Annotated in this window: 194 protein-coding genes, 6 tRNA genes and 4 pseudogenes (1 of these 204 only partly in view); 77 read left to right on the forward strand and 127 right to left on the reverse strand. The window is 34.0% G+C overall.

Annotation, left to right across the window (positions count from 1 at the left end):
• From ACXGSQ_RS17275 to ACXGSQ_RS17300, 6 genes are all read right to left on the reverse strand, one after another.
• Positions 1–585 carry the 5' portion of a type I phosphomannose isomerase catalytic subunit gene (locus ACXGSQ_RS17275; protein ID WP_458627382.1) on the reverse strand. 378 nt of this gene lie to the left of the window's left edge, so only the first 585 of its 963 coding nucleotides appear in the window; it begins with the start codon at positions 583–585; the stop codon falls past the left edge of the window.
• A gap of 10 nt (positions 586–595) precedes the next feature.
• On the reverse strand, positions 596–1006 hold the full coding sequence (locus ACXGSQ_RS17280) for a 6-pyruvoyl trahydropterin synthase family protein (protein WP_458627383.1): 411 nt from the start codon (positions 1004–1006) through the stop codon (positions 596–598).
• Positions 1006–1530: an isopentenyl-diphosphate Delta-isomerase gene (gene idi / locus ACXGSQ_RS17285; protein WP_458627384.1), complete on the reverse strand. Its 525-nt coding sequence runs from the start codon at positions 1528–1530 to the stop codon at positions 1006–1008. The genes ACXGSQ_RS17280 and idi overlap by 1 nt, the downstream gene beginning before the upstream one ends.
• 127 nt (positions 1531–1657) lie before the next feature.
• The gene (locus ACXGSQ_RS17290) at positions 1658–3613 is read right to left on the reverse strand and encodes an OmpA family protein (RefSeq protein ID WP_458627385.1); all 1956 of its coding nucleotides are present in this window, start codon (positions 3611–3613) and stop codon (positions 1658–1660) included.
• Between the two features lie 12 nt (positions 3614–3625).
• Positions 3626–4561: a PorP/SprF family type IX secretion system membrane protein gene (locus ACXGSQ_RS17295; protein ID WP_458627386.1), complete on the reverse strand. Its 936-nt coding sequence runs from the start codon at positions 4559–4561 to the stop codon at positions 3626–3628.
• A 14-nt stretch (positions 4562–4575) separates the two neighbouring features.
• Entirely contained in the window at positions 4576–13470 is an 8895-nt protein-coding gene (locus tag ACXGSQ_RS17300; RefSeq protein ID WP_458627387.1) for a DUF7507 domain-containing protein, read from the reverse strand.
• A 548-nt stretch (positions 13471–14018) separates the two neighbouring features.
• Between ACXGSQ_RS17300 and ACXGSQ_RS17305 the strand changes: the two genes are divergently transcribed.
• From ACXGSQ_RS17305 to ACXGSQ_RS17315, 3 genes are all read left to right on the forward strand, one after another.
• Complete coding sequence (locus tag ACXGSQ_RS17305) at positions 14019–15608, forward strand: peptide chain release factor 3 (RefSeq protein ID WP_458627388.1); 1590 nt, start codon at positions 14019–14021, stop codon at positions 15606–15608.
• A 142-nt stretch (positions 15609–15750) separates the two neighbouring features.
• The gene (locus ACXGSQ_RS17310; protein WP_458627389.1) at positions 15751–15981 is read left to right on the forward strand and encodes a (4Fe-4S)-binding protein; all 231 of its coding nucleotides are present in this window, start codon (positions 15751–15753) and stop codon (positions 15979–15981) included.
• A 201-nt stretch (positions 15982–16182) separates the two neighbouring features.
• Entirely contained in the window at positions 16183–17814 is a 1632-nt protein-coding gene (locus ACXGSQ_RS17315; RefSeq protein WP_458627390.1) for an aryl-sulfate sulfotransferase, read from the forward strand.
• 28 nt (positions 17815–17842) lie between these two features.
• Here the strand turns inward: ACXGSQ_RS17315 and ACXGSQ_RS17320 are convergent, their stop codons facing one another.
• The 27 genes from ACXGSQ_RS17320 to ACXGSQ_RS17450 all read right to left on the reverse strand — a co-directional run bounded on the left by ACXGSQ_RS17320 (position 17843) and on the right by ACXGSQ_RS17450 (position 43855).
• Entirely contained in the window at positions 17843–18163 is a 321-nt protein-coding gene (locus tag ACXGSQ_RS17320) for a DUF3467 domain-containing protein (RefSeq protein WP_458627391.1), read from the reverse strand.
• A gap of 185 nt (positions 18164–18348) precedes the next feature.
• Positions 18349–22650: a DNA-directed RNA polymerase subunit beta' gene (rpoC, locus tag ACXGSQ_RS17325; protein ID WP_458627392.1), complete on the reverse strand. Its 4302-nt coding sequence runs from the start codon at positions 22648–22650 to the stop codon at positions 18349–18351.
• 44 nt (positions 22651–22694) lie between these two features.
• Positions 22695–26507 (reverse strand): DNA-directed RNA polymerase subunit beta, encoded by a 3813-nt coding sequence (gene rpoB, locus ACXGSQ_RS17330; RefSeq protein ID WP_458627393.1) that lies wholly within the window; start codon positions 26505–26507, stop codon positions 22695–22697.
• Between the two features lie 122 nt (positions 26508–26629).
• Positions 26630–27004, reverse strand: coding sequence for a 50S ribosomal protein L7/L12 (gene rplL / locus ACXGSQ_RS17335; RefSeq protein WP_458627394.1), 375 nt, complete (start codon positions 27002–27004; stop codon positions 26630–26632).
• Between the two features lie 58 nt (positions 27005–27062).
• Positions 27063–27584: a 50S ribosomal protein L10 gene (gene rplJ, locus ACXGSQ_RS17340; protein ID WP_458627395.1), complete on the reverse strand. Its 522-nt coding sequence runs from the start codon at positions 27582–27584 to the stop codon at positions 27063–27065.
• Between the two features lie 19 nt (positions 27585–27603).
• Positions 27604–28293 carry a 50S ribosomal protein L1 gene (gene rplA, locus ACXGSQ_RS17345; RefSeq protein ID WP_173302194.1) on the reverse strand — a complete coding sequence of 230 codons (690 nt, stop codon included), beginning with the start codon at positions 28291–28293 and terminating at the stop codon, positions 27604–27606.
• Positions 28294–28303: 10 nt separating this feature from the next.
• Positions 28304–28744, reverse strand: coding sequence for a 50S ribosomal protein L11 (gene rplK / locus ACXGSQ_RS17350; protein WP_458627396.1), 441 nt, complete (start codon positions 28742–28744; stop codon positions 28304–28306).
• Between the two features lie 66 nt (positions 28745–28810).
• On the reverse strand, positions 28811–29356 hold the full coding sequence (nusG, locus tag ACXGSQ_RS17355; RefSeq protein ID WP_458627397.1) for a transcription termination/antitermination protein NusG: 546 nt from the start codon (positions 29354–29356) through the stop codon (positions 28811–28813).
• A gap of 20 nt (positions 29357–29376) precedes the next feature.
• A complete protein-coding gene (secE, locus tag ACXGSQ_RS17360; RefSeq protein ID WP_458627398.1) occupies positions 29377–29571 on the reverse strand; it encodes a preprotein translocase subunit SecE in 195 nt (64 codons plus the stop codon).
• Between the two features lie 52 nt (positions 29572–29623).
• Positions 29624–29696 (reverse strand) — tRNA-Trp (locus ACXGSQ_RS17365).
• Between the two features lie 115 nt (positions 29697–29811).
• On the reverse strand, positions 29812–30999 hold the full coding sequence (gene tuf, locus ACXGSQ_RS17370; protein ID WP_458627399.1) for an elongation factor Tu: 1188 nt from the start codon (positions 30997–30999) through the stop codon (positions 29812–29814).
• A gap of 73 nt (positions 31000–31072) precedes the next feature.
• Positions 31073–31144 (reverse strand) — tRNA-Thr (locus tag ACXGSQ_RS17375).
• 72 nt (positions 31145–31216) lie between these two features.
• Positions 31217–31289 (reverse strand) — tRNA-Gly (locus ACXGSQ_RS17380).
• A gap of 152 nt (positions 31290–31441) precedes the next feature.
• Positions 31442–31523 (reverse strand) — tRNA-Tyr (locus ACXGSQ_RS17385).
• Positions 31524–31563: 40 nt separating this feature from the next.
• Positions 31564–31637, reverse strand: a tRNA-Thr gene (locus ACXGSQ_RS17390).
• 111 nt (positions 31638–31748) lie between these two features.
• Entirely contained in the window at positions 31749–32051 is a 303-nt protein-coding gene (gene hpf / locus ACXGSQ_RS17395; RefSeq protein ID WP_458627400.1) for a ribosome hibernation-promoting factor, HPF/YfiA family, read from the reverse strand.
• A 68-nt stretch (positions 32052–32119) separates the two neighbouring features.
• On the reverse strand, positions 32120–33010 hold the full coding sequence (locus ACXGSQ_RS17400; protein WP_458627401.1) for a tyrosine-type recombinase/integrase: 891 nt from the start codon (positions 33008–33010) through the stop codon (positions 32120–32122).
• A 112-nt stretch (positions 33011–33122) separates the two neighbouring features.
• Positions 33123–34289, reverse strand: coding sequence for an acyl-CoA dehydrogenase family protein (locus ACXGSQ_RS17405; RefSeq protein ID WP_458627402.1), 1167 nt, complete (start codon positions 34287–34289; stop codon positions 33123–33125).
• Between the two features lie 13 nt (positions 34290–34302).
• Positions 34303–35190 carry a ComEA family DNA-binding protein gene (locus ACXGSQ_RS17410; protein ID WP_458627403.1) on the reverse strand — a complete coding sequence of 296 codons (888 nt, stop codon included), beginning with the start codon at positions 35188–35190 and terminating at the stop codon, positions 34303–34305.
• A 17-nt stretch (positions 35191–35207) separates the two neighbouring features.
• The gene (locus tag ACXGSQ_RS17415; protein WP_458627404.1) at positions 35208–36833 is read right to left on the reverse strand and encodes an alanine/glycine:cation symporter family protein; all 1626 of its coding nucleotides are present in this window, start codon (positions 36831–36833) and stop codon (positions 35208–35210) included.
• 110 nt (positions 36834–36943) lie between these two features.
• Positions 36944–37966, reverse strand: coding sequence for a potassium channel family protein (locus ACXGSQ_RS17420; protein ID WP_458627405.1), 1023 nt, complete (start codon positions 37964–37966; stop codon positions 36944–36946).
• A 15-nt stretch (positions 37967–37981) separates the two neighbouring features.
• Entirely contained in the window at positions 37982–38209 is a 228-nt protein-coding gene (locus ACXGSQ_RS17425) for a PspC domain-containing protein (protein WP_458627406.1), read from the reverse strand.
• Positions 38210–38305: 96 nt separating this feature from the next.
• Complete coding sequence (locus ACXGSQ_RS17430; RefSeq protein WP_458627407.1) at positions 38306–39583, reverse strand: DUF2851 family protein; 1278 nt, start codon at positions 39581–39583, stop codon at positions 38306–38308.
• A 67-nt stretch (positions 39584–39650) separates the two neighbouring features.
• Positions 39651–39977 (reverse strand): hypothetical protein, encoded by a 327-nt coding sequence (locus ACXGSQ_RS17435; protein ID WP_458627408.1) that lies wholly within the window; start codon positions 39975–39977, stop codon positions 39651–39653.
• 252 nt (positions 39978–40229) lie between these two features.
• Positions 40230–41342: a methyltransferase gene (locus ACXGSQ_RS17440; RefSeq protein ID WP_458627409.1), complete on the reverse strand. Its 1113-nt coding sequence runs from the start codon at positions 41340–41342 to the stop codon at positions 40230–40232.
• 171 nt (positions 41343–41513) lie between these two features.
• Complete coding sequence (locus tag ACXGSQ_RS17445) at positions 41514–42494, reverse strand: PLP-dependent cysteine synthase family protein (RefSeq protein ID WP_458627410.1); 981 nt, start codon at positions 42492–42494, stop codon at positions 41514–41516.
• Positions 42495–42622: 128 nt separating this feature from the next.
• Positions 42623–43855 carry an ABC transporter permease gene (locus ACXGSQ_RS17450; RefSeq protein WP_458627411.1) on the reverse strand — a complete coding sequence of 411 codons (1233 nt, stop codon included), beginning with the start codon at positions 43853–43855 and terminating at the stop codon, positions 42623–42625.
• A gap of 8 nt (positions 43856–43863) precedes the next feature.
• On the opposite strand from ACXGSQ_RS17450, the gene ACXGSQ_RS17455 reads away from it, so the two are divergent.
• Positions 43864–45141 (forward strand): exo-beta-N-acetylmuramidase NamZ family protein, encoded by a 1278-nt coding sequence (locus tag ACXGSQ_RS17455; RefSeq protein WP_458627412.1) that lies wholly within the window; start codon positions 43864–43866, stop codon positions 45139–45141.
• A gap of 2 nt (positions 45142–45143) precedes the next feature.
• On the opposite strand, the gene ACXGSQ_RS17460 is transcribed toward ACXGSQ_RS17455, so the two are convergent.
• Genes ACXGSQ_RS17460 through ACXGSQ_RS17475 form a run of 4 tightly spaced genes read right to left on the reverse strand, consistent with a single transcriptional unit; the run spans position 45144 to position 48292 of the window.
• Positions 45144–46034, reverse strand: a complete 891-nt coding sequence (locus tag ACXGSQ_RS17460) for a glycerophosphodiester phosphodiesterase (protein WP_458627413.1) — start codon at positions 46032–46034, stop codon at positions 45144–45146.
• Positions 46000–46839, reverse strand: coding sequence for a sterol desaturase family protein (locus tag ACXGSQ_RS17465; protein ID WP_458627414.1), 840 nt, complete (start codon positions 46837–46839; stop codon positions 46000–46002). The genes ACXGSQ_RS17460 and ACXGSQ_RS17465 overlap by 35 nt, the downstream gene beginning before the upstream one ends.
• A 6-nt stretch (positions 46840–46845) precedes the next feature.
• Positions 46846–47745 (reverse strand): hypothetical protein, encoded by a 900-nt coding sequence (locus tag ACXGSQ_RS17470; RefSeq protein ID WP_458627415.1) that lies wholly within the window; start codon positions 47743–47745, stop codon positions 46846–46848.
• A gap of 52 nt (positions 47746–47797) precedes the next feature.
• Positions 47798–48292, reverse strand: a complete 495-nt coding sequence (locus tag ACXGSQ_RS17475; RefSeq protein WP_458627416.1) for a YkgJ family cysteine cluster protein — start codon at positions 48290–48292, stop codon at positions 47798–47800.
• 81 nt (positions 48293–48373) lie between these two features.
• Between ACXGSQ_RS17475 and ACXGSQ_RS17480 the strand changes: the two genes are divergently transcribed.
• The 3 genes and pseudogenes from ACXGSQ_RS17480 to ACXGSQ_RS17490 all read left to right on the forward strand — a co-directional run bounded on the left by ACXGSQ_RS17480 (position 48374) and on the right by ACXGSQ_RS17490 (position 49695).
• Positions 48374–49069: a class I SAM-dependent methyltransferase gene (locus ACXGSQ_RS17480; protein ID WP_458627417.1), complete on the forward strand. Its 696-nt coding sequence runs from the start codon at positions 48374–48376 to the stop codon at positions 49067–49069.
• A 106-nt stretch (positions 49070–49175) separates the two neighbouring features.
• Positions 49176–49310, forward strand: a complete 135-nt coding sequence (locus tag ACXGSQ_RS17485; protein ID WP_458629379.1) for a GxxExxY protein — start codon at positions 49176–49178, stop codon at positions 49308–49310.
• Positions 49311–49324: 14 nt separating this feature from the next.
• Positions 49325–49695: pseudogene (locus ACXGSQ_RS17490) on the forward strand (GxxExxY protein).
• 75 nt (positions 49696–49770) lie between these two features.
• On the opposite strand, the gene ACXGSQ_RS17495 reads toward ACXGSQ_RS17490, so the two are convergent.
• From ACXGSQ_RS17495 to ACXGSQ_RS17505, 3 genes are all read right to left on the reverse strand, one after another.
• Positions 49771–51390 (reverse strand): amidohydrolase, encoded by a 1620-nt coding sequence (locus tag ACXGSQ_RS17495; protein ID WP_458627418.1) that lies wholly within the window; start codon positions 51388–51390, stop codon positions 49771–49773.
• Positions 51391–51604: 214 nt separating this feature from the next.
• Positions 51605–53335: a TonB-dependent receptor gene (locus ACXGSQ_RS17500; RefSeq protein WP_458627419.1), complete on the reverse strand. Its 1731-nt coding sequence runs from the start codon at positions 53333–53335 to the stop codon at positions 51605–51607.
• Positions 53336–53392: 57 nt separating this feature from the next.
• On the reverse strand, positions 53393–56416 hold the full coding sequence (locus ACXGSQ_RS17505) for a tetratricopeptide repeat protein (protein ID WP_458627420.1): 3024 nt from the start codon (positions 56414–56416) through the stop codon (positions 53393–53395).
• 335 nt (positions 56417–56751) lie between these two features.
• Between ACXGSQ_RS17505 and trpA the strand changes: the two genes are divergently transcribed.
• The 4 genes from trpA to ACXGSQ_RS17525 all read left to right on the forward strand — a co-directional run bounded on the left by trpA (position 56752) and on the right by ACXGSQ_RS17525 (position 59265).
• A complete protein-coding gene (gene trpA / locus ACXGSQ_RS17510; protein WP_458627421.1) occupies positions 56752–57513 on the forward strand; it encodes a tryptophan synthase subunit alpha in 762 nt (253 codons plus the stop codon).
• 1 nt (position 57514) lies between these two features.
• Positions 57515–57739, forward strand: coding sequence for a hypothetical protein (locus ACXGSQ_RS17515; protein WP_458627422.1), 225 nt, complete (start codon positions 57515–57517; stop codon positions 57737–57739).
• Complete coding sequence (locus ACXGSQ_RS17520; RefSeq protein WP_458627423.1) at positions 57729–58181, forward strand: tRNA (cytidine(34)-2'-O)-methyltransferase; 453 nt, start codon at positions 57729–57731, stop codon at positions 58179–58181. Before ACXGSQ_RS17515 ends, ACXGSQ_RS17520 begins: the two co-directional genes overlap by 11 nt.
• Before the next feature lie 190 nt (positions 58182–58371).
• On the forward strand, positions 58372–59265 hold the full coding sequence (locus tag ACXGSQ_RS17525) for a YitT family protein (RefSeq protein WP_458627424.1): 894 nt from the start codon (positions 58372–58374) through the stop codon (positions 59263–59265).
• Positions 59266–59315: 50 nt separating this feature from the next.
• Here ACXGSQ_RS17525 and ACXGSQ_RS17530 read toward each other — a convergent pair whose 3' ends face one another.
• From ACXGSQ_RS17530 to ACXGSQ_RS17545, 4 genes are all read right to left on the reverse strand, one after another.
• A complete protein-coding gene (locus tag ACXGSQ_RS17530) occupies positions 59316–59546 on the reverse strand; it encodes a VF530 family protein (protein ID WP_458627425.1) in 231 nt (76 codons plus the stop codon).
• A gap of 1 nt (position 59547) precedes the next feature.
• Positions 59548–59763 carry a DUF6500 family protein gene (locus tag ACXGSQ_RS17535; RefSeq protein WP_458627426.1) on the reverse strand — a complete coding sequence of 72 codons (216 nt, stop codon included), beginning with the start codon at positions 59761–59763 and terminating at the stop codon, positions 59548–59550.
• A gap of 3 nt (positions 59764–59766) precedes the next feature.
• On the reverse strand, positions 59767–61062 hold the full coding sequence (locus ACXGSQ_RS17540; protein WP_458627427.1) for a DEAD/DEAH box helicase: 1296 nt from the start codon (positions 61060–61062) through the stop codon (positions 59767–59769).
• Between the two features lie 112 nt (positions 61063–61174).
• Complete coding sequence (locus ACXGSQ_RS17545) at positions 61175–61972, reverse strand: tryptophan-rich sensory protein (RefSeq protein ID WP_458627428.1); 798 nt, start codon at positions 61970–61972, stop codon at positions 61175–61177.
• Positions 61973–62202: 230 nt separating this feature from the next.
• On the opposite strand from ACXGSQ_RS17545, the gene ACXGSQ_RS17550 reads away from it, so the two are divergent.
• A complete protein-coding gene (locus tag ACXGSQ_RS17550) occupies positions 62203–62769 on the forward strand; it encodes a hypothetical protein (RefSeq protein WP_458627429.1) in 567 nt (188 codons plus the stop codon).
• 56 nt (positions 62770–62825) lie between these two features.
• Here ACXGSQ_RS17550 and ACXGSQ_RS17555 read toward each other — a convergent pair whose 3' ends face one another.
• The 4 genes from ACXGSQ_RS17555 to ACXGSQ_RS17570 all read right to left on the reverse strand — a co-directional run bounded on the left by ACXGSQ_RS17555 (position 62826) and on the right by ACXGSQ_RS17570 (position 66076).
• Positions 62826–63413, reverse strand: coding sequence for a hypothetical protein (locus tag ACXGSQ_RS17555; protein ID WP_458627430.1), 588 nt, complete (start codon positions 63411–63413; stop codon positions 62826–62828).
• Positions 63414–63574: 161 nt separating this feature from the next.
• The gene (gene yaaA, locus ACXGSQ_RS17560) at positions 63575–64333 is read right to left on the reverse strand and encodes a peroxide stress protein YaaA (protein WP_458627431.1); all 759 of its coding nucleotides are present in this window, start codon (positions 64331–64333) and stop codon (positions 63575–63577) included.
• A 153-nt stretch (positions 64334–64486) separates the two neighbouring features.
• A complete protein-coding gene (locus ACXGSQ_RS17565) occupies positions 64487–65518 on the reverse strand; it encodes an RluA family pseudouridine synthase (protein WP_458627432.1) in 1032 nt (343 codons plus the stop codon).
• 9 nt (positions 65519–65527) lie between these two features.
• A complete protein-coding gene (locus ACXGSQ_RS17570; protein WP_458627433.1) occupies positions 65528–66076 on the reverse strand; it encodes a PASTA domain-containing protein in 549 nt (182 codons plus the stop codon).
• Between the two features lie 150 nt (positions 66077–66226).
• On the opposite strand from ACXGSQ_RS17570, the gene ACXGSQ_RS17575 reads away from it, so the two are divergent.
• Both ACXGSQ_RS17575 and coaD read left to right on the forward strand, forming a co-directional pair.
• Complete coding sequence (locus ACXGSQ_RS17575; RefSeq protein WP_458627434.1) at positions 66227–67204, forward strand: D-alanine--D-alanine ligase; 978 nt, start codon at positions 66227–66229, stop codon at positions 67202–67204.
• A gap of 63 nt (positions 67205–67267) precedes the next feature.
• Positions 67268–67729, forward strand: coding sequence for a pantetheine-phosphate adenylyltransferase (coaD, locus tag ACXGSQ_RS17580; protein ID WP_458627435.1), 462 nt, complete (start codon positions 67268–67270; stop codon positions 67727–67729).
• A gap of 168 nt (positions 67730–67897) precedes the next feature.
• Here the strand turns inward: coaD and ACXGSQ_RS17585 are convergent.
• Both ACXGSQ_RS17585 and alaS read right to left on the reverse strand, forming a co-directional pair.
• A pseudogene (locus ACXGSQ_RS17585) lies at positions 67898–68849 on the reverse strand (GSCFA domain-containing protein).
• A 184-nt stretch (positions 68850–69033) separates the two neighbouring features.
• On the reverse strand, positions 69034–71646 hold the full coding sequence (alaS, locus tag ACXGSQ_RS17590) for an alanine--tRNA ligase (protein WP_458627436.1): 2613 nt from the start codon (positions 71644–71646) through the stop codon (positions 69034–69036).
• A gap of 132 nt (positions 71647–71778) precedes the next feature.
• Between alaS and ACXGSQ_RS17595 the strand changes: the two genes are divergently transcribed.
• The 6 genes from ACXGSQ_RS17595 to ACXGSQ_RS17620 are packed head-to-tail and all read left to right on the forward strand — an operon-like array spanning position 71779 to position 75543.
• A complete protein-coding gene (locus ACXGSQ_RS17595; protein ID WP_458627437.1) occupies positions 71779–72750 on the forward strand; it encodes a M23 family metallopeptidase in 972 nt (323 codons plus the stop codon).
• Position 72751: 1 nt separating this feature from the next.
• Positions 72752–73081, forward strand: coding sequence for a MerR family transcriptional regulator (locus ACXGSQ_RS17600; RefSeq protein WP_458627438.1), 330 nt, complete (start codon positions 72752–72754; stop codon positions 73079–73081).
• Between the two features lie 12 nt (positions 73082–73093).
• Positions 73094–73693, forward strand: a complete 600-nt coding sequence (locus ACXGSQ_RS17605) for a LemA family protein (RefSeq protein WP_215924688.1) — start codon at positions 73094–73096, stop codon at positions 73691–73693.
• 9 nt (positions 73694–73702) lie between these two features.
• Entirely contained in the window at positions 73703–74140 is a 438-nt protein-coding gene (locus ACXGSQ_RS17610) for a TPM domain-containing protein (RefSeq protein WP_458627439.1), read from the forward strand.
• Entirely contained in the window at positions 74140–74973 is an 834-nt protein-coding gene (locus tag ACXGSQ_RS17615; protein WP_458627440.1) for a TPM domain-containing protein, read from the forward strand. Before ACXGSQ_RS17610 ends, ACXGSQ_RS17615 begins: the two co-directional genes overlap by 1 nt.
• A gap of 60 nt (positions 74974–75033) precedes the next feature.
• Positions 75034–75543 carry a TPM domain-containing protein gene (locus ACXGSQ_RS17620; protein ID WP_458627441.1) on the forward strand — a complete coding sequence of 170 codons (510 nt, stop codon included), beginning with the start codon at positions 75034–75036 and terminating at the stop codon, positions 75541–75543.
• On the opposite strand, the gene ACXGSQ_RS17625 is transcribed toward ACXGSQ_RS17620, so the two are convergent.
• The 4 genes from ACXGSQ_RS17625 to der form a co-directional block, all read right to left on the reverse strand.
• Positions 75540–78320 carry an outer membrane beta-barrel protein gene (locus tag ACXGSQ_RS17625; RefSeq protein WP_458627442.1) on the reverse strand — a complete coding sequence of 927 codons (2781 nt, stop codon included), beginning with the start codon at positions 78318–78320 and terminating at the stop codon, positions 75540–75542. The two genes, ACXGSQ_RS17620 and ACXGSQ_RS17625, sit on opposite strands and share 4 nt — an antisense overlap.
• An 87-nt stretch (positions 78321–78407) precedes the next feature.
• Entirely contained in the window at positions 78408–79520 is a 1113-nt protein-coding gene (locus tag ACXGSQ_RS17630) for a T9SS type B sorting domain-containing protein (protein ID WP_458627443.1), read from the reverse strand.
• A complete protein-coding gene (locus ACXGSQ_RS17635) occupies positions 79459–80181 on the reverse strand; it encodes a lectin-like protein (protein ID WP_458627444.1) in 723 nt (240 codons plus the stop codon). Before ACXGSQ_RS17635 ends, ACXGSQ_RS17630 begins: the two co-directional genes overlap by 62 nt.
• A 40-nt stretch (positions 80182–80221) precedes the next feature.
• Complete coding sequence (der, locus tag ACXGSQ_RS17640) at positions 80222–81526, reverse strand: ribosome biogenesis GTPase Der (RefSeq protein WP_458627445.1); 1305 nt, start codon at positions 81524–81526, stop codon at positions 80222–80224.
• 353 nt (positions 81527–81879) lie between these two features.
• Between der and ACXGSQ_RS17645 the strand changes: the two genes are divergently transcribed.
• From ACXGSQ_RS17645 to ACXGSQ_RS17665, 5 genes are all read left to right on the forward strand, one after another.
• Entirely contained in the window at positions 81880–84063 is a 2184-nt protein-coding gene (locus ACXGSQ_RS17645) for a LysM peptidoglycan-binding domain-containing protein (RefSeq protein WP_458627446.1), read from the forward strand.
• A 369-nt stretch (positions 84064–84432) separates the two neighbouring features.
• A complete protein-coding gene (locus ACXGSQ_RS17650; RefSeq protein WP_458627447.1) occupies positions 84433–89166 on the forward strand; it encodes a T9SS type B sorting domain-containing protein in 4734 nt (1577 codons plus the stop codon).
• 8 nt (positions 89167–89174) lie between these two features.
• Positions 89175–90113 carry a PorP/SprF family type IX secretion system membrane protein gene (locus ACXGSQ_RS17655; protein ID WP_458627448.1) on the forward strand — a complete coding sequence of 313 codons (939 nt, stop codon included), beginning with the start codon at positions 89175–89177 and terminating at the stop codon, positions 90111–90113.
• Positions 90114–90123: 10 nt separating this feature from the next.
• On the forward strand, positions 90124–92013 hold the full coding sequence (locus ACXGSQ_RS17660) for an OmpA family protein (RefSeq protein ID WP_458627449.1): 1890 nt from the start codon (positions 90124–90126) through the stop codon (positions 92011–92013).
• Between the two features lie 24 nt (positions 92014–92037).
• A complete protein-coding gene (locus ACXGSQ_RS17665; RefSeq protein WP_458627450.1) occupies positions 92038–92538 on the forward strand; it encodes a GTP-binding protein in 501 nt (166 codons plus the stop codon).
• Here the strand turns inward: ACXGSQ_RS17665 and era are convergent.
• From era to proS, 4 genes are all read right to left on the reverse strand, one after another.
• The gene (era, locus tag ACXGSQ_RS17670; protein WP_458627451.1) at positions 92529–93410 is read right to left on the reverse strand and encodes a GTPase Era; all 882 of its coding nucleotides are present in this window, start codon (positions 93408–93410) and stop codon (positions 92529–92531) included. The genes ACXGSQ_RS17665 and era overlap by 10 nt on opposite strands.
• Before the next feature lie 562 nt (positions 93411–93972).
• Entirely contained in the window at positions 93973–94224 is a 252-nt protein-coding gene (gene rpsT / locus ACXGSQ_RS17675) for a 30S ribosomal protein S20 (RefSeq protein WP_458627452.1), read from the reverse strand.
• Between the two features lie 25 nt (positions 94225–94249).
• Positions 94250–94321: transfer RNA gene (locus ACXGSQ_RS17680), tRNA-Glu, on the reverse strand.
• Positions 94322–94439: 118 nt separating this feature from the next.
• The gene (gene proS, locus ACXGSQ_RS17685) at positions 94440–95918 is read right to left on the reverse strand and encodes a proline--tRNA ligase (protein WP_458627453.1); all 1479 of its coding nucleotides are present in this window, start codon (positions 95916–95918) and stop codon (positions 94440–94442) included.
• 101 nt (positions 95919–96019) lie between these two features.
• On the opposite strand from proS, the gene ACXGSQ_RS17690 reads away from it, so the two are divergent.
• Together ACXGSQ_RS17690 and ACXGSQ_RS17695 are read left to right on the forward strand one after the other, a co-directional pair.
• A complete protein-coding gene (locus ACXGSQ_RS17690; RefSeq protein WP_458627454.1) occupies positions 96020–97045 on the forward strand; it encodes a hypothetical protein in 1026 nt (341 codons plus the stop codon).
• Between the two features lie 37 nt (positions 97046–97082).
• Complete coding sequence (locus ACXGSQ_RS17695; RefSeq protein ID WP_458627455.1) at positions 97083–98603, forward strand: OmpP1/FadL family transporter; 1521 nt, start codon at positions 97083–97085, stop codon at positions 98601–98603.
• A gap of 479 nt (positions 98604–99082) precedes the next feature.
• On the opposite strand, the gene ACXGSQ_RS17700 is transcribed toward ACXGSQ_RS17695, so the two are convergent.
• The 3 genes from ACXGSQ_RS17700 to ACXGSQ_RS17710 are packed head-to-tail and all read right to left on the reverse strand — an operon-like array spanning position 99083 to position 106622.
• Positions 99083–103693: a T9SS type B sorting domain-containing protein gene (locus ACXGSQ_RS17700; RefSeq protein ID WP_458627456.1), complete on the reverse strand. Its 4611-nt coding sequence runs from the start codon at positions 103691–103693 to the stop codon at positions 99083–99085.
• Positions 103690–106155, reverse strand: a complete 2466-nt coding sequence (locus ACXGSQ_RS17705; protein WP_458627457.1) for a PKD domain-containing protein — start codon at positions 106153–106155, stop codon at positions 103690–103692. Before ACXGSQ_RS17705 ends, ACXGSQ_RS17700 begins: the two co-directional genes overlap by 4 nt.
• Before the next feature lie 11 nt (positions 106156–106166).
• Positions 106167–106622 carry a hypothetical protein gene (locus ACXGSQ_RS17710; RefSeq protein ID WP_458627458.1) on the reverse strand — a complete coding sequence of 152 codons (456 nt, stop codon included), beginning with the start codon at positions 106620–106622 and terminating at the stop codon, positions 106167–106169.
• A 195-nt stretch (positions 106623–106817) separates the two neighbouring features.
• Here ACXGSQ_RS17710 and folE point away from each other — a divergent pair, with 195 nt between their 5' ends.
• The 5 genes from folE (at position 106818) to ACXGSQ_RS17735 (ending at position 110782) form a co-directional block, all read left to right on the forward strand.
• Positions 106818–107495 carry a GTP cyclohydrolase I FolE gene (folE, locus tag ACXGSQ_RS17715; protein WP_458627459.1) on the forward strand — a complete coding sequence of 226 codons (678 nt, stop codon included), beginning with the start codon at positions 106818–106820 and terminating at the stop codon, positions 107493–107495.
• Positions 107496–107553: 58 nt separating this feature from the next.
• Positions 107554–109035 (forward strand): cysteine--tRNA ligase, encoded by a 1482-nt coding sequence (gene cysS, locus ACXGSQ_RS17720; protein WP_458627460.1) that lies wholly within the window; start codon positions 107554–107556, stop codon positions 109033–109035.
• Positions 109036–109037: 2 nt separating this feature from the next.
• Entirely contained in the window at positions 109038–109274 is a 237-nt protein-coding gene (yidD, locus tag ACXGSQ_RS17725; protein WP_458627461.1) for a membrane protein insertion efficiency factor YidD, read from the forward strand.
• 183 nt (positions 109275–109457) lie between these two features.
• A complete protein-coding gene (gene lgt / locus ACXGSQ_RS17730) occupies positions 109458–110282 on the forward strand; it encodes a prolipoprotein diacylglyceryl transferase (RefSeq protein WP_458627462.1) in 825 nt (274 codons plus the stop codon).
• Complete coding sequence (locus ACXGSQ_RS17735; RefSeq protein WP_458627463.1) at positions 110282–110782, forward strand: DUF192 domain-containing protein; 501 nt, start codon at positions 110282–110284, stop codon at positions 110780–110782. The genes lgt and ACXGSQ_RS17735 overlap by 1 nt, the downstream gene beginning before the upstream one ends.
• Positions 110783–111182: 400 nt before the next feature.
• Here ACXGSQ_RS17735 and secDF read toward each other — a convergent pair whose 3' ends face one another.
• From secDF to gyrB, 5 genes and pseudogenes are all read right to left on the reverse strand, one after another.
• On the reverse strand, positions 111183–114230 hold the full coding sequence (gene secDF / locus ACXGSQ_RS17740; protein WP_458627464.1) for a protein translocase subunit SecDF: 3048 nt from the start codon (positions 114228–114230) through the stop codon (positions 111183–111185).
• A 138-nt stretch (positions 114231–114368) separates the two neighbouring features.
• Positions 114369–114995 (reverse strand): hypothetical protein, encoded by a 627-nt coding sequence (locus ACXGSQ_RS17745; protein ID WP_458627465.1) that lies wholly within the window; start codon positions 114993–114995, stop codon positions 114369–114371.
• 77 nt (positions 114996–115072) lie between these two features.
• Positions 115073–115729 (reverse strand): DUF4412 domain-containing protein, encoded by a 657-nt coding sequence (locus ACXGSQ_RS17750; RefSeq protein ID WP_458627466.1) that lies wholly within the window; start codon positions 115727–115729, stop codon positions 115073–115075.
• Positions 115730–115824: 95 nt separating this feature from the next.
• Positions 115825–116751, reverse strand: coding sequence for a malate dehydrogenase (gene mdh / locus ACXGSQ_RS17755; RefSeq protein WP_458627467.1), 927 nt, complete (start codon positions 116749–116751; stop codon positions 115825–115827).
• A gap of 269 nt (positions 116752–117020) precedes the next feature.
• Positions 117021–118969: pseudogene (gene gyrB / locus ACXGSQ_RS17760) on the reverse strand (DNA topoisomerase (ATP-hydrolyzing) subunit B).
• A 690-nt stretch (positions 118970–119659) separates the two neighbouring features.
• Between gyrB and ACXGSQ_RS17765 the strand changes: the two are divergent.
• Positions 119660–127267, forward strand: a complete 7608-nt coding sequence (locus ACXGSQ_RS17765) for a LamG-like jellyroll fold domain-containing protein (protein ID WP_458627468.1) — start codon at positions 119660–119662, stop codon at positions 127265–127267.
• Between the two features lie 122 nt (positions 127268–127389).
• Here ACXGSQ_RS17765 and asnB read toward each other — a convergent pair whose 3' ends face one another.
• Positions 127390–129054: an asparagine synthase B gene (gene asnB / locus ACXGSQ_RS17770; protein WP_458627469.1), complete on the reverse strand. Its 1665-nt coding sequence runs from the start codon at positions 129052–129054 to the stop codon at positions 127390–127392.
• Between the two features lie 267 nt (positions 129055–129321).
• On the opposite strand from asnB, the gene ACXGSQ_RS17775 reads away from it, so the two are divergent.
• Entirely contained in the window at positions 129322–129840 is a 519-nt protein-coding gene (locus ACXGSQ_RS17775; RefSeq protein ID WP_458627470.1) for a DUF2911 domain-containing protein, read from the forward strand.
• A gap of 369 nt (positions 129841–130209) precedes the next feature.
• Here ACXGSQ_RS17775 and ACXGSQ_RS17780 read toward each other — a convergent pair whose 3' ends face one another.
• Together ACXGSQ_RS17780 and ACXGSQ_RS17785 are read right to left on the reverse strand one after the other, a co-directional pair.
• Positions 130210–130755, reverse strand: coding sequence for an HNH endonuclease (locus tag ACXGSQ_RS17780; RefSeq protein WP_458627471.1), 546 nt, complete (start codon positions 130753–130755; stop codon positions 130210–130212).
• A 55-nt stretch (positions 130756–130810) separates the two neighbouring features.
• A complete protein-coding gene (locus ACXGSQ_RS17785) occupies positions 130811–131443 on the reverse strand; it encodes a 7-carboxy-7-deazaguanine synthase QueE (RefSeq protein WP_458627472.1) in 633 nt (210 codons plus the stop codon).
• 191 nt (positions 131444–131634) lie between these two features.
• On the opposite strand from ACXGSQ_RS17785, the gene ACXGSQ_RS17790 reads away from it, so the two are divergent.
• From ACXGSQ_RS17790 to ACXGSQ_RS17815, 6 genes are read left to right on the forward strand one after another with little or no spacing between them, the layout of a single operon-like run.
• Positions 131635–133173 (forward strand): helicase HerA-like domain-containing protein, encoded by a 1539-nt coding sequence (locus ACXGSQ_RS17790; RefSeq protein WP_458627473.1) that lies wholly within the window; start codon positions 131635–131637, stop codon positions 133171–133173.
• 19 nt (positions 133174–133192) lie between these two features.
• On the forward strand, positions 133193–133750 hold the full coding sequence (locus tag ACXGSQ_RS17795; protein ID WP_458627474.1) for a hypothetical protein: 558 nt from the start codon (positions 133193–133195) through the stop codon (positions 133748–133750).
• A 15-nt stretch (positions 133751–133765) separates the two neighbouring features.
• Positions 133766–134131, forward strand: a complete 366-nt coding sequence (locus ACXGSQ_RS17800; RefSeq protein WP_458627475.1) for a cupin domain-containing protein — start codon at positions 133766–133768, stop codon at positions 134129–134131.
• Positions 134132–134133: 2 nt separating this feature from the next.
• A complete protein-coding gene (locus tag ACXGSQ_RS17805) occupies positions 134134–134961 on the forward strand; it encodes an alpha/beta fold hydrolase (RefSeq protein ID WP_458627476.1) in 828 nt (275 codons plus the stop codon).
• Between the two features lie 21 nt (positions 134962–134982).
• Positions 134983–135738 carry a 23S rRNA pseudouridine(2604) synthase RluF gene (gene rluF, locus ACXGSQ_RS17810; protein WP_458627477.1) on the forward strand — a complete coding sequence of 252 codons (756 nt, stop codon included), beginning with the start codon at positions 134983–134985 and terminating at the stop codon, positions 135736–135738.
• 11 nt (positions 135739–135749) lie between these two features.
• Positions 135750–136169 carry a VOC family protein gene (locus ACXGSQ_RS17815; RefSeq protein WP_458627478.1) on the forward strand — a complete coding sequence of 140 codons (420 nt, stop codon included), beginning with the start codon at positions 135750–135752 and terminating at the stop codon, positions 136167–136169.
• On the opposite strand, the gene ACXGSQ_RS17820 is transcribed toward ACXGSQ_RS17815, so the two are convergent.
• The 4 genes from ACXGSQ_RS17820 to ACXGSQ_RS17835 all read right to left on the reverse strand — a co-directional run bounded on the left by ACXGSQ_RS17820 (position 136155) and on the right by ACXGSQ_RS17835 (position 141819).
• A complete protein-coding gene (locus tag ACXGSQ_RS17820) occupies positions 136155–136874 on the reverse strand; it encodes a YwaF family protein (RefSeq protein ID WP_458627479.1) in 720 nt (239 codons plus the stop codon). The two genes, ACXGSQ_RS17815 and ACXGSQ_RS17820, sit on opposite strands and share 15 nt — an antisense overlap.
• A 17-nt stretch (positions 136875–136891) precedes the next feature.
• Positions 136892–137776: a bifunctional 5,10-methylenetetrahydrofolate dehydrogenase/5,10-methenyltetrahydrofolate cyclohydrolase gene (locus tag ACXGSQ_RS17825; protein WP_458627480.1), complete on the reverse strand. Its 885-nt coding sequence runs from the start codon at positions 137774–137776 to the stop codon at positions 136892–136894.
• Between the two features lie 127 nt (positions 137777–137903).
• Positions 137904–139235, reverse strand: a complete 1332-nt coding sequence (gene ffh, locus ACXGSQ_RS17830) for a signal recognition particle protein (protein WP_458627481.1) — start codon at positions 139233–139235, stop codon at positions 137904–137906.
• 295 nt (positions 139236–139530) lie between these two features.
• Positions 139531–141819 carry a hypothetical protein gene (locus ACXGSQ_RS17835; RefSeq protein ID WP_458627482.1) on the reverse strand — a complete coding sequence of 763 codons (2289 nt, stop codon included), beginning with the start codon at positions 141817–141819 and terminating at the stop codon, positions 139531–139533.
• Positions 141820–141920: 101 nt separating this feature from the next.
• Here ACXGSQ_RS17835 and ACXGSQ_RS17840 point away from each other — a divergent pair, with 101 nt between their 5' ends.
• The 3 genes from ACXGSQ_RS17840 (at position 141921) to ACXGSQ_RS17850 (ending at position 145740) form a co-directional block, all read left to right on the forward strand.
• Positions 141921–142436, forward strand: coding sequence for an RNA polymerase sigma factor (locus ACXGSQ_RS17840; RefSeq protein ID WP_458627483.1), 516 nt, complete (start codon positions 141921–141923; stop codon positions 142434–142436).
• 99 nt (positions 142437–142535) lie between these two features.
• On the forward strand, positions 142536–143432 hold the full coding sequence (locus ACXGSQ_RS17845; protein ID WP_458627484.1) for a FecR family protein: 897 nt from the start codon (positions 142536–142538) through the stop codon (positions 143430–143432).
• Entirely contained in the window at positions 143425–145740 is a 2316-nt protein-coding gene (locus ACXGSQ_RS17850) for a TonB-dependent receptor plug domain-containing protein (RefSeq protein WP_458627485.1), read from the forward strand. The genes ACXGSQ_RS17845 and ACXGSQ_RS17850 overlap by 8 nt, the downstream gene beginning before the upstream one ends.
• 91 nt (positions 145741–145831) lie before the next feature.
• On the opposite strand, the gene ACXGSQ_RS17855 is transcribed toward ACXGSQ_RS17850, so the two are convergent.
• Both ACXGSQ_RS17855 and argS read right to left on the reverse strand, forming a co-directional pair.
• A complete protein-coding gene (locus tag ACXGSQ_RS17855; RefSeq protein WP_458627486.1) occupies positions 145832–147118 on the reverse strand; it encodes a carboxypeptidase-like regulatory domain-containing protein in 1287 nt (428 codons plus the stop codon).
• Positions 147119–147285: 167 nt separating this feature from the next.
• The gene (argS, locus tag ACXGSQ_RS17860) at positions 147286–149064 is read right to left on the reverse strand and encodes an arginine--tRNA ligase (protein WP_458627487.1); all 1779 of its coding nucleotides are present in this window, start codon (positions 149062–149064) and stop codon (positions 147286–147288) included.
• 160 nt (positions 149065–149224) lie between these two features.
• Here argS and ACXGSQ_RS17865 point away from each other — a divergent pair, with 160 nt between their 5' ends.
• From ACXGSQ_RS17865 to ACXGSQ_RS17875, 3 genes are all read left to right on the forward strand, one after another.
• Positions 149225–150358, forward strand: a complete 1134-nt coding sequence (locus ACXGSQ_RS17865) for a glycoside hydrolase family 53 protein (RefSeq protein WP_458627488.1) — start codon at positions 149225–149227, stop codon at positions 150356–150358.
• Positions 150359–150686: 328 nt separating this feature from the next.
• Positions 150687–152741 (forward strand): tetratricopeptide repeat-containing sensor histidine kinase, encoded by a 2055-nt coding sequence (locus tag ACXGSQ_RS17870; protein WP_458627489.1) that lies wholly within the window; start codon positions 150687–150689, stop codon positions 152739–152741.
• A gap of 31 nt (positions 152742–152772) precedes the next feature.
• Complete coding sequence (locus ACXGSQ_RS17875) at positions 152773–153399, forward strand: chromophore lyase CpcT/CpeT (RefSeq protein WP_458627490.1); 627 nt, start codon at positions 152773–152775, stop codon at positions 153397–153399.
• 53 nt (positions 153400–153452) lie between these two features.
• On the opposite strand, the gene ctlX is transcribed toward ACXGSQ_RS17875, so the two are convergent.
• The gene (gene ctlX / locus ACXGSQ_RS17880; RefSeq protein ID WP_458627491.1) at positions 153453–154385 is read right to left on the reverse strand and encodes a citrulline utilization hydrolase CtlX; all 933 of its coding nucleotides are present in this window, start codon (positions 154383–154385) and stop codon (positions 153453–153455) included.
• Positions 154386–154454: 69 nt separating this feature from the next.
• Complete coding sequence (locus ACXGSQ_RS17885; RefSeq protein ID WP_458627492.1) at positions 154455–154823, reverse strand: DUF7793 family protein; 369 nt, start codon at positions 154821–154823, stop codon at positions 154455–154457.
• A 39-nt stretch (positions 154824–154862) separates the two neighbouring features.
• On the opposite strand from ACXGSQ_RS17885, the gene ACXGSQ_RS17890 reads away from it, so the two are divergent.
• Together ACXGSQ_RS17890 and ACXGSQ_RS17895 are read left to right on the forward strand one after the other, a co-directional pair.
• Positions 154863–156620, forward strand: coding sequence for a M14 family metallopeptidase (locus tag ACXGSQ_RS17890; RefSeq protein WP_458627493.1), 1758 nt, complete (start codon positions 154863–154865; stop codon positions 156618–156620).
• A gap of 4 nt (positions 156621–156624) precedes the next feature.
• Positions 156625–156990, forward strand: coding sequence for an N-formylglutamate amidohydrolase (locus ACXGSQ_RS17895; protein WP_458627494.1), 366 nt, complete (start codon positions 156625–156627; stop codon positions 156988–156990).
• Between the two features lie 50 nt (positions 156991–157040).
• Here the strand turns inward: ACXGSQ_RS17895 and ACXGSQ_RS17900 are convergent, their stop codons facing one another.
• A complete protein-coding gene (locus ACXGSQ_RS17900; RefSeq protein WP_458629380.1) occupies positions 157041–157622 on the reverse strand; it encodes an NUDIX hydrolase in 582 nt (193 codons plus the stop codon).
• A 120-nt stretch (positions 157623–157742) separates the two neighbouring features.
• Here ACXGSQ_RS17900 and pyrE point away from each other — a divergent pair, with 120 nt between their 5' ends.
• Complete coding sequence (gene pyrE, locus ACXGSQ_RS17905) at positions 157743–158387, forward strand: orotate phosphoribosyltransferase (RefSeq protein ID WP_458627495.1); 645 nt, start codon at positions 157743–157745, stop codon at positions 158385–158387.
• 76 nt (positions 158388–158463) lie between these two features.
• The gene (locus tag ACXGSQ_RS17910; protein WP_458627496.1) at positions 158464–158859 is read left to right on the forward strand and encodes an SRPBCC family protein; all 396 of its coding nucleotides are present in this window, start codon (positions 158464–158466) and stop codon (positions 158857–158859) included.
• Between the two features lie 22 nt (positions 158860–158881).
• Here the strand turns inward: ACXGSQ_RS17910 and ACXGSQ_RS17915 are convergent, their stop codons facing one another.
• Complete coding sequence (locus ACXGSQ_RS17915) at positions 158882–159613, reverse strand: biotin--[acetyl-CoA-carboxylase] ligase (protein WP_458627497.1); 732 nt, start codon at positions 159611–159613, stop codon at positions 158882–158884.
• Positions 159614–159707: 94 nt separating this feature from the next.
• Between ACXGSQ_RS17915 and rsfS the strand changes: the two genes are divergently transcribed.
• The 6 genes from rsfS (at position 159708) to ACXGSQ_RS17945 (ending at position 164504) form a co-directional block, all read left to right on the forward strand.
• Positions 159708–160079, forward strand: a complete 372-nt coding sequence (rsfS, locus tag ACXGSQ_RS17920; RefSeq protein WP_458627498.1) for a ribosome silencing factor — start codon at positions 159708–159710, stop codon at positions 160077–160079.
• A 17-nt stretch (positions 160080–160096) separates the two neighbouring features.
• Positions 160097–162040, forward strand: a complete 1944-nt coding sequence (ftsH, locus tag ACXGSQ_RS17925) for an ATP-dependent zinc metalloprotease FtsH (protein WP_458627499.1) — start codon at positions 160097–160099, stop codon at positions 162038–162040.
• A 109-nt stretch (positions 162041–162149) separates the two neighbouring features.
• On the forward strand, positions 162150–162758 hold the full coding sequence (locus ACXGSQ_RS17930; RefSeq protein ID WP_458627500.1) for an LUD domain-containing protein: 609 nt from the start codon (positions 162150–162152) through the stop codon (positions 162756–162758).
• Positions 162758–163573: a phosphatidate cytidylyltransferase gene (locus ACXGSQ_RS17935; protein ID WP_458627501.1), complete on the forward strand. Its 816-nt coding sequence runs from the start codon at positions 162758–162760 to the stop codon at positions 163571–163573. Before ACXGSQ_RS17930 ends, ACXGSQ_RS17935 begins: the two co-directional genes overlap by 1 nt.
• Positions 163574–163584: 11 nt before the next feature.
• On the forward strand, positions 163585–164238 hold the full coding sequence (locus tag ACXGSQ_RS17940; protein ID WP_458627502.1) for a phosphatidylserine decarboxylase family protein: 654 nt from the start codon (positions 163585–163587) through the stop codon (positions 164236–164238).
• Positions 164238–164504 carry an acyl-CoA-binding protein gene (locus ACXGSQ_RS17945; protein ID WP_458627503.1) on the forward strand — a complete coding sequence of 89 codons (267 nt, stop codon included), beginning with the start codon at positions 164238–164240 and terminating at the stop codon, positions 164502–164504. Before ACXGSQ_RS17940 ends, ACXGSQ_RS17945 begins: the two co-directional genes overlap by 1 nt.
• 157 nt (positions 164505–164661) lie before the next feature.
• On the opposite strand, the gene ACXGSQ_RS17950 is transcribed toward ACXGSQ_RS17945, so the two are convergent.
• Positions 164662–165573 carry a dimethylarginine dimethylaminohydrolase family protein gene (locus ACXGSQ_RS17950; RefSeq protein WP_458627504.1) on the reverse strand — a complete coding sequence of 304 codons (912 nt, stop codon included), beginning with the start codon at positions 165571–165573 and terminating at the stop codon, positions 164662–164664.
• Between the two features lie 63 nt (positions 165574–165636).
• Positions 165637–166923, reverse strand: a complete 1287-nt coding sequence (locus ACXGSQ_RS17955; RefSeq protein WP_458627505.1) for a citrate synthase — start codon at positions 166921–166923, stop codon at positions 165637–165639.
• Positions 166924–167097: 174 nt separating this feature from the next.
• Here ACXGSQ_RS17955 and ACXGSQ_RS17960 point away from each other — a divergent pair, with 174 nt between their 5' ends.
• Entirely contained in the window at positions 167098–167856 is a 759-nt protein-coding gene (locus tag ACXGSQ_RS17960) for a DUF481 domain-containing protein (protein WP_458627506.1), read from the forward strand.
• A 107-nt stretch (positions 167857–167963) separates the two neighbouring features.
• Here the strand turns inward: ACXGSQ_RS17960 and ACXGSQ_RS17965 are convergent, their stop codons facing one another.
• The 40 genes from ACXGSQ_RS17965 to rpsL all read right to left on the reverse strand — a co-directional run bounded on the left by ACXGSQ_RS17965 (position 167964) and on the right by rpsL (position 196524).
• Positions 167964–169259 carry an HlyD family secretion protein gene (locus ACXGSQ_RS17965; RefSeq protein WP_458627507.1) on the reverse strand — a complete coding sequence of 432 codons (1296 nt, stop codon included), beginning with the start codon at positions 169257–169259 and terminating at the stop codon, positions 167964–167966.
• A 312-nt stretch (positions 169260–169571) separates the two neighbouring features.
• On the reverse strand, positions 169572–171815 hold the full coding sequence (locus ACXGSQ_RS17970) for a peptidase domain-containing ABC transporter (protein WP_458627508.1): 2244 nt from the start codon (positions 171813–171815) through the stop codon (positions 169572–169574).
• Positions 171816–171839: 24 nt separating this feature from the next.
• Positions 171840–173225, reverse strand: coding sequence for a TlpA family protein disulfide reductase (locus ACXGSQ_RS17975; RefSeq protein WP_458627509.1), 1386 nt, complete (start codon positions 173223–173225; stop codon positions 171840–171842).
• Between the two features lie 10 nt (positions 173226–173235).
• Positions 173236–173478, reverse strand: coding sequence for a hypothetical protein (locus tag ACXGSQ_RS17980; protein ID WP_458627510.1), 243 nt, complete (start codon positions 173476–173478; stop codon positions 173236–173238).
• Between the two features lie 62 nt (positions 173479–173540).
• Positions 173541–175133 (reverse strand): vitamin K epoxide reductase family protein, encoded by a 1593-nt coding sequence (locus ACXGSQ_RS17985; protein ID WP_458627511.1) that lies wholly within the window; start codon positions 175131–175133, stop codon positions 173541–173543.
• A 91-nt stretch (positions 175134–175224) separates the two neighbouring features.
• The gene (locus ACXGSQ_RS17990; RefSeq protein ID WP_458627512.1) at positions 175225–175905 is read right to left on the reverse strand and encodes a response regulator; all 681 of its coding nucleotides are present in this window, start codon (positions 175903–175905) and stop codon (positions 175225–175227) included.
• 276 nt (positions 175906–176181) lie between these two features.
• Positions 176182–177477 (reverse strand): phosphopyruvate hydratase, encoded by a 1296-nt coding sequence (eno, locus tag ACXGSQ_RS17995; RefSeq protein ID WP_458627513.1) that lies wholly within the window; start codon positions 177475–177477, stop codon positions 176182–176184.
• 187 nt (positions 177478–177664) lie between these two features.
• Positions 177665–178768 (reverse strand): glutamine-hydrolyzing carbamoyl-phosphate synthase small subunit, encoded by a 1104-nt coding sequence (gene carA, locus ACXGSQ_RS18000; protein WP_458627514.1) that lies wholly within the window; start codon positions 178766–178768, stop codon positions 177665–177667.
• Positions 178769–179120: 352 nt separating this feature from the next.
• The gene (rplQ, locus tag ACXGSQ_RS18005) at positions 179121–179594 is read right to left on the reverse strand and encodes a 50S ribosomal protein L17 (RefSeq protein ID WP_458627515.1); all 474 of its coding nucleotides are present in this window, start codon (positions 179592–179594) and stop codon (positions 179121–179123) included.
• Positions 179595–179710: 116 nt separating this feature from the next.
• Positions 179711–180703, reverse strand: a complete 993-nt coding sequence (locus tag ACXGSQ_RS18010; protein ID WP_458627516.1) for a DNA-directed RNA polymerase subunit alpha — start codon at positions 180701–180703, stop codon at positions 179711–179713.
• A 91-nt stretch (positions 180704–180794) separates the two neighbouring features.
• A complete protein-coding gene (gene rpsD / locus ACXGSQ_RS18015) occupies positions 180795–181400 on the reverse strand; it encodes a 30S ribosomal protein S4 (protein WP_458627517.1) in 606 nt (201 codons plus the stop codon).
• 216 nt (positions 181401–181616) lie between these two features.
• Complete coding sequence (gene rpsK, locus ACXGSQ_RS18020; RefSeq protein WP_020897634.1) at positions 181617–182000, reverse strand: 30S ribosomal protein S11; 384 nt, start codon at positions 181998–182000, stop codon at positions 181617–181619.
• Between the two features lie 100 nt (positions 182001–182100).
• A complete protein-coding gene (gene rpsM / locus ACXGSQ_RS18025) occupies positions 182101–182475 on the reverse strand; it encodes a 30S ribosomal protein S13 (RefSeq protein ID WP_092446818.1) in 375 nt (124 codons plus the stop codon).
• A 2-nt stretch (positions 182476–182477) separates the two neighbouring features.
• Entirely contained in the window at positions 182478–182594 is a 117-nt protein-coding gene (gene ykgO / locus ACXGSQ_RS18030) for a type B 50S ribosomal protein L36 (RefSeq protein WP_008269159.1), read from the reverse strand.
• A 4-nt stretch (positions 182595–182598) separates the two neighbouring features.
• Positions 182599–182814 (reverse strand): translation initiation factor IF-1, encoded by a 216-nt coding sequence (gene infA, locus ACXGSQ_RS18035; protein ID WP_007094967.1) that lies wholly within the window; start codon positions 182812–182814, stop codon positions 182599–182601.
• A gap of 9 nt (positions 182815–182823) precedes the next feature.
• The gene (gene secY / locus ACXGSQ_RS18040) at positions 182824–184188 is read right to left on the reverse strand and encodes a preprotein translocase subunit SecY (RefSeq protein WP_458627518.1); all 1365 of its coding nucleotides are present in this window, start codon (positions 184186–184188) and stop codon (positions 182824–182826) included.
• Between the two features lie 9 nt (positions 184189–184197).
• Entirely contained in the window at positions 184198–184650 is a 453-nt protein-coding gene (rplO, locus tag ACXGSQ_RS18045) for a 50S ribosomal protein L15 (protein WP_458627519.1), read from the reverse strand.
• A 15-nt stretch (positions 184651–184665) separates the two neighbouring features.
• Positions 184666–184845 carry a 50S ribosomal protein L30 gene (rpmD, locus tag ACXGSQ_RS18050; RefSeq protein ID WP_073085382.1) on the reverse strand — a complete coding sequence of 60 codons (180 nt, stop codon included), beginning with the start codon at positions 184843–184845 and terminating at the stop codon, positions 184666–184668.
• A 13-nt stretch (positions 184846–184858) separates the two neighbouring features.
• Positions 184859–185383, reverse strand: coding sequence for a 30S ribosomal protein S5 (rpsE, locus tag ACXGSQ_RS18055; RefSeq protein ID WP_458627520.1), 525 nt, complete (start codon positions 185381–185383; stop codon positions 184859–184861).
• 6 nt (positions 185384–185389) lie between these two features.
• Complete coding sequence (gene rplR, locus ACXGSQ_RS18060) at positions 185390–185746, reverse strand: 50S ribosomal protein L18 (RefSeq protein ID WP_458627521.1); 357 nt, start codon at positions 185744–185746, stop codon at positions 185390–185392.
• Positions 185747–185756: 10 nt separating this feature from the next.
• Positions 185757–186299, reverse strand: coding sequence for a 50S ribosomal protein L6 (rplF, locus tag ACXGSQ_RS18065; RefSeq protein ID WP_458627522.1), 543 nt, complete (start codon positions 186297–186299; stop codon positions 185757–185759).
• 12 nt (positions 186300–186311) lie between these two features.
• Entirely contained in the window at positions 186312–186710 is a 399-nt protein-coding gene (gene rpsH / locus ACXGSQ_RS18070; RefSeq protein WP_195871647.1) for a 30S ribosomal protein S8, read from the reverse strand.
• 62 nt (positions 186711–186772) lie between these two features.
• Positions 186773–187042 carry a 30S ribosomal protein S14 gene (gene rpsN, locus ACXGSQ_RS18075; protein WP_020897643.1) on the reverse strand — a complete coding sequence of 90 codons (270 nt, stop codon included), beginning with the start codon at positions 187040–187042 and terminating at the stop codon, positions 186773–186775.
• A gap of 2 nt (positions 187043–187044) precedes the next feature.
• Complete coding sequence (rplE, locus tag ACXGSQ_RS18080) at positions 187045–187596, reverse strand: 50S ribosomal protein L5 (RefSeq protein ID WP_458627523.1); 552 nt, start codon at positions 187594–187596, stop codon at positions 187045–187047.
• Between the two features lie 2 nt (positions 187597–187598).
• On the reverse strand, positions 187599–187910 hold the full coding sequence (gene rplX, locus ACXGSQ_RS18085) for a 50S ribosomal protein L24 (RefSeq protein WP_092469505.1): 312 nt from the start codon (positions 187908–187910) through the stop codon (positions 187599–187601).
• Positions 187911–187922: 12 nt separating this feature from the next.
• Positions 187923–188291 (reverse strand): 50S ribosomal protein L14, encoded by a 369-nt coding sequence (gene rplN / locus ACXGSQ_RS18090; RefSeq protein WP_092469503.1) that lies wholly within the window; start codon positions 188289–188291, stop codon positions 187923–187925.
• A gap of 2 nt (positions 188292–188293) precedes the next feature.
• Positions 188294–188551, reverse strand: a complete 258-nt coding sequence (rpsQ, locus tag ACXGSQ_RS18095) for a 30S ribosomal protein S17 (RefSeq protein WP_040756784.1) — start codon at positions 188549–188551, stop codon at positions 188294–188296.
• Between the two features lie 17 nt (positions 188552–188568).
• The gene (rpmC, locus tag ACXGSQ_RS18100; protein WP_458627524.1) at positions 188569–188760 is read right to left on the reverse strand and encodes a 50S ribosomal protein L29; all 192 of its coding nucleotides are present in this window, start codon (positions 188758–188760) and stop codon (positions 188569–188571) included.
• 12 nt (positions 188761–188772) lie between these two features.
• Entirely contained in the window at positions 188773–189192 is a 420-nt protein-coding gene (rplP, locus tag ACXGSQ_RS18105) for a 50S ribosomal protein L16 (RefSeq protein ID WP_179354560.1), read from the reverse strand.
• Positions 189193–189212: 20 nt separating this feature from the next.
• On the reverse strand, positions 189213–189932 hold the full coding sequence (gene rpsC, locus ACXGSQ_RS18110; RefSeq protein WP_458627525.1) for a 30S ribosomal protein S3: 720 nt from the start codon (positions 189930–189932) through the stop codon (positions 189213–189215).
• Positions 189933–189941: 9 nt separating this feature from the next.
• The gene (rplV, locus tag ACXGSQ_RS18115) at positions 189942–190349 is read right to left on the reverse strand and encodes a 50S ribosomal protein L22 (RefSeq protein WP_115818552.1); all 408 of its coding nucleotides are present in this window, start codon (positions 190347–190349) and stop codon (positions 189942–189944) included.
• 5 nt (positions 190350–190354) lie between these two features.
• Positions 190355–190633 carry a 30S ribosomal protein S19 gene (rpsS, locus tag ACXGSQ_RS18120; protein WP_020897652.1) on the reverse strand — a complete coding sequence of 93 codons (279 nt, stop codon included), beginning with the start codon at positions 190631–190633 and terminating at the stop codon, positions 190355–190357.
• Positions 190634–190643: 10 nt separating this feature from the next.
• Positions 190644–191471, reverse strand: a complete 828-nt coding sequence (gene rplB, locus ACXGSQ_RS18125) for a 50S ribosomal protein L2 (RefSeq protein ID WP_458627526.1) — start codon at positions 191469–191471, stop codon at positions 190644–190646.
• A 12-nt stretch (positions 191472–191483) separates the two neighbouring features.
• Positions 191484–191774 (reverse strand): 50S ribosomal protein L23, encoded by a 291-nt coding sequence (gene rplW / locus ACXGSQ_RS18130; RefSeq protein WP_458627527.1) that lies wholly within the window; start codon positions 191772–191774, stop codon positions 191484–191486.
• A gap of 5 nt (positions 191775–191779) precedes the next feature.
• Positions 191780–192409 (reverse strand): 50S ribosomal protein L4, encoded by a 630-nt coding sequence (gene rplD, locus ACXGSQ_RS18135; RefSeq protein WP_458627528.1) that lies wholly within the window; start codon positions 192407–192409, stop codon positions 191780–191782.
• Complete coding sequence (gene rplC / locus ACXGSQ_RS18140; protein WP_040756786.1) at positions 192409–193026, reverse strand: 50S ribosomal protein L3; 618 nt, start codon at positions 193024–193026, stop codon at positions 192409–192411. The genes rplD and rplC overlap by 1 nt, the downstream gene beginning before the upstream one ends.
• A 177-nt stretch (positions 193027–193203) precedes the next feature.
• Complete coding sequence (gene rpsJ / locus ACXGSQ_RS18145; RefSeq protein WP_007650482.1) at positions 193204–193509, reverse strand: 30S ribosomal protein S10; 306 nt, start codon at positions 193507–193509, stop codon at positions 193204–193206.
• Positions 193510–193520: 11 nt separating this feature from the next.
• Positions 193521–195647: an elongation factor G gene (fusA, locus tag ACXGSQ_RS18150; RefSeq protein ID WP_458627529.1), complete on the reverse strand. Its 2127-nt coding sequence runs from the start codon at positions 195645–195647 to the stop codon at positions 193521–193523.
• A 3-nt stretch (positions 195648–195650) separates the two neighbouring features.
• Complete coding sequence (rpsG, locus tag ACXGSQ_RS18155; RefSeq protein WP_020897658.1) at positions 195651–196127, reverse strand: 30S ribosomal protein S7; 477 nt, start codon at positions 196125–196127, stop codon at positions 195651–195653.
• A 22-nt stretch (positions 196128–196149) separates the two neighbouring features.
• Complete coding sequence (gene rpsL, locus ACXGSQ_RS18160) at positions 196150–196524, reverse strand: 30S ribosomal protein S12 (protein ID WP_019386263.1); 375 nt, start codon at positions 196522–196524, stop codon at positions 196150–196152.
• 212 nt (positions 196525–196736) lie between these two features.
• On the opposite strand from rpsL, the gene ACXGSQ_RS18165 reads away from it, so the two are divergent.
• The 8 genes and pseudogenes from ACXGSQ_RS18165 to ACXGSQ_RS18200 all read left to right on the forward strand — a co-directional run bounded on the left by ACXGSQ_RS18165 (position 196737) and on the right by ACXGSQ_RS18200 (position 210680).
• The gene (locus tag ACXGSQ_RS18165; protein WP_458627530.1) at positions 196737–198392 is read left to right on the forward strand and encodes a POTRA domain-containing protein; all 1656 of its coding nucleotides are present in this window, start codon (positions 196737–196739) and stop codon (positions 198390–198392) included.
• Between the two features lie 393 nt (positions 198393–198785).
• Positions 198786–201913: pseudogene (locus ACXGSQ_RS18170) on the forward strand (SusC/RagA family TonB-linked outer membrane protein).
• A 26-nt stretch (positions 201914–201939) separates the two neighbouring features.
• Positions 201940–203583, forward strand: a complete 1644-nt coding sequence (locus ACXGSQ_RS18175) for a RagB/SusD family nutrient uptake outer membrane protein (protein ID WP_458627531.1) — start codon at positions 201940–201942, stop codon at positions 203581–203583.
• A gap of 142 nt (positions 203584–203725) precedes the next feature.
• Positions 203726–204460: a 23S rRNA (guanosine(2251)-2'-O)-methyltransferase RlmB gene (rlmB, locus tag ACXGSQ_RS18180; protein ID WP_458627532.1), complete on the forward strand. Its 735-nt coding sequence runs from the start codon at positions 203726–203728 to the stop codon at positions 204458–204460.
• Between the two features lie 218 nt (positions 204461–204678).
• The gene (locus ACXGSQ_RS18185; RefSeq protein ID WP_458627533.1) at positions 204679–207909 is read left to right on the forward strand and encodes a SusC/RagA family TonB-linked outer membrane protein; all 3231 of its coding nucleotides are present in this window, start codon (positions 204679–204681) and stop codon (positions 207907–207909) included.
• Between the two features lie 11 nt (positions 207910–207920).
• On the forward strand, positions 207921–209387 hold the full coding sequence (locus ACXGSQ_RS18190) for a SusD/RagB family nutrient-binding outer membrane lipoprotein (protein ID WP_458627534.1): 1467 nt from the start codon (positions 207921–207923) through the stop codon (positions 209385–209387).
• Between the two features lie 11 nt (positions 209388–209398).
• Entirely contained in the window at positions 209399–210139 is a 741-nt protein-coding gene (locus tag ACXGSQ_RS18195) for a BT_2262 family domain-containing protein (RefSeq protein WP_458627535.1), read from the forward strand.
• A 43-nt stretch (positions 210140–210182) separates the two neighbouring features.
• Entirely contained in the window at positions 210183–210680 is a 498-nt protein-coding gene (locus tag ACXGSQ_RS18200; RefSeq protein WP_458627536.1) for a lipid-binding protein, read from the forward strand.
• Between the two features lie 449 nt (positions 210681–211129).
• Here ACXGSQ_RS18200 and ACXGSQ_RS18205 read toward each other — a convergent pair whose 3' ends face one another.
• The gene (locus tag ACXGSQ_RS18205) at positions 211130–211879 is read right to left on the reverse strand and encodes a rhomboid family intramembrane serine protease (RefSeq protein WP_458627537.1); all 750 of its coding nucleotides are present in this window, start codon (positions 211877–211879) and stop codon (positions 211130–211132) included.
• A 150-nt stretch (positions 211880–212029) separates the two neighbouring features.
• Here ACXGSQ_RS18205 and ACXGSQ_RS18210 point away from each other — a divergent pair, with 150 nt between their 5' ends.
• Positions 212030–213307, forward strand: coding sequence for a replication-associated recombination protein A (locus ACXGSQ_RS18210; RefSeq protein ID WP_458627538.1), 1278 nt, complete (start codon positions 212030–212032; stop codon positions 213305–213307).
• Between the two features lie 47 nt (positions 213308–213354).
• On the opposite strand, the gene ACXGSQ_RS18215 is transcribed toward ACXGSQ_RS18210, so the two are convergent.
• The 4 genes from ACXGSQ_RS18215 to radC all read right to left on the reverse strand — a co-directional run bounded on the left by ACXGSQ_RS18215 (position 213355) and on the right by radC (position 216934).
• Positions 213355–214152 carry a hypothetical protein gene (locus ACXGSQ_RS18215; protein WP_458627539.1) on the reverse strand — a complete coding sequence of 266 codons (798 nt, stop codon included), beginning with the start codon at positions 214150–214152 and terminating at the stop codon, positions 213355–213357.
• Between the two features lie 11 nt (positions 214153–214163).
• The gene (locus ACXGSQ_RS18220) at positions 214164–214850 is read right to left on the reverse strand and encodes a YjjG family noncanonical pyrimidine nucleotidase (protein ID WP_458627540.1); all 687 of its coding nucleotides are present in this window, start codon (positions 214848–214850) and stop codon (positions 214164–214166) included.
• Positions 214847–216142 (reverse strand): polysaccharide deacetylase family protein, encoded by a 1296-nt coding sequence (locus tag ACXGSQ_RS18225; RefSeq protein WP_458627541.1) that lies wholly within the window; start codon positions 216140–216142, stop codon positions 214847–214849. The genes ACXGSQ_RS18220 and ACXGSQ_RS18225 overlap by 4 nt, the downstream gene beginning before the upstream one ends.
• Positions 216143–216232: 90 nt before the next feature.
• Entirely contained in the window at positions 216233–216934 is a 702-nt protein-coding gene (gene radC, locus ACXGSQ_RS18230) for a RadC family protein (RefSeq protein WP_458627542.1), read from the reverse strand.
• Between the two features lie 105 nt (positions 216935–217039).
• Between radC and ACXGSQ_RS18235 the strand changes: the two genes are divergently transcribed.
• From ACXGSQ_RS18235 to ACXGSQ_RS18275, 9 genes are all read left to right on the forward strand, one after another.
• Positions 217040–217630 (forward strand): FMN-binding negative transcriptional regulator, encoded by a 591-nt coding sequence (locus tag ACXGSQ_RS18235; RefSeq protein WP_458627543.1) that lies wholly within the window; start codon positions 217040–217042, stop codon positions 217628–217630.
• 11 nt (positions 217631–217641) lie between these two features.
• Positions 217642–218049, forward strand: coding sequence for a hypothetical protein (locus ACXGSQ_RS18240; protein ID WP_458627544.1), 408 nt, complete (start codon positions 217642–217644; stop codon positions 218047–218049).
• A 75-nt stretch (positions 218050–218124) separates the two neighbouring features.
• Positions 218125–219012 (forward strand): dienelactone hydrolase family protein, encoded by an 888-nt coding sequence (locus tag ACXGSQ_RS18245; protein ID WP_458627545.1) that lies wholly within the window; start codon positions 218125–218127, stop codon positions 219010–219012.
• A gap of 86 nt (positions 219013–219098) precedes the next feature.
• Positions 219099–220043, forward strand: a complete 945-nt coding sequence (locus tag ACXGSQ_RS18250) for a tRNA dihydrouridine synthase (protein ID WP_458627546.1) — start codon at positions 219099–219101, stop codon at positions 220041–220043.
• A 1566-nt stretch (positions 220044–221609) separates the two neighbouring features.
• Entirely contained in the window at positions 221610–223790 is a 2181-nt protein-coding gene (locus ACXGSQ_RS18255) for a B12-binding domain-containing radical SAM protein (RefSeq protein ID WP_458627547.1), read from the forward strand.
• Positions 223791–224039: 249 nt separating this feature from the next.
• Positions 224040–224600: a hypothetical protein gene (locus tag ACXGSQ_RS18260; RefSeq protein WP_458627548.1), complete on the forward strand. Its 561-nt coding sequence runs from the start codon at positions 224040–224042 to the stop codon at positions 224598–224600.
• Positions 224597–225040 carry a hypothetical protein gene (locus ACXGSQ_RS18265; protein ID WP_458627549.1) on the forward strand — a complete coding sequence of 148 codons (444 nt, stop codon included), beginning with the start codon at positions 224597–224599 and terminating at the stop codon, positions 225038–225040. Before ACXGSQ_RS18260 ends, ACXGSQ_RS18265 begins: the two co-directional genes overlap by 4 nt.
• Before the next feature lie 161 nt (positions 225041–225201).
• A complete protein-coding gene (locus ACXGSQ_RS18270; protein WP_458627550.1) occupies positions 225202–227046 on the forward strand; it encodes a PLP-dependent aminotransferase family protein in 1845 nt (614 codons plus the stop codon).
• Between the two features lie 280 nt (positions 227047–227326).
• Complete coding sequence (locus ACXGSQ_RS18275; protein ID WP_458627551.1) at positions 227327–227626, forward strand: immunity 53 family protein; 300 nt, start codon at positions 227327–227329, stop codon at positions 227624–227626.
• A 45-nt stretch (positions 227627–227671) separates the two neighbouring features.
• Here the strand turns inward: ACXGSQ_RS18275 and ACXGSQ_RS18280 are convergent, their stop codons facing one another.
• The gene (locus ACXGSQ_RS18280) at positions 227672–229279 is read right to left on the reverse strand and encodes a right-handed parallel beta-helix repeat-containing protein (RefSeq protein WP_458627552.1); all 1608 of its coding nucleotides are present in this window, start codon (positions 229277–229279) and stop codon (positions 227672–227674) included.
• Positions 229280–229427: 148 nt separating this feature from the next.
• Here ACXGSQ_RS18280 and ACXGSQ_RS18285 point away from each other — a divergent pair, with 148 nt between their 5' ends.
• Together ACXGSQ_RS18285 and ACXGSQ_RS18290 are read left to right on the forward strand one after the other, a co-directional pair.
• Entirely contained in the window at positions 229428–229991 is a 564-nt protein-coding gene (locus ACXGSQ_RS18285; protein WP_458627553.1) for a TetR/AcrR family transcriptional regulator, read from the forward strand.
• A gap of 67 nt (positions 229992–230058) precedes the next feature.
• On the forward strand, positions 230059–230622 hold the full coding sequence (locus ACXGSQ_RS18290; protein ID WP_458627554.1) for a carboxymuconolactone decarboxylase family protein: 564 nt from the start codon (positions 230059–230061) through the stop codon (positions 230620–230622).
• Positions 230623–230686: the final 64 nt, after the last annotated feature.

Genomic DNA, 230686 nt, shown 5'->3' on the forward strand with positions numbered 1-230686 from the left:
TGTTACATCACTTGTTTGCTGAATTTCTGCTAATAACACTCCAGCACCAATAGCATGCACTCTGCCGGCTTCTATAAAATACGTATCCCCTTCTTTTACGGTATCAAAATTTAAAATTTCAGTAAGCTTATGATGTTCTAAATGCTCTAAATAGGTGGCTTTATCTACCTTTCCTTTAAACCCTACAATTAAGTTTGCATCTTTGTCCGCTTGCATAACATACCACATCTCGGTTTTACCAAATGAATTGTGTCGTTTTTTTGCCAATTCATCATTAGGATGTAACTGAATACTTAAATCTTCTTTAGCGTCAATAAATTTAATCAGTAATGGAAATGCATTCCCAAAACGCTTCCAATTTTTATCTCCTAAAAGCTTAGAGTTATAGATATCGACTAAATCTTGAAGTGATTGTCCTTTTAATTCTCCATTACTAACAATAGAAATATCATTAGGTACTGTACTAATCTCCCAGCTCTCACCTAAAATTTTAGAAGTAGAAGCTTTATTAAAATACTGATTTAACTTTTCTCCTCCCCAAATTTTATCTTTAAGAATCGGTTGAAATTTTAGCGGATATAACATGTTTTCTTTATTAATTTCCAGAATACGTTACAAAATTACGAGGCGTTTCGTAAAGTGTAATTTCTAGATGAAACTTAGGATCGAGTTTTGGCTTAATTTTATTATAGATAACTACAGCTATATTCTCTGCTGTAGGATTTAGGTCTTTAAATTCAGGAACTTCAACATTTAAGTTCTTGTGATCAAAGGCATCTTCAACTTCTAATTTAATAATATCTTTTAAGGTCTTAATATCAATTACATAGCCTGTTTCGGGGTCAATTTCACCTGTAACACTTGCAATTAACTCATAATTGTGCCCATGAAAATTTGGGTTATTACACAAACCAAAAACGGCATCATTTTTCTCAAAACTCCAGTCTTTTCTATAAAGCCTGTGTGCGGCATTAAAATGTGCTTTTCTATGAACTGTAACTCGCATTATTTATTAACGTTTATGAATTCATAAAATTTTTCGAAAATTATTTTAAACCAAGCGGTATAACGTTGTGGGTTTTCAGCAATATCTACCTTTACCGCATCTAAAGACATCCATTTCCAACTCGCTACCTCGTCTTCATTTATATGAGGACTACCGTTAAAATACCCAACCATAATATGATCGTACTCATGCTCGGTTAAACCATTATCAAAAGGGGCTTTATAGATAAACGCTGTTTTTTCTTGAAGCTCCGTTACAAACCCCATCTCCTCTTGCAAACGTCGTTTACCTGCTTCGATGTTGGTCTCGCCATCACGCTGATGACTGCAACAGGTATTCGTCCATAAACCCGGAGTATGATACTTATGCATAGCCCGTTGCTGCAGCATGAGTTCATTCTTATCATTAAACACAAACACGGAAAATGCACGATGCAAAAGCGCTTTCTCATGCGCCTCTAGTTTTGGCATTAAACCAATTTTATTATCATTTTCATCTACTAAGATGACTTGTTCTTCGATCATATCACAAAAATACCAAGTAAAACTTTAAAAATACATTAATGTTTTCATAAAAAGGTATTGTAAAAACCAAAAACACCTTGTCTGTATAATACAAACAAGGCGTTCTTTTTGGAATAATAATTACTAGTTATTCTTTAATAATAAACATTGACCTACGATTTAACTGATGCTCCTCTTCACTACAGTCCACACCATTAGAGCATTCATTTATTAATTGAGATTCACCATAACCCTTTGCGGTTAACCTGTTTTTAGCAACCCCTTTATCTAATAACCATTGCAATGTAGATTTAGCTCTACGTTGGGACAATTTTAGATTATAGCCATCTCTACCTCTAGAATCTGTATGTGATTCTATATGAATTTTTAATTGTGGATATTGATTTAAAGCGGCTAATATCTTAGCTAATTCGATTTCTGCATCTAATCGAATATTAGACTGATCATAATCGAAATAAATGGGCTGTAAAGTTAATTTACATCCTAAATCATTTGGTGGGCATGGATCCATAACCTTAAGCGTTAATGGCATATTTAAGACAATTGGCATCTCAATAGTTTTAGGATTTTTTGGAGTTTCAAAAATTTCTTCTTTTGGATTATAGCCTTCTTTTTTTGCTCTAATAACATACTGTTCATTACAATCTAAGGTAAAAGTAAAAAGCCCATCTTCTCCAAGAGTTAGTGACTGAATAACCTCATTATTACTATCTAAAAGTGTGACCTCAGCATTTGGCAACAATTCACCTGTTTCTTCATCGGTTACTGGCCCTTGGATTGTAATTTCACAACGTTCCCAAATTTGATAAATGTCATCACTCTTACTACCTTCTTCACCATCTCTATTAGAGGTAAAATACCCAATTCTCCCCTCTTTTATAATAAAACTAAAATCATCTTTACTACTATTAATAGGCGCTCCAAAGGTTACGATCTCTCCATGTTTATCTTCTTTTAGTTTTGTTACAAAAATATCTAAACCGCCAAAACCTTTATGACCATCACTAGAAAAATACAAGTTATTCTCTGTGCTTATAAATGGAAATGTCTCTCTAGCCGCTGTATTAATTTCATTGCCCATATTTACAGGATTTGAATAACTATCATCGCCCAAAATATTAACATACCAAATATCAGACATTCCGAATGTACCAGGCATATCAGAAGCAAAATAAAGTCTATTTTCCTCGGGGTTTAATGCTGGATGACCAACAGAATAACTATCGCTATTAAATGGTAGTTCTTTCACATTTCCCCAAGCATCTCCAACTTTAGTTGCCTTGTATATTTTAAGTCGAATGACAAAATCTTTATCTCTTCTTTTCTTTCCATCTAAAAAATTATTTCTTGTAAAATACATTGTATTGCCATCGCTAGAAAAAACGGCTGTAGACTCATGATATTTAGTGTTGATTTCTCCCTTTAAAGGCTCCACTTCTTTTAAATTCATTTCTTCATCAACGACAACCTGATATAAATCTAAAAACGGTTGTTTATCCCATCCGGCCAGATCAACGGATTTCTCTTCAAATTCATTAATAGATTTATCACTTGAAGCAAAAACAATTTTATTGCCATAAAATGCGGGTCCAAAATCTGAATATTCGGTATTTACCGATATTTTTTCGATCTCAAATAATTTATTATTCACTCCTTTTTCAAAAAGTGTATCTGCTACGTTTTTATAAGAATCGACTGTTAAAGCCGTTCCTCCTTTAGCTCTATAAATTTTCATTAATCGTTGTGCTTCTTCTAATTCACCTGCACTTTTAAAGCATTGCGCTGCTCTAAAGTAATCTATAGGAATCAAATCTTCAGGGAATTCATTTAACAATTTATAATACCATTTAGAAGCTCCAGAATACTCACTATTAAAATAATAAGTATCACTTAATTTCCTATAAACTTCTGCAGACCGGTAACCATTAGCTACAACTTGTAAATAAATTTCCCGAGCATCGATATAATGATATTTATCGTATTTCGCATTTGCTTTTTCTAATTTTCCCGTTTGTGCAAAAGAATTACCAAAGCACATGAGCGTTAAAAAACATAGTATTATTTTATATATACGTGTATTCATAATATGAAAAGTTTAGAAAAATCTAGGGGTTAGTATACGTTCAACATTTTTGAAAACATCAAATTTCAAGAATACCTCATATGAGCCATCACTATACGTTTCAATATCTGTAGTTTGATAATCATATCCCATACCTATAAATAGCTTATTGGTAACTTGGAATCCTGCCATGGCCGTAATGGCGGCATCAAATCGATAGGCAGCACCCAATGTGAATTTATCATTAATCAGAAAGTTTGCCGAAACATCGACTTGAAGTGGAGACCCATCCACCATCTTAATCATCGTTGCTGGTTTAAATTTTAAATGATCATTAATATCAAACACGTATCCTGCAATTAAAAAATAATGTAAGCGTTCTATTGCAAATTCATCTACATTTATATCGTCTATATTATCAGCATTATAGTGTTTTGAATTTAGAAAGTTAGGAACCGATAGCCCTACATACATTTTATCTGTATTATAATAGATACCAGCACCTATTTGTGGATAAAGCCTGTTATTTATATTCTCTAAAAATTGCGAATCATTAACATCATAAATATTAAGTTTTGTATAATCTACATCTAAGAAATTAACCCCTCCCTTTACTCCAAACGATAATTTTGATACTTCAGAAAACTTTAAAGCATACGAATAATCAACAACTATATTTGTTTCTGTAGCCGGACCAATTTGATCACTTACAACAGAAAGTCCTATTCCCATTTTTTTAGTTTCACCTATTGGCGAACTAATAGTAAAAGTCCCTGTTTTTGGTGCGCCTTCAAACCCCACCCATTGCGATCTATATAACAACCCAAAACTAAGCACGTCTTTTGACCCAATATAACCAGGATTAACAACCTGAGTATTATACATGTATTGCGTGTATTGCGAATCTTGTTGAGAAAAGCTTAAACGAACACTCATAAAAACTAGTAGTAATAAAAAATAATATTTCATAAGATTTTTGGGGTTTAGTTATTTTTTATATATAAATATCCTTGATTCGTTAACGTCTCTCTACCAACAAATCGTCTTAATATATAGTAATAAGTTCCTGTTGGTAATTCCTCATTTCTATTAATAGTACCACGACCATCTGAGAATCCCTTAAAAACTTTTCCATTAATACCATAGCCATCCATTTCATAAATTAATATTCCCCAACGATTGTATATTTTTAGGTTATTCTCAGGGTAATCCTCTATTCCAACTATTTTAAAGAAATCATTATCTCCATCACCATCTGGTGTAATTCCGTTAAATATTTCAAACTCTGCACTCAATACCTGAGGTAAATCTGTCACTGTAGGATCATCTGGCTCATCATCATTGTTAAGATCTACATCATCAAAATTATTTGGATCATCAGATGTATCTGTAAAAGTTGTTCCACTCTCATTTGTACCAGATACAATAGCCTGATTTGTTATTTCCCCATTAGCTATATCTTCTTCTGTTAATGTGTAGGTTGCACTAAATGTAGAATCATCAATTTCACCTGGCGCTAATTGCGCTATAGGCCCACCTTCTATAATCACACCTGGAAGAGGATCTTCAATAGTAATATTATAAAGTGTGGTTAAACCTGTATTATAAACCGTAAACGTATAGGTTATGGTCTCACCTACTTCTGCGACACCAGTTCCATTTTCATCATTAAATACTCCTACTTTTTCAAGCGATATTGACCCAGTATTACACAATAACATTACCGTTACATCATCTTCTGAAATACTATCATCATCTGAAAGATCGACAACGATAGAACCATCTATACTATCTAAACCAGTAACCGTGGCTTGATTGTTTACAAAACCAGCATCAATATCAGACTGGGTTACTATATAATCTGCTGTGTAAATCCAAGTTTCATCGACATCTAATTCATTATCTGAATCATCATCTCCTGACTCTAAAGCGATAACTCCACCTAACATGGTATCGGATAACTCAACTGCCGTGATAGTCGTATTCCCTTCGTTAGTTACTGTAAACGTATATGTAATAGTTTCACCTGCATTGCCACAACCATCATTGTTTGCATCATTAACGGCTCCTGTTTTTATTAAGGCGATTGCTGCGGATTGACAAACGGATGTTTCTGTAATATCATCTTCTAAAACACTATCATCATCTGAAAGATCTGATACGATAGAACCATCTATACTATCTAAACCGGTAACCGTGGCTTGATTGTTTACAAAACCAGCGTCAATATCAGACTGGGTTACTATATAATCTGCTGTGTAAATCCAAGTTTCATCGACATCTAATTCATTATCTGAATCATCATCACCGGACTCTAAAGCGATAACTCCACCTAACATGGTATCGGATAATTCAACTGCCGTGATAGTCGTATTCCCTTGGTTAGTTACTGTAAACGTATATGTAATAGTTTCACCTACATTGCCACAACCATCATTATTTGCGTCGTTAACAGATCCTGTTTTTATTAAGGCGATTGCTGCGGATTGACATAAATCTGTTTCTGTAATATCATCTTCTGAAATACTATCATCATCTGAAAGATCTGATACGATAGAACCATCTATACTATCTAAACCGGTAACCGTGGCTTGATTGTTTACAAAGCCTGCATCAATATCAGACTGGGTTACTATATAATCTGCTGTGTAAATCCAAGTTTCATCGACATCTAATTCATTATCTGAATCATCATCTCCTGACTCTAAAGCGATTATTCCACCTAACATGGTATCGGATAACTCAACTGCTGTGATAGTCGTATTCCCTTGGTTAGTTACTGTAAACGTATAAGTAATGGTTTCACCTACATTGCCACAACCATCATTGTTTGCATCATTAACGGCTCCTGTTTTTATTAAGGCGATTGCTGCGGATTGACAAACGGATGTTTCTGTAATATCATCTTCTAAAACACTATCATCATCTGAAAGATCTGATACGATAGAACCATCTATACTATCTAAACCGGTAACCGTGGCTTGATTGTTTACAAAACCAGCATCAATATCAGACTGGGTTAATATATAATCTGCTGTGTAAATCCAAGTTTCATCGACATCTAATTCATTATCTGAATCATCATCTCCTGACTCTAAAGCGATAACTCCACCTAACATGGTATCGGACAACTCAACTGCCGTGATAGTCGTATTCCCTTGGTTAGTTACTGTAAACGTATAAGTAATTGTTTCACCTACATTGCCACAACCATCATTGTTTGCGTCGTTAACAGATCCTGTTTTTATTAAGGCGATTGCTGCGGATTGACAAACGGATGTTTCTGTAATATCATCTTCCATAACACTATCATCATCTGAAAGATCGACAACGATAGAACCATCTATACTATCTAAACCAGTAACCGTGGCTTGATTGTTTACAAAACCAGCATCAATATCAGACTGGGTTACTATATAATCTGCTGTGTAAATCCAAGTTTCATCGACATCTAATTCATTATCTGAATCATCATCTCCTGACTCTAAAGCGATTATTCCACCTAACATGGTATCGGATAACTCAACTGCTGTAATAGTCGTATTCCCTTGGTTAGTTACTGTAAACGTATAAGTAATGGTTTCACCTACATTGCCACAACCATCATTGTTTGCGTCGTTAACAGATCCTGTTTTTATTAAGGCGATTGCTGCTGATTGGCATAAATCTGTTTCCGTAATATCATCTTCTAAAACACTATCATCATCTGAAAGATCTGATACGATAGAACCATCTATACTATCTAAACCGGTAACCGTGGCTTGATTGTTTACAAAGCCTGCATCAATATCAGACTGGGTTACTATATAATCTGCTGTGTAAATCCAAGTTTCATCGACATCTAATTCATTATCTGAATCATCATCTCCTGACTCTAAAGCGATAACTCCACCTAACATGGTATCGGATAACTCAACTGCCGTGATAGTCGTATTCCCTTGGTTAGTTACTGTAAACGTATAAGTAATGGTTTCACCTACATTGCCACAACCATCATTGTTTGCATCATTAACGGCTCCTGTTTTTATTAAGGCGATTGCTGCGGATTGACAAACGGATGTTTCTGTAATATCATCTTCTAAAACACTATCATCATCTGAAAGATCTGATACGATAGAACCATCTATACTATCTAAACCGGTAACCGTGGCTTGATTGTTTACAAAACCAGCATCAATATCAGACTGGGTTACTATATAATCTGCTGTGTAAATCCAAGTTTCATCAACATCTAATTCATTATCTGAATCATCATCTCCTGACTCTAAAGCGATTATTCCACCTAACATGGTATCGGATAACTCAACTGCTGTAATAGTCGTATTCCCTTGGTTAGTTACTGTAAACGTATAAGTAATTGTTTCACCTACATTGCCACAACCATCATTGTTTGCGTCGTTAACAGATCCTGTTTTTATTAAGGCGATTGCTGCTGATTGGCATAAATCTGTTTCCGTAATATCATCTTCTAAAACACTATCATCATCTGAAAGATCTGATACGATAGAACCATCTATACTATCTAAACCAGTAACCGTGGCTTGATTGTTTACAAAACCAGCATCAATATCAGACTGGGTTACTATATAATCTGCTGTGTAAATCCAAGTTTCATCGACATCTAATTCATTATCTAAATCATCATCTCCTGACTCTAAAGCGATAACTCCACCTAACATGGTATCGGATAATTCAACTGCTGTGATAGTCGTATTCCCTTGGTTAGTTACTGTAAACGTATATGTAATAGTTTCACCTACATTGCCACAACCATCATTGTTTGCGTCGTTAACAGATCCTGTTTTTATTAAGGCGATTGCTGTGGATTGACAAACGGATGTTTCTGTAATATCATCTTCTAAAACACTATCATCATCTGAAAGATCTGATACGATAGAACCATCTATACTATCTAAACCAGTAACCGTGGCTTGATTGTTTACAAAACCAGCATCAATATCAGACTGGGTTACTATATAATCTGCTGTGTAAATCCAAGTTTCATCAACATCTAATTCATTATCTAAATCATCATCTCCTGACTCTAAAGCGATAACTCCACCTAACATGGTATCGGATAATTCAACTGCCGTGATAGTCGTATTCCCTTGGTTAGTTACTGTAAACGTATATGTAATGGTTTCACCTACATTGCCACAACCATCATTGTTTGCGTCGTTAACAGATCCTGTTTTTATTAAGGCGATTGCTGCGGATTGACAAACGGATGTTTCTGTAATATCATCTTCTAAAACACTATCATCATCTGAAAGATCTGATACGATAGAACCATCTATACTATCTAAACCGGTAACCGTGGCTTGATTGTTTACAAAACCAGCATCAATATCAGACTGGGTTAATATATAATCTGCTGTGTAAATCCAAGTTTCATCAACATCTAATTCATTATCTGAATCATCATCTCCTGACTCTAAAGCGATAACTCCACCTAACATGGTATCGGATAATTCAACTGCTGTGATAGTCGTATTCCCTTGGTTAGTTACTGTAAACGTATATGTAATGGTTTCACCTACATTGCCACAACCATCATTGTTTGCGTCGTTAACAGATCCTGTTTTTATTAAGGCGATTGCTGCGGATTGACAAACGGATGTTTCTGTAATATCATCTTCTAAAACACTATCATCATCTGAAAGATCTGATACGATAGAACCATCTATACTATCTAAACCGGTAACCGTGGCTTGATTGTTTACAAAACCAGCATCAATATCAGACTGGGTTAATATATAATCTGCTGTGTAAATCCAAGTTTCATCGACATCTAATTCATTATCTGAATCATCATCTCCTGACTCTAAAGCGATAACTCCACCTAACATGGTATCGGATAATTCAACTGCTGTGATAGTCGTATTCCCTTGGTTAGTTACTGTAAACGTATAAGTAATGGTTTCTCCAGAATCACTACAACTATCATTATTTTCATCATTAAAAACGGCTGTTTTAATTACTGCAATATTCGCTGATTGACATAAAATTGTTTCGGTTGGTCTATTTTCAAAAACACTTTCATTATCTGAAAGATCGGTTTCTGTTGTCCCATCAATAACGTTTAGCGCTTCAACTGTAGCTTGATTACTGACTACACCAGCATCTATATCTGATGGAGTCAAGGTATAATCTGCTGTGTAAATCCAAGTTTCATCTCCATCTAATTCATTATCTAAATCATCATCTCCTGAAACTAAAGTAAGCACTCCTCCTAACATTACATCTGTTAATTCCACTGAAGCCAAATCAACACTTCCTTCATTGGTTACACTAAAATTATAAGTTATGGTTTCGCCAACATCACTACAGCTATCATTATTCTCATCATTAAACACACCTGTTTTAACGACTGCAATTTTTGCCGTATCACATAAATTTGAATTTGTGGCATCAATATAACCTCCATATACTTCAATTGAATTAATGACACCTACAAGTGATGCTATGGTAATTTGTATTTCATCAAAACTTAACGTCGCGTTAAAAGCCACAATATACAAACCATCAGTAGTTAATGGTGTGATATTAATTAAACCTAAAGCTTCTAAGGCTAATAAATTCCCTGCTGTTCTTTGTTCTTGTTGAAGCCCATCTAAATAAGTCGTAAGCGTAATTGAGTTTAATAAATCAACTTCCAATAAATCATTCGTATCTCTAATTACAAAACCTGCTCTAGTCCCAACCGGATAATCCATCAGTACATCCTGTACTGAAATAGAAGCATTACCAGCAACGCCAGCAACAATATTAATTAAGGCAAAATCACTTCCATCTTGAGAAATAACATTTTGAGAATTATCAACTTCACATGCTACACAAGCTATACCATCTGTTCCTGTTCTATATGAATTGATAATTACAGAATCGTTTGGATTAGATAATACATAAGGTTCGTCACAATTTATAGTTCCTGGACAAAACGATTCTAATACCATACTATAGACGCGTGTACTTCCTAAATTTAAAGAAACAAGTTGAGAAACGGTGATTTGTACTTCATCAAAAGGCGCCGTTGAAACAAAACCTACTCTTAAAGCTTCGTTACTCGTTAATAATAAACCTGAATTCACTGGAACGAGCTCAGTTGTCCCTGTACGCGACTCAACAAATGTTCCATCCAAATAGGTCGACACTGTTATGGCATCTAACAATTGTGTATTTAACAATGTTGCATTTTCAATATCAAAACCAGCATAAGTCATTGCTGGATAATCCGTTATTTCATCTTTTACTGCTAATGATGCTGTTGCAGCAATACCTGTAAGCAGGTCGATTGTTGCATAATTACCAGCATTAGAATCAAAAAGATTGCTTGTATTATTAACACTTCCAACTCCTAATAAGCCACCTGTTCCTGTATGCTCATCTACAATTCTTACAGGAAACTCTGGTTTAGTTAATGCTGTTGGGGTATTACATATTAAATCTGGGCCTGCACAAAAACTATTGGTCACCGCATGATAAACATTAGTCGTTGAAAGTACATTCAATAAACTTGAAATGGAAATCTCGATAGCATCATAATCCATTGTTGTATAAAACCCAACATAATATTTATCTGTTCCTAATAAGGCACTATTTACCACCGCTAACGCTGTACTTGTTTTTGATTCTTGTTCTACACCATCTAAATACGTTGTCATTACAATAGCTTCTAATAAATCTGCTTGTAAAATGGAACTGTTTTCAATTAACATACCTGCATAACCACCACCTACAAAAAATTCATCAACCGTTTCATCCGCTACTGTTAACGAATGTGTTACTCCTAAACCAACGACTGTTGCTATGGTGGCGTAATTATTATTATCTTGATCTAACAAATTGCCTTCATTAGCAATACCACATCCTAAAACACAAGCACCTGTCGTATTTTTAGTCACTGTTAAATCTGTAAAACCCATTGAGGTAATTGCAACTGGGTCTAGAGTATTACACGGTACAGGATATTGAACGCCATCTGTATTAACAATATATTCTACCATAGCCTCACAACCTAAAGCATCTGTAACCGTAACTGTATAAGTTCCTGGTGATAATCCATTAATTGCATTTGAAGTTTCACCTCCTGGACTCCATGCATACGTGTATGGGGGTGTTCCTCCTGATACAGATACAGATAAACTTCCATCCGAAAGCCCGAGAACAGTTTCATTAATAACGGTTCCTTCAATATGAATAGAGGTATCTACATAACTACCATAAACTTCTATACTATTAATAACTCCAACTAATGCGCCAACAGTAAGTTTCACTTCATCATAAGCTAAACTTGTTTCAAACCCTATTAAGTAAAATCCATCCGTTGCTGAAGGGGTAATATTTATGATTCCTAAGGCCTCAAGCGCTAATAAATTATTTGACGTTTCGGATTCCAATTCAACACCGTCTAAATACGTGCTAACGGTTAAAGAATTTAATAAATCAACTTCTAATAAATCATTGGTATCTCTAATTATAAATCCTGCCGTACTTCCTGCCGGAAATGTGTTTAATACATTTTCCACCGCTATAGATGCTGTATTAGCAACACCTGCTACAACATTTATCATGGCAAAATCAGAAGGACTTTCACTAATTACATTTGTAGCGTTATCCACTTCACAGCCTACACAAGCCAAACCATTAACTCCTGTATTAGAATTATCAATAATTACAGGTTGTACTGGATTACTTAACACTGTTGCTGTACTACACTCTAAATCACCTTCGCAAAACGACTCTAAAACCAACCCGTAAATTCTAGTGCTTCCTAGGTCTAATGACAAAGTTTGATTAATGGTAATTTGTACTTCGTTAAAAGGCAAACTTGTAACAAAACCAACCTGAGAGCGTTCTGTCCCTGTCAATAACAGAGCACTATCTACAGATATTAATTCAGAACTTCCTGTTTCACTCTCTTGTAATACACCATCTAAATAAGTTGTAATCGTAACACTATCTAATAAATCTAAATTTAATACCGATGTATTTTCAATATCAAACCCCACATAAGTATGAGCCGGATAATCTGTAAACTCATCCTTTATTGCAAGACTACCTGTTGCTAATAAGCCTAAAGTAAAATCTATATGCGCATAAGAATTTGCATTAGAATCTATAGCGGCATCAGCATCAACAATACTACCTACCCCTAAAAGCCCACCAAACCCAGTATGCGCCTCTACTATTTTAGCTGGAAAATCTGGTTTCATCAACATAGTTGGCGTATTACATACTAAATCTGGTCCAGCACAAACACTATTAGTTACCGCATGATAGACCTTTGTTGTTGAAAAAACACCCGCAACACTTGATATAGAAATTTGAATGGCATCAAAATTTTCTGTCGTATAAAAGCCAACATAAAATTGATTACTAGTTAACAAATCAGTATCTATAACAGCTAAAGAACTACTCGCGTTAAACTCTTGTTCTACTCCATCTAAATACGTCTTAATAACAATACTATTAAGTAACTCAATTTGTAAAACAGATGTATTTTCAATTAAAAAACCAGCAAAACTACCCGCATTATAAAACTCATCTGTCGCCGTATCTGTAACCCTTAACGTATGAGTAACAACAACTCCTAGTCCTGTACTTACTGTTGCATAATTCTCCTCATTTGAATCAATTATACGATTCTTATTATCTATACCACATCCTAAAATACACAAACCAGATGTGCTAGACGTCACTTCTAAATCGGTATGGTTTAATGCTGTAATTGCTACAGGAACATCCGTATTACATGGAATATTTACAGGACTGAAATAATTAATTATTTTCTCATGACGATTAGCATGATTAGCACTAGTAAAAGAAAATAAGGTTAACATTAAGGCTATTGAAAATAGCGTTGTTTTAGAACGCACAAAACACCTTCTAAGAATTAGGAGTGAGTAGGTAGGTAGATCCATAATTATAATTATATAAGATTAGTATTATCTAATATTATTTAACGAGTCATAAACCAATAACTATTGGTGAACTTGCTAATCAAAAAAAAACACATCGCTTCCTTTATAGTACTATTATTCTACTATTACAAAATGTATAAATGTGCTTCTTAAAAATTATTCGTTAGGGAAATAATCAAAAAAACAGGGACAATGGGGTAAATTATGTTAAAATAACATTAAACACTGAATTAAATTTAGCCTAAAACTATTTATTCAAACAATACTTTGCAAAAGTATCCCAATTGCTTAGAATAACATAAAAACGCAATTTTATTCGACAAAATACACTTTTTTTTAACATTTAAAACTCTAGCTTCAAACAATTCATCATTCTGAATTCAAAAAACATCGAGCCATTTTGTTCATAATTCACTTTTTTTAGTAATTTTCAAAAAGCTCAACTGTCATCTATTTTAATTGTCTTTAATAATAGTATCTTCGCAGTCATTTTTAAGTTTATTATGAGTTTTATAAAAGAAATTAACAGACGTCGTACCTTTGGAATCATCTCACATCCAGATGCCGGAAAAACAACCTTAACTGAAAAATTACTATTATTTGGTGGCGCTATACAAGAAGCTGGAGCTGTAAAAAGTAATAAAATAAAAAAAGGCGCGACGAGTGATTTTATGGAAATAGAACGTCAGCGTGGTATTTCTGTTGCGACTTCTGTTTTAGCCTTTGAGTACAACGGCATAAAAATTAATATTCTAGATACACCTGGTCATAAAGATTTTGCTGAAGATACTTTTAGAACCTTAACCGCCGTAGATAGTGTGATTGTTGTAATTGATGTCGCTAAAGGTGTTGAGGAGCAAACTGAAAAATTAGTGGAAGTTTGTAGAATGCGCAACATACCCATGATTGTCTTTATCAATAAAATGGATAGAGAAGGTAAAGATGCATTTGATCTGTTAGATGAAATTGAACAAAAATTAGGTTTAAATGTAGTGCCTTTAAGCTTTCCAATAGGTATGGGTTACGATTTTAAAGGGATCTATAATATTTGGGAAAAAAATATTAACCTATTTTCTGGAGATAATCGAAAAGATATTGAAGAAACAATTGAAATATCAGATTTGTCATCACCAGAATTAGATAAACTCGTTGGAGAAAAAGCAGCCAATACGTTAAGAGAGGAAATTGAATTAGTCGATGGAATTTATCCTCATTTTAATAAAGAAGATTATTTAAGTGGTAAACAACAACCCGTATTCTTTGGTTCTGCCTTAAATAATTTTGGAGTCAGAGAATTATTAGATTGTTTTGTAGAGATTGCTCCAAAACCTAGACCAAAACGCAGTGAAGAACGTTTAGTTAAACCAGAAGAAGAACAGTTTAGTGGTTTTGTTTTTAAAATTCATGCCAACATGGATCCTAATCACAGAAACCGATTAGCATTTGTTAAAATTGTTTCAGGTGAGTTTAAACGTAATACCTCTTATTTGCATGTAAGGCATAATAAAAAAATGAAGTTTTCTAGTCCAAATGCCTTTTTTGCAGAAAAGAAGGAAATTGTTGACATTTCGTATCCTGGTGACATTGTTGGTTTACAAGATACCGGAAGTTTTAAAATTGGTGATACCTTGACAGAAGGAGAAATATTAAACTATAAAGGAGTCCCTAGCTTCTCTCCAGAACATTTTAGATATATCAATAATGCAGATCCGATGAAGGCAAAACAACTCTATAAGGGTATAGATCAGCTAATGGATGAAGGAGTTGCACAATTATTCACCTTAGATTTTAACGGTAGAAAAGTCATAGGTACTGTTGGTGCATTACAATATGAAGTTATTCAATACCGATTAGAACATGAATATGGCGCCAAATGTACCTATGAAAACCTAAATGTACATAAAGCATGTTGGGTTGAGACCAATGACAAAAAAAGTGAAGAATTTAAAGAATTTTTACGTGTAAAACAGCGTTTCTTAGCTAGAGACAAGCAAAATCAACTTGTATTTCTTGCCGATTCAATGTTTTCTTTACAGATGACCCAGCAAAAATATCCAAGTATTACTTTTCATATGACGTCAGAATTTGAGTAAATTACCGTAGTAATTCTACTGTTAAATGTTAAAATAGAATGCACTTTATCGAACTTTTTAGGTTTAAGACTAGGTTTTAATTAGGTTTACTTGACTAGTATTAGCTTAAATTTAAGATTAACCCCAAACTAATCTACTTATTATGGATAATAACGAAAACGTTTTCAGTAACAATGAAATTACTGTTACTTACGAGCCTCGATGTTGTACAAATGCAGAATATTGTGCAAAGCAATTATCAAGTGTATTTAGAAACTCTGTCATTCCTTGGATTGATTTGGAAGGTGCACAAACTGATGTTATCATAAATCAGATAAATAAATGTCCTTCTGGTGCTTTAAAATATCACTTAAATCAAAAGGAAGTTGCTTAAATTTTAAAACTTATAACACACAAAAACCTTTGAATACATAATTCAAAGGTTTTTTTTATGTGCACTAAAACTACATATTGTAATTTAAGCATTACAATTATACATTCAAAATGTCATTAGAAGCACAGATAAGTTATAATATATTATACCATTTGCCATACGACTTAGTATATAAAGCGTAATTTTAAACCAAAAACCGCTATGAAACATAAATTATTTATTAGTTTATTCTTTATAATTATACAGTACACTAATTCTATTACCGCTCAAGAAACTCTAGGTTTATTATATCATAACGCGACGGAAGTTGCTGAAGGCTATACCTTATTCTCACCTCTTAAAAACTCATCAGCATATTTAATTGATAACTGTGGTAATACAATTAACGAATGGAGTTTTAACGGACTACCTAAATCAGTGCCTTATATCCTAGAAAATGGAACCATACTAAGAGCTGGAAGCGAAGGTTTAGAAATTAGAAATTGGAACAATACCCTAATATGGTCTTATAATCTTATGGGGGAGTTAAATATACAACAACATCATGATATAGAACCTTTACCTAACGGACATATACTCCTCATTGTAAAAGAATTTATTGAAGAAAACGAACTAATTGATTTAGGAAAAAACCCAGCACTAATTAGTAACAGGCTATCATCAGAAAAGATAATTGAAGTTAAACCCATAGGAACAAATGAAATTGAAATTGTTTGGGAATGGCGCTTCGCTGATCGTTTTATTCAAGATTTCGATGCTACAAAATCTAATTATGGGGTTATAGAAAATCATCCCGAATTAATTGATATTAACTATGAAGACCATAACATGATACACGCAGATTTTATGCACATGAACGGTATAGATTATAATGCCGAATTAGATCAGATTGTAATGTCCTGTAAAAGCTTAGGAGAAATTTATATTATTGATCATAGTACAACTACGGCAGAAGCTGCCTCAAGCACTGGTGGTAACTATAATAAAGGGGGTGATTTTTTATGGCGATGGGGTAATCCTGAAGTTTACAGAAAAGGAAGTCCGTTAGATCGTAAGCTCTTTGAACAGCATGATCCTAAGTGGATTCCAGAAGGATTTCCTAATGCCGGTAAAATAACAGTTTTTAATAATGACGTAGGAGCCACTAATACGCATAGTTCCATTAATATTATTGCACCAGTACCTACTGCTTCGGGTTATGAAATTAGTAACGATAAATATAGCCCTACAGATTTTTTCTTTAGTTGGGAGGGTGAGGTTATAAACCAAACTGTATTTCAGCCAAAAATGAGTGGAGTTACGGCATTGCAAAATGGTAATTTAATTTTTTCTGAAGCTATTAAAGGTCGGCTAACTGAGATTACTCTAGATGGAGACATCGTTTGGATTTATAGAAATCCATCTGGAGAAAGCATAATTAATCAATATTCAACAGAATCAGAAATAATATTCAATACTTTATTTAAAGCAGAAAAGTATCCTTTAGATTATATTGGCTTTAATGATTTAGATCTCACACCAGGAGCTATTATAGAAGATGTTAATTCTAACTCAGTAAATTGTAATGAAAACCTTTCTACTACAGATCCAACATTTACAGAAATAAGAATTATAAACAACCCTGTTCAACATGAAACAATAGTCTTTTCAACTCAGTTGCAAGATTCAGCTACAATTGATATTTACAATATCAACGGTACATCCGTGGTTACGAATATTAAACTGATTAACCAGCAACTTCACCTTCCTAAGATTGAAAAAGGATTGTACTTTATAACTATCAAAGACACTAAAACTAATAAGACTCAAGTCATTAAATTTATAAAAAGTTAATCACTTAAGTCTTAAAAAATTAGTTCTCTTAAGCCTGACCAGTAGGTCCAAAATTTAACGGTATTGGCGGTTGCTCATAGTCTTTTATTTCACCATGGGCATTTTCAAAACGTGTTACATTTTCACCTAGTGCTTTTAATAAGCGTTTGGCGTGCTGTGGAGTTAAGATAATTCTAGACTTGACTTTACTTTTTGGTGTTCCTGGCATTATACTCACAAAATCAACCACAAATTCTGATACAGAATGGTTAATTATAGCTAAGTTAGAATATGTACCTTCCGCTATTTTTTCGTCTAGCTCGATATTAATTTGTCCTTTTTTACTAGGATTGTTTTTTTCGTCTGCCATTGTAAATGTATTTTATGTTTCCAAACTTTTGAAAACCTGTTTTTGTTTATTAATTTAAATTAAAAAGCCTTCATGCAAATAAATGCGTGAAGGCTTTTGATTATATAGATTCCTGCCTTATTTACCGATTTACAATTCAAATATAATGAATTAGTAAATCTTGTATTTTACAGGAATGACAAATACTAATTGAAGTTCATTTCTTCTTTAGCCTTCATCATTTCATTAAACTCTTCTCTAGAACCTACAATGATGTTTTCGTATTCTCTAACACCTGTACCTGCTGGAATTCTATGACCAACAATTACATTTTCTTTAAGTCCTTCAAGTGAATCTACCTTACCACTTACAGCTGCTTCGTTAAGAACTTTAGTCGTTTCTTGGAACGATGCCGCAGATATAAACGACTTAGTTTGTAATGAAGCTCTAGTAATACCTTGTAATATCGGAGTTGCAGTCGCTGGACTAGCATCTCTTGCAGTTACAAGATTCTTATCTTCTCTTCGTAAACTTGAGTTTTCATCTCTTAAATCTCTTACCGTTACGATTTGACCAGATTTCATATTATCAGAATCACCAGCATCTTCAATTACTTTCATTCCGAAAATTTTATCATTTTCTTCAATGAAATCTGACTTATGAACTAATTGGTTTTCTAAGAAAATAGTATCTCCAGAATCAATGATTCTAACTTTACGCATCATCTGTCTTACAACAACTTCGAAGTGCTTATCATTAATTTTTACACCTTGTAAACGATATACTTCCTGTACCTCATTTACTAAGTATTGTTGAACCGCTGAAGGCCCTTTAATGTTAAGTATGTCGTTTGGTGTAATTGATCCATCAGATAAAGGCATACCAGCTTTTACATAATCATTCTCTTGTACAAGAATCTGATTAGATAATTTCACTAAGTATTTCTTAACCTCACCCAACTTAGACTCAATTATGATTTCACGGTTACCACGTTTAATTTTACCAAAAGAAACAACACCATCAATCTCACTAACAACAGCAGGATTAGAAGGGTTACGTGCTTCAAACAATTCAGTTACACGAGGAAGACCCCCTGTAATATCACCCGCTTTTGCAGATTTACGAGGTATCTTAACTAAAATCTTACCGATGTCAATTTTATCACCATCATCAATCATAATATGGGCACCAACAGGTAAGTTGTACGAACGAATCGTTTCACCTTTCTTATCTACAATCAATAACGTTGGAATCAACTTCTTGTTTCTAGATTCTGAAATTACTTTTTCTTGGAAACCTGTTTGTTCATCAATCTCTACTTGGTATGTGATACCTTGTTCGATGTTTTCATACTTTACTTGACCGGCAAACTCTGAAATGATAACACCGTTATATGGATCCCAAGAACAAACAACATCGTTTTTCTTAAGTTTATCTCCTGGTTTCACATAAATAAATGATCCATAAGGGATATTGTTTGTACTTAAAACAATTCCTGTTTTAGCATCCATTAATTTCAATTCTGAAGTTCTAGAGATTACTACATCAACCTCATTACCTTCATTATCTTTAGATTTAACTGTTTTTAAATCTTCAATTTCTGCAATACCATCAAACTTAACCGTTAATTTATTGTCCTCAGAAATGTTACCTGCAATACCACCTACGTGGAATGTACGTAATGTTAACTGTGTACCTGGCTCTCCAATAGACTGGGCAGCAACAACACCTACAGCTTCACCTCGTTGTACTAATTTACCAGTAGCAAGGTTACGACCATAACATTTAACACAAATACCTTTTTTAGCTTCACAAGTTAAAGCAGAACGCACTTCAATAGAGTCAATTGGAAACTCTCCAATCTTCTTAGCGATATCATCATCAATATGACCACCTGCTTCTACTATTAATTCTTCAGTTAAAGGATGATAAACATCATTAAGTGATGTTCTACCAACGATTCTACCTTCTAAGCTTTCAACGATTTCTTCGTTTTTCTTAAGTGCAGAAACTTCAATACCTCTTAATGTACCACAATCCTCTTCATATACAATAACATCTTGTGAAACATCTACCAAACGACGTGTTAAGTAACCAGCATCGGCCGTTTTAAGAGCCGTATCCGCAAGACCTTTACGTGCACCGTGAGTAGAGATAAAGTATTCTAAAATTGAAAGTCCCTCCTTAAAGTTAGAAAGAATTGGATTTTCAATAATTTCACCACCACCTGCATTCGATTTTTTAGGCTTAGCCATTAATCCACGCATACCTGTTAACTGACGAATTTGTTCTTTAGAACCCCTTGCACCAGAATCAAGCATCATAAATACCGAGTTAAATCCTTGCTGATCTTCACGAATACGTTTCATTGACAATTCTGTCAATTCAGCATTGGTAGACGTCCAGATATCAATAACTTGGTTATAACGTTCATTGTTAGTAATAAGTCCCATATTATAGTTCCCCATAATACCATCGACCTGCGTGTTAGCAGCATCAATCATACTTTGCTTCTCTTGAGGAATAATAATATCACCCAAACTAAATGATAATCCCCCTTGGAATGCAAACTTATAACCTAAAGTTTTAATTGCATCTAGGAAATCGGCTGTTTCCGGTACACTTGTTTTCTTAAGAATACCATGAATAATTTCTCTTAAAGATTTTTTGGTTAAAACCTCATTTATATAACCAGCTGCTTCAGGTACGTGTTCGTTAAAAAGGACACGACCTACAGTTGTTTCAATAATTTGTGTTGTTAACTCACCTTCTTCGTTAAAGTCTCTTGTTCTAACCTTAATTCCTGCATTTAAGTCAACTTTCTTCTCGTTATAAGCAATATTTACTTCTTCTGGAGAATAGAATGTTAAGCCTTCACCTTTAACCTTATAAGTCTCATCTGTTTTACGCAACTTAGTCATATAATATAAACCAAGTACCATATCCTGAGAAGGTACAGTAACAGGAGAACCATTAGCTGGGTTCAAAATATTATGTGATGCTAACATTAAAAGTTGTGACTCCAAAATTGCTTCTGGGCCTAAAGGTAAGTGCACAGCCATCTGGTCACCATCAAAATCGGCATTAAAAGCCGTACATACTAATGGGTGTAACTGAATCGCTTTACCTTCGATAAGCTTAGGTTGGAACGCTTGGATACCAAGTCTGTGTAACGTAGGAGCACGGTTTAAAAGCACTGGATGTCCTTTTAAAACATTCTCTAAGATATCCCAAACTACAGGTTCTTTTCTATCTATAATTTTCTTTGCCGATTTTACAGTTTTTACAATACCTCTTTCAATCAGTTTTCTAATGATGAAAGGCTTATAAAGTTCTGCAGCCATTCCTTTTGGCAATCCACATTCAAATAATCTTAATTCTGGTCCAACAACAATTACAGAACGTGCTGAATAATCCACACGCTTACCAAGTAAGTTTTGACGGAAACGTCCTTGCTTACCTTTAAGTGAATCTGATAATGATTTTAATGGTCTGTTAGAATCTGTTTTAACTGCAGATGATTTACGTGTGTTATCAAACAATGAATCTACTGATTCTTGTAACATACGTTTTTCATTACGTAAAATCACTTCCGGCGCTTTTATCTCAACTAATCTCTTAAGACGGTTGTTACGGATAATAACACGACGGTATAAATCATTTAAATCTGAAGTTGCAAAACGACCACCATCTAAAGGCACTAATGGTCTTAATTCTGGTGGAATTACAGGAATAGCCTTCATAATCATCCACTCAGGTCTATTTTCTCTGTTTAAGTTTGAATCTCTAAACGCTTCAACAACTTGCAAACGTTTTAAGGCTTCCGTTTTACGTTGCTTAGAGGTTTCATTATTAGCTTTATGTCTTAAATCATAAGATAACTGATCTAGGTCAATACGCGCTAATAAATCGATAAGACACTCCGCTCCCATCTTAGCGATGAATTTGTTAGGGTCTGTATCATCTAAGTATTGGTTTTCTTGAGGAATAGATTCTAAAATGTTTAGATATTCTTCTTCTGTTAAGAAATCCATTTTTTGAACGGGTTCTCCTTCAGCATTCATGGCGATACCTGGTTGAATAACCACGTAACGCTCATAATAGATAATCATATCTAATTTCTTAGAGGGTAATCCAAGAAGGTAACCTATTTTATTTGGTAACGAACGGAAATACCAGATATGCGCAACAGGCACCACTAAATTAATGTGCCCTACTCTATCTCTACGTACTTTCTTTTCTGTTACTTCTACACCACAACGATCACAAACAATACCTTTGTAACGTATTCTTTTATATTTACCACAAGCACATTCAAAATCCTTTACAGGACCAAAAATACGCTCACAGAACAAACCATCTCTTTCTGGTTTGTGTGTTCGATAATTAATAGTTTCTGGCTTTAATACCTCACCACGAGACGCTCCTAAAACAGACTCAGGTGACGCTAAACCAATAGAAATTTTATTAAATTTCTGCACTGTATTTTTATCTTGTCTTCTTGCCATGTTATTTTTTGTTATGTATGGGCAACTCGAAAGTTGCCCTTACATTATTCTTCTAATCTAATATCTAATCCTAAACCTTTCAATTCGTGCATAAGTACGTTGAATGATTCTGGAAGTCCTGGTTCTGGCATTGGCTCTCCCTTAACGATTGCTTCGTAAGTTTTAGCTCTACCAATAACATCATCTGATTTTACAGTAAGGATCTCACGTAGTGTACTTGATGCTCCATATGCCTCAAGTGCCCAAACTTCCATCTCACCAAAACGTTGACCACCAAATTGTGCTTTACCACCTAATGGTTGTTGCGTAATTAATGAGTATGGTCCAATAGAACGTGCGTGCATTTTATCATCAATCATGTGACCAAGCTTAATCATATAGATGACACCAACTGTTGCTGGTTGATCAAAACGATCACCTGTTCCACCATCATAAAGATAAGTATGACCAAATCTTGGAATACCAGCTTCATCTGTATAAGCGTTAATTTGATCTAAAGTTGCACCATCGAAAATTGGAGTGGCATACTTTTTACCTAAATCTTTACCAGCCCAACCTAAAACGGTTTCATAAATCTGACCAATGTTCATACGAGAAGGTACACCAAGTGGATTTAATACAATATCAACTGGAGTTCCATCTTCTAAGAAAGGCATATCTTCTTGACGAACGATACGAGCAACAATACCTTTGTTACCATGACGACCTGCCATTTTATCACCTACTTTTAGCTTACGCTTCTTAGCAATATAAACTTTAGCTAACTTAATGATACCTGCAGGTAATTCATCACCAACAGAGATTGTAAACTTCTCACGTCTTAAAGATCCTTGAAGATCATTTTCCTTAATCTTGTAATTATGGATTAAATCGGCAACAAGTTCATTTGTATGGTCGTCAGTAGTCCATTTTCCAGAAGTTAAATGTGTATAATCATCCACAGCATTTAACATTTTCAATGTATACTTCTTACCTTTAGGAATAATTTCCTCCCCTAAGTCATTATAGATACCTTGAGCAGTTTTTCCATTAACGATGTTGAATAATTTATCAACAAGAACATTTTTAAGATCATCGAATCTGTTATCGTAAGCATCTTCTAGCTTTTCGATATCTTCTTTATCTTGTGCTCTCTTACGTTTATCTTTAACGGCTCTAGCAAATAATTTTTTATCGATAACCACACCATGAAGCGATGGAGATGCTTTTAAAGAGGCATCTTTTACATCACCTGCTTTATCACCAAAGATTGCTCTTAAAAGTTTTTCTTCTGGTGTAGGATCTGACTCCCCTTTAGGTGTAATTTTACCAATTAAGATGTCACCTGGCTTAATTTCCGCACCAATGCGAATCATACCATTTTCATCTAAATCTTTAGTTGCTTCTTCAGAAACATTAGGAATATCATTAGTTAACTCTTCGTTACCTAATTTTGTATCTCTAACTTCTAAAGAATATTCATCAATATGGATAGATGTAAAGACATCTTCTCTCACTACTTTTTCAGAAATTACAATTGCATCCTCAAAGTTATACCCTTTCCAAGGCATAAAGGCTACTTTCATATTTCTACCAAGTGCTAATTCTCCATTTTCAGTTGCATAACCTTCACAAAGTACTTGTCCTTTTTCAACTTTATCACCTTTCTCAACGATTGGTTTTAAGTTAATAGATGTCCCTTGGTTCGTTTTTCTGAATTTTACTAATGGATATGTTTTAGTATCGCTATCGAAGCTCACCATAGCAGCTTCTTCCGAACGCTCGTATCTAATAGTAATTTTCTGAGCGTCTACATATTCTACTGTACCAGGTCCTTCTGCATTAATTAAGACTCTTGAATCTGATGCTACTTGACGTTCTAAACCAGTACCTACAATTGGTGCTTCAGGACGTAATAATGGTACAGCCTGACGCATCATGTTAGATCCCATCAATGCACGGTTGGCATCATCATGTTCCAAGAATGGAATTAAAGATGCTGAAATCGATGCAATTTGGTTTGGCGCAACATCGGTATAGTTAACACTTGTTGGTTCAATAACAGGGAAATCACCTTCTTGACGAGAGATAATTTTATCTGCTAATATCTTTCCATCCTTATCAACTTTAATAGTTGCTTGAGCGATTAACATATCTTCTTCCTCTTCAGCACTTAAATATACTGGAGTATTCTTAATATCAACCACACCATTATCAACTTTACGGTATGGAGTTTCAATGAATCCCATTGCATTCACTTTTGCGAATACTGATAAAGACGAAATTAAACCAATGTTTGGTCCTTCTGGTGTTTCAATAGGACATAAACGTCCGTAGTGTGTATAGTGAACATCACGCACTTCGAAACCTGCTCTTTCTCTTGACAAACCACCTGGTCCTAATGCTGAAAGACGACGCTTATGCGTAATCTCTGCTAGAGGATTCGTTTGGTCCATAAATTGAGACAGCTGATTTGTTCCAAAGAATGAATTAATAACAGACGATAAGGTCTTAGCATTAATTAAATCTATTGGAGTAAACACTTCATTATCACGAACGTTCATACGTTCACGAATAGTACGTGCCATACGTGCTAAACCAACACCAAACTGAGAAGATAATTGCTCACCAACTGTACGTACACGACGGTTAGATAAGTGGTCAATATCATCAATCTCTGCTTTAGAATTGATAAGCTCAATTAAATACTTTATGATTGTTATAATATCTTCTTTGGTAAGCACTTGCTTATCCATACCGATATCTAACTGTAATTTTTTGTTCATTCTGTAACGGCCTACTTCACCTAAAGAGTAACGTTGGTCAGAAAAGAATAATTTGTCAATAATACCACGTGCTGTTTCCTCATCAGGCGGCTCAGCATTACGTAGTTGACGGTAAATATGTTCAACAGCTTCTTTTTCAGAGTTTGTTGGATCTTTTTGTAATGTATTGTGAATAATTGCGTAATCTCCTTGTTGCGCACTTTCTTTATGTAAAAGAATGGTTTTAACTTCAGCTTCAAGAATTTCTTCAATATTATCTTTATCAATGATTGTGTCACGATCTAATACAATTTCGTTACGCTCAATAGACACTACTTCACCAGTATCTTCATCAACGAAATCCTCATGCCATGTATTCAATACACGTGCAGCTAATTTACGACCGATAACTTTCTTTAATCCAGACTTAGAAACTTTGACTTCTTCTGCAAGATCAAAAATTTCTAAAATATCTTTATCACGCTCAAATCCTATAGCACGGAAAAGCGTTGTAACAGGTAATTTTTTCTTTCTATCAATATAAGCATACATTACTTGATTGATATCTGTGGCAAATTCTATCCAAGATCCTTTAAAAGGAATAACTCTAGCAGAATATAATTTGGTTCCATTAGCATGGAAAGACTGGCTAAAGAATACACCAGGTGATCTATGCAGTTGAGAAACTACAACACGCTCTGCACCATTGATACAAAATGTACCACTTGGAGTCATGTAAGGAATAGTACCTAAATATACATCTTGAACTATTGTTTCGAAATCCTCATGTTCTGGATCCGTACAATACAATTTCAATCTTGCTTTTAAAGGCACACTATATGTTAATCCCCTTTCAATACATTCTTCTATAGAATATCTAGGTGGATCGATAAAGTAATCTAAAAATTCTAGTACGAATTGATTACGCGTGTCTGTTATTGGGAAGTTCTCCATGAAGGTATTGTATAAACCTTCAGTACCTCTTTCTTCTGACTTTGTTTCTAATTGGAAAAAATCCTGGAAGGATTTAATTTGGATATCCAAAAAGTCTGGGTAATCTGTCCTATTTACAATAGAAGAGAAATTAATTCTTTCAGCCTTTTTTGCTAACATTGATGAACGAGATTTTTATTAAATAAAAACTAAAAAATGTATATAACGTTTATATACACAAAAGGGTTTAGGTCTTAGAGTACGACTCTAGACCTAAACCTTGTATTGTTGAATGAGTAAGCTTACTTAAGCTCAACCTCAGCTCCAGCGTCTTCTAATTGCGATTTTAAAGCTTCTGCTTCATCTTTAGAAACACCTTCTTTAATTGGGCTTGGTGCATCATCAACTAAACCTTTAGCTTCTTTTAAACCTAAACCAGTTAATTCTTTAACTAATTTTACTACAGCAAGTTTAGAAGCACCTGCCGCTTTTAAGATCACATCAAATTCAGTTTGCTCTTCAGCAGCGTCTCCACCACCAGCAGCTGGACCAGCCACAGCTACTGCAGCAGCAGCAGGCTCAATACCGTACTCATCTTTTAATATTGTTGCTAATTCATTAACTTCTTTTACTGTTAAGTTAACTAATTGTTCTGCGAAATCTTTTAAATCTGCCATTTTTCTATTGTTTAATAATGTGTGTTATAATATAATTTTCTATTGTGTAATTTTAAAATTATCCTTCTCTTTCGGATAATGTTTTAACGATGCCTGCTATAGTACCTCCACTAGATTTAAGTGCTGAGATCACATTCTTAGCTGGAGACTGTAGTAAGCCTACAATTTCACCGATAAGTTCTTCTCTAGACTTAATATCTACTAAAGCATCTAATAAATCATCGCCAATGTAAATAGATTCCTCTATAAAAGCTCCTTTTAATAAAGGCTTTTCAGATTTTTTACGGAATTCTTTAATTACTTTAGCTGGCCCGTTTCCAGTTTCAGAATACATTACTGATGTATTTCCTTTTAAAGTAGATGGTAAATCACCGAATTCTTTATCCGATGCTTCCATTGCTTTCTCTAAAAGCGTATTCTTTACAACAGCTAATTTAATATTAGCTTTGAAACATGCTCTTCTTAAGTTAGAAGTTGTTGCTGCATCTAATCCAGAAATATCAGTTAAATAGATATTTGTATTATCTGCTAATTGAGCAGTCAACTCTTCAATTACTTGGGATTTTTCTTCTCTTGTCATAATGTTCTAAGTTTAACTACTATCCTATTTTTGTATCAACTGCTATACTTGGGCTCATAGTACTAGACATATAAATGCTCTTTACATAAGTTCCTTTTGAAGCGGTTGGCTTTAATTTCATAATTGTAGATAATAATTCTTGAGCATTCCCAATAATTTTATCAGTACTAAACGATGCTTTACCTATTGGTGCATGTACAATACCTGTTTTATCTACTTTAAAATCGATCTTACCAGCTTTTACTTCTGCAACTGCTTTAGCTACATCCATAGTTACTGTTCCTGTCTTAGGGTTAGGCATAAGACCTCTTGGTCCTAATACTCTACCTAATGGTCCTAACTTACCCATAATGCTTGGCATAGTAACGATAACGTCAACATCTGTCCAACCATCTTTAATTTTTTGTAAGTATTCATCTAACCCAACATAATCAGCACCCGCTTCTTTAGCTTCTGCTTCTTTATCTGGAGTTACAAGTGCAAGAACCTTCATGTCTTTACCAGTACCGTGTGGTAATGAAACTACACCACGTACCATTTGATTGGCTTTACGTGGATCTACACCTAATCTGATTGCTAAATCGATAGAAGCATCAAACTTTGTATATGTAATTTCTTTTAGTAAAGCTGAAGCTTCTTCTAAAGAGTAAACCTTGTTATTATCAACCTTTGCTCTTGCTTCTTTTTGCTTCTTTGTTAATCTTGCCATTTCTAAAAATTTAGTTTGGAGCTTCACCTCCTTTAACAGTGATACCCATCGATCTTGCTGTACCGGCAACCATTTTCATAGCTGATCCGATTTCAAAGGCATTTAAATCTACCATTTTGTCTTCAGCAATTGCTTTGATTTGATCCCAAGTTACTTTTGCTACTTTACGTCGGTTAGGTTCTCCTGATCCTTTCTTTACTTTGGCCGCTTCTAATAATTGTACTGCTGCTGGTGGGGTCTTGATTACAAAATCAAATGATTTGTCTTTGTAAACAGAGATTGCCACAGGTAAAACTTTACCTTGTTTATCTTGTGTTCTCGCATTAAACTGCTTACAGAACTCCATGATATTAACTCCAGCGGCACCTAAAGCGGGTCCTACCGGTGGCGATGGATTCGCAGCACCTCCCCGAACTTGTAGCTTAACTACTTTGTCTATTTCTTTTGCCATTTCTTAATGTTTATTACGCCTATCTATATTGGAAGCATAGATAAAACGCTCTTTATGTAACAATTATTAAACTTTTTCTACTTGCATATAACTCAATTCTAATGGTGTTTTTCTTCCAAATATCTTAACCATTACCTCAAGCTTACGCTTTTCTTCATTAATTTTCTCAATAGTACCATCAAATCCGTTAAATGGACCATCGATAACTTTAACAGTTTCACCTTTTGTAAACGGAATTGCTACATTAGCATCTGCTTCAACAGACAATTCATCTACCTTACCTAACATTCTGTTAACTTCAGACTGTCTTAGTGGCACAGGATCACCACCTTTTGTTTCACCTAAGAAACCAATCACATTAGTAATTGATTTGATAATGTGAGGGATCTCACCACTTAAATTGGCTTGAACCATAATATAACCTGGAAAATAAACTTTTTCTTTGTTAATTTTTTTTCCGTTACGTATTTGAATTACTTTTTCGGTTGGTACTAAAACCTGATCAACATAATCCTCTAAACCTAATCTTGAAATTTCACTTTCAATATAAGACTTGATTTTGTTTTCTTGACCGCTTACCGCTCTAACAACATACCATTTTTTATCAGACATATCCTCTTCGTGTATACTTGTTAGTGAATCATTTCAAAATAAGCTTTTACTGCTCTACTAAAAACAGTATCAACACCCCAAATAGCTAATGAAAAAATAATTGAAAACACAGCTACAATCACCGTTAACTTTTGAGCTTCGGGCCATGGTGTCCATGACACATTGTTCTTTAACTCTGCAAACGATTCTTTTATATATGTTATTAATCCTGCCATTTGATTATTACTTTTATTAAGGATTAAACATTAATCCGTTTATATTTCTTTGCACGGGTTGAGAGACTCGAACTCACGACACCTGGTTTTGGAGACCAGTGCTCTACCAACTGAGCTAAACCCGTATTAAGATTTCGCTTTATCCTTCTAATATCTCTATCAGATCAGCCAAACCTGTAAACAATAATCAAGGCGTCCCGAAATATCGAGACACCTTAATTAATTATTTAACTATATTATTTAGTCTAATATCTCAGTAACCTGACCAGCACCAACTGTTCTACCACCTTCACGGATAGCGAAACGTAAACCTACGTTCATTGCAATTGTGTTAATCAACTCAACAGTAATTGTTAAGTTATCACCTGGCATTACCATTTCAACTCCATCAGGAAGCGCAATGTTTCCAGTTACGTCAGTTGTACGTACGTAGAACTGTGGACGATAGTTATTATGGAATGGAGTGTGACGTCCACCTTCTTCTTTTTTAAGGATATAAACCTCAGCTTTAAATTTAGCGTGTGGTGTTACAGAACCTGGCTTACAGATTACCATACCTCTAGAGATTTGAGATTTCTCAATACCTCTTAATAAGATACCAGCATTATCACCAGCTTCTCCTCTATCTAATATTTGACGGAACATTTCAATACCAGTAATAGTAGATGTTAATTTCTCAGCACCCATACCAATGATCTCAACAGGATCTCCTGTGTTAGCTACACCAGTTTCAATACGACCAGTTGCAACAGTACCACGACCTGTAATAGAGAATACATCTTCGATAGGCATTAAGAAAGGCTTATCCATATCACGAGTAGGCTCTTCAATCCAGTTATCAACAGCTTCCATTAATTCTAAAACTGTATCAACCCATTTTTGTTCACCATTAAGTGCACCTAAAGCAGAACCTGCAATTACAGGACCATTATCACCATCATACTCATAGAATGATAATAAATCTCTGATTTCCATTTCAACTAATTCTAATAACTCTTCATCATCAACCATATCCACTTTATTCATGAATACAACGATACGAGGAATACCTACCTGACGACCAAGTAAGATATGCTCACGAGTTTGAGGCATAGGACCATCTGTTGCAGCAACAACTAAAATAGCACCATCCATCTGAGCAGCACCAGTAACCATGTTCTTTACGTAATCCGCGTGACCTGGACAGTCAACGTGAGCGTAGTGACGATTATTAGTTGCATATTCTACGTGTGAAGTATTAATTGTAATACCTCTTTCTTTTTCTTCAGGTGCATTATCAATCTGATCGAATGATCTTGCTTCTGAATAACCTGCATCAGCTAATACTTTAGTAATAGCAGCAGTTAAAGTTGTTTTACCGTGATCTACGTGTCCAATAGTACCAATATTCAAGTGTGGTTTTGAACGATCGAAAGTTGCCTTTGCCATGTTTAATTTATTTTAATCTTAATTTTATTATTAGTGTTCAATTGTTATTCTAAATGTATCTTAGAAAAAAAAGAGCCAATGACGAGAATTGAACTCGTGACCTCTTCCTTACCAAGGAAACGCTCTACCCCTGAGCTACACCGGCTTTTCATTTACGATTACCGATTGGTTAGATTTACGAAGTGAAAATCACGCGTATTATACTCGTAAATTTTAGAGCGAGAGACCGGGTTCGAACCGGCGACATTCAGCTTGGAAGGCTGACGCTCTACCAACTGAGCTACTCTCGCATTTATAATTAAGTTTCCTTAACTAAGGGTTTCAATATTTCAAATATCATTTTCTACTTAGATTACTTTGCTTTAATTAGCAATCTAGGATTAATGACCAATCCTTTCAATTATAAAAATGCAATTTTAAAATCACATATCTAAAATTATTGTGGGGAGAGCAGGATTCGAACCTGCGAAGACGTAGTCAGCAGATTTACAGTCTGCCCTCGTTGGCCGCTTGAGTATCTCCCCAAAACACAATTTCAATATTTCAAAAACTAAACTCTTAAAGAGCCGATGGAGGGACTCGAACCCACGACCTGCTGATTACAAATCAGCTGCTCTAGCCAGCTGAGCTACATCGGCTTTTTCTTACTTTTTCACCTCAAAAAAGAGAGTACAAAAAAGCCCGCTATTTCTAACGGACTGCAAATGTAAGATTTTATTTTTTTAATCAAAACATTTTTTGAAAAAAATTTAACTATGTGCTCTTAATTTTTCTTTTCGTTTTTTGATTTGTCTTCCTAATGAGGCTATTGCGGCATCTGCACCTTCCTCAAAAGATTTACATTGTTTCTTCACTACAAAGCTATCTCCAGGTACACTTAGCTTAACTTCAAAGATTTTATTCTCTTTATCGCTGGTATTTTCGACTTTTAAATATACATCGGACTGAATTATTTTATCATAGAACATCTCTAGCTTATCCATTCGTTTCTGAATAAAATCAATTAGCTTGCTATCTGCCGTAAAATTAACGGATTGTGTGTTTACTTTCATTTAGTTTATTTTAAATTAAACATGTATAATTATTGGTTTTAACACCAATTCATAAATCATAAGTTAGTTTAACGCTGATTTCTTGGATGTGCTTTAGCATGCACTTTTTTTAATTCGGCAATACTATTGTGTGTATACACTTGAGTTGCTGCCAAGCTAGTATGACCAAGAAGTTCTTTTATTGCGTTTAAATCTGCACCTTGGTTCAGTAAGTGCGTTGCAAACGAATGCCTTAATACATGAGGGCTACATTTTGCTTTCGTTGATGCAATACTAAAATACTTATTTATTATTCTGTAAACAAGCTTTTCGTAAATTTTAAGACCTTTTTTTGTTAAAAACAGAACCTCTCTATCTTCTATCCTTTCCAATTTGCTCCTGTAACCTAAATAACGCCTTAAAGATTTAGATATAGTATCTATTAGAGGAATGTAACGCTCTTTATTGCGTTTGCCAATTACTTTTATTTGATTATTGCCACTATCAATATCTGACAACTTCAAATTAACCAGTTCAATCCGTCTAATTCCTGTGGCATAAAACAATTCAATTATCAAATGATTTCTAGCACTTTCAAAATCATTAATTTCTATTGCGTCTTCTAGTACAATCTTTAATTCTTGCTCTGAAAATGGAAGTTGAACCTTCTTTCCTACTTTTAAAGCTTTATGTTTTTTTAAAGGATTACTATCAATGTCTTCCGTTTTTAGTAAAAATTTATAATAGGTGTTCAATGATGACACTTTTCTATTAATGGTTCTATTCGAAATTTTACGATCTACTAATGTAACAATCCATTGTCGTATTTCAGAATAACCAACTTGTGCTACTTTTTCAGAATTGTGATGCTGCTTTAAGAAATCTTGAAAGTTTTCGATATCTTTTGTATAAGCTAATACAGTATGCTTAGAATAATTCTTTTCTAATAATAAATAATCTGAAAACGATTTTAGACTCATGACTACAATTTGAAGAATTTTAAATATAACTATTAACTCCAACTAATTTGATTATAACACAAAAAAATCCCGCTGTAAAGCAGGATTTTAATTTTGTTATAGGTCTTATTTATTATGTTGCTGGTTTATAATCCTTATTGTCGATAACCATTTTTGCTATAATTTCTTTTAATATCTCAGATGTTCCACCACCAATTGGACCTAAACGACTATCTCTAGACATACGTGCTAATGGATATTCTTCCATATAACCATAACCTCCCAAAAACTGAAGACACTGATAAATAACATCATCTGCCATCTTAGTGGATTGTAGTTTAGACATCGTTGCTTCTTTAACCACATAATCTCCCATATCTAAACGTTTTGCTACGTAATAGTTAAACTGCTTACAAATTTCCATTTGTGTTTCGCAATCGGCATAGGTATGTCTTAAGGCTTGAAACTTATCTATCGTTCTTCCAAAAGCTGTTCTTTCTGACATGTATTGCTTTGCGTATTCTAAAGCATATTCTGCTCTAGCATGCGAATTGACTCCCATAATTAAACGTTCTAACGAAAAGTGCTGCATAATATATGGAAACCCTTGTCCTTCTACTCCCATTAAGTTTGATGCTGGGATTACCACATTATCAAAGGCAATCTCTCCTGTATCTGACGCTCTCCAACCCAACTTATCTAATTTGGTAGCTGAAATACCAGGCGTATCTCTATCCATTACAAAAATACTAATGCCTTTATTTCCTAATTCTGGATTTGTTTTAGCGGCAACAACTAAATAATCACTATAAACCCCATTTGTAATAAAGGTTTTAGATCCATTAATAACATAGGTATCTCCTTCTTTAACCGCTGTTGTACGCATACCCGCAACATCACTACCTCCAAAAGGTTCTGTAATACAAAGACATCCTATTTGATCACCAGAAATACTATCCGCCAAATATTTTTCTTTAATCGCTTCATCTCCTTCTTTATTCAAATGCGTCATTGCTAAATAGGCATGCGCCCACATTGCTGCAGCAAATCCGCCAGAGTTAATGCGTTGTAATTCTTCTAAAAAGATAACGGTATAAAATAAATCTAAATCTAATCCTCCATATTTTTCTGGATAAGCTAATCCAAAATAGCCCATATCGCCAAATTTTTTCCAGATGAAACGTTCTATATGACCCGTTTCTTCCCATTTATCAATATGTGGTACTACTTCCTTTTGCAAGAAATTTCGGAGACTCTCTCTGAATAAATTGTGCTCTTCTGTGAAATATAAATTAGACATAAATTAGTGTTTGTTATAGATGCAAATATAACTTAATTATCTCTATTTTTTTGATGGGAAAATCTTGAACTTTTGATAATTCATCTAAATATCTAAAGCCTTCTCTTAAAGTTCGTTCTTCAATAATACTATGTGCGATTTCGTAATCGATATACTTTATAGTTACTAATTCATCTCGAGTTGCCGTATTAAGATTAAGCGTTTTAATTGCTCGAGGTGTCTTAACCGTAAAATCTTCTTTAATACGTTCAATGACTTCTGGCGACAAACCATAAATTTCACTCAATTCTATATCTGCAGCAAACCCTCCTTTAAGTCGATTTCTATATTTAATAATCCGCTCCGATAATTTTTCACCAACACCATACACTCTCTTTAATTGATCAGCCGTGGCTATATTTAGATCGATTTTCTGAGTAAATGATTTAGGTTTTGTTGCGTTTGAATGCGCCTTAGTGTACTCTTGATACTTAACTTTAGGTTTTGTCACCCAAACTGGAAACTTAAAATATGGAGAAATAGCGTCTAATAAAGAGTCTGACACTTTAGTAACCTCTTGAAATTGCTTGGCAGAATTCACCCATTGGTCGCTTTCTCTAAACTTATGAAGTCTATCAATTTCCTCATTACTCAGCCCTAAAGTATACCCTTTATAATCCGTAATATAATTGGGATTGAATGGGTAAATCTTCGGTTTTCTCTTCTCAATTTCTACTAAACGAAGGGAATCTAATTCTTTTTTAAAAGCATCTAATTGCTTTCGATTTTCAGGAAGGTCATTAGCTGTCGGAGAGAAGATATTTGGTGCAAACCAATAGAGACATTGTACAATTAGAATGATAGCTAACAACAAAAAAATCCCACTCCGTTGTTTATTAGAAAACTGGAAATGGGATTTCATATGTATAATCGTTTTTTTTATAACATCTCGTTTAAATCATCTGCACCTTCTTCTATGGCATCGTGTTTAACATTAATTGCTTTATAATATTTCTTCAATTCCATTTTAATAATTGGAGATAATATTACAACACCTATAATATTAGGAACTACCATCGCAAAGATCATAGCATCTGAAAAATTAATAACAGCTCCCAAACTAATAGAAGCACCAACAACTACAAAGAATAAAAATAATATTTTATACGCTAAATCTGATATTTTTCCTTTTCCAAATAAGAATACCCAACCTTGCATTCCGTAGTAAGACCAAGAAATCATTGTTGAGAATGCAAATAAGATTACTGCAATAGTAAGTACAATTGAGAAGTGAGGAATCACAGAATCAAATGCGGTTGCTGTAATTTCGACACCTTCTTTAATCTCAACACCATATTCCATAAAACCACCATCAAAATTAGTAATTACAATTACTAACGCAGTCATTGTACAAATTACAACGGTATCTACAAAAGGTTCTAAAAGGGCAACAATCCCTTCAGACGCCGGATATTTTGTACGAACAGCTGAATGTGCAATTGCAGCAGACCCAACACCTGCTTCGTTAGAAAAAGCTCCTCTTCTAATACCTTGAATCATCACACCAACAAGACCACCTGCTATTCCCAATCCTGAGAATGCACCTTCATATATCAATGCAAACGCATCGTCGATTAAGCTAAAATTCGCTCCTAATATAATTAAGGAAGCTAACACATATATTCCTGCCATAAAAGGCACAACTTTTTCGGTCACCTTAGCAATACGCTTAATTCCACCAATAATCACAACCGCTACAAGAGCAGCCATAACTAAACCAAAATACATCCCTGCGTTAGATGCTGGATCTAAATCGAATACTTTAACAAATTGTGCAGCTGCTTGATTAGCTTGAAACATGTTTCCTCCACCAAAAGAGCCACCTATAACAAATATGGCAAATAGCACAGCTAATACTTTACCAAAACCTCCCATACCTTTAGATTTTAATCCTTTGGTTAGGTAATACATTGGACCACCATAAACAGTACCATCTTCTCCAACATCTCTATATTTTACACCAAGTGTACATTCAGCAAACTTTGAAGCCATCCCTAATAATCCTGCAAAAATCATCCAAAAGGTAGCTCCTGGTCCACCAATAGATAATGCAACAGCAACACCAGCAATATTCCCTAAGCCTACGGTTGCAGACAAAGCCGCTGTTAAAGCCTGAAAATGCGATACTTCCCCATCTGCACCATCATCTCTCATGGTTTCAATTATGTTTTCACCTTCATTGGCTGTATTATCACCATATAATGTATCTGCACCATGTTTTTCAATATCTTCATACTGTCCTCTAACAACTCTAATAGCCATTCTAAAACCTGTGATATTGATAAATTTAAAATAAATAGTAAAAAACAATGCCCCACCAATTAGCACGATAAGTACCCAAGGAATTTTATAAGTTTCTGAAAATGGAATTTCATAAAAAACAGCCTCAACAAACCAGCCCGTGTAATCCTTAAAAATAGCATCAATTTTTTCGGAAGTTGTTTCTTGGGCAAAAGTCAAAAACGGTATTAAAATTGTAAAAATTGATAGAAGATATTTCTTCATGAGTTATAGTTATTAGTTAGTTTAATGGTTAGTTATTGCATTTTAAAGATGACAAGATGCAAAAAAAAAATGAGCCTGTAAAGTATAGACTCATAAAATGAATGTAATGATTATTCAATTTTGTATTCAGAATTCAATCTCATAATCTGTTCAGGCCGTCCTAATACAATTATTTTAGAACCAGGAACCAACTTGGTATCTGCTTCTGGGTTAACAATGTATTCGCCTTTAGCATCTTTAAAACCAATGACAGTACACCCTGATTTTTTACGTAAATCTAGGTCTCTAATTGTTTTGGCTTGTTGGGCATTATAAAGCAACTCTACTTTTACTTCTTCAATGTTGATATTTCGTTCTCCAATAACACCTAAATTATCTATAAACTCTACTAAATCTGGGATTACCACTAAGGAAGCCATATGATCACCACCTATTTTATCTGGCAGAATAACATTATCTGCACCTGCCAATTTTAGTTTATTATAAGATGTCTCTTCAGAAGCCCTACTAATTATTTTAAGATTTTTATTAATCTGCCTTGCAGATAACACCACAAATAAATTATCCGCATCATTTGGTAAAGCACAAATTAAAGTACTCGCTTTTTCAATACCTGCTGTAAAAAGTATTTCATCTTCATTCGCATTTCCTAGGACAAATAGAATTGCTTCGTCTTCAAATTTTTCAATCACTTCTTTATTGCGCTCAATAATAACAAAAGGCTTATTATAAGCTAATAATTTCTTGGCTGCCTGTTTACCATTGCGTCCATAACCGCAAATGATAATATGATTGGTCATGGCATCTATTTTCTTCTGCATCTTACGTTGTTTTATGTCTTCAAAATTATTTCTATTGAGAATATAATCGGTTATGATAGAAATGGCATAACCCACAATTACGACACTGGTTAAAATTAAAAAAATAGTAAAAATTTTAGATTGTGGATCAAGAGGTATGACTTCTGCAAACCCAACAGTTGTAACTGTAATTACCGTCATATAAACGGCATCGAGCCACTCGTAGCCAGAAATAAATCTATAGCCAAAGACACCTATACAAAGCAACAAGGCCAACATCAGTATAGCAGTGTAAATCTTAGACCTGTAAAGTCTTAAAAGCGGATTATCCATGGTATACCTCTAAAATCATAAATCGAAAACTGAAGATCGTTTTGTATAAACGATATCCTTAATACGCATCCAAAATGCTAAGAACAAATAGAGTGCAAATCCAAAACCTACCGTAACAAATGTAAGGTATATAAAAGAAGTTCTTACAATTTTTGCTCTAATCCCTAAACGATCGGCTATACGTTGACAAACGTAATAGCCACGTTTTTGGAAATACAATAAGAGATTATAGAACCATTTCATGAGTTTATATCTATTGTTTATTTAGGATGCCTGTTGTTCGTTATCATCATTCCACTGGATGATAAAACGTTTAACATGTGCTCTTGAAGTTGCAAGTTACTTAATTTTCACAATAAAGCTATTACCAATAGCACATTGTAAACACTTATTTTTATCGCAGTACTGATGCTTTAACTGCAATAAAGCTTGAGAATTTAGCGCGTTTTTCTCTATAGTTTTTAAGTCTAGAAATTTAGAAACAATACTATTAGTTTCCATCTTAATGTCTTTTATAAGCTCAAATATATGATCTTCAATTGACTTCCCTTTTGCTTTAGCATAGCTAAATTTCAATGGTATAAGCGTATTGAGGATTAATAAATCTATAAACGACTTGGTCATTCCTTTTTTATAAGGCTTTGAAGATTTGGCAAACGTATAATGGGTCATCCAAAATTGCGTCACTCCTTTACCAAAGAATTTATACAACTCCTCAAGTGTATTTAAATCCATCACTTTTGAGAACAAATTTGGTTCTGAATTGTACAAATTGGCAAATTGCGATAAACGTATGGTTGGAAAATTTGGTGGCCTCAATCTAAAAAATTGTAAAGGCATAACCCCTTTGTTATCTAGATTAAATTTCCGTTTTAGGAATCCATATCGTTGTTTAAGGTCTATGAAATAAATATCTTCAATGTCGTTTTCTTCTAGTAAACGCGATTGTCCAAAAAACAAGGCTTCCAGATTTAGAACATCATTTTGCAATTTTCTTATTATTGAAAAATCAATAGAATTGGCTAAACTTAGGAAAGGCTCACCATTTACTTTCAATCCAAAGTTTTTCAATAGCATCTTGAATAAGACCGCTTCCCAATCATTATTAGAAGACTTTAATAAGTACCGAATGGTTTCTGATTTTTGCTCTAGGCGTTCTATATACAAACGCTCTAGCCAATTAGTAAGTAGAAAATCATCAACATTGTTGAAATCAGATTCGCAATTAATCCACGATTTTGATTGCATCAGTTTTTGATACTTATAAAGTAAGGTTTTATCAACGTAGTGTTTTAGTTCTAAAGTAGGAATTTCTGAATTGTCTTTTCTAAAGATTTCGGTATCGTGTTCCCAAACGACATGAAGAATGACGTTATCATAGGCTTTATCCGTTTCATGATTATGCACATACCAATCTGAAGATTTAATATGAATCTCAACATTACCTGCCCAAAGTTGATTTGCAATACTTAATTGCGCATTGAAAAAATCTGGACCAGCATTATGATTGTGCTGACCTAAATTAGCAATAGCAATAGACTCATCTTTTGTTGTTTTTAACAAAGATGTATTGAAGGCTTTATATTTCCATATGTAATGAAGGAAGTCTTCTTGCATATAGCTAAAATAAAATTTATACCACAAAAAACATAAATTAATCTTAAATCACTCTTAATCATGACTCCTATATCCCTAAAAGGGTTCCAAATTCAGGACAAATATTTGGTAAAATAATCCAAACATGCATAAAAAACATAATTATAAAAAGTAATCCTATAATTAAAGAGTGACTAATATAAACCTCATCATCTCCTTCTGGTTTAATTTTTGGCCATAATAAGCCAAAACACCCCGTTGCAAATAATAAGAAAGGTACACCTGAAAAACAAACAAGAAAGAATAACGAGAACTCATTTTTTAGAACACTATAAAAGAGATACTCAATAACTAAGGATAGTATGATTAAAACCCAATAGATTTTTTTGTGTGATTGATATTTAGACGTTTTCATAAAGCATGAATTTTTATTCCTCTAAGATAATTTACATTGAGCACTCTGCAAATAACTTATATCACTTTTAATATTAAAAACACTATACCCCAGGCTTTTACCAACTTCTTAGTCATATCAACCCCTCTGAACTTATGATTTTCATATAATAAATTCCAAATTTTAAACTTGTAGAATACATCTCAAAATAAAGACTAGAAGACTATTAAATGGCAAAAAAAAAGAGCTAAACTAATTTATATTTTACAGGACTTAAATATGAGTCAACACCCAAAGTTCTACCGCTTCAGTCTTACGATACTCTAAGCTTCGCTTCGTTTTTTCTGATCCTTTTTTAACGTTTTTCTTATAACACTTTTCTAATTGAAACCGTCCGCCTTTAGCAATTTCTTGTTCAATAGGATTGGATTTGGCGACACCTGTAATTTGTGCAAAATTAGAGAAGATAAGTACCAACTTTCCATCTGGCAATAATAGTTGCTTTGCGGCTTGGAAAAAGTCTGAAAACAAAGTATCATTATAATAAATCGCTGCATCTAAATTATTTAGATCTCGGGTTTCGGCTAACCAAGGCGGATTAAAAACAATGAGTTCTGTTTTATTTGTCCATTTGCCAAAAAGCGATCCAAAGTCGAGTTCTATTTTTCGAGAGAGTTTGGTATCTCCCATCATTTCTGTTAAACCAATTATAGCATTAGGATTTGTATCTGTTGCAAAAATCTTTTGAAATCCATACTTTACCATTTGTAGTGCTAAAACACCGCTACCAACACCAACATCTATGGCGGATTTTTTAGGACCGCTGTAACGTTTTAGCCAATTATCAAACAATTCTAAATGCTCAAAGCGTGTTGGAAAATACGTTCCGTAATACGGATGAATTTTATTTCGCAATCCTGGTATTGTTATCCCGTTTGTGTACCATTGCCAAGCACTGTTTAAACCTTGTACTTGGGGAAGGGTTAATAAAAAATCGCTCGTTTCTGGATATAATTTTTTAAACCAGCCAACAACAGGAGCCTTCTTTGCTACTAATTTATGATTTTCAATTTCTACAATTATAAGGTTGGAAAGCTTACGATAAATGGCACGATATGCACGTTGCTCCTTAAATGATGTATTAGGTAATGTTCTGTTTAGATGTTCTTGTAAACCACTTAGCAATACAGATCCGTTATTATAAAACTCAGTAATTAAAACAGGATTACCTGCTTCTAGTACATTAATAATACTTTTTATGTCTTCTCCTCTATTATATATAGTGACATCTTTTAGCGGCAAAAATGGTTGTGGTTTATTTATTTTAAGATCTGTCATTATAATTGGTTTCCCTTTTGGGTGAAGGTAGGTAAATGCTTCTGCCAACTATGATAAATTAAGAAGGAAATAACATTGAATTATTTTCTATTAAATTGAAAATAAGACAAATAGTAACAACTAACCCTTTCAAAAGGGGTTAAACCAAAAAAATCCTGATAATGAAATCAGGATTTTTATTTTTTATATAATGAGATTCCTGCCTTCGCAGCAATTGTATTAATCGATATACCCCATCTCACGCATCCAATCGTCATTAAACATTTTACCAACATAACGACTTCCATGATCATGAAATAAGACCACAACGACATCATCTGGTTTAAAATGCTCTTTTAATTGCAACACTCCTTTTATAGCAGAACCTGCAGAATTCCCTAAAAACATCCCTTCTTCTTTTGCTAAACGTTGTGTGTAAACACAAGCATCTTTATCAGTCACTTTAGTAAAACCATCAATAATATCAAAATCTACATTCTTAGGTAAGATATCTTCACCTATACCTTCTGTCACATAAGGATAGATTTCTTTTTCATCAAATATTCCAGTTTCGTGGTATTTTTTAAATACCGAACCATAAGTATCTACTCCCCAAACTTTAATATTTGGGTTTTGTTCTTTTAGGTATTTTCCAACACCAGAAATCGTTCCACCAGTACCAACACCAACCACAAAATGCGTAACCTTGCCATCTGTTTGTTTCCAGATTTCTGGCCCTGTACTTTCGTAATGCGCTTTGGCATTACTTGGATTGTCATATTGGTTTACATACCAAGAATTTGGTGTTTCTTCTCCTAATCGTTTTGATACAGAATAATAACTTCTTGGATCATCTGGTTCTACTGCAGTTGGACATACAATAACTTCCGCACCAACAGCACGCATTATATCTACCTTTTCTTTAGATTGTTTATCTGCCATTACAAAAATACATTTGTAACCTTTTACTATAGCAGCTAAGGCCAATCCCATGCCTGTGTTTCCAGATGTTCCTTCAATGATTGTTCCTCCAGGCTTCAATCGTCCATCTGCTTCTGCATCTTCAATCATCTGTAAGGCCATACGGTCTTTAACTGAATTTCCTGGGTTAAAAGTTTCGTATTTAGCAAGTACTAAACAAGGTAAATCTTCCACTAGTTTATTCATTTTAACTAATGGTGTATTTCCTATTGTACCTAATATATTTTCTGCGTAGTCCATAGTTGTTTTTTCGAAGGTGCAAAAATAAGTGAAATCTTAAAAGTATAAAGTTAAAAGTTCGTTATGTTTTTTTTTGCTTTTTACCTTTTGCCTTTTGCCTTTTGCCTTTTGCAAAAAAAAATGAGATATTAATCAAATCGAATCGCTTTTACTGGCGAAATTTTAGAAATAATTATAGAAGGAATTAAGAGCATTAACAAACAGGCTACAAACGTGCCTATGTTTAGTAGAATTATATAATCCCAACTGATATAAACAGGAGCATTATTGACATAATAGGTATCTGGATTTAACGGAAATAATTTAAAATATTTCTGTGCAAATAATAAACCTAAACCTATTGTATTCCCCCAAAGTAAACCTAAACCAATTAAGTAAGACGCGTTATAAAGAAACACTTTTCTAATGGTCCAATTAGAACTTCCTAAGGCTTTTAATATACCAATCATTTGCGTACGTTCTAAAATTAAAACGAGCAATGCGGTAATCATATTGATACCAGCGACAATAATCATAATAGCTATAATACCATACGTATTGTTATCAAAAATCTTAATCCATTCAAAAATGGTATAATATTTTCGGGTAATAGAGGTTGCATTCATTAAAGAAGGCACCTCCTTGTAGATTTCTACCGTTTTTTCTTCAATTTTAGAAAAGTCATCTATAAAAACCTCAAAACTCCCTATTTGATCAGGTTCCCATTTATTAATACGCTGAATATGCCTTAAGTCTGCAATACAAAACTTTTCATCAAGCTCCTGAAAACCCGAATTATAAATCCCAACAATTTCAAAATTAATAATACGTGGTCTATCATTTAATGGGTTACCGAATAAGGTTTGAAATTTATCTCCAACTTTAAAATCTAATCTATTTGCTAAATAATTAGAGATTAAAATTTCTTCGTTACGTTCTTTTGTAAAGTCTGGAAGTCGGCCTTCAATTAAAAACTCTTTAAAATAATCCCAACTGTAATCCGCTCCGACTCCTTTTACAATGACTCCTTCAAAATCCGTTTCTGTTCTAATCACCGCAAATTTCTGAGCCACACCTTGTATGTGTTTGATGCCTTCTACAGCTGTGAAATTTGGATAAAAATCTTGATTTATAGAAATGGGCACTTGCGATTCGTCTGACGCATTGGTATCGTAATTTGTAATTTCTACATGACCGTTAAATGCCACAACTTTATCTCTAATCTTTTGTTGCAAGCCAATACCTGTGGCAATTGCAATGAGCATTACAATAATACCTATAGCAATTGCCGCGATACCAATTTTAATTATTGGTGCCGAAACACTACTTTTATACGTTTTATTGCCAATTATACGTTTAGCTATAAATAACTCGAAATTCACTCTTAGATATGCTTTTAAAGGTTTTCAAAAATACAGTTTTATTCTCTATAATTATTGGGATTTTCGTTGTAACATTTTCATGTGGAAATAGTGTAAAGCGAGATGTTGGAAGCACAACGCAAAAGGACTTAGCAGATAAGGGCACATTTACAACCTACCCAGTAAACAATGACACCAATCAACCAATTATTGTTGGAGCCAACAGAACATCCACATATTTACCCCTTTTAAAAGGAAAGCGTGTGGCTGTGGTTGCTAATCAGACAAGCGTGGTTTTTAAAGCTAAAAGCTATACGCATATCGTAGATTCGTTACTGCGTTTAGATATTGATATAGCGAAAGTATTTTCACCAGAACATGGTTTTAGAGGTACAGCAGATGCTGGTGAATTGGTAAAAGATGGTAAAGACACCAAAACAGGTTTAGCCATATATTCACTACATGGCAAACACAAAAAACCAACCAAAGCACAACTCGAAGATGTCGACATGATGGTTTTTGACATTCAGGATGTGGGTGTTCGATTTTATACTTACATCTCTACGTTGCATTATATTATGGAAGCTTGTGCCGAACAAAATATTCCGCTTTTAATATTAGATCGACCAAACCCGAATGGTAATTATATTGATGGTCCTGTTTTAGAACAAAAGCACAGTAGTTTTTTAGGGATGCATCCCATTCCTTTGGTTCATGGTATGACCATTGGCGAATATGCAAAAATGATAAATGGAGAAGCGTGGTTAACTAATGGTATCACTTGTGATATTACTATTGTTGAAATGCAAAACTATAATCACAATAGCAGGTATAACTTACCCATAAGACCGTCTCCAAATTTACCAAACGACCAATCTATTGCACTATATCCGAGTTTAGGTTTGTTTGAAGGCACCAATATCAATGCTGGTAGAGGTACTGAGTTTCAGTTTCAACGTTACGGAGCTTCGTTTTTAGATAAAAACTATTATACGTTTAATTATACGCCTGTTCCTAATTTTGGATCTAAACATCCAAAACATAAAAATGAAGTTTGCTATGGAGTTGATTTATCTAAAGTAAAGGCAGAACGTCATTTTACTTTGAAATATATTATGGATGCTTATCACCATGCTACTGATAAAACCAAAGTATTTAATACAGCTAATTTTACGACTCATGCCGGAACTGCAACCTTACAAAAACAGATTGAAGCAGGTTTAAGTGAAGCTGAAATTAAAGCAACTTGGCAAAACGATTTAGATGCTTATAAAAAAGTACGCCGTCAGTATTTACTTTATAAATAAATCTATTGTTTTAGGATTTTAATAAGCCGATCTGGATAGTCTGTAATAATACCATCTACAGCCCAAGATTGCATGAGCTTCATGTCTTCTTCTGCGTTAATAGTCCAAGGAATTACTTTAAACCCATTATTTTGATAGTTTGCAACAGATGCTTCGGTAAGAAGTTTAAAATAGGGACTAATAATTTCTGGTTTGAAGGATACCATTTTAAGTTTTTCATCAATCGTTTCGTTATCTTCAACTAACAAGGCCACCTTCATTTTTGGTGATTGTTTTTTAATTTCTTCGAGAATAACCACATCAAAGGATTGCAAATTTACACGATTGAGCATTTCGTTTTTTTTAATTTCGTCTAGAACTAATTTCACATAAGCTTCAGGTTGTGGCGTAAAAACATCATAATATGAAGTTTCAGATTTAATTTCAATATTCAACCTAACCTCTGAATCTTTAGTTTTAACCAAATCAAAAACTTCAGACAATAATGGCTTGTAAGTCTTTAATTTTTCTTGCTGAGGATACGTTGGATGAAATTTTGAACCACAATCAAATTGTTTAATTTCATCATAATTCATGTGATATAAATTATATGTGTCTTCTGAGTTATCAGGCAGAATTTCTCCTTTAGGATTTAGACATATAATTGGATTCATATAAGGTTCGTGAGAAACTACAACCTTATGATCTTTAGAAATTACAATGTCTAATTCCAAAGTATGCACTCCTAAATCAATAGCCTTTTCAAAAGCAGGCAACGAATTTTCTGGCAACATACCTCTACAACCTCTGTGGCCTTGAATATCAATTTGCTTACTAGAATTACAACTCATACATAAGATTATTAAGACGATAATGGTATTAGTTTTCATCTGCTGAAAGCGTTGATTTTTCATAGTTCTGAAAGGGTTGTTTTAATAGCTCTTTAATATTTCCATTTTTAACTTCATCTGGAAACACATCCACTCCATAAATCAACTTTTCGCGATCCATATACCTATAGGTGCCTAACATACGGTCCCAAATACTAAAGATATTTCCATAGTTAGAATCGGTATATGGCAATCTGTAATGGTGATGGATTTTATGCATATCTGGTGAAACAATCACATAACTTAATGCTTTATCTAAACCTTTTGGCATTTTAATATTAGCATGTGTAAGCTGGGTAAATATAAGTGATAGTGCTTGGTAGATCATAACTAAGGCAATTGGAGTCCCAACGATAAAAACACCAAGTAACGTAAACGAAAACCGAATGACACTTTCTATTGGGTGATGCCGATTTCCTGTAGTTGTATCTACACTATGATCCGTATGATGCACTAAATGCACCATCCAAAGTGGTTTAACTCTATGCTCTACATAATGTGCTAAATAGGCCCCAAAAAAATCGAGTAACACAACTCCTAGCAACGCATACAACCATAACGGCATTTGTGGTAACCAATTTATAATGCCGAAATTATGGGCTGTTACCCAATCTGACATCCATAACAGTAAAAATGCCAAAGCAAAATTTATAATTATTGTTGTAAGGGTAAAAAAGAGATTTGGAATCGCATGTTTCCATTTTTTGTATTTAAACTTAAATAATGGAATACCTCCTTCTAGTAACCAAAAGAATGTCAATCCTCCAACTAAAATAAGACTTCGGTGAGACGAAGGAATGGTTTCGAAATATGTGATAATATTTTCCAATCAGGTTTAAGAATTAAGATTAATCAGCAATTGGGCTTTCTTCAAATTTACTGAAGAAATTTTAGACTTCCATAATGCAGCACGAGTTTCATCGTTTAAGATTTGATAAGCTGTATAATATAAAAAAGCAGCAAAGGCCGTATTATTCGCTTCTACATGTTCAGCATCCATACGTTTTAGTAGCCTAAGCACCTTTTTTGGTCGTTTTTCTATTAAGTATTGTTGAATACTAAGAAGTTCGACGCGCTGTGTTAAGACTTGCTGATTTTCAGTTGTGCTAATTGCTGCTAGTTCAGAAGCTTCATTTAAATAAATAATTCCTAAATCGATTAACGCTGGTCTAATCGTTTCTCTCATATACATCGCAAAATCGAAATATTTAGAGGCTAAATAATAGGCCGAATAAAAATCTTTTTCTGTTTTATAACCTATTAGTTCAGCCGATAAAAACGACGTATCTAGCGAGTAATCTTGAATTAAAGTGGTAATATTCTGATAATTATCTGGATCACTAGAAAGATTTAAAATATTTCCATTAACATCCATGATTTTAATAGAATCATCATTAAACTTATCAATATATTTTTGCGATCGATTGTCCTTAATTTTTGCATATAAGTCTGCATACTTATACTCACTAACAATTACGGGCACAAAATGCTTCCAGATTAGAGGGCTTAGGATTTCACTTTCGAATAAATTTTCAACAAAAACAGTTTTTCCAGCATCATCATTAACTAAAACCGTATAAGGGTACTTGGTACTTTCTTCCCAAACCATCAATACCATTTTATTCTGAGTTAAGGCTAATTTCTGAGCAATATCTAAATTGGTCATCCAAGCTTGCGAATGCGATAAATTGAAAGCAAACAGTAGAAACAGTAATTTTATAACTAAATTCTTCATAGCATTGGTTTTATCTGTTAAGTATCAAAAATTATTCCGAATACAATACCCATTACAACTGAATTCTCTTTTTCATTTCCTCTACAATATTATAAGCGGCAGGACAAATAGCAACATTCTTCAACGTTAAATTAGAGATCTGTTGAAACTTTTTCCGATCTGTATGGGGAAATTCACTACATGCCTTTGGTCGTACATCATAAATAGAACAGTAATTATCTGCTCCTAAAAATGTACAAGGCACCGATTGCAACACATAATCGTTTTCTTCATCCAAGCGCAAGTAGGTTTCAATAAACTGCCGTTCTTTCATTTTGAAGAATTTGGCTATCCGTTGAATATCCTTTGCCGTAAATAATGGCCCAGTTGTTTTACAACAATTGGCACACTTTAAACAGTCGGTACGTTCAAATTCTTCCTCATGCAATTCTTGCATAAGATAATCTAACTGTTTTGGTGGTTTCTTTTTTAGCTTGGTAAAAAAGGTTTTATTCTCCTTATGCTTATCTTTGGCGAGCTTAGGAAGATTATTAATTTGGTCTTGCATGTAACAAATTTAAGTAAAGTTCTCGATACAACTTAGAGAAAAATTGAAATCAATAGAACTCGCATTCAACACCAATTATATATGAAAGACCTATTCGGAAACGCATTATTAGACTATCAAAACGGAAATTATTCAGAAGACATTATCACATCTACTAATATATCAGACGAGGATGTCTTACCATTACCGTATTTATTTAGAGGCTATTCTGAAATGCCAAAACTAGAACAGAAAGCATTACTGTTGGCTAAAGGACGAATTTTAGATGTTGGCTGTGGTTCTGGAAGTCATGCGTTGTGGCTACAAGAACGCGGTGTCAAAGTAAAAGCTATTGATAGTTCTAAAGGTGCAGTTGAAGTCGCTATGAAACGTGGTGTTTTAAATGTTGAATTAAAACCACTTTTAGAAGAAACCGAAAGTTTTGATACTATTTTACTATTGATGAATGGTACAGGAATTTTCCAAGAATTATCTGAAGTAGCTAACTACTTAAAGCATTTAAAGTCACTTTTAAATCCTGATGGTCAAATTTTAATTGACTCTTCGGATATTTCATATATGTATGAAGATGACGATGGCGGTATGTGGCTAGACCTCAACCAAGGTTATCCAGGTGAATTAGATTATTTCTTATCGTATAAAGGCGAAAAAGAAGTCCCTATGAAATGGTTGTATCTCGATTTTGAAACCTTGAAAACTGCTTGTTTAACAGTTGGTTTGAAGTGTGAGAAGGTCATGGATGGTGAGCATTTTGATTATTTGGCTCGGGTATTTTAGAGGTTATTGCACAAAGTTCCACAAAGAAGGCACAAAAGACACCAAATTCAATTTAAAATTAATTAGATACTTTTATACTTATGGATGAGAATAAATTATCAAATACATTTTAGGTTGTGCAATAGACGTACACAAACAACTTGGCCCAGAATTATTAGAATCGGCTTATCAAGAGTGTATATTACACAAAGTTCCACAAAGAAGGCACAAAAGACACCAAGTTCAATTTAAAATTAATTAGATACTTTTATACTTATGCATGAGAATAAATTATCAAATATCATTTTAGGTTGTGCAATAGAAGTGCACAAACAACTTGGCCCAGGGTTATTAGAATCGGCTTATCAAGAGTGTTTATTATATGAATTGAAGAAAGCTGGTCTTTCAGTTCTAAAAGAAAAAGCATTACCTATAATTTATAAAGAGATAAAGTTAGATCACAGCTATAGAATCGATTTACTTGTCGAAAACAAGGTAGTCATAGAAATTAAACTGTTGAAGCATTCTCTGATGTTCATTTAGCACAAGTATTAACCTACTTAAAACTTGGAAATTATAAATTAGGATTGCTTTTAAATTTCCATGTTACAACACTAAAAAATGGAATCCGACGCGTGATTCTATAAAAATTCTCACTCAAGAGGCATTATCTTTGTGAAACTTTGTGCCTTCTTTGTGGAACTTTGTGCTACAACTTATAATCACTGCACCTCACCACCAACAACAGTCTTCAAAACTTTAATATTTGGTATCTTTTTAGCATCAACAGTCATGATGTCTTTATCTAAGATTATAAAATCAGCAAACTTCCCAACTTCAATACTTCCTTTTTCATTTTCCTCAAAATTAGAATAGGCCGCCCAAATCGTCATGCCTCTTAAAGCTTCCTCTCTGCTTAGAACATTTTCCATTTGAAAACCTCCTTCCGGAAATCCTTCTAAATCTTGTCTTGCCACAGCGGCATAAAAGGTTAAAAACGGACTAACACGCTCCACAGGAAAATCGGTTCCTAGAGCCACCTTACCATAAGCTTCTAATAATTGCTTATAAGCATAAGCTCCTTTTAATCGTTCTGATCCGACTCTATCTTCTGCCCAATACATATCACTTGTAGCATGAGTTGGTTGTATGGAAGGCATAATGTTTTTATACAATTCAAAATCCTCAGGTGATACAATTTGCGCATGTTCTACACGCCAACGTCTATCGTCTTTTCCTTCTAATACTTTAGTATAGGATTGTAAAACGGCATGATTAGCTGAATCGCCAATAGCATGTGTATTCATTTGAAATTCTGAATTAGCAATACGTTCGGCCGACTTGCTTAGAGTTTCTAAATCTGTAACTAGTAATCCGAAATGGCCAGGTTTATCTGAATACGGTTCTCTTAACATCGCTCCTCGAGACCCTAAAGCTCCATCTGCGTAAAACTTAAACGAACGTACATTTAGGTAATCTGTTTTAGTAACTCCTTTATCTAAAAAGTAATCCAGATTATCTTCAGACGCAGAAACCATGGCATAAATACGCATTTTTAATTCTCCTGATTTGTGAAGACTATCAATAAGTTCAATAGCTTCTTTATTTAATCCGGCATCATCAACCGTTGTTAACCCCAAATCGAAACATAATTTTTGTGCTTCTAATAAAGCATTAGTCACATCGTTTCGTGTAGGTTGTGGCCAATGTTCCATCACCAACATTTCTGCATTATCTACTAAAATACCAGTAAGTTCACCATTCTCAACAACAACTTCTCCTCCTTCAATTTTAGAATTTACGGTTACATTTCCTAAATCTAAAGCAGCTTGATTTGCTAATATGGCATGGCCATCAATACGTACTAATGCAATAGGTGTATTGGGGTAAAGTTTATCTAATAAGCGTTTATTTGGAAATTCCTTCTCTTCCCAGTCATTTTGGTCCCAACCTCGACCAAAAATAAATTCGTTATTTCTTTCATTCTGAAAATCTAAAACCCGTTTTACAACGTCCTCAAAACTTTTTGTTCCAACTAAATCTACAGCTAGTTGGTCTAGTCCTAAACCTAAAAAGTGACAATGTGCATCTATTAATCCCGGTACAATAGTTTTGCCTTCAGCATTAAGGGTATCGTTAGCTTTGTATGTATTATCGATTTCAGAAGTTGTGCCAACAGCAATTATTTTTCCATCTTTAACAGCGAATGATTCGGCCTTACTAAAGCTATCATCAACTGTATAAATATTGGCATTTGTTACAATTAAATCAGCTTGTTCTTTGTTTTCTTGACAAGCAAAAATGCTTAGTAATACTAGGATTGTGAATAGTTTTTTACTCATGGTGATTCTATTAGGTTTTTATGTATCCGTGAATCTTCGCTATCAGTCTTATCGTTTTGATTATAAATCCATCGCGAACGATTTTATAAAACTGATATTATTCGAAGTAACGAATATTGTAAAAATAAGAAAAGCGCTCCAAATAGGAACGCTTTTAAATAGCATCTATGTTATTTAATGAAATTCTGAGTTAAATTCAGAAGATCATGCTCTACTAAAAATCAAACTGGTAAGTCGCCCCTCCAAGAAGTTGTATACCTTGCACAGGGAAATTTGACCAACGGTTATAATTTTGACTCGCTATGTTATTGGCTTTAACAAAAAAGGATAATTGATCATTTGCTTTATAACCAACATGCGCGTTAGCATCAAAATAACTATCTAAAGTTATAGCTGTCGTGGTTGTATTCAAAGGATTCAAAATTTCAAAATAAGTACTTTGATCTTCACGTTCACCTACAAAGAACACACTTGCTCCTGCAAACCATTGTTCTGAAATTTGATAATCTACAAATACAGAGGCTGTAAGGTCTGGTAAATTCCACGCTTCAGATTCATTATCTGTGCTGTAACCAAAGTATTCCGCTTTTACTCCTAAGGTAAAGTTTCTATTTAAATCTACATTCAACTCACCTGCTACAGAAAACGTAGTCACATCATCATAAGCGACAAAAAATGAATTACCATATTGATATTCTGTTAAGGCATCACTCGGCACGTCATTAGACTTGTATAAGGCTTTATTCTTTTCAGAACTATAACTTCCTTTTAAGCTATAGCCAATATTACTAGAAAGTTTCCCCTTAGCCCCTACAAACATTTTGTACTGCTGATCTGTTGGAGTTACCAAAAGTGTTGGTGATACAAATGGATTTTCGTTTACAAAATCGTAATACGAATTCTGAATTAGATCTCCTTTAAGTCCACCAAATGCAATTAAAATATCATCCACCAATCGATAAGATGCTTCTATGTTTGGATAGATGAAAAATTTATTCTCACTAAATTCTGTGTCGTTAAGGTAGGCTAATTTCACACCTAAATCAATTGTTAAATCATCTTGTACCAATTGATACGATGGTGCAAATCCAAACGTAACATTCCCGTAATTAATTTCACCAACATTAGAATAATCGCGATCGAAAGTCCCGCTAATATAATCTATAGAAAACTCTGACTTAATAACAGCATCTTGTACCACAAAATCAAAGCTAGTCTTGGCTACTAATCTGTTCTCACCAGAATCATGAACACCTCCAAAACGTCTAAAACGAAGACTTGCATCTTTAACTATAGCGTCTTCAAAATCAATTTTCCCTCCAACATACAGATCGTTATACGTCTGACCTGCATCAATACCATCTAAGTCACTTTCATCATAAAAATCTTGAGGCACACCATACCAATTATAGGTTTGTAAATTAAAACCCCCATCAACTTGCCATGTAAAATCTCTATCGCTTTTTTTATAATAGGCATTTAACTTGGTTTTTGAAAAATTATCATCCAAAAGCACATCGTCAATACCACCTTGAGACGAATGATGACTAAAATAACCACCGACATTTTCATCTCTACTCAACTCATGGTTTAAGTAAACTTCACCCAAAATAGTAGTATAACTACCAAATCCTAATGAGGCATAATTATCGTATAATTTTATCGCTTTGGCTTTATCAACCGTTGCTGCTTTTCCTTTAGCTGGTGTAAACGTTGAAGCCACAGGAATTGAGAAAATATTGTACTTAATTTCCTTTTTCTTTACGGCATTAGAATCGTTCAACTTTGGGTTATCTTTAATTTTAAAGGCATCCGAAATTGTTGGAGTATATGGTTTTATAACGTTAACCGTTTGGTCTCCAATAGTGTCTTTGGTACGTTCTTGAGCATAACTAAATGTCAGACTCAAAGTAAACATTGCTAATACTATATATTTAATTTTCATGTGTATTAATTTGATTGAAAATAAGTTTAACGCTAATTAAATTGTCTTGTTATTTTATTAATTATCGTCTGTTTCGATTGATGAATTCGTTTTCGCTTCTTCTACTTTTATTTTGTTTAATTCTACTTTAGCTTCACTTACAACCTCTGTAAAATCTGGGAAGTTACTAATCACGCTTTCTAAGATATAAGTCGCCTGAAACGCATCTCCTAAAGCGTAGAAGTTCTTCGCCATAACTACCAAACCTTTTGCACTAAACAATTTATAGCTACCATAATCTTTAGCTAATTTTTGAATGGTTGTATTTGATGCTTCGTACTCTCCTGCTTTATTTTTAAAATAACCATTGTAGAATAAAGCTTCTGCAGCAACGCTTCCTGTAGCAATCTTTTCAACTTCGGCATAAGCTATTTTGGCTTTGGCTTCATTACCTGTTTCAATCGCAGAACGTGCAATCGTTAATTTAGCATCACTCTTAACTTTGTTATCTAATTTTGAATTGCTCAATACTTTTTCAGCATAACGTTCTGCCTTAACGTAATCTTCGGTTTGGTAATAGGCATTCATTAAATTCGACTGCGCATAAACCACATTCTGAGGATAATCAGCTTCTAGCTCTAAACGTTTTAATACCGGAATAGCTTTTTCCCAATTAGAGGTGCTTAAGTAAATCTCACAAAGTTTCACAATAGCTTGTTCAGTGTACTCACTTTTTGAAGCCTCAACAACGGCCTTATAATGTGGCTGTGCATTATCAAATAAGTCTTTTTTATAATATAATTGTGCTAAATAAAAATGCGCTTTTAGGTTATGAATCCCTTTTGGAAACTGCGTCAAATATTTATTAAACTGACGAATGGCTTTATCGGTTTCATTGTCTAAGTACGGCTTTTCTGCTGCTAAATAGGTGGTATTATCTAAGTCCACATCAGAAACCTCAACATAATCTAAAGTTCTAACCCAAGCAGCGTATTCATCTACCTTACCTAAATCGATATAAATTAAACGCACTGTAGAAACTGCCTGAACGGCTTCACCAGACCCTGGGAAATCCGTCGCTACTTTTTTGAATTTTGCCAATGCGCGTGTATTATCATTTCCATTATAATACACTAAACCTTGACGTAATAAAGCTTTTGAAGTAAAGGCACTTGTTTTGTATTCAGAATTTAAGCGATCATACATTTGCATGGCTTTGTCTGTATCGTTAGATTTTACATAAGAATTAGCCAACTCATACATCGCATCATCTCGTAATGCTGATTTAGGATACCTATTTATAAAAGAATTTAATGCTGAAATCTTATCAGAACCTTTTCCTAAATAGCCTTCACTCATAGCCACTTGAAATGCAGCATAATCCGATTCAATTTGATTAATCTGAATGGCTTTTTTATAAGCATCAATCGCATCATCATATTTACTAGACACAAAATAACCATCTGCCAATCTTAAATAAGCATCGTTTTGGCGCAGTTTGTCATTTGATTTATTTTTAATGAATTTCTCAAAATAGTTTGAAGCATTCGTATAATCTTTCAACTTAAAATACGTGTATGCTAAATTGTAATTCAGGTTTTCATTTTCTGCTAAACTTGAAGATTCACTAAAACCATCAAACTGTTTAAACCCAATTAACGCATCGTTATAATTGCCTAAATTGTATTCCGTTTCAGCTTTCCAGAAGGTGGCTTTAGCCACAAAAACGGGATCTATAGGTTCTTTTAGCGATCCATTAAAAAGCGTTAAGGCTTCATTATACTTATTCTCATTATATAATTCCACCGCTCTAAAAAAGGCTACTTTTTGATAAGCCGCTTTGTTTTCAAAACTGTTCTTCCCCTTTAAAAGTTCTAAGGCTTCCTTATAGTTCTTTGATGTGATGTATGAATCGATTAATAAGGTTTCAACCTCATCTTTATAACTCGTGTTTGGATATTGCTTTAAATACCCTGTTAAAACCTGAGGTACGGATTGGTATGGATTTCCAATATCATAACTAATCTTAGCGTAATTTAACCACGCATCTTCTTGAATTTTTAAATCATAATCCATTTGCGACGCATTTCTAAACGCATTTAAAGCTTCTTGCTTTTTCTCTAAATTGATATAACTCTCACCTAAATGGTAGTAGGCATTCTGAGCTACTGGATTATCGCCTCCTATAATTTTATTGAATTCTGAAATCGCACTTTCATAATCATTTTGCTTGTAATACGCATACCCTAATTGGTAGTAATCGGTATTATTCCACTTTCGGTCTTTGCCTTTATACGCTTTTAAATACGGAATAGCTTCGGCATACTTCTCAAGATTAAAATAGCTTTCTCCAATAATTTTAGATAATTCAGACTTTTCAGCCGCATTACTTTTTGGTAATTGTGCTTCGGCAAGTTCAATCGCCTTTTCAAACTTTCCTAATTTGAAATTTAAATCGGCCTGATAATAAGACAACTTCTCTTTGTACTTTTCGTTATCGCTAACTTGGTCAAAATACTCATTTGCTTTATCATAATCATCACCTTGATAGGCCATAAAACCTATGTAGTACTTCGCTTGCGAGCCGTATTCTTTAGAATTTACAACACGATTAAAATACTTAGTGGCTTTCTTTTCATCTTTAGTCGAATATAAAGTATAGCCATAATTAAAATTGAAGCGTTCCTTTTCGGCTTGCGCCATATTGCGCTCATCAACTCTATCGTACCACTTACGTGCGTATGCGTATTTTCCGTTGTTGAAATAATAATCCGCTACATCTAAAAAAGCGGTATTCTTTTTAGTGCTTGTTGGGTAATCTTCTACAAATTCTGTGATAAGATTGTCTGCGTTATTTTGATTTAAACGCACTGCGCAATTCGCTATATAATAAGCGCAATCAGATTCTATGGTGGCATCGCTTGTATTCAACTTTACATCGTCAAATAAAGTTTGGGCTGCTTTAAATTGATTGTTATTATATAAAGTCAATGCCTTTTGATAATCTTGAAACTCATTGGTATAAATCGCAGATTTTTGCGCTATAGCAAGTGAAGAAAATACAAGAAAAACGATGATTAATTGTTTTTTAAAGAACATCATTTGTTGAGTGTTTTATTGATGATTTTATGTTGTGGCAAATATAATTCAATACCAAATCTATAACGATAGAAAATGGTTATAATTATACACGGACTTATTAAATATTTATTTTCAATTGTGATCTATAGATATTCGCAAGTAAAACGGTCAGCAAGCCATTATAGAAGTTTATAATGACATTGGGAGATTCGATTTTTAAGTTCTATTTTTACATCTCGTTAAATCAGTGCTTTTATCCATGATAACTACTGATTTTTCTCATAATTGATTTCAAACATCCTAACCATTTCTGAACATCAAAAAAACTACAGAATTGGTTGATAAAGACCTATATTTTGAATAGAATAAACCAAAAATTAAACGAAAGCCAGAAGCTGTTATCTATCTATTTTACAGCTGGCTATCCCAATACAAACGATACTGTTACTATCATAGAACGCTTAGAAAAAAGTGGAGTCGATATGCTAGAAATAGGCTTACCGTTTAGTGATCCTTTAGCAGATGGACCAACCATACAAGCCAGTTCTACAGAAGCTTTAAAAAATGGCATGACAAGCGCATTGTTATTTGAACAACTCAAAGACATCCGGAAAACGGTTTCTATTCCCTTAATTATTATGGGGTATTTTAATCCAATATTACAATATGGTGTTGAAGCCTTTTGCAAAAAATGTCAAGAGGTTGGCATTGACGGACTCATAATTCCTGATTTACCTGTCGATGTCTATCATTCAGAATACAAAGCAACTTTTGAAAAGTATGGTCTAATAAACGTGTTTTTAATTACACCACAAACATCAGAGGAACGCATTCGTTATATCGATTCGGTTTCTAACGGTTTTATTTATATGGTAAGTTCTGCAAGTGTTACAGGAAGTAATTCTGGCTTTGGAGATGAACAAACTGATTATTTTAAGCGTATTGCAAACATGAAATTAAAAAATCCTCAAATTGTAGGTTTTGGTATTTCAAATAATAAAACCTTTAAGCAAGCGACACAATATGGGAAAGGCGCTATTATTGGAAGTGCTTTTATCAAACATTTAACTGAAAACGGAATAGACGCTATTGATGATTTTGTAAGCTCAATCTTATAATATGAAATTGCTCAACGACTGGAAGTTAATAATTCTACTTTGCTTAACCTTAGGCTTAGCACCTTTTTTTCCTGAACCACATCTGCTAGGCAAATTACGATGGATTGCCGGAGGAGCAAACGGAATGACTTTTAAGGATTGGTTTGATGTGGTCTTTCATGGCTTTCCTTTTGTATTACTAATACGATTAATTCTTATCAACCTAACACGAAAAAATGCCACTTAACATCGTTCTTATAGAACCCGAAATCCCAAATAACACTGGTAATATTGGTCGTTTAGCTTTAGCTTCAGGTTCCAAATTACATTTAGTAAAACCTTTTGGATTTGAAATTGATGACAAACGTTTAAAACGTGCAGGTCTCGATTATTGGCAACATTTAGAAGTTATATATTACGATAATATCGACGATTTCTTCTCAAAAAATAAAGCTGCTAAAATGGTGTTCCTATCTAGTCATGGTACCAAATCGCATTGGGATATTACCTTTGAAGATGATATGTTCTTAGTCTTTGGCAAAGAATCTGTGGGCTTACCAAAACCATTATTGGAAGAGCATGCAACGCAATTATTCCAAATTCCATTGTACAGCGAATCTATACGAAGTCTCAATTTAGCTAATGCTGTAGGCATTATTGTATATGAAGGCTTGAGGCAAATCAAATAGTGGCTTCAACCTTACAACTTTCCTTTTTATTCAGGAGTAAATAAGTATGTATTTAAATCTTGAGGTCTGATTCAAGAAAGTTAAGATCAGTTCGAATTAAAAAAAATTCAATTCTGATAAATAAAAAAAAACGTAAAATACATCCGTTTTAAATGGTTTTTGTAACTTTTCCTGAATTAAAACCTAAACATTGAAACACTCAAAAACCTATAATTTTTTCTCTGAATTTGCTCAAATCACCCTTGGGATTATCTTAGCCAGTATTGGTTTAAAAGCCTTTTTGCTACCCAATGGTTTTATGGATGGAGGCGTCACAGGTATAGCCCTATTAGTTAATAGACTAATTGGAGTAGACATTTCATTACTCTTAGTCATCTTCAGTTTACCCTTTTTAATTTTGGGTTATTATACGGTTTCGATACGAATTGTTATAAAATCTATACTTAGTATCCTTGCCTTTGCTTTATTAATTCATTTTGGAAATTATGATACCATTACGGACGACAAACTCCTCATCTCCATCTTTGGTGGTTTATGTTTGGGTGGTGGAATTGGTATTGCTATTAGAAATGGATCCGTTTTAGATGGCTCAGAAATTCTAGGAATCTACCTTAATGATAAATTTGGACTAAGTATTGGTAGAGTCATCCTTATGTTTAACATTTTATTATTCAGTATTACTGCAATGGTGGTTTCACTAGAAGTAGCGCTTTACTCCATTCTTACATACATTGTTACTGCAAAAGTGACTGATATGACGATTGAAGGGTTTGAAGATTTTATTGGTGTCACTATTGTGTCTAATGAATATGCCGCAATTAAGCATGCCATTATGATTGAATTGGGCGTAGGCCTAACCACCTACAAAGGTTCTAAAGGCTTTGGAAGCAATGGACCTCAGCAAGATTTTGATATTATTCATACCATTATTAACCGTATTGACATAAAGAAAATGCACCGTATCATTGAAGACATAGATGAAAACGCTTTTATCGTAGAGTTTGATGTAAACAATGTTAAAGGTGGTGTATTACGACACTATCTCGATAAGAAAAAAGGTAAGACTTTAGGTGGTAAATTATAAACTATCTGAAAATATTAAAATACTATAAAGCAAAAAAAAGGATGATAAAATCAATCCCTTTTATTCTTTTTTAAATAGTCTAAATACATATTTTCTACCTTGGTTCTTGCCCAAGGTGTACGTCTTAAAAACTTTAAACTCGATTTTACTGAAGGATTATCCGTAAAACAGCGAATATTAATTTGATAGCCCATATATTCCCAGCCATAATGTGCTTGCAGTTCTACTATGATCTGTTCTAATTTGACTCCGTGAAGTGGATTATTAGGTTGCGTTGACAAACTATAAACTTTTAACTAATTCTTTAATCTTAACCGCTTTTTCAAAATGATCTAATTGGTGCGTTTTAATCCACCACGTTGCAGCTTCCATTAATAACTCTGGATTGTCATTTTTGTTTTTAAAAAACGCATAGAAAGAAATGCCAACATTAGTGCCTTTTTGGGCAATCTTTTTATCGCAAACCGCTATGATTTTATCTTTTAGAGCTGATGTCATAGCTTAACGTCTACTATCGTTATTTCGACTACGGCTTCTACTTTTATTTCGGTCTGAACTCGTACTTTTAGACTTTCCTGAATTCCCCGAATTTTTATTATTAGAACCTCTTCCACGACCTTGATTTCTATTCTGACCTGGTTTAATTGGTTCTGTTGAAGCATTAGGATCTGGCTCAAAACCTTCAAGGATTTCAACTTCAATCTTCATCGCAATTAATTTCTCAATATCACGCAAGAAAGTCGTTTCATCTGCACTTACTAAAGAAATCGCTTCTCCACTAGCTCCTGCTCTACCTGTTCTACCTATTCTATGAACGTAGTCTTCAGAAATATTAGGCAATTCAAAATTAATAACATGTGGCAACAATGGTATATCTAAACCTCTTGCTGCAATATCTGTAGCTACTAAAACTCTGACCGATCCATTTTTGAATCCTGCTAATGCTTTGGTTCTTGCTCCTTGACTTTTATTTCCATGGATCGCTGCGGCTGTAATGCCATCGCTAATCATCTTTTTACAAAGCTTATTGGCTCCGTGTTTGGTTCTTGTAAACACTAAAACTTGTTTCCAATCTCCTTCGGAAATTAATTTTATAATCAGTCCTGTTTTTTTGCCTTTGGCAACACGATAAACTTTTTGCTGTATAACCTCAACCGCTGTATTTTCTGGAGTGGCTTCAACTTGAACAGGATTATTTAAAATAGAATACGCTAGTTTCTTAATATCTTTAGAAAAGGTTGCCGAAAACATAAGGTTCTGACGTTTAGCTGGCATAAGTTTCATAACGCGTTCTATATCGCGTAAAAAACCCATATCTAACATACGATCAGCTTCATCTAAAACAAATATCTCTACCTTATTTAAAGATAAAACTCCCTGGTTTTCTAAATCGATTAAACGTCCTGGTGTTGCCACCAAAACATCGACTCCTTGACTCAATTTATTAACTTGTGGTTTCTGATTGACTCCACCAAAAATAACCGTGCTTCTTAGGTTTAAAAACTCACTGTACTCTTTAACATTGGCATAAACTTGCGCTGCTAGCTCACGTGTTGGAGTTAATATTAAAGCTCTAATTGGTCTGTGCCTTTGCTGAGAACCATTAGATAATAAATGTAGTAGTGGTAATGTAAAACCTGCTGTTTTTCCAGTTCCGGTTTGTGCTGAGGCTAAAACATCTCTTCCTTCTAATACAGGAGGAATGGCTTTTGCTTGAATTGGTGAAGGTGTTTCGTATCCTTTTTTCTGGATAGCTTGAAGTAAAGGCTCAGATAGGCCCAATGATTTAAATGACATAAATAGTGTTTATGAAGCAAACTCTATTTATTTAGGTCACTCCTTTAATTTGATGCAAAGTTACGGCTATTTTAAGCTTGACTCTAAAAAAATGCCTATTATCTTCTAAATACTATGAATTATCGCGTTCCTGTAACTTAATTAACGGACTTGTGTCACGGTTTTTAAAACCATGTATCGAACTACTTATTATTAATAAAGCTGCACTTATAAAGGCAATATACATTAGTGTTTCGTTGTTTAATTTATTAGCATTTCCTATGCCAATTAAGGCCCAAGCTCCGACAAGTGCAAATTCTCTCATATTACGTTTCCAGGTAATTATGACATTTATAAACACGGCAATGGCAATGAGTATAATAGTCCAAATTACATCAGACAATCCAAAACCGTCCCAACCCATTTTTACTAAATACGTTGAAACATTAGCAATACTAGCCACGGTTACCCAACCCGAATAGATCACAAAAGGCCACCAAACAAAAGCAATAATAGGTAAGGGCTCATCGTCTAATGCCATTCTGTTGTTGACTACAATTTTTAATAATGAAAACAGTAATAAGAAAATAAAAATACAAGACACTCCTGTATATTCATAGATCCAAGCAAATACCCAAAGCGAATTAAATAAACATGAGAGTATAAACCACCAACCCGTTTTTAAGACAACATCGTCATTTTTAACGTCTTTAAACAAACCGCGCCCTTGATAAATAACAAAACCTACTAGCAGTAAATAAATAACTCCCCAAATGGCAAACGTATAACCTGCAGGTGTAAACAAAGACCTATAACTATTGGAAACTGCACCAATAGTGGTATTATTTAAAGTTCCTGTATTAGAGAGGTAATTGATGAATAGCGTTAGAAGTAAAGCTATTATATTCCCTATTTGAAGCGTCTTTTTCATGCTTTAATTTTTCTCTAATTTAAGACTTATGACGCATAAGATTAACTTATTCTCGCCATTATTTAACCTAAATAATAATTCATTCAACTTGTTCATCGCTCTTTTTCAAACTTTAAAACTGCTCTATTATTAGATTTTCCATGAATATTTCATGGATTTATAAAATTATTTAACGTTAAGAATTCATGTATATTAGCTGTTAGAGAAACACACATTAACAAAATTCAACTATGAAAGCACTACTCTTTTTTTTACTTGTATTACCACTACACCTTTTTGCACAAGAACAAACGAATTCAGAGAAGTTTTGGGCGCAACTCAAAGCACATTGTGGTAAGGCTTACGAAGGCGAAATTATTGAAGGTGGAAAAGCAGGTGATGGCTTTACAGGTGAAAAATTAGTCATGCATGTGCGTTCTTGCAATACTAATGATATTAGAATTCCATTCTTTGTAGGTGAGAACAAATCGCGTACTTGGGTGTTACATATGAATGACGAAAAAATAATACGATTAAAGCACGACCATAGACATGAAGACGGATCGGAAGAAGATTTAACCCAATATGGCGGCACGAGTGCTAATCAAGGTTTGGCCAATTTACAAATGTTTCCTGCCGATGCTCATACAGCAAAAATATTACCGGCGGCCTCAACCAACATTTGGTGGTTTACCATAGACGAAACAAGTCTAACCTACAACTTACGTCGTTTAGGTACTGATCGTTTATTTACGGTGCGTTTTGATTTAACTAAAACTATCGAAACACCAGATGCGCCTTGGGGAACTGAAGATTGAATAAAACGACCTTAGTGAGTATTATAAATCGTTGGTTTGGATTTTAAAGTAAAACCTTATAATGCAGACAACATACGTTCAACCTCAGCAATGGTTGCGCCGTAAAGTTTTCTGTTGGGTTTTGTTAAGCGTTTTGATTCTGTTGCGATTTCTTCTAATAGCTCCTTCCCTTCTGACCTTCTATTATTTTCTAAATAAAATTTAGCCAGCGCTAAACGTTCTGCATAATTTGAGTATGGCCTGTCTATTTGTATTAATTGGGCTTCGGCTTCATCCGTTCTTCCTAATGCATTTAACGCTAAACCATAACAGAATTGTTGTTTTGAACCTTTAAATTCTGATTTTCCTTTTATCCGTTCTGCCTGCTCAATTACTGCGTTATAATCCTTAAGTTGAAAATAACACAATACTAAATTTTGCCTTGCATACAAACCATCTTGAACTGTATCTTCTAGCGTTTTCTTATAATTGATAATCGCATTAGGAATATCTTTATTTATAAAATAAGCATCAGCTAATTCAATTCTGTTGGTGTAGGTATCAACAAATTGAAGCTTCTTTTCTAAATCTTTTATTTTTTTAGTCGGATTAAGAACCGTTGTGATTTCCTCTTGAATTTTTTCTGCATCACTTTTGTTAAACATCTGAGTCACGATATAAATCAAAGATCCAATGGCAGGAACAAAAAAGATAACAAAATACCAGTAAAAAGGTTTATTGTTTTTATAGGCATGATATAAACAATACACCTGAACAACTATAAGTAAGTAATACATATATTCAATTTAAGGCACTACGGATTTATTTATCTTGTAAACACCAATTCATTCTCTGAAGATAATGCTTCGCTAAAACCATAGTTTTCATAATTAAAACCTTTAATATCGTCAATGGTTTTTGCATCCGTATCAATAATATATCTCGTCATTAATCCTCTAGCTAATTTTGCAAAGATGGCTATGATTTTATATTTATCGTTTTTAAACTCTTTGAAGGCTACATTTACAACTGGTACTTTTAAAGTTTTGGTATCTATCGCTTTAAAATACTCTTGACTTGCCAAATTGAGAAAAATTTCGTCATCTTCCAACTCTTCATTTAAAGCTTTGGTCACTTTCTTCTGCCAAAATTCATAAAGGTTTTTGTTTTTACCAACTGGCATTTTTGTTCCCATTTCCAATCGGTAAGGTTGTATTAAATCGAAGGGTTTTAAAACACCATATAATCCTGATAAAATCCGAACGGTGTCTTCTACCTTATCTAATTTACTAGAATCTATCGAATAAGCATCTAAACCTCTATATACATCACCACTAAATGCATAAATGGCTTGTCTTGCGTTATCTTTTGTAAAAGGTAATTCCCATTCTTGATTACGCTCGTAATTCAGTTGCCCCAAATTATCTGAGATATGCATCAATTGAGATAAGCTCTTAGCCGATTTCTTTTTTAATACCTTATTTAAACGCTCTGCTTCATTTAAAAATACACCTTGCGTGGTTTTTGTTGTTGGCAATTTGGTTTCGTAATCTAAAGATTTTGCTGGTGATAGTACTAGTTTCATAATAATGCCCACAAAAGTGGCTCTCATTAAAAGTTAAACAATTTTTCTTTCTCATTGTAAAAATACAATGTAAATGCTCGTGTTTCAAATATTAGTGAGAACTAATCTTGATAGTGATATAACGATAGTCTATTTAAAATTTTGGTTAAGATATTAATCCATGTGCTTAGCGTAATGCCTCCATTTTTCTACACATTGCGCAATATCTTCAGGAATTTCAGATTCAAATCTCATGAATTCATTCGTCGTTGGATGCACAAAACCTAAGGTTTTGGCATGCAAGGCTTGTCGTGGTAAGATCTTAAAACAATTATCTACAAACTGCTTGTATTTTGTAAATGTTGTACCTTTTAAAATGCGTTCTCCACCATAACGTTCGTCATTAAAAAGCGTATGGCCAATATGCTTCATGTGTACACGAATTTGGTGTGTACGACCTGTTTCAAGCTTACAACTCACTAACGTTACATAACCTAAACGTTCTATGACCTTATAATGTGTTACAGCTGGTTTACCTAGTTCTTCTTCATCATCTAAGAATACCGTGTTTTGCAATCTATTTTTTGGGTGACGCCCAATATTACCTTCTATAGTGCCTTCATCTTCTTCCATATTTCCCCAAACAAGTGCAACATACTCGCGCTCACTTGTTTTTTTAGCAAACTGATTAGAGAGATGTGCCATGGCATGTTCCGTTTTAGCAACCACCAATAAACCACTGGTATCCTTATCTATTCTATGAACCAATCCTGGTCGCTCACTTGAGTTATTTGGTAGGTTTTCGAAATGAAAAATTAAAGCATTTATTAAGGTTCCAGAATAATTACCATGTCCAGGATGCACTACCATACCTGCTGGTTTATTAACGACTAGCAAGTCATCATCTTCGTACACCACGTCAATTGGAATATCTTCTGCTATGAGAAGATTCTCATGAGGCGGATGTTCAAATTTAACGGTAATATAATCATTGGGTTTTACCTTGTAATTCGATTTAACAGGAACATCATTTACAAAGATGCTGCCATCTTTTGCAGCGGCTTGAATTTTATTACGCGTGGCGTTTTCAATAAAATTCATTAAGTATTTATCGATACGTAACGGTTGTTGCCCCGCTACAACTTTAAAAGCGTGATGCTCATAAAGTTCGTTTTCTTCTTCTGAAATATCAGGAATATTTGGCATTATCTTAAATTATAGTTTACCATTACCTAATACCAAGTCGATCTTAGATGTTAAGGGTAATAATGTGCCTGGTTTTAATGTCTTGCCTTTATGGGATATAGAAATTACACCCTCACCTATGGCATCTTTATAGGTTATTTCACCAATCTCAAACCCCAAAGCCTCCAATTGAGGTTTAGCTTGCCTAAACGTACGTTTCAAAATATTAGGCACTTCTACCTTGCGATAACCTGAAGGATTTAAGATTAAATATATTTTGCGATTTTCTTTAACTTCTGATCCTGCTATTGGATTTTGTTCAATAACTGAATACTTCGGATACTTCGGATTATAATTGGCGGAATCCTGTATTTCCATAGCTAAATCATAATCCTTTAACTCTATACTAACCGTCTCTATAGATTTACCTTTTAAATCCGGAACAATTATAAATTTACCATGCTTGGTAGATACATTTAACCATTTTAAGGTTACAAACCCTAATACAACAAGGGCTACAATGGCTAAGGCCAATTGTTTAAAAAATACTTTACTCGTAAGAAACTTAACAAAACTCATATGCAAATAATTGTTGACAAAACTAAGAAATAATAACGACACAAAAATAAAATACGTATGAATAAGAGAATTAGATTCTTGAAAATAATTGATACTTTTACGCTGTGGCTTTTTTAAACTAAAAGATACCCACTTTTGTGGGCACTAAAGATGAAGAAAAATATTGCAATTATAATGGGCGGTTATTCTAGTGAATATAAGATCTCCCTCAAAAGTGGCAACGTGGTTTACAACACGTTAGACAAAGAAAAATACAATGCTTATCGCATTCATATTTTTGAAAATAAATGGGTTTTTGTTAATGATATGGACGAAGCGTTTCCCATAGATAAAAATGATTTTTCGGTTTTAGTGAATGAAACCAAAATACAGTTTGATTGTGTTTTTAACGCTATTCACGGTTCACCGGGTGAAGATGGTTATATGCAGGCCTATTTTGAATTATTAGGTATGCCGCAAACCAGTTGTGCAATGTACCAAGCTGCATTAACATTTAATAAGCGTGATTTGTTAGCGACTTTAAAACCTTACGGTATAAAAACCGCAGAAAGCTATTATCTTAATTTTGGAGACACTATTAATGAAGATGCGATAGTTGCAAAAGTAGGCCTCCCTTGTTTTGTAAAAGCTAACAAAGCGGGTAGTAGTTTTGGAATCTCTAAAGTGTACAAAAAAGAAGACTTGCAAGCTGCCATTGAAAACTCTTTTAAAGAAGATAATGAAATTATTATTGAGCAGTTTTTAGATGGTGTTGAAGTTTCTGTTGGTGTGATTTCTTATAAAGGTGAAACACTTGTGTTACCAATCACAGAAATCGTTTCTGAAAATGACTTCTTTGATTATGAAGCAAAATATTTGGGACAATCACAAGAAATTACTCCTGCTCGTATTTCGGAGGACTATGCTAACAAAGTGAGAACTGAAGCTAAAAGGATTTATGAAATCCTTGGTATGAAAGGCTTCTCTCGAAGTGAATTTATTTTTAAAAATGATGAACCTTTTTTATTAGAAGTAAATACCGTTCCCGGATTAACCAAAGAAAGTATTTTACCTCAACAAGCCGCAGAAGCTGGTATTAGTTTGAAGGACTTATTTGGAAATGCTATTGAAGAAGCTTTGAATAAATAATAATTATATTTGAAATCATAACGGTTTCTAATTCATTACGGAAACCCCAAAAAAAACATCATAATGAAACGAGCCATATTTCCTGGATCTTTTGATCCCATAACAAACGGTCACTACGATATTATAGAACGTGGCATTAAATTGTTTGATGAAGTTGTTGTTGCCATAGGGATTAATGCCGATAAAAAATACATGTTTTCATTAGAAGAAAGAAAAGCATTTATTAAAGAAGCTTTTAAAGGTACGCCTAATGTAAAAGTCGTTACCTATAAAGGATTGACTATTGATTTTTGTAAAGAAATAGATGCTCAATTTATTTTAAGAGGTTTAAGAAACCCCGCTGATTTTGAATTTGAAAAAGCTATTGCTCATACGAATAGAAGATTATCAAAGATTGAAACTGTATTTTTATTAACTGCGGCTAAAACCTCATTTATTTCGTCATCTATTGTTCGTGATGTAATTAGAAATAATGGCGACTATACTGTTTTAGTACCAAAAAGTGTAAGGATTGATTCTAAATAAAATTATGACGTAAACGACCTGCATAAAGCACCTCACCATTTAAACTTTAATACAAAAAAATCTACTACTCTATTAGCTCGTTAAATTTGTGTTATCACGACTGCGCACTCACCTATTAAATTCTTTTTTTCTGAAAATCGTATAGGTTATAATTCTACATTTCAAACGTTAAAATGTGATATGGGGAAATTCAATCTGCAGCTTAGCTTTTTTTTCTGTTAGTTTTTGAAGAAACTTTTGATGGGCTTCAGACTCTGGATGAAATGGTTTATGTTGAAGTCCTTTTTGTATAGTTTTCACGGTTTCCATAGTACTTGAAGCCGTTTCTGAAATCCACACTTCTTGGAAGCGTTCCCAAATGTAATTAATAGCAGTTCGGTTAGGATGAATCATATCTTCAGCATAGAATCGATAATCTCGCAGTTCATCCATTATGATCTCCGTATGATGGAAAATAATAAAGTCCTTTTCTAGGTTCAACAACATTGTGGATTGCAGCAATTAAATGCGATTTACTCTGTGTATTTTCAACAAAACCATCCTTAATATGTCTTACAGGAGACACTGTAAAAAGAACATTTCCTTTAGGATTCACACTTTTAACTAAAGCAATAATCGCTTGAAGGGACTCTGTAATCGCTTCTACAGAAAGTAATTCTTTTAAAAATTTCTTTTGTGAAACTTTATGACAATTGGCTACAATAGTATCCGTCTCTATCTCTCTATAAACCCAAGAGGTGCCTAATGTAATTATAAAATGACTTGCTTCATTTATATGTTGATGAGTGCATTTAATTTGAGCATTCAAACCATCTAATAATTCGGCTTTTGACGCTGAACTTAATTGAGAATGCGCTTCAAAACAATGCCATTGTTCATTTTGAAAAAAGATATCGTTTTCTGTATATACTTTTTCGTTAATCGCATTGGTAATTAAATTTTCGATTGCTAAAGGCTGAAATAAAATACCAAAAGGATTAACTGCAGATTGAAACTTAAAATAACTAAACTTCTCACCTATATTTTCAGAAAAGCACGAACCAAGTAACAACAATTTAGAGTTGTAATCTATTTGGTTATGCTGTTGTGGTTTTAATGGTAGTTGCGTTAGTAGTTTCATGTTATAATTTTACACAGAGATTCACGGAGTCCCACAAAGTCGCACAGAGAAAGAAGAGCTTATAATTTAACATTATTCTTCTTATTAACTAAATGACTTTAATTCAAAAAAAGCACGAAACTAAAACCTTATTCTCTGTGAGTATCTGCGTTTTTCCTTTGCGAATCTCTGAGTAATTTCGATCTTACAAATAGTTTTTCGCAGCCTCCAAAGCAGCCTCAATCCCATCTGCATTTTTACCTCCTGCAGTGGCGAAGAACGGCTGTCCTCCACCTCCACCTTGGATGTGTTTGCCTAATTCTCTAACAATAGTTCCGGCATTTAAACCTTTACTCGCTACTAATTCCTTAGAAATATAACAAGACAAAATTGCCTTACCATCATTTTCAGCACCAAATAACAAGAATAAATTATCAAATTGACTTCCCAATTCAAAACAGACATCTTTAATTCCTGACGCATCTAAATCTAATTTCTTAGCTAAAAATTGAATACCATTAATTTCGGTTAATTCGTTTTTCAATTCTCCTTTAATATTTTTGGCTTTATCTTTTAATAGGGCTTCAATTTGCTTTTTTAAATCGTTATTTTCATGTTGAAGATTTTCTAATGCTTTTACAGGTTCTTTAGCATTATTTAGCAAGCCTTTCATTTCAAGGTATGCTGTATTATTCTCAGAAAAATAATCTCTAACCGCTTTATTTGTAATAGCTTCGATACGTCGTATACCAGCCGCAACTGCTCCTTCAGATACAATTTTAAAATGCCAAATATCAGACGTATTTTTTACATGAATTCCTCCACACAATTCCATAGATTTACCAAAACGAATTGTTCTCACCGTGTCACCATATTTCTCACCAAATAATGCCATAGCTCCTTCTTCAAGAGCTTTTTCCATTGGAATATTGCGTTGTTCTTCTAAAGGTAATTTACCTTCAATTCTGGCATTTACAAAATCTTCTATTTCTTGTAATTGCTCTGGTGTTACTTTTGAAAAATGCGAAAAATCGAATCGTAAGGATTTTGGTTTTACCAAAGACCCTTTTTGTTCAACATGCTCACCTAATATTGTTCGTAGTGCTTGGTGTAATAAATGTGTTGCCGTATGATTGCTAGAAGACAATGCGCGGTGTTCACTATTCACTACAGCCTTAAAACTTTCGTTTAGATGTTCTGGTAAATTTTTACTAATATGGATAATAACATTATTCTCCTTTTTAGTGTCTAAAATATAAATCACATCTCCATGCACATCTTGTAACACGCCTTTGTCTCCAACTTGCCCACCTCCTTCAGGATAAAATGGTGTTAAATTGAAAACTAACTGATACATTTCTCCATCTTTTTTAGAGGTTACTTTTCGGTATCTGGTAATTTTTACATTAGCCTCTAAGGCATCATAACCAATAAATTCTTCAACATCATCTTCTGCCAAAACCACCCAATCTTCGGTAGAAGTTTCACTTGCCGAACGCGATCGTTCTTTCTGCTTCTGTAACTGATCGTTAAAGCCTTTTTCGTCTAATTTTAAATGTTTTTCGGATAAAATCAAAGCCGTTAAATCAATTGGAAAACCATAAGTATCATACAACTCAAAAGCTTTTTCACCAGAAACGGTATCACCTTTTGTTTCTTCAACTATGCGATTAAGCAATACTAAACCTTGATCTAAAGTTCTTAAAAAAGATGCTTCTTCTTCTTTTATAACGTTTTCAATTAATACTTTTTGTGCTCTAATTTCAGGAAACGCATCCCCCATTTTTTTACTTAACACATCAACTAAACGATATATTAAAGGCTCTTTTTTATCTAAGAACGTAAATCCATAACGCACAGCTCTCCGTAAAATTCTACGAATAACATAACCAGCCCCTGTGTTACTTGGTAATTGTCCATCTGCAATCGAAAATGCTACCGCTCTAACATGATCTGAAATAACGCGAATTGCAATATCAACTTCCTCATTATCACCATAGCGCTTTCCTGTAATGATTTCTATTTCACGAATAATTGGTGTAAAAACGTCAGTGTCATAATTAGATTGTACTCCTTGCAGCACCATACACAAACGTTCAAAACCCATTCCTGTATCAATATGCTTATTTGGTAAAGGTTCTAGTGTACCATTTGCTTTTCGGTTGTATTCCATAAAAACCAAATTCCATACTTCAACCACATGTGGATGATCCATGTTTATTAAAGTCTTTCCATCAACCTTTGCCTTTTCTTCAGCAGATCTAATGTCTACGTGAATTTCACTACAAGGGCCACAAGGTCCTTGATCTCCCATTTCCCAGAAATTATCTTTTTTATTACCTTTTAAAATACGGTCCTCAGAAATGTATTGTTTCCAAATATCATAAGCTTCTGTATCCATTTCAAGGTTGTCATTGTCATCACTACCTTCAAAAACAGTAACATAAAGTATGTTTTTATCAATACCATAAACTTCAGTTAGCAACTCCCAAGCCCAAGCAATGGCTTCTTTTTTAAAGTAATCCCCAAAACTCCAATTACCCAACATTTCAAACAATGTATGATGATAGGTATCGTAACCAACTTCTTCCAAATCGTTATGTTTACCAGAAACTCTTAAACATTTCTGAGAATCAGAAATTCTATTGTTCTTAGGTTCTGAATTCCCTAAAAAGTATTCTTTAAAAGGCACCATACCAGCATTAACGAACATTAATGTTGGGTCATTCTTAAGTACCATTGGTGCAGAAGGCACAATAAGATGTTGTTTTCCTTCAAAGAAATTCAAAAATTTAGAGCGTATGTCTTGAGACTTCATATACTGAATTTAAAGCTTGTTTGTATTTAATTACCGCAAATGCAAAACAATTTTTTATCTTTGGTTGCTTTGCGAATAAATGATAGACACTAATTATGTTTATAACCCTGCAAAAATAGTATAAATTCAAACATGGCTAAAGTAAAATATTATTATGATTCAGAAACGCTTTCTTATCGCAGAATAAAGCGAAAAAAAGCGACAACCATAAAGTACGCAATGGTGTTCTTAAGTGCTGCTGCACTATTTGGAGTATTATCGTTCTTTATTGCTAGTCAATATATTCAGTCGCCAAAAGAGCGACAAATGGCTAGAGAATTGCAAAACATGGAACTCCAATACGAATTGATAAATAAACGTATGGACGATGCCATTGCTGCACTAGAAAATGTAGAAGAACGCGACAATGCCATTTACAGACTTTATTTTGAAGCGAACCCAATACCAACCGAACAACGCAGAGCTGGTTTTGGAGGTATTAACCGTTATAAAAAATATGAAGGTTTTGACAATAGTAAATTAATAGCAGAAAGTAACAAACGCTTAGATATTTTAGAAAAAGCTATAGTTGTACAGTCTAAATCTTTAGATGAAATCGCAAAATTGGCAGAAGACAAAGAAAAGTTTTTAGAAGCCATACCTGCCATTCAACCAATAAACAACGTAAATTTAACACGTATGGCCTCTGGTTATGGCTATAGAACAGACCCCTTTACAAAGGTTCGAAAATTTCATTATGGCATGGATTTTACAGCACCACGAGGCACTCCTGTTTATGCTTCTGGTGATGGTGTCGTTGTACGTGCAGATAGCCGGTCTACGGGTTATGGAAATCACATACGAATAGATCATGGTTACGGTTATATTTCTTTATATGCACACTTGTATAAGTACAATGTTAAAGTAAATCAGCGTGTAAAACGTGGTGACTTAATTGCTTTTGTAGGTAGTACAGGACGTTCAGAAGCGCCACATTTGCATTATGAAATATTTAAAGATGGTGAACGCATCAATCCTATTAATTTTTATTATGGTAACTTATCCGCTGAAGAATACGATATATTACTTAAGAAAGCGTCATTAGAAAACCAATCCCTCGATTAAAATGCATATAGACTTACCAGAAAAACGATATTACGGCATTGGAGAAGTAGCTAAGGCTTTTAAAGTAAATGCCTCCTTGATTCGTTTTTGGGAAAAAGAATTTGATGTTTTAAAACCGAAGAAAAACGCAAAAGGTAACCGTAAATTTACTCCTGAAGATATTAAAAACCTCAAGTTTATTTACCATTTAGTAAAAGAAAGAGGCTTTACACTTGAAGGTGCAAAAACTCATCTCAAAGAAGAAAAAAAACAGACTTTAGAGAAATTTGAAATTATCGAAAAGCTTGAAAGCATAAAAGCACAACTTAACAAAATTAAAACACAACTTTAAAACTAAACTATTATGAAAAAATGGCTAATTCCTGTTATTATTATTGCACTATTAGCGTTTGCAATTTATCAATGGGCTGTAGGATTTAACAATACTGCTGTAGAATATGAAGCTAATGCTAAAACAGCCTGGTCTAATGTTGAAAGTTCTTACCAAAGACGAAATGACCTTATAGGTAACTTAGTTAAAACAGTACAAGGAGCGGCTGATTTTGAAAAATCAACTTTAACAGCTGTCATTGAAGCTAGAGCAAAAGCAACGTCAACAACAATTGATGCAAGCAATTTAACTGCTGATAACATGGCACAATTTCAACAAGCACAAAGTGGCTTAAGCGGAGCATTATCAAAATTATTAGTGTCTGTAGAGCGTTATCCTGAATTAAAAGCGAATCAAAATTTCTTAGAGCTTCAAAGTCAATTAGAAGGCACTGAAAATCGAATTAATATCGCTAGAGATCGCTACAACGAAAAAGTAAATATTTATGACATACATACTTCAAAATTCCCAGGATCAGTTTTAGCTGGTTGGTTTGGATTTGAAGAAATGCCTAGATATAAAGCAGATGCTGGAAGTGAAAATGCACCAGATGTTGATTTCGACTTTAAATAAAATTTAATTATGCCAAATATTGAACAGTTCCTTACTTCTAACGAAGAAGCAGAAATTGTTGAAGCGATTAGAATTGCTGAATGTGATACTTCTGGTGAAATCCGAGTGCATATAGAACAGAAATGTGACAGTGATATCTACGAGCATGCTTTAGAGGTTTTTCATTTTTTAAAAATGGATAATACTGCCCAACGAAATGGTGTGCTCATCTATGTTGCCGTAGATAATAAATCATTTGTCATTTGCGGAGACCAAGGCATAAACCATATTGTAGGTGCAGATTTTTGGAATTCTACACGTGATAAAATTGCAACTCAATTTAAATCAGGAAACTTTAAGCAAGGTATAATTGATGGCGTTAGAGAAGCAGGTAAAGCATTGGCGCAACATTTCCCTTGGGATCATAACGATAAAAACGAGCTGGACAATACAATCTCAAAAGGATAATGCAAAACATAAAACACATCGCATTTAAGGTTTTAGTACTACTACTTTTAACTAGTCCACTAATAGGACTAGCACAATATAATATTCCTGAAAAACCTAAATTTCAAACTAGTGTTTACGATGATGATATTCATTTATTATCGGCATCAGAAAAAAGCAATTTAGAACAAAAACTAATACGCTATTCTGACTCTACCTCAACGCAAATAGTGATTGCTATTATTGGTTCAACCAATGGTGAATATATCAATTATTTAGGAGCACAATGGGGTGAAAAATGGGGCATTGGACAAGCAGACAAGGACAATGGTATTTTTATTCTTTTAGCAAGAAACGATCGAAAAATAAACATCAGTACAGGTAAAGGTGTTGAGCATTTACTTACAGATGCTTTAAGTAAGCGCATTATAAATAATGATATTATTCCTTACTTTAAAAAAAATGATTATTACGGCGGATTAAACCGTGCTACTGACGTCATTTTTGAAGTGATGACTGGTGAATATAAAGGCACAAGACAAACAGAAAATGAATTCCCTTTTGAAGTCCTCTTTTTTCTATTCATCATTTTTGTAATATTTATCATAGCAATTTCCAAAAGTCGTGGTGGCGGAAGTGGTGGTAATGGAGGCAACCACTCAGATAGCAGAAGCTTATTAGAAGCCATTATTTTAAGCAATATGGGACGTGGTAGCTATTCTAAAGGTTCATCGTCTGGCGGATTTGGAGGCTTTGGTGGCAGCTCTGGAGGTGGAAGCTTTGGCGGAGGTGGTTTTGGTGGCGGCTTTGGAGGCGGAAGCTTTGGAGGCGGAGGTGCTTCTGGTGGCTGGTAAATTTAGCCACGGTTTTTAGTTGCAGTAATCAGTATTTTTTTTCTATTCAAAAATTTATTTATGCGATTCAAATTTGTCTTTCAAATTACACTTGTCTTCTTTTTGTTTTTAAATTGTAAAGAAAAGCAAGCTGATGTTGAAACGTCATCCTCGTATATTCCATTAAACACATCTCAAAAACGAGTTGTAGATTTAGCCCATTTATTTTCAAACGTTGAAAGCGACTCTTTAACTTATAAAATCATTGGGTACGAAAAACGCACCACAAATCAAATTGCTATTCTTACCATAGACTCCTTACCAAATACTACAAACATTCAGAAATTTGGAACTGAAGTGGGGCAAAAATGGGGAGTTGGCACAAAAGAAAAGAACAATGGTTTACTCATAACAATTTCTAATTACGATAGAAAAGTTGCCATTTCAACAGGATCTGGCACAGAACAAACCATTTCTGATTACGAGTGTAAAGTTATAATTGACAATATTATGGTTCCGGAATTTAGAACACGTAATTATTATAAAGGTATAGATAAAGCTATAGATTCTTTAATTCAACTTTGGGATTAATCGAAAAAGATAACACCTCCATCATCAGTTTCTCCTTTACTTCCCAAGCTATTAAACTTATAACTTAGGCTTAGCATAAAGTATTGTCTTAAAACGGTACTCTGCTTGTCTTCAATATAATCTTGTGTTGCTATGCGCATAGCATTGGTATTTTGATTTAATAAATCGTACACTTTTAAGGTTACAACAGCCTTATCATTAAACATACTATAGGCTAAAGTTGAATTCCAAAACCAAGCACTTTTCTGAAAACCATCGGCGACATTAGGATTATAATTAAAGCTAACATCATTTCTCCACTCAAAGTTTTTAGGTAAAAACGTAGCGGTTCTGACTCCTGCATTATGACTTGTAAATTGTCTATCGTCAAACGCCTCAATATCATAGGCCGTATTGGTATAACTTATCTGGTAATAAGGTTTAAACTCTAATACTTTATCCCATATAAAATCGATACCAAGTCTTGGTGAGATTCTATCAGACTTACTGGCATATTTTACATCGTTATTAAAATTAATACTTTCAGACGTATTATAACTTCCCCTGAATTTTAATTTAATAGTTCTTAAGGTATCAATCTTAAAGTCTTTATTATAATTTATCCAAGAACCAATATTATAATTACCATCAACGTTAACATAAGTCGTCGTTCGCTTAAGTGTTTCTTCATCTATAATGGTTTTAGACACCACTTCATTATCTGAAACACTAGCATTAACTCCAACATAAAAGCCCGTACGTTTTTGCCAATCAAACCCATTATATCCAAGATAAAAACTATGGTTGTTTGCAGGTTCTAAATTAGGATTACCAATGATAGTTTGAAGTGGGTTTGATACGTCTTCGTAGGCTTGAAGTTGACTTAATCCTGGTGGCTGATTTTCTAACCAATAATTAGCATAAATGGAAGACTTTGGACTAAACGTATAGCTAACATAAGAATTCGCTTCTATATTTTCAAAATTGCGTTCGACATTAAATTCTGGTCGTAATAAATCTTGATTTTTTAAAGTTCTCATATTGTAACCTAAACCGAAACTTGTAGATAATTTTTCACCTCGATACGATAAGCCTACCGATGGAATACTTCTATAATCTGTGTATTGAAAATCTGTACTTAGATCCGTATTAAAATCCGTAAAACCCTGTGTGATATTATTAAAATCGAAAGTACTTTCTCTGTTATTGTCTTTATCTCTAGCGTATTTATAATCGAAATTCAAGAAGAATTTTTTCGTTATTATTGGTAATCTATAAGATAATTTTGTGGACACACCATAGCTGTTATTTTCTCCATCAGTAAACTGATTTCTATCAATAATTTCTGGATTGCTACCAAAAACTTCGGTATTTGAATCTAAAAAATCATCACTGTCTTGTTGATTGATACGCGTTTCTAATTCGGCTTTAATAAAAGCTCCTTTATTTCCTAAACGCTTAGTCACAGAAATTTGATTCGAAAACCGTCTTACTACACTCTCTACATTGGAATTTACATTAGATTGATTGGTTAGTAATAAATCTTCATCTAAGGTTTCTTCATAACTACGATATCTCGTTCGCGATGTTGAGTATCCAAACGAAGGTTCTATATTAATTTGAAAAGTAGAATCTGTTTCAATTTCAAATTCCAAATTAAAAGAATGATTATCGGTATCGTTATCAGATTTAGAATTTGAATTGGTAAAAAAACGTGAATCCGATAAAATAGTTTCGCGCTCAGATGACGTTTCATTTTCAGAATTACTTGAAGAGAAAAAATAATCGGCAGACACATCTGTTTTTTCACCTATAACATCGGCATAGTTAACCCCTGCATTTTGCGATGTGGTAATCCCTTCTCCTCCGCCAAAAGATCGTCCTCCTAACGTAAAAGAACCATTACTACTAAACGAAACTCCGCCTCCACGACCAAACATTTTAGAAATCTCGCCAAAGCTAAAACCTGGTGTATTAGTATTATTACCTCCTGCAAGCACACTTATACGCCTATCATTATCAAACAAGTTTATCATTCCGGCAAGCTCATAACGCTCATCGGTTCCTGCTCCTGCAGAGACACGTCCAAAAACTCCTTTATTGTTTTCTTCTTTAATGGTAAGATTTATGGTTTTATTTTGTTTATCGCCTTCTTCTCCTGTAAAGGCTTCCGATTTGGTTTTTGTATCTACAACTTGAATTTTTTCAATTATATCTTTCGTTAAATTCTTGGTGGTAATAGTTGGATCGTCACCAAAAAAGGGCTTGCCATTCACTAAAATTTTATTGACACTTTTACCATTAACTGTAATGTTACCTTCTTCATCAACTTCTACTCCTGGTAATTGCTTTAATAAATCTTCAACGTTGGCGTCTTTTTTTGTTTTAAACGATTTTACATTAAACTCTAAGGTGTCTTTTTTAATCGTTATCGGAGCCGTAGATTTTACTAAAACTTCACCTAATTGATTATCTAAAGGCATTACTATGGTACCTAAATCTATCTTGTCTTTATCTATTACGATTTCCTTAAAATACGTTTTGTAACCTACATAAGACACGTAGAAATTTAAACTTTTATCGTAGGTTGAATTTTCAATTTTAAATTTCCCATTTTTATCTGTAATTGTATAAGTCACTACCGAACTGTCTTTTACACGTTCTAAATAAACTGTTGCAGATTCTAAAGGCAACTCTGTATCCTCTGCTTTTAGTGTTCCTATAATTTCGAATGATTTTTCTTGAGAAAATGATTGTAGCGCAAGTAAAATTGCAAAAACTAAACTTAGTTTTTTCATGTGATTGATTGGTTGATTGATGGTTAGCCGATTTAAAAACGCAAGAAAGTTAGAAATCGTATGAAATTTCTTAAAATTTTTATAAAATTACCGTTTCAGCGTCAAATGACCTTTAATAATTCTACCATCTGCAAACTCTGCCACAAACCAATAATCATCCGTAGGTAATAATTTTCCATTATAAGTCCCCTCCCATTTTGGTTGATTTCTATTTAATGTACCAACTCGTTTCCCATACCGATTAAAAATATCTACGCGAGCCATAATTTCAAATTCTGAAGAGAATCCTTTAATCTGCCAAGTATCATTTACAGTATCTCCATTTGGTGTAAAGAATTTTGGAAATCCTAAAACAGAAATATCTGTTGATACAATTCCGCAATTGGCTTTAAGGTCTTTAACATATACAGTATGAATTCCTGAGGCCACATTTTCAAAACTATTGGAATCTTGATATGGGCCATTTTCACTATCTAAAGCATACATATAATCCCCATCTCCTGAAACACTAACAGAAACAATATTGTTCTCTGACAAATCGGTAACATCAATAGTTTCAAAAGTTGCAGTATTTGAAGGCAAAACGGTAATAGTTCTAGTATTAGAACAGCCAAAAGGCTTGGTAACTTCTACAGTGTAACTTCCGGGCTCATTAATCGCAATGTTAATCGTTGTTTCTCCTGTAGACCAATTGTAATAATAGTTATTAGGAATATCACCAACAACACCAGCAGTCAGTGAAATAGTATCTGGAAATGTATTTGTACAATAAAACACCGTCTCATCTTCAAGAAGACTTGGCAAACGCTCTACACTTAAGTTGACTTCCGCAATATTATAACAACTACCACTTTGTTCTAATCTTGCAAAAATCGTTTGGTTATACGTTTGTGTATTGGTATCGTTCGTTGTTAGTTGATTCGCTTGAAGCAAGGCATCGTTATGAGTTGCGTAGTAACCTAAAATTGTAATATCAGCACTCTCTGTATTCAAAATTTGACTTTCGGCCAATGATAAATCAAAGCTCACCAAACCTGTCTCATCTAGATTATCGCAAACTGATATTGCAGCACTATTTACGGCATTTGTATTTACAGACAAAAGCAGCTCTGCAATAGCTACACAACCCGTTAAGGTATTAGTAACTTGAGCATACACTGTCTTTCCAAAACGAAAAGGCACCATTAGGCGCACTTCCATTAACATTACCTTGCCAAAATACGGTACCTGCCTCTGGTCCTGTTACCCATTTCCAAACCCCTTCAGTTTCGGCATCAGTTCCTCCAATCCATCCTGTTCCTGCACTTTGCTCACCTGCCAATTGCGATTCTTCTTGCGATGTTAATGTGGCCAAATAACCTTGTAATCCAAAATAAGTTTGTTGTGCTGCTGCATCTCTTGCTTCCGTCCAAGTAACACCAGAATCTGCAACATAAAAATAATAGTGCCCTGTACTAGGTAAGTAATTAGCATCTCCTAAATTGATTGAAAACTGTCGATCTTGAGTAAATACAACTTGGGTGGTTTGAAAAACCACATTTTCAATAGCGTTATTAAACTCAGCGAAGCTAGCTGGTCCAGTTAACGTTAAAAGTCCTTCTGTAGCATTCCAATTTGACGTGATATTTGGATTGACTCCAATAAGTTCTAAAGTATCTTGACCGTTTTGATACCCTTCTGCTATCTGTATAAAAATTTCAGATAATGCTATATCTTCAGGATTGGGATCGGTTATAAAAGTAGAAGTTACTATTGGGACTTGTGACTGAGGACAATATACCTGTCCGCCCGAAACAATTATTTCAGGCGGTAGGTTTTGTGAAAATCCATAAAAATGACAAATCCAAAAGCATAAGAGCAAAATGAAGCTTTTAATTTTTTTTATAAAAAAATTAAAGCTATTATTTTTTTCTCATATAAACACTTACTGGAACACCATTAAAATCGAACTGTTCTCTTAATTTATTTTCTAAAAATCGTCTATACGGATCCTTAACGTATTGCGGTAAATTACAGAAAAATGCAAATTGAGGTTGCGGAGTTGGCAGTTGCATAATGTACTTTATTTTAACAAACTTACCTTTGTAAGCTGGAGGTGGTTGATGCTCTATTATAGGCAACAAAGCTTCGTTAAGTACACTTGTTTTAATACGTTTAGTTCTATTTTTATAGACCTCAACCGCAGTTTCAATAGCCTTAAAAATACGTTGCTTGTTTAATACCGAAATAAAAACAATTGGCACATCTGTAAACGGAGCAATCTCTTTTCTAATATGCTGCTCAAATTCTTTTGCCGTTTTAGTGTCTTTTTCTATTAAATCCCATTTATTAACAAGAATGACAATACCTTTTCGGTTACGTTCTGCTAACCAAAAAATATTTTGAACTTGGCCATCAAACCCACGGGTAGCATCTAAAACAACCAAACAAACATCACAATGCTCTATAGCTCTTACGCTTCGCATAACAGAATAAAACTCTAAATCTTCTTTTACTTTAGATTTACGACGTATACCTGCCGTATCAACCAAATTAAATTCAAATCCAAAACGATTGTATTTTGTATCTATCGAATCTCGTGTCGTCCCAGCAATATCAGTAACAATATAACGCTCCTCACCAATTAACGCATTAATGAATGACGATTTTCCAGCGTTAGGTCTTCCAACCACAGCAAAGCGCGGCAATTCATCTTCCTCTACCTCTTCTTTTTCTGGTAACGCTTCAACAACAGCATCTAATAAATCTCCTGTTCCACTTCCGTTAATACTTGCAATGGCAAAATATTCACCCAAACCAAGTGAATAAAACTCAACAGCATCTTCTAAACGTTTATTATTATCAACTTTATTTACAACTAAAAAAACAGGCTTTTTTACTTTTCTTAATAACTGAGCCACGTCTTCATCCATGCCAGTAACACCAGATTCAACATCAACCATAAAAATAATGGCGTCCGCTTCATCAATAGCTAATTCTACTTGCTTATCTATTTCGGCTTCAAAAACATCATCACTACCAACGACATAACCACCAGTATCAATTAACGAAAACTCTTTACCATTCCAATCTGTTTTACCGTAATGACGATCTCTTGTGACACCACTAACAGCATCAACAATAGCTTCACGTCTTTTTATTAGACGGTTAAAAAATGTCGATTTCCCTACATTAGGACGACCTACTACAGCTACTATATTGCTCATTGATTTTTATTTAAGGCTACAAAGATACTATATACTTACGTGTTTTAATGCACTATTATACACTTTTCACTTCATATTTCAAAAACTACACAAAGCTAAAAAAAGTAAAACAAAATGAACAGATCATATTGTTAACATCCTGTTGATAACAAGTCTTAAATTAGTGTAGGTCGCATTAATTTTTAGTATTTTTATTGCGTGTATTAAATAGGATTTCATCTACACGTTTTGTACTAAATTAATTAGGTATCTTTGTCAAGAATAGCCCCTTTCTTGTAAGCTTACATTAGTTCACAAAAAAACCTATTTAAACCTCTTAATAACAATATTTTAAAATTAAATTACAAAACAGAATGGGGAGATATTTTACGCTAATCTTAATTATGGTTATAGGTTTAAACCTCGGTTTAGCTCAAGAAAGCTATATAGAGCATCCCATAAAAAAAGGAGAAAGCGTTTATATGATTTCGAGGTTATATGGCGTAAGTGTAAAGTCTATTTTTGAACTCAACCCTGGTTCAGAGAAAATAATTTATGCTGGAAACATTTTACGTATTCCAAAATCAAGCAATAGCACTAGCGCTTCACCCCCTATACATACCCCTTCAGATAACACCGTAATAACAGATAACATTATTAGCAATTATGTTGTAAAACGCGGAGAAACAAAATCTGGTCTTTCACGTCGCTTTGGAGTCAGCATTGCTATGTTAGAACAACAAAACCCTCATATTGTAAGAATGCTTCAGGCAGGACACATTATAAATGTGGATAAAACGCTAAAAGCAGGGGAACATGCTGTTGTTAAAGGTGAAACCCTTTGGGGAATTGCTAGAGAAAATGGAATTAGCCTTGCACAATTAGAAGCGGCAAACTCCGATAGATTATCTGAATTCTTACAAATCGGACAAATATTAGTTATTCCCGATAAAAATGCCACACCCACAGTTAAAGGTGAATACTTGGTAAAACGAGGAGACACAAAGTTTCGATTAGCAAAACGCTTTAACATGACCATTGCCGAGCTAGAAGAAAAAAACCCACATATTGTAGCCATGCTCATGGCTGGTCATATATTAAATGTAGACAACACCACGTCTCCTCAAACAGAACAAATACCAGAAATCAATAACGGCACGGTAACTAACATCGATTCTACAAACGCTGTTAGTGCGTATGAAGATTATGTGATACAACCAAAAGAAACACTTTTTGGCTTGGCTAAAAAAGCAGGAATAACCATTAATCAGTTGACTGATTTAAACCCAAAACTTCTTACTTCCGTGAATGCGGGTGACATTATTAAAATGCCAACCAACAGCTCTCAAACAATTACGGATACCACTAACACATCAAACACTGATACTGTTGATACTGTTGATACTGTTGATACTGTTGATACTGTTGATACTGTTGATACTGTTGATACTGAAACTAAAAAACCTACAACAAATACACACACAACTAAGAATGAAGCCTTATTAACTAACTTAGTTACAGAAACTCCAAATGGTCTATATTTCTATACTCCGTTTTCTAGCGAAGAATTGAGTTCTCCCAAAGAAAGAAAAAAAATGCTTAGCATCAATGCCGATTTCAAAAAGTATATCGATTTTTTCCAAGGAGCCCAAATAGCTATCGATTCTGCCAAAGCTCTTAATCTAAATTTTGATATCACATTAATTAAAAAGAACATTGGAAAATCGAAAATAACAATCGACAGTCCTCATAACAAAAATGTTATTCTTGTTCCATTTAGCGAAAACAGTTCTAGTTTCCCAAATATTGAATCTAATAATCCTATTTCTATAATCGATATTGAATCTAATATCGTATCAAATGATAGTATTACAATTTACAGATCTATTCCTTCTGATGGTTTTCAAAAAATCAAAACCTTACATTATTTAGCAAAACAAGATGCTCAAGTTGTTGTAATCAGTGATCTTGACGAAGCTAGAAATAAGGGATTAATTCAAAGTTCATTTCCGGATGCTAAATTCCTAAAAGCAGATAATGCTGGTTTTTTCAAATCAGACGCCTTAGATAAGGCTCTCAACAAAAACAAACTCAACTATATCATTTTTGATAGCGAAAAAACGATTATCCTCCTTAATACAACGACAGCGTTAATGGGTAAATTATCAAAGTACAAGATTCAACTTGTAATGCTTGAATCATCATTATTTCGAGATCAATCTGAAGTATCTGACATGAGGTTCCGTATTTTACAACTCATATATCCTGCGATTACGAATCCTAAAAGTAAAACTATTATTACTGATTTTGATCATAAATATGAAGACGAATTCGGCTCAAAACCATCTCGACATGCCAACATAGGATTTGATGTTACATTTGATATATTATTAAGGATTTCTCAAAACTCATCACTAGAAGACGCTATAAATGCAACCATTTCAGAACAATCACATCTCAAGTTTGATTATCAAAAAACAAAAGATAGCGACTATTCTAACACTGGCATTTATTTGATGCAATACAATTCTGACAAAGGCATAATAGAACTTGAGTAGTATTTATTCTGTTGAAAAACATCAGAACAATAGCTACACTATTAATAAAATAGACTTATAAGTTGTTTCCCTAAGGCAATCTATATCTAGATTAATAAATAAACTTAAGAAAATCAACCCATTAAATAGCTAAGACTAATTCAATGTTGTATCGAAAAGCTTTACACACCTTGTTTTAATTAACATTTAAAAACCACTAAAAAAACTATAAAACTGTAGGTTTTAATTTTGTTATCTATGGGCTATTTACATATATTTGTTTTTGCCCACTATCTCTCAATTAAGCAAGTCTTTAGTTGTAAAACAGACTTGCTGTTCTTAAATACATGGCATTGATTTCAACAAAAGTAATTATTTTAAATTTTTTTAATGAAAGCCAAACAGTACAGTTTTAAAAGATATCCTATACTATTAGCATTTCTTATTATTTCAATTTTCTGTGGATTAACAAAGCTTAACGCCCAGTGTCCTACAGTGATTAACAGTTCACAAACACTTTGTGACGTGCAATCTCTTCTCGTTGGCGATTTACAAGCCATTGATAATGGAGGCGGTATTGTTTGGTACGATTCCCCAACCTCAACAGTCCCATTACTTAATACCGATAGCTTAATAAGTGGTGAAGACTATTATGCTGATAGTAGTTCAGGTACTTGCGGCACAAGAGCTAGAGTCGACATTACAATATATGGTCCGCCTATTGGAGATAACTTTCAAGGAGTTTGTTTAGATGATCCATCATTAGCAACAGTTGGCAACTTAGTTGCAGCGGGAAATGACGTACAGTGGTATTTATCACCAACTGGAGGCACACCATTAAATGATACTGACATCTTAATGGATAACACCATATACTATGCCGATCAAGCAAGTCCAGATGGAAGTTGTAGAACATCAAGACTCTCTGTTTTAGTTCTTGTAGGTGCTACACCTATTCCTACTGGTGATATGATTCAAAATTTTTGTGTCACACCTCAGTATACACCCACCGTTGGAGATCTTGAAGCAAGTGGCACTAACAATTGGTATATCTCCTTATTTTCAGCACTACCCCTACCTCCTTCAACTCCTTTAATAAATGGACAAACCTATTATGCAACAACTTTAGATCCTCCTTGCGAAAGCACCGGGCGATTAAGTGTTCTAGCAATTTTAGATATAGCTCCAAATGCTGGTGATGATAATACATTAAATTTATGTGATAACACCAATTCTACCATCGATTTGTTTGCGGAACTCGGAGGAAATCCCGACGCTGGTGGAACTTGGACACCTACATTAAATAGTGGAACAGGAGTCTTTGACCCAGCTATTGATCCTGAAGGTGTATATACTTATACTGTAAGTTCTAATAATAGTTGTCCTGATGATTCTGCAACCGTTACCGTAACCTTAATACCAGAACCTAATGCTGGTACAGATGGCGTTTTAAACGTCTGTAGCAATAGCGATGCTATCGATTTATTTTTAAGCTTAGGAGGAACGCCCGAAACTGGTGGGGTATGGTCACCTTCACTTGCTAGTGGTACAGGTGAATTTAATCCCGCTTTAGACTCCGATGGAATATATACATATACAGTGAGTGGTAACCCACCATGTGTTGATGCTACGGCAACAGTAAATGTTACAGTAAACCCTTTTAAAGATGCCGGTGAAGACGGAAGTATAGACCTTTGTGATAATAGTGCACTAATAGATTTATTTGATAGTTTAGAAGGCACCCCAGATTCTGGTGGTGTTTGGTCGCCTGCACTATCTAGTGGAACAGGAGTATTTGATCCAGCCATTGACAGTCCTGGTGTTTATACTTATGCATTCACAGGAAATTCTCCTTGTCCAGACGAATCAGCAACGGTTACTGTCACCATAAACCCATTGCCAAATGCAGGCTCTGATGGCATAATCGAAATTTGCAGTAATGATTTAGCTACAATAGACTTATTCGATAGTCTTGGCGGTAATCCTGATACTGGCGGTACTTGGTTTCCTGCTCTGAATAGTGGAACTGGAGTTTTTAATCCTTCAATTGATACCGCTGGTGTATATACTTATACTGTTGTAGGTATTCCACCTTGTTCTGATGCTTCAGCCAATGTTAACGTTATAATTGCACAAGAACCAGATGCAGGATTAGATGCTGTTATAGACATTTGTACTAACAACGGAACTATTGACTTATTTAATAGTCTCGGAGGTACACCTGAAATTGGTGGAACATGGTCACCTGCACTTGCAAGTGGGTCAGGACTTTTTGACCCCTTAGTTGATACAAATGAGACTTACACGTACACGGTTTCAGGAACAAATCCATGTGCTGATGCTACGGCAACAATTACGATAACGGTTACTCCTTTCCTAAGTGCTGGAACTGATGGCGCTGTTACAGTCTGTACTGATGATGGAACCATTGATCTTTTTGACAGTCTAGGAGGCACACCTGAACTAGGAGGTACATGGTCACCTACACTTGCGAGTGGAACTGGAGTCTTTGACCCAAATGTAGATACCGAAGGTACTTATACTTATTCAACTTTTGGAACAGAACCTTGTTTAGACGACTCCGCAATTGTAGTTGTCACAGTAGAGCAATCTCCTGATGCCGGAACAGATGGGACACTACTTATATGCAGTCTTTCAAATACAGTGAATTTATTTGACAGTCTCAACGGAACACCTCAAACTGGAGGCACATGGTCTCCTGCGCTTTCAAGTGGTACTGGAATATTTGATCCCAACATAGATTCAGATGGAATTTACACCTACACAATCAACTCTATATGTGGTAGTAGTTCTGCAACAGTATCCGTTACAGCTATTGACGCCAATAGTGCTGGAACTAATGGTACCGTAGAGATTTGTAGTTCAGACACGACTAGTATAGACCTATTTGATCATTTAGGAGGAGCTCCAGATACTGGAGGAACTTGGACACCAGCACTAACTAGTGGAACTGGAATTTTTGATCCAACTGTAGATACAGCAAACACATATACCTATACCGTTTCTAATAGTGCAACTCCATGTCCAGATGATTCTGCTACCGTCACAGTTACAATTTTGGAAGAGCCAAACGCTGGGAATGATGGAACATTAAATTTATGTAACTCAACCAATACAGTAAACTTATTTGACAGTTTAGCAGGAACTCCAGAAGTCGGAGGAACATGGTCACCTGCTTTAAATAGTGGTACAGGCATTTTAGATCCTAACATAGATTCAGAAGGCGTCTATACCTATACATTAAACAATGCATGTGGTACGAGTTCTGCTACAGTGACCGTTTCTTTTTCTGGTTCTAACGATGCAGGTACAGATGGTACAATTGATTTATGTAGTACAGATTCAAGTATCGATTTATTCAATAGTTTAGGTGGAACTCCTGATATTGGAGGAACATGGACACCAACACTTACCAGCGGAACAGGACTATTTGATCCTAGTATTGATGCTGCTGGCACATACACATATACCGTTTCGAGTCCTAGTGCTGCTTGTCCTGATGCAACAGCTACTGTTGTTGTTTCTGTTTTACAAGAACCAAATGCTGGAAATGATGGGACTTTAGATTTATGTTCAAGTGATACGAGTTTAGTTGATTTAATTGATAGTTTAGGAGGTAATCCTGATGCTGGAGGAACTTGGTCTCCTGCTCTTAATAGTGGTACAGGTATGTTTAATTTAACGCTTGACACCCCTGGCGTCTATACATATTCAGTAAGTAATCTATGTGGAAATAGCTCTGCAACAGTTACCGTTTCTATTTCAAATACTAATGATGCTGGTAGTGATGGCTCTATAGAGTTCTGTAGTAATGATGCCTCTGTTGATTTATTTGATAGTTTAGGAGGTACACCTGATATCGGAGGTACTTGGACACCAGCTCTTGCGAGTGGAACAGGAATTTTTGATCCAAGTATTGATGCTGCGGGGATTTACACCTATGCCGTTTCAGATAGTACATCTTCTTGTCCAGAAGCAACAGCAACTGTTACCGTTACAATTTTAGCAGAACCAAACGCAGGCACTGATAATACACTTAATTTATGTATCGATGAAACAGTTTCTGTGGATCTTTTCGACAGTCTTGGCGGATCACCAGATACTGGAGGAACTTGGACACCTGCACTTACAAGCGGAACTGGCATTTTCGATCCTTTAGTCGATCCTGCAGGTGTTTACACTTATACTGTCACCTCTGCAGAATGTGGTATTACAAATTCCGCTACGGTAACCGTTACAATTCTTGACCTTCCTGATGTTACAGGCTTAACAATGTCTATCGTTGATAATGTGATTTGCGTGGGCTTAGAAGATGCCATTATAGACATTACCGGAGCTAATCAATTACCAGATGGAGATTATTCTATCGTTTATGCACTTACAGAAGCGAACAACTCAGTAAATACAGTAGCAATTACAATAACCGGAGGAAATGCGACTTTTACAATTCCTCAAACATTAATACCGAATTCTGGTTTAACACTTGTTACCCTTACTCAATTATTTGTCTTAGGTCAAAATTGTAGTGCCATTACTAGTGAAGTAGAACCTATCAAAATATTAGTTGAAGAATTACCAGAGCCAGAGCTCATTGCTGATGGCACTGAATTTTGTTTGGAAGACAATCCAACCATTCAAGATTTATCAAATAATATTATTAATGATGACATCGTGATTTGGTATGACGAACCCATTGATGGTATGCCTTACAATAGTGATGATGTTTTACAAGAAGGGGTTATTTATTATGGTGCCTTAACATCAGAATTTGGTTGTGAAAGCCATACGAGATTAGAGGTATCAATCACTTTTATTTCGTGTATTGGAGAACTTTTAATACCTGATGGTTTTTCACCAAATGATGATGGTATTAATGACGTTTTTAATATTTTGTGGTTAGATGAACTCTATCCAAATTTTAAATTAAGCGTTTATAATAGGTACGGAAATATACTTTATGAAGGAGATATTAATACACCTAAATGGGATGGAACAGGGAAAAACAATAATTCCGTACTTCCTGCAGGCGTCTATTTTTATGTCTTAGAGTTTAACGATGGCGAACGCAAAGCACAACAAGGACGTGTCTATCTAAACAGGTAATTATTATAATGATAAGTAAACTAACAACATATAGCATTTTACTAATGACTCTATTTTTAGGGCTATCTGTACATGCACAACAAGATCCACAATACACACAGTATATGTACAATATGAGCGTCATTAATCCTGCATATGCAACTGATGATGAGTCTTCAATGAACATTGGTCTACTGTATAGATCACAGTGGGCGAGATCAATTGGAGGACCAACAACAGCTTCCTTATTTATACATTCAACAATTACAGATCGTTTAGAAGGAGGCCTATCTATAGTACATGATGAAATTGGTGATGTTGTAAAACAATCTAGTGCTTATGCAGATATTGCATATGTCTTACCCCTAGGTAATACATCAAAAATATCTTTTGGAATTAAAGCAGGAGCCACTTTTTACAGTACTAATTTTGACGGTTTCGTTTATTCAGACCCTTTGCCAGATCCCGCTTTTGCAGAAAACATAAATAGAACCTTTCCTAATGTTGGAGCTGGTCTATACTATTTTTCAGAAAATTATTATTTAGGAATGTCAGCACCTAATTTATTGCAATCAAAACATCTTCAAGATGACAGCGGCATTGTTTCTGAAGCAGCAGAAAACATCCATTTATTTTTCACTGGAGGCTACGTTCTAAACTTTGGTGATAATTTTAAATTTAAACCTGCATTTATGGCCAAGTACGTTAATAGTGCGCCTTTATCAATAGACGTCACGGCCAACGTATTAATGTATGAAAAGATAGAATTTGGTCTAGGCTATCGCTATGATGATTCGGTAACTGGTATGATAAATTTCTCTATATCCTCAGCAGTCCGTATCGGTTATGCATACGATCATACACTTTCTAACTTAGGCCGATTTAATTCTGGTTCACACGAGTTAATGCTATTATTTAATATTGGTAAACTCGGAAAAGGCTATGACAAATCCCCAAGATTTTTCTAATTGAAGACAAATGAAAACGTTTAAACTATATATCATATTAGCGACTATTTTAACTAGTCACCTGTGCTTTCCTCAATCTGCTAAAAAAGCCATCACTCTTTATGAAAATAGAGCTTATGTAGAGGCTGCTGAAATTTTTTCAAGTCTCCCTAAAACGGCTGATAATTTAGAAAAATTAGGAGACTGTTATTATTATAACTCTGAATTTGAAAAAGCAAAAAAAGCATATACTCAAGTTTATGATTTAAAAGATAAAAGCCAATTAACCGAAGCATTCTATTTTAAATATTTTGATGTCTTAAAAGGCACAAAAAATTATGATAAAGCAGACGAAATATCCACACTTCATTTAAACGACACTATCAATACACAAGAATTAAAGGAGTTACTAAAACGTATTGTTCCTTATAAATATGAACTAAAAAATATTACAGAGGACGTTGGTGGGTCTTGTTTTGGAGTTGGCCTATATGGCGATAAAATTGTGTTTTCTTCAACTAAAAACATAGAAAACCCTAATTACACTTGGAATGGCAAACCTTATTTAGATCTATATGAAGGAGTTGTAACTACAAATGAAAATAACGATGTTTCATTAGACAGCATACAACCACTTAATGATGAAATAAATACGGTAAAACAACATGAAAGCAATGCTATATTTACTAAAGACGGTAAAACCATGTACTTTTCTAGAAACCTCAAAAAACGTATTGATCTAGATTCAACAAAAATTGCGGTTGTTAGCATTTTTAAAGCAGAGCTTATTGACAACGAATGGACAAATGTCGAACCTGTCTCTTTTTCTAGTGAAATGTATTCTACAATGCATCCTGCGTTAAATAGTGATGAAACTCGGTTGTATTTTTCTAGCGATATGCCAAATACTTTAGGGTCATTTGATATTTTCTATGTCGATATTTATGACGATAACACTTTTGGCACACCTATTAACTTAGGTGAAAACGTTAATACAATTCATAGAGAGCAATTCCCTTTTATTGCTAACGATAGCACCCTCTATTTTGCATCCAATGGTAAACATGGATTTGGAGGCTTAGATATTTTTGCAAGTAGTGTAAAAAATAATGAATTTTTAGACGCTCTCAACCTAGGCGAAACTATAAATAGTGAAAAAGATGATTTCGCATTTGTAGTTGTAGATTCTATTAACACCGGTTACATATCCTCTAACAGATCTGGTTTAGACAATATTTATACGTTCAAACGCATAGAAAACGACCGCGAATATTTTATTGAAGGCTTAGTTACAGATAAAGTAACTGGTAAAATACTACCAAATACTACTGTAACATTATTTGATAAAGATGGCAACGTGGTAGCCGAACAATTAGTTGGAGAAGATGGAAGATATAAACTGGCAACAAAACCAAGTCAGAAATATTCACTAGAAGGATTTCAACCAAAATACATTCCACAGGTAGAATTTTTTGATACCAACGACAAGGGTAATATTGAGTTTAATATAGAACTAGAAATCGAGTCCTATAAAGATGCAGAAGAAATTGTTACCGATGATGATGAAGGTAATACTTTTATTGAGTTAGAAAATATCTATTTCGATTTTGCAAAATGGGATATTAAACCACAAGCTGCAAAAACACTAGATGTATTGGTTGCCTTACTTAATAAATACCCAAGAATGGAAATACAACTTGGAGCACATACTGATTCTAGAGCAGGATTTGAATTTAACATGGATCTTTCAGAAAAACGAGCACGAGCTACTTTAGAATACCTTGTAGAAAATGGTATATCTAGAGAGCGCTTAACTTCTAAAGGTTATGGTGAAACCAAACCCTTAGTTCCTTGTGGCGAAAACTGTACCGAAACTGAATTTTCAATAAATAGACGTTGCGAATTCCTTATTTTACGATAGATAATGAGTGTATTAAAATAACATATGGCACTGTCTAATGAAATTGTTTTAAGACCACGCTTCAAATTTGAAGTCAACTCTAGCCATGACCATATATTAAAAGCTTTTGAGGATAAAAAAAACACTCAAAAAGAACTTATTATTTCAAGAATAGACGACCACATTTTTATAAAATTCCCTAAAAAAGAGCTACACTTCTGGTCTCCGCAATTACATTTAGAAATAAATGAATTAGAACACAACAAAGCCATTGTTCATGGTTTATTTGGTCCCAATCCAACCGTATGGACCATGTTTATGTTCTTTCATTTTATTGTAGCAGCTTTATGTTTTGGCTTTGGAGTTTGGGCCTACACAAATGCTAACTTAGGAAATTCCTATGCGATACAATTGTTTGCCTCACTATCCATGATAGTTATTTGGTTTATTCTTTATTTTGCAGGTCGACTAGGTCGTGCTAAAGGCAAACCCGAAATGCACATATTGAATAATTTCATGAAAAAGACCTTAAGTCCTTATCGTTGATTATAACCAAAACGTTTCAACTGATTCTGATTACTTCTCCAGTTTTTATTCACCTTTACATACAATTCTAAGTGTACTTGTTTTCCGAAAAATTTTTCTAAATCTTTACGCGCTTCTACTCCAACTCGTTTTAACGCAGAACCTTTATGTCCAATGATAATACCTTTTTGAGTTTCACGTTCAACCATAATTACAGAACGCATTCTAATAATATCATCTTCTTCAAAAAACTCTTCAGTATCGACTTCAACAGCATAAGGAATTTCCTTTTTGTAATGCATTAAGATTTTTTCTCTAATGGCTTCATTTACAAAAAATCGTTCTGGTTTATCCGTTAATTGATCTTTCGGATAAAATGCAGGAGACATTGGTAATAATTCTATAATTCTATCAAATACATTCTGAATATTAAAACCTTCAGTAGCTGAAATTGGGAAAAATTCAGCATTTGGCACTTTACTTTGCCATAACTCTGACTGCGCTTCTAATTGCTCTTGATTTGATGTATCAATCTTATTCAACAATAATAGTACAGGTATTTTAGAATTGGTGATTTTATTAAAAAACGCTTCGTCTTTTAATTCCTTCTCACCTATTTCAACCATGTAGATTAACACATCTGCATCATCGAAAGCTGATTTTACAAAATCCATCATAGATTCTTGCAATTCATAAGCGGGTTTTATGATTCCAGGAGTATCACTTAATATCACCTGAAAATCATCACCATTTACAATTCCTAAAATTCGATGCCTTGTTGTTTGTGCTTTTGAAGTAATTATTGATAATTTTTCACCAATAAAAGCATTCATTAATGTTGACTTCCCAACATTAGGATTACCGATAATATTTACAAAACCTGCTTTGTGCATTTTAATTATTTTGATGCAAAGTTAAGATTATTAATGGTTGTATCCATAAAGAATCTCTATAACTACACTCTAAGCGTGTTAACAACCTCTAACTCTATCAATCAAATACTATAAAAAATCACTTCTCTACTTATTTATAACGCTTGTCTATAATTTTCACTATCTGCCAAGATTGGTGGAAATTAATGCTGTATCCAAATGTTTCTGATACACCTATCGCATTTATGTATGGATATCGCACTTTAAGGATCGGCCTAGATATAAATAACCAATGTTGTTTTCTATCTATAATACCAACTAACTATATAGAGTTCACTAATTATTGTTTCGCTTTTATTTATTGCTATAATAAATATCAAAACACTAACGCTCCCTCCCTCATTCTAGACCTTCGAATTAATTCTTTTTATCTTTAGTAGTTATGAGCACTAAAGTCAATGAAAATGCCATAGAGTTTAATTAAAACAAAAATTACACCCCTTAACACATCTCAATTCTAGAAACAAAAAAAGCCCTTCCAAAAGGAAAGACTTTTCATATATATTTATAAAACTACAATAGTTTAAATTGCAGCTACATGTTTTGTTAACTTAGACTTTAAATTACTTGCCTTATTAGCATGAATAATATTTTTCTTTGCTAATTTATCTAACATACTGATAACAGAAGGCAACATTGTTTGTGCCTCTTTAGCATCAGTAGTATCACGTAATTTTTTTATAGCATTACGAGTTGTCTTGTGATGATATTTATTAAGTACACGTCTTTTCTCGTTACTTCTAATTCTTTTTAAAGCTGACTTATGATTTGCCATTATATTATTTTCTTATTAAAAATTGTAGCCCGTAGGGGAATCGAACCCCTCTTACATGGATGAAAACCATGCGTCCTAGCCGATAGACGAACGGGCCATTTTGGTTGTTATAATATTTAAATGAACCTACAATGTTTGCATTGCGGGTGCAAATATACAACTATTTTTCACTTTTCCAATACCAAATTATTTTTTTTGAAAAAAAAATTAAAAAATTAATATGCTTTTGCAAAAAGCACACGTTGTTGAGATGGTTTCCCACTAAATACACACTTACCATTTTCCTTATTATTCCCCATAGGAATGCATCTAATCGTTGCTTTTGTTAGTTCTTTAATCTTTTGCTCTGTCTCTGCAGTTCCATCCCAATGTGCTGAAATAAATCCTGTTTTTGTTTCTAAAACTTTTTTAAATGTTTCAAAATCGTCAACTTCGGTAGTATGGGTATCTCTAAAATTTAATGCTTTTGTAAATAATTCGTCTTGGATGACTTCTAAAAGATCTTTAATAGTAGATGCTAAACCATCAATCTGAACGATCTCTTTTGTTAAAGTATCACGTCTTGCTAATTCAACAGTATTATTTTCTAAATCTTTTGGTCCAATCGCAATACGTAATGGCACACCTTGTAATTCATGTTGTGCAAATTTAGCTCCTGGCCTATGTGTCGTTCTTTTATCGAACTTACAACTAACCCCTAATGCTTTTAGTTCTTTAATTATAGTTTCGGCTTTCTCTGAAATAGCTTCAAATTGTTCATCTGTTTTAAATATAGGAACGATAACAACCTGTGATGGTGCTAAATTTGGAGGTAATACTAAACCTTTATCATCACTATGCGTCATAATCAACGCGCCTACTAATCTTGTAGAAACACCCCAAGATGTTGCCCAAACATAATCTAACTTACCTTCGTTATTAGTAAACTTAACATCAAAAGCTTTTGCAAAATTTTGTCCTAAGAAATGAGAGGTTCCTGCTTGAAGCGCCTTTCCATCTTGCATTAAAGCTTCAATACAATAGGTTTCTATAGCACCTGCAAAACGTTCACTTTCTGTTTTCACTCCTTTAATAACAGGAATAGCCATAAAGTTTTGAGCAAAATCTGCATAAACATCATTCATTTGTTCTGCTTCTACTAATGCTTCTGCTTCTGTAGCATGAGCCGTATGCCCTTCTTGCCATAAAAACTCAGCAGTACGCAAAAATAACCGTGTTCGCATTTCCCAACGCACAACATTTGCCCATTGGTTTATTAAAATTGGTAAATCTCTATAACTTTGAATCCAACCTTTATATGTATTCCATATAATAGCTTCACTTGTAGGTCTTACAACCAATTCTTCCTCTAATTTAGCTTCAGGATCCACCCTAAGTTTCCCTTCATTATCTGGATCATTTTGTAACCTGTAGTGTGTCACAACGGCACATTCTTTAGCAAAACCTTCAGCATTTTTTTCCTCTGCTTCAAATAAACTTTTAGGAACAAACAATGGAAAATAAGCGTTTTGATGCCCCGTCTCTTTAAACATTCTATCTAATTCCGCTTGCATTTTTTCCCATATAGCATACCCATAAGGTTTAATAACCATACAACCTCTAACAGCAGAATTTTCTGCTAAATCAGCCTTCACGACCAATTCATTGTACCATTTTGAATAATCTTCAGCTCTACTCGTAAGATTTTTGCTCATTTCTAGTGTTTTGGCACAAATATTGTGCTTATGTTAAATGTATTAAATAATACAGCAAAACTAACTATTTTTGCTATGTTCAACAATAAAATAAAAGAGATATGCAATTTAAAACTATTATAACTCAAAAATTGCCATTTTTTGTTGCACTCGGTTTACTAACCGTGTTAACTTCTTGTGGTTCGTTTCAGTATGTAGGTTACGACAATGACGGGATATACAGCACTAATGACTCTGATACAGTTGTTGAAGAAGCTGTAGTTACAACATCAACCAACGATTCTAATTATTATAAAAATTATTTTGCTGAAAATTCAGCGGAAGTTGATGCTATACAAGAAGAATCTGAGATTTTTACAGATATAGATTCTTATGAAGGGAATTATACAGACCAAACAATAGACACTTTAGAACAACGACCTTCTTATGGCGGTTGGGGACAAAATAGCAATACCGTTACTATTAATTATATAGATAACGGATGGTATGGCTACAATAGCCCATGGATGTGGAATGGAGGTTATGGCTATTACGGTTGGTCAAGACCTTGGGGATATAACTATGGTTACGGTTACGGCTGGAACAATTGGGCTTATGGTGGCTATTATGGATATACACTTTATTCTCCATGGCGTTATGGTTACGGACATTATAACTATGGATGGAATACAGGGTATTATAGAAATAACAGATATAGCTATAGCAATACTAGAAGAGGATCTTTGCTTTATAATAACAACTTAAATCGCCGTAGTAATTCGGCTCTTTCTAGAAACAATTATTCCACACGAAGATTATCAAATTCTACTAGTTTATCGAGAAATTCTTCAACAAGAACGGTAAGAAGTACAACACCAACAAGAACTACTCGTACGATTAGAAATTCATCACCAACAACGAGATCTAGCACCAACACTAGAGTTACGAGACCTACCACAACGAGGTCTACAACCAGAACATCAACTAGATCTACAACTCCTACAAGAAGTACAAGATCTTCAGGAGCTGTTCGTTCGAGCTCTAGTAGTTCAAGATCATCTAGTAGCACTACAAGGTCATCAGGAAGCTCTAGATCTTCTAGTAGTGGTAGTAGCTCATCTAGCAGCAGTAGACGTGGTAGAGGATAAACTTGAATCAAAATTCTAAAATTCTAAAAAATTATATATGAAAAAGTTACTTATGTTAAGCATGGGCTTACTATGCTCATCTTATATTTTAGCGCAAGATCTTACAGATGCTCTAAGATATTCTATGGATGAAATACAAGGAACTGCTCGTTATAGAGCTATGAGCGGTGCTTTTGGCGCTTTAGGAGGAGATATGTCTAGTGTTAATATTAACCCTGCAGGTTCTGCGATATTTAACAATAGCCATGCCTCAATATCCTTAGGCCTATTTAATACTAATAATGATACGAACTATTTCAATGGTGTTAATTCTTCTTCCAATTCTAATGTAAACTTAAATCAGTTAGGTGCTGCTTTTATCTTCAAAAACACAAATGTAAATTCAGGTTGGAATAAATTCTCACTAAGTTTCGCCTATGATCGTTCTGCAGATTTTGATAATGACTGGGTTGCTCAAGGTGTTAATCGCGACAATACCATTGGTGATTTTTTTCTATCTAATGCGCAAGGGTTACGTTTAGATGAAATTTCAGCTTTACCAGGAGAATCTTTTTCAGAAGCTTACTCAGAGATAGGGTCTTTTTATGGTTATAGAAATCAACAAGCGTTTTTAGGTTATGAAGGTTATATTATTGAACCGTTAGATAACACTAATGAAAATATAGACTATGACACAAATATAAAGGGAGGCAACTATAGACAACGCTATGCATATGCTAGCACAGGATATAATGGAAAGCTAGCATTTAATGTAGCAACAAGCTATAAGGACAAATTCTACTTTGGATTAAATCTGAATTCACATTTCATTAACTATGAACAAACGACTCTACTTAATGAATCGAACACTAATACAAGTTCAATTATTAGAGCTGTGGATTTTAAAAACAATTTACTAACGACTGGTAGTGGATTTTCGTTTCAACTTGGTGGAATAGCAAAAATAACAAAAGAATTAAGAGTTGGTTTATCTTACAACTCTCCTACTTGGTATAGAATTTCTGACGAGACATCACAATATTTAGCAACTTCAAGACTAGAAAGTGGTTCTTACATCCCTCAAGTGGTAAATCCAAATGTGATTAATGTTTATGAAGAGTACAAATTACAAACTCCGAGTAAAGTTACTGGTAGTTTAGCTTATGTTTTTGGCAAAAAAGGTTTATTAAGTTTTGATTATACTGTAAAAGATTATAGCAAATCAAAATTTAAACCAACAACAGATGCTCTTTTCTCAAGCTTAAACAATAGTATAAGTAATACTTTAGACTCTGCTGCATCATACCGATTAGGAGGTGAATATCGCTTTAAACAAATTAGTTTTAGAGGTGGCTATCGTTTTGAAGAAAGCCCTTATAAAGATGATAATTTTTATGGTGATCTCAATGGTTATTCTTTAGGACTTGGTTATAATTTTGGAGATATTACTTTAGATTTTGCATTCAGTCAATCTGAACGGGATTATAATTATCAATTATATTCTGAAGGTTTAACAGATACTACTCAAATTGAATCTAAGTATACTGACTTTATTTTAACATTAGCTTTTAATCTATAATGCATGTTAAGAATTAAATCATCTTAAATATGTAAACCATTACATGATTAAAAAAATCCAGCAAACATAGCCTTGCTGGATTTTTTTTATGGCGTATATCCTCAACAAAGTACCTAGCCCTGAAATTCTATTACAACCCTATGACTATGCTCCTATTTTGTTTGTTTTATTTTTATATCAAAAGGTTTCAATATTAATAAAAGCTCAGCTTACAAGAGCTTATTAGAATATTCAGCTTATAATCACACGCAACAATTATTAGCTTAGAACAGTTTATAACCCAACACCTAATACTTGGTCGTATTTTATATCCTTCTGTATATTCATCTACAATGGTTATAACTTAAATATTGGAATATTATAGTTTGTTTTTTTGAACACCTTATAAAGTAAACTACGATCCACTTATTTAAATATTTAAATCCATAAAAAAAGCCTGAACATATTAATGTTCAGGCTTTTTTTTATTAAAAGTAAACCTATCGTTTCAAGGTAAAATGGGCTTTAAATTCTTTACGAACACCATTACTTGGTTCGTCGTACTCTACTGTAAACCAGTAATCACTCGTTGGCATGGCTTCACCATTAAACGTTCCATCCCAACCATCTCCATCAGGACTTAATTGTTTAAGTAACTTTCCGTACCGGTCAAATATATAAATTTTTGCATTACTTCCAACACCTTCAATGTTCCAAGTTTCATTATTTCCATCGCCATTGGGCGTAAAATACAGCGGATAGTCGATAATAAACTTTGATGTTGTGGTTAAGCCACAACCATTTTTATCTCTTGCCGTGATCTCATGGTCTCCTGCTGATAAGCCTGTAAAGATGCTTTCATCTTGCCATGGACCTCCGTCTAAACTGTATTCATAATTACCTATACCTACGGCAAATGCTTCTAAACTGTGATTATCGGCAAAAGCTTGCGTTAAGAGTTCTATCGTTAAACTTGGTGGTTCACTTTCTATAACGTCAGTTGTATCAACATTAGTACAATTGGTCATTGTTGATGTGCTCATATCTGTTACTAAAACACTGTAGCTTCCTCCTTGAGTTGGCATTATACTAGGACCTGTCTCTGTTGGTAATACCGTGTTATTATAACTCCATTCAAAACTATAATCCGTTGCTGACAAACCTGTATCGATAACTAACGGGTCTAATACTTCTGTGCCATTAGTGTTTAAACATAAGATGTAATCCTCTTCTAAATTAAATTCTGGCAATGGATTAACTTGTAAGGTTACTTCGGCTACAGCATAACAGATAGAAGTATCATTACCTGTTGTTCCATCTGGTGTATCATTATCCACTCTTGCATAAATGACTTGTGGGTTAATGATATTCTCATACAACGTTGGTAATGGATTTACCTTTAAATCTGCATCCTCTTGCGTTTCATAATACGTTACAATGTAGTTTGCTGCATCTTGTCCGTCTAAAACTTCTGGGTCTCTCGTGGTTAAATCAAACTGAGCACTATCATTCGTTGGATCTCCATCCGTTTCCATTTCATCATCACAAGTTTCATAAACGATTGGTGCCATATTTGGATTGGCTTGTGCCGCTTCTTGCACTTCAATATTAAAACTTTGTGTGCTGATTGAACATCCGGTGACATTGTTTGTAATGGTCACAAAGATTTGCTGTGGGTTCCTTTGGTTAGTATATAAACTTACCAAGCCGTTAATACCTGCCTCAGCATCAGCTAAATTATCGTGATAGCTTACTATAAACTGTGATGGATCTTGACCATTTAAAACTTCAGCATCTTTAGTCGTTAAATCAAAACTATCAATACCATCGGTGTTTAATTCACATTGTATAAAGTCCGTTACAGCCACAACCGTTGGTAGAGGATGTACTATAATCGTAAAATCAACGAGTGCATAACAGCCTGTAACATCATTGGTTACTCTTACATAAATCTCTTGCTCTGGTGTTTCTGTATTAGTATACTGCGTTGGATCTGCTATAGCATTGCTGCCTGAGTTCGCATCTTCTATCGTTTCATAATAACTTGCAGTCACTCCTGCTTCCCCATTAAGAATGAGTATTTCATTTTCAGTAAGATCAAAAACCTCTACTCCATCTCCGGTATTGATATCATCACACAACTCTAAGTTTGGTAATTGATCACTTGGGGTTGGCGTTGGATTTGGTAACACTCTTATGGTTAAGGTTGCAAAATCAACACAACCGGTATCCGTATCGGTAACAACCACGTAAAGTGTTTGTGGGTTAGCGCCTAATCCGTTTATAGATGTATTGGTATACTGGGTTGGATCTGCTATAGCATTCGTCTGAGATTGTGCATCTGCATTGGTCTCATAATACGCTACGGAATAACTCGCATTACCTCCTGTAATCTCATCATCTTTTACCGTTAAATCAAATGAAGTGAACTCATCTCCTGGTGTCTCTCCTAAATCATCACACACACTCAATTGTGTTGGCTGTACCGCTACTGGTGGTAAATTAACCTCTAACTCAAACTGACCTGTATCTTGACAGCCTGTGATTGGATTAAACAAACGCACATAAATGGTTTGTGGATTTGCTGTATTAGTATAATTACCAACATTGATGATTGGATTATTTCCACTTGACGCATCTAATTCACTAACATGGTAAGTCAATAGGACTGCTAATGGATCTTGTCCGTTTAAAATCTCATCATCTTTAGTGGTCAGATCAAATTGGGTGATACCATTATCATCGGTGTCACATATAGTGTAAGTATCTATACTTGTTGGCACTTCTGGTGACGGCAATACAATTAATTCTAATGTATTTGCAGTTAAACTAAAACAACCCGTTATGGTGTTCTCTGAACGCACATAAATCATTTGGTTGTTCGCTACAATGTTTGTATACAACCCTGTGATTGGGTTATCACCATTCTCTGCATCGGTCTGTGTCTCGTGATAGCTAATTGCTACATTAGCTTCGCCATTAGTGATTTCTATGGTACGTTGCGTTAAATCAAATTCCGCAAAACCATCATTATCATCATCACAAACTTCTATTGGTGTTGGATTGGGTTCTGGTGAAGGAATTGGATCTACTCGTAAGGTGACAGTCACCGTATTGTAACAGCCTGTGACATCATTTTCTGCTCTTACAAAAACAGTTTGTGCATTGCTTGTGTTTATATATGGACTTGAGATTGGGTTTGTTGCATTGTCGGCATCCAATTGCGTCTCATAGTAGCTTAAGGTAATTCCTGTTTGACCATTTAAAATTTCTTCATTGGCGTCTTCTAAGGTAAAGCCTTCTTGCTCATCCCCTGGGTTATTCACATCACACAACTCTAATGGTGATGGTGTTACTAATACAGGTAATGGGTTCACAATTAATTCTAAACTTGTAATTTTATAACAGCCTTCTACCGTAGTATTATCCTCTACACGTATCCAAATAATTTGATTAAAATCGTCTGTATTAGTATAAGCCAAAGGGTTGTTTATCGGGTTGTTGGATGCTTCGGCATTCGCTTCACTCTCGTAATAGCTTAGAATATACTGAGTAGGATCTTGACCGTTCAATACTTCTGTTGCTTTAGTCGTTAAGTCAAAAGTTGCATAACCATCAGCTGAGATATCATCACAGGCCTCTAATGGTGTTGGCGCAATTAACTGAGGTGTTGGCTCCACTATTAATTCTAAAACAACAATGGTAGCACAGTCCGTAGCTATCGTTGGACTTTCTATTCTTGCATATAACGTTTGTGCATTTTGAACAATATTGTTATAGCTCACTGTTGTATCGATAGCATCAACTCCATTAATGGCGTTGATTTCTGTTTCGTGATAAGTCACCTCAAGTCCTGAAGCTCCTCCTGTAATTTCATTATCCGCATCGGTAAGTGTAAACTCACCAAAACCATCATTGTCTGGGTCACAGTATCTCAATGGTTGTGGTGTAAATGCTATAGGTGCTTGTTGTACTATGAGTTCTAAACTAGTAGTATCATAACAGCCTGTGTTTATATTTTCTACACGTGCAAATATAAATTGTCCATTACTTGTATTTGTATACAATGTTGGTAATGGATTGGTCTCTGCCTCTAAATCTACCAAGGTCTCATAATAGCTTACAGAATAAGCAGGATTACTCCCTGTAATTTCTGTATTCTTTAGACTTAAATCCATTTCTGTTAGACCATCTGGTGTACCATCATCACAAACTTCTAAGGCTGTGGGAACAACCAAAGCAGGTAATGGGTTAACCACTAAATCAAAGGTTACATTTGAAGTACAACCTGTTAATGTATTAGTTAGTACAGCTATTATAGGTTGTGGGTTACTTGTATTGGTATAACCTCCTAATATTGGGTTGGTTTCTGCACTTGCATCTGCTGCATTAGCATAATAACTTACTGCTACATTTACCTGACCGTTTAAAATCTCTGCTGTTTTTGTCGATAGATCAAAGATTTCTTCTTCGTCGCCTGTCGCATTATCATCACACAATTCATAGTTTGTTACTGCGATAACGGCTGGCTTTGGATTTACAATCAATTGAAGCGGTGTTGTATCATAACAGCCTGTTGTGCTATTTTCGATACGTGCTATAATTTCTTGAGATCCTGCTTGGGTGTTGGTGTAATTTGTTAGTAATGGACTCCCGCCTGCTTCTGCACTCGCTTGACTGTCGTAATAACGAACAATCATACCCGTTTGCGTCCCTATAACTTCAGCATCTTTTACGCTAAGATCAAATACTGCAATACCATCAGCATTATCGTCACAAACCTCTAAGGCTGTCGTTACATTTGCTACTGGATTTTCTAACACCTCTAAAACCAAACTATTTACATTATAACAGTTTGTTGTGGTGTTTTCTAAACGTACAAATATCGTTTGACTGGTCATCGTTGTATTCACATAGCCATCAAATAGTTCTCCACTATTGGTTTCTGCTCCCAACATGCTTTCATGGAAAGAAACAACCACTCCTGTTTGTCCATTTAAGAACTCAGCTTCTTTGGTACTTAATGGAAAACTTGCAAAACCATCGGTGTCATCATCACAAACTTGTAATGCTGGAACTGCAACAACTGTTGGTAAAGCATTAACGATCAAATCAAAACTTGTTGTTCCGTAACAACTTGGATGTAACGGATCTCTACTCTAACGTAAATCGTCTCTAAATTGGGAGTTGTATTTGTGTAATTGGTTGGTAAAGCCCCTGCATTGTTATCAGCATCATCTTGACTACTGTGGAACGTAACATTATAAATCGCTGGGTCTTGGCCTCCTAGAATAACACTTTCTTGACTGCTTAAATCGAACGTTGCAAATCCGTCATTACTAACGTCGTCACAGACTTCCATGGTACCTGGTGTTGTAGCTATAGCTCTCGTATTTACAACCAAATTAAATAGTGCCGTTGCTGAGGCATTGTAACAATTTGAATCCCCTGAACTAGAAACTCTAACAAAAATAGGTTGGGCATTTACTGTATTTGTATAATCTAATGGCAACGCATTATCACCGGAATCCGCATCAGCAAAACTTAAATGATACGTTACCGTATAATCTGTTGCTGATTGTGATCCTAAAATTGCTAAAGTTTGACTGCTTAAATCAAATTCCTCAAAACCATCGTTACTATCATCATCACATAACTCTAAATCAGATACTGGGTTTATTGTAGGCTGACCTGATACATTTAAAGTAAAAGAATACACATCATAACATCCAGACTCAAGATATTCGATTCTAACAAATATGGTTTCTCCGTCAGTACCAGAATAACTTCCTGAATCAGGAATTGCAGCAAGGTCGCCTTCTGCATCTGCGAGCGAATTATGATAAGTAACCCTCAAATCTGATGCATTAGTTGCACTAGCAAGAACCACTGATGTATTAGATTCTAAATCAAAAATATAAGGTGGAATACCTGTATCACAAACATATAAATTATTTGGTACGTCAGTAATAAGCTCAGGCAGTACATCGATACAAACTTCTTCAGTATACTCACACCCAAAATCATCTGTAACTCTATAAGTATAACAAAACTGTCCTGCTGTTGGGGGCTGAACTGTAATAACATTTCCAGCAGTACTCGTTATCGTAGGATCAACATCCCAAGCTTCAGAATCAATTACAGGTGTAAATGAAAGTTCTGGCGGTTGCAAATTAGGATCAAACTCAATACCCCAAGAAAATATATGTCCGTTATCTAAACCTGCATTATCACTAACTCTTATGGTCCAGTCTCCATTTAAAGGAGAACCAACAAGTCCATCTAAAGGATTTACAGAACTGTAAGTCCCAGCAGGAACATAAGTATCAGTATACGTATCAGGCCCATCTCCATTAAGAAATACACCGCCTGATAAAATCCCACCGACTAAAGTTGGGAAACCTCCATCTGGAACAAAGCAATATTGAAATCCTCGTCCTGGTGTTGTATTGGAACTCCCTGTACTTCCATCAACTCCACCTGTAGCCCAAGGTGTTCCTAAATTAGCAGACCCACCACCTCTATTATGTAATCGAACGACTTGTCCATTAGGTGAAACGATTTCAATAATAAGATCTCCTAAATATGAATGCTCCATAGTGGCACATATACTCACTAATTGATTAATATCTGTTATCGTTTGTGCTGAATCATAACAATCTACAGTGATAGAAGTTTCATAAGTTACTCCATTCCCATCGGGTAAAAAGGTAACACCACTGACAGGTGGTGTACAATCATTAAGATACTCTACAGCTTCAACTTCCGCTGTAATGGTTGTACTCTCGCCAAAACAGAGCGTATCATTAGCAGCCTCTGTACCTGTAAAATCGGGTTCGGTTGCCACCTGAATCACTTGGTTGATTAAGTTATTATTATTACATCCTAAAGGATCAATGGATGTGTTTGCATCACGTATATTAAGATTTACAATATATACCCCAGGATCAGGATACGAAAATGTTGCTGTTTGACCAGCCATCGTATTACCATCACCTAAATCCCATTCGTAAGTTGCACCTGTTCCATCAATGGAAAAAACGCCACTACCAGATAAAGTAATGTCTTCATTAGGACATACTCTAATATAACCATCTGCATTCGGCGCAGGAGAACTAGAGTCTATTTGAGAATTAATTGTCTGACAAGGTGTTAAGCACGATATATTTGCGACCCATCCTTCTGTACTACCTGATTCGTTAGAAACAAATTGAATTGTAATACACCCCGAAGCATTATCTGCTGTAGCTTGCACTAACCCAGGGCCGGTTATACCAGAAAAAGTTCCGAAAAGGGGCGCGGCAACACTGTCACCATCAAAAAGACTCAATACATCAGGGCTCGTCCCTAATTGCGTTGCAAATGAGACAAAATCTATTTCAACTTTTTGACCAGGACTTTCTGGACAAATCGTTAAAACAAAATTTTCATCACTGTCATAGTTCCCAAATTCTCCACCAGAATCATAAAAAACACCACCACATTGGTTAACTGTTGCTGTTTGCATATTAATATCTTGCGCAAACAAAACCGATGAAAATAAAAGAGGGATTATTGTAAAAATATATTTCATGTTATGTAATTTTATTGGTATTGAGACTTAATAATTATATAATAATCGGTATTATCTACGTGATACATAGCTGCCGCTCTCGAATAAAAATTTAAGCCATATTTTAAAGGATTAAAATCCTTAGGATTAAAATCCCCTTCTTTATTATAATCTAAACCCACTGCTTCAGCCATCTCCGATAATTTAGGACAAGGCTTTTTAAGATTTTCATCTGTTATCGACTCAATCACCACTCTATTTCTAAGAATGTGTTTTATATTTTTAAGACGATTTGGATTACTAAAAACAAGTTTTTCCGCAGATTCTCCATAAACCTCAATTATTTGAGCGCGTTCTTTTGCCGTTAAAGGCATTTTAACATTGTCGTCAAATTTCGCTAAAGGCAGCGGATTTTTATGGTTAGATTTCTGACTAAACATGCAAAACGGCATGAGTATCAATGTAGTAATAAATAATAATTTTTTCATAGTGTGTTCTGAATATTAGAATTTCGAAAATTAAGAAAATTTTAGGACATCAATGGTTAGTTTATCAAGGATATTGGTGTTTTAACGGTTTTACTTATATAACAGCTATAATTATAAAACCCCTACCTTATTCAAACTATTTTTATTGTTTATCTTTGCCTCTCGTTTTTAAAAACTGATAACAATTAATATACAATGAAAATCGAAAGTGATTTTAACGATATTGACGCTTTAGGAGATGACCACATAGGATCATCGAGCGAAACTCCATTGAGACCTGACGCTTTTAAGCTTTCCAATACAGAAAAAATAGAAAGCATTAAAAGTGATGTTAAACATATATTAGAAACATTAGGTTTAGACTTAACTGACGACAGCCTAAAGGGCACGCCAAATAGAGTTGCTAAAATGTTTGTTAATGAGATTTTCGGTGGCTTAGACCCTAATAAAAAACCCAAGGCTTCAACTTTTGACAATAAATACAAATATGGCGAAATGCTTGTAGAAAAAAACATTACGGTATATTCTACTTGTGAGCATCATTTATTACCTATTGTAGGAAGAGCACATATTGCCTATATTTCGAATGGAACTGTTGTGGGGTTATCTAAAATGAACCGCATCGTCGATTATTATGCGAAACGCCCACAAGTACAAGAACGACTAACAATTCAAGTTGTAAAAGAACTTCAAAACGTTTTAGGTACAGAAGATGTTGCTTGTGTTATTGACGCGAAACATTTATGTGTAAATTCTCGTGGCATTAGAGATATTGAAAGTAGTACCGTGACTTCAGAATTTGGAGGTAAATTCAAAGAAAAAGAAACGCGAAGAGAACTTTTAGAATACATTAAATTAGAAACGCAATTCTAATTCAAAATGCTAAAATTAAATTACAAAAATTATTGATTTATTTTTCAAAAATCGCATCATGTCCTTATATAATACAAATCACATAAAATTATACAATACACTTACTGGTGAAAAAGAAGTTTTTCAACCCATAACAGCTGGTTATGTCGGAATGTATGTTTGCGGGCCTACCGTTTATAGTAATGTGCATTTGGGTAATGTTAGAACGTTTATGTCGTTCGATATGATCTTCCGGTACTTAAAACACCTAGGTTATAAAGTCCGCTATGTGCGAAACATTACTGATGCAGGACATTTAGAAAATGATGCCGACGTTGGAGAAGATAAAATCACTAAAAAAGCCCGATTAGAAGCGATAGAACCTATGGAAATCGTTCAGCGTTATACGGTAGATTTTCACAATGTTCTCAATACTTTTAATTTTTTGCCGCCAAGTATTGAACCGACTGCCACTGGTCATATTATAGAACAAATTGAATTAATTCAATCTATTATAGATAATGGTTTTGCTTATGTGGTAAACGGCTCTGTGTATTTTGATGTGCATAAATACAATGAATCTAATGAATACGGCATTTTAAGCAAACGTAAATTAGATGACTTAATACACAATACACGAACGCTTGATGGCCAAAGCGATAAGAAAAACCCACAAGATTTTGCCCTTTGGAAAAAAGCCGAGCCTAGTCATATTATGCGTTGGCCTTCCCCGTGGAGTGATGGCTTTCCTGGCTGGCATTTAGAATGTACGGCTATGAGCACTAAATATCTCGGTGAGTATTTTGATATTCATGGTGGAGGTATGGATTTAAAATTCCCACATCACGAATGTGAAATTGCACAAAATCAAGCTGCAAAAGGGCAAGCTCCTGTAAAGTATTGGATGCATGCCAATATGTTAGAACTGAATGGAGCCCGCATGAGTAAATCTACTGGGAATTATATTAATCCTGCAGAATTACTTTCTGGCGACAATGATATTATGTCTAAAGCCTACAATCCAAGTGTCATTCGCTTTTTTATGATGCAAGCATCTTATAGAAGCATTTTAGATTTAACGGATGATGGCTTGGCTGCTGCCGAAAAAGGATTCCATAGACTTATGGATGCTATTGGCTTAATTGACAACTTAAAAACAGGACTGACATCGTCATTCAATGTTTCAGAATGGAAACAGCGATGCTATGATGCCATGAATGATGATTTTAATACTCCTATTTTAATTGCGACTCTTTTTGAAGCGGTAAAATATATTAATCAAATAAAAGATGGAAGCGCAACAGTGTCTCCAGAAGACTTAGCCGTGTTAAAAGAAACTATTGGCATCTTTGTTTTTGATGTTTTAGGTTTGGTTAATATTTCAAAAGAACACACGGGAAGTGATAAACTAGCTGCTGCAGTTGAAATTTTAATTAACCTTAGAAAAGAAGCACGATTAAATAAAGACTTTGCATTATCTGACAAAATAAGAAATGAGTTAGCTGAAGCAGGTATTCAATTAAATGATAGTAGAGAAGGCACCACGTTTACGACTAACTAAGCGTGAAAAAAATCTTAACATATCCTTTTTTATTGCTGATTAAAATTTATCAGACCTTCATATCTCCTTTTACTCCAGCGACATGCAGGTACCAACCTACATGTTCCCATTACGCTAAAGAAGCCTTAGAGGTTCATGGTTTTTTTAAAGGAGGTTGGTTAGCTATCAAACGGATTTTTAGTTGTCATCCCTGGGGAGGTAGTGGTTTCGACCCTGTTCCAAGAAAGGATGACAACTAAAAATGTTGCCTACGCGCAAGCTCGCCCGTTCTCTAAAAATGTACTCCATACATTTTTTTACGCACTATAGTTCCTGGGGAAAAGTGTTTTTAACCCTCTTCATCCAAAAGAAAATTAATATTACGTTAATCCTATTTTCAATCGCCATCAAAATATTATATTTACAGCATAAAGAGAATATCTATGTTTTTATTACAGATTAATTGGGATCCTATTAAATATATTGATTTAGGATTTTTTAAGCTTCATTTTTATAGCCTTATGTGGATTACCGCATTTATTTTAGGCTTTCAAATCACTAAACGCATTTTCAAAAACGAAGGAGAATCTGAAGAATCTTTAGATTCCTTATTCATCTATTCTGTACTAGGAATTATGCTTGGTGCACGCTTAGGCCATGTGATTTTCTACCAACCAGAACTAATAACTGAAGATTTTTTCAGCATCTTTTTACCTTTCAAATTTAAAGGTGGCTTTGAGTTTACTGGTTTTCAAGGTTTAGCTAGTCATGGTGCCGCTATTGCTATGATTATTTCGATGTACCTCTACAATAAAAAAGTATTACACAAAACAGTTCTTTGGATTTTAGACCGCGTTGTGGTTCCTGTAGCCCTTGGTGCCGTGTTTGTTAGAATTGGAAACTTTATTAATTCAGAAATTATTGGAAAATATACAGGTAGTGATTTTGGAATTGTATTTAAACAATTAGGAGAAACCCAACCTAGACATCCTGCGCAATTGTACGAAGCATTCTGTTATGTATTTGTATTTTTAATTCTCTTTTATGTCTATTGGAAAACAAAGAAATCTGAACAACAAGGCTTTTTATTCGGCTTATTTTTAGTATTACTTTGGACGGTAAGATTCTTTGTTGAATTTGTTAAAGAAGCTCAAAATCCAGAACGTGCAGACTGGTTATTAAACACAGGACAACTATTAAGTATTCCATTTATATTAATTGGACTCTATTTTATGTTTATCTACAAACCCAAAACAAAACTGAACTAATGCGATTTCCTCTGTTTTCAAAATCTGTACTACTTATTTTTGTCGTTGGGTTTCTTTCGTCTTGTAATGAAGACAAACAATCAAAACCTGAAGACAAAGTTGTTGTAAACTTCAAAAAAGAAGGTATTTTAAATCTTTTAAAAGCAGATACGGATTCTATAATTAAATCAATAGATATTGAAATCGCAGATGACGAATACTCTACCCAAACGGGATTAATGTATAGAACTGAACTTCAAAATAACCATGGAATGTTATTTATATTTCCAAATGTACAAATGCGAAGTTTCTATATGAAGAACACTAAAATTCCTTTGGACATTATTTATATTGATGAAGCCTTATCTATTGTAAGTTTTCAAAAGAATGCTAAGCCTATGGATGAGACTTCACTTCCATCTGAAGCGCCGGCAAAATATGTTTTAGAGATTAACGCAGGCCTTTCTGATGAATGGCAACTTGCTGTTGGTGATAAAATTCATTTTACTACAATAAAATAACTATTTATTACAACACATCATTACCCAAAGCGGTAATCATCCTTATAGCCTTACTCGTTTTTACGTTAAATTTGGCCTAAAACGACGACTACTATCCCTTTCTTGATAGTTTATTACAACTTTATGTTATAGATCCTCCTATTTATAATATACACTAGGTCCCCTTCTTTTATAAAATCAACTATTAGATATCATTTTTCCTAAGCCATACTATTAGTTTTATATCATACGGTATTCAAATGATTTAGATCATAGCCTTAAGATTTTAATGACACAATGTTGTTTGAACTACTAATTCTAGCCATAACAAAGCAACTTGAAAACAAAAAAATGCCTTTCAATTAAGAAAGGCATTTTTTACATTCTGAAAACGATTCAGAATCATACTTACTATAAAGACCTAAGCTTCCTCAGTATCTTCTTTTACTTTATTCTTAAGTGCTTCCGTTGCATTACCTTTTTTAGCTGTATCGTACATTATAGGTGTTGCAATAAATACAGAAGAATAAGTACCTACAATGACACCAACGATTAATGCAAACAATAAATCTTTAAGTGAATCTGCACCAAATAAGAACATTGCCAATAACACAACTAAAGTTGTTAATGATGTATTTAATGTTCTACTAATAGTACTATTAATCGATTTATTAATTGTTGTATCAAACGTCCAACCTAAGTTTTCGTTAAAGTATTCTCTAATTCTATCGAATACAACAACCGTATCATTCAGTGAGTAACCAATTACCGTTAAGATTGCCGCAATAAACGTTTGATCAACCTCCATGCTAAATGGCATAAATCTCCATGTTATAGAATAGATACCTAATACAATTAAAACATCATGGAAAACTGCAGAAACAGCACCAAGAGAGAATTGCCATTTCTTAAATCTTAATAAGATATATAAGAATACAACAACCAACGATCCTAGGATTGCCCATATAGAGGATTTTTTAATATCATCTGCAATCGTTGGACTCACTTTACTAGATAGCATTTTTCCAATTTTCTTATCTCCAGAGCCATCTAAGAACTCTTGATAAGTCATACCTTCTGGAAGGTATTTTTGAAGTGCCGTAAACAACATAGATTGCACCTCTTCATCAGCTTCAATAGAACTATCTTCTACTTTATATTTTGTAGAAATTTTTAATTGGTTTGGCCCACCAATAGTTTTTACTTCTGCACTTTCAAAAACAGCATGAAGATCAGATTTCACTTCTTCAACACTCATATCTTGATCAAAACGCACTTGGTAAGTTCGTCCACCGACAAAATCAATACCTTGATCTAACCCTGTTGTGAAAAGCGAACCTAAACTTGCTACGATAAATACACCCGAAATAATGTAAGCCATCTTACGTTTCTTCAAGAAATCGATATTCAAGTTCGTAAACAAGTTTTTAGTTAAACCTGTAGAGAAATCTAATTTACCACCTCTATTTATATACCAATCTACTAATAGACGTGTGATAAAAATTGCTGTAAATAATGAGGTTAAAATACCAATGATTAATGTTGTTGCGAAACCTTTAATTGGTCCTGTACCAAATACAAACAAAATTAAAGCTGTTAAACCTGTCGTAATATTCGCATCCAAAATTGAAGATAAGGCGTTAGAGAAACCATCTTTAATAGCCTCTTTTTGGGTCTTACCTTTTGCAATTTCTTCTTTAATCCGCTCAAAAATCAGAACGTTTGCATCGACCGACATACCAATTGTCAATACAATACCAGCAATACCAGGTAAGGTTAATACCGCACCTAAACTTGCTAGTACCCCAAAAATTAATAAGATGTTTAATAATAATGCTATATCTGCAAAACCACCAGCTTTTCCGTAGTAAAAAATCATCCAAAGTAATACAAATGCCAAAGCAATAAGGAACGATTGCATTCCACTATCAATAGCTTCTTGTCCTAAAGACGGCCCTACCTCATCGGCTTGAATAATTTGAGCAGAAGCAGGTAATTTACCAGCTCTTAAAACGTTTGCTAAATCGACAGCTTCTGTCAATGAAAACGATCCTGATATTTGAGATCGACCTCCTTCAATTGGTCCTGAAGACACACTTGGTGCAGAATACACTGTATTATCTAATACAATAGCAATATACCCTTGAGTTTCATAAGCGTTTTTGGTCATTTCTTCCCAAATCTTAGATCCTCTAGCGTCCATTTGCATGCTTACTGCCGGTCTACTTCGTGGATCATAATCTTGACTAGCATCAGTAATAACAGCACCACTTAATTCTGGTTCACCATCTCTATTACCTTTAATCGCATAAAGTTCTGAATATTCAGATTCTTCATTTTGTAATCCCCAAACAAATCTTACATAGCGCATTTCTGCAGGTAAAGACGCTCTGTTTTTTGGTGCATTTAAATGCGCCATTACTTTTTCTTTATCCTTAGATAAGAACATCCCTACTACAGCACCACCATTTCCGTAGCCTTGAATACCTAAAGGATTTACCTCAGCAACATTTGTAGAATCCGTTTCTATCTGTCCTGTAAGCTCATCAATAGCATCTGAAGTATCATCTTCTTTATCCTCAGTGGCATCAACAACGTCGTTCTTTTCTTTTTCTTTTTTATTAGCTTCAACCAACTTTTGATTCACCTCTAATAAATAAGGTACCACATCTTGAGGTTTGTACGTTTCCCAAAACTGTAACTGTGCAGTTTTAGTCACTAAATCTTTAACACGCTCAATATCTTTAGCTCCAGGCAATTCTAATAGAATACGACCTGAATTTCCTAAACGTTGAATGTTTGGAGATGTTACACCAAATTTATCAATACGCTTACGTAATACTTCGAAGGCAGAAACGATAGACTCATCAATTTTTGTTTCGATAATGCTCTTAACTTCGCTATCTGACATGTCGAATTTAATCTCGTCACTTAACGTTCTATTAGCAAAGATATCAGGAGATGCTAATTTGGTATCACCTTTAATAGCATCAAACGCCTTGAAGAACGATTGTAAATAAGAATCTTGCGAATCTTTTTGTAATTCTTCAGCATTGTCTAAAGCCTTATTAAAAATAGGATCTTTACTATTATTTGCTAATCCTTTTAAGATGTCTCTAACTGAAATTTGAAGAATAACGTTAATACCACCTTTAAGGTCTAAACCAAGGTTCATGGCATTATTTTCAACTTCAGTATATGAATATTTTGCAATACCCATGTTGTACACTTCAATAGGCTCAAATTTATCACCTACTTTAATTTTTGAAGTTTTTAAAGAATCTAAATAGCGAAGTGCTTCTGCATTTCTTTTAGATTGATAATCATCTTCTGTGTCAGCATATTTTGCTATTGCTGCATTTTTTGCGTCATCTTCTATTTGACCAGCTTTGAAAGTAAATGATAATTGATAAATACTTACTAAACCAAATAAAAGCGCAAAAAGCTTAATTATTCCTTTGTTTTGCATTGTAATTGTTATTTAATGTCGATTTTTTTAACGCGCAAATATAGAGTTTACACTATAATTCGACAATGTTTTTTTATGAATTGATTATTAGCCTTTTGATTGATAAAGCTATAATAAGTGACCTGGAATTATTTCAGATTATATAATCCCTATTGATGCTGTTGGACCAGCCCGAACTTCAGGAATGATGTAAGAAATATTAGGTATTGCTATCGTTGCATTTTGGTTAATAAAAACAGCAACCTTAATAGAACAATTATTTTCAAAATCATTAAACTGATGACCAAAACTGTTGGTTTTTGCACATGAAAAACGATCTATTTTCTGATTAAGCTCTATAACTTGAGTTCTTTCAAAATCCCAATTTACATCCGTACTTGTCTTAATTTCTGAAATATTCAGTTCGTAATTCTTATGTTTTTTTTGTTCAGGAAAATGATCCGATTGATTTTGAGTAGAATTGTATGCGAAGTTTAAATCTTCTACATTGAAAAGTATATTTTGAATATGCTCAACATCCGCATAACTATGATAGGTTATTCTCAGTTGACCTTCTTGATTTTGACCGATTTGAATATGTGTAACACCAATGCTTTGAAGTTTATGTTGAATGGTTTCAATAGCACTTTCTGTATCGTCTGAAGAAATATTATTTTCAGAAAATTGTATTATAATCTGCTGATTAGGTAAGGTGTTTTGCTCTAAATACATTCCTAAAAATGTCAAGAGTATAACCAATAGCCCAAAATGCAGTCTACGTTTCATGCGCCAAATATAGACAAAAAATAAAGACTGTATTTCTACAGTCTTATCTAAAATTAACAATTGGATATATTATACCATTACATACCCTCGATTTTTGTGTAACCCTCTGGCGGAGTTAAGCTTAGTTTGTCATCTGAAACAGTCTCTTCTTTAATCTCTGTGATTTCGGATGTAACTTTAATATTTGCTCCCATCTGCTTCAATGTCATTATAAAATATAAAGGATACCCTTCTACTTTATCGCCCATAGCAGTTGTATTATGACTAAATGCAGATATTTGATTTGTAGTAAACATTTGCATTTCAACATCCTGCCCATTTTGTTTCATATTGATAAAATATTGTTGACATTCATAACCTAATACGTTTTTTGTTTCATCCCCTTTTTTAACGATTACATTTTTTAAATCTTCTTCGCTAGGCACAAAAGATTGTAATACATATTTTTTACCCATTCCAGGTTGATCAACGAGCATCAACATTTGCTTTTCTATAGCATCCACAATTATAACCATATCGCCTGTCATTGGACTACTTGTTTCGCTTCTGGATTTTTCTCCTTTAAAATAGGTTATCGCTCTTGAGTCTCCCATAGCTTGCAGTTGCGAATTCATCTGTGGATTATCGCTTGCCATAGTTTGTTTAGCAATAAGAACCCCTTCTTTAATTTGGTCTTGGGCTACTGCAACGACACTTATCAATACAGCAAAACTAAATAATAATATTTTTTTCATGTTTTTATATTTTTATTAATTGTTATAAAACAAAAACCTTACCAACAAAAAATATGTCAGTAAGGCTCTTATTAATTTGGTATTTAAATTAGAATCTATAATTCTAATAATCCATTGGTTTTCTTAACACCTTCAGCACTTGCTTTCATATGTTCTTTTTCTGCATCACTTAAAGGTACATTTACAATTTTTTCAATTCCATTACGACCTAAAACAACTGGCACACCAATACATAGATCACTTAAGCCATATTCACCATCTAATAATGTAGAACAAGGGTAAATTTTCTTTTGGTCGCAAGCAATTGCTTGAACTAATCCACTTACAGCTGCTCCTGGCGCATACCAAGCTGAAGTTCCTAATAATTTAGTTAATGTCGCACCACCTACTTTAGTATCTTCAGCAACCTGAGCTAAACGTTCTTCTGATAAAAATTCAGAAACTTTAATACTGTTTCGTGTTGCATGAGAAATTAATGGTACCATACCTGTATCGCTATGTCCACCAATTACCATTCCGTCTACATCACTAATAGGTGCTTCTAAAGCTTCAGCCAATCTGTATTTGAAACGTGCAGAATCTAATGCTCCACCCATACCAATAATTCTATGTTTTGGTAAGCCTGTAGTTTTATGCACTAAATACGTCATTGTATCCATAGGGTTACTAACAATAATGATGATTGTATTAGGAGAATGCTCTACTAAGCTAGAGGATACCGTTTTTACAATACCTGCATTAATTCCAATTAATTCTTCACGTGTCATTCCGGGTTTACGAGGAATACCCGAAGTAATAACACAAATATCACTATTTGCGGTCTTAGAATAATCATTAGTACTTCCTGTTATTTTAGTATCAAAACCATTTAAAGATGCACACTGCATTAAGTCCATTGCTTTACCTTCTGCATAACCTTCTTTAATATCTAAGATTACAACTTCAGAAGCAAAATTTTTAATTGCAATATACTCTGCACAACTTGCGCCAACTGCACCAGCGCCAACTACGGTAACTTTCATTTGTTATTTTTGTTTTAAATTAATGTCAAATGGAACGCACTTAAAACTATTCTTATAATTTAAATAGCACCTAAGCCCATTTCATAATTATGTGATTTTTAACGTGTAAATGATGTGTTAAATACGAGCGTAAATTTACGAATAAAATTACCGTTAAAGAAGAAAGTCTTCAATTTCCTCATGGAACTACCTTCAAAATAAGCACATAAAAAAAAGCAACTATGTTAATTCATAATTGCTTTTTATATTCATTCATTTTGTTGCTTTAGTTACGCATCAATATTAGCGTAAATAGCATTTTTCTCTATAAACTCTCTACGAGGTGGCACTTCGTCTCCCATTAACATAGAGAATACACGATCAGCTTCGGCACCATTCTCTATATGGATTTGACGCAATGTTCTAAACTCAGGATTCATAGTTGTATCCCATAGTTGCTCTGCATTCATCTCTCCAAGACCTTTATAACGTTGAATTTTAGCACCATCACCATAGCGCTCCATTAACGCTAAACGCTCTTCATCATTCCAAGCATATTCCTTTTTAGCTCCTTTTTTCACTAAGAATAAAGGTGGTGTTGCAATATAAATATGTCCATTTTCAATCAACTCCCTCATATAACGGAAGAAGAATGTTAGGATTAAAGTTTCAATATGCGAACCATCGATATCGGCATCACACATTATTACAATTTTATGATATCTTAGTTTAGAAAGGTTAAGTTCTTTACTATCTTCATCAGTTCCGATAGTAACCCCTAATGCTGTAAAGATATTTTTAATTTCTTCGTTTTCAAAAACCTTATGTGTCATAGCTTTTTCCACATTAAGAATCTTACCTCTCAATGGTAAAATAGCTTGAAACATTCGATCTCTACCTTGTTTTGCAGTTCCACCTGCCGAATCTCCCTCAACAAGATAAACTTCACATTTTGAAGGATCTTGTTCAGAACAATCTGATAATTTACCAGGTAAACCTCCAATACTCATAACGGTTTTACGCTGAACCATTTCACGAGCTTTCTGAGCTGCATGACGTGCTTGAGCCGCAAGAATGACTTTCTGAACGATAGTTTTAGCATCCTCAGGGTTTTCTTCAAGATAATCCGTTAGCATTTCAGATACAGACTGACTTACCGCAGCTGAAACTTCTCGGTTACCTAACTTAGTTTTAGTTTGCCCTTCAAATTGTGGCTCTTGAACTTTTACCGAAATAATAGCCGTTAAACCTTCACGGAAATCATCACCAGCAATATCAAACTTTAACTTGTCTAACATACCAGACTCATCAGCATACTTTTTAAGTGTATGCGTTAAACCACGACGAAATCCTGAAAGGTGTGTTCCCCTTCATGTGTATTAATATTGTTTACATACGAGTGTAAGTTTTCTGCATAAGATGTGTTATAAATCATCGCAACCTCAACAGGAACTCCATTTTTTTCACCTTCAAAAGAAATAACATCTTTCATTAAAGGCTCTCTGTTACCATCTAAAAACTTAATAAATTCTTTAAGTCCTTCTTCAGAATGAAACGTTTCCCCTTCAAATTCGCCATCCTCTTTTTTGTGACGCTTATCTACCAAATGAATAGTAATACCTTTATTAAGGTAAGCTAACTCACGTAAACGACTTGCTAACGTATCATAACTATACTCTAAGGTTTGTGTAAAAATTGTTGGATCTGGTTTAAAAGTTACAATCGTACCTCTCTTTTCCGTTTCGCCAATTTTCTTAACAGGGTACATCGCTTTACCACGCTCGTACTCTTGTTCCCAAACTTCACCTTTTCTATAAACTGTTGCGGTTAAATGTTCCGATAATGCATTCACACAACTTACACCAACACCGTGTAATCCACCAGACACTTTATACGAATCTTTATCGAATTTACCACCTGCACCAATTTTAGTCATTACAACCTCTAATGCAGAAACTCCTTCTTTTTTATGTAAATCTACAGGAATACCACGACCATCATCTTCTGTAGTAATTGAGTTATCTTCGTTAATGATAACGGTAATATTATCACAGTGACCCGCTAAGGCTTCATCAATAGAGTTATCGACTACCTCATACACCAAATGGTGCAAACCACGAACACCTACATCTCCAATATACATGGAAGGACGCATACGTACATGCTCCATACCTTCTAAAGCCTGAATACTATCCGCAGAATAATTATCCTTATTAAATTCTTCTCTTTTCTCGCTCATTATTTTGAATAAATTTTAGTTCGAATCTTTATTAAAAAAAGGTCCCGTTCTTCAACGGAATCAATTCAGCTATCTTAATTCCCTTCATGTTCATTACGTAAATTAAGAGCTTCTTTAACATAAAAAAAATGACACAAGCGTATCATTTTTGAATACCAACAAATATAAGGATTTTTAACGCATTTTAAATGCTTTTTATCGAATTAAGATAAGAATTATCAACATTTGTTAATTTTCAAAAAGTGCCTTAAATCGATTAAAAACCACCTTAAAATCGATTTTCTGTTTTTTTTAATCCTCCTGATTGCAAAAAAAACACAAAACCGCTTAGGAGCTATTTTTTTTAGCTCTATTTTTTTAAATATAATAACTAAAAACACCTCTTTTTTATAAATTTCTTAAAGAAAGCTCACTAACAATAGTGTACCTGTTTTTAATTATCCTTCAACAATAAAAACTCCGATATACGTAAGTTTTTTCTCTAAAAATGACAAAAGAGTACAAAATATTGCACTTTGTCGATTATTCTTGCCGTTTAAAGATTCTATTTTATATTTGTTTCCTGAATCAAAATAAAAAATATTATTAAAAATGTTGTATTTAATCAATCCGAAAACAAAATTTATAGAAAATATTAAATTTGAGAAAATAATTTCCTCAAAATTGAACTTTGGATTGAAATCAGTTTTTATGATTTCATGTACCCTAATGGTGAATTTTATATTTTCACAGACACCTATAAACGATGATTTCACAAACGCCATAGATGCGACAATAATTATAAACAGTTGTTCTGCTGATGCCGCCTATACAACAATAGGAGCAACACCTGACCTTAATAAAGGTAGCAATTGGAACAATTACGGACCTAAACATAATGTTTGGTTTAAATTCACAGCGCCTACAACTGGCCAAATCAATATCACTGTTGATAGAGGTGACTCTAAAGGAACACAACGACTTACACAATTAGCGCTCTGGCAAGCAGATGGCATTACAGAAGTACAAAGTAAAAGGTATGCATACAATGAAGAAGACGTCACCCTTGGCAGCGTAAACCTAACACCAGGGAACACGTATTACATATCTGTAGACACTTACAATTCAGGCTATACAGGCACATTTACGTTATGTCTACAGGATACCGTAGACTATGATTTTTATGAAGGAGCTATCGACGTTACCAGCATTATTAACAGTTGCTCCCCTGATGCCATCTATACAACTAAAGGTGCTTCACCAGATAAAATTAAAGGTAGTAACTGGAACAATAACGGACCTAAATATAACCGTTGGTTTAAATTCACAGCACCTGCAACTGGTGAAATCAATATCACTGTTGATAGAGGTGACTCTAAAGGAACACAACAACTTACACAATTAGCGCTCTGGCAAGCAGATGGCATTACAGAAGTACAAAGTAAAAGATATGCATACAATGAAGAAGACGTCACCATTGGCAGTGTAAACCTAACACCAGGAAACACGTATTACATTTCTGTAGATACTTACAACTCAGGCTATACAGGCACATTTACGTTATGTCTACAGGATACCGTAGACTATGATTTTTATGAAGGAGCTATCGACGTTACCAGCATTATTAACAGTTGCTCCCCTGATGCCATCTATACAACTAAAGGTGCTTCACCAGATAAAATTAAAGGTAGTAACTGGAACAATAACGGACCTAAATATAACCGTTGGTTTAAATTCACAGCACCTGCAACTGGTGAAATCAATATCACTGTTGATAGAGGTGACTCTAAAGGAACACAACAACTTACACAATTAGCGCTCTGGCAAGCAGATGGCATTACAGAAGTACAAAGTAAAAGATATGCATACAATGAAGAAGACGTCACCATTGGCGGTGTAAACCTAACACCAGGAAATACGTATTACATTTCTGTAGACACCTACAACTCAGGCTATACAGGCACATTTACGTTATGTCTACAGGATACCGTAGACTATGATTTTTATGAAGGAGCTATCGACGTTACCAGCATTATTAACAGTTGCTCCCCTGATGCCATCTATACAACTAAAGGTGCTTCACCAGATAAAATTAAAGGTAGTAACTGGAACAACAACGGACCTAAATATAACCGTTGGTTTAAATTCACAGCACCTGCAACTGGTGAAATCAATATCACTGTTGATAGAGGCGGTTCTAAAGGAACACAACGACATACGCAATTAGCACTATGGCAAGCTGATGGCATTACAGAAGTACAAAGTGAAAGCTATGCGTTCAGTGACGAAGACGTCACCATTGGCGGTGTAAACCTAACACCAGGAAATACGTATTACATTTCTGTAGACACTTACAACTCAGGTTACACAGGCACATTTACGTTATGTTTACAGGATGCCGTAGACTATGATTTTTATGAAGGAGCTATCGACGTTACAAGTATTATAAACAGCTGTTCAGATGATGCCATCTATACAACTGTAGGCGCTACTCCGGACAAGAACAAAGGTAGTAATTGGAGCAATAACGGACCTAAATATAACCGTTGGTTTAAATTCACAGCACCTGCAACTGGTGAAATCAATATCACTGTTGATAGAGGCGGTTCTAAAGGAACACAGAAATCTACACAATTAGCGCTCTGGCAAGCAGATGGCATTACAGAAGTACAAAGTGAAAGCTATGCATACAATGAAGAAGACGTCACCATTGGAGGTGTAAACCTAACACCTGGGAACACGTATTACATTTCTGTAGATACGCAGTCTTCTGGTTATGCAGGTACATTTACGTTATGTTTACAGGATGCCGTAGACTATGATTTTTATGAAGGAGCTATCGACGTTACAAGTATTATAAACAGCTGTTCAGATGATGCCATCTATACAACTGTAGGCGCTACTCCGGACAAGAACGAAGGTAGTAACTGGAACAACAACGGACCTAAATATAACCGTTGGTTTAAATTCACAGCACCTGCAACTGGTCAAATCAATATCACTGTTGATAGAGGAGACTCTAAAGGAACACAGAAATCTACACAATTAGCGCTCTGGCAAGCAGATGGCATTACAGAAGTACAAAGTAAAAGCTATGCATTCAGAGACGAAGACGTCACTATTGGAGGAGTAAACCTAACACCAGGAAACACGTATTACATATCTGTAGATACGCAGTCTTCAGGATATGCAGGTACATTTACGTTATGTTTACAGGATGCCGTAGACTATGATTTTTATGAAGGAGCTATCGATGTTACCAACATTATTAATAGTTGCTCCCCTGATGCCATCTATACGACTATAGGCGCTTCACCAGATAAAATTAAAGGTAGTAACTGGAACAACAACGGACCTAAATATAACCGTTGGTTTAAATTCACAGCACCTGCAACTGGTCAAATCAATATCACTGTTGATAGAGGCGGTTCTAAAGGAACACAACGATATACACAATTAGCGCTCTGGCAAGCAGATGGCATTACAGAAGTACAAAGTGAAAGATACGCGTTCGGTGACGAAGACATTACCATTGGAGGCGTAAACCTAACACCTGGAAATACGTATTACATTTCTGTCGATACTTATGCTTCAAGTTTTAGAGGTACATTTACTTTATGTCTAGAAGATACTGTAGATTATGACTTTTACGAAGGTGCGATCGACGTTACTAATATTATAAATGGCTGTTCAGCTGATGCCATCTATACAACTGTCGGAGCTACACCTGACAGAGTTAAAGGTAGTAACTGGAGCAATAACGGACCTATAGCTAACCGGTGGTTCAAATTTACCGCACCAGCGACAGGTAACATCAGTATCACTGTTGACATAGGAGGCTCTAAAGGAACATTACGATATACGCAATTAGCGCTCTGGCAAGCAGATGGAGTGACAGAAATACAAAGCAAACGCTATACTTCTGCCGCTGAACACCTTACCATTGAAGCCGTAAACCTAACACCTGGAACTACTTATTACATATCTGTTGATGCACTAAACTATCATAAAGGTACATTTACTTTATGCATAGAAAATACTGTGGGTTATGACTTTTATGAAGGGGCTATCGATGTTACAAACATTATTAACAGTTGTTCTACTGACGCCATCTATACAACTACAGGTGCTACACCAGACAGAAACAAAGGTAACAACTGGTCCAGTACAAGTCCTAAAAACAACCGTTGGTTCAAATTTACCGCACCAGCAACAGGCGAAATCAATATCACTGTTGATACAGAAAACTCTAAAGGAACACAACGTGCTACACAATTAGCACTTTGGCAAGAAGATGGTGTAACAGAAGTAGAAAGCGCACGTTATGCTTATTATTATGATGACGTTACAATTGGAGCTCTAAACCTAATCCCTGGGGCTACCTATTACATTTCTGTTGACGCCGCCGCCTCATATCTTACTGGTACATTTACTTTATGCTTAGAAGATATTTATGGGCTTTCTAACTATGGTCCCGGTGGAGTAAGACAAGATTTAAGGTTATGGTTACGTGCAGACATAGGTACACAAACAAATACTGACGGAGTTGCTATTAATTCGTGGATAGACCAAGGTAAAGCATCAGATGCATCAAGCACTTCCGGACAAAATCCTATTTATAAGAACAATAGTAATGATAACCTCAACTACAACCCTGTTTTAGATTTTTCTGGAAACAAATCAATGCTTGGGAAATATTCAACCGGATTTTTTAGTCAAGATATGTTTGTCGTTGTAATTCCAAATGCTTCTGCTAGTAATACCACCCCTAAAATGACTGTTTTATCTGGAGAAACTTCATCTGAAAGTATTAATGACATAACTGGAATTGGATATGGAAATTATACTGGAGCAATTTCAAACGAAATTTTAACCTACGCTCAAGGTGACGAAAGCTCTTATAGAGTTTCTGAGGTCAGTGCTTCTAAAATTTATTCTAATATTGGAATTATCAATGCTAGAAACAATAGTTTTGGTAATGGCATGGAGCTTTTCTATAATGCGCTTCAAATAGACAATGCTTCATCAGGAAATGATTTTAAGAACATTAGTGGTGGACAATATTGGTTAGGGAAAAATAAATCTGACTCCTCTGGTAGTTTTAACGGAAGAATTGCTGAAATCATCACCTACGCATCACGTCAAAGTGACTCAGAGCGCGCCAAAATAGAATCTTATTTAGCCATAAAATATGGAATCACTTTAGGAGTCAATGGTATTAGTCAAAACTATGTAGATTCTAATAGTCATATTATTTGGGATACTGCTGCTAATTTAAACTATAACTTTGATATCGCAGGTATTGGTAAAGACGATGCACTTGCGAGTTCACTACTCAATCAAAAACAATCTAAGAGCGCCAATAACAACATAGATGTTACCATTGGATTAGGAACAATTGAACCTACTAATTCTGCAAATTCATCTGTATTCTCAGTCGATAAAAGTTTTTTAATTTGGGGAAACAATAACGGTGATATAAATGATCCTGGAGCCTCTGCTGATCGCATTATTGATCTAGGACCTGGAATCCAAACCAAATTACGTCTTACAGATAAAAAGTGGAAAATAGTAGAAACAGGAGGCGATGTTAGTGATGTACTTTTATCCATCCCTTCTGCTGCATTTAGTAACTTTGCATTAAACCCTAACGAAGAATACGTGTTAGTGGTTTCTACAACTGATACTTTTGCAAATACAGATATCATTGATGTAGTTCCTTTAAAAATATCAGGTCAAAATCTTCAAACTTGGTATGATTTCGATGGTACAAATTATTTCACCTTTGCTAAAAGCCGTTTAATAGAAACCCCTATTCAAATCCAAAATGCTGGTGGAGATTATTTAGTAAGTAATTCTAAAATCAACTTAAATTCTTCTTTTACTATTTCTTCATGGATTCGCAATGGGAATACATCTGGTAATCGAAGTTTTGTTTCTAAAGGAACCGCATACGACTTAAAATTAAATCCTTCAAACAGAATACAAGTTTCCTGGAACAATGCAATTAGAATGACCTCTAGCACTCGTATTACTGACGGTAAATGGCATCATATTGCTGTGACTTTTAATGAAGGAACTGCTACTTTACTGATCGATGGGGTAATTGAAAGAACAGTAAGTTCTTTACCAACCCCAGTGGCAACAAATCATAAATTTGCCATAGGAGCAATTTATTATAATAAGAATTCTATTTCAGATTATTTTGTTGGCAACATAGACGAAGTCCTTGTTTGGAACCTCGCATTAACAGTAAACCAAATACGTTATATTATGAATCAGGAAATTGAAAAGTTCTCAGACAATACTGTAAACGGAAGAATAATACCGCATTCAATTTCTAAAAACGAAATTCAAGCCATTCCTTGGAGCGAATTGAATGCTTATTTCGATTTAAACTCTATTATAGGAACTACCTTCATTGGAAAATCAGACAATAAAAACCTCTTGAGAATTAATTATAAAAACACTAATAAAACGAGTTTAACTCATCAAACAGCTCCTTTACCATATCAAAGCCGTTCCAATAATGTTTGGTCAAATAATTCAACTTGGTTAAATGGAGCATTGCAAACACTTCCTAATAGCTTATCAATAGTAGATCACACACCTATAAATTGGAATATTGTTGAAACCAACCATGACATTGATACCGGAGGAAATAAAACTGTATTAGGCTTACTTGTTAACAGCGGACAACTCAATGCAACTTTAGATTCTAAAGTAGAAGTTTCACATTATTTAAAATTAAACGGAAAAATAGATTTGGTAGGAAAATCACAACTTGTACAAACTCTAGGAAGTGATATTGATGCTACAAGCAGCGGATTACTAGAAAGAGATCAACAAGGAACGAAAAATAAATACAACTATAATTATTGGTCTTCACCAGTTGGAACACCAAATAACACTACAAACAACACTACTTACACGGTTGAAACTGTTTTAAGAGATGGTACAGATCCTGATGACCCAAAAGTTATTAATTGGATTGGAGGTTACGATGGAGCTTCGGGCATACCAATCAGTTTGGCACGTCATTGGATTTACAAATTTCAAAACTTAAACGACAACTATGCTAATTGGGAACAAATTTACGAAACAGGAGATTTAAAGCCGGCCAATGGATTTACACTAAAAGGCAGCGGAACTATTAGTACTAATCAAAATTACACATTTATTGGAAAACCATTTAACGGCTCTATTGATGTCCCAATTGCGGCTAACTACCTCAACTTATCTGGTAATCCTTATGCTTCTGCATTAGACGCAAACACTTTTATCTCAGACAACTTAAGTACTACGGATGGTACACTCTATTTCTGGGAACATTCACCAACAAATTCATCCCATAATCTATCAGATTATGAAGGTGGATATTCAACTCGAAATTTAACAGGTGGTGTCGGCCCTGTTGTACCTAATGGTATTGGAGGCTTAGGGACAAGCTCTAGAATCCCTAACCGTTTTATCCCTGTTGGTCAAGGTTTTTTTATTAAAGGAAGTACAACTGGAGGCACCATAAATTTCAACAATAACCAGAGAGCTTTTATTAAAGAAGATAATTCCCAATCTGGCACACTTATGAGACAAAGTGAGATTGTTAATAATCAAGAAGATGAATTTACCGATGATAATTATGCTAAAATTAGATTAGGTTTTGATACCTCTAACAATTTTCACAGGCAACTATTATTAGGATTTATGAACGAACATGCCACAAAAGGAATAGACATTGGATATGATGCCTTACTTTTCGATGAGTTCACTAATGATATGTATTTTACAATTGATGGTTCTAAATTTGTAATTCAAGGAGATGGCTATTTCAACCCAGACCACATATATCCTATTGAAGTGATTTCCGCTGAAGAAGGCATCGTAAAATTCACATTAGATGGCACGGAAAATTTTGATGAAAATCAACCTATTTACCTATACGACTCTTTAACAGGATTATATCACAATATAAAAGTAGCACCATTAGAAATTATGATTCCTGAAGGAACACTTAAAAATCGATTTTCGCTAAGATTTAGTGCTGAAACTCTCGGAATAGATGACGCTGAACCACTTAATGGGTTAACCATTTTCTTTAACAATAGGAATGATAACTTAACCCTATCTAATATTAAACCTGAAACGACAGTGACGTCTGTTTCATTATTCAGTATTTTAGGACAATCCTTACATACTTGGGAGTTAAATAGCAATGAAGTCGAAATTTCAATCCCTATAAAAAATATTTCTCTAGGAGTATATATAGTTAAAGTGAAGACTACGACGGGAACATTCAGTCAAAAGATTATTATAAAATAAATAATCTAGCAAAAAAAACAGCTCTTTAGCTTACTAAAGAGCTGTTATAAAATTGAGATTACTTAGCGTATTTAAGTCAATAAAAGGTCGGTTTTAATAAAATCGACCTTTTATATATCCTGTTAATAAGCTTTATCATGCACATTAGCAATCGCTCTACCAGAAGGATCATTCATATTCTTAAAAGCTTCATCCCATTCTAAAGCCGTTGCCGTACTACAAGCTACACTTGCTTCTTGAGGCACACTTAACGCTGCTGCGTCACTTGGAAAATGACCTTCAAAAATACTTCTGTAATAATATTCTTCTTTGTTAAGAGGTGTGTTAATTGGAAAACGGAATGCTGCATTTTTTATTTGTTCATCAGTGACTTCTTTATCTACAAGTTCTTTTAAGGTATCAATCCAACTGTAACCTACTCCATCAGAAAATTGTTCTTTTTGTCTCCATGCTACGCTTTCAGGTATCATGTCTTCAAATGCTTTACGAACGACCCATTTTTCCATGCGCTCTCCATTAATCATTTTGTCTTCTGGGTTGATACGCATAGCCACATCCATAAATTCTTTATCTAAAAATGGTACACGACCTTCAATTCCCCAAGCCGCCAAACTTTTGTTTGCTCTTAAACAATCGTACATGTGTAACTTATCTAGTTTACGAACCGTTTCTTCATGAAACTCTTGTGCACTTGGCGCTTTATGAAAATATAAATACCCACCAAATAACTCATCGGCACCTTCACCAGATAATACCATTTTAATTCCCATAGATTTAATAACTCGTGCCATTAAATACATTGGTGTAGAAGAACGAATCGTAGTAATATCATAAGTTTCGATGTTATAAATCACATCTTTTATCGCATCTAATCCTTCTTGGATTGTGAATTTTATTTCATGATGAACTGTACCAATATGATCAGCCACCTTCTTTGCTGCCACCAAATCTGGTGAGCCTTCTAATCCTACTGAAAACGAGTGTAGTTGGGGATACCACGCTTTTTCTTTATCATCCGCTTCAATACGTCTTTCAGAGTATTTTTTAGCAATGGCAGATGTTACCGAAGAATCTAAACCACCAGATAATAACACACCGTAAGGTACATCACTCATTAATTGTCTGTGCACGGCATCTTCTAAGGCCTGTTTTACTTCTGCAACACTTGTTTCGTTATCTTTTACAGCATCATAGTCCGTCCAATCGCGTTTATACCATTTTACAAATTCTCCATCTTTACTAGACATGTAGTGTCCTGGAGGAAATAATTCAATTTTAGTACAAATACCTTCTAGTGCTTTTAATTCTGAAGCCACATAGAATGTTCCGTTTTTATCCCAACCTATATATAAAGGAATAATTCCCATATGATCTCTAGCGATAAAATACTCATCTTTTTCTACGTCGTATATAGCAAAACCAAAGATACCGTTCATTTCATCTACGAAATCCACTCCTTTTTCTTGGTATAAGGCCAAAATCACTTCACAATCACTTTGAGTTTGGAAATCGTATTTTCCTTCAAATTGTTGTCGCAATGCTCTATGGTTATATATTTCTCCATTAGCTGCAAGAATTAGTTTTTGGTCAGGACTCAACAAAGGTTGCTTCCCTGAGGCTGGATCAACAATAGCCAAACGCTCATGCGCCATGATCACTTTATCATCACTATAAATTCCGCTCCAATCTGGTCCACGATGACGAATGGTTTTTGCCATCTCTAAAATTTGAGGTCTTAAATCTTCAACTTTTTGCTTTATATCAAACGCACATACTATTCCGCACATAACTATTATCTTTTTAATTAGGCTTTAATTAAACCTTACATTATTAATTACAGGACAAATATGAAATTAAACTTTCATATTAAAAACAGATAAAACGATAATGGTTACAATTTGAAATAAAAAATAACAAAAAACACTAACATCAAAACAAAGACCTACTTAAATAAATAGTTTAGCTGTTAATCTGTAAATTTTAGTATTTCCTTACGACTGAGCACCCATAATAAACTCTATTTTTAACCAAACAAAAAAAATTAATTATCAATTATGAAAACCACAAAATTACTTACAGCTGTTGCTTTTGCAATTACAATGTTATTATCGTTCAACGTGAATGCGCAAGACTTTAAAGGCTTAGACAAAAGCCCTATGGATGCCGCTTCATTCCCTTCGGACTACAAAGACGCTAACAAACTCATTAAAATCACTTATGGTCGTCCACAATTAAATGATCGTTCTGTAGATGAATTAGCAAAAGAAGGTGAAGTATGGAGAACAGGAGCCAATGAAGCGGCAGAGCTTACACTTTACAAAGACATGAAATTTGGGGATAAAAACGTAAAAGCCGGAACTTATACGTTTTACATGATTCCTGGTAAAAAAGAATGGACTGCAATTATTAGCACAGACCTAAATGTTTGGGGAAGTTATTTTTATAATGAAAAGAATGATGTTGCACGTTTAAAAGTACCTGTTACAGAAGGCAAAGAATCTTTAGAAGCTTTTTCAATCGCTTTTGATAAAGCTGATAATGGCATTGAGATGCATTTAGGTTGGGAACCGTGAGAGTTGCCGTGCCTTTTAAATTGTAGTTATTACCTACAAAAAACATTAAGTTCCGATATAGTAAGTAATTCTATTCGGAACTTTTTTTATGACTATATTTTAAGATTCTAATCAAAATTTCAGATAAATTAAGGGATACTCAACATGCTTATGGCGCTAAAACCCCTCCTTTCTTTTGAGATTGTCAATATCCGATGACTTCTTAATCACCCAAAAAAATGACATAGACTCGCCTTTAGGTTAAAACTTCAATTAAATATATAAGTGCGAATTAAATTTAATAGCAACACAACTGATATCGCTTATTTTATATTAAACAATAATGTTTAAGTTATTATAAAGCTGCACCAAAATTCAAAGAAACATAACCTATAGTGAGGGCACATGCGCCCAATTTTCTCCTGTTTTAATTCTTTGTAGTTGCATTGTTGTAACACCAAACTGCTTTGCAATCATTTTCAATCTTGTCCTTCTTTTAGGATTATTAAGCATTTTTTTTATGCGTCTAACGTCATTTTCGGTTAGTTTAGCAGAAGTCAAATTCTTGGGCTTTTTATAGTTTGGATTACTAAATTGATGGATTTCTTTTTCGCGTTTTGTAGCCCATTTAAGATTATCTATGTGATTATTCAATTTATCGTAATCTAAATGAATGACATATACACCATTATTTTGCTCTAAAAAGTGTTGCGCTAGTATTTTATGTAAGTAATATGTTTTGAATTTTCCCTTTTCGGTTTTTTTTACCTTAAAATACAAGTAACCATTCATCTTATAGGGTTCAAAAAGAACTTTTTTTCCATTTCTAATTCGGGCTAATCGACCGTAATTAGATAATTCATATTTCTCGTCTGGATGCACAGTATCATCAAAAACAACGGTTTTCCATTGTTCCTTCCATAAATCTCTTATCATTTTATAAAAATTAGGGTTTCTAAAAAAAATAATAAAAACTAGTTTATCTAAGTTTCTAAGGTATATTCAAATATTTATGTGTTTGTAAGGAAACTTTCCATTTAGGATTATTCATTACATAGTCTACAATTAATGGCATCATTTTATCGCGTTTGCTCCATTCTGGTTGAAGATACAAAATACAATCCACATTTACTTTAGCGGCTTGTTCTTCTGCAAACTTAAAATCGTCTTTATTGTAAATAATACATTTTAACTCGTGTGCTTTTTTAGAAACTTCTTCCGTCGGGAGTTTCATTTTTTTTGGTGAAAGACAAATCCAATCCCACTCACCTGTTAATTTAAAAGCACCTGAGGTTTCAATATGCGTTTGTACGCCTTTGGCTTTTAACTGTGCTGTTAAAGGCCCCATATCCCAAGTTAAAGGCTCTCCACCTGTAACAATAATAGTGTCGCTATATTTCACAGCGTTTTCTACAATTTTTTCAGTTTCTGTTGGTGGGTGTAATTCTGCCAACCAGCTTTCCTTAACATCACACCAATGGCAACCTACATCACAACCACCAATTCGTATAAAATAGGCAGCAGTTCCTTTATGGAAACCTTCTCCTTGAATGGTATAAAACTCTTCCATTAAAGGCAATAGTAATCCTTTATCTATTAACTCTTGTCGTTCTCGTCTTGTCATAAGGCTACAAATATATTAATAAGTAGGCAGTATTCAGTTGCAGTAAGCAGTAAACTCTAAGTAATAATTAAACAATCCTATAATATCAAACTAAGATTCAGTATAAATTGCTGTTAAATACTAAGACTGTGACATAAAACTATTTCATACTTGATTAAAATTACATTATTTTTATCCAAATTTTCTGACTAATGACGAATTCTGAAGCTTTCATAAAAGACATCAATGACGGTAACACCTTTAAAGGCGATTATATCACCTTAGGTTCTGCTATGCTAGATGGAGAAACTATGACTAATACTTTTGTGAATGTTCCTCTAAAAACCATGAATAGACATGGCCTTATTGCAGGAGCAACAGGTACCGGGAAAACAAAAACGCTACAGGTTTTAGCGGAAAATCTTTCTGACAAAGGGATTCCTGTTTTATTAATGGACATCAAAGGTGATTTAAGTGGTTTAGCAAAACCGAGTCCTGGACACGCTAAGATTGATGAAAGAATGGAAAAAATTGGCTTGCCATTTGAAGCCAAAGGATTCCCTGTAGAAGTAATGACCTTATCCGAGCAAGACGGAGTACGACTTAGAGCAACTATTAGTGAATTTGGTCCGGTTTTAATTTCGAGAATACTAGATGTTACCGAAACCCAAGCTGGAATTATTTCGGTAATTTTTAAGTACTGTGACGATAACCATTTACCACTATTAGACCTTAAAGATTTCAAGAAAATATTGCAATATGCCACAAGTGAAGGCAAAAAAGAATTTGAAGCATCTTATGGTCGAATTTCAACAGCATCTACAGGTGCTATTCTTCGAAAATTAATAGAAATAGAACAACAAGGTGGAGATTTATTCTTTGGCGAAACCTCTTTTGACACTCAAGATTTATTGCGTATTGACGAAAATGGTCGCGGTTACATCAATATTATCAGATTAACAGACATACAAGATAAACCTAAGTTGTTTTCAACATTTATGTTGAGTTTATTGGCCGAAATCTACTCTACATTCCCAGAACAAGGAGATAGTGGACGACCAGAATTAATTATGTTTATTGACGAAGCACATTTAATCTTTAATGAAGCTTCTGATGCCCTATTAAGCCAAATTGAAAGTATAGTAAAACTAATACGTAGTAAAGGTGTTGGATTATATTTTGTAACTCAAAACCCAACCGATGTACCAGAAGCCGTCTTAGGACAGTTAGGGCTAAAAGTACAACACGCTCTACGAGCTTTTACCGCAAAAGATAGAAAGGCCATTAAGCTAACGGCCCAAAACTATCCTGATACGGATTATTACGATACTGCAGAAGTTCTAACATCGTTGGGAATTGGTGAAGCTTTAGTTTCTGCCTTAGATGAAAAAGGAAAACCCACTCCTTTGGCTGCAACCATGATGCGTGCACCAATGAGTAGAATGGATGTTTTATCTGAAACGGAATTGAGCAGCCTATTAGCGCAATCAAAACTGGCCAAGAAATATAACCAAGAGATTGACAGAGAAAGCGCTTACGAAATGTTGAATAAAAAAATTGAACAAGCCGAAGCCGAAGACGCTAAACAAAAAGCCAAAGAGGAAAAAGAAGCCCTAAAACGCGCAGAGAGTAAAAGGAAATCAAGATCAACTAGAAGACAAAGCACACGAATGAATCCGATTGTAAAAGTTCTAACAAGCGCAACGGTCATAAGAGGAGTTTTGGGAATATTAAGTAAAATGATTAAATAAAATAATGTCTAAAACCAAAATGAAGAACACCCTATTTGCTGTATTAATTTGTGGCCTATCAATAACTAGTTGTACCAACAACAAGGCGTCAAACCCATTTGCGATTGCTAAAAATCATATCGGATTACTAACCGATTCTACACAAGTAAAAGAATTAGATGCTATTTTCAGCAATGATTCAATAGTACGTTATATTGCAGGAGATGAGTTTATAGGCTCAGTAAACACCATTGAAGTTTATGAAAAAGGAGGCAAAAAATTATTAGACTTGTCTCCAAAAGAGGCTTTAGACTCTACATCTGTAATCTCGAGCGTTAACATTATTGATAACCGCTATAAAACAGAGAAAAACATATCAACCTTAAGTACGTTTAAAGACATAAAGGAAGCTTACAAAATTTCAAAAGTTGATAACCTTATTAATGTAATTGTAGTTTCTGTAAATGAAATAAATGCCTCTTTTACTATTGATAAAAAAGAATTACCAGCCAGTATGCGTTTTGATATGGGTATGACGATTGACCCAATTCAAATTCCAGGAAAGGCTAAAATCAAATACTTTATGATCCATTGGTAAAAGCCGTAAGTAAAAATGAAAAGATATAAAATTCAAAACGCACCATTTGTAGTTCCGACTGAAGATGGTAAAATTATAAAAGAGCATTTTGGGAATGCAACAGATGGTAATTCAGAAATAAGCATTGCACATATGATTGCTCCTGCTGGTTGGTCTGAACCATTTCAGACTCCTGAATTTGACGAATACACGTTTATCATTAAAGGAAAAAAGCAATTTATTATTGATGGTGAAACCATTGTTTTAGAAGCGGGTCAATCCATTAAAGTAGAAAAAAACACAAGATTACAATATTCTAATCCTTTTACTGAACCTTGTGAGTATATAGCTATTTGCTTACCTGCATTTTCAATTGAAGCTGTAAACAGAGAAGACAACTAAGTATGGGGAGTTTTGTTATTAAATCTATTGGAAGTGCACTTAATGCAACAAGTTTAATTTCGTCTAAATACGCATCTAAAAAAGCTATAAATCTATTTGCATCACCTAGAAAAGGGCGATATAATGATGACCAAAAACGTATTATAGAAACCGCTTTTTATGAAGAAATAAAACATAATAATTTAGAGATTGCGACCTACCGTTGGCTCGGAAAAGGAAAAACTATTTTATTAGCACATGGTTGGGAAAGCAATTCATCGCGTTGGGATTATATCTTAGCAGATTTAAAAGCTCAAGATTATAATATAATTGCTTTAGATGCGCCTGCACATGGCAGATTTGATGGCAAACAATTTAATGCTATTTTGTATGCAGAGTACATCAGTGTAATTGCCAAAAGGTTTCAACCCGATGTATTAATAGGACATTCTGTAGGCGCCATGGCTAGTGTGTTTTCTTTGCACAATTATCAATTACCTTCTATAAAAAAATTGGTTTTACTTGGTGCTCCTGCACATTTTACTGGTGTCTTTGAACGCTACAAGCGCATGATGGGGTTTAATAAAAAGATTTCAAACGGATTAGATTCTATTATTTTAGAACGATTTAACCAACCTGTATCTTATTTTTCAACAGCAGATTTTACTGAAAGCATTGAAGCTCAAGGCTTAATTATTCATGATAAAAAAGATCGAATTATTCCTTATGAAGACGGACAATTAATTGCCAATCGTTTTAAAAATTCGAAATTCATATCTACTACAGGTTTTGGGCATGGCTTGAAAGATGCGTCCTTAACACCAAAGATTATTCAGTTTATAAATGATTAATCTTTATCGTACTTTTGCAATATGTCACAAGAATTAAAACGCCTAAACAAATACCTCAGCGAAGCAGGTTATTGCTCACGTAGAGCAGCAGACCGACTCATTGAAGCTGGACGAGTAACCATTAATGACGTCGTTCCTGAAATGGGAACAAAAGTCGCGTCTAACGATATTGTAAAAGTAGACGGTGAAATTATTGGCGAACGCAAACAAGACTTTGTGTATTTAGCGTTTAATAAACCTATCGGCATAGTTTGTACCACAGATACACGTGTTGAAAAGGACAATATTATTGATTACATCAACTATCCTAAACGCATTTTCCCTATTGGTCGATTAGACAAACCTAGCGAAGGGTTAATTCTGCTTACAGATGATGGAGATATCGTCAATAAAATTTTAAGAGCTAGTAACAACCACGAAAAGGAATACATTGTAACTGTAGACCAACCAATCTCACAAACTTTTATTGAACGCATGTCTGGAGGTATTTATCTTGAAGACTTAAACAAGCGCACCAAAAAATGTGAGGTTAAAAAGATAGATAAATTCACCTTCAGTATCATTTTAACTCAAGGATTGAATAGACAAATCCGAAGAATGTGCGAGTATCTGAATTACGAAGTACAAACTTTAAAGCGTATTCGGATAATGAATATAAATTTAGACATACCATTAGGCCAATACAGAGAGCTCACTAAAAGCGAGTTTGAAACCCTCAATAATCTTATTAGTGATTCTATAAAAACCTTTCAACCTAAGACCATAGACAGAACTTAATACCTTTAGTTATGGCATTAACACCTTTTCATTTAGCCATTCCTGTTCATAATTTAGATATCGCTAGAGATTTTTACACCAATACACTAAATCTCGAAGAAGGGAGAAGCAGTGACCAATGGGTAGATTATAACTTTTTTGGACACCAATTAGTTATTCACTTCAAAGCGCATTCAGATAAAGACGCTATAACCAATGCTGTAGATGGCAAAGCTGTTCCTGTACCACATTTTGGTGTGGTTTTAGAATGGGAAGCATTTCAAGAATTTTCAGAATTATTAAAATCAAAAGGCATCGCTTTTATTATTGAACCCTATATTCGATTTGAAGGATTAGTTGGAGAGCAAGCTACTATGTTTTTTAAATATCCATCAGGGAATGCCATAGAATTTAAGGCTTTTAAAGACATGAATCAGTTATTTACTAAGTAATTTAATACGTTTATTTGAAAGAAAAAACGGCAAGTAAATCAACAGAAATAAAGGTATAATTATCAACTGCCCTACCATAATATAATAAGGCCATTCTCCAAAATAATCTAATAATGAAGCCGATTTTGGCTTTTCATTTAAGTAGAAATAATTAGCATCCAATAAATAGTTTAACCCTACCATCAGAGCCACGTAAACCTGAAGCGCTAAGAAAGATTTAAAAACACTCCTTAAAGTTGGCCTCATCTTAAAGACAAAAATGAAATAGAATATTATAGATAGTAAGCCCAAATGAACAGTCCAGTATCTAAAATAATCAAAACTAGGAAATCCATTGGTGATATCGGGTGTAATAACACCTTGTAACGTCCCCCCTATTATCCAAAACACTAAAATCTCAAACATCCAATATTTCCTGTAGTAGGTCAATATCGGAATTAACAATGCGATTAAACTACAGAGGTATAGTGGCAAATCGGTTTTAAAATTATAATTACCAAATACCATCCGATACACATGAAACGCTATAACCGTTAGAGAAACCAACCAGCCTAAACAATGAATAGCCTTTTGCTTTTGAAGCAAGCTAAACATCTTGTTTGTGTATTTAATGATAACAACCGTTACAATAAATCCGAAAAGAATTGGAAATACATGTTGAAAACTACCTATCGTTACTTTTGATAAGACAACACATAGCATCATTAAACTCATAGCATAAATTATCTATGACTTTTTCTGTGTTGCTCTCTTGCTAATAAGGTGTTTTTTAATAACATTGCAATCGTCATTGGCCCTACGCCACCAGGAACCGGAGTAATAAAGCTAGCCTTTTTACTTACATTTTCAAAATCGACATCTCCAGTAATATAATAGCCTTTTTCAGAATCATCAGGTACTCTTGTAATTCCAACATCAATAATCACAACATCATCTTTTACCATTTCAGCTTTTAAAAATTTAGGCACTCCTAAAGCTGAAATAATAATATCTGCTTGCGATGTAATCTGCGTAATATTTTTAGTATGACTATGCGTTAAAGTCACTGTTGAGTTTCCTGGAAAGCCTTTTCTTCCCATTAAAATACTCATCGGACGCCCTACAATATGAGATCGACCAATAACAACGGTATGCTTTCCTTTGGTTTCAACTTCGTAGCGCTCTAATAATTCTAAAATTCCAAATGGTGTAGCCGGAATAAATGTAGACATATCTAAAGCCATTTTCCCAAAGTTCATCGGATGAAAACCATCAACATCTTTGTCTGGATTTACAGCCATCAATACTTTTTGCGTATTAATTTGTGGTGGCAATGGCAATTGAATTATAAAACCATCAATATCATCGTTGTTATTAAGCTCCTCTATTTTGTCTAACAACTCAACCTCGCTAGTTGTATTAGACATGCGCACCATAGTAGATTCAAAACCTACGCGCTCACAAGCTCTAACTTTACTACCAACATAGGTTAAGCTCGCTCCATCGTTACCAACAATTACAGCTGCCAAATGCGGAACTTTTTCATCATTAGCTTTCATCTTATCGACTTCGGCTTTGATTTCGTTTTTAATGTCGTTACTTACTTTTTTTCCGTCTAAAATTGTCATGCTTTTGGTTATTGTTTTCTAGCAAAGACGCTATGGCGCAAAGCTCTATTGGATTAATTTTATATTTCTAAAAGCCAGCAGAAGACAGCGTACTAAAACTGCCTACTAAAGACTGAACACTGTAAACTTATTTAGGCATATTTTGCATCATCTGCATCATACGCTTTCCTCCTCCTCCTTGCATCATTTTCATCATTTTACTCATTTGTGTAAATTGCTTTAAGAGTTGATTAACTTCCTGTACAGATGTACCAGAACCTTTACCAATTCTTTTTTTACGACTTGCGTTTATTACTGATGGATTAGAACGTTCTTCGGGTGTCATCGAATGGATAATTGCTTCAATACCTTTAAAAGCATCGTCATCGATATCAATATCTTTCATCATTTTTCCTGCTCCAGGAATCATGCCTACTAAATCTTTCATATTACCCATTTTCTTGATTTGCTGAATCTGTTTTAAGAAATCATCAAATCCAAACTGGTTTTTAGCAATTTTCTTTTGAAGTTTACGCGCTTCTTCTTCATCAAACTGCTCTTGAGCACGTTCAACTAAAGAGACCACATCTCCCATGCCTAAAATACGATCTGCCATACGTGATGGATAGAAGACATCAATTGCTTCCATCTTCTCACCTGTTCCGATAAATTTAATTGGCTTGTTAACAACCGATTTAATAGAAATTGCTGCTCCACCTCGTGTATCCCCATCTAATTTGGTAAGGATAACACCATCAAAATTTAAGATATCGTTAAACGCTTTTGCTGTATTCACCGCATCTTGACCTGTCATAGAATCGACAACAAACAAAGTTTCTTGTGGTTGAATTGCTTTGTGGATATTAGAGATTTCTGTCATCATCGCTTCATCTACAGCTAAACGACCAGCGGTATCAATAATCACGACATTATGACCGTTTGCTTTTGCATATGCTATACCAGCTTGCGAAATGGCAACAGGATCTGTATTTCCTCTATCACTAAAAACTTCAACCCCTATTTGATCACCTACAACATGTAACTGATCTATAGCCGCAGGACGATACACATCACAAGCCACCAATAAAGGTTTTTTCGTTTTTTTATTTTTTAAATAATTAGCTAGTTTACCAGAAAAGGTCGTTTTACCAGACCCTTGTAAACCAGACATTAAAATAACACTTGGATGGCCAGAAAGATTTATACCTTCAACATCTCCTCCCATCAATTCGGTTAATTCATCTTTAACGATTTTAACCATTAATTGACCTGGCTGTAATGTCGTTAATACATCTTGACCAAGTGCCTTTTCTTTTACACGTACGGTAAATTCCTTTGCAATTTTAAAGTTAACATCGGCATCTAAAAGCGCACGTCTTACTTCTTTTAAAGTTTCAGCAACATTTACCTCTGTAATGCTACCATGACCTTTTAATACGTGTAACGCTTTATCTAACTTATCACTTAAATTATTGAACATGTTTCTAGTATTCTGTTTGCAGTCTGCAACTAAGCAGTCTGTGTTATTTTAATAAGTTGCAAATTTAAGAATTTATGAGGGATTTATGAATGGGATATTGATAAAATGATTTTTGATTAAAAAATGATATTTATCTAAGAATTATAACAAACCTTAAAGCTTAGCGAAGAACTGCTGAAAGCTGTTTTTAATTTTCAGTGATCAAAGCCTAAAAAAAAGAGTTACTCATGGCGGAGCAACTCTTTTTAATCAACTTAACTTACTATAATTACTAACTATTGCCTAATTCTCTTAATTAATTACATGTGCTTTCTAAAACCAAAACATCATCACCGCGATGTAGTTCTAGCCTATCTACTTCACATTCTACAACCAACCAATTTCCTGTGATGGCTTGGATATTTGGACCTGAAATATTGGAAAATGTCACAACCACTCCTTCGCTAGATTGAGAAGTCGACCAAGTTGCATCTATAATTAAAGTATCTGTATAAATGACAACAATTGAACTTGTGCTTTCAAAATCAAAATTATAATCCATTAAATTATCACTGCCATTATAGTTTACGGCATTCCAAATACAATCTTCCAAGAACGCATCTACTTCGGCTTCAGAACATGTATTACTACAGTCTTCAACAACTAGAAGAATTTCAAAAATCTCAAAACTACTTGGATTACTTAGCTGTTGAATTCTTGAATAAATTGTTTGTGAATGATACAGGTTTGTGTAAGATGAACCTAATGCGTTTGTTGCATTTTCGGCATCCATCAAGGTACTGTAGAAGTAAACATCTACATTATCTTGTGGACAATTTGTATAAATTTCATTTAAATTGAATGTCGTAATACCGTCATATACCTCATCATCACACACCGCGATTTCAACATTCCCAAAACAATCAAAAGGATTATTTTGATTACAATTTGCTGTTAAAACCAAGGTTTCATCACCTTTTTGCAAGCTTATAAACTCGGAAGAACACTCATACACAATCCATTCTCCATTATATTCTGGTAAACCATTCAAATTAATAAATACGGTAATTTGATTTTCAATTAACGCGATATCCCAAGTGCCATCAAACAGCATATCTCCTTCATATAATGTTGAAAGCACATTTGAACTTAGAAAATTAAAGACTGTAAACGAAGGAATATATCCATTCAATGTCGGGATCTGCGCTGAGCAACCTAACAAATAATTTTGAACCTGGCCGTAATCACAATCACTTATATTAATACTACAATTTCGCTCTAATACTAATGTTTGATCTCCTTTAACCAACTCTAACCTATCCACGTCACATTCAACAATTAACCAACCTCCTTCTAACGTATTTTGGAATGCGGTTAATTCTAAAAAGGTCAATATAATGCCGTTATCTGTTAGCGATAAATTCCAACCTCCTCCAATAGCAGAAGCCGCCATTCCTTCAGAAATTTGTAAATCTCCATTCCCATTAAAAATCATTTGATCATTTTCGAAATTACCCGATCCGTTACTAAAATCCCAAGGGCATTCTTGTAAAATAGCACTGAGGTCACTAAGTGTACAATTTAAATCATCTTCACATTCTTGATCGATAATCATATTTTGATTGTTCTTCGTTAATTGAAAGTTGTCCAGACCACATTCTGTAATCATCCAATCTCCACCTAAGTCTTCAAAACTGGTAGATAACACTAAGAACGAACCTGTGGCATTAGACACCATGGACCACGAATTCTCTTCTGAGAATACCTGATCATTATCCATAATAATATCAAAACTACCATCGGTATTAAAATTTAATAAAAACCCTTCAAACTCTGGAAAACTTGAATAAAGTTCTAACTTCCACTGACACTCTATTAATGCTAATGTAATAGACTCATCATCACAATGGTCCTCACAGAATTGATCAGCTGATTCAATAGCTTCTGCAAGTTCCTGATTCGTATAAACGTCTAGACTTTCTCCTGTTGCATATTGTAGACTTACTGGAAAATTCAAACTCACTATAACCGCATTTTCATCAGCTTCTAAGTCATTTAAAAAACTGTATAATGTCTCATCATTTTCAATAATGACTGTATCAATAAGATTAAATCCAGAATTAAATACAGAAAAAGAAATTGGATAAACGAAATCTACACAGTCAATACTATCATAGTCATCGCTAACACATTCATTTATTAAACCGTCAAGTTCATCTTCATTTTCAATCACCATTTGGCTATAATCGCTAAAAATGATGACAATTGGGAATACAAAATCTAAATCATCATCGCTATTATTTACTCCATTTATTAAACTTTCTAATTGGTGTAAATCGGATTCTGTTTCAATAAGTACTGAGATATCACTAACAACAATGGTTACTGGTAACTCTACGGAAAAGCAACTTGCCCCATCTAAAACATCATCCGCAGCACCAAAGTTGGCTGTTGTTCTGCTTATAAGATTTGCTAAATTAGAACTTGGAACAATTATCTCTTGTCCGTCTAAGTTATCAATTTCAGTAATCTCATCTTGACAAGATGACAAGCAAAAAAGGGCAAAAAGGGAATAAACAAATAGATACTTAAATTTAATTTTCATAGCAATCAGGCTTTCTATTTATTATAAAACAGTTTGCTTTGAAAATTACCTACTACAATAATCTAAAATATTATTTATAATTTGTGCACCTATTAAAAACCATGAGCACACCTTTACACGATAACATCTGCGAATCGCAATTATTTGAACGTCTTTATAAAAAACACGCCAAAAACTTGCATGATTTTTTGTATTACAAGTTTGGAGATCATTTAAATCCACAAGACAAAGTACAAGAAGCGTTTATTAAACTATGGCAGAATTGCGGTAAAATAGCACCAGCAAAAGCAAAGAGTTATTTATTTACAACAGCCAATAATCTAATGCTTAATGCCGTGGCGCACCAAAAAGTTGTTTTAAAACATAGTAACCAACCACAAAAACATACCACCAACGAAACCCCTGAGTTTGTTTTAGAAGAAAAAGAATATCATCAAAAATTACAAATGGCCTTAAGCAAATTAACAGAAGCGCAACGTGTTGCTTTTTTAATGAATAGAGTTGAAGGCAAACGCTTTAAAGAAATAGCCGAGCTCTTAGATATTTCTGTAAAAGGTGTAGAAAAACGCATTTATGGAGCGCTTAAAAAATTACGAGAAGAAATAGAGGGGCTTTAAAAACAAAAATTGGTGGAGATAGAAATAACGTATTTACGCTAATTTAAAAATAACGTAGGGATTTTTAGTCCGAAGCTGTTATATAGTTGAAATCATATTATGCAAAAAGAAGAACTCATAAAAAAATGGTTAGATAATAACCTAAGCACAGAAGAGCAAAACGCTTTTGAGCAGTTAGAGGATTATAATACATTAATCCAAATGGATACCGCTTTAAAAACGTTTAAAGCTCCAGATTTTTCTGTTGACCAAACCTATCAAACATTAAAACCAAATCTTACACCTAAGAAAACACATTTAAATCAATGGTTAAAGCCATTACTTAGAATTGCCGCCATTTTAGCCATCGGATTTAGTGTATACTATTATACCTCAACCTTAGACACTGAAGTAGGCACACTTATAGCACAGCAAACAACAGTGAAGTTGCCAGATGCATCTACAGTAGATTTAAATGCAAACTCAACAATATCTTTTAATGAAAGTCATTGGAATACAACTAGAGAAGTAAAACTACAAGGTGAAGCATTTTTTAAAGTTGCTAAAGGCAAGAAATTTGACGTCGTTACAACAGATGGAATTATTAGTGTTTTAGGCACACAATTTAATGTAAAACAACGCGATTCATACTTTAAAGTCACTTGTTACGAAGGTTTAGTCGCGGTAACACACAATGACAACACAGTACAATTAAAGCCAGGGCACACCTTCGAAATCATAGATGGGAAACTACTTGTAAATGAAAAAGAAAACGCTACGCAACCACAATGGTTGCGTGGTGAAAGTAGCTTTAAAGGTGTACCACTTAAATATGTTATTGCTGAATTTGAAAACCATTACAGCCAAAACATAATAACAGAAGACATTGATCTTTCACGTTTGTTTACCGGAAGCTTTACACACAATAATTTAGATTTAGCATTGAAGTCTGTCACCATACCATTAAATTTAAGCTACAGCAAATCAGGAAAATCTATTTTACTAAAGCGTGAATAAAAAACTACTTTGTTTCATTTTCTACTTTTTATCAGTTGCCTTTTGTAACCTAACGTTCGGTCAGGAACAACTGGAAGAAAAACCGCTTGCTCAAGTCCTACCAGAATTAGAAAAAACATACCGTGTTAGATTTTCTTTTGAAACCAAGACAATTGAAGGTATTTCTATTAGTCCACTTTCTCACAAGCTTTCAATAAAACAAATATTAGCTAAATTAAACCTAGAAACCAATCTAAATTTTGAAATGTTGAGCAATCGTTTTATAGCCATTACTCCTAAGACCGAAACAGAAATTAAAAATAAAATACAACGTTTAAAAGAAGTTATAATCACAAATTATCTAACTAAAGGTATATCTAAGACGAATAATGGAACGATTAAAACTAACACTAAAGCTTTTGATATTTTACCTGGACTAATAGAACCTGATGTATTGCAAATAGTACAAAATTTACCAGGAATTATGAGTGTAGACGAACGCATATCTAACATTAACGTTAGAGGTGGTACCAATGACCAAAATTTAATTTTATATGAAGGCATAAGAATGTATCAATCTGGACATTTCTTTGGATTGATATCAGCCTTTAACCCCTACTTATCAGAAGACATTACCATTTCTAAAAACGGTACCAGTGCAAAATTCGGGAATGCAGTCTCCAGTACAATTGCCATAAAAAATGCGGATAAATTAGATAAAAACATTAGCGGTGGTTTCGGAGGAAACTTATTGAGTGTTGATGCTTTTACAAAAATCCCACTAACACAAAAAACAGAGCTACAATTATCTGCTAGGCGCTCTTATACTGACATTTTGGTTTCCAAAACCTACGACGCTTATTTCGACCGTATTTTTAATGATTCGGAACTCAACACCTCTTCAAACGTAAATACCTTACTCGCCCAAAATGAACGTTTTCTTTTTTACGACTTTAATGCTAAGTTTTTATATGATATCAACTCAAGTTCTAAGTTACGGGTTAATATAATGAACATGTCTAATGATTTAGATTACAATCAAGTTTTTACCACTACAGACAATAATTTTCAAGAGACTCAAAGCGAATTGAATCAAACGAGCTACGGAGCTAGTGCCACGTTTTCAAAGCAAATTAATAAGGACTTAAATTTATCTGCACAAGCTTATTTTTCTAATTATGATTTAGATGCAAAAAACAACAACGTTTCTAATAATCAATTATTAACACAGGAAAACAAAGTAGAGGATTTTGGTTTTCGATTGGATATTTCAAAAACCGTGAGTGATGATATTAATTTTAATGGAGGCTATCAGCTTAACGAAGTTGGAGTCACCAATTTTGAAGATGTTACCAATCCGAATTACACGAGTTTAATAAAAGAAATTATTAGAACACATGCCTTATTTGGAGAAATAGAATGGTACTCAACTTCTCGTGATACTTATATTCGTTTAGGCTCAAGAATTAGTTACTATGAAAAACTATCTGAATTTTTAATAGAACCTAGATTCACTGTAAATTATAAGTTCTTAGATTATTTTAGATTAGAAGTTTTAGGTGAACTAAAAAGTCAATCCATTACACAGATTATAGACTTACAACAAGATTTTTTCGGCATAGAAAAGCGACGGTGGCAATTGGCCAATGGCAATGACGTTCCCTTAATAACAAGCGAACAAGCCTCTATTGGACTCAGTTATAATCAAAACAATTTATTAGTTTCTGTAGAAGGTTATTACAAAGGAGTTAATAACATTACGGCGCGTAGCCAAGGTTTCCAAAATCAGTTTCAGTTTACCAACGATACAGGTTATTATACGGTTAAAGGCATTGACTTCCTTATTAACAAACGTATTAATGATTTTAGTACATGGCTAAGTTATTCTTATAGTAAAAACGATTATGAATTTGATAATTTAAACCATAAAAACCCCTTCCCCAACACTTTAGATTTAAGACATGTGATTAATACGTCCTTAACCTATAACCGCGATGATTTTAAAATAGGTATTGGTTTAAACTGGCATTCCGGCAGACCTTTCACTTCACCATTAGAGATTCAAGATGAGAGTAATTCTACCATAGAATACCATGCTCCAAATAGTTCTAGACTTGATGGTTATTTTAGAACAGACATTTCTGCAATTTATAATTTCAATATCTCAAAAACTATAAAAGCTAACATTGGCGCTTCAGTTTGGAATATCTTCAACCAAACCAACATAATTAATCGTTACTATACTTTAGATTCCGAAAACGCTATTATAAAAGTCGATAATCGCTCTTTAAAATTCACACCAAATCTTAGTTTTAGAGCGCGTTTTTAATAGCGAATAGTAACACAACCTCTCCTAAGTATTTACAAAAAAACAACCCTAAAACACCTCTAGGGTTATTTAAAAAGTTCTTCAAATAAAATTAGCCGTTAACCGTTTTTTCTTTTGCTTTCTGCTTTTCTATATTCTTCTTTATTTTGTTTATAGCAGACTCGATAGACTTATCGGGTTCTATAAGATTATATTTACCCCAGAAATTTGGATCCGAAAAACCAGAAATAGCATCCGTAATAATTACAGACGGTCTGAGTTTATCTTTATTCCTAATTTTCTTATCGGTACGATTCACTTCCCAATCGGTAACTGCCATTTCACTAGACAGCGTATATACTTTATTAAAGAGTTGACGTTTTTTATTCACCTTAAATGTTAGGCTTAAATTAGAATAACTATAATACCATTTATTCCCTTTTTGTCTATAGTCTACTTTATAGATGGCTTCTAACGGATAAACCTCTATATCACTCGGTTTTTTTTTAACCAATAGATTTTTAGTTTTATCAGAGTTACTAACGTCTAAAACATAATTCGCACTGACTAAAGCCAACGATTCAGAATCAATAAAAAGCTTCCCATTATAGTTCACCTTAAGATCATTATGCTTAGGGTTGAAATTAACCACATAAACTGTTCTGTTATTAATAGTAGAAGGTGTATCAAAAGAAAAATTATAGCCTGTAATACTTTCATCTGTAAAAATATATTCAGGATATTTCATAATATCTAAATAAACCGTTGAAAACGGTCCTCCTTGCAACTTTACAGAAACTGTATCTAAGCGTTTATAATCTGTACTTTTACGAGCTTTTCCTAGCTGAATAGCATCACGTTGTTGCGAAGCGTTTGGTTGTTTTAAAATATTAACAACAGCTTCTGTCAATGACACATTTCTATTACGACGTTTAATGGTTTCTCGATAAAATGCGGTCATAAAAACAGACGCTTCATCAACATTTTTAGTTTTATCATTAAACACTTTTCTTACTAAACTTTCAGCATCTTTATACGCAGAAATACTAACCATTGATAATTCTGTAACGGCTGTATACAACTCAATTACAGAATTAGTATTTGTTAATTCAGACAACGGCACAGCATAAGTGTTATAACCTAAAAAAGACACCAGAACTTTTGAATCTAAATAGTTGTTTGGTACTTTTAAGGTAAACTGACCTTCAGAATTTGTAATCGTACTAATATTAGTCTTATTAATACTAAGACTGGCTGCCTCTAAGATTTTATGTGTTTTACCATCGATAACTTTGCCTTGATACTCCTTAAAATCGGTTTGAGCGTTCAGAGAAAATAATACAAATACCATGACGAGTAATGTACTTGCGTAGCGTTTAAAAGTGTGCGATTTTTCCATAACCATAAGATTTAATGAACATTTTAACTCTTCCTAAGTTACAAAAAAGGCTAGAACACTCTTATATTCAATATGTTAAATTCCAAACCCCTACTATCAAGCCGTCAATTCAATTCTTAAAATGACCGCAAAATGCAATAAAAAAATCACCTTGTTAATCGTAGAAACTACATACGTTCAGGAACTTCAATTCCTAACATTCTAAAGGCATTTTTTATAGTTTGACTAACGGTTTTAGACAACTCCACTCTAAACTTCTTTTCGCCATCTGTGTCTGCACCAAGTATAGACACATTTTGGTAAAACGAATTAAAATCCTTCACTAAATCGTAAGTATAATTTGCAATTAAAGCAGGACTATGTTGTTCTGCTGCATTTTGAATAACTTCAGGAAATTGCTCTAATTGCTTGATAAGTTGCTTTTCCTTATCGTGAAGTGACACCTCTACGGTGCTTGTTGTGTCATCACCATCGCTATTAGCCTTTCTTAGAATAGACTGAATTCTAGCATATGTATATTGAATAAACGGTCCTGTATTCCCTTGAAAATCGATAGATTCTTTTGGGTCAAATAGAATTCGTTTTTTAGGGTCTACTTTCAAGATGTAATATTTTAAAGCTCCTAGACCAATCGTTTTATATAATTCTTTTTTCTCTTCTTCTGAGTATTCTTCAAGTTTTCCTAATTCTTTAGAAATCTCTTCAGCCGTATCTGCCATTTCTTTGATTAAGTCATCAGCATCTACAACAGTTCCTTCTCTACTCTTCATTTTTCCACTTGGTAAATCTACCATACCATAACTTAAATGGAATAGATTTTTCGCCCAATCAAAACCTAATTTTTTTAAGATTAAGAATAAAACTTTAAAATGGTAATCTTGTTCGTTACCAACGGTGTAAACCATACCTCCAACATCAGGATAATCTTTAATACGTTGAATGGCTGTACCAATATCTTGTGTCATATAAACGGCTGTTCCGTCGCTTCGCAACACAATTTTTTCGTCTAAACCATCTTCGGTTAAATCACACCAAACGGAACCATCTTCTTTTTTAAAAAAGACTCCAGTATTTAAACCTTCAGCAACAAATTCCTTTCCTAGTAAATAGGTATTACTTTCGTAATAATACGTATCAAAATCGACACCAATATTTTTATAGGTAACTTCAAAACCATCATAAACCCATTGGTTCATTTTTTCCCAAAGTGCAACCACCTCTTCATCTCCAGCTTCCCACTTAAGCAGCATTTGTTGTGCCTCTAATAATAAAGGAGCATTCTTTTTAGCCGCTTCTTCAGATTGGCCTTGAGCCATTAATTCTGAAATTTGAGCTTTATACTCTTGATCAAACTTCACATAATAATTTCCGACCAACTTATCCCCTTTCAATGCTTCAGTTGGCACTTCATTATTACCAAATTTCTGATAAGCCAACATACTCTTACAAATATGAATACCTCTATCGTTAATAATTTGAGTTTTGTAAACGTTTTTTCCTGAAGCTTTTAAAATTTCAGCAACACTATAGCCTAAAAGTACATTTCTAACATGCCCTAAATGCAACGGTTTATTAGTGTTTGGAGAAGAATATTCCACCATTACGGCTTTGTTATCTTTTTCTTCTACAAAACCATAATTCGTTTTGTTTTTTATAGATTGAAAAAAATCTAAGTAATACGAATCATTAATCTCAATATTTAAAAAGCCTTTAACAACGTTAAAACCTTTAACTAAATCTACATTATCTAATAAATATTGACCTACTTGTTCTCCAATAACCACAGGGTTTCCTTTAACGACACGTAACATTGGGAATACCACAACCGTTACATCACCTGCAAACTCTTTACGAGTTGCTTGAAATTCTACTGATTCTAATTCCGATTCAAACAACGCTTTTATGGCTGCTTTTACATGTAATTCTAAAGTCTCTTGAAGGGTCATAATCTGCTTTATTTTGGTATTTTAAAACGTTGGCAAAGATAGCAGTTTTATTGTTTTATTAGAGTTCTAAGCAGACATAATTACTTAACTTTGATAACCATTGAAAAAGTGTGAAACGAAAAAGAAATAACACATTTCTAAGAATTAACCCCTAAGACAAATGAAATCATTAAAATACTTGCTTTCCATAAGTCTGCTTTTAACACTGTCTTGTTCTAAAAATGACAATTCAGATAATGAGGACGGTATTATTAATACGAATTCATTTTACAAGGGTATGGATTTATCATTTCAAAGTGAATTAGAAAATTACGATATTGATTATAAAGATATTAATGGCCACTCGGTAGAACTTTTAGATTTCGTAAAGTCTAAAGGCACTAATCTCATCAGACTAAAACTTTGGCATACTCCACAGGATGGACAAAACGGATTAGAAGATGTAAAAACTTATGCGCAACGCATCAAAGCCAAGGACATGGATTTCCTACTCGATTTTCATTATAGCGACTATTGGGCAGATCCAGAAACCCAAACACCACCAGCCGCATGGCAAAACCTTTCTTTTACCGATTTAAAGGCGGCTGTTTATAATTATACTAAAAATGTTGTTCAGCAATTAAAAGCACAACAGACTATGCCAGATATAATTCAAATTGGTAATGAAACCGATAGTGGCTTCCTTTGGAATTATGGTAAAGTTTGGAATGAATTTAATGACAACTGGATTAATTATGCAGGTTTAGTCTCAGAAGCCATAAGAGCTATAAGAGAGGTTGATACCAACAATATAACCAAAGTGATGTTACATCATTCTAACGTAGAACATTCGATTTACTTCTTTAATGAATTGCAAACCTTTAATGTTGATTTTGATATTATTGGTCTCTCTTACTATCCACAATTTCAAACCAAAGATTTAGACTTAATTGCTTCTAAATTAAACACTCTAGCCAATACATTTAACAAAGATATTTTAATGGTAGAGGTTGCCTACCCTTTTACATTGCAATGGAATGATGACTTAACCAACTATGTGGGAAGCTTAAATCAAACGATTCCAGAATTTCTACCAACGCCTCAAGGCCAAAAAGCCTATATGGAATGGTTGATTGCAACGCTTAAAGCCATTCCGAATAAAAAAGGTATAGGCTTTTGTTATTGGGCACCAGATTGGGTTGCATTTAATGGTAATGAAAATACATCGACAAACGGCTCTTCTTGGGAAAACCAATGTGTGTTTGATTTTAACTTAAAAGCCCTACCTGTTTTAGAGGTATTTAACAATAACTAACTAAACACCAGCGTTATAAACTAAACGTGCATTTCGTCGACAAAACAGTATTACCCCCTTTAAATTTACCATTGGTCGATAAGCTAATTTTAAAAATTATTATATTTGTCTGTTCAACTAATAAATCGGCATTAAATCCTAATAATTAGCATATTTGCATTCATAATAGCACTTTTGAAGGGCTATTAATCAATGTCCCAATCATTAATGAGGCTTAATAATCAAACATTAACCCAGTTGTTATTGTTTTGTGTTAACTTACTTTTTTGTCCCTCTATAAAAGTTTTTCAAACCAAAACAGCGCAATTCGTTTTAACGCTATTTTAAGATGAAACAGTTACTTACACTAGCTGTCTGTCTTATATCGTTTTTTGTTTTTTCTCAAAATGAAAAAATAGATAAGCTTACGGTACAAATAGCCTATTTAAACGCTGACTCTACAAAAGTGGACAAGTCGCTTATACTTATAAATGAACTTTATAAAAACAAAGACTTTACCAAAGCATTACTTTATATTAATGAAACTTCAAAACTTTCTGAAGATCTTAGTTATACTAAGGGATTGGCCGAAAGCAGTTATTTTAGAGCACTTATCTTTACAGAACGTAACGATTATTTTAATGCTATTGACAACTACAAAAAATCTAGAAATCTCTACTTACAAATAAGAGATACCCTTGGTGTCGCCAAAGTGAGCAACAGTATTGGTTTAATTGAAATAAAACAAGGAAACTATAAAGTAGGCTTACAAAATTCATTATCTGCAATAGATATTTTTGAAAAGCAACATCTAAATGATGAATTAAGTGCCGCGTATAATAATCTTGCAGAAGCCTATTATAAAACTAATCAAATTGATAAGGCTATAGAGTACAACTTTAAAGCCTTAGAAGTCCGCAAACAAATCAATGACCAAGAAGGCATTAAATTATCTACTAAAAACATTGCTGAACTTTACTCGAAATTAAAAGAACATCGCAAGGCTATTGAATATTACGAAAACGTATTAGATATTTTAAACCCGGAAACAGACCAAGATTTAAGAGGTGAAATACTACCTAAGCTAGGTAACGAGTACTTGCGTTTTAAAGAATATGAAAAAGCTTCAGAATACTTAACTGAAGGCTTAAAGTACAACCGAGAGCAAGACAATAAAGAAGGCCTTTTAAGAGCCTTAAATGCTATTGGTCATCTTAACCTTCAAAACAAAAAGTTAAAATTAGCGGAACAACAATTGAGCGAGGCTTATATAATAGCACAGAAAATAGATGATAAAACTGAACTTTTAGTAAACTACAAGCTTCATATTGCTTTAGATTCTACTCGTGGTTATTATCAGAATGCCTTTTTCTGGCAAAATAAATATTATAACTTAAAAGACTCGCTTTCTAAAATTGATCAACCGGTTTTCCCAACACATTTGGAGCATATCGATTTAATTGAGGATACGCCTATTACTCAACAACCATTACTTCAAGATGTCCAACAGGCTAACACAGTGTCTACATGGCTTAACAGCCCCTATGTTTTCTATGGAATTATAGCCGCTTTTACCTTGTTATTAGCACTTCTTATATATAGTCTTTTAAAAACTAAAGCTCATAAAGAAGCGCTAATAAAACAAACGAACAAATTAGCTGAAGAGCACATAAGAACAGAAGCTATTTTAGAGCAAACGCATCATTTAGAAGAAGTCAATCAAGTAAAAGACAAACTATTCTCTATAGTATCTCACGATTTAAAAGATTCGATTTCTTCAATTAAAGCATTTTTAGACTTATTAAAAGAAGATAGTATTTCTAAAGATGAATTTTATGAATTAATTCCTGAGCTAAGCGAAAATGCCAATAATGCATCTTCATTACTATTTAATTTATTGAATTGGTCTAAATCACAAATGCAAAATTTAGAGCCTAAACCCGAACGTTTTAATATTCAAGATGTATTTCAGGCCAAAATTGCTTTAGTAGAACAAAAAGTTGAAGATAAACGCATTGTATTGATTGATGAGTCTCAAAGCGATTTCATTTACGCCGATCGCAGTATGGTCGAAATTGTCATTCAGAATTTAATTACCAATGCTGTTAAGTTTAGCAGGACAGGTGATGTTATTACTATTTCTAATGTCGATGCCAATGGTAAATCTTTAATTTGCATAGAAGACACAGGTGTTGGTATTTCTAAAGGCAATATTGACAAATTATTTGCTGCACATAAAAACTTTACAACTGCTGGTACTAAAAATGAAAAAGGAACTGGTTTAGGATTATCTATTGCTAAAGATTTAGTAGAATTGAATAACGGTAGAATCTGGGTAGAAAGTACAGAACACATTGGAAGTAAATTCTTTGTTGAACTTCCTAAAAGAGCTATAATGCCATAATTTATCTATATTTGATTTCAAATATAGATTTATGAAACATTTACTTCCTTTTTTAGTCCTTTTAATTTCAGTTTTGAGTTGTAAAAACGATACAAAATCAGAAGTTAAAGAAGATACTGAACTCAAAGAATTATTTAGCTTAATGCAAGGATCTTTTAATTCAGAATTACAAGCACAAATCGATTCGTCTTACTATAATATTTCTCTACATATGTATCCGATTTGGGAAGACAAAGGCCACTTCCTCTATGTTGAACAAGCGTTAACTAGCACTCCTGAAAAGCCTTATCGTCAACGTATTTATGAAGTTAAAAGAGAATCTGATAGCACATTTAGTTCTGCCATCTACAAATTAGATGTGGATTCTATTTGGGTTGGCAAATGGAAAACACCAAAGGCATTTGACTCTATCAATTTAAAAAACATTGCCTTAAAAGAAGGTTGTGAAGTCATTCTTAAACGCATAAGCCCAAATCATTTTATGGGAAAAACAGGTGATAATACTTGCTCTAGTACTATGAGAGGCGCTTCATTTGCACGTAGTGAAGTAGAGATCTTAGAAGACAAAGTTATTTCTTGGGATCGCGGTTTTGATGCCAATGGAAACTATGTTTGGGGAGCTGAAAAAAGTGGCTATATTTTTAATAAAATAGACTAAACATTAAAATTGAGATCCCTCAACTTTAACTCAGCGATTTAAGAGTTTCTGCTTTAAACTTTTGGAAGAAAGACCTCTGCCATCATGCATCGTGCACTTCCACCACCACAAGTTTCAATGGTTTCTAAAGAACTAGAAATAATAGGACAATGCTTTTCTATAGCTGCAATTTGGTTTGGTGTTAAAATCTTATGTGCAGCCGCACTCATAATTAAATAATCTTGGCCATTATGCCCCTGTAATTGTAGCATGTTACCTGCAAAATGATGCATCTGTTTTTCACTAATTGAAATGATTTCTTTACCATCATTCTTAAGATGCTTTACGACATTTTTACGCTCTTTTTTATCATCAATACTATCCAAACAAATCACAGCAAAATCCTTAGCAATGCACATCATTACATTAGTATGATATATTGGCAAGCGTTTATCGTCTACAGTTTGATAGGCTGTAAAAATCACAGGACTATATTCAAAATCTTCACAGAATTCTATAAATAAATCTTCGTCTGCTCTTGGAGATAAAGCACAATACGCCTTTCTATTAACCCGATCTAATATAATGCTTCCTGTACCTTCCAAAAAGACACCTTCATGTTCAGCTGACGTATAATCAACAATGTTTTCAATCTTAAAACCTTCGTCTTCTAGTCTAATAAAAATTTCATCTCTACGCTCACGTCTTCTATTTTCTGCAAACATTGGATATTTTGCGATGTCTCCATTAGCATGAAAACTCACCCAATTATTTGGAAAAATAGAATCTGGAGTATCATTTACAACGTCATCTTCTTCAACAATGACATTAATACCAACAGCTTTCAATTTTTGCACAAAAGCATCGAACTCCTCTTGTGCTTTTGCATTGATCTCTGCATTTTTTAAATCTAAATCTTCCTGAAAATAATTATTGACAGCTGTTTGCTCGTTCATCCTAAACTTTACAGGACGAATCATTAAGATAGTATTTGTAGTTTGTTGCATTTATTTACGAATAGAATAGTAAAATGAAATGCAAAGTTATTATTTTTTTATATCAAAACAGCTATAAAATTAGGCCTGATTTTCTAACCATTCCAAAGCCTCTTCCCGATTCTTGAACATCTTTATATTCCAACCGTTATCGCGATTCATATTAATTAAAATATCGGTAGCTAATTTAGAAACATAAGCGTGCGTCACAACAGCCAAGGTTTTCATAATATCTTTATTGACAATAGATTTTTGTGCTTCAAAAGTATAAGTGTAAGAATACTTTTTGTTAATTAATAAAGACATTGGGATTTCTAATTTTTCAGTAAGAAAAGCATGGTATTGTTCTACCATTTTCATATCCATCACTACACCTTCATCTATAATAACCTCAGCAAGATTAGCTTTAAGTATGGCTATACTACCAAAGCTAAGTTTATATGTTTTCATGTTAATAAATATAAGTAATTTTAGCTAAATTTCTAGACTATGAAAAAACTATTAGTACTAGCCTTGTTACTAGTGGCTTGTGACAACAATACCGAAAAACAAATTACTAAAAACAAGACTATTGAAATCGATTTTACCACTATTTTCGAAAAAAGTGAAGGTTTTGAAACTGCAACTTACCAAGAAACCATAAAATACTACGATGATTTAGCTAACCGCTATCCTGAAGTTTCAATTCGGGAAATTGGCTCTACTGATTCTGGAAAACCACTTCATATAGTCACTTTAAATATGAAAGGTTCTGGTGATCATTTTGAAACCCTTCGACAAACCAACAGAATAGTATTGATTAATAATGGTATTCATCCTGGTGAATCGGATGGTATTGATGCTACCATGATGCTTTATAGAGATTTGGTTCAAGGGAAAATTGTGCCCCCAGAAAATACGGTTTTAGTAACTATACCCATCTATAATGTAGGTGGTAGTTTGAATAGAAACACAACAACACGAACCAATCAAAATGGCCCAAAAGCATACGGTTTTAGAGGCAATGCAAGAAACTATGATTTAAATCGAGATTTCATAAAAGCCGATACCAAAAACGCCAAAACTTTTACTCAAATTTTTCATTTGGTACAGCCTGATGTCTTTATTGATAACCATGTAAGTAATGGAGCAGATTATCAATACACCTTGACACATTTATTTACACAACACAATAAACTAGGGGGACCTATGGGTGAATTTATACATACCGAAATGATGCCAACTTTAGAACAAAAACTAGAAGCAAAATCTTGGTCTATTACCCCTTATGTTAATGTATTTAATCGCACACCAGATGCTGGATTTACACAATTTTTAGATACTCCAAGATATTCTACAGGATATACAACCTTGTTTAATACGCTTGGTATGATGGTTGAAACACACATGCTAAAACCATACAAACAACGTGTGGAAGGCACTTACGAACTTATGAAAAGTATTATTGAGATTACCGAAGAGCAAGGAGAAAAAATCACAGAACTCAGAAAAGCACAGGCCAAATTATGGGCCGCAGGCGACACCTACCCATTAACTTGGGCTGTTGACACAAGCTTAACCTCAACTCTAAAATTTAAGGGTTACGAAGGAGAAATGATTCCAAGTGAATTTACAGGAGCCAAACGCCTAAAATACGATCGTTCAAAACCATTTACAAAAGACGTATCCTATCAAAATTATTTTAAAGCAACGGATTCTATCACAATTCCGAAAGCCTATATTATTCCTCAAGGATGGCACAATGTCATTGATTTATTAAAGTTAAATGCCGTAGAATTCACACAATTAAAAAACGACACAATCTTATCCGTTGAAGCCTATAAAATTGGAAGCTACGAAACCCGTACAACTCCCTACGAAGGCCATTATACACATTACAACACAAACGTCAATACTTCAATTCGCAAAGTAAGTTTTAGAAAAGGAGATTATTTAATTCCGACCCATCAAACAGCAATTCGCTATTTATTAGAAACACTAGAACCGTCTGCCCCAGATTCATTTTTTAACTGGAATTTCTTTGATACAATCTTACAACAAAAAGAAGGATTTTCTCCATATGTATGGGAAGATAAAGCGAAACAACTTTTAGATGACAACCCAAAACTTCAAATGGAATACAATGTAAAAATTAGTTACGATGAAGATTTTGCTAATAATTCGTATAAACAATTGGATTGGCTACATAAACAGAGTAAACATTACGAGAAGGCCCACTTACAGTATCCTGTTTATAGACTAAAATAAGATTATGATTTATGTAATTTCAACCATGAAACTCGTTTTAACTTGTGAACATGGCGGAAATGACATTCCTGATAATTATAATAAACAATTCAATAATAAAGCCGTTTTAAAGACGCATCGTGCTTATGATTTGGGTGCACTAGATGTATTTCAATATTTAAAACCTTTGTCTAATGCTTCGTTTTATAGTACAACAAGTCGCTTACTGGTAGAACTCAATCGTTCTTTATTTAGTAAGTCTTTGTTTTCAGAATTTAGTAAAAATTTATCTAAAAATCAAAAATCAGAAATTCTACAAAAATATTATATACCTCATAGAACTGACGTTGAATACAAAATAGCGAAAAAACTTCAAGTTAAAAACATCTAGAGTTACATATAAAAAATTGCAATCTTATATCTCTGAACTATTAAATATAACTAAACCAATATTCTAATATTAGCATAACTATTCTCCAAAGCTTTTTGAGAGGCTTCGGCATCTAACCACTCGACCTTAGTAATACCTTCGTTTTCTTGAGGAAACAATTCCCCTTCAAAATCTGTTTTCATTTCAAACCAATAGGTTACTTTGATGCGATGCTTACCATTGCGTTTAAAAATATGATATGTAGTTGGTAACGGCTTTATGATTTTTAACCCTTGTACTCCCGTCTCCTCTTCAACTTCACGTATAGCCGTTTCTTCAATCGTTTCTTTACGTTCGGCTTTTCCTTTAGGTAAGTCCCACTTATCGTTTCTAAAAATGAAAAGAATTTCATTTTTAGAGTTATAAGCCTTTCCTCCACCCGCAACAACATTAGGCAGAAGCTTTAAAAACTTTTTAAGCAATTTGTCTTCATTCTTATGAATTAAGTGTACTGCTTTTAAATCTGTATTGTTTAAGGTTTTAATAACCTTTCCAATATTTACCGACTTTAACAGAAAAGATTTAAAATCAGTTTCCTTTGTCGTTTCAGTCGTTAAAATAATAGGTTTATCGCCTACATAAATAGTGTACATCGTTTGGATCTGTTTCAGCATTCCTTTTGTAAAAATATTATTTTTTATGACAAAGTATTTGAAATGAAATTTATTTTCGATTAAAATTTTCTAAACTTTAAAATTCATTATTTTTGTATCATGATTTTTAACAAAGATACTGCCAAAAAAACAGCAGAAGTTTTACTGCAAATTAATGCAATAAAGTTGCAACCAAACGACCCTTTCACTTGGGCTTCTGGATGGAAATCGCCCATTTATTGCGATAATCGAATTGTATTATCATTTCCAACCATTAGAAATTATATTAGGGAATCTATTGCCCGAAATATAGAATCACTATATGGAAAACCAGATGTTATTGCTGGTGTGGCTACAGGAGCCATTGGTATTGGAGCTTTAGTAGCCGACTACTTAAACATTCCTTTTGTTTATGTAAGACCTGAAGCCAAAAAGCATGGTCGCCAGAACCAAATTGAAGGCTATATAGAAAAAGGACAAACAGTGGTTGTCGTTGAAGATCTAATTAGTACTGGAATGAGCAGTCTCAATGCAGTAAAAGCACTTAACGACGCTGAAGTTAACGTTAAAGGTATGGTTGCTATTTTCTCTTATGGTTTTGATATTGCCGCTGAGAATTTTAAAAAGGCTAATGTAGAGTTACACACCCTTGGTAATTACGACAACTTGTTAGAACAAGCCGTAGACACGTTTTACATCACCAAAGAACAACAAGACATTTTAGCACAGTGGAATGCCAATCCTAGTGAATGGAACGCTAATTGATAGCCTATTAAGGTGACATTGTTAAGTTGAATAACAACTAAGCAATACCACAACAAACACATTAATAAAAAATACAATGAAATTAGAATCACCAAAAGTAACCTTAGATAAATCGGCAGAAGAAACCTTTAGATTTCTTTCTGATGTTAAAAATTTTGAACGTTTAATGCCTGAAAACATTAGTAAATTTGAAGTTTTAGAAAACGATAAATTTCTATTTGCATTAAAAGGAATGCCCGAAATTATACTAAAGAAAAAAGAGGCCCTTCCAAACAGTAAAATCGTTTTAGGCGCGGCAGGCGGAAAATTAGATTTTGCTTTAATTGCCGATATTACAGAACTTGAACCAAACAAAACGGCTGTTAAATTAAATTTTGAAGGTGAATTTAATGCCATGATGGGTATGATGATTAAAGGCCCTATTAGCAAATTCATTGAAACCTTAGTGACTAATATGAAAACCAACGTTTAAGGACATTTAAAAGCAATCCTCCTTAATACAACAACTTAATTTCTTTAAGGTCGAAGCTTTTAATTATATCATCCTCTGTCCAGACTTGTAATTGGCCATTTTCAGAAACACCTTGAATAATTCCAGAAAAGCTATCTTCTTTTGATGTCAAAAAAGTGGATGGCTTATTTTTTCTAAACAAGAGACTTTCGTACTCCGATTTAATCAAAAGATGTTCTTTAGCTTCTAACAATTCAAAATAAATTTGTAATTGATTTAAAACTTCAGAAAGGACTTCGTCTTTATTAAAAATAACGCCAGTTAATAAACTCATTGAAGAAGCCTGAGGCAGATTATTAAAAAATTTCTGATTGACATTAAGACCAAATCCTATTATAGAACCTTGTAGATTATTGTTTTTTATGACATTTTCTATTAAAATCCCACACAATTTAGTGTCTGCTGACAAAATGTCGTTAGGCCATTTAATATGTAATTGCGGTATTTTAAAGACTCTTAAAGCCTTAATAATAGCAAGGGCAACAGTCATACTAATATAGAATTGTTCACTAACATTAAACAAGGGCAACCTCTTAAACACACTCACTGTAAGGTTTTTACCATTTTGCGCGTTCCATTTTGCGCCCATTTGCCCTCTTCCTTTAGTCTGAAATTCGGCAACGACAACAGTATAATCTTTAGGCAATGCTACGGTTGACATATCTTTTAGATACGTATTTGTAGAGTCAATGGCATTAAGTTTGATTATGTACATTTAATAGGCAAATTTATTTTATGGTTTTCTTATGACAATATGCGCATACAAGAACTAAAAAAATAATAACTTTGCACAAAATTAATACAATTTAATGACGAAAGATAAAATCCCTACAGACCAACTCATTACAACTATTATTGGAGGTATTGAAGAAGTAAAAGGAAAAGAGATAACAATTTTAGATTTACGAGACATAGAAAATACTGTTTGTGATTATTTTATTATCTGCGAAGGATCTTCAAATACGCAGGTAAATGCAATAGTCGGTTCCATACAAAAACAAGTTAGCAAAGCCCTTAAAGACAAACCTTGGCATGTTGAAGGTACAGATAATGCTGAATGGGTTTTAATGGATTATGTTAATGTTGTTGTGCATGTGTTTCAAAAACATATCAGAGAGTATTACAATATTGAAGAGCTTTGGGGCGATGCTAAAATAACCCAAATAGAAACGAGTTACTAAAACGAGAAACGCTACGAATGGCTAAAGACAATAAAAATTTAAACAAAAAACCAAAACTAAATCCGTATTGGATTTACGGAATTATCATTGCTATATTTCTATCTATCCAGATTTTTTCTGGAGGATTTGGGGATTCCACAGGTACTCAAACCACTCCAGCACAATTCTTAAATTATTTAAGTCAAGGTGAGGTTTCTAAAGTTGAAATCGTTAATAAAAGAGAAGCTAGAGTTTACTTAACTAAAGAAGCAAAAGAGCAGGCACCACATAAAAAAACAAATTCTAAATCTATCATTCCCTCTGTAACACCGGTACCAAACTATAAGTTTGAATTTGGTGATCTTCAGAACTTTGAAAAAGAAGTGAATGATATTATTAAAGCGAATAACTTAAACACTGAATTAGTTTATGAAACCGAGCATAATGTTTGGGGAGATTTTATTTTAACATTATTACCATTTGTGCTAATTATTGGTGTATGGATTTTTATAATGCGTCGTATGTCTGGTGGCGGTGGCGGAGGAGCTGGAGGACAGATTTTCAATATTGGAAAATCTAAAGCAAAACTCTTCGATGAAAAAATAGACACTAAAACATCATTTAAAGATGTTGCAGGTTTAGAAGGAGCTAAAGAAGAAGTACAAGAAATTGTAGATTTCTTGAAATTCCCTGAAAAATACACCGCTTTAGGTGGAAAAATCCCAAAAGGTGCATTATTAGTAGGACCTCCAGGAACAGGTAAAACCTTATTAGCAAAAGCTGTTGCGGGCGAAGCAAAAGTACCTTTCTTTTCACTATCTGGTTCAGATTTTGTTGAAATGTTTGTTGGAGTTGGAGCCTCAAGAGTAAGAGATTTATTTAAACAAGCTAAAGAAAAATCTCCATCTATCATCTTTATTGATGAAATTGATGCGATTGGTAGAGCTAGAGGTAAAAATAATATGTCTGGTTCTAATGACGAACGCGAGAACACTTTAAACCAACTCTTAACAGAAATGGATGGTTTTGGCACAAATACAAATGTTATTGTATTAGCTGCAACAAACCGAGCTGATGTTTTAGATAGCGCATTAATGAGAGCTGGTCGTTTTGACCGTCAGATTTATGTTGATCTTCCAGATGTTAGAGAACGTAAAGAAATTTTTGAAGTGCATTTACGTCCACTTAAAAAAGAAGAAACTTTAGATATTGATTTCTTAGCTAAACAAACCCCTGGTTTTTCTGGTGCAGATATTGCTAATGTTTGTAATGAAGCCGCTTTAATTGCTGCACGAAAAGGAAAGAAAGCCGTAAACAAACAAGATTTCTTAGATGCTGTAGATAGAATCATTGGAGGTTTAGAGAAGAAAAACAAAATTATAACTCCTGCAGAAAAACGAGCTGTTGCCTTCCACGAAGCTGGTCACGCTACTGTAAGTTGGATGCTAGAGCATGCTGCGCCGTTAGTAAAAGTAACTATCGTTCCTAGAGGACGTTCTTTAGGTGCTGCTTGGTATTTACCAGAAGAGCGCTTAATTGTTCACCCAGAACAAATGTTAGACGAAATGTGTGCCGCATTAGGTGGTAGAGCCGCAGAAAAAGTTATTTTCGATAAGATTTCTACTGGTGCTTTAAGTGACTTAGAAAAGGTAACGAAACAAGCTAGAGCTATGGTTACCGTTTATGGTCTTAGCGACAAAGTAGGAAACTTAACGTATTATGATTCTTCTGGACAATCAGAATATGGCTTCACCAAACCTTATAGTGAAAAAACAGCAGAACTTATAGATAGAGAAATTTCTGATATTATAGAAGAGCAATATCAACGTGCTATCGATTTATTAGAAAAAAATAAAGATAAACTTACAGAATTAGCAGAAGTACTTCTAGATAAAGAAGTTATTTTTAAAGATAATCTCGAAAAAATATTTGGCAAACGTGCTTTTGAAAAACCTGTAGTTAATAACGAAGAAGAAGAATAAATCTTACATTAGATACAATCATATAAAAAACTTAAATTGACCTTATGTTAATTTAAGTTTTTTTATATTTGGAAATCACGGAAATGTAGTATTAATAGCAACTTATAGAATGAGCTTTTTTAGTAAATTCTTCAGAAAAAAGTCAGAACCGACTGAAGAACACATACCGAATCAAGAGCGTGGCAAATATATGCCAGAAGTTAAGCTACCTGTTGATGAACGCTTTACCATCAACTTCAAAGGTAACGGTGGTAAATTTTTATATTGTGAAAATATTGAAGAAGTAAAGGAGAGCTTTAATGCTATTCTAGGTGAAAACAATTGGCATGATGATAAAGTTTTTCTAATTGATCAGCGATTGACCGAATTATTCAAAGATTTCAACCTAAACAGCACAACAAAACTCTCAGAAAGTGCTTATTTCTTATCCACTTGTGAGTATTTAATCTCTGATGATGGTTCTTTATTAATTTCATCGAACCAGATTGCTGAAAAAAAATTGATAGAATTACCAGATCACTTTATAATTTATGCTACTACAAGTCAATTTGTAGAAACAATAGGTGAAGGTCTAAAAGGTATTAAAGCTAAAAGTAAAACTAAGATACCTACAAATATCACTACTATTAAACATTTTAAAACAGCTGACGATAAAGACTTTTTAACCTACGGAAGTAGTTCTAAAAACCTATACCTACTTCTATTAGAAGATCTATAATGAAAGAATTAGCAATAAGAGCCATTTCTGGTGCTATCTATGTTTTACTTCTTATAGGTTCACTCTATTCACAAGTTGCATCTGTTATTTTAATAGGCCTATTTGGTATTATTTGCTTAACTGAACTGTCTCGTCTTATAAAACTGAAATCGTTTATACAATACGTTATTTTCCTTGTTTTATATGGCGCATTCTGGTACTTGAGTGTTTATAATTCTACAAGTTTAATAAGTGACGAAGCCATTCAAATCTTATTAGTAATTACCATATTTGTTAATCTTATTTTAATTAAGGACTTATTTACATCGAAACGAATACCGCTATTTGAATCCAAACGCTACATTGTGGCCGCGTTTTATTTAGCCAGTGGTTTTGTGTTTATGTTACTCATTGCCAATTACCATAATAAATTTTCACCACTATTATTATTAGGAGGCTTCATACTCATTTGGGTAAATGATAGTGCTGCATACATTGTTGGTAAGAATTTTGGAAAACAAAAATTGTTCCCAAGTATATCACCAAAAAAAACAGTAGAAGGTTTTCTAGGAGGTTTATTTTTCGCCTGTATTTCAAGTTATTTTATTGCCTTATATACCGAAACACTAACCTTTACACCATGGTTAATTTTAGCCATAATTGTTAGCGTCTTTGGTACGTTTGGGGATTTAATTGAATCTAAATTTAAACGCCAAGCAAGCGTAAAAGATAGTGGTGTAATAATGCCAGGACATGGAGGTCTTTTAGATAGACTAGATAGTATTATCTTTGCATCACCATTTATATATTTATTTTTAAGGATTATACACTTTTAAGAAGTTTAGCTATGTTTCATAAAGAAGGTCATAAAATTATATTCATCACTCTAGTTGTAGTTGTGGGTTCATTTTTTTTAATTGATGAATTTATTACTAATGAGTGGTTGCGAAAAGGACTAATGCTAGCTGTTTTAGTGTTCTTCATTTTAATTCTACAATTTTTTAGAAATCCTAAACGCCATACACATTCAAATACTAAACAAGCCTTATCTCCTGTTGATGGGAAAGTCGTAGTCATTGAAGAGGTTGATGAAACTGAAGTTTTTAAAGACCGAAGAATTCAAGTTTCTGTGTTCATGTCTCCTATTAATGTTCATGTGACCCGTTATCCCATTTCAGGTAACATCACCTATAGTAAATACCATCCAGGTAAATATTTAGTAGCATGGCACCCAAAGTCTAGTGAAGAAAATGAACGTACCACTGTAGTGGTTGAAAATGAAAATTTTGGCAAAGTATTATACCGTCAAATCGCTGGTGCATTAGCTAGACGAATTGTTAATTATGCTAAAATTAATACAAGCGTAGAACAAGGAAGCGATTCTGGATTTATTAAATTTGGGTCACGTGTTGATTTATTCTTACCTTTAGATGCTGAAATTAAAGTTGAACTTAACCAAAAAGTTCGTGGTGGTGAAAGCATCATTGCTCAAATAAAATAATGACTTCTAAAGAATTAGATATAAAATTTAAAGACGCTGTAGATCTTGTAAACGATCATACTGAACCGTTTCCGGCGGATTTTCTATTACGTCTATATGCCTATTTCAAAAAAGCAACAAATAATTATGATCAGCCGAGTAGCCGTAAACCCATAATTAATGCGTTTAAGGCCAATGCCTTATTTCAAGTAAAAGATATTTCTAAGGATGAAGCTAAACAAGCGTATATTAATCTTGTTAGCAATTACTTTTTGTATCGGAAGTGAATATAAAAGACGTAAAACTGCTGCACTATTAGAAATAAAAACAAAGCTTTAGGTGGTTAATGAAATAACCACCTAAAGCTTTCTTACATTTAATCCAGTCTTATTTTATCTTTATTTTTGTCTTGACTCTTACTTTAATTTAAATCAATAAAAAAAATTAGTCTCTAATCAAAGGCATCGTAGAGCAACGCAATAAGCCTTCTTGCTTCGCTATCTCAGTATAAGCCACTTCTTCTACTGTAAATCCTTTTTCACGTAACCAGGTGTTTAATCTTGTAAAGTTCTTTTCAGAAACAACAACGTCTTCAGAAATTGAAAACACGTTACTATTCATATTATACATCTCTTCTTTTGTTATTTCGAATACATTATCCTTACCAAAGAAATTCAACAACCATTCATATTCCCTTTCAATTAAGAAACCATTTTTATGAAGTATGGCCTTATCTTTTCCTATTGGTTGAAAGCAACAATCTAAATGCAATGCATTCTCTTTAGGATCTGTATTAGATTTACGCAATTCAAAAGCTTTAACCGTTTTATGTGGAAATAATTCCTGAATGGCAATAACGGCATCCATATTTGTTCTTGCTGTTATATAATCTGAATAATCATCACCAGAGTAAGTACCAATAAAAATATAATCGTTCCATGGCATTACATCACCTCCTTCTACGTGGCATTCTTCTGGAAGTACAATAATATTCTCCTCCCCTATTTTATCTAGCACATGTTGAATTGCTGTGTACTCACGTTCGCGATTGGGTAAAATATTGGCTTTAATCAATTTATCTTCAATTACAAATGCAATATCTCTAGAGAATATTTGATTATAGTCCTTAATTATTTTTGGTCTATAAACCGTAATATCATAATTTTCAAACACCTTAGCAACAGCTTCCATTTCATTCACCATATCGCTTTCTTTAGGATAGGTCCCTGCTTTTATATGCTGAATAGATTTAGGGTCGTAGGCCTCATCTATTGAAGGAATAGCTCCAATGCTTTCTGCGGTTCCAAGAACCACAGCTCTTAACCGTGATGTTTCGTTTTGTACGTTTAATTTCATATGCCTCAAAATAGAAAAAGCTCCATAATATGTATGAAGCTTTTATAACTATATTATTTTAAATTATCTTTTATCAATAGTCTTAAATGGTCTATATGTTTCACCAATATATAATTGTCTTGGACGACCGATTGGCTCGTTATTTCGTCTCATTTCTTTCCATTGTGCTATCCAGCCAGGTAAACGTCCTAATGCAAACATTACAGTAAACATCTCTACAGGAATTCCCATAGCTCTATAAATAATACCAGAATAGAAATCTACGTTTGGATACAATTTTCTATCAACAAAATATGGATCTTCTAAAGCTTCTTTTTCTAGAGCTTTTGCGATATCTAAAATAGGATCTTTAATTCCTAAATCTGATAATACTTCATCAGCGGCAACTTTAATAATCTTAGCTCTTGGATCAAAGTTTTTATATACACGGTGTCCAAAGCCCATTAAACGGAAAGGGTCATTTTTATCCTTAGCTTTAGCCATATATTTCTTGGTATCACCACCATCTGCTTTTATGGCTTCTAACATTTCTAAAACGGCCTGGTTAGCACCTCCATGTAATGGTCCCCAAAGTGCAGAAATACCTGAAGCTAATGATACAAAAAGCCCTGCATGTGACGATCCTGTAATTCTTACCGTTGATGTAGAACAATTTTGCTCATGATCTGCGTGTAAGATTAAAAGTTTATCTAAAGCATTTACAAGAATTGGATTTTGTTTGTATTCGCTATTTGGACTCTTAAACATCATTTTCAAGATATTCTCAACATAGCTTAATTTATCATCACCATATTCTAATGGTAAACCTTGTTTTTTACGCATGGTCCAAGCAACAATAACAGGGAATTTACCCAAAATCGTCACTATTGAATTATACATCGCTTCTTCAGATGCCACATTTACAGAAGATGGATAAAATGCCGTAAGTGCACTTGTTAATGAAGACAAGACACCCATTGGGTGTGCCGATTTAGGAAAAGCATCTAATATTTTTTTAAGGTCATCATCGACAACAGAATGCGACTTTATATCTGCATGAAACTTATCTAATTGTTCTTTATTTGGTAATTCACCGAATATAAGGAGATACACTACTTCTAAAAAATCTGCTTTCTCAGCTAATTCTTCAATAGAATATCCTCTATATCTTAAAATGCCTTTTTCGCCATCTAGAAATGTAATAGCACTTTCACAACTTCCTGTATTTTTATAGCCCGGATCTAAGGTAATGACACCACCTGTTGTACCTCTTAAACTTTTAATATCTATAGCGACTTCCTTTTCTGTTCCTGTTATAATAGGAAACTCGTACTTTTCGCCATTAATTTCTAATGTAGCTTTATCTGACATATTTTCTTTTCGGATTTTAATGAATTATAAGGATTGTAAATTTACGAAATATCAAACGATTTAGAAAGGAGATTTATAATGGTTTTAACAATTTGAAAACGTTAAAAAAAAAGGACAACCTATTAGAATCTTGAAAGATAAAAAATGGTGCTATTTTTGTCCTTATTTACATCTATGAAACGTTATATATTCCTCGCTTTTTTTTCACTGTTTGGTTGGCATTTTAGCAATGCACAGATTGTAAATGTAGAATCTTTACGACGTGTTTCTGACACCTCTAAATGGTCGGGATCTGCAAGTTTAGATATTGGACTCATAAAAAACACGCAGTCCATCTTTAAAATCACCAACAATTTAAGACTTCAATACAATACAGAAAAGAACCTCTATCTTTTTATTAATGATTTAAAGCTTGAACAAATTGAAGACAATTCTTTTGTCAATAAAGGCATTCAGCATTTTAGATATAATAGGAAAATCACAGAACGTTTAAAGCTTGAAATCTTTGCTCAAAGTCAGTATGATGCTATTTCGGATATTAAATTCAGAGGATTATTAGGTGCTGGACCACGGTTTAAGTTGTCTAAAAGTAAAGATTACAGGTTTTATTTAGGAACATTATTAATGTTTGAACATGAAGAAGCATCAGATAAAACTATTGACATCCTAAGAGATTTTAGAGGAAGCACCTATTTTTCTTTCAGTTTATATCCCGTAGACAATATTTCTTTAGTAAGTACGACCTATTACCAGCCGTTATTAAAAAAATTCTCAGATTATAGAATTTCTAATCAAACGTCTCTTGGTATTAAAGTCTTAAAAAATCTACTTTTTAAAACGGCGTTCACCTATAATTTTGATGCCAATCCTATTATTGGTATTCCGAAAACACAATATGAGTTAACAAATGGTATTGTTTATACCTTTGATTGAAAAAAGATATAAGAGCGTTTTGCTGTTAGATCTAAAAGTCAAGACTCCATTGTAACTAACTGATGTAATGATGGTACAAATAGAACTAAGATAATTGTGAATAAAAACTAATTTCGGTTTAAAAGATCCCTAAACTGATAAAAGAAACGCTCTATTAATCTCAAATCTTCGGTAATAATTTCTGCACTACCTCGCATTTCTTGTTTGAATTCTATTTCCTTATTATAAGATGTTATCATTTTTTCTGGTAGCGAAACATCAATAAAATACAAACCTTCTTTATCAGGAATTAGAGATATGTTTTCTACTTTTCCGTTTAACACTCCAAACTCAGTATCTGGATAGTTTTCTAATTTTATATTTACGTTTTGTCCGACTTTAATTTTACCTGAATTTTGTGCTGGTGTCTTTAGCTTTGCAATGTATGCCGTATTCTCAATTGGAATGATAGTAAACACCAAATCTCCTTGATTAACGGTTTGATTGATATTCCAATAATTTAAGAAAGATACTTTACCATTAATATTTGAACTTAATACATATTGAAATTCCCAGTCTTTAACCGCTTTTTTTAGTTGATTAAACGATTGAATTACATTTTTCAACAATGTCATTTCCTCTTTAACACGATTGATTTCTGTTCCTTTTGAAGTCATGTTCGCATTACTGATACCTTCTCTAATTTGAGAAATAGACGCTTCAAAATTTTTGTAATTACGTTCGGCTTGTGCGTATTGCAATTGCTTGTTTTCGTATTCTTGCGCTGAAATCACCCCTTTTTCAAATAAGGTGGTTTGCCGGTTTAGGTCTTTTAAGTTGAATTCCAGTTCAGTTTTGTTGATGTCGCGTTGAGATTTTAAACTTTGTAATCGTCTTTTGAGTTCTGAAATTGAATACCGATTTGCTAAAGCTTCATTAGAAAATGGTTCTAATTCTTTATTTAATTTGTATTGAATGTAGCTGTTCTCAAACAAGGCAAATTGAGATTCTATATCTCCTAAAAATAATATTGGCAAACTGTCTATTGGAAAGTGAAACGCTTTACTATTCACAGTAATAGTATCGATTACAGATTTTAACTTAAACACATCTTCATAATTAGCTGTATTCTCTAGTATCGCTAAAGGTTGGTTCTCATTTACACTTTCATTATCTGTAACTAAAATAATATTCAGTTTACCAGTAATTTTTGCATACTCTTTTTGAGGTGGCACTTGTGTAGTTACCAAAGCTTCGGACACAATAATATCTGGATATTTTACAAACCAAGAAATGCCTAACAGCATCAGAATTAAAAATAGAAACAATACATTTCCCCAACGTATCATCCAATGTGGTACTCTGGTGAGTATTTCTTGTACTTCTTCGCTTCTTAGTTGTATGTTGTCTAGTTTGTTTTCCATTTATTTCATTGTATTCAATCAAAAAACACCCCCTAAAGTCCCCTCAAGGGGACAATTGTACGATTAAAATTTATTTTTATATTAAACTTTATAAATGCAATAATGCTTATTTTGAGCTTACATTAATTTGTAATCATCAAAAAAAATATTTTGTTTTTAACCTATTCACTAAAGGGACATTTTAAAAAAATCTTTTAGATTTTTTTCCGCAACAGTGAGACTGTCCCTTTGAGGATTAGAGAGAAACAAAATAGTTTTTGTTTTGAAGCTACCGAGCGTAGCTCTTAGGGGTGTTTTAAAAAATTTGAATGTCTAGTTCCCCAATTCTAACTGATTCTTTACCAAATGAAAGTAATTCCCTTTCTGCTTCACCAAAGCCTCATGATTCCCAACTTCTACAATTTTTCCTTTATCTAAAACCACAATTTGGTGTGCATTTTTTACCGTACTTAAGCGATGTGCTATAACAACAACTGTTTTATTTTCAAAAAATGTATTTAGTTTTTCCATTATCACTTTTTCATTATTGGCATCTAAAGCCGATGTAGCTTCATCAAAGAATAAGAAATTTGGGTTTTTATAAACTGCCCTAGCGATTAATAGCCTTTGTTTTTGTCCTGTGCTGACACCAACACCTTCCATACCAATTTTTGTATTATAGGTTAATGGCAAAGATTCTATAAACTCTTTAATATTAGCAACATCTACAGCATGTGCTAATTTTTGTTTATTGACATAATCTTCGCCAACTGCAATATTATTGGCTATAGTATCATTAAAAATATAGCCTTCTTGCATGACGACTCCACATTGATGTCTCCATGTTTTTTGAGATACATTTTGTAAATCGTGGTTACCGATTTTTATCTGTCCGCTGTTTGGGTCATAAAATTTAAGCAGTAGTTTCATTAAGGTGGTTTTTCCACTGCCACTGACACCAACAATAGCCGTTACTTTATTAGATGGAATGGTTAAATCTAAATCCTCTAAAACCATTTGTTCTGAACCTATATACCGAAAAGACACTTTAGATAATTCTAAATTAACATCTAAAGGAATGTCTGTAATTTTCTCAGCATCTTGTTGTTCTTCGTCTTCTTTATTGTGTATTTCTGCTAAACGCTCTAAAGATATTTTGGCATCTTGTACTTCTCTTATAAAATTAATGAGCTGTGCAATTGGCGAGTTGAGTTGCCCAACAATATAACTTATGGCTAACATCATACCCAAAGTAATATCACCATCTATAACCAGTTTTGCAGATAAGACTGTGATTAAAATATTTTTAACTTCATTGATAAAGCCAGAACCGACACTTTGGTATTGCTCTAGTGCCAAACCTTCAATAGAAACTCTAAATAAACGCGCTTGCACAAACTCCCAAGACCAACGTTTTTGTTTTTCTGCGTTGTGCAATTTTATTTCTTGCATTCCATTAATAAGCTCTATGACTTTACTTTGTTCTTGGCTGACTTCTGAAAAACGTTTATAATCTAAATCTCTTCGCTTTTTAAGAAAAATGATAATCCATAAAAAATATAAGAAGCTGCCTAATAGAAATATCCCAAATAGCATTAAATTATAATAAGCCAATACAAAACTAAAGACCAATAAATTAACCATAGAAAACAGCACATTAAGCGACGATGTTGTTAATATCTGCTCTATACGTTTATGGTCGTTGATACGTTGCAGAATATCTCCTGTCATACGCGTATCAAAAAAGGCAATAGGCAAATTCATTAGCTTAATAAAGAAATCTGAAACCAAGGAAATATTTATCCGTGTACTTAGATGTAGCAAAATCCAACTTCTAATCACCTCTATAGCTGTTCTGCCAATAAACAAGGCTAATTGTGCAAAAAGGATTAAGTATATAAAATGGATGTCTTGGTTTTTAATACCAACGTCTACAACACTTTGGGTTAAAAACGGAAAAATAAGTTGTAGTAAACTGGCTGAGATTAAGCCTATAACTAGTTGCCATAAGAAGCGTTTGTATTTGAATAAATATTTTGAAAGAAAACTGAAACCAAATTCTTGTTTGTCTTTATCAAAATCTGATTTGTAGAATTTTGCGGTTGGCTCTAAGAGTAAAGCAATGCCTTCTTCTGTTTGGTCTGTGGCGTTGTTGCCTATCCAATGTTTAAGGAATTCTTGTTTGTTGTACTTGAGTAAGCCGTGTGCTGGGTCTGAGATGTAAAATGTCCTATTCCCATCTTCCGTCTTCCCTAAGAGAAGAAACTTGTAACGTGTTCCATTTGAAATCTTGTATAAAACCGCATAGTGGTTTTTATTCCAATGTAAAATACATGGCAATGGTGCTTCTGATAAACTCTCTAGTTTTAATTTTACACCTAAACTTCTAAATCCAATTTTTTCTGATGCATCGCTTAAACCTAAAAGACTGCTGCCTGCTCTTGTGGTTTCGCTAACCTCTCTCAATTTCTGTATAGAAATAGCCTTTTTATAGTGCTTGGCAATTATTTTAAGGCAGGTTGGGCCGCAGTCTTTGGCGTCTTTTTGTTTGTAATGAGGGAAATTATTAGTTATCAATGAAATAAGAATTTAAGACTAGATTTACCAATACTTGTGGTTTTTAATATTCTGTAATTTTGATAAAAACTGAGGCTCTTGTGGATGATAAAATGCTTGGTCTATTAAATTCATATCTTTATCTATTAAGATATATCTTGGGATGGATTTCATTTCAATAAATTTCATGAATTCCTTAGTGTCACTATCTGTTTCATCTATCCAATAAGAAAGAGATTGCTCTAATTCTTTAGTCTTAGTTTTCCATTTCTGTTTATCCTTCTCTTTATCTACACTTATGCTAATTACCTTTATGTTTTTCGGTAACCCCATCTTATTCATAGTTTTAACTCCTTGAATACACGGTGCACACCATGTAGCCCAAAAATCTATGAGAAAATATTGGGTCGGGCTTTGTTTAGTAATTTGTGAAAAACTTAATTGTTTATTTTTCGTATCCGAAAAATTTAATTCTGCTAATTTTTTTTTGAAATTTTCATTGTCTAATGGTTCAATTTCTTTTTCAATAGCTTCTTTGTTTTCTGCATACATTTTTGTTCCTCTCAACCAATTTTTAGCATTTAAAAATTTGTTGTAGCCTTTATTTTCTTCATTTCTTAAAAACGCAAATACTCCTAAAGAAACGAACTCCACATAAGATTTAGAATAATTTAATGAATCAATTTTATCAAAATCAATTGTAGTAATTCTATACTCTATATAACGATTTAGGAAGTCATATAATATACTACTAGCTATAAAATTATTTGTATTTAATTCATTTTTTAAGAAACCGTCAACTTTATCATTTAAAGAATCTATTAACTGAAGTCTATCATAATAATAAAGCTCATTCAAGTTGTATTTTAAGAATTCCTTTCTATCATTAAACTTATTTCTGTAATAAGTGTAGAGTGTATCTAATTCATTTTTATAAAATATTTTCTTTTTTTTAGATGTTAATATTTTCTTTTTTATCGCGCTATAGGTATTATTAATCGAATCTATATTTAGTTTGTGATTTTCAAACCTATATGTTCGTGAGTTATACTTTAGATTAATAATACTATCATCAGATATCAAATAATTTTGTTGGACAAATTCTCTTTTACCATTTTCTGAAGGTATCGATACAGAATAACTTACTATAAATGAATCAAAATCTCTAGATATAGTATGTGATGTTTTTTTATCATTAAATGTTAGTGGGTAACTATATAAAAAACGATCTGGCACACTTAAGAAGGCATAACCTTTGTCCGTAAAATTGATTGAAAATTTTATAGAATCACTTAGCTTTTGGTTTTCTTCGTTAGCTTTTATTTGCAATTTCTTAATTTCCTTTTTACAAGTAAGTAACGTAAAACTCATAAAAAGCAACAAGCCAATAGGCTTGTTGCATAAAAAAGCTTTTTTTAAATGGTTTATCATCTTATATCATTTATTGTCCCCATCCGTCATGATCGCAATCATATCTGCAGCTTCTTGCACCTTCATTGATTATTTGATTAACGCATTCAGCATTGGCTGCATCAGATGCTGATGAATCATCTGCACTAGTGAGTAAAGCAATTGTTTGCCCATTTCCTAATGTGAGAATACAATGACCACCACCATTTACTTTTAATAGCTGTTTTTTACCAAGTACAGTAACTCCTTCTAAATTTAAAATGTTTTGTAACATAATTTTAATATTTAATTGTTTAAAAATCTTGAACCATTTAAGACACTCAAGTTATGTCTCATTCATGCATGAATATTATTAATCTCTTTTTTAGTTTTTAACATCTCGTGTTCTAAGATTGGTTCAACAAAATGCTCAATGTCTTTAAAGCTATAATTTTTTGGAAAAAGTTTTTTGTTAATTAAAATTATAGGTGTGCTTTCTATCCCTTGTTTTAAGCACCAATATATTTGTTGACTTAGTATTTTATTATACTTTAAATCTTTACATTTCCCCCATTTTTTAGTCCATATTTTTGTATTGCCATTGCTATACCAATCATTAAAAGCGTTTAAAAAAACTTCTGTATCGTTTTCAAAATACAATTGCAGTAAGCGTTCTGAGATTATAGTTTTATTGTCTGCTCTATCTTTATTTGGAACTAAAAACCTAAAGTTTAACTGAATGCTATCCTTATACTTTTGTAATAAATCTATATATGTTTTATGAGCTTCGATACAGCTTTTGCATAAAGGATTGGTAATAATTGTAAGTTTTATGATTGGGTTTTCAGCTCCTAGTACAATTTGCGGTATAGTACAATCTTCTGTGTCAAGTTGTGTTAACGCGTTATAATAAGGAATAAACAATTTATGATTTCTTCTAAAACTTAGATTTTCAATTTCGAGCGTAATATTTTTTTGTTCTAATAATAATAATAATAGTGGTTTAAGTGCTAACCAACCTATTATTGTTATAGCTAAAACTGTTGTTAGCAATAAAATATCGCTGTATTGAAATAGAGTCGTTTCATAAGTTGCTAAGAGTGTAGAAAATTGTAATACCAAAACAAAAGCCACACCTAAACATAAAGGACACCACTTTTTAATCGTAAAATATTGTTGGTAAATTGAATATAAAACTACAGGTAACGCAATTGCTGAGATAATTAAAGCCAATATACTAAAAGGCCGTAAAAGGCTATAGACAGTAATAACTGTAAAATACATTATAACCGTATCACTAAGGTCTATAGTTTTAAAAACCTTGGCACTTTTTGAGTTAAGTACATTTACGCAATTCGTAATTGTTGTTATTTTACAGTATTTGGAAGCAAAGGTTTGTTGCCCAATTTTCTCCTTAATAATAAGATACCCTAAACCGAGACCAATAAGCGATAATGCAAAATATGTAGTTAACAATATTGAGTTTGTGACGAGAAATATATATCCCAAAAATGATAAGGAAAACAATAGCAGAAAAAGTTTAGTAATAGAATCCTTTGATAAAGAAGCTTTATCAATCGATTTGTTCTCTTCAATAGCAATTATAAAACCTGTCCAGTCATTTAAAAATTCGTTTTCAGTAAGCGTTACTATTTTTTCTTCACTTAACTGAATTTTTATGGTGTTGTTAGTTTCTTTAGATGCTAAAACAATATATTCCGTTTTACCATTACTTACTTGTGCAATAAAATGTTGAGGCAGTTGCTCTAATGCCGTTTTTGGCACATTGGCAGCAATATACTCTACATTAAAATAATCTAATGTATTTGTAAAACTTAAAACTAAATTATCTGGATCACTAAGAAGCCGTAATGCCAATTGCTGCTTACTGATAGAATACTTAAATTCTTTTAGAAGCTGTGCAAGTAAAAAAACAGATGCATCTTTCAAATCCTTAATCTTTTAAGAAGCTTAAAATTAATGCATTAAAAACAAAATCTAGTACACAAAAACTTACTTTAAAGTAAGCAAAAACGGAAATCTAAATAAACCCTTTAGATTTAGCAGCCAACACTAAATCTCTATCGCTATTACTTTCAATATTAAATTTTCGTTTTAAAAGCCGTTTTCTCTTATCTATCGCAGATTTAGACAAATGCACTAACTTTAACAAATCTCTCATATTAGAGCCATTGGCAAGTTCTTTAAGTACTATAAGATCATAAGTATCTAATTGAATATTATTGAATGATTTTTGCCTAATAGCATTGATAATTGTTTTGCTATAATGTGTTTCTCCTAATAACACCTTATTGATAGCACTAATATAATTTGTAAAACCTACATCTTGTTTATTTAAAAAGCCCAACGGGTTATAGGCATTAATAGTCTGCCTAATCCTTAGACTATTGGTATATGACGTAATGACCAATATTTTAGTATTTGGAAATTGTTTTCTAATGCTAATACCCAAATCATCACCAGAATATAAATTAAGCTGTGGTGCTGGTGGTAGACTTAAATCTAAGATGACCAAATCTAAAGGTTTTGCTGCAGAATAGCTTTGAATTTTTTGATGAGCGGTTTCGCAATCCCTAGCACTTTCGGTTTTAAAACAGAACCTGTCTGATTGGTCTTGCATATATTGAAGCGTGTTAATAACCGCTTCAATAATAATGGGATGGTCGTCTATGATTAAGACGTTAATGGATTTTTTATTCATCAATATTGCACAGTTTTTAGAGCCTAATATTTAGGCTATCAAATAATTAAATACGTGTAATCAACAATGAATTAATTAATCCTTAAGGTAAGAATTGGTATAAAATTACTACTTTTTTCTTACAAATAATAATAATATTGTAATTAAAGATATTATTCCAGCTATCTAACTTCATTTTTACACTGAAGTAATAATAGTATATAGCTTTAGTCCATAAAAAAACCATCTAAAATTTAATTTTTTAGATGGTTTAGTATTTATATTAAGTTCAGAAACTTATGCTTTCACCTTAAAAGCATTCGCACCAGGGAAATAAGCAACACTCCCTAATTCTTCTTCAATACGTAATAACTGGTTGTATTTTGCCATACGATCACTACGAGACGCAGAACCTGTTTTAATTTGTCCACAGTTTAATGCTACTGCTAAATCTGCAATAGTATTATCTTCTGTTTCACCAGATCTATGAGACATTACTGAAGTGTAACCTGCATTATGTGCCATGTTCACCGCTGCAATTGTTTCAGTTAAAGTACCAATTTGGTTTACTTTAATTAAAATAGAGTTAGCAATACCTTCTTTGATACCTCTTTCTAAACGCTCTACATTAGTAACAAATAAATCATCACCAACTAATTGTACTTTATCTCCAATTAATTCGGTTAAATATTTAAAGCCTTCCCAATCGTTTTCATCCATACCATCCTCAATAGAAATAATAGGATATTTACCAGCTAATTCAGCTAAATATTCAGCTTGTTCTTTACTTGTTCTGATCACACCTGAATCACCTTCAAATTTCTTATAATCGTACTTGCCATCAACAAAGAATTCTGCGGCTGCACAATCTAAAGCGATTTTTACTTCGTCGCCAAATTTATATCCAGCGTTTTCTACTGCTTTTGCTATAGTATCTAATGCATCTTCAGTTCCACCTGGTAAGTTTGGTGCAAATCCGCCTTCATCACCAACTGCTGTACTTAAATCTCTATCGTGTAATACTTTTTTAAGATTATGGAAAATCTCAGTTCCCATTTGCATAGCGTGTGTAAAGTTTTTAGCTTTCACAGGCATAATCATAAACTCTTGAAATGCGATTGGCGCATCACTATGAGAACCACCATTAATAATGTTCATCATTGGTAATGGTAATGTATTTGCAGAAACTCCACCTACATATCTATATAATGGCATCCCTAATTCATTAGCTGCTGCTTTAGCAACGGCTAAAGACACCCCTAAAATGGCGTTAGCCCCTAATTTTGATTTGTTTTTTGTACCATCTAAATCAATCATCATTTGATCTATAGCATTCTGTTCAAAAACAGAAACTCCTAATAATTCTTGAGCAATTGTAGAATTTACATTGTCTACGGCTTTTAAAACTCCCTTACCCATATAAGTATCTCCACCATCTCTTAACTCAACAGCTTCATGCTCACCAGTAGATGCACCAGATGGCACAGCTGCTCTTCCCATAATACCATTTTCAGTAGTGACATCAACTTCTACTGTAGGATTTCCTCTGGAATCAAAAATTTGTCTTGCGTGTACATTGATAATAATGCTCATTATTTCTTAATTTAAGTTATCTATTATTTTAAAGCAAATAAGGTTTTTAAACCTTATGAGTTACCCAAATTTACGAAAATCTACAGCTTAAAACAGAACAAAAATCATAATTATGATTACTATTTACTATAATGTTTTCGTAACTAAAAAAACGCAATAAAAGGTCTGATTTATTGCGTTTTCTTTATTATTTATTCTTAATATTCTCTATAAATTGGTCAAACAAATACAGCGAATCATTTGGTCCAGGACTTGCTTCCGGATGGTACTGAACTGAAAAACAGTTTTTATCTTTTAGCTTTATCCCGGCAACCGTATGATCATTTAAATGCACATGCGTAATTTCTACATTATCATTGGCTTCAGTTTCTTCACGGTTAATAGCAAACCCATGATTCTGAGATGTAATTTCACCTTTACCTGTTAGTAAATTTTTCACAGGATGGTTAATCCCTCGATGTCCATTATGCATTTTGTATGTTGAAATCCCATTAGCTAACGCAATAACCTGATGCCCTAAACAGATACCAAATAATGGCTTATTATTTGCTATGATCTCTTTAGCTACATTAATCGCATCTTCTAATGGTTCTGGATCACCAGGTCCATTAGACAAGAAATAGCCATCCGGATTAAAAGCTTCTAATTTTTTATATGTAGAATTATATGGAAAGACTTTAATGTAAGCATCGCGTTTCGCTAAATTTCTTAAGATATTCTTTTTAATCCCAAGATCTAAAGCTGCAATCTTATAGGTAGCATTTTCATCACCAAAAAAGTATGGTTCCTTAGTAGATACTTTCGAGGCCAACTCTAAACCTTTCATAGAAGGTGATTCTGCTAATTGTTCTTTTAGCGATTCTAAATCATCAACTTCTGTGGTAATTACGGCATTCATAGCGCCATTATCTCTAATATAGCTTACTAATGCTCTAGTATCTACATCTGCGATAGCTAAAGTATTATATTTTTCGAAGAATTCTTCTAAAGACGTATCTGCAGCTGGTCTAGAATAATTAAAACTAAAGTTTTTACAAATTAAACCTGCTATTTTAACACTATCAGACTCTACTTCATCTGCTTTCGTTCCATAGTTTCCAATGTGTGCATTGGTGGTTACCATTAATTGCCCATAATACGAAGGGTCTGTAAAGATTTCTTGATAACCAGTAGTTCCTGTATTAAAACAGACTTCTCCAAAAGCTGAACCTTCTTTACCTATAGACTTACCATGAAAAATTGTTCCATCTGCTAATAGAATAAGTGCTTTTTTTCTTTGTTTATATTTCATGTGTGTTGTGTGTAGTTTAGAGCTACTATATTATTTTGTTCAATGTTATTTCAACTTTGGTCAGACGTTTTTTATCACAGTCAACCTGATAGTCTTTTCTATGTTCTCATCTAAAGTGATAAGCAGCAGTACGACATCATTAATTTTTAATAAACTAATTGGGCACCTCAAAACTATTCTTCAATATTTTACAAAAATCCAAAAAAAAAGGATAAACTGAAACAGTCTATCCTTTATATTTATTAATGCTTATTAACACTCGATAATCGAGATTTGTATAATGCGAAAGTCAGTGCAAATTTTTTATTCACATTGAATTGAAAATCTTCTCGAACTTTCGTTAGCATCTTTACTATTCTTCTTCGTTTGAAGCTTTCGTTTCAGCAGCTGGTGCCGTAGTCGCTTTGCTACCTCCTCTTCTACTTCTACGCGTTGTTTTCTTAGGTGCTTTGTCAGCATTGTAGATTTCGTTGTAATCAACTAGCTCTATCATTGCCATATCAGCATTATCACCAAGTCTGTTTCCTAATTTGATGATACGTGTGTAACCACCTGGACGATCACCAATTTTAGGTGCTACATCTCTAAACAATTCTGCAACTACATTCGATTGTCTTAGCTTAGCCATAACAATACGTCTGTTGTGAGTTGTATCTGTTTTAGATTTTGTAATCATAGGCTCTACAAACTGCTTTAAAGCTTTTGCTTTAGCAACAGTAGTGTTAATACGTTTGTGCTCTATTAAAGAACAAGCCATATTTGCTAACATTGACTTTCTGTGTGCCGTTTGTCTTCCTAAGTGGTTGAATTTTTTTCCGTGTCTCATGACCTTTGTTTTATCATCTTGCTACCAAACTCTTTTTGAGGAGCAAAATATGATTAATTAATAATTATTTTAAATATGAATGCCATTTCCATAAAAACAGAAATGGCAAGCTATATTTAGTCTTTATCTAATTTATATTTACTTAAATCCATTCCGAAGTTTAAACCTTTAACGTTCACTAGTTCTTCTAGCTCAGTTAATGACTTCTTACCGAAGTTTCTGAATTTCATTAAATCATTTTTATTGAATGATACTAAATCTCCTAAAGTATCTACTTCTGCTGCTTTTAAACAATTAAGCGCACGTACAGAAAGATCCATATCAACTAATTTAGTTTTCAATAGTTGTCTCATGTGAAGTGATTCTTCATCATAAGTTTCAGTTTGTGCAATTTCATCAGCTTCTAAAGTGATACGCTCATCTGAGAATAACATGAAGTGGTGAATTAATATTTTAGCCGCTTCTGTTAAAGCATCTTTAGGATTGATAGATCCATCAGTTCTAATTTCAAAAACTAATTTTTCGTAATCCGTTTTTTGCTCAACACGGAAGTTTTCAATAGCATATTTTACATTCTGGATTGGTGTAAAAATTGAATCCGTAAAGATGGTTCCTATTGCTGCTGAAGCTTTCTTATTTTCTTCTGCAGGAACATAACCTCTTCCTTTTTCAATAGTCAATTCCATATTGATGTTTACTTTAGGATCTAAGTTACAGATGACTAAATCTGTATTTAAGACTTGGAAACCAGAAATAAACTTCTGAAAATCACCAGCCGTAATTTGATTTTGTCCTGAGATAGAAATCGTAACCGTTTCGTTATCAACTTCATCAATTTGACGCTTAAAGTTAACTTGCTTTAAGTTCAAAATCATTTCAGTAACATCCTCAACTACACCTGAAATTGTAGAAAATTCATGATCTACACCTTCAATTCTTATAGAGGTGATTGCGAAACCCTCTAAAGAAGATAATAAAACTCTTCTTAAAGCATTTCCTACTGTTAAACCATATCCAGGTTCTAAAGGTCTAAACTCAAATTTGCCTTCGAAATCAGTAGAATCAATCATGATTACTTTATCAGGCTTCTGAAAATTTAATATTGCCATATTTTTCTTCGTTTTAATTGTTATTTAGTTGCGCGATTTAAAAGTATGAAGAAGACTAATAAAACCTTTGGCTAAATACCAATATTAATTATTATTTAGAGTAAAGTTCAACGATTAATTGCTCGTTGATTTGTTCTGGAATCTGGATTCTCGCAGGAACAGCGACATAAGTACCTTCCATGGTGTTTGTATTCCAAGTAATCCATTCAAAAACATTACTAGAATTAGCTAATGAATTCTGAATAGCTTCTAATGATTTAGATTTTTCTCTTACACCTACAACATCACCAGCTTTTAATTGGTAAGAAGGAATGTTTACCTTTTCACCATTAACTGTAATATGTCTGTGAGATACTAATTGTCTTGCAGCACTTCTAGAAGGAGCAATTCCCATTCTAAATACAACATTGTCTAAACGCGATTCACATAATTGAAGTAAAACTTCACCAGTAATTCCTTTAGCAGATGTTGCTCTTTTAAACATGTTTCTGAATTGCTTTTCTAAAATACCATAAGTATATTTAGCTTTTTGCTTCTCCATTAACTGAATAGAGTATTCAGATTTTTTACCACGACGACGGTTATTTCCGTGTTGTCCTGGAGGATAATTTCTTTTTTCGAAGGCTTTGTCGTCTCCGAAGATAGCTTGTCCAAATTTACGAGCTATTTTAGTTTTAGGACCAGTATATCTTGCCATTTTAAATTGTTTTTTAAGAGTGATAAATGAATTAAGGTCTTAATCTTATCCTTCATGAATCGTTGATCTCTTATTAATACTTGTTAATATTTTTCAGTTTGCAAATTTATACAAAATAAACTAATATCAGCACATAAATGTGTGATATTAGTTTATTTGATAATTTTACTAAGTACTTCTAACTCAAATACGTTAGAAATCTATATAGAATTTAGATTAAACTCTACGTCTTTTTGGTGGACGACAACCGTTATGTGGTAATGGAGTTACATCAATAATTTCTGAAACTTCAATACCTGCATTATGTATAGATCTTATAGCAGATTCTCTACCGTTACCAGGTCCTTTAACGTATACTTTTACTTTCTTTAATCCAGCTTCTTTAGCTACTGCTGAAGCATCTTCTGCTGCCAATTGTGCAGCATAAGGTGTATTCTTTTTAGAGCCTCTGAAGCCCATTTTACCAGCTGATGACCAAGAAATCACGTCACCTTTTTTGTTTGTTAAAGAAATAATGATGTTGTTAAATGAAGCTGTAATGTGAGCTTCACCTATTGCGTCAACTATAACTTTACGTTTTTTAGTACTTGCTTTTGCCATTTTATTTTTAGCTTTTAGTATTAGTTTATAGTCGCTAGAATCCTAAACCGTTAAATTTCAAACAGATTCTTTCCAACGTCTAAAGACTAAAGACTATTTATTACTTAGTTACTTTCTTTTTGTTAGCAACTGTTTTACGTCTTCCTTTTCTTGTACGTGAGTTATTCTTAGTACGTTGTCCTCTTAATGGAAGACCAACTCTATGACGGATACCTCTGTAACATCCAATATCCATTAATCGCTTAATGTTCATTTGTGTTTCAGAACGTAATTCACCTTCAATCTTAAAAGTACCAACAGTTTCACGGATTGCTCCAATTTCATCGTCAGTCCAATCTTGAACTTTTGTGTTTTCGTCAACTTTAGCTGCTGCTAAAATTTCTTTTGCTCTACTTCTACCTACTCCGTAGATATAAGTTAAAGAGATAACTCCTCTTTTCTGTTTTGGTATGTCTACACCTGCAATTCTTGCCATAATTACCCTTGTCTTTGTTTGAATCTAGGATTCTTTTTGTTAATGACGTAAAGTCTACCTTTTCTGCGCACTAACTTACAGTCTGCGCTTCTTTTCTTTACTGATGCTCTAACTTTCATCGTATTAGTATCTATAGGTTATGCGAGCCTTCGTTAAATCGTATGGGCTCATTTCTAATTTCACTTTATCTCCTGGTAATAGTTTAATGTAATGCATACGCATCTTACCAGAGATATGTGCGGTCACTATATGACCATTTTCTAATTCAACACGAAACATCGCATTTGATAATGCTTCTATAATTGTTCCGTCTTGTTCTATTGCTGCTTGTTTTGCCATAATCTTATCTTATTGCGCCACCGCTTTTCTGTTCTTTCCCGTTTTCATTAAACCATCATAATGCTTATTTAATAAATAAGAATTAATCTGTTGCATAGTATCTATTGCTACACCAACCATAATTAAAAGAGATGTTCCTCCAAAAAATAATGCCCAACCTGGTTGTACGTCCATTAATTTATGAACGAAAGCTGGAAAAATAGCAACTAAAGCCAAGAATATAGAACCTGGTAATGTAATTTGTGACATGATTTTGTCTAAATACTCAGAAGTTTCAGATCCTGGACGTATCCCTGGAATAAATCCTCCACTACGTTTTAAATCATCTGCCATCTTATTGGTTGGAACCGTAATTGCTGTATAAAAATATGTGAAAACAATAATTAATAAAGCGAATATTAAGTTGTACCAAAATCCAAACATATCTTGAAAATTAGATTGCATCCATAATCCAGTACTTGTGTCTTTTAACCAAGCAGAACTACCGATTAAGCTAGGAACAAACATAATTGCTTGTGCAAAGATAATTGGCATTACACCAGAAGCATTTAACTTTAATGGTAAGAATTGACGTGATCCGAAAACATTCTTTTCATAGCCACCGGAAGCAGTTCTTCTTGCGTATTGAACAGCAATTTTTCTAACCGCCATTACTAAGAATACAGCACCCATTATTATTAAGAACCATATTACCATTTCAATCAATATCATCATAAATCCACCATTACCACCTTCAATTCTAGAAGCTGCATTTTGGATAAATGATTGTGGTAACTTTGCAATAATCCCTACCATAATTAATAATGAAATACCATTCCCAATACCTTTATCTGTAATTTTTTCACCTAACCACATTGCAAATACACAACCAGTTACTAGAATAATTACTGACGAAAAGTAGAAAATATTTTCACTAAAACCAGGCACTAACATAGCACCCATTGATGTTGATCCAGATAACGATGGAATACTTGCTAAATAACCAGGAGCTTGAACTAAACAAATTCCTATGGTTAACCAACGTGTAATTTGCGTAATTTTCTTCTGACCACTAGCTCCTTCTTTCTGAAGCTTCTGTAAATAAGGAATCGCAATACCCATTAATTGAACTACAATGGAAGCCGAAATGTAAGGCATAATACCTAAAGCAAATACTGAGGCATTAGCAAACGCTCCACCCGTAAATGCATTTAACAATCCTAAAATACCACCGTCCATACCAGCTTGTAAACCACCTAAGGCATCAATATTAATACCAGGCAATACGACCTGAGCACCAAAACGATAAACCAATAACAAACCTAAGGTTAGGATAATCCTATCCTTAAGTTCTGTGATTTTCCAAACGTTTTTTAATGTTTCTATTATTTTCATCCTATAATCTTATAAAGTTACAGCTTCACCACCAGCAGCTTCAATAGCAGCTTTTGCTGTAGCAGTAAATTTATGAGCAGTTACTGTTAATTTTGTTTTTAACTCACCTCTTCCTAAGATTTTTACTAGCTCATTTTTGCCAGCTAATCCCAAAGATACAAGCGTATCAAAATCAACATTATCCTTAATTACTTTTTCATCTACCAACTTCTGTAATGTATCTAAGTTAATACCTTGATATTCTACTCTGTTAATATTTGTAAATCCAAATTTAGGAACACGTCTTTGTAATGGCATTTGACCACCTTCAAATCCTAATTTCTTAGAATAACCTGAACGCGACTTTGCACCTTTGTGACCACGAGTTGCAGTACCACCTTTACCAGATCCTTGTCCACGTCCTATACGTTTTCCCTGATTTTTTACTGAACCTTCTGCAGGTTTTAAATTACTTAAATCCATTTTTAAGTTATATTTTTAAGCTTCTTCTACAGAAACTAAATGTTCAACTTTCTTAACCATACCAAGGATGTTTGGTGTGGCGTCGTGCTCTACAACTTGACCAATCTTTCTTAAACCTAAAGCCTCTAATGTAAGCTTTTGTCTTTTACTACGATTGATTGCGCTTTTTACTTTCTTTACTTTAATCTTTGCCATCTTATCCTATCGATTATCCGTTAAATACTTTTTCAAGTGAAATCCCACGCTCTTTGGCTACAGATTTAGCATCTCTCAATTGTAATAAAGCATCAAAAGTTGCTTTTACTACGTTATGAGGGTTAGAAGATCCTTGCGACTTAGATAATACATCATGTATACCTACTGCTTCAAGAACAACTCTTACCGCTCCACCTGCAATTACTCCTGTACCAGGTGCAGCTGGAATAATGTTAACTCTTGCTCCACCATATTTACCTTTTTGCTCATGTGGTATAGTTCCGTTAAGAATAGGAATTCTTACTAAATTCTTCTTAGCATCTTCAACAGCTTTAGCAATTGCAGTAGCAACATCTTTAGACTTACCTAAACCTTGTCCTACAACATTTGTTTCGTCACCAACAACAACAATTGCAGAAAAACCAAATGCTCTACCACCTTTTGTTACTTTAGTTACACGCTGAACGCCAACTAAGCGATCTTTTAATTCTAATCCGCTTGGTTTTACAAGCTCTGCGTTTTTATATTTTTGATACATAATGTCTTAAAATTTAAGTCCTGCTTCTCTAGCACCTTCTGCTAATGATTTTACTCTTCCATGATACAAGTAACCACCTCTATCAAAAGAAATAGTTTCAACACCAGCCTTCATAGCTTTTTCACCAACAGACTTACCAACTAACGCAGCTATTTCTGTCTTGTTCCCTTTAGACTTTACAATGTCCTTATCTCTTGAAGATGCAGCAGCTAAAGTTTTACCAGTTACATCATCTACGACCTGAGCATAAATTTCTCTATTACTTCTAAAAACAGCTAATCTTGGTCTTGTTCCAGTCCCAGATACTACCTTACGGATTCTGCTTTTTATTCTTATTCTTCTTTCGTTCTTTGTCAATGCCATAACTTAATTATTAAGCTGATTTACCTGCTTTTCTTCTAATTTCTTCACCAACAAACTTGATACCTTTTCCTTTGTAAGGTTCTGGTCTTCTAAAGCCACGTATCTTTGCAGCAACTTGGCCTACTAATTGTTTGTCAAAAGACGTTAATTTAACTCTTGGATTTTTACCTTTTTCTGAGATTGTCTCAACCGTTACTTCTGGAGCGATGTCCATAACAATATTGTGAGAAAAACCTACGGCTAAATCTAATTTTTGTCCTTGATGAGATGCTCTATATCCTACACCAACTAATTCTAGTTCTTTGGTCCAGCCTTTTGAAACACCTTCAATCATGTTAGCAATTAATGATCTGTATAGACCATGTTTTGCTCTAATATCTTTCTTATCAGATGGACGTACTAAAGTTATAGTACCATCTTCTAATTTAATCTGAATATCTGAATACTCTTGAGTTAACTCACCTAATTTACCTTTTGCAGTAATAGTGTTGTCTTTAATCTCAAGTGTTACACCTTCAGGAACTGTTATTGGGTTATTACCTATTCTTGACATAATTTCCTGTTTTTAGTATACGTAACATAAAACTTCACCACCAACATTTTCTCTCTGCGCTTGTTTTCCTGTCATCACTCCGTGAGATGTAGAAACAATTGCAATACCTAATCCGTTAAGAATTCTTGGCATTTCGTTAGAAGAAGCATATTTACGTAAACCTGGTTTACTGATTCTTTGAATTTTTTTGATGACAGACTCTTTAGTCTCTTTACTGTACTTCAAAGCAATTTTGATAGTACCTTGGACTGTAGAATCGTCAAACTTATAACTTAAGATAAATCCTTGATCGAATAATATCTTAGTTATTTCTTTTTTTAAGTTAGAAGCAGGAATTTCAACCACTCTGTGGTTTGCCTTTACTGCATTTCTAACTCGCGTTAAATAATCCGCTATTGGATCTGTGTTCATATTTATTAATTTGCGGTAGCGGTTTTCGACACCATTGTCAAACCTGAAACCAATTTATAATTTTACCAACTTGCCTTTCTAACACCTGGAATTAGACCTTGGTTAGCCATTTCTCTAAACATTACACGAGAAATTCCAAATTGTCTCATATAACCTTTTGGTCTTCCTGTTAGTTTACAACGGTTATGCTGACGTATAGGTGAAGCATTTTTAGGTAACTTTTGTAATGCTTCATAATCGCCAGCTTCTTTTAAAGCTTTACGTTTTTCTGCATATTTAGCTACCGTTTTAGAACGCTTAACCTCACGGGCTTTCATTGATTCTTTAGCCATAATTAATTCTTTTTAAAAGGTAATCCTAGTTCTGTTAATAAAGACTTCGCTTCCTTATCGGTTTCAGCAGAAGTCACAAATGTGATATCCATTCCTGAAATTTTATTGACTTTATCAATATCAATTTCTGGGAAAATGATTTGCTCTACAATACCTAAGTTATAGTTACCACGACCATCAAAACCAGTAGCTTTGATACCGTTAAAATCTCTAACTCGAGGTAAAGCTGAAGTCACTAAACGATCTAAGAACTCATACATTTGTTCTCCTCTTAATGTTACTTTGGCACCAATTGGCATCCCTTTACGTAACTTAAAAGAAGCAACATCTTTCTTAGACATTGTATGTATAGCTTTCTGTCCTGATATTTTTGTAAGTTCTTCTACTGCGTGATCGATTAATTTCTTATCCGCAACAGCAGCACCAACACCTTTAGATATTACTATCTTAGTAAGCTTAGGCACTTGCATTACATTTTTATATCCAAATTCTTCCGTAAGAGCAGGAACAACTTTGTCCTTGTACTCTTGTTTTAATCTTGCAACGTAAGCCATAGTTAAATTACTTCATTAGATTTTTTAGAAAATCTCACTTTATTATCGCCATCCATTTTATAACCAACTCTAGTTGTTTCTCCTTTTGAAGTTAACAACGATAAGTTAGAAATATGAATAGATGCTTCTTTCTCTACAATACCACCTTGAGGACTTTGTGCACTTGGTTTAGTATGTTTCTTAACCATATTTACACCTTCCACGATGGCTTTGTTCTTATCTATTAATACCTTAAGTACTTTACCTTCTGACCCTTTATGATCACCAGCAATTACTTTTACTGTATCGCCTGATTTTATTTTAAGCTTTGTCATTTTATTTATCAATTAAAGCACTTCTGGTGCTAATGATACTATTTTCATGAATTGTTTATCACGAAGTTCTCTTGCTACAGGACCAAAAACACGAGTTCCTCTCATCTCCCCTTGAGGGTTTAAAAGCACACATGCATTGTCGTCAAATCTAATATAAGATCCATCAGGACGTCTTACCTCCTTAGCTGTACGTACAACAACTGCTGTAGAAACAGCACCTTTCTTAATGCTACCGTTTGGTGTAGCATCTTTAACAGATACTACAATTTTATCCCCTACAGAAGCATATCTTCTTTTGGTTCCACCTAGTACACGGATAGTTAAAACTTCCTTTGCACCAGTGTTATCAGCTACTTTTAATCTTGATTCTTGTTGTAACATAATTACTTCGCTCTTTCAATTATTTCTACTAATCTCCAACATTTAGATTTACTTAAAGGTCGTGTTTCCATGATCTTTACTGTATCTCCTTCGTTGCAGTCGTTTGTCTCATCGTGTGCGACATATTTCTTAGTCTTTAACACGAATTTTCCATACATAGGGTGTTTTACTTTCTTAACTTCTGAAACAACAATAGATTTCTCCATTTTGTTACTAGTTACGATCCCTATACGTTCTTTTCTTAAGTTTCTTTTTTCCATCTTTCAGCAGAATACAATTATTGTACGTCTCTATTAGTTAATTCTGTTGCCACTCTAGCTACTGTGCGACGTGCTACTCGTAACTGAATTGGGTTATCTAAAGGAGAAATCGTATGAGCCATTTTCAGGTCCGTATAACTCTTCTTAGATTCACTAAGTTTCTCTTGTAACTCAGCTGTTGAAAGCTGTTTAATTTCTGATTGCTTCATAATATCTTTCTATTAAGCTTCGTAATCTCTAGCTATGATAAACTTAGTTTTTACAGGAAGTTTCTGTGCTGCCAATCGAAGTGCTTCTTGAGCTGTTTCTAATGGCACACCGCTTATTTCAAATAACATACGTCCTGGTTTTACCACTGCTGCCCAATATTCTACGGCACCTTTACCTTTACCCATACGTACTTCAAGAGGTTTCTTTGTAATAGGCTTGTCTGGAAAAATTTTAATCCATAACGATCCTTCTCTTTTCATGTAACGAGTAGCTGCAATACGCGCTGCTTCTATTTGACGTGCAGTAATAAAAGTTGATTCTAATGATTTAATACCGAAAGTACCATTTGATAACAAATGACCTCTTCCCGCATTTCCTTTCATACGTCCTTTTTGCTGCTTACGAAATTTTGTTCTTTTAGGCTGTAACATTTTGTCTTTTCTTTAAAAAATTACTTTCTACGACGAGATTGGTTCTTGTTTCCACCACGTCCACCTTTACCTTTTTGTTGTTTAGATAAACCGACTAATGGAGAAAGTTCTCTTTTTCCATATACTTCGCCTTTCATTATCCAAACTTTGATGCCCAATCTACCATAAGTAGTATGTGCTTCTACTAAAGCATAATCAATATCTGCTCTAAAAGTAGACAAAGGAATACGTCCTTCTTTATAGTGTTCTGATCGTGCCATTTCAGCACCATTTAAACGACCACTAATCTGAATTTTAATTCCTTCAGCATTCATACGCATGGCAGCGGCAATAGCCATTTTTATAGCACGTCTATAAGAAATTCGGCTTTCTATTTGACGAGCTACACTTGCTGCTACTAAAAATGCATCTAGTTCAGGTCTTTTAATTTCAAAGATGTTCAATTGAACTTCTTTGCCAGTAATTTTCTTAAGCTCTTCTTTTAACTTATCTACCTCTTGGCCACCTTTTCCGATAATAATACCAGGTCTAGCAGTAGTGATAGTAACGGTTACAAGTTTAAGCGTACGCTCAATAATTACTCTACTTACACTAGCTTTAGATAGACGAGCATGAATATACTTTCTAATCTTATCGTCTTCGGCAAGTTTATCACCATAATCGTTTCCTCCGTACCAGTTAGATTCCCATCCTCTGATAATTCCTAAGCGATTTCCGATTGGATTTGTCTTTTGTCCCATATCTCTATCTTAGCTTTGTGTTTTATTTATTGCATCTACTACCACAGTTACGTGATTAGATCTCTTTCTAATTCTATGTGCTCTACCTTGAGGTGCTGGACGCAATCTCTTTAACATAGAACCACCATCTACTCTAATTTCTTTGATAAACAATTTAGCTTCTTCAACATCAGCATCTTCGTTTTTAGCTTGCCAGTTTGCAATTGCAGACATTACAAGTTTTTCTAAACGACGTGACGCTTCTTTTTGACTAAATCTAAGAATCTGAAGAGCTTTATCTGCCTTTTCTCCTCTTACTAAATCCGCTACTAAACGCATTTTTCTTGGAGATGTAGGACAGTTATTTAGCTTTGCAAAAGCAACCTGCTTTTTCTCGGCTTTAATAGCTTCCGCCATTTGTTTTTTACGACTTCCCATGATTCTTATTTTTTACCTTTATTCTTAGCACCTGCATGACCTCTAAAAGATCGTGTTGGTGAAAATTCTCCTAACTTATGTCCTACCATGTTTTCAGTAACAAATACTGGAACAAATTGACGACCGTTATGAACTGCTATAGTTTGTCCAACAAAATCCGGAGAGATCATTGATGCTCTAGACCAAGTCTTGATTACCGTCTTTTTGTTTGAAGCTACATTTTCTGCAACTTTCTTGTCTAATTTATAGTGGATATAAGGTCCTTTTTTTAATGAACGTGCCATACTATCTTAATTATTTCTTTCTACGTTCTACAATATACTTATTACTCGCTTTCGTCTTAGAACGTGTTCTAAATCCTTTAGCAGGAATACCGTTTCTAGATCTTGGATGACCACCTGAAGATTTACCTTCACCACCACCCATTGGGTGATCGACTGGGTTCATTACTACTGGTCTTACTCTTGGACGTCTTCCTAACCATCTACTTCTACCCGCTTTACCAGATACTAGTAATTGATGATCTGAATTTGAAATCGCACCTACAGTTGCCATACATGTTACTAGAATCATTCTAGTTTCACCTGATGGTAATTTTACAGTAGCAAACTTATCACCTCTCGCCATTAATTGAGCAAATGCACCAGCACTACGCGCCATTACAGCACCTTGACCAGGACGTAACTCAATACAAGAGATAATAGTACCCAAAGGTATTTCACTTAATGGCATCGCATTTCCTATTTCAGGAGCAATACCCGTTTCACCAGACACAATATTTTGCCCTACTTGTAAACCATTCTGAGCGATAACGTAACGTTTCTCACCATCTTGATAGTTTAGTAGCGCAATAAATGCTGTTCTGTTCGGATCGTATTCAATTGTCTTAACTTCCGCAGGTATACCCGTTTTGTTACGTTTGAAATCGATAATACGATATTTCTTTTTATGACCTCCACCAATATGGCGCATCGTCATTTTTCCTCGACTGTTTCTACCACCAGATCTTTTGTTCGGAGCAAGCAAGCTTTTCTCCGGCTTATCAGTAGTAATGGCATCGAATCCATTTACTACTCTAAATCGCTGACCTGATGTGATCGGTTTTAATTTTCTTACTGACATTAATGTCTAAAATTACATGTTAGTGTATAAATCTATTGTTTCACCTTCCGCCAGCTGTACAATTGCTTTTTTAACAGCATTTGTTTTACCATGTTGAACACCAGTTTTTGTAAACTTGGTCTTACGATCTGGACGGACATTTATTGTACGAACTTTTTCAACAGAAACTCCATAAGCAGCTTCCACCGCTTTTTTGATTTCTACCTTGTTCGCCTTTGTGTTCACTTCAAATGCATACGCATTTAACAACTCACTTTGCATGGTTGCCTTTTCTGTGATTATAGGTTTTTTTAAGATACTCATCTGTTCTATTTACTTAAATTCGATTCAATTCCTTCTAACGCACTCTCAATTAGAATTACTTTACTAGCATTCATAATTTTGTAAGTACTTAACTCCGAAGCAGTTATAACTTCAGAACCTTTAAAATTGCGTGAGGACAAATATACATTATTATTTGTACCACCCAACACAATAAGAGATTTTTTGTTTTCAACCTCTAAAGCCTTTAAAACACTGACAAAGTTTTTAGTCTTTGGAGATTCAAAATTGAAATCTTCTAACACTACAATTGACTTGTCATTTGCTTTAATACTTAATGCAGATTTACGTGCTAATCGTTTTACGTTTTTATTTAATTTAAAACCGTAATTTCTTGGTCTAGGACCGAACATACGACCACCACCTTTAAATACACCAGACTTAATACTACCTGCTCTTGCAGTACCAGTACCTTTCTGTTTTTTAATCTTACGTGTACTTCCAGAGATTTCTGCTCTTTCTTTTGCCTTATGCGTTCCCTGTCTTTGATTTGCTAAGTATTGCTTAACATCTAAATAGACAGCGTGATTATTAGGCTCTATAGCGAATACGTCTTTAGAAAGCTCAGCTTGTCTACCCGTATCTTTTCCGTTTATATCTAAAACTGCTATCTTCATTACTTCTCAATGATTACATAAGAATTCTTGTGACCAGGAACACATCCTTTTACCACTAGTAAGTTCTTTTCTGGAACTACTTTGTAAACTCTTAAATTTTGAACTTTAACTGTGTCACCACCCATTCTTCCTGCCATCTTCATTCCTTTGAATACTCTCGCAGGATAAGAAGCTGCACCAATAGAACCTGGAGCTCTTAAACGGTTATGTTGACCATGCGTTGCTTGACCTACACCACCGAATCCATGACGTTTTACTACACCTTGAAAACCTTTACCTTTAGATGTACCTGCGATATCCACAAATTCTCCTTCAATAAATTGTTCTACTGTAATAGCATCACCTAATTTGTACTCCGCATCAAAACCTTTGAATTCAACAACTTTGCGTTTTACAGAAGTACCCGCCTTTTTAGCATGACCTAAGTCTGCTTTAGTAGCGCTTTTTTCTGTCGCGTCATCGAAACCTAATTGAAGGGCAGAATAACCATCCACTTCTTCAGTTCTGACTTGGGTAACGATACATGGTCCAGCTTCGATTACTGTACAAGGAATGTTCTTCCCATTTTCATCGAAAATGCTGGTCATACCGATTTTTTTTCCAATTAACCCAGACATAATATTTAGTTTTTGTTGTGACAATTCGCGACTTGCCATTTTTTGTTTGTTTTTTTTGGGACAACTCGCGAATTGTCCATAAGTATATAAAATACAAGGCCGAAAATACGTTTCAGCCTTGAATTGTATTTTTACCGTTTTTCCCTCGCTCGCAGCTCAGGACATGTTAGTGTGTAATTACACTTTAATCTCAACTTCAACCCCACTTGGCAATTCAAGTTTCATTAAAGCATCAATTGTCTTAGAAGATGAAGAGTAAATATCTAATAAACGCTTATAAGAGCTTAATTGAAATTGTTCTCTTGACTTCTTGTTTACGTGTGGTGAACGTAATACAGTGAAAATTTTCTTATGTGTTGGTAAAGGAATTGGTCCTGTTACTACTGCACCTGTACTTTTTACTGTTTTTACAATCTTATCAGCAGACTTATCCACTAAGTTGTGATCGTAAGATTTTAATTTTATTCTGATTTTTTGACTCATTTTCTTAAGATTTACGATTCAACTCCTTTAGCTGCTTTTATTACTTCTTCTGAAACATTAGAAGGAGTTTCTGCATAGTGTGAAAATTCCATTGTAGATGTAGCTCTACCTGAAGATAAGGTTCTTAATGTTGTAACATAACCAAACATTTCAGATAATGGCACTGTAGCTTTTACCGTTTTAGCACCAGCTCTATCTCCCATACTAGTCATCTGACCTCTTCTTCTGTTTAAGTCACCTACAATATCCCCCATGTTTTCTTCTGGTGTAATCACCTCAAGTTTCATAATAGGTTCCATTATAACTGCCTTAGCTGCTTTTGCAGAATTTTTAAATCCTAATTTCGCTGCTAATTCAAAAGATAGTTGATCAGAATCCACATCGTGATAAGATCCATCTTTTAATGTCACTTTCATAGCGTCTACCTCAAAACCTGCTAATGGACCATTTGCCATAGCTGCTTTGAATCCTTTTTCTATAGAAGGTATAAATTCTTTAGGAACGTTACCACCTTTAATTACAGATTCAAACTGAAGTCCTACTACACCTTCATCTGCTGGCTCAATCGTAAATACGATATCAGCAAATTTACCACGACCACCTGATTGTTTTTTATAAACTTCTCTATGATCTGCAGCTTGTGTAATCGCTTCTTTGTATTCAACTTGTGGTTGACCTTGGTTCACCTCAACTTTGAATTCTCTTTTTAAACGATCTACAATAATATCTAAGTGAAGCTCTCCCATTCCAGAAATAATAGTCTGTCCTGAAGCTTCGTCTGTTCTTGCTGTAAATGTAGGATCCTCTTCTGCTAATTTAGCTAAAGCCATACCTAACTTATCAACATCTGCTTTAGTCTTAGGTTCTACCGCGATACCAATTACTGGATCAGGGAAGTCCATAGATTCTAAAACAATAGGATGTTTTTCATCAGACATGGTATCACCTGTCTTGATATCTTTAAATCCTACAGCTGCTCCAATATCTCCTGCTTCAATAAAATCGATAGCATTTTGCTTATTAGAGTGCATTTGGTAAATACGTGAGATACGTTCTTTTTTACCTGAACGGTTGTTCAAGATATAAGACCCTGCATCTAAACGACCAGAATATGCTCTAAAGAAAGCTAAACGACCAACAAAAGGATCTGTAGCAATCTTAAATGCTAAAGCTGCAAAAGGTTCGTTTACACTTGGCTTACGTCTTTCTTCTTTATCTGTTTCTGGATTAACTCCTACTACACTTTCTCTATCCATTGGAGAAGGCAAATAACGACAAACAGCATCTAACAAGAACTGTACACCTTTATTCTTAAATGAAGAACCACATACCATTGGTATAATAGCCATATCCATTACAGCAGCTCTAAGTGCAGTATGCACTTCTTCTTCTGTAATAGAATCTTCATCTTCCATGAATTTCTCAAGTAAGTTCTCGTCGTAACCAGCAACTTCTTCAATTAATAAAGCACGATACTTACGTACTTCATCTTTCATATCTTCCGGAATATCAACAACATCAAAAGTAGATCCGTAGTTATCATCGTGCCAAACAATAGCCCTATTTTTAACTAAATCTACAATACCTTTGAAGTTATCTTCATCACCAATATTTAAAACGATTGGCACTGCGTTAGACTTCAACATGTCTTTTACTTGCTGACAAACTCCTAAAAAGTCAGAGCCCTGACGGTCCATTTTATTAACGAAACCAATTCTAGGCACCTTATAATTATCGGCTAGTCTCCAGTTTGTTTCAGATTGTGGCTCAACACCATCAACCGCACTAAACAAAAACACTAAACCATCTAGTACACGCAATGAACGGTTAACTTCAACCGTAAAATCCACGTGACCAGGAGTATCAATAATGTTAAAATGGTAATCCTGAGCATCTGCTGTTGGCTCACCATTTTCTTTTGGGAACGTCCAGTCACAAGTTGTTGCTGCAGAAGTAATTGTAATACCTCTTTCTGCTTCTTGCTCCATCCAATCCATTGTAGAAGCACCATCATGCACCTCTCCAATTTTGTGTGAAACTCCCGTATAAAAAAGGATACGCTCCGTTGTTGTTGTTTTACCAGCATCAATGTGAGCAGCAATCCCTATATTTCTTGTAAGTTTTAAATCTCTTGCCATTTCTTAAAATCTAAAGTGTGAGAATGCTTTATTTGCTTCTGCCATCTTATGAGTATCTGTTCTTTTCTTAACAGCCGCTCCTTCTTCTTTAGCTGCAGCTAATACTTCTGCTGCTAAACGTTGCGCCATAGATTTTTCGTTTCTTTTACGTGAAAAGCTAATTAACCATTTCATCGCAGTTGAAACCTTACGGTCTGGACGAATCTGCATTGGAATCTGGAATGTAGCACCACCAACACGACGACTACGTACTTCTACGTGAGGCATTACGTTAGATAAAGCTTCTTTCCAAATCTCTAAAGCTGTTTTTTCGTCATCATTCTTTTTCTCTTCAACAATATCAATTGCATCATAGAATACTTTAAAAGCGATAGACTTCTTACCATCCCACATCATCATGTTAACAAAACGTGTTACTAACTGATCATTAAACCTTGGATCTGGTAAAAGCGGTCTCTTTTTTGCTGCTCTTTTTCTCATGTCTTCTTCTTAAAGTTTTTAATTACTTCTTAGGGCGTTTTGCACCATACTTAGATCTACGTTGTGTTCTTCCTGATACACCTGCTGTATCTAAAGCACCACGAACGATGTGATATCTAACTCCCGGTAAATCTTTTACCCTTCCACCTCTAACCAATACTATCGAGTGCTCTTGTAAATTGTGACCTTCTCCACCAATGTATGCATTTACTTCGTTTCCGTTTGTTAAACGAACCCTTGCCACCTTACGCATTGCTGAGTTAGGTTTTTTAGGTGTCGTTGTATAAACACGAGTACATACACCACGTCTTTGAGGACACGAATCTAAAGCAGCCGATTTACTCTTCTTGGTTATTTTGGCTCTTCCTTTTCGTACTAATTGTGAAATTGTTGGCATATATTTCTATATAAAATTTTATTAACCCTCACTTTTGAGGGCTGCAAAGGTAGAAATTAATATCTATAATTCAAACAGTTGTGAATTAATTTTTCAATTAAATATAAACTTTTTTTAAAGTCCTATATATTATACCCTATTTTTACGTTACCATATATGAGTTATTCTATTTAATGCCCATGCTAATTTTTAGTCGAATTATTTTTTTTGCTTTGCTTCTGATTTTCTCAAATCAATGCTTCGCCCAATCAATTAACTTAAAAATTACAGGAGAAAACGAAGCTTCAACTCAAACTATTGATTCCATTGGCTACCCAAAAACATTCAGCAATTATAATGGTTTACAAAACGAAATCCATCTCTTAAAAGAAAAATTAACCAGGAAAGGCTTTATTGATACCACTATTAAAACGGTAACCCAATCCAATGACACATGCTTTGTCGCAGAATTCATATTAGGACAAAAGGTTAATAGAATTCGCGTTTACTATGACGCTCATTTTAATATTGATTCCCTAAAACTAACCAATAAATCAACGGGTGAAAATTTCTTTGAACTTAAACTAACCGAGACCGAAAGCTTTTTAAAAGAGTTAAATTATAGAATTGCAGAACAAGGAGACCCGTTTTCAAGCTTACAACTTATTAATATATCAAAGCTCACACCTGAAATAATTTCTGCAGATTTAAAAGTGGTCACCAATCAGAAAAGACAAATTGATAAGATTATCATTAAAGGCTATGAAAATTTTCCAAAATCATATGTCAAACATTTTCTTAAATTAAAAACAGGCAAATCCTTTAACTTAAACGCCATAAGAGAAAAGATTGAATTACTAAATGAATTACGTTTTGCTTCTAAGATAAAAGATCCTGAAGTCCTTTTTACTCAAGATTCTACTACACTATATATATATGTAGAAAAAACACAAACGAATAACTTTGACGGATTTTTAGGTTTTGGCACCAACGAAAACACAAACAAAATTGAATTTGACGGCTATTTAGATTTGAGCCTAATTAATAACCTTAATTATGGCGAAACACTAAATCTCTTATATAAAAGTGACGAAATTGACCAGCAAACCTTTAAAGTAGATGTCGATTTACCTTATCTATTTAGCTCTCCGATAGGAGTCCAAGTTGGTCTGAATATATTCAGAAAAGATTCCACATTTTTGAATGCCAACCAATACGCTAAAATTAATTATCAGATTAACGCACAACACAAAGCAGGCTTTGGAATTACCTCCACCACCTCGACCAATTTATTAGAAAACGATACCGACATTTTAAACGATTACACATCGAGCTATTACACGGTTCATTATAATTACACAAAACCTCAATTTTACGATCCATTATTTCCCGTTAATTTCTGGTTCGATTTTTCCTCTGGTTTTGGACACAGAACAAATGACTCCGAAAAACAAAAACAAAATGTATTTTCTGTTGATACCTATAAAATTTTCAATCTTAATGCTAAAAACAGTATTTACACTAGACTAAATGGAGCAACACTTAACTCTGATAATTATTTAGATAATGAATTATTTCGCTTTGGAGGGATTAACTCTATTCGTGGATTTGAAGAAAACAGTTTAGTCGCTAATCTATATGGAGTTTTTAGTTCCGAATACCGCTACCGACTTAGCACAAGCATATACGTACACTCCGTTTTAGATGCGGCCTATTTTGAAAACAAACTCACCAATAATAAGGAAAAACTCTTTGGCTTTGGTTTTGGTCTTGGTCTATTGACTAATGCTGGATTATTTCGGTTAAATTATTCAAGCGGAAAGACCGAAAACAGGCCATTTAAATTATCGGATTCTAAAGTTCACCTTAGCTTAACAGCAACATTTTAATCTAAATCCAACACACCCTAAGCATCATACATCCTAGCCTATAGTATCCATTTCGTAAGAAATTACAAACAAATTAAACACTATAGAACGTCATTTAGGATTTATGATTAATTAGTAAAGTAACAATCTATCAACAAAAGCACCACCAGATCCACTTGCTTTTACCTCAATTACATAATTACCCCCATACAAGCCTAACGACAACAACTCCCTTATTCACAATTTATTACCGTCACAGTGATGTTATGTAACATTTACATCAATCAAATTGCCATAAAGCCAACACATGAGAATATCATTTACTTAATAATAAATATTATTTATGATAAATTTGTAGGTTTTTTAACAGAATTTTAGCATTTTTGATAACAATCACAACTAATCAATACAGATATGAAAACAAAATCCAAAGGACTTTTAACACTTTTACTAGTGTTTCTTGTACAACTTACGTTTGCACAAGAAAAAACAATTTCGGGCGTGGTGTCCGATGAATCCGGACTTCCCTTACCTGGAGTAAACATTGTTATCAAAGGAACAACAACAGGTACACAAACCGACTTTGATGGCAAATTTACAATAACCACTAGCGTAGGAAATACTATAGTTATAAGCTACGTAGGGCTTAAAACTAAAGAAGTTAAAGTAGGTAGCTCAACTACCATTAATGTAACCTTGGAAGAAGACTCTTCTACTCTCGACGAAGTATTAGTCGTTGCTTATGGTACATCAAGTCTCGAGGCTTTTACAGGCTCAGCTAGTGTTATTAGCGAAAAAGATTTAGCGCTTAGGTCTGTAACATCGCCTGTTGCAGCCATAGAAGGTAGAGCAACTGGTGTGCAATTTACATCACCATCGGGCCAACCAGGATCTCACCAAATATTGTCATAAGAGGTGTAGGTACACTTAATGGATCCGCTGATCCGTTATTCATAGTTGATGGTATACAATACGAAGGTGCGTTAAGCACAATTAATCAAGAAGACATTGCTTCTTTCACCATTCTTAAAGATGCAGCTTCAACATCATTGTATGGGTCTAGAGCAGCAAATGGTGTGGTTATTATTACGACTAAAAGTGGTACAAAAGGACGTATTAAAACAAACCTAAGTATCCAAACCGGATTTGTAACTAATGCAATTCCTGAGTATGATTATTTAGGCCCAGGTCAATATTACGAAACGATGTGGGAGGCACTTAAAAATTCGAGTGCTGCTGGTGGAGACCCTAGTTTTGCTTCTGCAAATATCTATAATCAATTAGGTTACAATCCTTTTAATGTACCTAATGATGAAATTGTTGGAACCGATGGACGTCTAAACCCAAATGCTAGTGTTATTTACAATTCTTTAGACTGGTACGACGTATTACGTAGAACAGGTATAAGAACAAATTATAACGTAAATGTAGCTGGTGGTGGAGAGAACCACAAAGTCTTCTTTTCAGCATCCTATTTAGATGAAGAAGGTTATGTAATTACATCAAACTATGACCGTTTAACAACGCGTTTAAATGGCGATTTTGATGTTAGCGATTGGTTAACAATGGGTGGAAGTGCCAATATATCGATTTCCGAATCTAATGGCCCTGATTCTGGAGGAACCGGAAACATCAACAATCCTTTTGCTTTTGCTAAAAACATTGGATCTATTTATCCGGTATATGTCAATGACCTCAATGGAAATATCGTTAGAGATGCTGCTGGAAGACGTATATTTGATAACGGCTCAGGATATCCAGAATACAACATAGGTTCTAGACCTACCAATCAAGATCGTCATGCTTTACAAGAACTACTTTTAAATGACGAAAACAATAGAAATAACACCTACGGCTTTAGATACTATGCAGATGCTAAAATAATTGATGGTCTTAATTTTAGAGTAAATTACGGTCGAGATATTAATGAAGGTATCAACAAAAGCTATGAAAATAATATCATTGGTGATGCACAACCAACAGGTAGATATGGAGAAACTAGATTTAGAAGAGAATTTGAAACTTTCAATCAACTTTTTACCTATACTAAAACCTTTGGTGATGTCCATAATATAGACATTACAGCTGGTCACGAAAGTAGTGCCAGAAAATATTCAAGTAATAATGGTACTGCAATTACCCAAGTTGTAGAAGGTATTTATGAATTTGACAACTTCTCTGAACCTGTTACTTTAGGTGGATCTACGACAAATAAAAGACTCGAAGGTTATTTATTTCGTGCCAATTATAATTATGATAACAAATACTATATAAGTGGTTCTGTTAGAAGAGATGCAACCTCGGTATTTGATGCTCAATCACGATGGGGAACATTCTACTCTGTAGGTGCTTCTTGGCGTTTAGATCAAGAAACATTTATGGAAAATGTATCTTTTGTTGATCGTCTAAAACTTAGAGGATCATATGGAGAGGTTGGAAATGACAACTTATTAGACTTTTTCTTATCACAACCAAGATACGGTTTAACGTCAAACGCTGCTGACCCTGCACTTGTATGGCAAGAAATAGGTAATGCTGACTTACAATGGGAAACTTCTGAAAGTTTTGATGTTGCATTAGAGTTTGCATTATTCAATAATTTCTTGGAAGGTTCTGTTGAATACTACAAGAAAAACTCCACAGACCTACTTTACAACTTACCAATTGCATTAAGTAATGGACTAAACGAGTTTCCTACAAATATAGGTGACATGTCTAACTCTGGTATTGAAATAGGTTTAACGGCTCATCTTATGAATACTCAAGATTTTAAATGGGATATGACCTTACAAGGATCAACATTTAAAAATGAGATAACAGATTTACCCGATCCTTTTGTAAATGGTTCTAAGCGTTGGGAAATAGGACGTTCTCGTTATGATTTTTACCTACTTCACACAGCTGGTGTTGATCCTGACAACGGAGATCAATTATTTTTGATGTTTGAATTAGACGATAATGGAAATAGTATTCCTGTATTAGATGCTAATGGAAATCAAGAGACTACAAATGACTGGGAAGATACTGAAAGAGCTTATACAGGAGACTCTTCAATCCCTGACTTTTTAGGATCTATTTCAAACAGCATAACCTACAAAGGTTTCTCTTTAGATTTCTTAATTACTTATGGTATTGGAGGAAAAGTTTTAGACAACGCATATTCAGCAATGATGCATAGCGGTAGTTATGGACGTTCTTTTCACCCAGACATTTTAAATGCTTGGCGCGAACCAGGAGACATAACTAATGTTCCTAGATTAGAAAATGGAAACAACGATTTAGTATTAACACAGTCAACTAGATTCTTAACAGATGCCTCTTTCTGGTCTCTAAAAAATGTAAATCTAGGCTACAATTTTGATAGTAGCATTACTGATGCGCTTAAAATGGATAATTTGAGAGTTTACGTATCTGGAGAAAACTTATACCTTAAAAGTAAAAGAACAGGTTTAGATCCTCAATATAACTTAGCAGGAACAGGTTCAGGAAATGACTATAGTCCAGGAAGAATATTCTCTGTTGGTTTAAATGTATCATTTTAATTAAAATAATTTAAAAACATATAATCATGTTACGAAAAATAAAAATAACATTATTGGTAAGTCTAGCACTGACAATAGCTTCGTGTGACGAAGACTATCTAGAAACGAAACCAACAGACGCGATTTCTTCTGCAGATGCATTAGCGACTGCTGAAAACATGGCACTGATATTAAACGGATTACACCGTCTACAATATGCACAACCGCAAACGTTAATTTCAGGTGGAGATAGTAGCAGATCTGGTAATCATTATTGGGTGCCTCTAGGCGATAATTTAGCCGGTGGCCTTATTCATAGTGCACCCGCTAATAATCTAGGATGGCAAGATGAAACAAGATGGACATCTCACAATCTAGAAACATCGTTAACTACCGAGCAATTATGGTACCAACGCTATCATGTTATTGCCAGTGTCAATGCTATTATAAAAAAAGCCACTGATGGTAGTATACCCCCAAGTGATAGATTAAATGAAATCATTGGGCAAGCTTATGCTTACAGGGCATTTGCATATCATTCTTTAGTTACACATTACGCCAAAGGATACTTAATAGGTAATCCTGCAACAGATCCTGGAGTACCACTATTATTTTCATCTGAAGCACCTTTTGAAAGTGAAGCAAGATCTACAGTACAAGAGATTTACGACCAATGTCAAGCAGATATAAATACAGCAATAGAATATTTTGAAAATGCTACAGCAAGACCAACAGGAGACCCTAAATTTAAATCACAAATAAATATAGATGTCGCTTACGGTCTTAAAGCTCGTATTGCATTAAACAAAGGTGATTGGGGAATTGCGGCTGCTGCTGCAGTACAAGCACGCCAAAACTACCCATTGATGAATGAAGAAGATTATAAATCTGGATTTAACACTACAAGTTTATCTGAAGTTATTTGGGGAAGTAATGTTATAGGAACAGAAACTACATTCTTCCGTTCTTATTTTTATCTAGCCGGAAACACATTTAATGGAAGTCAAGTTAGAAACAATCCAAAACTGATAGACAAAAGGTTATATAATCAAATCCCTGACACAGATTACAGAAAAGATTTATTCTTAGCGGATGCACCAAATACCAACACATCGGCATCAAATGGTGAAGGAGGATTTGGAAATGATCCAAATTATACAGATGAGACTGCCTTTAATACCAGAAGAGATGAAATTCGCAATCAATATGGACTCTCTTCAAGTTTTAACTTACATCCATACATGCATGTTAAACTAAGAAATGCCAATCCAGGAACCACAGATCCAGATGATATAATTTATATGCGTAGTTCTGAAATGTATTTAATTGAAGCTGAAGCAAAAGCCATGTTAACTGACATTCCTGGTGCTCAAGCAGCACTAACACCTTTAGGAAGTGCTAGAGATAGTGCTTACGATGCAAGCATTTACAACACACAAGCGAGCTTAATGGAGCATATTAAATTTCAACGTGGTATCGAATTATGGGGAGAAGGCTTCTTATATGCCGATAAAATACGTTGGGATGAAGGTATTGACCATGCTGCTAATGGTGGTTCTGGTGCCTCTGCGACATTATATCAGGATGGATTTACACAAGCAAAACCATCTATCAATAATAATTGGATTTTTAAAATTCCTCAAGCAGAAATTGATGCTAATCCTAATTTAACGTCTTCTGATCAAAATTAAACTAAAGCACCAATAGTTAACAGCTATTAAAATAAAAATCTCCAACGATTCATATATTGTTGGAGATTTTTTACTTTTAATTCTATCATCTTAAACTACATATATTTTATTTATTAATAAATACTTTACATAACTTTGCACCATGAAAAATGAAACTACAATTTTTGGCATAAGAGCAATTATAGAAGCCATCAAATCTGGTGAAACTATAGATAAGGTTTTTATGCAAAAAGGATTGCATGGAGATTTGTTTCAAGAATTAGAGCAAGCTATACGTTCTGGAGGCATCAATTCATCATATGTTCCTATTGAAAAATTAAATCGATTAACACGAGGCAATCACCAAGGAGCTGTTGCTCAAATTTCACCAATTGAATTTCACGATATTGACGACTTAGTAATGAGCGTCATTGAATCTGGTAAAACCCCATTATTTCTTTTATTAGATCAATTAAGTGATGTTCGTAATTTTGGTGCCATTGTGCGTACTGCTGAATGTACAGGTGTTAATGGTATTATTATTCAGAAAAAAGGAGGAGCACCAATTAACGGAGATACAATTAAGACTAGTGCAGGAGCTATTTTTAAAATGCCTATTTGTAAAGTGGACCATATAAAAGATGCTGTTTTTCATATGCAATCTTCAGGTATAAGAGTTATTGCTGCAACAGAAAAAGCAGAAAACTATGTATACGATGTTTCTTTTAAAGAACCTTGTGCTATAATTATGGGATCTGAAGGTAGAGGTATTAATCCTTCAGTATTAAAAGTGGTAGACGACCAAGCGAAGCTTCCTATATTAGGTGAAATTGAATCCTTAAATGTTTCTGTCGCTTGTGGTGCGTTTTTGTATGAAGCCGTTAGACAACGTCAATAACTTAGCACACACCTAAAATAGGTATAGGTTTTTATGAAGTTTTAAAAGACATATCCACACTCACCAATATTAATACAGAATAAACCCAGTATTACGACATAATTAAAAAAGAACCTAAAATTTAACATACTCTTAGTGTTTAATACGCTTTATTTAAGATTTATATAGGATATTTCGCTTTTTTGTTGCATTTTTGTTAAAATTTTAACAAGGAAACTATGAAAGCAAAACTTAAAGGAGTCTTAACGTTATTCTTGGCGTTTATGGTGCAACTAACCTTTGCGCAAGAAAAAACAGTTTCGGGCACAGTAACCGATGAAGCTGGCTTACCTTTACCGGGAGCAACTGTTATAATTAAAGGCACTACCAGTGGCGTCTCAACAGATTTTGATGGCAAGTATTCAATTGACATCGTTACAGGAAAGTCATTAGTGTTTAGTTACATTGGATATGTAACACAAGAAATAACCGTCAGCGCTTCAAACGTCATCGACGTGCAACTTTTTGAAGATACCTCAACTCTCGATGAGGTTTTAATAACGGCATTAGGCACTGGTGATCGAAATGCCAGACAAGTTGTTTATGCCAATCAAACCTTAAAATCAGAAGATTTGTTATCCACCCCAAACAAAAATGCACTGGAAGCATTGAGAGGTAAAGCCGCAGGGGTAAAGCTGTCAACAGGTTCGGGTTCAGTAGGAGCCTCTACAAGAATAGTCTTAAGAGGTGAAGGTTCACTTACCGGAAATAATAATGCTTTAATTATAGTTGATGGTATTGCCATTGATAACACGTCCACAAGAGGTGGTGCAGGCGCCTCCACTACTGGATATTCAGATTTTGGTAACAGATTTAATGACATTAATCCTGATGATATTGAATCTGTAACAGTTCTCAAAGGACCATCAGCTACTTCACTTTATGGGTCGCGTGGAGCATCTGGTGTGGTTTTAGTTACAACTAAAAGTGGAAAAGGCAGTAAGATGAAAGTGAATTACAACGGTTCAACTTCAATGGAGAATGCTATTATCGTTTTACAACGTCAAAGCGAATTTGGCCAAGGCTACGATAACTCACATTTAGATTCAGGGGAAAACTGGTCGTGGGGACCAGCGTTTGATGGAGTTGTTCGTCCATGGACAAGTCCAATAGATTCGGATGGAGATGGATCTTTAGAAGCCCTAACTAGACCTTATAGCGCTGTAAAGAATCAAATTAAAGATTTTTTCAATACGGGTCATACGACTAGTCATAACGTTAGCGTTTCAGGATCTAATGATAATTATAATTATTTTGCTTCTTTTGGCAACACGGATCAAACTGGTACTTTGGATAATACATATTACAAAAGAAATAACCTTACATTTAACTCTTCTGCAAAATTAAGTGATAAATTAAAATCTGACTTTAAAATAAGTTATGCTAATGTAAGACAAAACACAGCACAAGAGGGATCCCGCGCCTTTGAAGGAAACAATGCTTACGCTATGGCCTTACAATCTCCAGTAAATATTCCATTAACTGAACTAAGAAATTATACAAGTCCATTTCATGACATAGATGGGTATTGGGGATCTTATTCTTCAGTTAACCCGTATTACATCTTAAACGAATACGGTAACGAGGCGAATATTGACAACTTTCTTGCCAATGCTTCTATAACATATGAACTTTTCAAGAATTTATCTCTTACTGGTCGTTTTGGTGGAAATATTGTATCTACTCAAACCGACGTATGGACACCGTCATATACTCCAGCACAACAAATTGTCTGGACCGATGATTTACAGCAATCAGTTAGAGACACTAAACATAGTTCCATTGGAGATTATACCAATTACAGCAGTAGAAGCATAAATTTAGATGCCTCAGTGTTAGCCAATTACTCCAATGAATTAAGCGATAATCTTAATTTAAACGTTACAGCGGGATACAATTTCTTTCAAAGAGAATTTAAGTCATTAACAGGCAGTACGGTAGGCGGTTTAGTGGTTGACGGAGTTTATAACTTATCAAATAGTGTACAGTCCCCAACATCCGAAATGTATATTAGTAAATATAGAATATATGGATTTTTGGCAAATGCGACTTTAGGTTATAAAAACGCTGCATTTTTAGAGCTTTCTGCACGTAATGATTGGTCTTCTACTCTACCATCCGAAAACAATTCCTTTTTATACGGTGCTGTAGGTGGTTCATTGATATTTACTGACTTTTTTGATATCAAAAATGATGTTTTAAATTATGGTAAACTTAGAGGAAGTTATGGTACATCGGGTAAAGACGCAAGTATATATCTTTTAGAATCTTATTTTGATGGAAATCCTACTATTGCTGATTTAGGCGACTATGCCCTTACCTTTCCAATTGGCGATATTCCTGGTTTTTCATTAGGAAATCAAATAGGGAACCCAAGCCTTAAACCAGAATTAACAACAACCTATGAGGTTGGGGCAGACCTAAGTTTCTTTAAGAATAAAATTAATATTGCTTATACCTATTACCATTCCATTCATGATGACCAAATTGTAACTGTAGATCTTCCACGATCAACAGGATATACCTCAACTGCCTTGAACATAGGTAGAATGGAAAACAAAGGGCACGAACTTACGCTAAGCTTAAAACCGCTTAATGGCGTGGTGGATGGACTAGATTTTGAACTGTTTGGATCTTTTTCCAAAAATGAGAATGAGGTCGTTAAAATTACAGACGATTTAGATGAATTATCATTGGGTACGTTTGGCTTTGCTGCAGGCACAACCGTAACATTGGTTGCAAAAGAAGGTTTGCCATATGGTACCTTTAAAGGTAACGACTTCAAATATAATGAGGATGGGCAAGTTATTGTTGATCCAAATACAGGTTTTCCAGTTTATCCTGATGATGATCAATATTTAGGTAATTCCCAACCCGATTATTTATTGAGTTTTGGTACAAACATTAACTATAAAGGTTTCGGATTAAGTGTATTGTTTGACATGAAAAAAGGAGGTCTATTTGCTTCCCAATCCAAATACAATGGTGAATTTAATGGAACTGGAATTAACACCACAATTTATAATAGAGAATCTTTTATCTTTCCTAATTCTGTAGTAGATAATGGAGATGGCACTTATTCAGAAAATACGGTAGCTATAACGGAACAGGATTATTTCACTAACTATGACGCTCCAGTCTCAACACAATTAATCGATGCTAGTTATTTAAAGTTGAGAGAAGTAGAATTAAGTTATAACATTTCACAAAAACTATTAGAGAATACATTTTTTACCAATGTTAAATTATCCATATATGGTAAGAATCTCTGGTATTGGTTACCTGATGAAAATAAATATGCTGACCCAGAAGTTAATGGACCTGCTTTAACAGGTAATGCACAAGGGATAGAAACCTCTCAGACACCTTCTTCAAGAAGTCTTGGTCTTAATGTACAATTGTCATTTTAAAAAAAAAGAATATGAAAAATACGATAAAAATAATAGTATGCTGTCTAATGCTCTTTCACTTTTCTTGTGACGATAGCTTAGATGAGATAAACGTAGACCCTAACACATTCCCTTCTGCTGATGACCCACAAGTGTTAACATCATCACTCGGATTCTTGGGTTATATTGTTGATGCGGATTTGAATTACAGCGATTCATTTGTATGGAGCCAATACTATACTTGGGGCATTGGAGTTGCCATTGGAAATTCAGAACGCTATGTACAACAAGCTGGTGACCATGATGGCTATTGGTCACGTGCTTATGCCAGCTCACTTGCCGATTTGGATTACATAGATAGAAATAGTACTAACAAAGCTTATAGAGGTATCTCTAAAGTTTTAAAAGTATATATTTTTCAAGGTTTAGTAGATCATTTCGGTGATATACCTTTTACAGAGGCCCTTTTAGGTGCTATAGAAGATGGTTCTAATTTTTCACCTAAATATGATTCTGCTGAGACAGTTATATACCCAGCATTGATTACAATGTTAGATGATGCTATAGAAGAATTAAGTACGGCTGATGATGATGATATTGATGTAATAGGTTCTGATGATTTACTTTATCAAGGAGATATATCGAAATGGATGAAATTCGCCAACTCTTTAAAATTAAGAGTACTTATGAGAACTTCTGAAGTATCTCCACAGTCATCTGCTGTACAAGATTTAATTAGCAGTGGAACGTTTATAGAAACAGTTGATGACATGCCTTCTATCACTTATTCTGGTGCTACGGGTAATCAAAATCCTATGTTTGCCCTAGCGGAAGCTGGTGTTGGAATGTTTTATTTTGCAAGTAATTCAACATTAAATGTATTACAAAATTTGAATGACCCTAGAGATGAAGTGTTTTACACACTCGCTACAACAGGAACATTTGCAGATAACTTACACGGTATAGACCAAGGCACTATTGATGATGAGGATTTTACAGCATCTGATTCTGATTATAGCTTGGCGAGTGATTATGCCTATGGTGAAGCTAACTCAGTTATTTTAATGAGTCCGTGGGAGGTTTGGTTTCTTAGAGCAGAAGCTGATGCCAGATATGGTACAAGCGATGACGAGACCAATGCCTTTGAAACTGCAATTAACCTGAATTTCACTTATATGGGATTAGATGCCTCTTCCTATATTAATGCACTTGGCTATTCTAGTTCTGAATCTTTGGATGACAAACTAGATGTAATAGGTATCCAAAAATGGATATCCTTAAACGGAACACAGGAAGACGAAGGCTGGATTGAAGCACGTCGTTTCGATAGACCTGCAAGCAGAATATTTACTGATGGGATTTGGCAAACACCACCATTATCTGTATTACCCAGTGGAGAGTTTCCTTCTGTATGGCTCTATCCATCAACTGAAAGAAGCTTAAACCCAAATGCTCCTGCACAGCGAACTATAACTGATAATATCTTTTGGGATAACTAATAAAAAATGATATGAAAAAACTAAAATTTAAATTTTACGCATTTTTAATCTTAGGATTAATGTTGTCAAGCTGCGACCCAAGTGTCGATGAACCAGGTTCTAATGATAAGTCCGAAATTACTTACCTACCTTTAATCACACTTGAAGGCGCTACAAGCCTTGAATTAGATTGCGATACCACATTATATACGGATCCTGGTGCTGTGGCATCTGTCGCAGGAAATGAAATAGACTTAAATACCGTAACCTCTGGAACATATTTTGGAAGTGATGCTATAAATAGCCCTGATCTATATAATGTTTCTTACTCCGCGTTTAATAGTGATGGAATTCCAGCTACTGCATTTCGTGAGGTATTATGGCCGCCTTGTAACGGAGATTTAATAACAAGTATTGCTGGCATTTATACTGCTAGTTTAACCAGAACACCTGGTTATTCCACTACCGATATAGGTCCTATCCTTATTAAAGATTTGGGTAATGACGTTTATGCCATTTCAGACGCAATTGCTGGTTGGTATCAATATGAATACGGTTATGGTGCTGATTACGCAGCTTTAGGAATGACGGTTACTGCCAATGATATTTCAGCGAATGATTTTACTCACGATGATGTCATAGGTGTAGGGGCTTTTGGAGGTGCATTGTCTATGGATTCGTTCTCTGTAAATCCAAATACCGGAACTATTGAATTTGAGACTACTTGGAGTTCTGGATACGTATTTGAAGTAACCTTAACCCAAATACAATAGTCTACTAGTATTGAACATTGATTAATTATTAAACATAGGAAAAATGATAAATAATAAAATAATTAAAAAAATCAGCTATCTATTTGTAACAATAACATTTATGATGGTTTTTACTTCTTGTGATACTGATACAGTTGCAGATCAAAGTGATATTGCAATTAAAAAAATGGGAGGTACATGGGTTGTTGATATGACTTGGGATGGTGATTTTTATAGCAGCAATACGATTAGCACGTATAACAACTCATATAATGACAATGATGTCATGTGGATTGATGATTTAGAGCATGGATGGGGATTAAAAACACAAGTAAATGCAGATATAAATGCCTTAACCTTTTCCGGAAGCAATCTAGATGAACTTTATTATGGCGTCACTGTAAACGTAACTAATGGTCAAATAGTAAAAAATGGAGCCACGACTCCAACAGGTGACATAGTTGACAGCATATATTTTGAAGTTGAATTTTCTGATATTCCGGGAGAAATATGGATATATTCAGGTTACAAAAGCACAGCACAAGTAGATGATTTACCATAGAAATTAAATATAATTTTATCACAAAAAAGCAACCCTATTGGAGACTGATTTCTTGTTGTAGCTAAATACAACAAGAAATCATAATCTTTAAAAGAATTAAAATGCTTAATATATTCTGAACATATAGATAATAATTAGTTAACTGCTGAAAAAAATGACTCATTTAACACATTCAAATTATCAAGGTGTTATAGTTCCGTTTTCACCATTTACATTACATAATATCAATAACTATGTAACTAACGTTATAGAATCTAGTAAATCGCTATTATTTTATTTGCTAGATCAACTAAGTGATATCAGAGTCATTTTGACTCAAACGTAGGAATAGCTGAATATGTATTATTATATAAAAAAAAGGTGGATCATATTAAACATGATGTTTTACACATACAATTATCAGCAGATATAAGAATGTATGCAGCAACCGATATAGTTTAGTATAAAATTTAATTTTCCTTCTTCTTATAAATATAATTAATTTTTAAAGTTTGAATTTTTTCAGATTCAATCTCAGGCTCAGTTTCAATTTTCGGCTCAAATTCTATAAAGTTTCCGTTTTCATCAAAATGTTTCATAAACGGATCATTTTCCTCGTTATAATCGGGTTGCTCCCAAGTGTACCTTTCTGGTTTTGCTATTTGTTTTCTGAAAATTAAAGAGAACACTAAACCCGTAATTAAGCCACTTAGATGCCCTTCCCAAGACATGCCACTTTTTATAGGAAATACATACCAAATCATACTTCCATAAAGAAAAATAACAACTAAAGACAAGGCTATTAGTCGGTAATGTTTAGCAAAAATACCTTTAAAAAACATAAAACTCACTAAGACATAAACTAATCCACTTGCTCCGATATGATTTCCAGAACTTGCAATTAGCCAAGTTAAAAATCCAGAAAACAAAATCCCAAAGCCAATAACTTTCCACGCTATCTTATTATAAAAATAAAATAAGGCGACACTTAATACAAAAAGAGGAATTGAATTGTTATAAATATGATTGATATCACCATGCAAAAATGGACTTGTTACAATCCCTAAAAGCCCTTCTAGCTTTTGAGGTCTAATCCCAAATGTTTTTATACCACTATCTATTCTAACTTGATACCAAAACACCAACCACATCGTAAACAAAATCATTAAGGGATATATAATGATATTGTTAGAGTACTTAAATTGCTGTGGTTTGCTCATATTCAAATTTAAAGAAAGTCATTCAAATTTGAATCCAAAATAGTATTGTATGTAATAATGGCAGAACCAGACTCTAAAAACAATTACTTTTTAAGGTGAATTTCATGGATTTCATTAATACATCACAAAAGCATTTCGTAATTTTGACATATGAATATTCCATTAGCCGAACGTTTAAGACCAAACTCATTAGATGACTATTTAAGTCAACAACATTTAGTGGGTAAAGATGGCATGTTGTATCAGCAAATTAAAAGTGGCGTCATCCCTTCTATGATTTTTTGGGGACCACCAGGAATTGGAAAAACAACCTTAGCAAATATCATTGCTAACGAATCTGGACGTCCTTTTTTTAAACTAAGTGCAATAAATTCTGGTGTTAAAGACATTAGAGACGTTATTGATAAAGCTAAAAAAAGTGGAGGTTTGTTTACGGCAAAAAACCCCATTTTATTTATAGATGAAATTCACAGATTTAGCAAATCACAACAAGATTCGCTTTTAGAAGCTGTTGAAAAAGGATGGGTTACACTAATTGGGGCAACAACAGAAAATCCAAGTTTCGAAGTCATATCGGCCTTATTATCACGTTGTCAAGTATACACTTTAAATGCCTTTAGCAAATCCGATTTAGAAGCCTTACTAGAGCGTGCTCTCAAAGAAGATACTACACTTTCTAAATTAAATATTGAATTAAAAGAAACTGAAGCCCTACTCCGTATCTCTGGAGGAGATGCCAGAAAATTGCTTAATATTTTTGAATTATTAGTAGCTTCTTTTGAAGGTGATCATATTATCATCACGAATGATTTAGTTACAAAACAAGTTCAAAACCAAGCTGCGCGCTATGACAAAACGGGTGAACAGCATTACGATATTATTTCGGCATTTATAAAATCGATTCGTGGTAGCGACCCTAACGCTGCTGTTTACTATTTAGCACGAATGATTGAAGGAGGAGAAGACGTTAAGTTTATCGCAAGACGATTATTAATTTTAGCTAGTGAAGATATTGGTAACGCCAACCCCACCGCTTTAGTGATTGCAAACAACACGTTTCAGGCAGTATCGGTAATTGGCAATCCAGAATCTCGAATTATACTAAGTCAATGTGCAACCTATTTAGCGAGTTCTCCAAAAAGTAACGCCGCTTATGAAGCTATAGGTAAAGCGCAACAATTAGTAAGAGACACCGGAGATTTATCTGTTCCAATAGCCATGAGAAATGCACCAACAAAACTTATGAAAGAATTAGGTTATGGTGACAGCTACAAATATTCACACAATTACGAAAATAACTTTGCACCACAAGAATTCTTACCTAAAGAAATTGCAAACACCAAATTGTATAACCCAGGAAACAATCCGCGTGAGCAAGCCCAACGCAATCATTTAAAAATGCTTTGGAAAGATAAGTATGGATATTAGTTGTTAGTTGTTGGTTGTTGGTTGTTGGTTGTTGGTTGTTGCGAATATTAAAATTTAATATTTAAAACGTTCTGCGATGCAGACCTTCCATTATTTTCAGAATAGATCCACTGCCCTTCCTTCTTAAAAACGATGGCATTTTTATCTTTTACGATAAACACGTCTTTTGCTGAAGAATTCAATAAAATCATCACAACCTTTGGCTCTGAATTTACCAGTTGATATCCGTTGGTTATAGATTGTGCATAATACAATTCTGACTTTACGTTATTAGACACTTTAGTTGTTACTTCTTTTGAATTTTCTACAGGCGCTTGCTTAGAGTCCACAACCTTAGGTTTTGTTTCAGCGTTAACCGGATCCATTACGGGTTGGCTTTCTTCTTTAATAGTTTCAACAAGGTCTTGTTTGGCAACATATTTATAATCCATATTCTGAAACGTTTCAAATGCTTCTCTTATCGCTTCATTATAAGCTTTACCATACTCCTTTAATCGTGAGTCACCTACTTTAGATGTCATAACAACAACATCATAACAATCTTTAAGTGTAATCTCTACTTTGGTTTTAAACATGCCACTTTTAGCATTAGACACGTCAGCTCTGAGCCCTAAACATCGCTCTTTTTTTAAATCCTCAGGTAATTCATTAATAAAATAAGCATCATACCCATATTTATTAAATAAAAACTTCGTCAGTGAATTCAATTGGTATTGATCTTCACTTTTAGAAAACTCAAATGATGTGGGAATAATGATATACTTATATTCATTTATATTTTTCTGCGCATATCCCAAAAGACTTAGGACACCCAATGAAATTGTAAAAAGTAATTTCTTAAACATGATTTATTTTTTTAAAGATAATTTGTAATTGTTTTTAAATTTGTAATTCGCTTATAGTTATGATTTGTATAAGCGTCTTTATAATCAAAGTGTATGGTATGCATCCCTATATTATGCGCCCCCTCAATATCAGCTTCAATATTATCTCCAATCATTAAACTTTCATTAGCATTTGCCTGAGCTAAATTTAAGGCAAAATTAAAAATTTTAGGGTTAGGTTTTTTAACACCAACCATTTCCGAATTGGTTACGGTTTGAAAATACGATCTAATATTAGAGGTCGTCATTTTTTTCTCTTGCGCCTCTTCAAATCCATTAGTTATAATATGCAACTGATATTTTCCTTTTAGATAATCGAGAATTTCTAAAGTTCCATCAAAAAGGTGATTAAATGTTGTCAATTGATCAATATAAGCATCAGACAAAAGATGAATAACCACATCATCAACCTTAACTCCTACTTCATCAAAAGCATCTTTTAATCTTCCATAACGCAACTCCGATTTTGTAACTTTCTCTTCTCTATACTGTTTCCAATATTTAAAGTTTATAGGCTCGTAAACTTGTAAAAACTTATCGAGGTTGACTTCAATTTGATGTTGACTAAAAATCTTTTCAAAGGTTAAACTTGAATTTTTGTCAAAATCCCAAAGTGTATGATCTAAGTCGAAAAAAACATGTTTTATATGGCTTTTCATTCTGCAGACTCTAATATTAAATTAAACAATGACCTAAACCCTTTCCAGCGGTCTAAATCACTAAATGTATAGTTGTGAAACACAGGAATAAACGTACCATTTACAGCCTTAATTTCGTTAATTAACTTTTGTAAATGCTCTGTTTTATCTAAGAGCGAATTATATTTTAACAATCCAAAATCTAGGCAATTATAAGGGTTAATTTGCAGTGGTGTTTGCACTTCATAATCCAAATCGTAAAATTGAAATGGCGTACATGTTCCGGCTCTAAACCCTAAAGTATTTATATAACCCATAGTAAAATCTTGATGAATTTCCAATTCTACCAAATTACGATACGAAGTTGGTAAATTCAACTTTGAAAACGAATGCCGCACCGCTTTTAAATCCTTATGCGTTATGGATTCCATTTTAATCTTTTCCTTTTTAAGAATCGCCACATCATTTAACGAAAAATAAGAAGCCTTTATACCCACATCACAATAATCTGCGACTGCTTTTATAAGCGATACAAATTCTTTTTTATTTGTATTTATGTTTTTATCATAGGTTGAATAATCGCCTATTAAGAACAATACCATAAACTTAAAGTGGTGCTGTTTCTGTTTTCTAATAATCCATTTAAACGTATCGTAAGGATCGCGTTTAAAACCAAAGAGCACCAAATAACGAAAATACAATTGCTTTATTCGCAAGCGTCTTAAATCATTTATCGTCCCTCCAATAGTCCTTAAAAATCCTTTGTATTTAAAATAATATGCTGTAGGAACATCTATAACGGGTTGCACGGTATATTGACGCTCCGAAAACACATAATTTGGAAAGCGTACACTCAAAACAGCTTTAAGTTTATAAGCCCAAATATCTACTACAGGTTGATGTAAAAATTTGTTTTCATACGCTAAACTTTCAGATGCTAAAAACCGACCATAATCGTCTTTTACATGTGGCAAATATTCTTCATATCTACTTAATAAATAAAACGAAGCGGCAAAGATATCGAAAGGCAAATCACTACGCTCTCCTGTTGAAAAAAAACCTTTGGTGGTGTCCCACTGCTGTACATTTATATCTATATCTGACAGACCGTTTTCAAACAACAGTTCGTTGCTTCGTATAAACAACTCATTACTTAATGGTTGCTTTGTATACGACATCTTAAGACTATCATGAGCAATAAAGTCTTCAACCTTAGACGTAAAACGCACCTCAATACCCAAAATACGTTTGCATATATGCTTAAACGTGTATGTCACTCGTGGTGTGATTTTATGTGTGTAGACTAATAGCATAGGTATTGCAAATTCTAGAGGTTAAAAGTAACAAATTCCAACCGTAAACATTCTAATTATAACGGTTGTCTGTTCATTTAAGTTCAAAGGTTATCCCATTTGGTTTTCATCTGCAAAACTATAATAGGCATTCTCAGTAATAATAAGGTGATCTAAAACAGAAATATCTAAGCTTAAAGCCGCCACCTTCAACTTTTTGGTGATGTTTAAATCGGCTTGACTTGGTTTTAAAGTACCTGAAGGATGGTTATGACATAATATTAACGCTACTGCCCCAACCTCTAGTGCATTTTTAAGAACCAATCTCACATCGACTAAAGTCCCTGTAATTCCTCCTTTACTTAATTGGTTTTTATGAATGACTTTATTTGAGTTGTTCAGATATAAAATCCAAAATTCCTCATGTGGTAAATCTCCAATAATGGGTTGCATTAGATCAAAAACCGAACGGCTCGATGTTATTTTATCCAATTGCCTAGCATCTTCTAACCGACGACGGCGTCCTAACTCTAAAGCAGCCACAATAGATATGGCTTTAGCTTCTCCAATACCTTTAAATTCCATTAATTGTGCGATAGAAAGTTTACCTAAAGCATTTAAATTATTATCAACGCTTGCAAAAATGCGCTTACATAAAGCCACAGCACTTTCATCTCTACTTCCAGACCCAATTAAAATCGCAATCAATTCCGCATCACTAAGCGCCATTTTACCTTTGTCTCTTAGTTTCTCTCTAGGTTGATCATCTTGCGACCAATTTTTAATTGAAAATGAAGTTAATTTATCAGACATGCAATAAAGATAAAAAATTGTAAATTTAGAGTGTTATTAAATTGACATAAATTAAACTGCAACTTAAACAAATGGAACGTCGGTAATCCATTTAGGCTGAGAAACATGAATTATCCTCCACAAATCCATCAAGATCATAACATCAATCACATGATTGAAGCGATAAAAACCTATCCCTTAGCCACTGTAATTTCAGTACACGATAATCAACCACTAATTACGCATTTACCGTTAATTTACGAAAATAAAAAACTCATTGGTCATATTGATATTAACAATCCACAAGCAAAATTGTTAGCCGATGGCAATGCCGTCACTCTTATTTTTAGCGGACCACAATGTTATATTTCTCCAAGTATTTACACAACACCTCAATTACCTACATGGAATTACATAAAGGTTCACCTCAAAGGAAAAGTAAATACCAATACTGACAAAACGGCCTTAAAACAGTCCTTAATTTCTATGACAGAATTTTTAGAAGCGCCAGATCATAAGTACATTTTAAATGCAGAAAATCCACGTTTAGATAAAAATCTTGATTATATTGTGATGTTTGAAATTGAAATCACCCACTGGGAAGGAAAATTTAAACTCTCGCAAAATAAAAAACCAAAAGACATAAAAGCGGCTCGCGAACAACTCGTAAGCGCCAATAAAGAAAGTATAACACAATTTTTAAATAAAGTATTTTAAACCCAAAGACTATGAAGTATCTATTTACATTTTTTATTATTCCGTTTTTTCTACTGAATACAACATCTCAAAAGGAAAATTTTCTTGGCAAATGGATTGGTGAAGACCAAAGCCAAATAGGGTATGTAATGTTTGACCATGAAGGTTATGCCGCTTTTGAAATTGATGGAGAAGTTATGGGAGGCAAAGAGTTTTATATGAAAGGCCAAAAAGGAAAAATGACCTATACCATTAATTATGACACTAATCCTATTGAAGTTGATTTCACAATTACAAAAATTCAATCTGGAGAAGCAAAAAAAATACTTGGTATTGCTGAATTTACAGACAAAGATGTTTTAATTTTTGATATGAGTTTTGATGCTGAACGACCTACTGAATTCAGTGACAATTCAATCACCTTAAAACGTGTAAAGTAGCTTTTAATTTCACGTCTTTTTGTATGTCAAAAATTCGTAAATTAAAACATTGATTTTTAATTTAAACTTGGCATTATGAAAGACCTGAAAAAAGAAGATATTAAACAAGAAGTTTTTGACCTATACGATGATTATGCACACAACAAACTCAACCGAAGGCAATTTGTTGAAAAGCTATCATTATACGCCGTAGGCGGCTTAACCGTTTCTTCCTTATTGAGTTTTATGTCTCCGGACTATATCAATAGTTTATTGGTACAACCCAATGACCCCACTTTAGATTCTGATTTTATCACTTATGAATCTCCAAAAGGAGGTGGTACCATAAAGGGTTTATTATCGCAACCAAAAGATAACAAAACTAAATTACCTGGTGTTATTGTGGTTCATGAAAACAGAGGTTTAAATCCGTATATTGAAGATGTTGGACGACGCACCGCAAAAGAAGGTTTTATTTCTTTAGCTCCAGATGCTTTAAGTCCACTTGGTGGTTATCCTGGAAATGATGATGACGGCAGAACGATGCAAAAAGAACGCAACCAACAGGAAATGCTCGAAGATTTTATTGCCGCCTATCATCATCTTAAAAATCACGACAACTGTGATGGTAATGTTGGTGTTGTTGGTTTTTGTTTTGGAGGTTGGATTTCAAATATGATGGCCGTACGCTTACCCGATTTAGGAGCTGCAGTGCCGTATTATGGTAGACAGCCAGAAGCTGAAGATGCTAAAAAAATCAAAGCGCCACTTCTACTCCAATATGGAGAATTAGACACTAGAGTCAATGCTGGTTGGCCAGCGTTTGAAGACATTTTAAAAGCTAACAAGATTGAATACACAGCTTATATTTATCCTGGAGTGAATCATGGTTTTCACAATAACACCACGCCTCGATACGACAAAGCAGCGGCAACTTTATCTTGGGAACGCACCATTACATTTTTCAATAAACATTTAAAATAATAAACCACAGACGTTCATCGGAATAATACATTAGTTTTTTGTTATTTAGCGGTTGCAAAAAAATCAACATAAAAACATAAAACGAAATGCCCATTACGCTTTTATCATCACCATTACAAGGGTTTACAGACTTCCGATTTCGGAATGCTTTTAACCACTATTTTGGCGGCATTGACACGTTTTATGCTCCTTACATTCGGTTTAATAATAAGTTGATTATTAAAAACTCTTATAAACTCGATTTACAACTCGAAAACAATACAGAACTCGAAGTCATTCCACAAATTATGACCAATAGTGCTGATGAGTTTTTATTCGTGGTCGACTATATTCAGGAATTAGGGTATAAAGAGTTGAACTGGAATTTAGGTTGTCCCTATCCAATGGTAACCAATCGTGGTATGGGTTCTGGACTCATTTGCCACCCAGAAAAAATTAATCATATTTTAGAGCGTGTGCATAAAGAAACAGACATTTTGGTGTCTATGAAAATGCGAATGGGTTACGAACATCCTGAAGAAATTCTAGACACTTTCCCTATTCTAGACGCTTATCCACTAAAAAATATTGCCATTCATGCACGTATTGGCAAACAACTTTATAAAGGAGGAGTGAATCTTGAGGCTTTTCAAAAATGTATAGAAAGCACCAAACACAAATTGTATTACAATGGTGATATTACTTCTGTTACAAAGTTGAAAGAAATACAAGCTCGTTTTCCAAGTATCGATCATTTTATGATTGGCAGAGGACTCATTGCAGATCCGTTTTTACCAAGTATGATTAAAAAGGATACGACCGAATATCCAGAAAATCGATGGGACATTTTTAGAGAATTTCATGACACCATATATCAGCAATATGATGCTACGCTTTCTGGTCCTACTCCAATTAAAATGAAAATGCAAGGGTTCTGGGAATACTTTGCGCAGTCGTTTTCAAATCCACAGAAAGCATTTAAGAAAATTAAAAAAGCGAATAATCCGAGAGCATATCAGCAAGCTGTTTCTGAGATTTTGAAGAATGGGTAAAACTATTTATCTCGCTTTACACAATCGTCAGTTCGAGTGTTTATTTATTCAAAGTGGAACGGAAAAAGAATAAATGTATCGAGAACCTTCTATACGACAAATGTTCTCGATACAATTTTATCGCACCTCTAAAATCACTCGAACTGACAGCAAAATAAAATTGAAAATACAAAACAATCAAACGAAATTCTTACGTCAGTTCGAGTGTTTATTCATTTGAAGTGCAACGAAAAATGAATAAATGTATCGAGAACCTTCTATACGACAAATGTTCTCGATACAATTTTATCGTGCCTCAAAAATCACTCGAACTGACAGCAAAGTAAAATTGAAAATACAAAACAATCAAACGAAATTCTTACGTCAGTTCGAGTGTTTATTCATTTGATGTGCAACGAAAAATGAATAAATGTATCGAGAACCTTCTATACGACAAATGTTCTCGATACAATTTTCTCGCACCTCAAAAATCACTCGAACTGACAGCAAAGTAAAATTGAAAATACAAAACAATCAAACGAAATTCTTACGTCTGTTCGAGTGTTTATTCATTTGAAGTGCAACGAAAAAATGAATAAATGTATCGAGAACCTTCTATACGACAAATGTTCTCGATACAATTTTCTCGCACCTCAAAAATCACTCGAACTGACAGCAAAGTAAAATTGAAAACACAAAACAATCAAACGAAATTCTTACGTCAGTTCGAGTGTTTATTCATTTGAAGTGCAACGAAAAAATGAATAAATGTATCGAGAACCTTCTATACGACAAATGTTCTCGATACAATTTTCTCGTGCCTCATAAATCACTCGAACTGACAGCAAAGTAAAATTGAAAACACAAAACAATCAAACGAAATTCTTACGTCAGTTCGAGTGTTTATTCATTTGAAGTGCAACGAAAAATGAATAAATGTATCGAGAACCTTCTGTACAACAAATGTTCTCGATACAATTTTCTCGTGCCTCAAAAATCACTCGAACTGACAGCAAAGTAAAATTGAAAATACAAAACAATCAAACGAAATTCTTACGTCTGTTCGAGTGTTTATTCATTTGAAGTGCAACGAAAAATGAATAAATGTATCGAGAACCTTCTGTACGAAAAATGTTCTCGATACAATTTTCTCGTGCCTCAAAAATCACTCGAACTGACAGCAAAGTAAAATTGAAAATACAAAACAATCAAACGAAATTCTTACGTCTGTTCGAGTGTTTATTCATTTGAAGTGCAACGAAAAATGAATAAATGTATCGAGAACCTTCTGTACAACAAATGTTCTCGATACAATTTTCTCGTGCCTCAAAATCACTCGAACTGACAGCAAAGTAAAATTGAAAATACAAAACAATCAAACGAAATTCTTACGTCAGTTCGAGTGTTTATTCATTTGAAGTGCAACGAAAAATGAATAAATGTATCGAGAACCTTCTATACGACAAATGTTCTCGATACAATTTTATCGCACCTCTAAAATCACTCGAACTGACGTATCAACTTCTATTCAAATTAAAACTAACCAACGATATTACCTTTATATTTGCAAACACATAAATCCAAAAGTTGAAAGATCTCTTACTCATAACACCTCCATTCACGCAATTAAACACTCCATATCCTGGCACAGCCTACCTCAAAGGGTTTTTGAACACAAAAGGTATTGGATCGTTTCAAATGGATTTGGGAATTGAAGTGATTTTAGAGCTCTTTTCAAAATCGACATTCGAAGAAATATTTCAATTGGCTTATGATAATGATCGTATTCAAACTGAAAATTGTGAACGTATCTATGCTTTAAAAGACCATTATTTAAAGTCTTTAGATGATATCATCTTATTTCTACAAGGTAAAAACCAAACTTTTGCAAGACAGATTTGCACCACCAACTTTTTACCGCAAGCCTCGCGTTTTGCACAATTAGACGATATGGATTATGCCTTTGGTGCGATGGGCATGCAAGACAAAGCCAAACATTTGGCAACGCTTTATATTGAAGATTTATCCGATTTTATTGTGGAATGTATCGATCCCGATTTTGGATTTAGTCGTTATGCTGAACGTTTAGGACAAAGCGCCAATTCATTTGATGCCCTTTATACACAGCTGCAAGATGATGAAACGTATATCGATCAAATCTCATTAGAATTATTAGACGCTCGGATTAAAGACACCCAACCCAAACTCATTTGTTTTTCTGTGCCGTTTCCTGGAAATTTATACAGTGCGTTTCGCTGTGCACAATTTATAAAAGCGAATTATCCTGAGATTAAAATTGCGATGGGAGGCGGATTTCCAAATACCGAATTACGGTCTGTAACAGACATTAGAGTATTTGAATTTTTCGATTTTATCACCTTAGATGATGGTGAATTGCCGATTGAGTTACTTTACAATGCGGTTCTTAAAAACGACACCACATTCAAACGCACCTTTATTCTCAAAAACGGAACCATCGTTTATAAAAATAATACCACTCAAACCGATTATAAACAAGCAGATCTTGGCACTCCAGATTATTCAGATTTATTATTAGATCGTTATATCTCAGTCATAGAAATTGCCAATCCCATGCACAGTTTATGGAGCGATGGCAGATGGAACAAACTCACCATGGCTCACGGCTGTTATTGGGGAAAATGCACCTTTTGCGATATTTCTTTAGACTATATTAAAATTTACGAACCTGTTGCGGCATCGCTATTAGTAGATCGCATGGAAACGCTGATTGCCCAAACTGGCGAAACCGGATTTCATTATGTCGATGAAGCGGCTCCTCCATCCTTAATGAAAGCCTTGGCGCTCGAAATTTTAAAACGCAACCTCAGCGTTACGTGGTGGACCAACATTAGATTCGAAAAAAACTTTACACAAGATCTTTGTATTTTGTTGAAAGCTTCTGGTTGTATTGCTGTTTCAGGCGGATTAGAAGTGGCTTCAGATCGTTTATTAAAACTAATAGACAAAGGTGTCACTGTTGAGCAAGTCGCGCAAGTGACTCGCAATTTTACCGAAGCTAATATTATGGTGCACTCATACTTAATGTATGGTTACCCAACGCAAACGGTTCAAGAAACGGTTGATAGTCTCGAAATGGTGCGTCAACTATTTGAAGTTGGTGTTTTACAATCAGGTTTTTGGCATCAATTTGCCTTAACAGCGCATAGTCCTGTGGGTTTACATCCTGAGGATTATGGCATCACACCCAACTATAAAAACATCAGTTTTGCTAATAATGATGTTGATTTTACCCATGCAACAGGCATTGATCATTCGCAGTTTAGTTTCGGATTAAAGAAATCACTCTTTAATTTTATGCATGGTATTGGGTTTGATATTCCGTTACAAGATTGGTTCGACTTTGAAATTCCAGAAACTGAAATTGATCCTGATTTTATATATAATGCTTTAGCGCAAGAACCTATTTTCAATATTAAACCCACAGCAAAAATTGTTTGGTTAGGTACTATGCCTTTAGTATCTGAATTTTCTAAAACGAAAAAAGGAACCACTAAAGAGTTTTTAGAATTCACATTTCATGATACGGTTGAAAGCTATCAAATTTCACTCGAAAAAGAAAAAGGTCTTTGGCTTTTAGATTGCTTGGAGCAAATATCACCGCAACATAAACCACAATCGTTTAAACAATTAAAAACGCGTTTTGAAATTGAATTTGAAGATTTCGAATTGTTTTGGCATTCTAAACCTATCGATGTTTTACGTGGTTATGGGTTGTTGGTGTTGTAATTGAATCTTATTTAACTAAAAAGTTGAATCTTTAGATTGTCCCCTTGAGGATTAGTGAGAAATAAAATATATTTTGTTTTGAAACTACCGAGCGTAGCTCATTAGGGGTGTTTTTTATAGTTGTTTCTATAAGAGAATAATACAAAATTTCCACCTCACAATTTGCCCTCTTCAAAATTTCTTAGACCTTTGTAACTTCTAATACTAAGTTTCAGACTTAACTCTAAAGTAAAAAACCAAAAATTCTTAATGAGAAAACATAAAGCCATTCGATTTTTAATGGTCGCTACTGTTTTATTTACGCAGATTACATTCTTGTCCATGATTGTAAATGCGAATTATGAAACCAATGCGACATTAATTATTGTTGCGCTTGTCATTATAGCCACCATCATTTTTGGTTACAAATATTTAGATTTACACCACGAAGATTACGCCTACGAAAAAATAGCTGTCGTTATTTGGGTGCCTATTGGAGCCGTATTGTGTTACCTCTTAAATATCCATGGAGGTTTAGGAAGTATTTTAGCCATGGGTATTGTGGGGACTTTGGCTTCATTTATACCATCGCTCAATAAAAAATCGAACTACTTACAACAACTACCAGCAAGTATCTATTGTGGTGCTTTTGTAGGTATGTCTAGTGTAGCAACCTCTCCATCTATTGGTTTTGTTCTTGCAGCTGGTACTTTGGCAGGAGTATTTTTTATGATTTCTAAGAATTTATTTCTTGGTGTTGGCGGAAAACTAGGCACCATGGCATTCGCTGGTGTTATCACCGCAACTCTAATATATTCATTATTGGTATGAATACATTGATACTCATCATCACCGGAATTTTAGGATCTACACTCACCTATTTTGTAAGTGAACAATTACGATTCGGAACTGTAAAAGCATCAGCCTCACTATCATTAATTGTGGGTTTGTTTTTCTACGCGTTCCCTAATCTTCTCAACATGTATTTAACAGCACATTTACCGATTGTCTTTGTTGGCACGTCTTTCATTGGTATGGTATCTTCAAAAACCTTAAAAAGTTTTCCATTGCTTGCCATAGCAGGAGCACTATTCACTGCCATTTACATTCATAAAAATAATGTCTTTGATGGTTATGGAGGTGCACTTGGCGCACTTGCTTTTATTGCTTTGGTTACTACTATGGGCTTTAGTTTTGTGGTTTCAAATTCTTCTAAAATTAAGCATAAGGTTGGTTTGGTATGGCAAAAGGTTTTTGGTTCTGGGAAATAGGGTTTTGATTGTTTTGGTACACCAAGCATGTTGCTATTATCTGTGATTCGGACTTTTAATTACGTAGCCTTTGAAATATATAAACAATATCAAAACGTCTTGTTAAACCTTTCTCATCCGTCTAATTAATCCATATTTTTGCATATTGAAAATTGAAAATCATGCAAGACAACAAAACTTTAAGTTATATAAAAGACGTTCTAAAAAACAGGCCAACAGATTGGTTAAATCTAACTACACATCGTTTAGATATTTACAATGAAAGCTTAGCTAAAACGCAGTTTTTAGATCAGTTTGAAACCTTATATAAAGACCATAATTCAGCATCTTCGGAATTAAAAGCGTTGCCAACGGCTTACGATTATATTCGTTTGGGGCATCCCTTATCTTGTGTTTTAGAATGGGGAATTGCGAATTTGAATGCATTAGACTCAGAAAACGTGATTAGTTTTTCATCACAAACGGTTCCTGTGTTGTCTATTCTTCGACATAATTTATTACATGATAAAAAGACGCAAATCATTTACACGGATAGCTTACCAGAATCTTTTGATGCTGAGCTTATCAAGCGTGTTTATGGTTATGATTTCGAGGTTATACAAATAGATGCTATCGATGCCATTCTGAAATTTGAAGGCAGTACCATTTTTATTTCGGAACCAAAGCACATTTCTACTGTTGAGCAAAATTTAAATATTGATTTTCAAATCAATCTATACAATCAGCTTGGAAGTGTTTTAATAGTGAATGGAGAACAAAACGCGGATTACATTTCAGATATTCAGCATGTAAGACGTCGTGAAACAATTGCCATGACTCCTGCCAATTGTCTAGTCGCTTTAAAAGCGTTAACCGAACACACTCCGATTACCAATGAAGACAGTCATCTTGGAGCAAATAAAGCAAGTGTGTTAAACTCTATAAAGGAAATAAATGGCACAACGTCTCAGCCTTTAGTCGGTTCTAGCGGATTGTCGGTGCAGTATGCCATTATGATGGGCTTGGTGGACTATTCCTTAGAACACCATAAAGGCAAAGCAATTAAATTTGTAGTACCACCAAATTGTTATGGAGGCACCAATGACCAAGCCAGACGTGTTGCGGCTTGTTTAGATCATGTGGAAGTAGTCGATTTACCAGTCGATGGTGATAATGATATGGTGCAAAGTATCCATACCATTTTAGATAAAATTGCCCACGACGATGCCATTCCTTATATCATTGCAGAAATCCCAACCAACCCACGTGTTGAAGTTCCGGATTTACAAAAATTAAAAGAAGCTTTGAGTGAAGAACGTAAAACGGCTTCTGGAGACATCGCGATAGATCCTGTGTTTATATTAGATCAAACTTTTTGTCCGAATGTGCACTTTTTAGGTGAAGGTGAAATATTATCTACAGTACGCACAATTTCTTATGCGAGTGGTTCTAAATTCCCGAGTGGTGGAATATGTACAGCGGGTTATATTGTAGGAAATGCTAAAGTAGATGCTTTAATGGATAAAATCGCATTACATCTCACGCTTTGCGATAATGAGGCGACTGCGCTTCAATACGAGATATTGGCTAAGCAATTACCATCTATGAATCAGCGTATTGCGGAGGCTTATAAAAACACACGTGAGTTTGTAAATTTTATTCATGACACCTTACCAGAAGCGAAAATCAATTTTGTTTCAGAAGAATTGGCAGCACAAGGATTTACTCCTTCGGTGTTTTCATTAGACCTTCCAACCAAAGGAAATACTCCTGAAGAAAAAGAAACTTATAAACGTGCTTTAAATCACAGGTTAATCAATTTAATGATTACCGAAATCCCTAACGAAAGCAAGTATTGCGTGAGTTACGGACAATTAAAAGGCTGTTATTGGACGATTCCTGCAACCTCAACACAAGGTACTACCAAAGAAGGTGACAAAGATTATATTGCACGTGTGTCCTTATCTCCAGATTTAGATTTGGAAAAGCATAAAGCGGTGTTTTTAGAGTTTGTGGAGAGTATTTAATCGCATGTCAGTCTAAGGGCTGTCGTAGGCATTTAAACTTTAGTTACATTGCATTTCGACTGGACTCAATGTGACAAAAGTGCTATCAAATAACATATTAAATCATTTTGAAAACCGAGTCGTCAGTTCAAGTGATTTTTATTTTTAGAAAAATTGTATCGAGAACCTTAAGGTTTACAAATGGTTCTCGATACATTTATTCATTTTTCGTTACACTTCAAATGAATAAACACTAAAACTAACAACAACATAAATAATCAAATTCAATACCTCAACACAAATGGAAATTTTAGACTGGATACAAGATTGGTTCAAAAGTCATTGCGATGGCGACTGGGAAAAAGATGAAGTGATTCAAATTACAACATTAGCTACGCCAGGTTGGGAAGTTGAAATTGACATTTCAAAAACCTCTATTGCTAATTTAGAAATCAAGTGGATTCTTAACGAAATCAATCGACAAGATTGGTATGGTGTAAAAGTTGAAAACGCAAAATTTCTCGCAGCAGGTGATGCTGGAAAACTTATTTTCTTATTAGATCTTTTCAAGCAGATGATTGATAAGATTGAAAACGAGTAAAATCCACAGCACTAAAAAAACTATGCTTCTCAAAGTCGTTCGTTCTTAAAAACCCAGAAAACGAAATAATTGTTTAAAAAAGCCCTCAGGTTTTTCTGTTGTCGTTTCAACTATTTTATCCTCCTGAAAATCAATAGTAAACACACCAAAATTGTTAGAGGTTTTATTGACATCACCTTTATTTAAGGTCATAGGAAATATAATTTGAGACGTCTCATTTGTATGTCCTGTTTTTAAAATTTCCTTATAACGCTCTACATCTCTAATAGTATAACGTGTTCCTTCTTTTATCTGATATTTTGAGAAATCAACAATGACATCTGCTTCATTTTTATCGAACAGTACAACTCTAAAAGAATTGGGTTGATACGTGTTTTCTGTAATATCTAAAACCTTATCTAAATCAAATTCCTTTATATGTTTCCATTGACTGTTGGCATCTAAATCGAACCTTGATTGCCAGGTTTTAAAATCAAAACTCCCGTTATCTGTTGTCCTGAAAGGCTTACTGTTTTTAGTATAGTATAAATTGTCATTAAAATTCCAATGCGCTGTTTTGAAATCAAAAATATGAACGTATCCAGTGTAAACTTTATTATTGGTTAAGGTTAATGAATTGGCGTATAAAATCCGAAAGGCATTATTTCTTCCTATAATAATATTATGATCTACAACAACATTTTCTATAGCTGCATTTTTATGAAACCCAAGGGTTAATGAAGCAGCGTCACCGTTCACTTCATTTGTTTTAAAATTGGTATTATGATACAGAATATTATTTTTAACCGTAATATTCTTTGCTATATTAATACCTTCCCTATCGTCTGTAGCCACAATAATATTATCTACAATACGATCTTTAGAAGGCAAACCACTATTAAAAATCACGTTATTATCTAGGGTTATATTTTTAACCCATTCGGTTGTTGCGTGTTTAGATGCAGACCATACCTCTATACCTTTGTAGTAGTTATTAAAAATAATATTATCCTTTATCAATCGTATTTCAGTATCGCTATTGTTCTGCACATAAAACCCCTCTCCTACTGCTTTTCCATTCGCCCTAATTGCTCCATTATTAAACACCATACAGTTAGCTATTACAGTACCTCCTGTATGTTTCCAACTACCAAAACCAAGTCCTGGATTATTATAAATCATCAAATTAATAAACTTGCAGTTTTTACCACTTAAATGTGCAATACCTGCTATGGGCTTCGTTAGCCCTTTAGTCTTTTGAATTTGCCTTGAGTATTCTCCCAACCATGTGATTTCAAAATTTTGAAATATCACTCGAGTACTTCGTACACTTAAGGTTTGCTCTTGATCCGAAGCCACATTACCATTAAGTACCACCTTATCGTTTTTAAAAGCACTCACGGTTATATACTGATTAGCTATAGTAGAACTTAAAGTGCATGCAAACCGACCATCATAGACTCCTTCATGCAACCAAATGATATCCTTACCATTGACGACCTCAGATTTCTGACTTAATGCCGTCTGTAAATCCCAAGGATTTTGCAAACTACCGTTTCCTATTTCAGACCCAGGTGTTTTAGCATCATTCTTAGGAAATACATGAAATTCCTGCTGTGCATAAGAAAGCACAATCGTAAAAATTAATAGCATTGATAAGTATAGTGTCTTCATGCCAACAAATTTACAATTACTGTACCATATACTAGATTATAAACTACAGTAATGAATTTTATCGTCCAAGATTCAAAAAACTAAATAAAACGTTAAAAATTATTTTATATCTAACTGATTGTTTAGCTTTGTCTAGTAGTTAGAAATAATGGCAAGAAAAAAACAATATAACGAAGACGAAGTCGTAGAAAAAGCCATGATCCTTTTTTGGAAAAATGGTTATGAAGGAACATCTATGCAAATGCTCGAAAAAGCAATGGGCATCAACAAATTTTCTATATATTCTAGTTTCGGCAATAAACACGGTCTGTTCCTTGAAAGTTTAAAACACTATAAAGCACTAGTCAGTTCAACGTTGTTAAAGTTTAAAAATGGCACTAATGGAGTTGAAGACATTAAACAGTTTTTTTACGACTCTATAAACTCTAATTTCAAATCAGGTAACCAAAAAGGTTGTTTTGTTACCAATACCTACAACGAGTTTTCCGAAAACGAAGACCAACTTATAAAAGAACAAATGACTTCTTTTATGGATAATTTAAAAGCCATTATCATAGAAAAATTACAAATGGATCCTTCAAAAGATGAAGGCACCATTTTAAAACAAGCCAATTATTTACTTTTAGCAAAACATGGTTTAGCAGCCGCATCAAGAGTTAACACACCACAAGAAATTGAAGATTACATTGAAATGATCTTCAAAAATTTATAATCCTTTTTTTTACACTATAACTAAACAAACGTTTAGATAAAATTAACAAATAATAAAACGAAAACTTATGACAACTTTAAAAATTCACAATATTGAAAGCGCACCAGAAGGGAGTAAAGCATTATTAGAGAACTCTCAAAAAGCTTACGGAATGATTCCTGGTTTACATGGAGTTTTAGCTGGAGCACCAAAAATACTAGAGGCTTACCAAGCTTTACACCAATTATTTGTTGACTCTTCATTTAACGAAGAAGAATTAACAGTAGTGTGGCAAACCATCAACGTAGAACATGCTTGTCATTACTGTGTTCCGGCACATACAGGTATCGCAAAAATGATGAAAGTTGATGATGCTATTACCGAAGCTTTACGTAATGAAACACCTCTTGAAAGCTCAAAACTAGAAGCTTTACGTACCATGACTTTAACTATTGTTAGAAATCGTGGTCACGTAACACAAGATGATTTAGACGCATTTTATGCTGTTGGTTACGGTGAAGCACAAGTCTTAGAGATCATTTTAGGATTATCTCAAAAAACAATAAGTAACTATGTAAACCATATAGCAAATACACCTGTTGATGCAGGATTTAAAAAGTTTGCATGGTCTAAAGAGAATGTGGCTAAATAATCCCTATAAATAAGCCACAGGTTGATTAATAGCAATAAACCTTCCGTTAATTCGGAAGGTTTAT

The organism is Winogradskyella sp. PC D3.3 (assembly GCF_054366245.1).

Bases quoted from the DNA above. Each gene is read 5' to 3' on its own strand.
- rplP (WP_179354560.1), bottom strand. From the start codon at position 189,192: ATGTTACAGCCTAAAAGAACAAAATTTCGTAAGCAGCAAAAAGGACGT.
- ACXGSQ_RS17930 (WP_458627500.1), top strand. From the start codon at position 162,150: ATGAGCTTTTTTAGTAAATTCTTCAGAAAAAAGTCAGAACCGACTGAA.
- ACXGSQ_RS17610 (WP_458627439.1), top strand. From the start codon at position 73,703: ATGCCAAATATTGAACAGTTCCTTACTTCTAACGAAGAAGCAGAAATT.
- rpsK (WP_020897634.1), bottom strand. From the start codon at position 182,000: ATGGCAAAAGCAAGTACTAAAAAACGTAAAGTTATAGTTGACGCAATA.
- ACXGSQ_RS18265 (WP_458627549.1), top strand. From the start codon at position 224,597: ATGAATACATTGATACTCATCATCACCGGAATTTTAGGATCTACACTC.
- ACXGSQ_RS17960 (WP_458627506.1), top strand. From the start codon at position 167,098: ATGAAACGTTATATATTCCTCGCTTTTTTTTCACTGTTTGGTTGGCAT.
- rlmB (WP_458627532.1), top strand. From the start codon at position 203,726: ATGAAAAATGAAACTACAATTTTTGGCATAAGAGCAATTATAGAAGCC.
- rpsD (WP_458627517.1), bottom strand. From the start codon at position 181,400: ATGGCAAGATATACTGGTCCTAAAACTAAAATAGCTCGTAAATTTGGA.
- ACXGSQ_RS17825 (WP_458627480.1), bottom strand. From the start codon at position 137,776: ATGACAATTTTAGACGGAAAAAAAGTAAGTAACGACATTAAAAACGAA.
- ACXGSQ_RS18245 (WP_458627545.1), top strand. From the start codon at position 218,125: ATGAAAGACCTGAAAAAAGAAGATATTAAACAAGAAGTTTTTGACCTA.
- rpsH (WP_195871647.1), bottom strand. From the start codon at position 186,710: ATGAACACAGATCCAATAGCGGATTATTTAACGCGAGTTAGAAATGCA.
- pyrE (WP_458627495.1), top strand. From the start codon at position 157,743: ATGATTTTTAACAAAGATACTGCCAAAAAAACAGCAGAAGTTTTACTG.
- argS (WP_458627487.1), bottom strand. From the start codon at position 149,064: ATGACCCTTCAAGAGACTTTAGAATTACATGTAAAAGCAGCCATAAAA.
- ACXGSQ_RS18285 (WP_458627553.1), top strand. From the start codon at position 229,428: ATGGCAAGAAAAAAACAATATAACGAAGACGAAGTCGTAGAAAAAGCC.
- ACXGSQ_RS17405 (WP_458627402.1), bottom strand. From the start codon at position 34,289: ATGTCTAATTTATATTTCACAGAAGAGCACAATTTATTCAGAGAGAGT.
- ACXGSQ_RS18240 (WP_458627544.1), top strand. From the start codon at position 217,642: ATGAAGTATCTATTTACATTTTTTATTATTCCGTTTTTTCTACTGAAT.
- ACXGSQ_RS17595 (WP_458627437.1), top strand. From the start codon at position 71,779: ATGGCTAAAGTAAAATATTATTATGATTCAGAAACGCTTTCTTATCGC.
- ACXGSQ_RS17400 (WP_458627401.1), bottom strand. From the start codon at position 33,010: ATGAGTCTAAAATCGTTTTCAGATTATTTATTATTAGAAAAGAATTAT.
- rplQ (WP_458627515.1), bottom strand. From the start codon at position 179,594: ATGAGACACGGAAAAAAATTCAACCACTTAGGAAGACAAACGGCACAC.
- eno (WP_458627513.1), bottom strand. From the start codon at position 177,477: ATGAGCATTATTATCAATGTACACGCAAGACAAATTTTTGATTCCAGA.
- ACXGSQ_RS18010 (WP_458627516.1), bottom strand. From the start codon at position 180,703: ATGGCAATATTAAATTTTCAGAAGCCTGATAAAGTAATCATGATTGAT.
- ACXGSQ_RS18210 (WP_458627538.1), top strand. From the start codon at position 212,030: ATGAATATTCCATTAGCCGAACGTTTAAGACCAAACTCATTAGATGAC.
- ACXGSQ_RS17625 (WP_458627442.1), bottom strand. From the start codon at position 78,320: ATGAAAAAACTAAGTTTAGTTTTTGCAATTTTACTTGCGCTACAATCA.
- ACXGSQ_RS17790 (WP_458627473.1), top strand. From the start codon at position 131,635: ATGACGAATTCTGAAGCTTTCATAAAAGACATCAATGACGGTAACACC.
- rplK (WP_458627396.1), bottom strand. From the start codon at position 28,744: ATGGCAAAAGAAATAGACAAAGTAGTTAAGCTACAAGTTCGGGGAGGT.
- der (WP_458627445.1), bottom strand. From the start codon at position 81,526: ATGAGCAATATAGTAGCTGTAGTAGGTCGTCCTAATGTAGGGAAATCG.
- ACXGSQ_RS17900 (WP_458629380.1), bottom strand. From the start codon at position 157,622: ATGTACACTATTTATGTAGGCGATAAACCTATTATTTTAACGACTGAA.
- ACXGSQ_RS18235 (WP_458627543.1), top strand. From the start codon at position 217,040: ATGAATTATCCTCCACAAATCCATCAAGATCATAACATCAATCACATG.
- ACXGSQ_RS18175 (WP_458627531.1), top strand. From the start codon at position 201,940: ATGTTACGAAAAATAAAAATAACATTATTGGTAAGTCTAGCACTGACA.
- rplV (WP_115818552.1), bottom strand. From the start codon at position 190,349: ATGGGAAGTCGTAAAAAACAAATGGCGGAAGCTATTAAAGCCGAGAAA.
- ACXGSQ_RS18205 (WP_458627537.1), bottom strand. From the start codon at position 211,879: ATGAGCAAACCACAGCAATTTAAGTACTCTAACAATATCATTATATAT.
- ACXGSQ_RS17745 (WP_458627465.1), bottom strand. From the start codon at position 114,995: ATGAAACGTAGACTGCATTTTGGGCTATTGGTTATACTCTTGACATTT.
- rluF (WP_458627477.1), top strand. From the start codon at position 134,983: ATGTCACAAGAATTAAAACGCCTAAACAAATACCTCAGCGAAGCAGGT.
- nusG (WP_458627397.1), bottom strand. From the start codon at position 29,356: ATGTCTGATAAAAAATGGTATGTTGTTAGAGCGGTAAGCGGTCAAGAA.
- ACXGSQ_RS18190 (WP_458627534.1), top strand. From the start codon at position 207,921: ATGAAAAATACGATAAAAATAATAGTATGCTGTCTAATGCTCTTTCAC.
- ACXGSQ_RS18195 (WP_458627535.1), top strand. From the start codon at position 209,399: ATGAAAAAACTAAAATTTAAATTTTACGCATTTTTAATCTTAGGATTA.
- ACXGSQ_RS17550 (WP_458627429.1), top strand. From the start codon at position 62,203: ATGAAAGCACTACTCTTTTTTTTACTTGTATTACCACTACACCTTTTT.
- ACXGSQ_RS17975 (WP_458627509.1), bottom strand. From the start codon at position 173,225: ATGATAAACCATTTAAAAAAAGCTTTTTTATGCAACAAGCCTATTGGC.
- folE (WP_458627459.1), top strand. From the start codon at position 106,818: ATGAAAATCGAAAGTGATTTTAACGATATTGACGCTTTAGGAGATGAC.
- ACXGSQ_RS17290 (WP_458627385.1), bottom strand. From the start codon at position 3,613: ATGAATACACGTATATATAAAATAATACTATGTTTTTTAACGCTCATG.
- ACXGSQ_RS17775 (WP_458627470.1), top strand. From the start codon at position 129,322: ATGAAAACCACAAAATTACTTACAGCTGTTGCTTTTGCAATTACAATG.
- proS (WP_458627453.1), bottom strand. From the start codon at position 95,918: ATGAGCAAAAATCTTACGAGTAGAGCTGAAGATTATTCAAAATGGTAC.
- rpsG (WP_020897658.1), bottom strand. From the start codon at position 196,127: ATGAGAAAAAGAGCAGCAAAAAAGAGACCGCTTTTACCAGATCCAAGG.
- ACXGSQ_RS17475 (WP_458627416.1), bottom strand. From the start codon at position 48,292: ATGCAAGACCAAATTAATAATCTTCCTAAGCTCGCCAAAGATAAGCAT.
- rpmC (WP_458627524.1), bottom strand. From the start codon at position 188,760: ATGAAGCAATCAGAAATTAAACAGCTTTCAACAGCTGAGTTACAAGAG.
- ACXGSQ_RS17845 (WP_458627484.1), top strand. From the start codon at position 142,536: ATGCAAAAAGAAGAACTCATAAAAAAATGGTTAGATAATAACCTAAGC.
- rplL (WP_458627394.1), bottom strand. From the start codon at position 27,004: ATGGCAGATTTAAAAGATTTCGCAGAACAATTAGTTAACTTAACAGTA.
- ACXGSQ_RS17885 (WP_458627492.1), bottom strand. From the start codon at position 154,823: ATGAAAACATATAAACTTAGCTTTGGTAGTATAGCCATACTTAAAGCT.
- ACXGSQ_RS17480 (WP_458627417.1), top strand. From the start codon at position 48,374: ATGAAAGACCTATTCGGAAACGCATTATTAGACTATCAAAACGGAAAT.
- ACXGSQ_RS17915 (WP_458627497.1), bottom strand. From the start codon at position 159,613: ATGTACATAATCAAACTTAATGCCATTGACTCTACAAATACGTATCTA.
- rpoC (WP_458627392.1), bottom strand. From the start codon at position 22,650: ATGGCAAGAAGACAAGATAAAAATACAGTGCAGAAATTTAATAAAATT.
- ACXGSQ_RS17295 (WP_458627386.1), bottom strand. From the start codon at position 4,561: ATGAAATATTATTTTTTATTACTACTAGTTTTTATGAGTGTTCGTTTA.
- rplB (WP_458627526.1), bottom strand. From the start codon at position 191,471: ATGTCAGTAAGAAAATTAAAACCGATCACATCAGGTCAGCGATTTAGA.
- ACXGSQ_RS17875 (WP_458627490.1), top strand. From the start codon at position 152,773: ATGAAACATTTACTTCCTTTTTTAGTCCTTTTAATTTCAGTTTTGAGT.
- rpsS (WP_020897652.1), bottom strand. From the start codon at position 190,633: ATGGCACGTTCATTAAAAAAAGGACCTTATATCCACTATAAATTAGAC.
- rplD (WP_458627528.1), bottom strand. From the start codon at position 192,409: ATGAAGATAGCAGTTTTAGATATAAACGGAAAAGATACGGGTAGACAA.
- rpsQ (WP_040756784.1), bottom strand. From the start codon at position 188,551: ATGGAAAAAAGAAACTTAAGAAAAGAACGTATAGGGATCGTAACTAGT.
- rpsC (WP_458627525.1), bottom strand. From the start codon at position 189,932: ATGGGACAAAAGACAAATCCAATCGGAAATCGCTTAGGAATTATCAGA.
- ACXGSQ_RS17800 (WP_458627475.1), top strand. From the start codon at position 133,766: ATGAAAAGATATAAAATTCAAAACGCACCATTTGTAGTTCCGACTGAA.
- ACXGSQ_RS17820 (WP_458627479.1), bottom strand. From the start codon at position 136,874: ATGATGCTATGTGTTGTCTTATCAAAAGTAACGATAGGTAGTTTTCAA.
- rsfS (WP_458627498.1), top strand. From the start codon at position 159,708: ATGACGAAAGATAAAATCCCTACAGACCAACTCATTACAACTATTATT.
- ACXGSQ_RS17935 (WP_458627501.1), top strand. From the start codon at position 162,758: ATGAAAGAATTAGCAATAAGAGCCATTTCTGGTGCTATCTATGTTTTA.
- ACXGSQ_RS17545 (WP_458627428.1), bottom strand. From the start codon at position 61,972: ATGAAAAAGACGCTTCAAATAGGGAATATAATAGCTTTACTTCTAACG.
- ACXGSQ_RS17815 (WP_458627478.1), top strand. From the start codon at position 135,750: ATGGCATTAACACCTTTTCATTTAGCCATTCCTGTTCATAATTTAGAT.
- ACXGSQ_RS17620 (WP_458627441.1), top strand. From the start codon at position 75,034: ATGCGATTCAAATTTGTCTTTCAAATTACACTTGTCTTCTTTTTGTTT.
- ykgO (WP_008269159.1), bottom strand. From the start codon at position 182,594: ATGAAAGTTAGAGCATCAGTAAAGAAAAGAAGCGCAGACTGTAAGTTA.
- ACXGSQ_RS17495 (WP_458627418.1), bottom strand. From the start codon at position 51,390: ATGAGTAAAAAACTATTCACAATCCTAGTATTACTAAGCATTTTTGCT.
- ACXGSQ_RS17695 (WP_458627455.1), top strand. From the start codon at position 97,083: ATGAAAAAGTTACTTATGTTAAGCATGGGCTTACTATGCTCATCTTAT.
- ACXGSQ_RS17705 (WP_458627457.1), bottom strand. From the start codon at position 106,155: ATGAAATATATTTTTACAATAATCCCTCTTTTATTTTCATCGGTTTTG.
- ACXGSQ_RS17660 (WP_458627449.1), top strand. From the start codon at position 90,124: ATGAAAACGTTTAAACTATATATCATATTAGCGACTATTTTAACTAGT.
- ACXGSQ_RS18250 (WP_458627546.1), top strand. From the start codon at position 219,099: ATGCCCATTACGCTTTTATCATCACCATTACAAGGGTTTACAGACTTC.
- secE (WP_458627398.1), bottom strand. From the start codon at position 29,571: ATGGCAGGATTAATAACATATATAAAAGAATCGTTTGCAGAGTTAAAG.
- ACXGSQ_RS17710 (WP_458627458.1), bottom strand. From the start codon at position 106,622: ATGAAAAAATTATTATTTATTACTACATTGATACTCATGCCGTTTTGC.
- ACXGSQ_RS17945 (WP_458627503.1), top strand. From the start codon at position 164,238: ATGACTTCTAAAGAATTAGATATAAAATTTAAAGACGCTGTAGATCTT.
- ACXGSQ_RS17735 (WP_458627463.1), top strand. From the start codon at position 110,282: ATGCGATTTCCTCTGTTTTCAAAATCTGTACTACTTATTTTTGTCGTT.
- ACXGSQ_RS17410 (WP_458627403.1), bottom strand. From the start codon at position 35,190: ATGAAATCCCATTTCCAGTTTTCTAATAAACAACGGAGTGGGATTTTT.
- ACXGSQ_RS18185 (WP_458627533.1), top strand. From the start codon at position 204,679: ATGAAAGCAAAACTTAAAGGAGTCTTAACGTTATTCTTGGCGTTTATG.
- ACXGSQ_RS17540 (WP_458627427.1), bottom strand. From the start codon at position 61,062: ATGTCATTTAAATCATTGGGCCTATCTGAGCCTTTACTTCAAGCTATC.
- ACXGSQ_RS17990 (WP_458627512.1), bottom strand. From the start codon at position 175,905: ATGAATAAAAAATCCATTAACGTCTTAATCATAGACGACCATCCCATT.
- ACXGSQ_RS17765 (WP_458627468.1), top strand. From the start codon at position 119,660: ATGATTTCATGTACCCTAATGGTGAATTTTATATTTTCACAGACACCT.
- ACXGSQ_RS17500 (WP_458627419.1), bottom strand. From the start codon at position 53,335: ATGAAAATTAAATATATAGTATTAGCAATGTTTACTTTGAGTCTGACA.
- ACXGSQ_RS17435 (WP_458627408.1), bottom strand. From the start codon at position 39,977: ATGAAAACGTCTAAATATCAATCACACAAAAAAATCTATTGGGTTTTA.
- ACXGSQ_RS17795 (WP_458627474.1), top strand. From the start codon at position 133,193: ATGAAGAACACCCTATTTGCTGTATTAATTTGTGGCCTATCAATAACT.
- ACXGSQ_RS17870 (WP_458627489.1), top strand. From the start codon at position 150,687: ATGAAACAGTTACTTACACTAGCTGTCTGTCTTATATCGTTTTTTGTT.
- ACXGSQ_RS17890 (WP_458627493.1), top strand. From the start codon at position 154,863: ATGAAAAAACTATTAGTACTAGCCTTGTTACTAGTGGCTTGTGACAAC.
- carA (WP_458627514.1), bottom strand. From the start codon at position 178,768: ATGAAATATAAACAAAGAAAAAAAGCACTTATTCTATTAGCAGATGGA.
- ACXGSQ_RS17415 (WP_458627404.1), bottom strand. From the start codon at position 36,833: ATGAAGAAATATCTTCTATCAATTTTTACAATTTTAATACCGTTTTTG.
- ACXGSQ_RS17895 (WP_458627494.1), top strand. From the start codon at position 156,625: ATGATTTATGTAATTTCAACCATGAAACTCGTTTTAACTTGTGAACAT.
- ACXGSQ_RS17645 (WP_458627446.1), top strand. From the start codon at position 81,880: ATGGGGAGATATTTTACGCTAATCTTAATTATGGTTATAGGTTTAAAC.
- ACXGSQ_RS17535 (WP_458627426.1), bottom strand. From the start codon at position 59,763: ATGACATCAGCTCTAAAAGATAAAATCATAGCGGTTTGCGATAAAAAG.
- ACXGSQ_RS17840 (WP_458627483.1), top strand. From the start codon at position 141,921: ATGAGCACACCTTTACACGATAACATCTGCGAATCGCAATTATTTGAA.
- ACXGSQ_RS17425 (WP_458627406.1), bottom strand. From the start codon at position 38,209: ATGAAATGGTTCTATAATCTCTTATTGTATTTCCAAAAACGTGGCTAT.
- ACXGSQ_RS17965 (WP_458627507.1), bottom strand. From the start codon at position 169,259: ATGGAAAACAAACTAGACAACATACAACTAAGAAGCGAAGAAGTACAA.
- ACXGSQ_RS17865 (WP_458627488.1), top strand. From the start codon at position 149,225: ATGAAATCATTAAAATACTTGCTTTCCATAAGTCTGCTTTTAACACTG.
- ACXGSQ_RS17455 (WP_458627412.1), top strand. From the start codon at position 43,864: ATGCTTTTAAAGGTTTTCAAAAATACAGTTTTATTCTCTATAATTATT.
- rpsJ (WP_007650482.1), bottom strand. From the start codon at position 193,509: ATGAGTCAAAAAATCAGAATAAAATTAAAATCTTACGATCACAACTTA.
- cysS (WP_458627460.1), top strand. From the start codon at position 107,554: ATGTCCTTATATAATACAAATCACATAAAATTATACAATACACTTACT.
- ACXGSQ_RS17320 (WP_458627391.1), bottom strand. From the start codon at position 18,163: ATGGCAGACGAAAAAAACAATCCTAGTAAAAAAGGACAAATTAATATC.
- ACXGSQ_RS17305 (WP_458627388.1), top strand. From the start codon at position 14,019: ATGAGTTTTATAAAAGAAATTAACAGACGTCGTACCTTTGGAATCATC.
- tuf (WP_458627399.1), bottom strand. From the start codon at position 30,999: ATGGCAAAGGCAACTTTCGATCGTTCAAAACCACACTTGAATATTGGT.
- ftsH (WP_458627499.1), top strand. From the start codon at position 160,097: ATGGCTAAAGACAATAAAAATTTAAACAAAAAACCAAAACTAAATCCG.
- era (WP_458627451.1), bottom strand. From the start codon at position 93,410: ATGCACAAAGCAGGTTTTGTAAATATTATCGGTAATCCTAATGTTGGG.
- rplA (WP_173302194.1), bottom strand. From the start codon at position 28,293: ATGGCAAGATTAACAAAGAAGCAAAAAGAAGCAAGAGCAAAGGTTGAT.
- rplF (WP_458627522.1), bottom strand. From the start codon at position 186,299: ATGTCAAGAATAGGTAATAACCCAATAACAGTTCCTGAAGGTGTAACA.
- rplR (WP_458627521.1), bottom strand. From the start codon at position 185,746: ATGGCATTGACAAAGAACGAAAGAAGAATAAGAATAAAAAGCAGAATC.
- alaS (WP_458627436.1), bottom strand. From the start codon at position 71,646: ATGAAGTCTCAAGACATACGCTCTAAATTTTTGAATTTCTTTGAAGGA.
- ACXGSQ_RS17630 (WP_458627443.1), bottom strand. From the start codon at position 79,520: ATGGAAGTGCGCCTAATGGTGCCTTTTCGTTTTGGAAAGACAGTGTAT.
- rplE (WP_458627523.1), bottom strand. From the start codon at position 187,596: ATGGCTTACGTTGCAAGATTAAAACAAGAGTACAAGGACAAAGTTGTT.
- ACXGSQ_RS17605 (WP_215924688.1), top strand. From the start codon at position 73,094: ATGAAAAAATGGCTAATTCCTGTTATTATTATTGCACTATTAGCGTTT.
- rplJ (WP_458627395.1), bottom strand. From the start codon at position 27,584: ATGACAAGAGAAGAAAAATCCCAAGTAATTGAAGAGTTGACTGCTCAA.
- ACXGSQ_RS17600 (WP_458627438.1), top strand. From the start codon at position 72,752: ATGCATATAGACTTACCAGAAAAACGATATTACGGCATTGGAGAAGTA.
- rpsE (WP_458627520.1), bottom strand. From the start codon at position 185,383: ATGTATCAAAAATATAAAAACGCAGAGCTTGTAAAACCAAGCGGATTA.
- ACXGSQ_RS17315 (WP_458627390.1), top strand. From the start codon at position 16,183: ATGAAACATAAATTATTTATTAGTTTATTCTTTATAATTATACAGTAC.
- hpf (WP_458627400.1), bottom strand. From the start codon at position 32,051: ATGAAAGTAAACACACAATCCGTTAATTTTACGGCAGATAGCAAGCTA.
- ACXGSQ_RS17980 (WP_458627510.1), bottom strand. From the start codon at position 173,478: ATGTTACAAAACATTTTAAATTTAGAAGGAGTTACTGTACTTGGTAAA.
- ACXGSQ_RS18270 (WP_458627550.1), top strand. From the start codon at position 225,202: ATGCAAGACAACAAAACTTTAAGTTATATAAAAGACGTTCTAAAAAAC.
- ACXGSQ_RS17515 (WP_458627422.1), top strand. From the start codon at position 57,515: ATGAAATTGCTCAACGACTGGAAGTTAATAATTCTACTTTGCTTAACC.
- yaaA (WP_458627431.1), bottom strand. From the start codon at position 64,333: ATGAAACTAGTACTATCACCAGCAAAATCTTTAGATTACGAAACCAAA.
- radC (WP_458627542.1), bottom strand. From the start codon at position 216,934: ATGTCTGATAAATTAACTTCATTTTCAATTAAAAATTGGTCGCAAGAT.
- ACXGSQ_RS17655 (WP_458627448.1), top strand. From the start codon at position 89,175: ATGATAAGTAAACTAACAACATATAGCATTTTACTAATGACTCTATTT.
- ACXGSQ_RS17910 (WP_458627496.1), top strand. From the start codon at position 158,464: ATGAAATTAGAATCACCAAAAGTAACCTTAGATAAATCGGCAGAAGAA.
- ACXGSQ_RS17665 (WP_458627450.1), top strand. From the start codon at position 92,038: ATGGCACTGTCTAATGAAATTGTTTTAAGACCACGCTTCAAATTTGAA.
- ACXGSQ_RS17955 (WP_458627505.1), bottom strand. From the start codon at position 166,923: ATGTCAGATAAAGCTACATTAGAAATTAATGGCGAAAAGTACGAGTTT.
- idi (WP_458627384.1), bottom strand. From the start codon at position 1,530: ATGATCGAAGAACAAGTCATCTTAGTAGATGAAAATGATAATAAAATT.
- ACXGSQ_RS17310 (WP_458627389.1), top strand. From the start codon at position 15,751: ATGGATAATAACGAAAACGTTTTCAGTAACAATGAAATTACTGTTACT.
- ACXGSQ_RS17520 (WP_458627423.1), top strand. From the start codon at position 57,729: ATGCCACTTAACATCGTTCTTATAGAACCCGAAATCCCAAATAACACT.
- ACXGSQ_RS17690 (WP_458627454.1), top strand. From the start codon at position 96,020: ATGCAATTTAAAACTATTATAACTCAAAAATTGCCATTTTTTGTTGCA.
- ffh (WP_458627481.1), bottom strand. From the start codon at position 139,235: ATGTTCAATAATTTAAGTGATAAGTTAGATAAAGCGTTACACGTATTA.
- mdh (WP_458627467.1), bottom strand. From the start codon at position 116,751: ATGAAAGTTACCGTAGTTGGCGCTGGTGCAGTTGGCGCAAGTTGTGCA.
- rpsN (WP_020897643.1), bottom strand. From the start codon at position 187,042: ATGGCTAAAGAATCAATGAAAGCCCGTGAGGTTAAGCGTTCTAAAACG.
- ACXGSQ_RS17950 (WP_458627504.1), bottom strand. From the start codon at position 165,573: ATGAAATTAAACGTACAAAACGAAACATCACGGTTAAGAGCTGTGGTT.
- ACXGSQ_RS17780 (WP_458627471.1), bottom strand. From the start codon at position 130,755: ATGATAAGAGATTTATGGAAGGAACAATGGAAAACCGTTGTTTTTGAT.
- ACXGSQ_RS17470 (WP_458627415.1), bottom strand. From the start codon at position 47,745: ATGAAGAATTTAGTTATAAAATTACTGTTTCTACTGTTTGCTTTCAAT.
- lgt (WP_458627462.1), top strand. From the start codon at position 109,458: ATGTTTTTATTACAGATTAATTGGGATCCTATTAAATATATTGATTTA.
- rplW (WP_458627527.1), bottom strand. From the start codon at position 191,774: ATGAGTATCTTAAAAAAACCTATAATCACAGAAAAGGCAACCATGCAA.
- secY (WP_458627518.1), bottom strand. From the start codon at position 184,188: ATGAAAATAATAGAAACATTAAAAAACGTTTGGAAAATCACAGAACTT.
- ACXGSQ_RS17430 (WP_458627407.1), bottom strand. From the start codon at position 39,583: ATGCAAGAAGACTTCCTTCATTACATATGGAAATATAAAGCCTTCAAT.
- ACXGSQ_RS17505 (WP_458627420.1), bottom strand. From the start codon at position 56,416: ATGATGTTCTTTAAAAAACAATTAATCATCGTTTTTCTTGTATTTTCT.
- ACXGSQ_RS18200 (WP_458627536.1), top strand. From the start codon at position 210,183: ATGATAAATAATAAAATAATTAAAAAAATCAGCTATCTATTTGTAACA.
- ACXGSQ_RS17460 (WP_458627413.1), bottom strand. From the start codon at position 46,034: ATGAAAAATCAACGCTTTCAGCAGATGAAAACTAATACCATTATCGTC.
- ctlX (WP_458627491.1), bottom strand. From the start codon at position 154,385: ATGCAACAAACTACAAATACTATCTTAATGATTCGTCCTGTAAAGTTT.
- ACXGSQ_RS17805 (WP_458627476.1), top strand. From the start codon at position 134,134: ATGGGGAGTTTTGTTATTAAATCTATTGGAAGTGCACTTAATGCAACA.
- infA (WP_007094967.1), bottom strand. From the start codon at position 182,814: ATGGCAAAACAAGCAGCAATAGAACAAGACGGAACAATTATAGAAGCA.
- ACXGSQ_RS18225 (WP_458627541.1), bottom strand. From the start codon at position 216,142: ATGCTATTAGTCTACACACATAAAATCACACCACGAGTGACATACACG.
- ACXGSQ_RS18260 (WP_458627548.1), top strand. From the start codon at position 224,040: ATGAGAAAACATAAAGCCATTCGATTTTTAATGGTCGCTACTGTTTTA.
- secDF (WP_458627464.1), bottom strand. From the start codon at position 114,230: ATGCAAAACAAAGGAATAATTAAGCTTTTTGCGCTTTTATTTGGTTTA.
- ACXGSQ_RS17650 (WP_458627447.1), top strand. From the start codon at position 84,433: ATGAAAGCCAAACAGTACAGTTTTAAAAGATATCCTATACTATTAGCA.
- ACXGSQ_RS17615 (WP_458627440.1), top strand. From the start codon at position 74,140: ATGCAAAACATAAAACACATCGCATTTAAGGTTTTAGTACTACTACTT.
- ACXGSQ_RS17445 (WP_458627410.1), bottom strand. From the start codon at position 42,494: ATGGACTACGCAGAAAATATATTAGGTACAATAGGAAATACACCATTA.
- ACXGSQ_RS17565 (WP_458627432.1), bottom strand. From the start codon at position 65,518: ATGCCAAATATTCCTGATATTTCAGAAGAAGAAAACGAACTTTATGAG.
- ACXGSQ_RS17940 (WP_458627502.1), top strand. From the start codon at position 163,585: ATGTTTCATAAAGAAGGTCATAAAATTATATTCATCACTCTAGTTGTA.
- ACXGSQ_RS18215 (WP_458627539.1), bottom strand. From the start codon at position 214,152: ATGTTTAAGAAATTACTTTTTACAATTTCATTGGGTGTCCTAAGTCTT.
- rpsT (WP_458627452.1), bottom strand. From the start codon at position 94,224: ATGGCAAATCATAAGTCAGCTTTAAAAAGAATTAGAAGTAACGAGAAA.
- rpoB (WP_458627393.1), bottom strand. From the start codon at position 26,507: ATGTTAGCAAAAAAGGCTGAAAGAATTAATTTCTCTTCTATTGTAAAT.
- rplN (WP_092469503.1), bottom strand. From the start codon at position 188,291: ATGTTACAACAAGAATCAAGATTAAAAGTAGCTGATAACACTGGTGCA.
- ACXGSQ_RS17785 (WP_458627472.1), bottom strand. From the start codon at position 131,443: ATGACAAGACGAGAACGACAAGAGTTAATAGATAAAGGATTACTATTG.
- rpsL (WP_019386263.1), bottom strand. From the start codon at position 196,524: ATGCCAACAATTTCACAATTAGTACGAAAAGGAAGAGCCAAAATAACC.
- rplO (WP_458627519.1), bottom strand. From the start codon at position 184,650: ATGGATTTAAGTAATTTAAAACCTGCAGAAGGTTCAGTAAAAAATCAG.
- ACXGSQ_RS18275 (WP_458627551.1), top strand. From the start codon at position 227,327: ATGGAAATTTTAGACTGGATACAAGATTGGTTCAAAAGTCATTGCGAT.
- rpmD (WP_073085382.1), bottom strand. From the start codon at position 184,845: ATGGCAAAGATTAAAGTAAAGAAAGTAAAAAGCGCAATCAATCGTAGT.
- coaD (WP_458627435.1), top strand. From the start codon at position 67,268: ATGAAACGAGCCATATTTCCTGGATCTTTTGATCCCATAACAAACGGT.
- ACXGSQ_RS17750 (WP_458627466.1), bottom strand. From the start codon at position 115,729: ATGAAAAAAATATTATTATTTAGTTTTGCTGTATTGATAAGTGTCGTT.
- ACXGSQ_RS17555 (WP_458627430.1), bottom strand. From the start codon at position 63,413: ATGTTTAACAAAAGTGATGCAGAAAAAATTCAAGAGGAAATCACAACG.
- ACXGSQ_RS18220 (WP_458627540.1), bottom strand. From the start codon at position 214,850: ATGAAAAGCCATATAAAACATGTTTTTTTCGACTTAGATCATACACTT.
- fusA (WP_458627529.1), bottom strand. From the start codon at position 195,647: ATGGCAAGAGATTTAAAACTTACAAGAAATATAGGGATTGCTGCTCAC.
- ACXGSQ_RS18280 (WP_458627552.1), bottom strand. From the start codon at position 229,279: ATGAAGACACTATACTTATCAATGCTATTAATTTTTACGATTGTGCTT.
- ACXGSQ_RS17280 (WP_458627383.1), bottom strand. From the start codon at position 1,006: ATGCGAGTTACAGTTCATAGAAAAGCACATTTTAATGCCGCACACAGG.
- ACXGSQ_RS17855 (WP_458627486.1), bottom strand. From the start codon at position 147,118: ATGGAAAAATCGCACACTTTTAAACGCTACGCAAGTACATTACTCGTC.
- rpsM (WP_092446818.1), bottom strand. From the start codon at position 182,475: ATGGCAAGAATTGCAGGTGTAGACATACCAAAACAGAAAAGAGGAGTT.
- rplX (WP_092469505.1), bottom strand. From the start codon at position 187,910: ATGACAAAGCTTAAAATAAAATCAGGCGATACAGTAAAAGTAATTGCT.
- ACXGSQ_RS18290 (WP_458627554.1), top strand. From the start codon at position 230,059: ATGACAACTTTAAAAATTCACAATATTGAAAGCGCACCAGAAGGGAGT.
- ACXGSQ_RS17570 (WP_458627433.1), bottom strand. From the start codon at position 66,076: ATGAGTTTTGTTAAGTTTCTTACGAGTAAAGTATTTTTTAAACAATTG.
- ACXGSQ_RS17835 (WP_458627482.1), bottom strand. From the start codon at position 141,819: ATGAAAATTAAATTTAAGTATCTATTTGTTTATTCCCTTTTTGCCCTT.
- ACXGSQ_RS17575 (WP_458627434.1), top strand. From the start codon at position 66,227: ATGAAGAAAAATATTGCAATTATAATGGGCGGTTATTCTAGTGAATAT.
- asnB (WP_458627469.1), bottom strand. From the start codon at position 129,054: ATGTGCGGAATAGTATGTGCGTTTGATATAAAGCAAAAAGTTGAAGAT.
- ACXGSQ_RS17420 (WP_458627405.1), bottom strand. From the start codon at position 37,966: ATGGATAATCCGCTTTTAAGACTTTACAGGTCTAAGATTTACACTGCT.
- rplC (WP_040756786.1), bottom strand. From the start codon at position 193,026: ATGTCTGGGTTAATTGGAAAAAAAATCGGTATGACCAGCATTTTCGAT.